This window comes from Azotobacter chroococcum, from assembly GCF_002220155.1.
In the GTDB taxonomy this organism is placed as follows: Bacteria; Pseudomonadota; Gammaproteobacteria; order Pseudomonadales; family Pseudomonadaceae; genus Azotobacter; species Azotobacter chroococcum.
Map to the genome: position 1 here is coordinate 3,825,267 of NZ_CP011835.1, position 226,439 is coordinate 4,051,705.

The 226,439-nt window shown below is 66.8% G+C and carries 217 protein-coding genes, 6 tRNA genes, 7 pseudogenes and 1 riboswitch (2 of these 231 cut by a window edge); of the genes and pseudogenes, 90 read left to right on the forward strand and 140 right to left on the reverse strand.

Annotated features, from left to right (window positions below; genetic code table 11):
- The 8 genes from ACG10_RS17830 to rnr form a co-directional block, all read right to left on the reverse strand.
- On the reverse strand, positions 1-461 hold the 5' portion of the coding sequence (locus ACG10_RS17830; RefSeq protein ID WP_089169248.1) for an MFS transporter. Its footprint begins 757 nt before the window's first position; 461 of the gene's 1,218 nt are visible here — the first part of the coding sequence; its start codon is at positions 459-461; its stop codon lies beyond the left edge, outside the window.
- Positions 462-533: 72 nt separating this feature from the next.
- Positions 534-1,925, reverse strand: coding sequence for a replicative DNA helicase (gene dnaB / locus ACG10_RS17835; protein WP_089169249.1), 1,392 nt, complete (start codon positions 1,923-1,925; stop codon positions 534-536).
- 112 nt (positions 1,926-2,037) lie between these two features.
- Entirely contained in the window at positions 2,038-2,484 is a 447-nt protein-coding gene (rplI, locus tag ACG10_RS17840; RefSeq protein ID WP_039805961.1) for a 50S ribosomal protein L9, read from the reverse strand.
- Positions 2,485-2,505: 21 nt separating this feature from the next.
- On the reverse strand, positions 2,506-3,396 hold the full coding sequence (locus tag ACG10_RS17845; protein WP_089169250.1) for a YybS family protein: 891 nt from the start codon (positions 3,394-3,396) through the stop codon (positions 2,506-2,508).
- Between the two features lie 35 nt (positions 3,397-3,431).
- Positions 3,432-3,662, reverse strand: a complete 231-nt coding sequence (rpsR, locus tag ACG10_RS17850; protein ID WP_012699436.1) for a 30S ribosomal protein S18 — start codon at positions 3,660-3,662, stop codon at positions 3,432-3,434.
- A 28-nt stretch (positions 3,663-3,690) separates the two neighbouring features.
- The gene (rpsF, locus tag ACG10_RS17855; RefSeq protein ID WP_039805963.1) at positions 3,691-4,107 is read right to left on the reverse strand and encodes a 30S ribosomal protein S6; all 417 of its coding nucleotides are present in this window, start codon (positions 4,105-4,107) and stop codon (positions 3,691-3,693) included.
- 165 nt (positions 4,108-4,272) lie between these two features.
- A complete protein-coding gene (rlmB, locus tag ACG10_RS17860; RefSeq protein WP_039805964.1) occupies positions 4,273-5,016 on the reverse strand; it encodes a 23S rRNA (guanosine(2251)-2'-O)-methyltransferase RlmB in 744 nt (247 codons plus the stop codon).
- Positions 5,013-7,592 carry a ribonuclease R gene (gene rnr / locus ACG10_RS17865; protein WP_089169251.1) on the reverse strand — a complete coding sequence of 860 codons (2,580 nt, stop codon included), beginning with the start codon at positions 7,590-7,592 and terminating at the stop codon, positions 5,013-5,015. The genes rlmB and rnr overlap by 4 nt, the downstream gene beginning before the upstream one ends.
- Positions 7,593-7,801: 209 nt before the next feature.
- Here rnr and ACG10_RS17870 point away from each other — a divergent pair.
- Positions 7,802-7,888, forward strand: a tRNA-Leu gene (locus ACG10_RS17870).
- A gap of 106 nt (positions 7,889-7,994) precedes the next feature.
- A tRNA-Leu gene (locus ACG10_RS17875) sits at positions 7,995-8,081 on the forward strand.
- 140 nt (positions 8,082-8,221) lie between these two features.
- On the opposite strand, the gene ACG10_RS17880 is transcribed toward ACG10_RS17875, so the two are convergent.
- The 12 genes from ACG10_RS17880 to ACG10_RS17935 form a co-directional block, all read right to left on the reverse strand.
- Positions 8,222-9,514 (reverse strand): adenylosuccinate synthase, encoded by a 1,293-nt coding sequence (locus ACG10_RS17880; RefSeq protein WP_089169252.1) that lies wholly within the window; start codon positions 9,512-9,514, stop codon positions 8,222-8,224.
- A 56-nt stretch (positions 9,515-9,570) separates the two neighbouring features.
- On the reverse strand, positions 9,571-10,758 hold the full coding sequence (locus tag ACG10_RS17885) for an ATP phosphoribosyltransferase regulatory subunit (protein WP_089169253.1): 1,188 nt from the start codon (positions 10,756-10,758) through the stop codon (positions 9,571-9,573).
- Positions 10,759-10,793: 35 nt separating this feature from the next.
- Positions 10,794-10,979, reverse strand: coding sequence for a DUF2065 domain-containing protein (locus ACG10_RS17890; protein WP_039805968.1), 186 nt, complete (start codon positions 10,977-10,979; stop codon positions 10,794-10,796).
- A 105-nt stretch (positions 10,980-11,084) separates the two neighbouring features.
- On the reverse strand, positions 11,085-11,954 hold the full coding sequence (gene hflC / locus ACG10_RS17895; protein WP_089169254.1) for a protease modulator HflC: 870 nt from the start codon (positions 11,952-11,954) through the stop codon (positions 11,085-11,087).
- Entirely contained in the window at positions 11,954-13,114 is a 1,161-nt protein-coding gene (gene hflK / locus ACG10_RS17900; protein ID WP_089169255.1) for an FtsH protease activity modulator HflK, read from the reverse strand. The genes hflC and hflK overlap by 1 nt, the downstream gene beginning before the upstream one ends.
- Before the next feature lie 96 nt (positions 13,115-13,210).
- Positions 13,211-14,512: a ribosome rescue GTPase HflX gene (gene hflX / locus ACG10_RS17905; protein WP_089169256.1), complete on the reverse strand. Its 1,302-nt coding sequence runs from the start codon at positions 14,510-14,512 to the stop codon at positions 13,211-13,213.
- A gap of 12 nt (positions 14,513-14,524) precedes the next feature.
- Entirely contained in the window at positions 14,525-14,779 is a 255-nt protein-coding gene (gene hfq / locus ACG10_RS17910; protein WP_012699425.1) for an RNA chaperone Hfq, read from the reverse strand.
- A gap of 92 nt (positions 14,780-14,871) precedes the next feature.
- On the reverse strand, positions 14,872-15,843 hold the full coding sequence (miaA, locus tag ACG10_RS17915; protein ID WP_089169257.1) for a tRNA (adenosine(37)-N6)-dimethylallyltransferase MiaA: 972 nt from the start codon (positions 15,841-15,843) through the stop codon (positions 14,872-14,874).
- A gap of 90 nt (positions 15,844-15,933) precedes the next feature.
- Positions 15,934-17,817, reverse strand: coding sequence for a DNA mismatch repair endonuclease MutL (mutL, locus tag ACG10_RS17920; protein ID WP_089169258.1), 1,884 nt, complete (start codon positions 17,815-17,817; stop codon positions 15,934-15,936).
- A complete protein-coding gene (locus ACG10_RS17925) occupies positions 17,814-19,268 on the reverse strand; it encodes an N-acetylmuramoyl-L-alanine amidase (RefSeq protein WP_408608418.1) in 1,455 nt (484 codons plus the stop codon). Before ACG10_RS17925 ends, mutL begins: the two co-directional genes overlap by 4 nt.
- A gap of 4 nt (positions 19,269-19,272) precedes the next feature.
- The gene (gene tsaE / locus ACG10_RS17930; RefSeq protein ID WP_089169260.1) at positions 19,273-19,740 is read right to left on the reverse strand and encodes a tRNA (adenosine(37)-N6)-threonylcarbamoyltransferase complex ATPase subunit type 1 TsaE; all 468 of its coding nucleotides are present in this window, start codon (positions 19,738-19,740) and stop codon (positions 19,273-19,275) included.
- A complete protein-coding gene (locus tag ACG10_RS17935) occupies positions 19,728-21,227 on the reverse strand; it encodes an NAD(P)H-hydrate dehydratase (protein WP_089169261.1) in 1,500 nt (499 codons plus the stop codon). The genes tsaE and ACG10_RS17935 overlap by 13 nt, the downstream gene beginning before the upstream one ends.
- Positions 21,228-21,286: 59 nt before the next feature.
- Here ACG10_RS17935 and queG point away from each other — a divergent pair, with 59 nt between their 5' ends.
- Complete coding sequence (queG, locus tag ACG10_RS17940) at positions 21,287-22,351, forward strand: tRNA epoxyqueuosine(34) reductase QueG (RefSeq protein ID WP_089169262.1); 1,065 nt, start codon at positions 21,287-21,289, stop codon at positions 22,349-22,351.
- A gap of 5 nt (positions 22,352-22,356) precedes the next feature.
- Here the strand turns inward: queG and orn are convergent, their stop codons facing one another.
- Complete coding sequence (gene orn / locus ACG10_RS17945; protein ID WP_089169263.1) at positions 22,357-22,899, reverse strand: oligoribonuclease; 543 nt, start codon at positions 22,897-22,899, stop codon at positions 22,357-22,359.
- An 88-nt stretch (positions 22,900-22,987) separates the two neighbouring features.
- On the opposite strand from orn, the gene rsgA reads away from it, so the two are divergent.
- The 5 genes from rsgA to ACG10_RS17970 all read left to right on the forward strand — a co-directional run bounded on the left by rsgA (position 22,988) and on the right by ACG10_RS17970 (position 29,194).
- Positions 22,988-24,019: a small ribosomal subunit biogenesis GTPase RsgA gene (gene rsgA, locus ACG10_RS17950; protein ID WP_089169264.1), complete on the forward strand. Its 1,032-nt coding sequence runs from the start codon at positions 22,988-22,990 to the stop codon at positions 24,017-24,019.
- A 71-nt stretch (positions 24,020-24,090) separates the two neighbouring features.
- On the forward strand, positions 24,091-24,906 hold the full coding sequence (gene rhdA, locus ACG10_RS17955; RefSeq protein WP_089169265.1) for a thiosulfate sulfurtransferase: 816 nt from the start codon (positions 24,091-24,093) through the stop codon (positions 24,904-24,906).
- 9 nt (positions 24,907-24,915) lie between these two features.
- Positions 24,916-25,788: an archaetidylserine decarboxylase gene (gene asd / locus ACG10_RS17960; protein WP_089169266.1), complete on the forward strand. Its 873-nt coding sequence runs from the start codon at positions 24,916-24,918 to the stop codon at positions 25,786-25,788.
- A gap of 172 nt (positions 25,789-25,960) precedes the next feature.
- A complete protein-coding gene (locus tag ACG10_RS17965) occupies positions 25,961-28,027 on the forward strand; it encodes an EAL domain-containing response regulator (protein WP_089169267.1) in 2,067 nt (688 codons plus the stop codon).
- 93 nt (positions 28,028-28,120) lie between these two features.
- Positions 28,121-29,194 (forward strand): NAD(P)-dependent alcohol dehydrogenase, encoded by a 1,074-nt coding sequence (locus ACG10_RS17970; RefSeq protein ID WP_089169268.1) that lies wholly within the window; start codon positions 28,121-28,123, stop codon positions 29,192-29,194.
- 13 nt (positions 29,195-29,207) lie between these two features.
- Here ACG10_RS17970 and serB read toward each other — a convergent pair whose 3' ends face one another.
- Positions 29,208-30,422: a phosphoserine phosphatase SerB gene (serB, locus tag ACG10_RS17975; RefSeq protein ID WP_089169936.1), complete on the reverse strand. Its 1,215-nt coding sequence runs from the start codon at positions 30,420-30,422 to the stop codon at positions 29,208-29,210.
- Positions 30,423-30,590: 168 nt separating this feature from the next.
- Between serB and ACG10_RS17980 the strand changes: the two genes are divergently transcribed.
- The 6 genes from ACG10_RS17980 to ACG10_RS18000 all read left to right on the forward strand — a co-directional run bounded on the left by ACG10_RS17980 (position 30,591) and on the right by ACG10_RS18000 (position 35,265).
- Entirely contained in the window at positions 30,591-32,246 is a 1,656-nt protein-coding gene (locus ACG10_RS17980; RefSeq protein WP_089169269.1) for an AhpA/YtjB family protein, read from the forward strand.
- A gap of 155 nt (positions 32,247-32,401) precedes the next feature.
- A complete protein-coding gene (locus ACG10_RS17985) occupies positions 32,402-32,815 on the forward strand; it encodes a DUF350 domain-containing protein (protein WP_039805987.1) in 414 nt (137 codons plus the stop codon).
- 6 nt (positions 32,816-32,821) lie between these two features.
- Complete coding sequence (locus ACG10_RS17990) at positions 32,822-33,388, forward strand: DUF1190 domain-containing protein (protein WP_089169270.1); 567 nt, start codon at positions 32,822-32,824, stop codon at positions 33,386-33,388.
- Positions 33,388-34,542 (forward strand): glutathionylspermidine synthase family protein, encoded by a 1,155-nt coding sequence (locus ACG10_RS17995; RefSeq protein WP_089169271.1) that lies wholly within the window; start codon positions 33,388-33,390, stop codon positions 34,540-34,542. Before ACG10_RS17990 ends, ACG10_RS17995 begins: the two co-directional genes overlap by 1 nt.
- 166 nt (positions 34,543-34,708) lie before the next feature.
- Positions 34,709-34,870 (forward strand): hypothetical protein, encoded by a 162-nt coding sequence (locus ACG10_RS24170; RefSeq protein ID WP_165493855.1) that lies wholly within the window; start codon positions 34,709-34,711, stop codon positions 34,868-34,870.
- 224 nt (positions 34,871-35,094) lie between these two features.
- Positions 35,095-35,265 carry a con-10 family general stress protein gene (locus ACG10_RS18000; protein WP_039805990.1) on the forward strand — a complete coding sequence of 57 codons (171 nt, stop codon included), beginning with the start codon at positions 35,095-35,097 and terminating at the stop codon, positions 35,263-35,265.
- Between the two features lie 40 nt (positions 35,266-35,305).
- Here ACG10_RS18000 and ACG10_RS18005 read toward each other — a convergent pair whose 3' ends face one another.
- The gene (locus tag ACG10_RS18005) at positions 35,306-36,493 is read right to left on the reverse strand and encodes an acetyl-CoA C-acyltransferase (RefSeq protein WP_089169272.1); all 1,188 of its coding nucleotides are present in this window, start codon (positions 36,491-36,493) and stop codon (positions 35,306-35,308) included.
- 46 nt (positions 36,494-36,539) lie between these two features.
- A complete protein-coding gene (locus tag ACG10_RS18010) occupies positions 36,540-37,304 on the reverse strand; it encodes an SDR family NAD(P)-dependent oxidoreductase (protein ID WP_089169273.1) in 765 nt (254 codons plus the stop codon).
- 91 nt (positions 37,305-37,395) lie between these two features.
- Between ACG10_RS18010 and msrP the strand changes: the two genes are divergently transcribed.
- From msrP to ACG10_RS18065, 11 genes are all read left to right on the forward strand, one after another.
- Positions 37,396-38,406 carry a protein-methionine-sulfoxide reductase catalytic subunit MsrP gene (msrP, locus tag ACG10_RS18015; protein ID WP_089169274.1) on the forward strand — a complete coding sequence of 337 codons (1,011 nt, stop codon included), beginning with the start codon at positions 37,396-37,398 and terminating at the stop codon, positions 38,404-38,406.
- Positions 38,406-39,008: a protein-methionine-sulfoxide reductase heme-binding subunit MsrQ gene (msrQ, locus tag ACG10_RS18020; RefSeq protein WP_089169275.1), complete on the forward strand. Its 603-nt coding sequence runs from the start codon at positions 38,406-38,408 to the stop codon at positions 39,006-39,008. Before msrP ends, msrQ begins: the two co-directional genes overlap by 1 nt.
- Positions 39,009-39,225: 217 nt before the next feature.
- A complete protein-coding gene (locus ACG10_RS18025) occupies positions 39,226-40,137 on the forward strand; it encodes a glutamate/aspartate ABC transporter substrate-binding protein (RefSeq protein ID WP_089169276.1) in 912 nt (303 codons plus the stop codon).
- 63 nt (positions 40,138-40,200) lie between these two features.
- The gene (locus tag ACG10_RS18030) at positions 40,201-40,944 is read left to right on the forward strand and encodes an amino acid ABC transporter permease (RefSeq protein ID WP_089169277.1); all 744 of its coding nucleotides are present in this window, start codon (positions 40,201-40,203) and stop codon (positions 40,942-40,944) included.
- Positions 40,941-41,609, forward strand: a complete 669-nt coding sequence (locus tag ACG10_RS18035; protein ID WP_169531370.1) for an amino acid ABC transporter permease — start codon at positions 40,941-40,943, stop codon at positions 41,607-41,609. The genes ACG10_RS18030 and ACG10_RS18035 overlap by 4 nt, the downstream gene beginning before the upstream one ends.
- The gene (locus tag ACG10_RS18040; RefSeq protein ID WP_089169279.1) at positions 41,606-42,340 is read left to right on the forward strand and encodes an amino acid ABC transporter ATP-binding protein; all 735 of its coding nucleotides are present in this window, start codon (positions 41,606-41,608) and stop codon (positions 42,338-42,340) included. Before ACG10_RS18035 ends, ACG10_RS18040 begins: the two co-directional genes overlap by 4 nt.
- Before the next feature lie 11 nt (positions 42,341-42,351).
- Positions 42,352-43,449 (forward strand): type II asparaginase, encoded by a 1,098-nt coding sequence (locus ACG10_RS18045; protein ID WP_089169280.1) that lies wholly within the window; start codon positions 42,352-42,354, stop codon positions 43,447-43,449.
- A gap of 76 nt (positions 43,450-43,525) precedes the next feature.
- Entirely contained in the window at positions 43,526-43,831 is a 306-nt protein-coding gene (locus tag ACG10_RS18050; RefSeq protein WP_089169281.1) for a MazG-like family protein, read from the forward strand.
- Positions 43,828-44,586 carry a methyltransferase domain-containing protein gene (locus ACG10_RS18055; RefSeq protein ID WP_089169282.1) on the forward strand — a complete coding sequence of 253 codons (759 nt, stop codon included), beginning with the start codon at positions 43,828-43,830 and terminating at the stop codon, positions 44,584-44,586. Before ACG10_RS18050 ends, ACG10_RS18055 begins: the two co-directional genes overlap by 4 nt.
- A 63-nt stretch (positions 44,587-44,649) precedes the next feature.
- Positions 44,650-45,252, forward strand: a complete 603-nt coding sequence (locus ACG10_RS18060; protein WP_089169283.1) for a DUF4136 domain-containing protein — start codon at positions 44,650-44,652, stop codon at positions 45,250-45,252.
- A gap of 238 nt (positions 45,253-45,490) precedes the next feature.
- Complete coding sequence (locus tag ACG10_RS18065) at positions 45,491-46,048, forward strand: DUF4136 domain-containing protein (protein WP_198318967.1); 558 nt, start codon at positions 45,491-45,493, stop codon at positions 46,046-46,048.
- Positions 46,049-46,095: 47 nt separating this feature from the next.
- Here ACG10_RS18065 and ACG10_RS18070 read toward each other — a convergent pair whose 3' ends face one another.
- Positions 46,096-47,094: a patatin-like phospholipase family protein gene (locus ACG10_RS18070; protein WP_332460672.1), complete on the reverse strand. Its 999-nt coding sequence runs from the start codon at positions 47,092-47,094 to the stop codon at positions 46,096-46,098.
- A 1,117-nt stretch (positions 47,095-48,211) separates the two neighbouring features.
- On the opposite strand from ACG10_RS18070, the gene ACG10_RS23860 reads away from it, so the two are divergent.
- Positions 48,212-48,349, forward strand: a complete 138-nt coding sequence (locus tag ACG10_RS23860; RefSeq protein ID WP_157731480.1) for a hypothetical protein — start codon at positions 48,212-48,214, stop codon at positions 48,347-48,349.
- Positions 48,350-48,794: 445 nt separating this feature from the next.
- Here ACG10_RS23860 and ACG10_RS18075 read toward each other — a convergent pair.
- The 7 genes and pseudogenes from ACG10_RS18075 to ACG10_RS18105 form a co-directional block, all read right to left on the reverse strand.
- Positions 48,795-49,423 (reverse strand): annotated as a pseudogene (locus ACG10_RS18075) (IS30 family transposase).
- Positions 49,424-50,277: 854 nt separating this feature from the next.
- Positions 50,278-50,430 carry a hypothetical protein gene (locus ACG10_RS23865; protein WP_157731481.1) on the reverse strand — a complete coding sequence of 51 codons (153 nt, stop codon included), beginning with the start codon at positions 50,428-50,430 and terminating at the stop codon, positions 50,278-50,280.
- Positions 50,431-50,609: 179 nt separating this feature from the next.
- Entirely contained in the window at positions 50,610-51,749 is a 1,140-nt protein-coding gene (locus tag ACG10_RS18085) for an eCIS core domain-containing protein (protein ID WP_089169285.1), read from the reverse strand.
- A 54-nt stretch (positions 51,750-51,803) separates the two neighbouring features.
- Positions 51,804-52,169 (reverse strand): YidH family protein, encoded by a 366-nt coding sequence (locus tag ACG10_RS18090; RefSeq protein WP_089169286.1) that lies wholly within the window; start codon positions 52,167-52,169, stop codon positions 51,804-51,806.
- A gap of 20 nt (positions 52,170-52,189) precedes the next feature.
- Positions 52,190-52,969 (reverse strand): arylamine N-acetyltransferase family protein, encoded by a 780-nt coding sequence (locus ACG10_RS18095; protein WP_089169287.1) that lies wholly within the window; start codon positions 52,967-52,969, stop codon positions 52,190-52,192.
- Positions 52,970-53,015: 46 nt separating this feature from the next.
- Entirely contained in the window at positions 53,016-53,303 is a 288-nt protein-coding gene (locus tag ACG10_RS18100) for a hypothetical protein (protein WP_089169288.1), read from the reverse strand.
- Positions 53,304-53,323: 20 nt separating this feature from the next.
- Positions 53,324-53,815: a hypothetical protein gene (locus ACG10_RS18105; protein ID WP_039806009.1), complete on the reverse strand. Its 492-nt coding sequence runs from the start codon at positions 53,813-53,815 to the stop codon at positions 53,324-53,326.
- Between the two features lie 446 nt (positions 53,816-54,261).
- Between ACG10_RS18105 and ACG10_RS18110 the strand changes: the two genes are divergently transcribed.
- A complete protein-coding gene (locus tag ACG10_RS18110; protein ID WP_089169289.1) occupies positions 54,262-56,022 on the forward strand; it encodes an ABC transporter ATP-binding protein/permease in 1,761 nt (586 codons plus the stop codon).
- On the opposite strand, the gene ACG10_RS18115 is transcribed toward ACG10_RS18110, so the two are convergent.
- Both ACG10_RS18115 and aqpZ read right to left on the reverse strand, forming a co-directional pair.
- Positions 56,008-57,114, reverse strand: a complete 1,107-nt coding sequence (locus tag ACG10_RS18115; RefSeq protein ID WP_089169290.1) for a glycoside hydrolase family 5 protein — start codon at positions 57,112-57,114, stop codon at positions 56,008-56,010. The genes ACG10_RS18110 and ACG10_RS18115 overlap by 15 nt on opposite strands.
- Positions 57,115-57,316: 202 nt before the next feature.
- Positions 57,317-58,033: an aquaporin Z gene (gene aqpZ, locus ACG10_RS18120; RefSeq protein WP_039806012.1), complete on the reverse strand. Its 717-nt coding sequence runs from the start codon at positions 58,031-58,033 to the stop codon at positions 57,317-57,319.
- A 296-nt stretch (positions 58,034-58,329) separates the two neighbouring features.
- On the opposite strand from aqpZ, the gene ACG10_RS18125 reads away from it, so the two are divergent.
- Positions 58,330-59,145 carry a sugar phosphate isomerase/epimerase family protein gene (locus ACG10_RS18125; protein WP_089169291.1) on the forward strand — a complete coding sequence of 272 codons (816 nt, stop codon included), beginning with the start codon at positions 58,330-58,332 and terminating at the stop codon, positions 59,143-59,145.
- Between the two features lie 72 nt (positions 59,146-59,217).
- Here ACG10_RS18125 and ACG10_RS18130 read toward each other — a convergent pair whose 3' ends face one another.
- Both ACG10_RS18130 and ACG10_RS18135 read right to left on the reverse strand, forming a co-directional pair.
- Positions 59,218-60,960: an FAD-dependent oxidoreductase gene (locus ACG10_RS18130; protein ID WP_089169292.1), complete on the reverse strand. Its 1,743-nt coding sequence runs from the start codon at positions 60,958-60,960 to the stop codon at positions 59,218-59,220.
- A gap of 263 nt (positions 60,961-61,223) precedes the next feature.
- Positions 61,224-62,168, reverse strand: a complete 945-nt coding sequence (locus tag ACG10_RS18135) for an SdiA-regulated domain-containing protein (protein ID WP_089169293.1) — start codon at positions 62,166-62,168, stop codon at positions 61,224-61,226.
- Between the two features lie 404 nt (positions 62,169-62,572).
- Here ACG10_RS18135 and ACG10_RS18145 point away from each other — a divergent pair.
- The 4 genes and pseudogenes from ACG10_RS18145 to ACG10_RS18160 form a co-directional block, all read left to right on the forward strand.
- Positions 62,573-63,034 (forward strand): annotated as a pseudogene (locus ACG10_RS18145) (STAS domain-containing protein); the annotation flags it as partial.
- A gap of 15 nt (positions 63,035-63,049) precedes the next feature.
- The gene (locus ACG10_RS18150) at positions 63,050-63,904 is read left to right on the forward strand and encodes a universal stress protein (RefSeq protein WP_089169296.1); all 855 of its coding nucleotides are present in this window, start codon (positions 63,050-63,052) and stop codon (positions 63,902-63,904) included.
- A 113-nt stretch (positions 63,905-64,017) separates the two neighbouring features.
- Positions 64,018-64,311: a hypothetical protein gene (locus tag ACG10_RS18155; protein ID WP_089169297.1), complete on the forward strand. Its 294-nt coding sequence runs from the start codon at positions 64,018-64,020 to the stop codon at positions 64,309-64,311.
- Positions 64,308-65,639 (forward strand): MATE family efflux transporter, encoded by a 1,332-nt coding sequence (locus tag ACG10_RS18160; protein WP_198318968.1) that lies wholly within the window; start codon positions 64,308-64,310, stop codon positions 65,637-65,639. Before ACG10_RS18155 ends, ACG10_RS18160 begins: the two co-directional genes overlap by 4 nt.
- A gap of 126 nt (positions 65,640-65,765) precedes the next feature.
- Here ACG10_RS18160 and speA read toward each other — a convergent pair whose 3' ends face one another.
- From speA to ACG10_RS18195, 8 genes and pseudogenes are all read right to left on the reverse strand, one after another.
- The gene (speA, locus tag ACG10_RS18165) at positions 65,766-67,676 is read right to left on the reverse strand and encodes an arginine decarboxylase (protein ID WP_089169298.1); all 1,911 of its coding nucleotides are present in this window, start codon (positions 67,674-67,676) and stop codon (positions 65,766-65,768) included.
- Between the two features lie 31 nt (positions 67,677-67,707).
- Positions 67,708-68,079, reverse strand: a complete 372-nt coding sequence (locus tag ACG10_RS18170; RefSeq protein ID WP_089169299.1) for a translation initiation factor Sui1 — start codon at positions 68,077-68,079, stop codon at positions 67,708-67,710.
- Positions 68,080-68,226: 147 nt separating this feature from the next.
- Positions 68,227-68,326, reverse strand: a pseudogene (locus ACG10_RS24920) (type I restriction enzyme endonuclease domain-containing protein); the annotation flags it as partial.
- Positions 68,319-68,660 carry a nucleotidyltransferase family protein gene (locus ACG10_RS18175; RefSeq protein ID WP_039806027.1) on the reverse strand — a complete coding sequence of 114 codons (342 nt, stop codon included), beginning with the start codon at positions 68,658-68,660 and terminating at the stop codon, positions 68,319-68,321. The gene ACG10_RS18175 and the pseudogene ACG10_RS24920, both read right to left, overlap by 8 nt.
- Positions 68,647-69,078 (reverse strand): nucleotidyltransferase substrate binding protein, encoded by a 432-nt coding sequence (locus tag ACG10_RS18180; protein WP_039806028.1) that lies wholly within the window; start codon positions 69,076-69,078, stop codon positions 68,647-68,649. Before ACG10_RS18180 ends, ACG10_RS18175 begins: the two co-directional genes overlap by 14 nt.
- A 226-nt stretch (positions 69,079-69,304) precedes the next feature.
- A complete protein-coding gene (locus tag ACG10_RS18185) occupies positions 69,305-70,312 on the reverse strand; it encodes a 2-hydroxyacid dehydrogenase (protein ID WP_089169300.1) in 1,008 nt (335 codons plus the stop codon).
- Between the two features lie 230 nt (positions 70,313-70,542).
- Positions 70,543-71,076 carry an NUDIX hydrolase gene (locus ACG10_RS18190; protein WP_089169301.1) on the reverse strand — a complete coding sequence of 178 codons (534 nt, stop codon included), beginning with the start codon at positions 71,074-71,076 and terminating at the stop codon, positions 70,543-70,545.
- Positions 71,076-72,125 carry a DUF2333 family protein gene (locus tag ACG10_RS18195; RefSeq protein ID WP_089169302.1) on the reverse strand — a complete coding sequence of 350 codons (1,050 nt, stop codon included), beginning with the start codon at positions 72,123-72,125 and terminating at the stop codon, positions 71,076-71,078. The genes ACG10_RS18190 and ACG10_RS18195 overlap by 1 nt, the downstream gene beginning before the upstream one ends.
- Before the next feature lie 211 nt (positions 72,126-72,336).
- Here ACG10_RS18195 and ACG10_RS18200 point away from each other — a divergent pair, with 211 nt between their 5' ends.
- The 13 genes from ACG10_RS18200 to ACG10_RS18265 all read left to right on the forward strand — a co-directional run bounded on the left by ACG10_RS18200 (position 72,337) and on the right by ACG10_RS18265 (position 88,292).
- The gene (locus ACG10_RS18200) at positions 72,337-74,118 is read left to right on the forward strand and encodes a protein-disulfide reductase DsbD (protein ID WP_089169303.1); all 1,782 of its coding nucleotides are present in this window, start codon (positions 72,337-72,339) and stop codon (positions 74,116-74,118) included.
- 166 nt (positions 74,119-74,284) lie between these two features.
- On the forward strand, positions 74,285-74,728 hold the full coding sequence (gene aroQ / locus ACG10_RS18205) for a type II 3-dehydroquinate dehydratase (RefSeq protein WP_089169304.1): 444 nt from the start codon (positions 74,285-74,287) through the stop codon (positions 74,726-74,728).
- 22 nt (positions 74,729-74,750) lie between these two features.
- Entirely contained in the window at positions 74,751-75,218 is a 468-nt protein-coding gene (gene accB, locus ACG10_RS18210) for an acetyl-CoA carboxylase biotin carboxyl carrier protein (protein ID WP_089169305.1), read from the forward strand.
- Positions 75,219-75,235: 17 nt separating this feature from the next.
- A complete protein-coding gene (accC, locus tag ACG10_RS18215; protein WP_089169306.1) occupies positions 75,236-76,585 on the forward strand; it encodes an acetyl-CoA carboxylase biotin carboxylase subunit in 1,350 nt (449 codons plus the stop codon).
- Between the two features lie 225 nt (positions 76,586-76,810).
- A complete protein-coding gene (gene prmA, locus ACG10_RS18220; protein WP_089169307.1) occupies positions 76,811-77,689 on the forward strand; it encodes a 50S ribosomal protein L11 methyltransferase in 879 nt (292 codons plus the stop codon).
- Between the two features lie 142 nt (positions 77,690-77,831).
- Positions 77,832-79,016: a DUF3426 domain-containing protein gene (locus ACG10_RS18225; protein ID WP_089169308.1), complete on the forward strand. Its 1,185-nt coding sequence runs from the start codon at positions 77,832-77,834 to the stop codon at positions 79,014-79,016.
- 175 nt (positions 79,017-79,191) lie between these two features.
- The gene (dusB, locus tag ACG10_RS18235) at positions 79,192-80,190 is read left to right on the forward strand and encodes a tRNA dihydrouridine synthase DusB (protein WP_089169309.1); all 999 of its coding nucleotides are present in this window, start codon (positions 79,192-79,194) and stop codon (positions 80,188-80,190) included.
- A complete protein-coding gene (fis, locus tag ACG10_RS18240; RefSeq protein WP_039806039.1) occupies positions 80,187-80,507 on the forward strand; it encodes a DNA-binding transcriptional regulator Fis in 321 nt (106 codons plus the stop codon). Before dusB ends, fis begins: the two co-directional genes overlap by 4 nt.
- A 72-nt stretch (positions 80,508-80,579) precedes the next feature.
- Positions 80,580-82,187, forward strand: a complete 1,608-nt coding sequence (gene purH, locus ACG10_RS18245) for a bifunctional phosphoribosylaminoimidazolecarboxamide formyltransferase/IMP cyclohydrolase (protein ID WP_089169310.1) — start codon at positions 80,580-80,582, stop codon at positions 82,185-82,187.
- Positions 82,188-82,318: 131 nt separating this feature from the next.
- A complete protein-coding gene (gene purD / locus ACG10_RS18250; RefSeq protein ID WP_089169311.1) occupies positions 82,319-83,599 on the forward strand; it encodes a phosphoribosylamine--glycine ligase in 1,281 nt (426 codons plus the stop codon).
- Between the two features lie 128 nt (positions 83,600-83,727).
- Positions 83,728-86,508 (forward strand): hybrid sensor histidine kinase/response regulator, encoded by a 2,781-nt coding sequence (locus ACG10_RS18255; RefSeq protein ID WP_089169312.1) that lies wholly within the window; start codon positions 83,728-83,730, stop codon positions 86,506-86,508.
- A 73-nt stretch (positions 86,509-86,581) separates the two neighbouring features.
- Complete coding sequence (locus ACG10_RS18260) at positions 86,582-87,847, forward strand: Hsp70 family protein (protein ID WP_089169313.1); 1,266 nt, start codon at positions 86,582-86,584, stop codon at positions 87,845-87,847.
- A 70-nt stretch (positions 87,848-87,917) separates the two neighbouring features.
- Complete coding sequence (locus ACG10_RS18265; RefSeq protein ID WP_089169314.1) at positions 87,918-88,292, forward strand: DUF6152 family protein; 375 nt, start codon at positions 87,918-87,920, stop codon at positions 88,290-88,292.
- A gap of 4 nt (positions 88,293-88,296) precedes the next feature.
- Here the strand turns inward: ACG10_RS18265 and ACG10_RS18270 are convergent, their stop codons facing one another.
- Entirely contained in the window at positions 88,297-89,181 is an 885-nt protein-coding gene (locus ACG10_RS18270; RefSeq protein ID WP_039806045.1) for an esterase/lipase family protein, read from the reverse strand.
- Between the two features lie 135 nt (positions 89,182-89,316).
- Between ACG10_RS18270 and ACG10_RS18275 the strand changes: the two genes are divergently transcribed.
- A complete protein-coding gene (locus ACG10_RS18275) occupies positions 89,317-89,715 on the forward strand; it encodes a Rho termination factor N-terminal domain-containing protein (protein ID WP_039806046.1) in 399 nt (132 codons plus the stop codon).
- Between the two features lie 4 nt (positions 89,716-89,719).
- On the opposite strand, the gene ACG10_RS18280 is transcribed toward ACG10_RS18275, so the two are convergent.
- The 13 genes from ACG10_RS18280 to nrdR all read right to left on the reverse strand — a co-directional run bounded on the left by ACG10_RS18280 (position 89,720) and on the right by nrdR (position 99,333).
- Positions 89,720-90,517, reverse strand: a complete 798-nt coding sequence (locus tag ACG10_RS18280) for a cobalamin-binding protein (RefSeq protein WP_089169315.1) — start codon at positions 90,515-90,517, stop codon at positions 89,720-89,722.
- Positions 90,517-90,915 (reverse strand): hypothetical protein, encoded by a 399-nt coding sequence (locus ACG10_RS18285; protein ID WP_089169939.1) that lies wholly within the window; start codon positions 90,913-90,915, stop codon positions 90,517-90,519. The genes ACG10_RS18280 and ACG10_RS18285 overlap by 1 nt, the downstream gene beginning before the upstream one ends.
- Before the next feature lie 43 nt (positions 90,916-90,958).
- Positions 90,959-91,585 carry a GTP cyclohydrolase II gene (gene ribA / locus ACG10_RS18290; RefSeq protein ID WP_089169316.1) on the reverse strand — a complete coding sequence of 209 codons (627 nt, stop codon included), beginning with the start codon at positions 91,583-91,585 and terminating at the stop codon, positions 90,959-90,961.
- Positions 91,586-91,697: 112 nt separating this feature from the next.
- The gene (locus tag ACG10_RS18295; protein WP_089169317.1) at positions 91,698-92,351 is read right to left on the reverse strand and encodes a retropepsin-like aspartic protease family protein; all 654 of its coding nucleotides are present in this window, start codon (positions 92,349-92,351) and stop codon (positions 91,698-91,700) included.
- 18 nt (positions 92,352-92,369) lie between these two features.
- Positions 92,370-93,119, reverse strand: a complete 750-nt coding sequence (locus ACG10_RS18300) for a substrate-binding periplasmic protein (RefSeq protein WP_089169318.1) — start codon at positions 93,117-93,119, stop codon at positions 92,370-92,372.
- Positions 93,116-93,595 carry a phosphatidylglycerophosphatase A family protein gene (locus ACG10_RS18305; protein WP_089169940.1) on the reverse strand — a complete coding sequence of 160 codons (480 nt, stop codon included), beginning with the start codon at positions 93,593-93,595 and terminating at the stop codon, positions 93,116-93,118. The genes ACG10_RS18300 and ACG10_RS18305 overlap by 4 nt, the downstream gene beginning before the upstream one ends.
- 4 nt (positions 93,596-93,599) lie before the next feature.
- On the reverse strand, positions 93,600-94,565 hold the full coding sequence (gene thiL, locus ACG10_RS18310) for a thiamine-phosphate kinase (RefSeq protein ID WP_039806051.1): 966 nt from the start codon (positions 94,563-94,565) through the stop codon (positions 93,600-93,602).
- 8 nt (positions 94,566-94,573) lie between these two features.
- Positions 94,574-95,062: a transcription antitermination factor NusB gene (gene nusB, locus ACG10_RS18315; RefSeq protein ID WP_039806053.1), complete on the reverse strand. Its 489-nt coding sequence runs from the start codon at positions 95,060-95,062 to the stop codon at positions 94,574-94,576.
- Entirely contained in the window at positions 95,059-95,535 is a 477-nt protein-coding gene (gene ribH, locus ACG10_RS18320; protein ID WP_039806054.1) for a 6,7-dimethyl-8-ribityllumazine synthase, read from the reverse strand. Before ribH ends, nusB begins: the two co-directional genes overlap by 4 nt.
- 132 nt (positions 95,536-95,667) lie before the next feature.
- Complete coding sequence (ribBA, locus tag ACG10_RS18325; protein WP_089169319.1) at positions 95,668-96,747, reverse strand: bifunctional 3,4-dihydroxy-2-butanone-4-phosphate synthase/GTP cyclohydrolase II; 1,080 nt, start codon at positions 96,745-96,747, stop codon at positions 95,668-95,670.
- Positions 96,748-96,762: 15 nt separating this feature from the next.
- Positions 96,763-97,422 (reverse strand): riboflavin synthase, encoded by a 660-nt coding sequence (locus ACG10_RS18330; protein WP_089169320.1) that lies wholly within the window; start codon positions 97,420-97,422, stop codon positions 96,763-96,765.
- A 116-nt stretch (positions 97,423-97,538) separates the two neighbouring features.
- A riboswitch (FMN riboswitch) is annotated at positions 97,539-97,693 on the reverse strand.
- Between the two features lie 75 nt (positions 97,694-97,768).
- Positions 97,769-98,872, reverse strand: a complete 1,104-nt coding sequence (ribD, locus tag ACG10_RS18335; protein ID WP_089169321.1) for a bifunctional diaminohydroxyphosphoribosylaminopyrimidine deaminase/5-amino-6-(5-phosphoribosylamino)uracil reductase RibD — start codon at positions 98,870-98,872, stop codon at positions 97,769-97,771.
- The gene (gene nrdR / locus ACG10_RS18340) at positions 98,869-99,333 is read right to left on the reverse strand and encodes a transcriptional regulator NrdR (protein WP_039806057.1); all 465 of its coding nucleotides are present in this window, start codon (positions 99,331-99,333) and stop codon (positions 98,869-98,871) included. Before nrdR ends, ribD begins: the two co-directional genes overlap by 4 nt.
- Before the next feature lie 113 nt (positions 99,334-99,446).
- On the opposite strand from nrdR, the gene ACG10_RS18345 reads away from it, so the two are divergent.
- The 3 genes from ACG10_RS18345 to trxA all read left to right on the forward strand — a co-directional run bounded on the left by ACG10_RS18345 (position 99,447) and on the right by trxA (position 101,513).
- On the forward strand, positions 99,447-99,896 hold the full coding sequence (locus tag ACG10_RS18345; RefSeq protein WP_089169322.1) for a hypothetical protein: 450 nt from the start codon (positions 99,447-99,449) through the stop codon (positions 99,894-99,896).
- Positions 99,893-100,552 carry a class I SAM-dependent methyltransferase gene (locus ACG10_RS18350; protein ID WP_089169323.1) on the forward strand — a complete coding sequence of 220 codons (660 nt, stop codon included), beginning with the start codon at positions 99,893-99,895 and terminating at the stop codon, positions 100,550-100,552. Before ACG10_RS18345 ends, ACG10_RS18350 begins: the two co-directional genes overlap by 4 nt.
- A gap of 91 nt (positions 100,553-100,643) precedes the next feature.
- Complete coding sequence (gene trxA / locus ACG10_RS18355) at positions 100,644-101,513, forward strand: thioredoxin (RefSeq protein WP_089169324.1); 870 nt, start codon at positions 100,644-100,646, stop codon at positions 101,511-101,513.
- A gap of 10 nt (positions 101,514-101,523) precedes the next feature.
- Here the strand turns inward: trxA and ACG10_RS18360 are convergent, their stop codons facing one another.
- A complete protein-coding gene (locus ACG10_RS18360; RefSeq protein WP_089169325.1) occupies positions 101,524-101,859 on the reverse strand; it encodes a hypothetical protein in 336 nt (111 codons plus the stop codon).
- A gap of 150 nt (positions 101,860-102,009) precedes the next feature.
- On the opposite strand from ACG10_RS18360, the gene ACG10_RS18365 reads away from it, so the two are divergent.
- The 4 genes from ACG10_RS18365 to ACG10_RS18380 are packed head-to-tail and all read left to right on the forward strand — an operon-like array spanning position 102,010 to position 105,102.
- Positions 102,010-102,561: a DUF2796 domain-containing protein gene (locus ACG10_RS18365; RefSeq protein WP_089169326.1), complete on the forward strand. Its 552-nt coding sequence runs from the start codon at positions 102,010-102,012 to the stop codon at positions 102,559-102,561.
- A 41-nt stretch (positions 102,562-102,602) separates the two neighbouring features.
- A complete protein-coding gene (locus ACG10_RS18370) occupies positions 102,603-103,310 on the forward strand; it encodes an ABC transporter ATP-binding protein (protein WP_198318969.1) in 708 nt (235 codons plus the stop codon).
- A 1-nt stretch (position 103,311) separates the two neighbouring features.
- Positions 103,312-104,577, forward strand: coding sequence for an ABC transporter permease (locus ACG10_RS18375; RefSeq protein WP_089169327.1), 1,266 nt, complete (start codon positions 103,312-103,314; stop codon positions 104,575-104,577).
- Positions 104,578-104,586: 9 nt separating this feature from the next.
- Positions 104,587-105,102 carry a DUF3299 domain-containing protein gene (locus tag ACG10_RS18380; protein WP_089169328.1) on the forward strand — a complete coding sequence of 172 codons (516 nt, stop codon included), beginning with the start codon at positions 104,587-104,589 and terminating at the stop codon, positions 105,100-105,102.
- 73 nt (positions 105,103-105,175) lie between these two features.
- Here the strand turns inward: ACG10_RS18380 and ACG10_RS18385 are convergent, their stop codons facing one another.
- Genes ACG10_RS18385 through ACG10_RS18410 form a run of 6 tightly spaced genes read right to left on the reverse strand, consistent with a single transcriptional unit; the run spans position 105,176 to position 110,110 of the window.
- Positions 105,176-106,267: a tetratricopeptide repeat protein gene (locus tag ACG10_RS18385; protein WP_089169329.1), complete on the reverse strand. Its 1,092-nt coding sequence runs from the start codon at positions 106,265-106,267 to the stop codon at positions 105,176-105,178.
- A 1-nt stretch (position 106,268) separates the two neighbouring features.
- Positions 106,269-107,018 carry an energy transducer TonB gene (locus tag ACG10_RS18390; protein ID WP_089169330.1) on the reverse strand — a complete coding sequence of 250 codons (750 nt, stop codon included), beginning with the start codon at positions 107,016-107,018 and terminating at the stop codon, positions 106,269-106,271.
- Positions 107,018-107,431: an ExbD/TolR family protein gene (locus ACG10_RS18395; RefSeq protein ID WP_089169331.1), complete on the reverse strand. Its 414-nt coding sequence runs from the start codon at positions 107,429-107,431 to the stop codon at positions 107,018-107,020. The genes ACG10_RS18390 and ACG10_RS18395 overlap by 1 nt, the downstream gene beginning before the upstream one ends.
- A gap of 27 nt (positions 107,432-107,458) precedes the next feature.
- Positions 107,459-108,004, reverse strand: coding sequence for a MotA/TolQ/ExbB proton channel family protein (locus ACG10_RS18400; protein ID WP_089169332.1), 546 nt, complete (start codon positions 108,002-108,004; stop codon positions 107,459-107,461).
- Complete coding sequence (locus ACG10_RS18405; RefSeq protein WP_089169333.1) at positions 107,997-109,343, reverse strand: MotA/TolQ/ExbB proton channel family protein; 1,347 nt, start codon at positions 109,341-109,343, stop codon at positions 107,997-107,999. The genes ACG10_RS18400 and ACG10_RS18405 overlap by 8 nt, the downstream gene beginning before the upstream one ends.
- Complete coding sequence (locus ACG10_RS18410; protein WP_089169334.1) at positions 109,340-110,110, reverse strand: DUF3450 domain-containing protein; 771 nt, start codon at positions 110,108-110,110, stop codon at positions 109,340-109,342. The genes ACG10_RS18405 and ACG10_RS18410 overlap by 4 nt, the downstream gene beginning before the upstream one ends.
- A gap of 591 nt (positions 110,111-110,701) precedes the next feature.
- On the opposite strand from ACG10_RS18410, the gene ACG10_RS18415 reads away from it, so the two are divergent.
- From ACG10_RS18415 to ACG10_RS18425, 3 genes and pseudogenes are all read left to right on the forward strand, one after another.
- Positions 110,702-111,382 carry an OmpW/AlkL family protein gene (locus tag ACG10_RS18415; RefSeq protein WP_089169335.1) on the forward strand — a complete coding sequence of 227 codons (681 nt, stop codon included), beginning with the start codon at positions 110,702-110,704 and terminating at the stop codon, positions 111,380-111,382.
- 390 nt (positions 111,383-111,772) lie between these two features.
- A complete protein-coding gene (locus tag ACG10_RS18420) occupies positions 111,773-112,447 on the forward strand; it encodes an OmpW/AlkL family protein (RefSeq protein WP_089169336.1) in 675 nt (224 codons plus the stop codon).
- A gap of 119 nt (positions 112,448-112,566) precedes the next feature.
- Positions 112,567-113,897, forward strand: a pseudogene (locus ACG10_RS18425) (IS4 family transposase).
- A gap of 77 nt (positions 113,898-113,974) precedes the next feature.
- Here ACG10_RS18425 and ACG10_RS18430 read toward each other — a convergent pair.
- The 3 genes from ACG10_RS18430 to ACG10_RS18440 all read right to left on the reverse strand — a co-directional run bounded on the left by ACG10_RS18430 (position 113,975) and on the right by ACG10_RS18440 (position 116,894).
- A complete protein-coding gene (locus ACG10_RS18430; RefSeq protein WP_089169337.1) occupies positions 113,975-114,913 on the reverse strand; it encodes an NAD-dependent epimerase/dehydratase family protein in 939 nt (312 codons plus the stop codon).
- Positions 114,906-115,790, reverse strand: coding sequence for a sugar nucleotide-binding protein (locus ACG10_RS18435; RefSeq protein ID WP_089169338.1), 885 nt, complete (start codon positions 115,788-115,790; stop codon positions 114,906-114,908). Before ACG10_RS18435 ends, ACG10_RS18430 begins: the two co-directional genes overlap by 8 nt.
- 420 nt (positions 115,791-116,210) lie before the next feature.
- Positions 116,211-116,894 (reverse strand): SDR family oxidoreductase, encoded by a 684-nt coding sequence (locus tag ACG10_RS18440; RefSeq protein ID WP_089169943.1) that lies wholly within the window; start codon positions 116,892-116,894, stop codon positions 116,211-116,213.
- Positions 116,895-116,909: 15 nt separating this feature from the next.
- On the opposite strand from ACG10_RS18440, the gene ACG10_RS18445 reads away from it, so the two are divergent.
- Positions 116,910-117,512, forward strand: a complete 603-nt coding sequence (locus ACG10_RS18445; protein ID WP_232487285.1) for a LysR substrate-binding domain-containing protein — start codon at positions 116,910-116,912, stop codon at positions 117,510-117,512.
- On the opposite strand, the gene ssb is transcribed toward ACG10_RS18445, so the two are convergent.
- Positions 117,436-118,062, reverse strand: a complete 627-nt coding sequence (ssb, locus tag ACG10_RS18450; RefSeq protein ID WP_232487140.1) for a single-stranded DNA-binding protein — start codon at positions 118,060-118,062, stop codon at positions 117,436-117,438. The genes ACG10_RS18445 and ssb overlap by 77 nt on opposite strands.
- Before the next feature lie 9 nt (positions 118,063-118,071).
- Entirely contained in the window at positions 118,072-119,460 is a 1,389-nt protein-coding gene (locus ACG10_RS18455; RefSeq protein ID WP_089169339.1) for an MFS transporter, read from the reverse strand.
- Positions 119,461-119,574: 114 nt separating this feature from the next.
- On the opposite strand from ACG10_RS18455, the gene uvrA reads away from it, so the two are divergent.
- Positions 119,575-122,409, forward strand: a complete 2,835-nt coding sequence (gene uvrA / locus ACG10_RS18460; protein ID WP_089169340.1) for an excinuclease ABC subunit UvrA — start codon at positions 119,575-119,577, stop codon at positions 122,407-122,409.
- A gap of 100 nt (positions 122,410-122,509) precedes the next feature.
- Here uvrA and rplQ read toward each other — a convergent pair whose 3' ends face one another.
- From rplQ to ACG10_RS24545, 49 genes and pseudogenes are all read right to left on the reverse strand, one after another.
- Positions 122,510-122,899: a 50S ribosomal protein L17 gene (rplQ, locus tag ACG10_RS18465; protein WP_089169341.1), complete on the reverse strand. Its 390-nt coding sequence runs from the start codon at positions 122,897-122,899 to the stop codon at positions 122,510-122,512.
- Between the two features lie 44 nt (positions 122,900-122,943).
- Positions 122,944-123,945, reverse strand: coding sequence for a DNA-directed RNA polymerase subunit alpha (locus ACG10_RS18470; RefSeq protein WP_089169342.1), 1,002 nt, complete (start codon positions 123,943-123,945; stop codon positions 122,944-122,946).
- Positions 123,946-123,967: 22 nt separating this feature from the next.
- On the reverse strand, positions 123,968-124,588 hold the full coding sequence (rpsD, locus tag ACG10_RS18475; protein WP_089169343.1) for a 30S ribosomal protein S4: 621 nt from the start codon (positions 124,586-124,588) through the stop codon (positions 123,968-123,970).
- A 16-nt stretch (positions 124,589-124,604) separates the two neighbouring features.
- Positions 124,605-124,994 (reverse strand): 30S ribosomal protein S11, encoded by a 390-nt coding sequence (rpsK, locus tag ACG10_RS18480; protein WP_039806105.1) that lies wholly within the window; start codon positions 124,992-124,994, stop codon positions 124,605-124,607.
- Positions 124,995-125,024: 30 nt separating this feature from the next.
- The gene (rpsM, locus tag ACG10_RS18485; RefSeq protein WP_012699324.1) at positions 125,025-125,381 is read right to left on the reverse strand and encodes a 30S ribosomal protein S13; all 357 of its coding nucleotides are present in this window, start codon (positions 125,379-125,381) and stop codon (positions 125,025-125,027) included.
- A 133-nt stretch (positions 125,382-125,514) separates the two neighbouring features.
- Positions 125,515-125,631, reverse strand: a complete 117-nt coding sequence (rpmJ, locus tag ACG10_RS18490; RefSeq protein ID WP_003281814.1) for a 50S ribosomal protein L36 — start codon at positions 125,629-125,631, stop codon at positions 125,515-125,517.
- 28 nt (positions 125,632-125,659) lie between these two features.
- Positions 125,660-126,988 (reverse strand): preprotein translocase subunit SecY, encoded by a 1,329-nt coding sequence (secY, locus tag ACG10_RS18495; RefSeq protein WP_039806114.1) that lies wholly within the window; start codon positions 126,986-126,988, stop codon positions 125,660-125,662.
- The gene (gene rplO, locus ACG10_RS18500) at positions 126,989-127,423 is read right to left on the reverse strand and encodes a 50S ribosomal protein L15 (protein ID WP_039806116.1); all 435 of its coding nucleotides are present in this window, start codon (positions 127,421-127,423) and stop codon (positions 126,989-126,991) included.
- 3 nt (positions 127,424-127,426) lie between these two features.
- Entirely contained in the window at positions 127,427-127,603 is a 177-nt protein-coding gene (rpmD, locus tag ACG10_RS18505; RefSeq protein ID WP_039806119.1) for a 50S ribosomal protein L30, read from the reverse strand.
- Positions 127,604-127,605: 2 nt separating this feature from the next.
- Positions 127,606-128,106, reverse strand: coding sequence for a 30S ribosomal protein S5 (gene rpsE / locus ACG10_RS18510; RefSeq protein WP_089169344.1), 501 nt, complete (start codon positions 128,104-128,106; stop codon positions 127,606-127,608).
- 3 nt (positions 128,107-128,109) lie between these two features.
- Positions 128,110-128,460 carry a 50S ribosomal protein L18 gene (gene rplR, locus ACG10_RS18515; RefSeq protein ID WP_039806123.1) on the reverse strand — a complete coding sequence of 117 codons (351 nt, stop codon included), beginning with the start codon at positions 128,458-128,460 and terminating at the stop codon, positions 128,110-128,112.
- A gap of 10 nt (positions 128,461-128,470) precedes the next feature.
- Positions 128,471-129,004, reverse strand: coding sequence for a 50S ribosomal protein L6 (rplF, locus tag ACG10_RS18520; protein ID WP_039806125.1), 534 nt, complete (start codon positions 129,002-129,004; stop codon positions 128,471-128,473).
- Positions 129,005-129,016: 12 nt separating this feature from the next.
- Complete coding sequence (gene rpsH / locus ACG10_RS18525; RefSeq protein ID WP_039806127.1) at positions 129,017-129,409, reverse strand: 30S ribosomal protein S8; 393 nt, start codon at positions 129,407-129,409, stop codon at positions 129,017-129,019.
- A 186-nt stretch (positions 129,410-129,595) separates the two neighbouring features.
- Complete coding sequence (rpsN, locus tag ACG10_RS18530) at positions 129,596-129,901, reverse strand: 30S ribosomal protein S14 (protein WP_039806130.1); 306 nt, start codon at positions 129,899-129,901, stop codon at positions 129,596-129,598.
- 12 nt (positions 129,902-129,913) lie between these two features.
- Positions 129,914-130,453 carry a 50S ribosomal protein L5 gene (rplE, locus tag ACG10_RS18535; RefSeq protein ID WP_039806132.1) on the reverse strand — a complete coding sequence of 180 codons (540 nt, stop codon included), beginning with the start codon at positions 130,451-130,453 and terminating at the stop codon, positions 129,914-129,916.
- A 20-nt stretch (positions 130,454-130,473) separates the two neighbouring features.
- The gene (rplX, locus tag ACG10_RS18540) at positions 130,474-130,788 is read right to left on the reverse strand and encodes a 50S ribosomal protein L24 (RefSeq protein WP_039806134.1); all 315 of its coding nucleotides are present in this window, start codon (positions 130,786-130,788) and stop codon (positions 130,474-130,476) included.
- Positions 130,789-130,800: 12 nt separating this feature from the next.
- A complete protein-coding gene (gene rplN, locus ACG10_RS18545) occupies positions 130,801-131,169 on the reverse strand; it encodes a 50S ribosomal protein L14 (RefSeq protein ID WP_003289207.1) in 369 nt (122 codons plus the stop codon).
- Between the two features lie 23 nt (positions 131,170-131,192).
- Entirely contained in the window at positions 131,193-131,459 is a 267-nt protein-coding gene (gene rpsQ, locus ACG10_RS18550) for a 30S ribosomal protein S17 (protein WP_012699311.1), read from the reverse strand.
- A 2-nt stretch (positions 131,460-131,461) separates the two neighbouring features.
- Complete coding sequence (gene rpmC / locus ACG10_RS18555; protein WP_039806140.1) at positions 131,462-131,653, reverse strand: 50S ribosomal protein L29; 192 nt, start codon at positions 131,651-131,653, stop codon at positions 131,462-131,464.
- Positions 131,653-132,066: a 50S ribosomal protein L16 gene (gene rplP, locus ACG10_RS18560; protein WP_012699309.1), complete on the reverse strand. Its 414-nt coding sequence runs from the start codon at positions 132,064-132,066 to the stop codon at positions 131,653-131,655. The genes rpmC and rplP overlap by 1 nt, the downstream gene beginning before the upstream one ends.
- A 14-nt stretch (positions 132,067-132,080) precedes the next feature.
- Positions 132,081-132,767 (reverse strand): 30S ribosomal protein S3, encoded by a 687-nt coding sequence (gene rpsC, locus ACG10_RS18565; RefSeq protein ID WP_039806143.1) that lies wholly within the window; start codon positions 132,765-132,767, stop codon positions 132,081-132,083.
- A gap of 13 nt (positions 132,768-132,780) precedes the next feature.
- On the reverse strand, positions 132,781-133,113 hold the full coding sequence (gene rplV, locus ACG10_RS18570; RefSeq protein ID WP_089169345.1) for a 50S ribosomal protein L22: 333 nt from the start codon (positions 133,111-133,113) through the stop codon (positions 132,781-132,783).
- A gap of 13 nt (positions 133,114-133,126) precedes the next feature.
- A complete protein-coding gene (gene rpsS / locus ACG10_RS18575) occupies positions 133,127-133,402 on the reverse strand; it encodes a 30S ribosomal protein S19 (protein WP_012699306.1) in 276 nt (91 codons plus the stop codon).
- A gap of 16 nt (positions 133,403-133,418) precedes the next feature.
- Entirely contained in the window at positions 133,419-134,240 is an 822-nt protein-coding gene (gene rplB / locus ACG10_RS18580) for a 50S ribosomal protein L2 (protein WP_089169346.1), read from the reverse strand.
- An 11-nt stretch (positions 134,241-134,251) separates the two neighbouring features.
- Positions 134,252-134,551, reverse strand: a complete 300-nt coding sequence (gene rplW, locus ACG10_RS18585; protein WP_039806150.1) for a 50S ribosomal protein L23 — start codon at positions 134,549-134,551, stop codon at positions 134,252-134,254.
- On the reverse strand, positions 134,548-135,150 hold the full coding sequence (gene rplD, locus ACG10_RS18590) for a 50S ribosomal protein L4 (protein WP_089169347.1): 603 nt from the start codon (positions 135,148-135,150) through the stop codon (positions 134,548-134,550). Before rplD ends, rplW begins: the two co-directional genes overlap by 4 nt.
- A 13-nt stretch (positions 135,151-135,163) precedes the next feature.
- Positions 135,164-135,799, reverse strand: a complete 636-nt coding sequence (gene rplC / locus ACG10_RS18595) for a 50S ribosomal protein L3 (RefSeq protein ID WP_039806154.1) — start codon at positions 135,797-135,799, stop codon at positions 135,164-135,166.
- An 84-nt stretch (positions 135,800-135,883) separates the two neighbouring features.
- Positions 135,884-136,195, reverse strand: a complete 312-nt coding sequence (gene rpsJ / locus ACG10_RS18600; RefSeq protein ID WP_003463313.1) for a 30S ribosomal protein S10 — start codon at positions 136,193-136,195, stop codon at positions 135,884-135,886.
- Between the two features lie 149 nt (positions 136,196-136,344).
- The gene (gene tuf / locus ACG10_RS18605) at positions 136,345-137,538 is read right to left on the reverse strand and encodes an elongation factor Tu (RefSeq protein WP_089169348.1); all 1,194 of its coding nucleotides are present in this window, start codon (positions 137,536-137,538) and stop codon (positions 136,345-136,347) included.
- A 30-nt stretch (positions 137,539-137,568) separates the two neighbouring features.
- Positions 137,569-139,671: an elongation factor G gene (gene fusA / locus ACG10_RS18610; RefSeq protein WP_039806162.1), complete on the reverse strand. Its 2,103-nt coding sequence runs from the start codon at positions 139,669-139,671 to the stop codon at positions 137,569-137,571.
- A gap of 29 nt (positions 139,672-139,700) precedes the next feature.
- Positions 139,701-140,171 carry a 30S ribosomal protein S7 gene (rpsG, locus tag ACG10_RS18615; RefSeq protein ID WP_012699299.1) on the reverse strand — a complete coding sequence of 157 codons (471 nt, stop codon included), beginning with the start codon at positions 140,169-140,171 and terminating at the stop codon, positions 139,701-139,703.
- Between the two features lie 106 nt (positions 140,172-140,277).
- Positions 140,278-140,649, reverse strand: coding sequence for a 30S ribosomal protein S12 (rpsL, locus tag ACG10_RS18620; protein WP_039806165.1), 372 nt, complete (start codon positions 140,647-140,649; stop codon positions 140,278-140,280).
- 146 nt (positions 140,650-140,795) lie between these two features.
- Complete coding sequence (rpoC, locus tag ACG10_RS18625; RefSeq protein ID WP_089169349.1) at positions 140,796-144,995, reverse strand: DNA-directed RNA polymerase subunit beta'; 4,200 nt, start codon at positions 144,993-144,995, stop codon at positions 140,796-140,798.
- A gap of 65 nt (positions 144,996-145,060) precedes the next feature.
- Positions 145,061-149,137: a DNA-directed RNA polymerase subunit beta gene (gene rpoB / locus ACG10_RS18630; protein ID WP_089169350.1), complete on the reverse strand. Its 4,077-nt coding sequence runs from the start codon at positions 149,135-149,137 to the stop codon at positions 145,061-145,063.
- 215 nt (positions 149,138-149,352) lie between these two features.
- Entirely contained in the window at positions 149,353-149,721 is a 369-nt protein-coding gene (gene rplL / locus ACG10_RS18635) for a 50S ribosomal protein L7/L12 (RefSeq protein ID WP_089169351.1), read from the reverse strand.
- A gap of 81 nt (positions 149,722-149,802) precedes the next feature.
- On the reverse strand, positions 149,803-150,303 hold the full coding sequence (rplJ, locus tag ACG10_RS18640) for a 50S ribosomal protein L10 (RefSeq protein ID WP_012699294.1): 501 nt from the start codon (positions 150,301-150,303) through the stop codon (positions 149,803-149,805).
- 193 nt (positions 150,304-150,496) lie between these two features.
- A complete protein-coding gene (gene rplA / locus ACG10_RS18645; protein WP_089169352.1) occupies positions 150,497-151,192 on the reverse strand; it encodes a 50S ribosomal protein L1 in 696 nt (231 codons plus the stop codon).
- A complete protein-coding gene (rplK, locus tag ACG10_RS18650) occupies positions 151,193-151,624 on the reverse strand; it encodes a 50S ribosomal protein L11 (RefSeq protein ID WP_089169353.1) in 432 nt (143 codons plus the stop codon).
- A gap of 117 nt (positions 151,625-151,741) precedes the next feature.
- Positions 151,742-152,275, reverse strand: a complete 534-nt coding sequence (gene nusG / locus ACG10_RS18655) for a transcription termination/antitermination protein NusG (RefSeq protein ID WP_039806181.1) — start codon at positions 152,273-152,275, stop codon at positions 151,742-151,744.
- Positions 152,276-152,285: 10 nt separating this feature from the next.
- Positions 152,286-152,654 carry a preprotein translocase subunit SecE gene (gene secE, locus ACG10_RS18660; RefSeq protein WP_039806182.1) on the reverse strand — a complete coding sequence of 123 codons (369 nt, stop codon included), beginning with the start codon at positions 152,652-152,654 and terminating at the stop codon, positions 152,286-152,288.
- A gap of 41 nt (positions 152,655-152,695) precedes the next feature.
- Positions 152,696-152,771, reverse strand: a tRNA-Trp gene (locus ACG10_RS18665).
- Positions 152,772-152,825: 54 nt separating this feature from the next.
- A complete protein-coding gene (gene tuf / locus ACG10_RS18670; RefSeq protein ID WP_089169348.1) occupies positions 152,826-154,019 on the reverse strand; it encodes an elongation factor Tu in 1,194 nt (397 codons plus the stop codon).
- Positions 154,020-154,089: 70 nt separating this feature from the next.
- Positions 154,090-154,165: transfer RNA gene (locus tag ACG10_RS18675), tRNA-Thr, on the reverse strand.
- Positions 154,166-154,188: 23 nt separating this feature from the next.
- Positions 154,189-154,262: transfer RNA gene (locus tag ACG10_RS18680), tRNA-Gly, on the reverse strand.
- Between the two features lie 27 nt (positions 154,263-154,289).
- Positions 154,290-154,374 (reverse strand) — tRNA-Tyr (locus tag ACG10_RS18685).
- Positions 154,375-154,510: 136 nt separating this feature from the next.
- Entirely contained in the window at positions 154,511-155,182 is a 672-nt protein-coding gene (locus tag ACG10_RS24175; RefSeq protein ID WP_193388162.1) for an SPOR domain-containing protein, read from the reverse strand.
- An 8-nt stretch (positions 155,183-155,190) separates the two neighbouring features.
- Positions 155,191-155,946 carry a pantothenate kinase gene (locus ACG10_RS18695; RefSeq protein WP_089169354.1) on the reverse strand — a complete coding sequence of 252 codons (756 nt, stop codon included), beginning with the start codon at positions 155,944-155,946 and terminating at the stop codon, positions 155,191-155,193.
- Complete coding sequence (gene birA / locus ACG10_RS18700; RefSeq protein ID WP_089169355.1) at positions 155,930-156,895, reverse strand: bifunctional biotin--[acetyl-CoA-carboxylase] ligase/biotin operon repressor BirA; 966 nt, start codon at positions 156,893-156,895, stop codon at positions 155,930-155,932. The genes ACG10_RS18695 and birA overlap by 17 nt, the downstream gene beginning before the upstream one ends.
- A 162-nt stretch (positions 156,896-157,057) precedes the next feature.
- Positions 157,058-157,204 (reverse strand): annotated as a pseudogene (locus ACG10_RS24545) (IS30 family transposase); the annotation flags it as partial.
- Between the two features lie 133 nt (positions 157,205-157,337).
- Between ACG10_RS24545 and yccS the strand changes: the two are divergent.
- The 3 genes from yccS (at position 157,338) to ACG10_RS18715 (ending at position 161,626) form a co-directional block, all read left to right on the forward strand.
- Entirely contained in the window at positions 157,338-159,512 is a 2,175-nt protein-coding gene (gene yccS, locus ACG10_RS18705; RefSeq protein ID WP_039806186.1) for a YccS family putative transporter, read from the forward strand.
- Positions 159,513-159,612: 100 nt separating this feature from the next.
- Positions 159,613-161,010 carry a cytochrome b6 gene (locus tag ACG10_RS18710; protein WP_039806187.1) on the forward strand — a complete coding sequence of 466 codons (1,398 nt, stop codon included), beginning with the start codon at positions 159,613-159,615 and terminating at the stop codon, positions 161,008-161,010.
- Positions 161,011-161,143: 133 nt separating this feature from the next.
- Positions 161,144-161,626, forward strand: a complete 483-nt coding sequence (locus ACG10_RS18715; RefSeq protein ID WP_089169356.1) for a GreA/GreB family elongation factor — start codon at positions 161,144-161,146, stop codon at positions 161,624-161,626.
- A gap of 14 nt (positions 161,627-161,640) precedes the next feature.
- On the opposite strand, the gene ACG10_RS18720 is transcribed toward ACG10_RS18715, so the two are convergent.
- The 7 genes from ACG10_RS18720 to tkt all read right to left on the reverse strand — a co-directional run bounded on the left by ACG10_RS18720 (position 161,641) and on the right by tkt (position 169,514).
- A complete protein-coding gene (locus tag ACG10_RS18720; RefSeq protein WP_039806192.1) occupies positions 161,641-162,576 on the reverse strand; it encodes a DUF808 domain-containing protein in 936 nt (311 codons plus the stop codon).
- A gap of 198 nt (positions 162,577-162,774) precedes the next feature.
- The gene (locus ACG10_RS18725; protein WP_089169357.1) at positions 162,775-163,053 is read right to left on the reverse strand and encodes a DUF3509 domain-containing protein; all 279 of its coding nucleotides are present in this window, start codon (positions 163,051-163,053) and stop codon (positions 162,775-162,777) included.
- 169 nt (positions 163,054-163,222) lie between these two features.
- Entirely contained in the window at positions 163,223-163,738 is a 516-nt protein-coding gene (locus ACG10_RS18730) for a YgjP-like metallopeptidase domain-containing protein (protein ID WP_089169358.1), read from the reverse strand.
- Positions 163,739-163,860: 122 nt separating this feature from the next.
- Positions 163,861-164,925, reverse strand: a complete 1,065-nt coding sequence (gene fba / locus ACG10_RS18735; protein WP_039806207.1) for a class II fructose-bisphosphate aldolase — start codon at positions 164,923-164,925, stop codon at positions 163,861-163,863.
- Positions 164,926-165,149: 224 nt separating this feature from the next.
- A complete protein-coding gene (locus ACG10_RS18740; protein WP_089169359.1) occupies positions 165,150-166,310 on the reverse strand; it encodes a phosphoglycerate kinase in 1,161 nt (386 codons plus the stop codon).
- Between the two features lie 32 nt (positions 166,311-166,342).
- Positions 166,343-167,389 (reverse strand): erythrose-4-phosphate dehydrogenase, encoded by a 1,047-nt coding sequence (gene epd / locus ACG10_RS18745; protein ID WP_089169360.1) that lies wholly within the window; start codon positions 167,387-167,389, stop codon positions 166,343-166,345.
- A gap of 127 nt (positions 167,390-167,516) precedes the next feature.
- On the reverse strand, positions 167,517-169,514 hold the full coding sequence (gene tkt, locus ACG10_RS18750; protein ID WP_089169361.1) for a transketolase: 1,998 nt from the start codon (positions 169,512-169,514) through the stop codon (positions 167,517-167,519).
- A 269-nt stretch (positions 169,515-169,783) separates the two neighbouring features.
- On the opposite strand from tkt, the gene ACG10_RS18755 reads away from it, so the two are divergent.
- The 3 genes from ACG10_RS18755 to ACG10_RS18765 all read left to right on the forward strand — a co-directional run bounded on the left by ACG10_RS18755 (position 169,784) and on the right by ACG10_RS18765 (position 174,255).
- A complete protein-coding gene (locus tag ACG10_RS18755) occupies positions 169,784-170,785 on the forward strand; it encodes an ArsR/SmtB family transcription factor (RefSeq protein WP_089169362.1) in 1,002 nt (333 codons plus the stop codon).
- Between the two features lie 69 nt (positions 170,786-170,854).
- The gene (gene metK, locus ACG10_RS18760; RefSeq protein WP_039806217.1) at positions 170,855-172,045 is read left to right on the forward strand and encodes a methionine adenosyltransferase; all 1,191 of its coding nucleotides are present in this window, start codon (positions 170,855-170,857) and stop codon (positions 172,043-172,045) included.
- Positions 172,046-172,356: 311 nt separating this feature from the next.
- Complete coding sequence (locus ACG10_RS18765; RefSeq protein WP_039806220.1) at positions 172,357-174,255, forward strand: beta-ketoacyl synthase; 1,899 nt, start codon at positions 172,357-172,359, stop codon at positions 174,253-174,255.
- Between the two features lie 42 nt (positions 174,256-174,297).
- On the opposite strand, the gene cysQ is transcribed toward ACG10_RS18765, so the two are convergent.
- Both cysQ and nudE read right to left on the reverse strand, forming a co-directional pair.
- Complete coding sequence (gene cysQ, locus ACG10_RS18770; protein WP_089169363.1) at positions 174,298-175,119, reverse strand: 3'(2'),5'-bisphosphate nucleotidase CysQ; 822 nt, start codon at positions 175,117-175,119, stop codon at positions 174,298-174,300.
- The gene (nudE, locus tag ACG10_RS18775; RefSeq protein WP_089169364.1) at positions 175,116-175,682 is read right to left on the reverse strand and encodes an ADP compounds hydrolase NudE; all 567 of its coding nucleotides are present in this window, start codon (positions 175,680-175,682) and stop codon (positions 175,116-175,118) included. Before nudE ends, cysQ begins: the two co-directional genes overlap by 4 nt.
- A gap of 160 nt (positions 175,683-175,842) precedes the next feature.
- Between nudE and yrfG the strand changes: the two genes are divergently transcribed.
- The gene (gene yrfG / locus ACG10_RS18780; RefSeq protein ID WP_089169365.1) at positions 175,843-176,508 is read left to right on the forward strand and encodes a GMP/IMP nucleotidase; all 666 of its coding nucleotides are present in this window, start codon (positions 175,843-175,845) and stop codon (positions 176,506-176,508) included.
- 230 nt (positions 176,509-176,738) lie between these two features.
- A complete protein-coding gene (locus ACG10_RS18785; protein WP_089169366.1) occupies positions 176,739-177,215 on the forward strand; it encodes a glycine zipper domain-containing protein in 477 nt (158 codons plus the stop codon).
- A gap of 54 nt (positions 177,216-177,269) precedes the next feature.
- On the opposite strand, the gene cls is transcribed toward ACG10_RS18785, so the two are convergent.
- Together cls and ACG10_RS24550 are read right to left on the reverse strand one after the other, a co-directional pair.
- Positions 177,270-178,715, reverse strand: a complete 1,446-nt coding sequence (cls, locus tag ACG10_RS18790) for a cardiolipin synthase (RefSeq protein ID WP_089169944.1) — start codon at positions 178,713-178,715, stop codon at positions 177,270-177,272.
- 286 nt (positions 178,716-179,001) lie between these two features.
- A pseudogene (locus ACG10_RS24550) lies at positions 179,002-179,160 on the reverse strand (TolC family protein); the annotation flags it as partial.
- 197 nt (positions 179,161-179,357) lie between these two features.
- On the opposite strand from ACG10_RS24550, the gene ACG10_RS18800 reads away from it, so the two are divergent.
- The 4 genes from ACG10_RS18800 to fabF all read left to right on the forward strand — a co-directional run bounded on the left by ACG10_RS18800 (position 179,358) and on the right by fabF (position 185,670).
- Positions 179,358-179,975 carry a TetR/AcrR family transcriptional regulator gene (locus ACG10_RS18800; protein ID WP_089169368.1) on the forward strand — a complete coding sequence of 206 codons (618 nt, stop codon included), beginning with the start codon at positions 179,358-179,360 and terminating at the stop codon, positions 179,973-179,975.
- A gap of 82 nt (positions 179,976-180,057) precedes the next feature.
- Positions 180,058-181,173 (forward strand): efflux RND transporter periplasmic adaptor subunit, encoded by a 1,116-nt coding sequence (locus ACG10_RS18805; protein WP_089169369.1) that lies wholly within the window; start codon positions 180,058-180,060, stop codon positions 181,171-181,173.
- Positions 181,170-184,259 carry an efflux RND transporter permease subunit gene (locus ACG10_RS18810; protein ID WP_089169370.1) on the forward strand — a complete coding sequence of 1,030 codons (3,090 nt, stop codon included), beginning with the start codon at positions 181,170-181,172 and terminating at the stop codon, positions 184,257-184,259. Before ACG10_RS18805 ends, ACG10_RS18810 begins: the two co-directional genes overlap by 4 nt.
- Before the next feature lie 121 nt (positions 184,260-184,380).
- Positions 184,381-185,670: a beta-ketoacyl-ACP synthase II gene (gene fabF / locus ACG10_RS18815; protein WP_089169371.1), complete on the forward strand. Its 1,290-nt coding sequence runs from the start codon at positions 184,381-184,383 to the stop codon at positions 185,668-185,670.
- Positions 185,671-185,914: 244 nt separating this feature from the next.
- Here fabF and ACG10_RS24555 read toward each other — a convergent pair.
- The 3 genes and pseudogenes from ACG10_RS24555 to hslO all read right to left on the reverse strand — a co-directional run.
- Positions 185,915-186,082 (reverse strand): annotated as a pseudogene (locus ACG10_RS24555) (TSUP family transporter); the annotation flags it as partial.
- A 246-nt stretch (positions 186,083-186,328) separates the two neighbouring features.
- Positions 186,329-187,873 carry a phosphoenolpyruvate carboxykinase gene (locus tag ACG10_RS18825; protein WP_089169372.1) on the reverse strand — a complete coding sequence of 515 codons (1,545 nt, stop codon included), beginning with the start codon at positions 187,871-187,873 and terminating at the stop codon, positions 186,329-186,331.
- 290 nt (positions 187,874-188,163) lie between these two features.
- On the reverse strand, positions 188,164-189,057 hold the full coding sequence (gene hslO / locus ACG10_RS18830) for an Hsp33 family molecular chaperone HslO (RefSeq protein WP_039806244.1): 894 nt from the start codon (positions 189,055-189,057) through the stop codon (positions 188,164-188,166).
- A 369-nt stretch (positions 189,058-189,426) separates the two neighbouring features.
- Here hslO and ACG10_RS18835 point away from each other — a divergent pair, with 369 nt between their 5' ends.
- From ACG10_RS18835 to ACG10_RS18900, 14 genes are read left to right on the forward strand one after another with little or no spacing between them, the layout of a single operon-like run.
- The gene (locus ACG10_RS18835) at positions 189,427-190,779 is read left to right on the forward strand and encodes a UDP-glucose dehydrogenase family protein (RefSeq protein ID WP_089169373.1); all 1,353 of its coding nucleotides are present in this window, start codon (positions 189,427-189,429) and stop codon (positions 190,777-190,779) included.
- On the forward strand, positions 190,776-191,903 hold the full coding sequence (locus tag ACG10_RS18840) for an NAD-dependent epimerase (RefSeq protein ID WP_089169374.1): 1,128 nt from the start codon (positions 190,776-190,778) through the stop codon (positions 191,901-191,903). Before ACG10_RS18835 ends, ACG10_RS18840 begins: the two co-directional genes overlap by 4 nt.
- Positions 191,854-192,621, forward strand: a complete 768-nt coding sequence (locus ACG10_RS18845) for a sugar transferase (protein WP_232487141.1) — start codon at positions 191,854-191,856, stop codon at positions 192,619-192,621. The genes ACG10_RS18840 and ACG10_RS18845 overlap by 50 nt, the downstream gene beginning before the upstream one ends.
- 43 nt (positions 192,622-192,664) lie before the next feature.
- Positions 192,665-193,336: a CpsD/CapB family tyrosine-protein kinase gene (locus ACG10_RS18850; RefSeq protein WP_089169375.1), complete on the forward strand. Its 672-nt coding sequence runs from the start codon at positions 192,665-192,667 to the stop codon at positions 193,334-193,336.
- Between the two features lie 32 nt (positions 193,337-193,368).
- Positions 193,369-194,376 (forward strand): polysaccharide biosynthesis/export family protein, encoded by a 1,008-nt coding sequence (locus ACG10_RS18855; protein ID WP_089169376.1) that lies wholly within the window; start codon positions 193,369-193,371, stop codon positions 194,374-194,376.
- Positions 194,377-194,378: 2 nt separating this feature from the next.
- A complete protein-coding gene (locus ACG10_RS18860) occupies positions 194,379-195,983 on the forward strand; it encodes a GumC family protein (protein WP_089169377.1) in 1,605 nt (534 codons plus the stop codon).
- Positions 195,956-197,068, forward strand: a complete 1,113-nt coding sequence (locus ACG10_RS18865) for a glycosyltransferase family 4 protein (RefSeq protein ID WP_089169378.1) — start codon at positions 195,956-195,958, stop codon at positions 197,066-197,068. Before ACG10_RS18860 ends, ACG10_RS18865 begins: the two co-directional genes overlap by 28 nt.
- 4 nt (positions 197,069-197,072) lie before the next feature.
- Entirely contained in the window at positions 197,073-198,467 is a 1,395-nt protein-coding gene (locus tag ACG10_RS18870) for an O-antigen ligase family protein (RefSeq protein ID WP_089169379.1), read from the forward strand.
- Positions 198,464-199,429, forward strand: a complete 966-nt coding sequence (locus tag ACG10_RS18875; RefSeq protein WP_089169380.1) for a glycosyltransferase — start codon at positions 198,464-198,466, stop codon at positions 199,427-199,429. The genes ACG10_RS18870 and ACG10_RS18875 overlap by 4 nt, the downstream gene beginning before the upstream one ends.
- Positions 199,422-200,573, forward strand: a complete 1,152-nt coding sequence (locus tag ACG10_RS18880) for a glycosyltransferase (protein ID WP_089169381.1) — start codon at positions 199,422-199,424, stop codon at positions 200,571-200,573. Before ACG10_RS18875 ends, ACG10_RS18880 begins: the two co-directional genes overlap by 8 nt.
- Before the next feature lie 9 nt (positions 200,574-200,582).
- Positions 200,583-201,650 carry a polysaccharide deacetylase family protein gene (locus ACG10_RS18885; protein WP_089169382.1) on the forward strand — a complete coding sequence of 356 codons (1,068 nt, stop codon included), beginning with the start codon at positions 200,583-200,585 and terminating at the stop codon, positions 201,648-201,650.
- Positions 201,637-202,938, forward strand: coding sequence for a lipopolysaccharide biosynthesis protein (locus ACG10_RS18890; protein ID WP_089169383.1), 1,302 nt, complete (start codon positions 201,637-201,639; stop codon positions 202,936-202,938). Before ACG10_RS18885 ends, ACG10_RS18890 begins: the two co-directional genes overlap by 14 nt.
- Positions 202,935-204,863 (forward strand): hypothetical protein, encoded by a 1,929-nt coding sequence (locus ACG10_RS18895; protein ID WP_089169384.1) that lies wholly within the window; start codon positions 202,935-202,937, stop codon positions 204,861-204,863. The genes ACG10_RS18890 and ACG10_RS18895 overlap by 4 nt, the downstream gene beginning before the upstream one ends.
- Positions 204,860-205,555 carry a GNAT family N-acetyltransferase gene (locus tag ACG10_RS18900; protein WP_089169385.1) on the forward strand — a complete coding sequence of 232 codons (696 nt, stop codon included), beginning with the start codon at positions 204,860-204,862 and terminating at the stop codon, positions 205,553-205,555. The genes ACG10_RS18895 and ACG10_RS18900 overlap by 4 nt, the downstream gene beginning before the upstream one ends.
- Here ACG10_RS18900 and ACG10_RS18905 read toward each other — a convergent pair.
- On the reverse strand, positions 205,465-206,700 hold the full coding sequence (locus ACG10_RS18905; protein WP_157731483.1) for a GNAT family N-acetyltransferase: 1,236 nt from the start codon (positions 206,698-206,700) through the stop codon (positions 205,465-205,467). The two genes, ACG10_RS18900 and ACG10_RS18905, sit on opposite strands and share 91 nt — an antisense overlap.
- A 214-nt stretch (positions 206,701-206,914) precedes the next feature.
- Between ACG10_RS18905 and ACG10_RS18910 the strand changes: the two genes are divergently transcribed.
- Together ACG10_RS18910 and ACG10_RS18915 are read left to right on the forward strand one after the other, a co-directional pair.
- The gene (locus ACG10_RS18910; protein WP_089169387.1) at positions 206,915-208,054 is read left to right on the forward strand and encodes a GNAT family N-acetyltransferase; all 1,140 of its coding nucleotides are present in this window, start codon (positions 206,915-206,917) and stop codon (positions 208,052-208,054) included.
- Positions 208,039-208,827 (forward strand): ChbG/HpnK family deacetylase, encoded by a 789-nt coding sequence (locus ACG10_RS18915; protein ID WP_089169388.1) that lies wholly within the window; start codon positions 208,039-208,041, stop codon positions 208,825-208,827. Before ACG10_RS18910 ends, ACG10_RS18915 begins: the two co-directional genes overlap by 16 nt.
- Before the next feature lie 19 nt (positions 208,828-208,846).
- Here the strand turns inward: ACG10_RS18915 and hslR are convergent, their stop codons facing one another.
- Positions 208,847-209,239: a ribosome-associated heat shock protein Hsp15 gene (hslR, locus tag ACG10_RS18920; RefSeq protein WP_089169389.1), complete on the reverse strand. Its 393-nt coding sequence runs from the start codon at positions 209,237-209,239 to the stop codon at positions 208,847-208,849.
- Positions 209,240-209,357: 118 nt separating this feature from the next.
- Here hslR and rimB point away from each other — a divergent pair, with 118 nt between their 5' ends.
- The 3 genes from rimB (at position 209,358) to ACG10_RS18935 (ending at position 212,403) form a co-directional block, all read left to right on the forward strand.
- Positions 209,358-209,828, forward strand: a complete 471-nt coding sequence (gene rimB / locus ACG10_RS18925) for a retropepsin-like aspartic endopeptidase RimB (RefSeq protein ID WP_089169390.1) — start codon at positions 209,358-209,360, stop codon at positions 209,826-209,828.
- Positions 209,825-210,730 (forward strand): 30S ribosomal protein S6--L-glutamate ligase, encoded by a 906-nt coding sequence (gene rimK / locus ACG10_RS18930; RefSeq protein WP_089169391.1) that lies wholly within the window; start codon positions 209,825-209,827, stop codon positions 210,728-210,730. Before rimB ends, rimK begins: the two co-directional genes overlap by 4 nt.
- Before the next feature lie 359 nt (positions 210,731-211,089).
- Complete coding sequence (locus ACG10_RS18935; RefSeq protein WP_089169946.1) at positions 211,090-212,403, forward strand: IS4 family transposase; 1,314 nt, start codon at positions 211,090-211,092, stop codon at positions 212,401-212,403.
- Positions 212,404-212,415: 12 nt separating this feature from the next.
- Here the strand turns inward: ACG10_RS18935 and ACG10_RS18940 are convergent, their stop codons facing one another.
- From ACG10_RS18940 to ACG10_RS18960, 5 genes are all read right to left on the reverse strand, one after another.
- Positions 212,416-213,729: an ATP-binding protein gene (locus ACG10_RS18940; RefSeq protein ID WP_089169392.1), complete on the reverse strand. Its 1,314-nt coding sequence runs from the start codon at positions 213,727-213,729 to the stop codon at positions 212,416-212,418.
- A gap of 100 nt (positions 213,730-213,829) precedes the next feature.
- Complete coding sequence (gene ompR / locus ACG10_RS18945; RefSeq protein WP_089169393.1) at positions 213,830-214,570, reverse strand: osmolarity response regulator transcription factor OmpR; 741 nt, start codon at positions 214,568-214,570, stop codon at positions 213,830-213,832.
- Between the two features lie 103 nt (positions 214,571-214,673).
- A complete protein-coding gene (locus ACG10_RS18950) occupies positions 214,674-216,023 on the reverse strand; it encodes an HlyD family type I secretion periplasmic adaptor subunit (protein ID WP_089169394.1) in 1,350 nt (449 codons plus the stop codon).
- Positions 216,024-216,036: 13 nt separating this feature from the next.
- Positions 216,037-218,208, reverse strand: a complete 2,172-nt coding sequence (locus ACG10_RS18955) for a type I secretion system permease/ATPase (protein ID WP_089169395.1) — start codon at positions 218,206-218,208, stop codon at positions 216,037-216,039.
- Positions 218,209-218,230: 22 nt separating this feature from the next.
- Positions 218,231-219,577: a TolC family outer membrane protein gene (locus ACG10_RS18960; protein WP_089169396.1), complete on the reverse strand. Its 1,347-nt coding sequence runs from the start codon at positions 219,575-219,577 to the stop codon at positions 218,231-218,233.
- Positions 219,578-219,872: 295 nt separating this feature from the next.
- Here ACG10_RS18960 and ACG10_RS18965 point away from each other — a divergent pair, with 295 nt between their 5' ends.
- A protein-coding gene (locus ACG10_RS18965) for a retention module-containing protein (RefSeq protein ID WP_089169397.1) crosses the window boundary here: on the forward strand, positions 219,873-226,439 show its 5' portion. 924 nt of this gene lie beyond the right edge of the window; the window shows 6,567 of its 7,491 coding nt (coding positions 1-6,567); the start codon lies at positions 219,873-219,875; the stop codon falls past the right edge of the window.

Genomic DNA, 226,439 nt, shown 5'->3' on the forward strand with positions numbered 1-226,439 from the left:
TCCAGCGACTGACGCAGGCCATAGGCCGCACCGCGCAGACGCGGCAGCACGATGTCGGCGACCAGCGCATCGCGCGGCGCGCCGCGAATGCCCTTGCCGACACGGTCGGCGAAGCGCGCGGCGAACACCCAGTCGACGCTCGTGGCCAAGGGAAACAGCGGCTTGCTGAAAGCCGCCAGGGCATAACCGAACACCATCAGCCGCTTGCGCCGCCCCAGGTAGTCGCTGAGTGCGCCGGAGAACACCTTGGCGAAGGCCGCGGTGGCCTCGGCCACGCCCTCGACGATGCCCACCGTCACCAGCGAAGTACCGAGCACGCCGACCATGAATAGCGGCAGCAGGCTGTGGATCAGCTCGGAGGAGATGTCCATGAGCATCGAGCCGAAGCCCAGCGCCCAGATGCCCGCCGGCAGGGCACGCAGGCCGGCGGTAAAGGAGAAAGGACGCCCCGGAGCAGCCATGTCTGGCCTCCCTGTGCGGAATCTGACGCCTTGCTTGACGCTAATCCGCACGGGCAGGCCTGTCCAGTGCGCTCACTCGTCGAACTGGTAGCTGCCCGGCGCCAGGTTCTCGAAGCGCGAGTACTTGCCGAGGAAGGCCAGCCGGGTGGTGCCGATCGGGCCGTTACGCTGCTTGCCGATGATGATCTCGGCGACGCCCTTGAACTCGGTTTCCGGGTGATAGACCTCGTCGCGGTAGACGAACATGATGACGTCGGCGTCCTGCTCAATGGCCCCGGATTCGCGCAGGTCGGAGTTCACCGGACGCTTGTTGGGACGCTGCTCCAGCGAGCGGTTGAGCTGCGAGAGGGCGATCACCGGGCAGTTGAATTCCTTGGCCAGCGCCTTCAGCGAGCGGGAGATCTCGGAAATCTCGTTGACCCGATTGTCGCCGCTGGAACCGGGAATCTGCATCAGCTGCAGGTAGTCGACCATGATCATGGCGATCTCGCCGTGCTCGCGGGCCAGGCGCCGGGTGCGCGCGCGCATTTCCGCCGGGCTGATGCCGGCGGTGTCGTCGATGAACAGCTTGCGCTCGTTGAGCAGGTTGACCGCCGAGGTCAGCCGCGGCCAGTCGTCGTCGTCCAGCCGGCCGGCGCGCACCTTGGTCTGGTCGATCCGCCCGAGCGAGGCGAGCATCCGGATCACGATGGATTCGGCAGGCATCTCCAGGGAATACACCACTACCGCCTTGTCGCTGCGCAGCACGGCGTTCTCCACCAGGTTCATCGCGAAGGTGGTCTTGCCCATCGACGGACGCCCGGCGACGATGACCAGGTCGGCCGGCTGCAGGCCGCTGGTCTGCTCGTCCAGATCGGTGAAGCCGGTGGAAAGACCGGTGATGGCGTCGCCGGAGTTGAACAGCGAGTCGATACGATCGATGGCCTTGACCAGGATGTCGTTGATCGCCAGCGGGCCGCCGGCTTTTGGCCGTGCCTCGGCGATCTGGAAGATCATCCGCTCGGCCTCGTCGAGAATCTCGTCGCCGCTACGACCCTGGGGTGCGTAGGCGCTGTCGGCGATCCGGTTGCTGATGCCGATCAGCTGGCGCAGGGTGGCGCGCTCGCGGACGATCTGCGCATAGGCCTTGATGTTGGCCACCGAGGGGATGTTCTTGGCCAGCTCGCCGAGGTAGGCCAGGCCGCCGACCTGTTCCAGGTGGCCTTCCTTGTCCAGCTGCTCGGACAGGGTGACCACGTCGAACGGCATGTTGCGCTCGGCCAGCACCGTGATGGCGCGGAAGATCATGCGGTGGTCGTGGCGGTAGAAATCGCCGTCGGACACCTGGTCGAGCACCCGCTCCCAGGTGTTGTTGTCCAGCATCAAGCCGCCCAGCACGGCCTGCTCGGCCTCGATGGAATGCGGCGGCACCTTGAGGGCAGCGGTTTCCAGGTCGTACTGCTCGGGAGGACTGATGTCGTTCATGGCTGGCGAGGATTCCGGGACGGCAAAAAGACAACGGGCACGCTCCGCAGCTGCGGAGAGTGCCCGATGTTAGGCGTCTGGCAGCCAGGCTGCCAGACGATATGGCGACCGCTTAGCCGGCGACCACGACCAGGCGGATGCTGGCCTCGACGTCGGTGTGCAGGTGCAGGGCCACCTCGTATTCGCCAGTTTGGCGAATGGTGCCGTTGGGCAGACGCACTTCGCTCTTCGCCACTTCCAGACCGGCGCCGGTCAGGGCGTCGGCGATGTCGGCGGTGCCGATGGAGCCGAACAGCTTGCCTTCATCGCCAGCAGTGGCGGTGATGGTGATTTCCAGCTCGTTCAGCTGGGCCGCGCGCTCTTCGGCGGAAGCCCGCTTCTCGGCAGCCAGACGCTCCAGTTCGGCACGACGGGCTTCGAACGCCGCAACGTTCTCGGCGGTGGCCGCGGTGGCCTTGCCCTGCGGCAGCAGGAAGTTGCGCGCGTAGCCGCCCTTTACACTCACCTTGTCGCCCAGGTTGCCCAGGTTGGCGATCTTTTCCAGCAGGATGACATCCATTTGAGTCTTACCTCTTAACTTTTAACCTTCACCGTTCGCAGCTCCGGAGCCACCCTTGGGCGTCTGCCGACCGCGAAAATCAATCAGACTGTCGACGATGGCCAAGACCATCAGTAACGGATAGGTCAGCTGCATGAAGAGCAGCAGCGTCACATACAGCCCCACCAGCCAGAACCGCCCCAGCCGCCCCTGCGCCACCAGCCCGTGTATCAGGGCTATGCCAGCGAAGAACAGCGGTACGCTGCACAGCGGCGTCAGCATGGCCATCTGCGCCCCCAGGTTGGGAGCGAGCAGCATTCCGGCCAGCAGCGCGAGCGCCCACAGACCTGGCAGGCGCAGCGCGCGGAACTCGCTGGCAAAACCACCCGGGTTGTACAGCAGGCTCTGCCAGTAACGACCGAGCACCAGGGCAAGCAAGCTGACGATCTGCAGCAGCGCCGCCAACAGGCCGGTCAGCACCGGCACCAGCAGGGCACCCAGACGCGCCTGCTCGTCCGCCGAGAGCGGCCGGGCCGACTCGAGCACCTGCGGCATTAGCTTCTGCAGCTCGCCGGCCATCGCCTCGATGGGGGCGCGAAACACCTCCCCCAGCACCAGCGCATAGACCAGGCCGACCAGCACGCTGCCCATCAGCACCAGCCGCCAGGACACGCTGGTGCGCAGCAGCTGAGCCAGCCCCAGGGTGCCGAGCAACAGCAGCAGGGTGCGCGGCTCGCCGAAATACCACCAGGCAGCCGCCGGCAGCAGGGCCAGAGCGACGATACCGAAGGCATCGCTCAAGCCGCGGCGCAGCAGCACCAGGCAGCCTGCCGCCGCGCTCAGCCAGAACAGCAGCGGCAGGGCGGCGGAGCCGACGACCACGAAGCCGGCCTGCATGCGACCGCGCATGATGAACTCAGCCAGGGCGCGCATGCGATCTACCCCTTACCTTTGTCGACCGCCCGCCATCAACGGCCGTGGCTGTCGGTGTAGGGCAGCAGGGCCAGGTAGCGGGCACGCTTGATGGCGGTGGCCAGCTGACGCTGATAACGGGCCTTGGTACCGGTGATGCGGCTGGGAACGATCTTGCCGGTTTCGGAGATGTAGGCCTTCAGGGTGTTGAGATCCTTGAAGTCGATCTCTTTGACGCCTTCGGCGGTGAAACGGCAGAACTTGCGACGACGGAAGAAACGTGCCATGGGAGTTGCTCCTCAATAGATCCGTGGATTACTCGTCAGCTTTATCGCTGTCGCTATCGCTGTCGTGACCTTCGTGGCCGCCGTGTTCGGGGCGCTCACGACGCTCGCGACGCTCGCTGCGGTTTTCCTCGGCCTTGAGCATCTCGGACTGGCCGGTGATGGCTTCGTCGCGGCGGATGACCAGGTTGCGGATGACGGCGTCGTTGTAGCGGAAGTTGTCTTCCAGCTCGGCCAGGGCCTTGCCACTGCACTCGACGTTCAGCATCACGTAGTGAGCCTTGTGCACGTTGTTGATGGCATAGGCCAGCTGGCGACGGCCCCAGTCTTCCAGACGATGGACCTTGCCACCATCTTCTTCGATCAGCTTGGTGTAACGCTCCACCATGCCACCGACCTGCTCGCTCTGATCCGGGTGGACCAGGAAAATGATTTCGTAATGACGCATGGATGCTCCTTACGGGTTGTAGCCTGCCGACGCGATGCGGTCAGGCAAGGAGTGAATGACTCGTTGGACTTGCCGGGAATCCGGGGCAGTGCGCCCCAGCTCGAGACAAGGGGCGCAATTCTAGAGAAGGGCCGGGAGGGAAGCAAGGCGCACAGCGCCCTGCCGTCACTGCAGGCGGCGCTGGCGCACGGCCTCGAACAGACAGACGCCGGTGGCGACGGACACGTTCAGGCTGCTGACGCTGCCGGCCATCGGCAGGCGCACCAGGTAATCGCAGTGCTCGCGGGTCAGCCGGCGCATGCCCTTGCCCTCAGCGCCCATGATCAGCACGGTCGGGCCGCGCAGATCCAGCCCATAGAGCTCCTGCTCGACCTCGCCGGCGGTGCCGACCGTCCACAGGCCGCGCTGACGGAGCTTCTCCAGGGTCCGCGCCAGATTGGTCACCGCCACCAGCGGAACCACCTCGGCGGCGCCGCAGGCGACCTTGCGCACCGTGGCATTCAGGGTGGCCGACTTGTCCTTGGGCACGATCACCGCCTGCACGCCGGCGGCGTCGGCGGTACGCAGGCAAGCACCGAGGTTGTGCGGATCGGTGACGCCGTCCAAGACCAGCAGCAGCGGCGGTCCTTCGCAGCGGTCGAGCAGTTCGTCGAGCATCGCCTCGCCCCAGACCTGGCTGGGACTGACCTCGGCGACCACCCCCTGGTGCACGCCCTCGGCCCACTCATCCAGCTCACGACGCTCACGCTGGCCGACCGGCACCCGCGCCTGCCGGGCCAGCTCGAGCAGCGCCTGGATCCGCGGATCCTGACGCCCCTCGGCCAGCCAGAGCTGCTTGACCCGCCGGGGATGATGACGCAGCAGGGCCTCCACGGCATGCACGCCGTAGATCCGTTCCAGATCGCTCATGTTCTGGCCTTGCTCCGGGCCTTGCGGGGGGCCCCCTTGTCAGCCGGCTTGTGCTGCCTGCCGCCCCCGCCCTTCTCGGCAGACCCCTTGGCCGCCTTCCGGCGCTCCGGCTTGGCAGTCTTGGCCTCGGCCAGCAGCGCCTGCTTGGTCGCCCGACTCTTCTTCACATCGGTATTGCCGAGCATGGCCTCGGCCTGGGCCAGCAGTTCGGAAGCCAGCGGCGCCAGCTCCTTGCCCTTGCCGCCCTTGCCACGCCCCTTGGCGGCACGCTCCTCGACCACCTCCTCCTGCTCGGCGGCACGCCGACGACGCCCGGTCGGCTGTCCACGCTCGCCCTCGACCAGCTCGAAATCGATCCGCCGCTCGTCCAGGTCGACCCGCATCACCCGCACGGCAACGCTGTCGCCGAGCCGGAAGCCACGCCCGCTGCGCTCCCCGGACAGGCGATGATGCACCGGATCGAAGTGGTAGTAGTCGCCCGGCAGGGCGGTGACATGCACCAGTCCCTCGACGTAGATGTCCTTCAGCTCTACGAAGATGCCGAAGCCGGTCACCGCGGTGATCACCCCGTCGAAACGCTCGCCGACGCGATCCTGCATGAACTCGCACTTCAACCAGTTGACCACGTCACGGGTCGCCTCGTCGGCACGCCGCTCGGTCAGCGAGCAGGCTTCGCCGAGCTGCTCCAGGGTCGCCTCGTCGTAGGGATAGATGCGCGCCTTGGGCATGCTCGCCGCACCCGCGCGGCGGACATGGGGCGTCTCGCGCTTGGAGCGGATCACGCTGCGGATCGCACGGTGCACCAGCAGATCCGGATAGCGGCGGATCGGCGAGGTGAAATGGGTGTAGGCCTCGTAGTTCAGGCCGAAGTGGCCGTGGTTGTCGGCGCTGTACACCGCCTGGCTGAGCGAGCGCAGCATGACCGTCTGGATCAGGTGGAAGTCCGCTCGCCCCTGGATCGACTCCAGCAGCATCTGGTAGTCCTTCGGTGTCGGGCCATCCTTGCTGCGGTGCAGACTCAGGCCGAGCTCGCCAAGAAAGGCCTTGAGCTTCTCCAGGCGCTCCGCCGGCGGGCCGTCGTGCACCCGGTAGAGTCCCGGCAGCTCGTGCTTCTGCAGGAACGCGGCGGTCGCCACGTTGGCGCAGAGCATGCACTCCTCGATCAGCTTGTGCGCATCGTTGCGCTCGGTCGGCAGGATTTCCGCGATCTTGCGCCCGGAACCGAAGACGATGCGTGTTTCCTGGGTCTCGAAATCGATGGCACCACGCACCTGGCGCGCCTTCACCAGCACCTTGTAGAGCGAATACAGCTGCTTGAGATGCGGCAGCACCCCGGCATAGATGCTGCACAGCCGCTTGCCTTCGGGGCTCTTCGGCTGCTCCAGCATGGTGCTGACCCGGTTGTAGGTCAGTCGCGCATGGGAATGGATGACCGCCTCGTAGAACTGGTAATCGGTCATCTTGCCGGAGCGCGACAGGGTCATCTCGCAGACCATGGCCAGCCGGTCAACCTGCGGGTTGAGCGAGCAGAGGCCGTTGGACAGCTCCTCGGGCAGCATCGGTACCACCCGCTCGGGGAAATACACCGAGTTGCCGCGCTGGCTGGCTTCCTCGTCCAGCGCCGAGCCGACCCTGACGTAGTGGGACACGTCAGCGATCGCCACATAAAGGCGGTAGCCACCGGCGATCGGCGCCAGAAGGCTCTTCTCGCAGTAGACCGCATCGTCGAAGTCGCGGGCATCCTCACCATCGATGGTGACGAACGGCAGGTGGCGCAGGTCGATGCGCTTGAGCTTGTCCTTCTCCTCCACCTCGGGCTTGAGCTTGCACGCCTCCTTACGCACGGCCTCCGGCCAGACGTGAGGGATATCGTAGCTGCGCAGGGCAACGTCGATTTCCATGCCCGGCGCCATATAGTTGCCGATCACCTCGACGATGTCGCCCTGCGGCTGGAAGCGCAGGGTCGGCCAGTGGGTGATGCGGATCTCGACGAACTGGCCGACCGCGGCGTTCCCCGTGCGACCGGGGGTGACCAGCACCTCCTGCTGGATCTTCGGGTTGTCGGGGATGACAAAACCGATGCCGCCTTCTTCGTAGTAGCGGCCGACGACGGTTTCATGGGCTCGCGAGACCACCTCGACGATGGCCCCCTCGCGGCGGCCCCGCCGGTCGAAGCCGGATACCCGTGCCAGCGCACGGTCGCCGTCGAACAGCAGGCGCATCTGCATCGGACTGAGAAAGAGGTCGTCGCTGCCGTCGTCGGGAATCAGGAAGCCGAAGCCGTCCCGATGTCCGCTGACCCGGCCGAGCACCAGGTCGAGCTTGTCCACCGGTGCATAGGTACCGCGGCGGGTATGGAGCAGCTGACCGTCGCGCTCCATGGCGCGCAGACGCCGGCGCAGGGCTTCGATCTGCTCCTCTTCGCGCAGGCCAAACTCCTCCGCCAACTCCTCGCGGCTGGCGGGAGCCCCGCGCTCGTCGAGGCGCTTCAGGATCAGCTCGCGGCTGGGAATGGGGTTATCGTACTTTTCCGCCTCGCGGGCGGCCTCGGGATCGAGACTTTGCCAATCGGCCATCAGTGCGTTGTCACCTTATTCATGATTTCCATTTGAGGTATCTGCCATCTGCTTATTGAAGCGCGAAATCCATCTGTCGGTCAGCTTTGCGGTGACAATAATTTTTTCACCTCAAGGGTTTACAAGCCAAGACCTGCTCCGTATAGTTCGCGCCCACAACGTTGCAGACGTTGTAGCATGAAATCGACGCAATAGCATCGAGATGCAGTGCCCAGGTGGCGGAATTGGTAGACGCACTAGGTTCAGGTCCTAGCGGTGGCAACACCGTGGAAGTTCGAGTCTTCTCCTGGGCACCATATTGAAAAGCACACTTCGCTGAAGTGGTCTTTTATCGCGGACAGCAGGTTCCGTGTCGGCCAGTCCGATGAATACTGCGAAAGTCAGCGTTTGATCGTCGCATGTGCCCAGGTGGCGGAATTGGTAGACGCACTAGGTTCAGGTCCTAGCGGTGGCAACACCGTGGAAGTTCGAGTCTTCTCCTGGGCACCATCTCATTCACGAAAAAACCGAGCCACTGGCTCGGTTTTTTCGTTTCCGCACACCTGAAACCTCACCGCCCCTTCCAGTGCTTCCAGTGGCAAGCCCCATGCGAAAGACCGCCCGCAGGCGGCCTTTCGGGCGATCCAACTTCAGGCGAACGGATGACGCAGCACGATGGTTTCGTTGCGATCCGGACCGGTGGAAATGATGTCGATGGGCGCCCCAACCAGCGCCTCGATGCGCTTGATGTAGGCAAGCGCATTGGCCGGCAGCCCGTCCAGGCTCTTGATGCCGACGGTCGACTCCTTCCAGCCCGGCATCTCCTCGTACACCGGCTCCAGTCCCACATAGCTGTCGGCATCGGTCGGGGCCTCGATGATGACACCCTCGGCATTCCGGTAAGCCACGCACAGCTTGACGGTTTCCAGGCCGTCCAGCACATCCAGCTTGGTCAGGCACAGACCGGAGATGCTGTTGATCTCGATGGCACGGCGCAGGATCACCGCATCGAACCAGCCACAGCGGCGGGCACGGCCGGTGGTGGAACCGAACTCATGCCCCTTGCTGGCCAGATGCGCCCCGATATCGTCGAACAGCTCGGTGGGGAAAGGTCCGGACCCCACACGGGTGGTGTAGGCCTTGGTGATGCCGAGGATGTAGTCGAGGTACAGAGGACCGAAGCCGGAGCCGGTGGCGGTACCGCCAGCGGTAGTGCTGGAACTGGTCACATAGGGATAGGTGCCGTGATCGATGTCCAGCAGCGAACCTTGAGCACCCTCGAACATGATGTCGGCTCCCTGCTTGCGCAGCTCGTGCAGACGCACGGCAACATCGGCGATCATCGGCTTGAGCAGCTCGGCGTAGCCGAGCGCCTCGTCGAGGGTCTTCTGGAAGTCCACCGGCTCGACCTTGTAGAAGTTCTGCAGGACGAAGTTGTGGTACTCCAGCAGCTCCCGCAGCTTCTTGGCAAAACGCTCCGGATTGAACAGGTCGCCGATGCGCAGGCCGCGACGCGCCACCTTGTCCTCGTAGGCCGGGCCGATGCCGCGACCGGTGGTGCCGATCTTGCCTTCGGAGCGGGCGGCCTCGCGCGCCTGGTCCAGAGCCACGTGGTAGGGCAGGATCAGGGTGCAGGACGGACTGATGCGCAGGCGCTGGCGCACCGGCACACCCTTCTCCTCCAGCTTGACGATCTCGCGCAGCAACGCATCCGGCGCCACGACCACCCCGTTGCCGATCAGGCACTCCACGTTGTCGCGCAAAATCCCGGACGGGATCAGGTGCAGCACGGTCTTCTCGCCATCGATGACCAGCGTGTGACCGGCGTTGTGGCCACCCTGATAACGTACGACGGCCGCCGCCTGATCGGTCAGCAGGTCGACGATCTTGCCCTTGCCCTCATCGCCCCACTGGGTGCCCAGGACCACGACATTCTTACCCATAACGCTTGTCCTCTTCGGGAAAAACTGAAGCCGGCCCATGGGCCGACTGAAGAAACTCAGGGAGCCAGCGGCACCACCCGCCACTGCCCATCGCTCAGCAGCAACTGCCGGTCGCAGCCACCAGCCCGCGCAGCGGCAATTGGCTGGCCCGGCAAGGCCTGGACCACCCGCTCGCCCTGGCGCCGCAGGCGCTGCACCATCTGCCAAAGATAGACATCGTGACTATCCGGGGCCCAGATGCCGACCACCGGCTCGGCCGAGTCCACCTGCCCCAGAGCCACCAGGGTCTTCAGGTCGGTGGAAAAACCGGTTGCCGGCCGGGCACGGCCAAAATCGGCGCCGATGTCGTCGTAACGCCCCCCTTGGGCGATCGACTGGCCGACACCCGGCACGAAGGCGGCGAACACCACGCCGGTGTGATAGTAATAGCCGCGCAGTTCGCTCAGATCGAAATACAGCGGCAGCTCCGGATAGCGCACGCCCAGGATGTCGGCAATGGCGATCAGTTCATCTAGGGCCGCCTGCACTTCGGCGGGAGCGTCGACCAGACAGGCCTGCGCCAGATCGAGCACTTCGCGACCACCGCAGAGTTCGGCCAGAGCGCGCAGCATCGAGGCCTGGGCCGCGGGCAGCGCCGCGGTCAGGGCCTCCACCTCGTCGACGGCCTTGCGCTGCAGGGCATCGAAAAGCTGCTGCTCGACTTCGCCGGAGAGCCCCGCCGCCCGAGCCAGGCCCCGGTAGATGCCAACATGCCCGAGGTCCATGTGCACGTCCGGCACCGCGACCTGCTCGAGCACCTCCAGCATCAGGCCGATGACTTCCACGTCGCTGGCCGGGCTGGCATCGCCGTAAAGCTCCGCCCCCAGCTGAATGGGGCTGCGCGAAGTGGACAGGGCCCGCGGCTTCGCATGCAGCACGCTGCCGGCATAGCAGAGCCGGCTGGGCCCCTCGCGGCGCAGGGTGTGCGCATCGATGCGCGCGACCTGCGGCGTGATGTCGGCGCGAAAGCCGATCAGGCGGCCGGACAGCGGGTCCGTCACCTTGAAGGTACGCAGGTCCAGGTCCTGACCGGCGCCGGTCAGCAGAGACTCCAGAAATTCGATATGCGGGGTGACGACGAACTCGTAGCCCCAGCGCTGGAACAGATCCAGCATCTGACGACGCACCACTTCGATGCGGGCCGCCTCCGGCGGCAGAACTTCCTCGATGCCATCCGGCAGCAGCCAGCGGTCTACCGTTGCCATTACGCCTTTCCTCTCTCGATCCGGGCGGCAAGCCTTTAGTGAAGCAAATAAAGGAGGGCTGTTCCCAGCAGCATGCTGGCCAGCCCGGTGAGGCGCAGTTGGCGATCCGACAATTGCAACACCTGCATGATCGCACTACGCCAGCGTCGCGGATTGAGGAATGGCAGGATGCCTTCGAACACCAGCATCAGACACAAGGCAACCGCGAATTCCTGCCACATGATTCCCACAGACGCAAAAAAGCCGGGATTTTCCCGGCTGGCCCATCATAACACGTTTTCCACTCGGGACATCCCGGCGGGGCCTGCAGCCCCGCCGGATCTCCATCACGGCTTGGCCTGCTCCAGATAGCGGAAGAAGTCGCTCTTCGGATCCAGGACCAGCATATCCTTCTTGTCCGCGAAACTGCCGCGATAGGCTTGCAGGCTGCGGTGAAAGGCATAGAACTCCTGATCCTGCTGGTAAGCCTGGGCATAGATGGCAGCGGCCAGCGCATCGCCCTCGCCACGCAGTTCTTCCGACTCGCGATAGGCCTCGGCCAGCAGCACACGGCGCTGGCGGTCGGCATCGGCACGAATCCCCTCGGCCAACTCCTTGCCCTTGGCCCGGTGCTCGCGGGCCTCGCGTTCGCGCTCGGTGCTCATGCGCTCGAACACGCTGCGATTGACCTCCTTCGGCAGGTCGATGGCCTTGACCCGCACATCGAGCACCTCGATCCCCAACTCCTTGCGCGCCAGGCGATCGAGCATCTGGGTGATGTCCGCCATCAGCGCGTCACGCTCGCCGGACACCACTTCATGCAGGGTACGCTTGCCGAACTGGTCGCGCAGCCCCGACTCGAGGCGGCGCAGCAGACGCTCGTCGGCGACCTGCTTGAGGCCGGAAGTCGCGGTGTAGAAGCGCTCGGCATCCGCCACCCGCCACTTGGCGTAGGCATCGACCATCACTGCCTTCTTTTCCAGGGTAAGGAAACGCTGGGTCGGCGAATCCAGCGTCAACAGACGGGCATCGAACTTGCGCACCTTGTTGACATAGGGAATCTTCACGTGCAACCCGGGCTGGACATCGGCCTCGACGATGCGACCGAACTGCAGCAGGACAGCCTTTTCGGTTTGCGCCACGATGTAGAAGCTGTTCCAGACGGCGACCGCCAGAACCACTCCGACGACCAGGGCGATCACGGACTTGTTGCTCATCAACGCCTCTCCCTTGAACGCAGGTCTCGCTGCTGCTGATCATTGCCGACCTGCGAGCCCATCTCGGCAGCGCCCGCCGCGGCAGGCGCCGGCAAGCCAGCCGGGGCACCACCGGCACGCCCCTCGAGCATCTTGTCGAGCGGCAGGTAGAGCAGGTTGCTCTGCCCACCCTCGGTGGCAACCAGGACCTTGCTGCTGTTGCTCAGGACCTCCTGCAGGGTTTCCAGGTAGAGGCGCTGACGGGTCACCTCCGGCGCCTTGCGATACTCCGCCACCAGCCTGCTGAAACGTTGCGCCTCACCCCGGGCACGAGCCACGACCTCCTCGCGATAGCCATTGGCATCCTCGAGAATCCGCTGGGCCTGGCCGCGGGCCTCGGGAATCACGCCATTGGCATAGGCTTCCGCCTGGTTGCGCTCGCGCTGCTCGTCCTCGCGGGCCCGGATCACGTCGTCGAACGCCTCCTGGACCTCGCGCGGCGCCTGGGCGTTCTGCACGTTCACCTGGGTCACGAGGATGCCGGTCCGGTAGGTATCCAGGAAACGCTGCAGGCGCTCCCGAACCTCGCTCGCCAGCAGCTCGCGTCCCTCGGTGAGCACCTGGTCCATCTCGGTGGAGCCCGCCACATGGCGCAGGGCGCTGTCGGTGGCATGCTGCAGGCTGACCTCGGGCTGGTCCACGTTCAGCACGAAGTCCTTCAGGTTGCTGATCTTGTACTGCACGGTGAGCGGCACCTCGACGATGTTCTCGTCCTCGGTGAGCATCTGCCCCTGCTTGCTGTAGGCCCGCTCGCGGGTAACGTTCTCCACGAACCTGCGATCGATCGGCGGAAAGTGGATATTCAGGCCCGGCCCGACGGTTTCGTGATACTTGCCGAAGCGCAGCACCACCGCCTGCTCCTGCTCGTCCAGCACATAGATCGCGCTGTACAGCCAGAAAGCCGCCAGCACCGCCAGGGCGATGCCGAACAGACCGAAACCGCCGCCCTTGCCACCTGCCCCGTCACTGCCGCGCTTCTTGCCGCCCAGCATGCCGTTCAGGCTTTCCTGTAACTTGCGGAACGCCTCGTCGAGGTCCGGCGGTCCCTTACGGTCACCCCCACGACGCCCCCCCCAGGGATCCTGATTGTTAGAATTGCCACCCGGCTCATTCCAAGCCATAGCGCTCTCCATCTGAAAAACACAGACGCGCCCACGGCACGCCGCCCCATGCTACCCAATTGCCCGCTTCCAGCGGCAAAATCGCCGGCTGCGCTTTCATTGCAAAGTATGTTGCGCGATGAACTCGTCCGGCCGCAGCCCCTCCCGGCTGACCAGACGATTCAGGTCGATCCGTGGCAAACGCACCGCCAGCAGGCTTCCCCCATCCTCATCATGCGTCTCGCTGCGCACTGCCCCGAGCGCGAAGAACTGCGCGCGCAGCCGACCCAGCCCCTGCGGCAGACGCAGGGTTCCGACGAACAGATCATCCCCCAGCAGCTCGGCGATGGCCTGGCGCAACAGATCCAAGCCCCGTCCGTCGCGGGCCGAAACCCAGACCCGCTGCGGCTTGCCGTCGGCATCGCGCTGGATCTGCGGCTCCATGCCCTCGAGCAGGTCAAGCTTGTTGTATACCTCGAGAATCGGCAGGCTGTCGGCGCCGATCTCCCCCAGCACAGCCATGACCTGCTCGATCTGTGCCATGCGCTCGGGCTCATGGGCATCGATCACGTGCAGCAGCAGGTCGGAGTTGCTCGACTCTTCCAGCGTAGCGCGAAATGCCTCGACCAGCTTGTGCGGAAGATGGCGGATGAAGCCCACGGTATCGGCCAGCACCAGCGCCCCCAGGTCATCCAGCTCGAGGCGGCGCAGGGTCGGATCGAGGGTGGCGAACAGCTGGTTGGCCGCGTAGACCTCGGAAGCCGTCAGAGCATTGAACAGGGTGGACTTGCCGGCGTTGGTGTAGCCGACCAGGGAAACCAGGGGAATTTCCGCGCGCCGGCGACCGCGCCGCGCCTGCTCGCGCTGGCTGCGCACCTTTTCCAGACGCTGGCGGATCTGCCTGATGCGTACCCGCAGCAGGCGCCGGTCGTTTTCCAGCTGGGTTTCGCCGGGGCCACGCAGACCGATACCGCCCTTCTGCCGCTCCAGGTGGGTCCAGCCGCGAACCAGCCGCGTGCTCATGTGCTCCAGCTGAGCCAGCTCGACCTGCAGCTTGCCCTCGTGAGTTCGCGCGCGCTGGGCGAAGATGTCCAGAATCAGGCCGGTACGATCGAGCACCCGGCACTCGAAGGCACGCTCCAGGTTGCGCTCCTGGCTGGGTGTCAAGATGTGATTGAAGATCACCAGCTCGGCCTGCTCGGTCCTGACCAGATCGTGCAGTTCATCGACCTTGCCGGTGCCGATCAGATACTTGGCGCTCGGCTGGTGGCGCGCCACACCGACGAACGCCACCACGTCGGCACCTGCCGAGCGGGCAAGTTCCTGGAACTCCTGCGGGTCCTCACGCGCCTCGGGATCCTGCCCCTCCAGATGAACCAGAATGGCCCGCTCTCCACCACCAGGGCGCTCAAAGAACAAGGTGGACTCCTATCAGGCGTTGCCGGGTTCGGGCTGCTCGCCCTCGCTCGCAGTGGGCAGGCGCACCGGACGGCTCGGCACCACGGTGGAAATCGCGTGCTTGTAGACCATCTGGCTGACAGTGTTCTTCAGCAGAATCACGAACTGGTCGAAGGACTCGATCTGGCCCTGCAGCTTGATGCCGTTGACCAGATAGATGGAAACCGGAACGCGCTCTTTGCGCAGCGTATTAAGGTAAGGGTCTTGTAGCGAATGCCCTTTTGACATAAGGAGCTCTCCTTTCAGGGATGGTTTGGAAATCGAAGAAAAATGGCAGGCCGCCCCCATGGAAAACCCAAAACGGCAGCAAGGACTGAAGTTCAGGCCAATATGGCGGCCGCCTCGAGGTATTTCAAGGTGCGTTGAAGATTGTCGTCCCCCAGGCTGTCCAACCAGTGGAGGTCGGTCCAGCTGCGCAACCAAGTGAATTGCCGCTTGGCCAGTTGGCGTGTCGCAATGATGCCGCGCTCGACCATCTGCTCGCGCGTCAGTCGGCCATCCAGATGCTCCCACACCTGCCGATAGCCGACGGCCCGCATGGAGGGCAGGCTCTCGTGCAGATCGCCGCGCCGCCGCAAGGTCTCGACCTCGTCGACGAAGCCCTGCTCCAGCATCAAGTGGAATCGCCGGGCGATCCGCTCGTGCAGAATCTGTCGCTGCGTCGGCGCCATTGCCAGATGGGCGACAGTATAAGGCAAATGCCCGGCAATCGAGTTGCCGGATGCAGGATTTTGCGCGACCTGACGCAGCCGATGGGCGGTCATCGACAGGCCGCTGATCCGATAGACCTCCAGGGCCCGCACCAGACGCTGGGGATCGTTGGGGTGGATGCGCGCCGCCGACTCCGGATCGACCGCCGCCAGCTCCCGGTGCAGGACCGGCCAGCCTTCCGCCGCTCCCCGCGCCTCCAGCTCCGCACGTAGCGCCGGATCGGCGCCCGGCATGTCCGCCAGCCCCTCCAGCAGGGCCTTGTAATACAGCATGGTGCCGCCCACCAGCAGGGGGATGCGCCCCCGGGCGGTGATCTCCGCCATGGCCGCCAGGGCGTCGTCGCGGAACTCGGCGGCGGAGTAGCTTTCCGCCGGATCGCGGATGTCGATGAGGCGATGGGGGAACTCCGCCAGCAGCGCCTTCGCGGGCTTGGCCGTGCCGATGTCCATGCCCCGGTAGACCAGCGCCGAGTCGACGCTGATCAGCTCGCACGGCAGGACCCGCGCCAGCTCCAGCGCCAGATCGGTCTTGCCGGAGGCGGTCGGCCCCATGAGGAAGATGGCGGGAGGCAGGCGGGACATCGGCGGACTCGGTGCTGGTGCGAAAAGGGCGCATAGTTTCGGGCGCCGGACGCCCGGCCGCAAGCGGACCTGCCCGGCGGGCGGGAACGGCTAACGGCCGCGCAGGAACAGCTTGTCCAGCTCGTTCATACCCAACTGGGTCCAGGTCGGCCGCCCGTGGTTGCACTGGCCGCTGCGCTCGGTGTGCTCCATGTCGCGCAGCAGGGCGTTCATCTCCGGCAGGGTCAGGCGCCGGCTGGCGCGCACCGCGCCATGACAGGCCATGGTCGCCAGCAGCTCGTTGAGATGAGCCTGGATGCGGTCGCTGGTCCCGTACTCGAGAAGATCGGCCAGCACATCGCGCACCAGCTGGCCCGCCTCGGCCTGGCGGAGCAATGCCGGCGTCTGGCGGATCGCCAGGGTTTCCGGACCGAGGCGCTGCAGCTCGAAGCCCAGCCGCTGGAACCACTCGGCATGCTCCTCGGCGCAGTCCGCCTCGCGCTGGCTGAGGACCAGGCTTTCCGGCACCAGCAGCGGCTGGCCGCGCAAGCCCTCGCTGGCCATGGCAACCTTCAGCCGCTCGTAGGTGATCCGCTCGTGGGCCGCGTGCATATCCACCAGCACCAGCCCCTGGGCATTCTCGGCGAGGATGTAGATGCCCTTGAGCTGGGCCAGGGCATAGCCGAGCGGTGGAATGCCGCCCAGCCCCTCCGGCTGGGCCGCGGGCTCGGCCCCGGACTCGGCCAGGGGTGCGAAAAACTCGCGATAGAGGCCCGCGGACTCGGCAGAGCGCCCGGCCGGCCGCGGCGAAGGCGTCTGATAGCCGGCGCCCGTCCCCTTCCAGGCGGCCGGCCTTTCGGGCTCCCGCTCGGACAGACCGGCGGACAGCGGCATCTCGCCCTGCCCGCGGAACTCGCCGGCGGCCGGCCCGACGGGCGGCGCCAATGGCACTACGGCAGCGGGCGCCGCCAGACGGTCCTCGGGACGCACCTCGCCCAGCGCATGGTGCAGGGTGCCATAGAGGAAGTCGTGGATCATGCGGCTGTCGCGGAAACGCACCTCGTGCTTGGTCGGGTGCACGTTGACATCCACCACCGCCGGATCGACCTCGAGGAACAGCACGAAGGCCGGGTGCCGGCCGTTGAACAGCACGTCACGATAGGCCTGGCGCACCGCATGGGCAACCAGCTTGTCGCGCACCATGCGGCCGTTGACATAGAAGTACTGCAGGTCGGCCTGGCTGCGCGAGAAGGTCGGCAAGCCGACCCAGCCCCACAGGCGCAAGCCGCCCCGCTCGACCTCGACGGGCAGCGCCTGTTCCAGGAAGGCCGGCCCGCAGACCGCCGCCACCCGCCGCGCACGGGCCGTCTCGTCGCCGGCCTCGTGCAGGGCCAGCGCACTGCGGCCATTGTGGCGCAGATGGAAAGCCACGTCGAAGCGCGCCAGAGCCAGGCGCCTGATGACCTCCTGCAGATGCTCGAACTCGGTCTTCTCCGCGCGCAGGAACTTGCGCCGCGCCGGCGTGTTGAAAAACAGGTCGCGCACCTCCACCGAGGTGCCGACCGGATGCGCCGCCGGCTGCACCCGCGCCTCCATGTCGCGCCCCTCCGTTTCGACCTGCCAGGCCTGCCCGGCATCGGCGGTACGCGAGGTCAGGGTCAGGCGCGCCACCGAGCCGATCGAGGCCAGCGCCTCGCCGCGAAACCCCAGGCTCGTCACCCGCTCGAGATCCTCCAGATCGCGGATCTTGCTGGTGGCATGGCGGGCCAGGGCCAGCGGCAGGTCGTCGGCGGCAATGCCGCAGCCGTCGTCGCGTATCCGCAGCAGCTTGACACCGCCCTGCTCCACCTCGATGTCGATGCGCCGGGCGCCGGCGTCCAGGCTGTTCTCCAGCAGCTCCTTGGCCACCGAGGCGGGTCGCTCGACCACCTCGCCAGCGGCGATCTGGTTGGCCAGCCGCGGACTCAGCAGCTGGATGCGTGCCGGACCGTTCATGGCTGGGCCGCCAGGGTGGCGGCCGGGATGTCGAGGACCTGACCAATCTTCAGCTCGTCGCTCTTCAGTCTGTTGGCGCTGCGCAGCGCCGCCATGCCGACCTGATAGCGCTCGGCGATCAGCGCCAGGGTTTCGCCAGAGCTGACCACATGTTCCTGTCGCCCCTGGGCGATCTTCCCGGAGTCGCGCAGCCAGGCGATGTAGGTGCCCGGCGGCGGATTCTGGTGGAAGAACTGCCGTACCCCGCCGTGGATGGAGCGCGCCAGCGCCTGCTGGTGACTGCGGGTCTGCAGCTTGCCGGCTTCGCCAGGATTGGAGATGAACCCGGTTTCCACCAGGATCGACGGTATGTCCGGCGACTTCAGCACCATGAAGCCGGCCTGCTCGACCCGCTCCTTGTGCAGCGGGGTGATCCGCCCCATGTTGCTCAGCACCTTCTGGCCGACGTTCAGGCTGGAAGACAGCGAGGCGGTCATCGACAGGTCGAGCAGCACGCCGGCGAGCATGCGGTCCTTGTCTTCCAGGCTGACGTTACCGGCGCCGCCGATCAGGTCCGAACGGTTCTCGCTGTCGGCCAGCCAGCGCGCCGTTTCCGAAGTCGCGCCGCGATCGGACAGGGCATAGACGGAGGCGCCGAAGGCCGACGAGCGCGGCGCTGCGTCGGCATGGATGGAGACGAACAGGTCGGCCCCCTTCTTGCGGGCGATCTCGGTGCGCCGGCGCAGCGGAATGAAGTAGTCGCCGGTGCGCACCAGCTCGGCGCGAAAGCCCTTCTCGGCGTTGATCTGGCGCTGCAGTTCGCGGGCGATGGCCAGCACGACGTGCTTTTCCTGGGCGCCCTGCGGGCCGATCGCGCCGGGATCCTCGCCGCCATGACCGGCATCGATGGCGACCACGATGTCGCGCTTGCCCCTGGGCAACGGCGTGGTCGCCTTCGCCGCCGGCTTGGTCGGCGTCACCACCGGAACCGGCACAGGTACCGGCACCGGCTTGGTGGTTGCGACGCGCGTCGGCGGCAGCTCGGGCGCCACGCTCGGCTCCGGCTCCTGATCGTAGAGGTCGAGCACCAGGCGATGGCCGTACTGCTGGTTGGGGGCGAGGGCGAAACTCTTGGGCACCACCGACTTGGACAGATCGAGAACCAGACGCAGATCGTTCGGGGTCCGCTGCGCCGCGCGCAGACCGCTGATCGGGGTGTTGCCCAGGGCGAGCCTGTCCAGCGGAGTGCGCAGCTGGGCGCCGTTGACATCGATGACGATCCGGTGCGGCGCGGTCAGGGTGAACACGCTGTGCTGCACCTGGCCGCTCAGATCGAACACCAGGCGGGTATTGTCCGGCGCCCGCCACAGGCGCACGCCCCGCACTTCCACGGCGGCCCAGGCATCGACGGCCAGGGCGGCGAGCAGCAGACCGACGCCGGCAGCCCAGGCACGCATGGGATTCCCCCTCATTTGTCTAGTTCTCCTGAGCCAGGGCCGCACACCAGGCTTCGCCCCGTGCGCCATGGGGCGACAGGCACAGGACGCGGCCTCCCGCTTGCTGGGTAATGGTAATGTCGAGATCCGGCCTCGGCAAAAAGCCCGAGCCGCGCTGCGGCCACTCGACCAGGCACAGCGCGTCTCCCTCGAAATAGTCACGAATGCCAAGAAACTCAAGCTCTTCCGGATCACTCAGGCGATACAGGTCGAAGTGGTAGGCCTGCCGCTCGCCGATCCGGTAGGGCTCGACCAGGGTGAAGGTCGGGCTCTTCACCGCGCCGGCATGGCCCAGGCCGCGCAGGATGCCGCGCGCCAGGGTGGTCTTGCCGGCGCCGAGATCGCCGTGCAGGAAGATGGTCCCGCAACCGCCGGTGAGCGCACCAAGGCGCTCGCCCAGGATTAGCTGGGCCGCCTCGTCGGCGGCGAAGAGGCTCAGATCAGGCACGGCGAATGCTCCTCCAGCAGTTGGCGGATCGCCGGAAACAGATCGCCTGCCAGCAGCCCGCGCCCCTGCGCGCCCAACCGCTCGCCCGCCCGGGCATGCAGCCAGACCGCCAGGCAGGCCGCCTCGAAAGGCTCCAGACCCTGGGCCAGCAGGGCGCCGATCAGCCCGGCGAGGACGTCGCCGAGCCCCGCTCCGGCCATCGCCGGATGGCCGTGGTCGCACAGCGCCAGGCGCCCCTCGGGGTCGGCGACCAAACTGCCAGCACCCTTGAGGACGACCACCGCGCCATGGCGCCGCGCCAGGGCGAGGGCCGCCGCCGGCCGGTCGGCCTGCACCGTTCCGATATCGCTGCCCAGGAGACGCGCGGCCTCGCCGGGATGGGGCGTCAGCACGGCATGCGCCGGCGCGCCCAGCGCACCGGCAGCAAGCAGGTTCAGGGCATCGGCATCCCACACCTGGGGCTGCGCGAGGCCGGCGGCCGCCGACAGCAGGCTGCGCCCCCAGGCCTCCTGGCCGAGCCCCGGGCCGACCACCAGCACATCGGCGCGAGTCATCAACGCCAGCGCCTGATTGGCCGACTCGACGCCGCGGCTCATCAGCTCCGGGCGCCGCGCCAGCGCCGCCGGCACGTGTGCGCCGCGGGTCGCCAGGCTGACCAGCCCCGCGCCGGCACGCAGGGCACTTTCCGCGCCGAGCAGCGCCGCGCCGCCGAAGCCGAGGTCGCCGCCGACCACCAGCACATGGCCGAAATGCCCCTTGTGCGCGGTGCGCGGCCGCGGCGCCAGACGCGCCACGCTGCCGGCGGCCAGCCGCCGGGCGGTGACCGGCTGCGCGGCGACGATCGGCGGGTCGGCCGCCAGATCGGCGAACACCAGCGTGCCGACGTGATCCGGCGCCTCGCCGGTGAACAGCCCGATCTTGAGGCCGATGAAGGTCACCGTCAGCTCGGCGCGTACCGCCACGCCCAGCGCGCAGCCAGTGTCGGCGCTGAGCCCGGAAGGAATGTCCACCGCCAGCACCGGCAGACCGCTGGCGTTGACCTGGCGGATCGCCTGGGCATAGGGTTCGCGCACCATACCGCCGAGGCCGGTGCCGAGCAGGGCATCGACCAGCACGCCCTCCAGCGGCGCGCACTCGCTCCACGGCTCGATCGCCACGCCGGCCTGACGCGCCTCGCCCAGGGCCTGCGCCGCGTCGCCCTGCAACTGCTGCGGGTCGCCCACCGCCAGCACCCGCACGCGCCAGCCGGCGCGCTGTGCCAACGCGGCGACCAGATAGCCGTCGCCGGCATTGTTGCCGCGCCCGGCGAGCACGGTCAGCGCACCGGCCTGTGGCCAGCGCCGGCGCAGGGCGCGCCAGGCGGCATGGGCGGCACGGCTCATCAGCTCGAAGCCGGGCGTGCCGGCGGCGATCAGCCGCGCGTCGAGTTCGCGCACCTGGGCGGCGCTGTAAAGGGAAAGCGGCAGGTCTTCCTGGATGTCTGGCATGCGTCGATCGGCTCCGAGGTCTGGCAGAATTATCGCATCGAATACAGGTTTCCTTCAGCATGTCCGCCACTCCTCCCGATCCCGCCCGCCTCGCCCAGTCGATCAAGGACTGGGGCCGCGAACTGGGCTTCCAGCAGGTCGGCATCGCCGGCATCGAGCTGGGCGAGCACGAAGCCCACCTGCAGCGCTGGCTGGCCGCCGGCTACCAGGGCGAGATGGACTACATGGCCGCCCACGGCGACAAGCGCTCGCGTCCCGCCGAACTGCTGCCCGGCACCCTGCGGGTGGTCTCGCTGCGCATGGACTACCTGCCGGGCGACACGCGGATGGCCGAGCGCCTCGCCGCGCCGGAAACGGCCTACCTGTCGCGCTACGCCCTCGGCCGCGACTACCACAAGCTGATCCGCAAGCGCCTGCAGCAGCTGGCCGAACGCATCCAGGGAGAGATCGGCCCGTTCGGCTACCGCGCCTTCGTCGACAGCGCCCCGGTGCTGGAGAAGGCCCTCGCCGAGCAGGCCGGGCTCGGCTGGATCGGCAAGAACACCCTGCTGCTCAACCGCAAGGCCGGCAGCTGGTTCTTCCTCGGCGAGCTGTACGTCGACCTGCCGTTGCCGGTGGACGCGCCCCATGCCGGCGAGCATTGCGGACGCTGCTCGGCCTGCCTGGAGGCCTGCCCGACCGGTGCCTTCGTCGGGCCCAGGCTGCTCGACGCACGGCGCTGCATCTCCTACCTGACCATCGAACTGAAGGGGCCGATTCCTGTGGAGTTGCGTCCGCTGGTCGGCAACCGCGTGTTCGGCTGCGACGACTGCCAGCTGGTCTGCCCCTGGAACCGCTTCGCCCGGCCCACGGCGGAGGGCGACTTCCAGCCGCGCCACGGCCTGGACAACGCCGAACTGGCCGCACTCTTTCGCTGGAGCGAAGCCGAATTTCTTGCCCGCAGCGAAGGCTCGCCGCTGCGGCGGGCCGGCTACGAGCGCTGGCTGCGCAATCTGGCGGTCGGTCTGGGCAACGCGCCCTCGACCATCCCGGTGCTCGAGGCGCTCGAGGCGCGCCGAGAGCATCCCTCGGAACTGGTCCGCGAGCATGTGCTCTGGGCGCTGCGCCAGCACGGCCGCGCCTGATCGCATCAATATTTGATGAAATGCTCGCGGTAGTGGCGCAGCTCGGCGATGGACTCGCGGATGTCGTCCAGCGCCAGATGGGTGGCGGACTTCTTGAAGCTGTCGCGCACCTGCGGCGCCCAGCGCCCGGCCAGCTCCTTGAGGGTCGAGACATCGATGTGGCGATAGTGGAACCAGGCCTCCAGGGCCGGCATGTAGCGGGCGAGGAAGCGCCGATCCTGGCAGATGCTGTTGCCGCACATCGGCGACTTGCCCCTGGGCACCCACTGCTCGAGGAAGGCCAGGGTCTGCGCCTCGGCCGTCGCGGCATCGATGCGGCTGTCGCGGACCCGCTGGGTCAGGCCGGAACGGCCATGCTGGCGGGTGTTCCACTCGTCCATGCCGGCGAGGGCCTCGTCGCTCTGGTGCACGGCGATCACCGGCCCCTCGGCCAGCACGTTCAGCTCGCTGTCGGTGACGATGGTCGCCATCTCGATGATGACGTCTCTCTCCGGATTCAGACCGGTCATTTCCAGGTCGATCCAGATCAGATTCTGCGGGTTCTGCATGGTGTGGCTCCTTGGCTTTGCCGCAGTTTAGCAGGGCCGGCCCATGCTAAACTCGCCGCCCCAGCCACCTGCGACCGAACCCCGAGCCATGGCCAAACGCCAACTGACCCGCCGCCAGAGCTGGCGCATCGAAAAGATCCAGGAAGAACGCGCCGCCCGCGCCGCCAAGCGCGAATCCCGCCTGCTGGATGAGCTGGAAGGCAGCGACCTCGGCCCGGAGCAGACCGGCCTGGTGATCGCCCACTTCGGCGTCCAGGTGGAGGTCGAGGCCGAGGACGGTGAACGGGCCGGGCAGGCCTGCCGCTGCCACCTGCGCGCCAACCTGCCGGCGCTGGTCACCGGCGACCGGGTGGTCTGGCGCGCCGGCAACCAGGGGGTCGGGGTGATCGTCGCGCAGCTGCCGCGGCGCAGCGAACTGTGCCGCCCGGACATGCGCGGCCAGCTCAAGCCGGTGGCGGCCAACGTCGACCAGATCGTCATCGTCTTCGCCCCGCTGCCCGAGCCCCACGCCAACCTCATCGACCGCTACCTGGTGGCCGCCGAGCACGCCGGCATCCGCCCGCTGCTGCTGCTGAACAAGGCCGACCTGATGAACGAGGAGAACGCCGCCAACCTCGATGCCCTGCTCGCCACCTACCAGCGCCTCGGCTATCCGCTGCTGGAGGTCTCGGCCCGCCAGGGCGCCGGCATGCCGGCGCTGCAGGCGGCGCTGGACGGCCACGTCAGCGTCTTCGTCGGCCAGTCCGGGGTGGGCAAGTCGTCGCTGGTCAACAGCCTGCTGCCCGGTGTGGACACCCGCGTCGGCGCCCTTTCCGAGTTGACCGGCAAGGGCATGCACACCACCACCACCGCCCGGCTGTTCCACTTCCCCGGCGGCGGCCAGCTGATCGACTCACCCGGCATCCGCGAATTCGGCCTGGGCCACGTCAGCCGCGACGATGTCGAGGCCGGCTTCATCGAGTTCCGCGAGCTGCTCGGCCACTGCCGCTTCCGGGACTGCAAGCACGACCGCGAACCCGGCTGCGCGCTGCTCAAGGCCCTCGACGAAGGCCGCATCCAGCCGCAGCGCATGGCCAGCTACCGGCATATCCTCGCCAGCCTGCCCGAACCGGAATACTGATCCCTGCGCTGCCGGAGCCCGCCGGGCTGCGGCTACAATCATCCTCCCCATCCGACTGCCTGGAGCCTCCCATGGCCGACTTCGCCTCGCTGCCGCTGGTCATCGAACCGGCTGATCTGGACGCCCGCCTGACGGCACCCGAGCTGATCCTGGTCGACCTGACCAGCGCCGCCCGCTACGCCGAGGGCCACATTCCCGGCGCGCGCTTCGTCGATCCCAAGCGCACCCAGCTCGGCCAGCCGCCGGCGCCCGGCCTGCTGCCCACCGAGGAGCAGCTGGAAGGCCTGTTCGGCGAACTCGGCCACCGCCCGGAGGCGGTCTACGTGGTCTATGACGACGAGGGCGGCGGCTGGGCCGGGCGCTTCATCTGGCTGCTCGACGTCATCGGCCACCCGCACTACCACTATCTGAACGGCGGCCTTACCGCCTGGCTGGCCGAAGGCCGGCCGCTGTCCCGGGAGGTCCCGGCGGCGGCCGGCGGCCCCGTGCCCCTCGTGCTGCACGACGAACCGACCGCCACCCGCGACTACCTGCAAAGCCGCCTCGGCGCCGCCGATCTGGCCGTCTGGGACGCCCGCTCGCCCCAGGAGTACCGCGGCGAGAAAGTGCTCGCGGCGAAGGGCGGGCATGTGCCCGGCGCAGTCAACTTCGAGTGGACCGCCGCCATGGACCCGGCCCGCGCCCTGCGCATCCGCACCGACATCGCCGACTGCCTGACGGCGCTGGGCATCACCCCGGACAAGGAAATCGTCACCCACTGCCAGACCCATCACCGCTCCGGCCTGACCTACCTGATCGCCAAGGCCCTCGGCTACCCGCGGGTCAAGGGCTATGCCGGCTCCTGGGGCGAATGGGGCAACCATCCGGACACACCGGTGGAGATCTAAGGAAAAACGATGAAAGACCGCCTGTTCCTCCTCGGCCAGCACCTGCTGCCCCACCACCTGCTGTCGCGCGCGGCCGGCTGCCTGGCCGAATGCCGCACGCCCTGGGTCAAGAACACCCTGATCAAGGTCTTCGTCCGGCACTTCCGGGTCGACATGGGCGAGGCGCTGGTCGAGGAGCCAACCGCCTACGAGCACTTCAACGCCTTCTTCACCCGCACCCTGAAGGCGGATGCCCGTCCGCTCGATGCCACGCCCGGCGCCGTCCTCAGTCCGGCCGACGGGGCCGTCAGCCAGCTCGGCGTCATCGAGCGGGGGCGCCTCTTCCAGGCCAAGGGCCACAGCTTCAGCGTGCAGGAGCTGCTCGGCGGCGACCCGGCCACCGCAGCCCCCTTCCAGGGCGGCAACTTCGCCACCGTCTACCTGTCGCCCAGGGACTACCACCGCGTGCACATGCCGCTGGCCGGCACCCTGCGCGAGATGATCCACGTGCCGGGACAGCTGTTCTCGGTGAACCGCCTCACCGCGGAGAACGTGCCGGAGCTGTTCGCCCGCAACGAGCGGCTGGTCTGCCTGTTCGACACCGAGTGCGGCCCCATGGCCGTGGTGCTGGTCGGCGCGATGATCGTCGCCAGCATCGAGACGGTCTGGGCCGGGCTGGTCACCCCGCAGACGCGGCAGGTCAGGCGCTGGCATTACGGCGAGGCGGCGCGCCCGCCTATCCACCTGGACAAGGGCGCGGAACTCGGACGCTTCAAGCTCGGCTCGACGGCGATCCTCCTGTTCGGCCCGGACCAGGTGCGCTGGCGCGACGAGCTCGCGCCGCTGGGCGAGCTGCGCATGGGCCAGGCCATCGGCCAGGCACAGCCGCCAGGCGCTGCCTGACCGCCGGTCGCCACACGCGGGATGCCGGTCACAGCCGGCCTTCCCGCGCTTTGACTCCCCCCGACGGGCCCTGTAGATTCCGCCAACCCCTGTTCCGCGGTGAGCGGGTCGGAAAAAGCCTCGAACGGCTTTCGGCGGCCTGTGACCGCCCTGCGCCGATTCTGTTCCCGCCATGGCCATCGAGAAGAAAACCGTCCGCCTGCTGATTCTGGAAGACTCGCAGAACGAAGCCGAGCGCCTGGTCAGCCTGTTCCGCAACGCCGGCCGCGCCACCCGGGTGCACCGCCTGACCTCCAGCGAGGACCTCACCGAGTCCCTGCAGCAGACCTGGGACTTGCTGATCGCCGCCCCGCACAGCGAAAACCTCAGCCCCGCCGAGGCGATCGCCATCATCCGCCGCCAGGCCAGGGACCTCCCCATTCTCCAGTTGCTGCCGGACAACGACTCCGACGCGATCACCGAGGCCCTCGCCCTCGGCGCCCGGGACGCCCTGCCCCAGGGCGAGGACGAGCGCCTGATCCTGGTCGCCAACCGCGAGCTGGCCAACCTGGAGGAGCGGCGCGCCCGGCGCAGCGCGGAAATCGCCCTGCGCGAGGCGGAAAAACGCTGTCAGCTGCTGCTCGACAGCTCGGTGGACGCCATCGCCTACGTGCACGACGGCATGCACATCTACGCCAACCGCGCCTATCTGGAGCTGTTCGGCTACGAGGAGGCCGACGAGCTGGAAGGCCTGCCGATGATCGACCTGGTCGACGGCCGCGACCAGGCCGCGTTCCGCGACTTCCTGAAGAACTATGGCAGCGGCCGCGGCGAAAGCGTACTGCAGTGCCATGGCGTCACTGCCGCAGGCCGCCCGTTCCGCATGCGCATCGACCTGTCGCCGGCCAGCTACGACGGCGAGCCCTGCATTCAGGCGGTGCTGCGCGCCGAAAGCATGCAGAGCGAGCTGGAAGAGAAGCTGCGCGAGGTCAGCAGCCAGGACCTGGTTACCGGCCTGTTCAACCGCAACCATTTCCTCGAGTTGCTGGATGCCGCCTGCGCCGGCGCGGCCAACGCCGGCCAGCCGTCCTGCCTGGCCTACCTGCGCCTGGACCGCTACGCCCAGCTGCATGCCGACCTTGGCCTCGCCGGCATCGACCAGCTGCTCGCCGACCTGGCCACCCTGCTGCGCGGTGCGTTCCCCGCCGACGCCCTGCTGGCCCGTTTCGCCGACGATGCCTTCGCCGTGCTGCAGCCCGGCCTGACGCCGGAACAGGCGCAGGGCGGACTCGCCGCCCTGCTGAAGAAGGTCGAGACCCACCTGTTCGAGGTCGCCGACCGAACCGTGCAGCTGACCCTGTCGATCGGCGCTGCCGGCCTCAACGAGACGACGCCCAAGGCCCAGGAGGCGATCGAGCGCGCCCACCGTTGCGCCGATGCGCTGGCCGACGGCAACGCCCTGAAGCTCTACGATCCACTCGAGGCATTGGCCGCCGAGGCCAGCCGCGGCAGCGTCGTCGCCATGCTCCGCCATGCGCTGGAGACGGACAGCTTCCGCCTGCTGTTCCAGCCGATCATCAGCCTGCAGGGGGACAGCACCGAACACTACGAGGTCCTGCTGCGCCTGATCGATCCCCAGGGGAAGGAGCTGCTGCCCGCCGATTTCCTCGCCGCCGCCAGCGAAGCCGGCCTCGCCGAAACCCTGGACCGCTGGGTGATCCTCAACGCCATCCGCCAGCTTGCCGCGCACCGCGCGCACGGCCGCGACACCCGCCTGTTCGTCCACCTGTCCGCCGCCAGCCTGCAGGACCCGACGCTGCTGCCCTGGCTCGCCACGGCGCTGCACGCGGCACCGCTGCCCGCCGCGGCACTGATCCTGCAGTTCAACGAGGCCGATGCGACCGTCTACCTCAAGCAGGCCAGAGCCCTGGCCGAAGGGCTCGCCGAACTGCACGGCAAGAGCGCGCTGATCCACTTCGGCTGCACCCTCAATCCGTTCAACACGCTCAAGCACCTGCCGGTGGACTACGTCAAGGTCGACGACTCCTTTACCCGGAGCCTCGCCGAGGAAGAGGGCCGGGAAAACCTCAAGTCCCTGCTCGCCAACCTGCATGCCCAGGGCAAGCCGAGCATAGTGCCGGGCATCGAGAACTCCAGCGTGCTGGCGACGCTCTGGCAGGCGGGGGTCAGCTATATTCAGGGCTACTACCTGCAAGCGCCGGGCCCGGCCATGGACTACGAGTTCTCCAGCGAAGCGTAGTGGCCCGGGCCCGCGGTTGACCTGGGTCCGGACTTCGGACAAGGACATGCGGCTAAACTGCCGAAGCCACTTCGTTCCGGAAAGGAGACCGCCATGCCCCTGATGAAAGCCGCCGTGTTCGTCGAACCCGGCCGGATCGAGTTGCAGGACAAGCCCATCCCCGATGTCGGGCCGAACGATGCCCTGGTGCGCATCACCACCACCACCATCTGCGGCACCGACGTGCATATCCTCAAGGGCGAGTACCCGGTGGCCCCGGGCCTGACCATCGGCCACGAGCCGGTGGGCATCATCGAGAAGCTCGGGAGCAACGTGCAGGGGTACCGGGAAGGCCAGCGGGTCATCGCCGGGGCCATCTGCCCGAGCTTCACCTCCTACGCCTGCCAGGACGGCTATCCGTCCCAGGATGGCGGCTGCGCCTGCCACGGCTACAAGCCGATGGGCGGCTGGCGCTTCGGCAACAGCATCGACGGCACCCAGGCCGAATACGTGCTGGTGCCCGACGCCCAGGCCAACCTGGCGCCGGTGCCGGACGGCCTGAGCGACGAGGAGGTGCTGATGTGCCCGGACATCATGTCCACCGGCTTCGCCGGCGCCGAGGCGGCCAATCTGCGCATCGGCGACATCGTCGCGGTGTTCGCCCAGGGCCCCATCGGCCTGTGCGCCACCGCCGGAGCCAGGCTGCGCGGCGCCGGCACCATCATCGCCATCGACGGGGTCAACGAACGCCTGGAAATCGCCCGGCGGCTGGGCGCCGACGTCACCCTCAACTTCCGCGAAGTGGACGTGGTCGAGGAGATTCTCAAGCTGACCGGCGGGCGCGGGGTGGACGCCTCGATCGAGGCGCTGGGCACGCAGACCACCTTCGAGAGCGCCCTGCGCGTGCTCAAGCCGGGCGGCACCCTGTCCAGCCTGGGGGTCTACTCCAGCGACCTGACCATTCCCCTCGGTGCCTTCCACGCCGGCCTCGGCGACAACAGGATCGTCACCTCGCTGTGCCCCGGCGGCAAGGAGCGCATGCGCCGCCTGCTCAACGTGGTCGCCTCGGGGCGCGTCGACCTCAAGCCGCTGGTCACCCATCAGTACCGGCTGGACGACATCGTGGCCGCCTACGACCTGTTCGCCCACCAGCGCGACGGCGTGCTCAAGGTGGCGATCAAGCCGTAGGACGCCGCGGGCCTCAGACGCCCGGCTCGCGGTCCCGGTAGCCGAGCAGATAGAGGATGCCGTCCAGCCCGAGGTTGGAAATCGCCTGCCTGGCCGACTGGCGGACCAGCGGCTTGGCGCGGAAGGCCACGCCGAGGCCGGCCAGGCCGAGCATCGGCAGGTCGTTGGCGCCGTCGCCGACGGCGATGGTCTGCTCCAGGGACAGCCCCTCCTGCTCGGCCAGCTGGCGCAGCAGGTCGGCCTTGCGCTGGCCGTCGACGATCGGCTCGACGGCCACCCCGGTGACCTTGCCGTCGACGATTTCCAGCTCGTTGGCGAACACGTAGTCGATGCCCAGCCTGGCCTGCACCTGGCGGGCGAAGTAGGAGAAGCCGCCGGAGAGGATCGCCGTCTTGTAGCCCAGACGCTTGAGTTCGGCGAACAGCACCTCGGCGCCCTCGGTCAGGCGCAGCGAGGCGCCGATCTCCGCCAGCACGTCCTCCGGCAGGCCCTTAAGCAGCGCCAGGCGCTCCTTGAAGCTGGCGCGAAAGTCCAGCTCGCCGCGCATCGCCCGCTCGGTGATGGCCGCGACCTGCTCGCCGATACCGGCGGCCTTGGCCAGCTCGTCGATCACCTCCGCCTCGATCAGCGTTGAGTCCATGTCGAACACCGCCAGGCGCCGGATGCGGCGGAACACCGTGTCGAGCTGGAAGCCGATGTCGACGTTCAGCTCCTGGGCCGCCACCAGGAACTCCGCACGCAGTGCCGCCGGATCGGCCGGCTCGCCGCGCACCGAGAACTCGATGCAGCCCTTGCTGCGCGCTTCCGGCGTGTCCAGGGCCAGGCGCCCGGACAGGCGGTCGATCTGGTCGATCTCCAGAGCGTGGCGGGCGGTGATCGCGCTGACCCGCTCCAGCTGCGCGGCGGTCACCCGGCGCGTCATCAGGGTGACGATGTAGCGCGGCTTGCCCTGGCCGGCGACCCAGGCCTGGTAGTCGGTCTCGGAAACTGCAGTGAAGCGCACCTGCTGCTCCAGGGCGTGGGCGACGAACAGCACCTCCTTCTGCAACGCCGCCAGCTCGCCGTCGGCCGGGATCTCGACCAGGATGCCGAACGACAGGGTGTTGTGGACGACCGCCTGGCCGATATCGAGGATACCCACCCCGCACCGGGCCAGCGCGCCGGTGATGGCCGCGGTCAGGCCGGGACGATCCGCCCCGGTGATGTTGATCAGGACAATTTCGCGCAAGGCGCCGTCTCCCATGGCAAAGAAGGCGGCATTCTAGCAGGCCCCGCCGTGCCGGGCGCTTCCCGGCCGGGCGCCAGCCCCGTCGGGCAGTTTCCCCCCGTCAAGCCTTACGGCACCCCCCCGGCATTCCGTATACTGCCCGCCCGTCCGTCTCAAGAGCCGCGATCAGTGAACCGGCCCGCATCCGTCAAGCCCGACAACTTCTTCGTCCTGCTGTTTCGCGCCCTGACCCAGCGGCGCGTCCCAGTCTCCCTGCGCATCGTCAGCCACAGCCTGGTGCTGGTGATCCTGGCGCTGGCCCTCTATTCCTGGCTGGTCGGCCTGCAGGTGCGCCAGACCATGCACGAGCAGGCCGATGCCCTCGGTCAGACGCTGACCACCCAGACCGCGGCCTCGGCCAGCCAGTTGCTGGTGGCCAACGACATCCTCAGCCTCAATGTGCTGCTGGGCAACCTGACGAAGAACCCGCTGGTCGCCCATGCGGCCGTCTACAACGCGGACAACCACCTCCTCGCCGAGACCGGCAGCCGTCCGCCGCGCATGCCGCCGGAAGGCGATCCCAGCCTCCACGCCCGGCCCATCACCTTCCAGGACAGCGTCACCGGACACCTGCGCATCGTCCTCAACATGCCGCAGTTCCGCGAGCCGTTCATCGTCGGCCTGCGCAACATGGGTCTGATCGGCCTGGGGTTGCTGTTCCTGACGCTGATCCTCGGCCTGCGCCTGGGCTATGGCATCTCCACGCCGCTGCTGCAGTTGCGCGTCTGGCTGCGCGATCTGGACGACCATGCCCCCGGCGCCGAGCGCCAGGACGAGATCGGCGACCTGGCCCGCCAACTGGAGACCCGCCTGGCGCCGGAGCGAGCGGCCCACCCCGCCCTCGACGAGCTGGAGGACGACGAGCTGTCGCTCGACCCCGAGGTGGCGCCGCCTGCCAGCGCGGCGCCCCGCCCGGCGATGGCCGGGAAAGCGGTGCCCCGCTCCCAGCCGTTCGACAGGCCGCAGTCGCCCACCGTCGAGGTGGCGAAACGCGGCGTGGCGACGCCCGGCGTAGTGACGCCCGGTCGGCCGGCTGCAGGGCCGCTGCCGCGGCCCCTGTCCGGGCTGCATGCCGACAGCCGGCTGGATGATGAAGACGAAGACCCGCCGCTGCGCCGACTGGCCCCGGAGGTCGACGACGAGCCCTGCTTCAGTGCGGCGCTCGACGAGGATTTCGCTCCCGCGCCTGCGCCCGCAGCGCATCGCCAGGCCCGTGAAAGCGCCGTACTGGCCATCCAGCTCGGCCCCCTGGACCAGCTGCGCAGCCTGTCCCGCGGGCAACTGGCCGAGCTGCGCCGGCGCTATCGCGACAGCCTGGAACAGGCCGCGGCCTTCTACGGCGGCGAACTGCACCCGCTCGACGAGGATGGCGGACTGCTGCTGTTCCACCGCCGCGAGTGCGGCGACGACTACCTGGCCAACGCCATCTGCTGCGCCGAACTGCTGCGCTCGCTGAAATCCGAACTGGAACGCGAGGCTGCCGGCGGCGCCAGCCTGCAGCTGCAGCTCGGCCTGGCGCGCGGCGAGAACCTCGCCGGCCTCGGCCAGGCGGCCCTGCTGCTCAGCCCGGGCGGCCAGTCCGCGCTGACCCTGGCGCAATACAGCCACAACGTCCTACTGCTCGAACAGCAGATCGGCGAGGATTCCGCGGTCCGTCTGTGCGTGCGCCTGCGCCCGCTCGCCACGCCGGAGGGCGGCGCCAGCATCGAGCGCCTGCTCGAGCCCTACCCCGCCGAGCTGGCCGGCCAGCTGGCCCGCCTGCGCGAAGAGCTGCAGAGCTACTGACCCTGCTCCGCCGCAGCCGGGCCTCCCCGGCTGCGGTGGCGACAGAATTCGATTCGCATCACATTTCCCGCAAGCACCCCAGCCTGCCGATTGCCGGAACGGCGGCGGCTGGCTAGGGTTCGGCCCACCGAAACCGCCCCCGAGGAAGCGCCCCGATGCCCGATGCCATTGCCTTCTACCTCGCCGGGCTGCCGGCCTTCGTACTCTATTTCGGCCTGGGCGCGCTCCTGCTGGTCCTGTTCGGCCTGATCTACACCACCCTCACCCCGCATCGCGAGTGGCGACTGATCCGCGCCAACGTGCCGGCCGCCGCGCTGGCCTTCGGCGGCAGCCTGCTCGGCTTCGTCCTGCCGCTGGCCAGCGCCATGCGCGAGTCGGTCAGCCTGTTCGACTTCCTGCTCTGGGCCCTGGTGGCGCTGCTCGTCCAGTTGGTCACCTTCTGCCTGCTGCGCCTTCTGGTCCCCGATCTGGGCCGGCGCATCAGCGACAACGAAATGGCCAGCGCCATCCTGGTGGCCCTGGTCTCCGTCGCCGTCGGCGTGCTGAATGCCGCGGCCATGAAGGGCTGAGCGGGCATGAAGCGCAGCAGAACCCTGCGCCTGGTGCTGATCGGCAGCACCCCGCTGATGCTCGCCGGCTGCGAACCGTCGCGCCCCGGCTACCTGTACCGCGACCCGGCCTCGTGCATCGCCGCCGCGGTCTTCGACCGCTCGATCTGCCAGCACGAGTTCGAGCTGGCCCGCGCCGCCCATCTGCAGAGCGCGCCGCGCTACCGCTGGCGCGGCGACTGCGAGACCGACTTCGGCGCCGGCCGCTGCGAGCCCGCCCCCTACAACACCGGCCTGTACATGCCGCTGATGGCCGGCTACCTGGTGGGCCGCGAACCGCCACGCGAGGAGCAGAGCGGCAGTGGCGGCGGCACGGCCGGCGGGGGCAGTGCCCGGCGCACCTTCGCCAGCCAGCCGCTGTACCGCAGCCTCGACGATGCGCAGCACTTTCGCAGCGCCGACAACCTGTGGGTCGGCTCGCGCGAGGGCCTGACCCACGTCGACGCCGACGTCACCCGCAGCCCGGCGCCGAGCGTGGTCAGCCGCGGCGGCTTCGGCAAGAGCGCCGCCCGCCTGTCGAGCTTCGGCAGCTGATGCAGCGGATCGCCCTGCGCGAGCGCCCGGACTGGCGCGCCCAGGCCGAACGGCTGGGCTTCGCCTTCCACACCTTCGACGGCGAACCCTACTGGGACGAAAGCGCCGCCTACCGCTTCTCCCTGCGGCAGATCGAGGAGGATCTCGAGGCGCCGACCGAGGAACTGCACGCCATGAGCCTGGCGCTGGTCGAGGAGGTCGTCGCCAGCGAGGCGCTGCTCGAGCGTCTCGGCGTGCCCGCCTTCTTCCGCGAGCACCTGGCCGCCAGCTGGCGGCGCCGCGAGCCGCACCTCTACGGGCGGCTGGACCTGGCCTACGACGGCCAGGGCCCGGCCAAGCTGCTCGAACTCAACTACGACACGCCCACCGCCCTCTACGAGGCGGCCTTCTTCCAGTGGCTGTGGCTGGAGCAGCTGCGCCTCAGCGGCGAGCTGCCTGCCGCCGCCGACCAGTTCAATTCGATCCAGGAATGCCTGTTCGAGCGCTTCGCCGGCCTCGCCGTGCAGCAGCCGCTGTACTTCGCCAGCGTGCGCGACTCCCTGGAGGATCGCGGCACGATCGACTACCTGCGCGACATCGCCACCCAGGCCGGCCACGACGCCCGCCACATCGCCCTCGAGGACATCGGCCTGGACCGCGCCGGCGGCTTCGTCGACCTGGACGAGCGGCACATCCCCACGCTGTTCAAGCTCTACCCCTGGGAGTTCCTGCTGGAAGAGGACTTCGGCCCGCGCATCGCCGGCGCCTTCACGCGCTTCATCGAACCGCCGTGGAAGGCCGTGCTGAGCAACAAGGGCATCCTCGCTCTGCTCTGGGAGCGCCATCCCGGCCATCCCAACCTGCTGCCGGCGTTCTTCGACGCCGAGCCCGAAGCTATTCTGCCTGCCGGCTGGGTGCGCAAGCCGCTGTTCTCCCGCGAGGGCGCCAACATCCAGCTGCACGCCGCGGACGGCCTGCATCTCTGCGTGCCCGGCCCCTACGGCGGCGCCGCGGTGCGCCAGGCCTGCCACCTGCTGCCCTGCTTCGCCGGCCAGCACCCGGTGATCGGCAGCTGGGTGGTGGGCGACCGCGCCTGCGGCATCGGCATCCGCGAGGACGCCAGCCCGATCACCCAGGACAGCTCGCGCTTCCTGCCGCACTTCATCCTCGACTGAGCGCCGCCCTCGCCCGGCCGAGACGAGCCGGCCGGTTCAGCCACGGCCTCCGCCGGTCAGCCGCGTTTTGACAGCCGACGCCCCGCCAGCTAGACAGGAAAACAACAGGCAGCTAACAAATGCGCTACCGGCGCCGTCATTTACTGGGCACTTACAGGTGAACAACATGAAGAAGAACACCACACTCGACCCGAAGAAACACCTCGAACCCGGGCTGGAAATCCACAGCTGCGAAGACCTGCTGGAGACCTCCCAGCCCCGCGTCCCGGGCGACTGGCGCCTGTCACGCTCGGACAAGCCGCGGCGCACCTGGCGCCTGAGCAAATAGCCCGTCCCCTCGTGGCTCCCGCGCCCGCGCGGGAGCCAACTCCACCGCCGGCTCTCCCGATCCCGCCGACCGCTCGTCGTACCCGCCGCTACCGTCCATCCGTTGCCCGACCCTTCGCCGGAAAAACCGGAACTCTGCCAGTGGGCCTCTCTCAGTAACTGTGCAGCCAGGCGCTCGTCGCTCGCCCAGACTGCGCACCCCATCAGCACGCAAGGAGAGAGGCCATGCCCAAACACGCCAATCCCGGAAACTTCGCCAACGACCCCGAACGGGCCGCCGCGGCCGGCCGCAAGGGTGGGCACAACAGTGGCGGCAACTTTGCCAACGATCCGAAGAAAGCCTCCGAGGCCGGCCGCAAGGGGGGCCGCAACAGTCACGGCGGCGGTCGACACTGACTGTCCTGGCCCACAGGCGGGAGCGCCAGGCTCCTGCCTGTCAGGCCATTTCCACGGCCATCGCCGTCGCCTCGCCACCGCCGATGCACAGGCTGGCGATACCGCGCCGCCCGCCGCTGCGCCGCAGGGCGCCCAGCAGACTGACCAGGATCCGCGCACCGCTCGCGCCGATCGGATGTCCCAGGGCGCAAGCACCGCCATGGACGTTGACCCGCTGCGGATCGAGCGCCAGGTCGCGGATCGCCGCCAAGGTCACCACCGCGAAGGCCTCGTTGATCTCCCACAGATCGACCTCGCCGACCGTCCAGCCGGTCCGCTCCAGCAGACTCTGCATGGCGCCGACCGGCGCGGTCGGGAACAATCGCGGCTCATGGGCATGGCTGGCATGGCCGACCACGGTCGCCAGCGGCGCCAGCCCGAGCCGCCCGGCCGTGGAGCGGCGCATCAGCAGCAGCGCGGCGGCGCCGTCGGAGATCGAGCTGGAGTTGGCCGGGGTCACCGTGCCGCCCTCGCGAAAGGCCGGCTTGAGTTCGGGAATCCGCTCCAGACGGACCTTCGACGGCTGTTCGTCGTGCTCGACCCGCACCTCGCCGCGGCGCCCGGTTAGCGTCACCGGCGTGATCTCCCAGGCGAAGGCGCCGGATTCGATGGCCGCCCGGGCACGGCATGTCGAGGCGATCGCCCAGGCGTCCTGCGCCTCGCGGCTGAAGCCGTAGCTGGCCGCGCAGTCCTCGGCGAAGGTGCCCATCAGCCGGCCGCGGTCGAAGTAGGCATCCTCCAGGCCGTCGAAGAACATGTGGTCGAGCGCCTGCCGGTGTCCGAGCCGGTAGCCGCCGCGCGCGCCGGGCAGCAGGTAGGGTGCGTTGCTCATCGACTCCATGCCGCCGGCCAGCATGACCTCAGCGCTGCCGGCGAGCAGCAGGTCGTGGGCCAGCATGGCGGCCTTCATCCCGGAGCCGCAGACCTTGTTGACCGTGGTGCAGCCGACCGACAGCGGCAGGCCGGCGGCGATCGCCGCCTGGCGGGCCGGCGCCTGGCCGAGGCCGGCGGGCAGCACGCAGCCGAGAAACAGCTCCTGCACCCGCTCGCCGGCGACGCCGGCCCGCTCCAGCGCCGCACGCACGGCGACGCCGCCCAGCTCTGGAGCGCTCAGCCCGGAGAGTTCGCCCTGGAAGGCGCCGAGCGGCGTGCGGGCGGCGGAAACGATGACAACCGGATCTTGGGACATGGGAGGCCCTCGCTATCAGTGATTGGCAAAAGAAGGAGTGGAGCCCCTAACGGGCAGCCATGCGGATCGCGCCGTCCAGGCGGATGACCTCGCCGTTCAGGTAGGGGTTGGCGAAGATGTGCTCCACCAGCGCGGCGAACTCCGCGGGCCGGCCCAGCCGCGCCGGAAACGGCACCATCTGGCCCAGCGAGGCCTGCACCTCGGCCGGCATGCCCAGCAGCATCGGGGTTTCCATGATCCCGGGGGCGATGCACATGACCCGGATGGCGTGGCGGCCGAGTTCGCGGGCCAGCGGCAGGGTCATCGCCACCACGCCGCCCTTGGAGGCGGCATAGGCGGCCTGGCCGATCTGCCCGTCGAAGGCCGCCACCGAGGCGGTGTTGACGATCACCCCGCGCTCGCCGTCGGCGTCCGGCTCGACATCGCGGATGATCGCCGCGGCCAGGCGGATCATGTTGAAGCTGCCCAGCAGGTTGATCTCCAGGGTACGCGCGAACGTCTCCAGGGAGTGCGGCCCCTCGCGCCCGACCAGCCTCTCCGCCGGGGCGATGCCGGCACAGTTCACCAGGCCGCGCAGGCTGCCCATGCCGACGGCGGCGGCGAAGCAGGCGCGGGCGCTGTCGGCGCTGGTCACGTCGGTGGCCACGAAGCGCGCCTGCTCGCCCAGCTCGGCGGCCAGCGCGGCGCCGGCCTCGCGGTTGACGTCCGCCAGCAGCACCCTGCCGCCCCGCTCGACGATCAGCCGCGCCGTCGCCGCCCCCAGTCCGGAGCTTCCCCCGCTCACCACGCACACGCTGTCCCTGATCTGCATGGGCTTTCCTCCCTGTCCTGCCGTAAAGTCTAGCCTTGCTCCAGCCCGGCGTGCCGAGCCCCGCGCGCCGGCTCCGTCCGAGAGGCCGACCATGCTGATCCAGATCCCGCCCCGCTCGCACTGCCCGCCCTCCGAGATCACCCCGGAGCCCGTCTACCTGTCGCGCCGGCGCTTGCTCGGCGCCGGGGCCGTGGCGCTGGGCGCCGCCGCCCTGCCCGCCTGGGCCAGCGCCGAGACCGCGCGCTACGCCGGCGTCGAACCGGGCCGGCCGCCCGCCTGGTTCACCGAGAAGCTGCCGGATACCCGCTGGCAGGCGATCGAGGCGCCGGGCGAGGCGCTCACGCCGTATCAAGACGCCAGCCACTACAACAACTTCTACGAGTTCGGCCCGGACAAGGGCGATCCGGCGGCGAACGCCGGCCAGCTGCCCACCGAGCCCTGGACGGTGCGGATCGACGGCGAAGTCGGCAAGCCGGGCCAGTATGGCCTGGAGGAGCTGGTTCGCCCGCACGCGCTGGAGGAGCGCATCTACCGCCTGCGCTGCGTGGAGGCCTGGTCGATGGTGATTCCCTGGCTGGGCTTTCCCCTCGGCGATCTGCTCAAGCGCGCCGAGCCCACCGGCAATGCGAAATACGTGGCCTTCGAGACCCTGGTCGACCCCGAGCACATGCCCGGCCAGCGCTCGCGCTTCGCCCTGCTCGACTGGCCGTACCGCGAGGGCCTGCGCCTCGACGAGGCGATGCACCCGCTGACCCTCCTCGCGGTGGGCATGTACGGCCGCGTGCTGCCCAACCAGAACGGTGCGCCGCTGCGTTTGGTGGTGCCCTGGAAGTACGGTTTCAAGAGCATCAAGTCGATCGTGCGCATCAGCCTGACCGAACGCCAGCCCTTCACCAGCTGGCAGAACCGGGCGCCCGGGGAATACGGCTTCTACGCCAACGTCAACCCCAGCGTCGATCACCCGCGCTGGACGCAGAAGCGCGAACGGCGCCTGCCGAACAGCCTGTTCAGCCCCAACCTGCGCGATACGGTAATGTTCAACGGCTACGCCGAGGAAGTCGCCGGCCTCTATGCCGGCATGGACCTGAGCAAGGACTACTGATGAAGCATCCGCTCTGGCGCGTCTGCGTGTTCGTCGCGGCCCTGCTGCCGCCGCCCTTCTGGCTGTACCAGGCGTGGACCTTCGCCCTCGGCCCGGACCCGGGCAAGGTGCTGCTCGAACGCCTCGGCCAGGGTGCCCTGATCCTCCTGCTGCTGACCCTCTGCCTGACCCCGCTGCAGCGCGCCACGCACTGGAGCGGCTGGGCGCTGGTGCGCCGCCAGCTCGGCCTGTGGTGCTTCGCCTACGCCTGCCTGCACCTGAGCGCCTACTTGGTCTTCGTCCTCGGCCTGGATTTCGCCCAGCTCGGCGACGAGCTGCGCAAGCGTCCCTACATCCTGGTCGGCGCGCTGACTTGGTGCGCCCTGCTGCCGCTCGCCCTCACCTCGAACCGCTTCAGCATGCGCCGCCTGGGGCGCCGCTGGAAACACCTGCACCGCCTGGCCTACGCTGCCCTCGGCCTGGCGCTGCTGCACATGCTCTGGGTGGTCCGCTCGGACATCGGCCAGTGGCTGCTGTATTGCGCCTGGGCACTGCTCCTGCTGGCCCTGCGCCTGCCCGGCGTGGGGCGGCGGCTCGGCCGTAGGGCCGGCGGCGCCCCGTAGGGCGGGGGAAACCCGCCGATCCCGGTGCATGTCCGGCGGGTTTCACCCGCCCTACCTGCCTCGGAAAAAGCCCTTTGGAATCATGCAGATAAAATAAAATCCGGCATTCTGTCCGACTGGCACGCATTCTGCCCTTAGACTTGAAGCCAGGCGGCAGAGCCTCCCCGAGGGATCGGGCTGTCGCCCTCAGCCAAAACAACGAGTAGAGGAACCTCTCATGCGCATCGCCTCCTGCCTGCTGGGCAGCGCCCTGGCCGTCGCCCTGTCGTCCGGCCCGGCCGTCGCCGCGGAAGAACTCAGCGGCACGCTGAAGAAGATCAAGGACACCGGCACCATCACCCTGGGCCACCGCGACGCCTCCATCCCCTTTTCCTACCTGGGCGGCACTTCCCGCGAGCCGATCGGCTATTCCCACGACCTGCAGCTCAAGGTGGTCGAGGCGATCAAGCAGCAGCTCGGCCTGCCCGAGCTGAAGGTTCGCTACACCCTGGTCACCTCGCAGAGCCGCATTCCGCTGGTGCAGAACGGCACCGTCGACCTCGAATGCGGCTCCACCACCAACAACCCGGAACGCCAGCAGCAGGTCGCCTTCTCGGTGGGCATCTTCGAGGTCGGCACCCGCCTGCTGACCAAGAAGACCTCCGGCATCCAGGACTTCCCCGACCTCAAGGGCAAGAACGTGGTGACCACCGCCGGCACCACCTCCGAGCGCCTACTGCGCTCGATGAACGTCGAGAAGCAGATGGGCATGAGCATCATCGCCGCCAAGGACCACGGCGAATCCTTCCTGATGCTCGAATCCGGCCGCGCGGCGGCCTTCATGATGGACGACGCCCTGCTCTACGGCGAAATGGCCAAGGCCAGGAAGCCCGACGACTGGGCGGTGGTCGGCACGCCGCAGTCCTTCGAGATCTACGCCTGCATGCTGCGCAAGGGCGATCCGGCCTTCAAGAAAGCGGTCGACGATGCGCTCATCGCCACCTACCGCTCGGGCGAGATCAACGCCATCTACGACAAGTGGTTCCTCCAGCCGATTCCGCCCAAGGGCCTGAACCTCAACTTCCCGATGAGCGACGAGCTGAAGAAGCTGATCGAAGTCCCGACCGACAAGTCGGCCGAAGAGATGTAACCCGCGTCCTGCGCGGAAACACGCCGCGCAGGGCCTCCCCCCGCTCGACAGAGAGAAAACTCCATGGATTACAACTGGGACTGGGGCGTGTTTCTCAGATCCACCGGCATCGGCGACGAGATCTACCTCGACTGGTTCGTCGCCGGCCTCGGCTGGACCGTCGCCGTCGCCCTGGCCGGCTGGATCTTCGCCCTGCTGCTCGGCTCGCTGCTCGGCGTGCTGCGCACCCTGCCGAACCGCTGGCTGTCCGGCCTGGCCACCGCCTACGTGGAGCTGTTCCGCAACGTGCCGCTGCTGGTGCAGCTGTTCATCTGGTACTTCCTGGTGCCGGACCTGCTGCCCGAGCCGCTTGAACTGTGGTTCAAGCAGGACCTCAGCCCGGCCACCTCGGCCTACCTCAGCGTGGTGGTGTGCCTCGGCCTGTTCACCGCCGCGCGGGTCTGCGAGCAGGTGCGCACCGGCATCCAGGCGCTGCCCAGGGGACAGACCGCCGCCGCCCTGGCGCTGGGCCTGCGGACCGGCCAGATCTATCACCAGGTGCTGCTGCCGCAGGCCTTCCGGATCATCATCCCGCCGCTGACCTCGGAATTCCTCAACATCTTCAAGAACTCCTCGGTGGCCTCGCTGATCGGCCTGATGGAGCTGCTGGCGCAGACCAAGCAGACCGCGGAGTTCTCCGCCAACCTGTTCGAGGCCTTCACCCTGGCCACGCTGATCTACTTCACCCTGAACATGAGCCTGATGCTCATCATGCGCCGGATCGAGAAGAAGGTCGCGGTGCCGGGCCTGATCGCAGGAGGCAAGTGATGGATTTCAGCTCGATCCCCGCCGCGCTGCCGGCGCTCTGGGAGGGCATGCAGACCACCCTGCTGCTGCTCGTGCTCGGCGTGCTCGGCGGCGTGCTGCTGGGCACCCTGCTGGCGATGCTGCGCCTTTCGCACAACCCGCTGCTGGCCGGCATCGCCGCTACCTACGTCAACTACTTCCGCTCCATCCCGCTGCTCCTGGTGATCACCTGGTTCTACTTCGCGGTGCCCTTCGTGCTGCGCGAGATCACCGGCGAGGACACCCCGGTGGGCGCCTTCGCCTCCTGCCTGGTGGCCTTCGTGATGTTCGAGGCGGCCTACTTCTGCGAGATCGTCCGCGCCGGCATCCAGTCCATCCCGCGCGGTCAGATGAGCGCCGCCCAGGCGCTGGGGATGACCTACGGGCAGAGCATGCGCCTGATCATCCTGCCCCAGGCGTTCCGCAAGATGACCCCGCTGCTGCTGCAGCAGAGCATCATCCTCTTCCAGGACACCTCGCTGGTCTACAGCGTGGGCCTGATGGACTTCCTCAACGCCGCCCGCTCGCGCGGCGACATCGTCGGCCAGCCCCACGAATTCCTGCTCGTCGCCGGCCTGGTGTATTTCATCGTCAGCTTCGCCGCCTCGCAGCTGGTCAAGCGTCTGCAGAAAAGGTTAACCCCATGATTTCGATCCGCAACGTCAGCAAGTGGTATGGGGACTTCCAGGTCCTCAGCGACTGCACCACCGAGGTGCAGAAGGGCGAGGTGGTGGTGGTCTGCGGGCCGTCCGGCTCCGGCAAGTCCACCCTGATCAAGTGCGTCAACGCCCTGGAGCCCTTCCAGCAGGGCGACATCGTCGTCGACGGCACCTCCCTCGCCGCTCCGAAGACCGACCTGCCGAAGCTGCGCGCCCGGGTCGGCATGGTCTTTCAGCACTTCGAGCTGTTCCCCCACCTGACGGTCACCGAGAACCTGACCCTCGCGCAGATCAAGGTGCTCGGCCGCGACAAGGCGGAAGCCACCGAGAAGGGCCTGGCGCTGCTCGACCGCGTCGGCCTCAAGGCCCACGCCCACAAGCATCCCGGCCAGCTCTCCGGCGGCCAGCAGCAGCGCGTGGCGATCGCCCGCGCGCTGGCCATGGACCCGGTGGTGATGCTGTTCGACGAGCCGACCTCGGCGCTCGACCCGGAAATGGTCAACGAGGTGCTCGACGTGATGGTCCAGCTCGCCCAGGAAGGCATGACCATGATGTGCGTGACCCACGAGATGGGCTTCGCCCGCAAGGTCGCCAACCGGGTGATCTTCATGGACAGCGGCAGCATCGTCGAGGATTGCGCCACCGAGGCATTCTTCGGCGACATCTCGGCGCGCAGCGAGCGTGCCCGGCAGTTCCTCGCCAAGATCCTCCCGCACTGAGGCAGCCAGCCATGAAGCACCTTCTGAACGCCCTCGGCCCGGCCCTCTTCGCCCTGACCCTGCTGCTCCCGCCCGGCCTGCACGCCGAAGAGCCCGCGCCGGCCGAAACGCCGCGCCAGCTGCCGCGGGTGGTGATCCTCGCCACCGGCGGCACCATCGCCGGCGCCGGCGCCAGTGCCGCCAACAGCGCCACCTACCAGGCGGCCAGGGTCCCGGTCGAGCAGTTGCTCGCCGGCGTGCCGCAACTCGCCGAGCTGGCCGCGGTGCGCGGCGAGCAGGTCCTCCAGCTCGCCTCGGAAAGCTTCGGCAACGAGCAGTTGCTGGCGCTCGGCCGGCGCGTCGCCGAGCTGGCCGAGAATCCCGAGGTCGAGGGCATCGTCATCACCCACGGCACCGACACCCTGGAGGAAACCGCCTACTTCCTCACCTTGGTCGAGCGCACCGACAAGCCCATCGTGCTGGTTGGCTCCATGCGCCCGGGCACCGCCCTGTCCGCCGACGGCGCGCTCAACCTCTACAACGCGGTCGCCGTGGCCGGCAATCCGCAGGCGCACGGCAAGGGCGTGCTGGTGACCCTGAACGACGAGATCCACTCCGGGCGCGATGTCAGCAAGGCGCTGAACATCAAGACCGAAGCCTTCAAGAGCCCCTGGGGGCCGCTGGGCATGGTGGTCGAAGGCAAAAGCTACTGGTTCCGCCTGCCGGCCAAGCGCCACACCCTGAATTCCGAGTTCGACATCCGGCAGATCGCCAGCCTGCCGCGGGTGGACATCGCCTACGCCTACGGCAACCTCGACGACACCGCCTACCGGGCCTTCGCCGGCGCCGGGGCCAGGGCGATCGTGCATGCCGGCACCGGCAACGGCTCGGTCGCCGCCCCCGTGGTGCCGGCCCTGCGGGCGCTGCGCAAGGAGGGGCTGCAGATCATCCGCGCCTCGCGCGCCGACCAGGGCGGCTTCGTCCTGCGCAACGCCGAGCAACCGGACGACCAGTACGACTGGCTGGTCGCCCACGACCTCAACCCGCAGAAGGCGCGCATCCTCGCCATGGTCGCCCTGAGCAAAACCCAGGACAGCCAGGAGCTGCAGCGGATCTTCTGGGAATACTGAGCGACGCGGGCGGTGCCGCACTTGCGGCCCGCCCGCTGCGGGTCGAAGCTATGCGCCTTTGAGCCGGAGCCCCGCCATGAACACCGCCGAACTCACCCGCCGCCTGCATGCCATCCGCGACGCCAACGACTGGCGACGCTTCCACAGCCCGAAGAACCTGGCGATGGCCGCCAGCGTGGAAATGGCCGAGCTGGTGGAAATCTTCCAGTGGCAGAGCGAGGACGAATCCCGCGCCCTGCCCGCCGACCAGCTGGCCCATGCCGGCCAGGAGATCGGCGACGTGGTCCTCTACCTCCTGCTGCTCTGCGCCGAACTCGGCCTGGATATGGATGAGGTGGTGCGCGCCAAGCTGGCCGACAGCGAACGGCGCTTCGCCCGATGAGCGACCGCCACTTCGACGACCTGGCCCTGCGTTTCGCCGAGAAGATCTACGGCGGCGCCAAGGGTGCGATCCGTCTCGCCGTGCTCCAGGCCGATCTGAGCGAGGCGCTGCCGGAACGTCCGCTGCGGGTGCTCGACGTCGGTGCCGGGCTCGGCCACATGGCGCTCTGGCTGGCCGAACGCGGCCACCAGGTGACCCTCGCCGAGCCGGCCGCGCCGATGCTCGACGCCGCCCGCGAACGCTTCGCCGCCGCCGGCCAGCCCGCCACCTTCCTCCAGGCGCCCTGGCAGGAACTGCTCGGCCGGCTCGACGAACCCTTCGATCTGGTGCTCTGCCACGCCGTACTGGAATGGCTGGCCGAGCCGCACCATATCCTCCCCGTGCTGCACCAGCTCACCGCGCCCGGTGGCTGGCTGTCGCTGGCCTTCTACAACAAGGACGCGCTGATCTACCGCAACCTGCTCAAGGGCCACTTCCGCAAGCTGCGCAAGGAACGCTTCGCCGGCGAAGGGCGCAGCCTGACCCCGCAGCGCCCGCTCGACCCGCGCGAATTGAAGGCCGCGATGGAAAGCGCCTGGCAGATCGACAGCGAAAGCGGTGTGCGGGTGTTCCACGACTACATGCCGGCGGAGTTCCAGGCCAAGGCGGAACTGCTCGACCTGCTGGAAATGGAACTGGCCTACCGCCGCCACCCGGCCTTCGCCGGCCTCGGCCGCTACCTGCACTGGCTCTGCCGGCCGCAGCCGGCTTGCTAAGCTGAAGGGAGAACGTTCGCCACGCCGCCTACGCACCTGGCCGCGAGGCGAAAGGAAGTCCCCATGCACCGCCTAGCCGCACTGACGCTCTGCCTCGCGCTCGGCGCCTGCCGGAGCCCCAATCCCTACCGCGCCGAGTCCGCGCCCCTGCCCCCGGCGCCCGAGGCTGCCGGGGCCGTCGAGCCCGGCGTCTATCCGGCCGCCCCGCGGGACTACGCCGGCTACCGCGACTGGGCCTGGCTGGACGACCGCCCGCCGGGCGGCGGCGCCGGCCTGGAGGCCGGCCAGGTGCAGGAAGCGCTGTCCGCCGAACTGGACCGCCGCGGCCTGCGCCCGGTCCGTCCGGGCGCGACGGCAGACCTGCGGATCGCCGCGCGGCTGGAACTGGAATGGCGCATCCGCGCCTACGAGGATTACTACGGCAGCCTCGCCGGCTACTACGGCTACGGCCACTACTGGGACCGCTACGGCGCCTGGGGCGCGGTGCCCATCGTCCGCCACTACCAGGAACAGGTGCTGGTGGTGCATGTCGAGCTGATCGACGGCGCCGACGGCCAGCGGGTGTGGAGCGGCAGCGGCGAGGCCAGCGTCGATGACGGACAGACCGGCCGCGCCAAAGCTCTTCACCAGGCGGCCCGCCGTGCCCTGGACGGCTTTCCGCCGTAGCCATGGCCAGTGCCTGCCATATTTAAAAATATTTGAATATCAACCAGTTATGGTTAATTTTCCGAACAGCACCGCCTCGGAAAAATCCTTGCTCATCGATTGGTTATAGATTGGTTGATGACAAACTTTAGATTGGACAGCGACACCGCCCTTCCCCCTCTGCGAAATCGGCCGGAGCGAGGGGAACCACGCCAGCGACGGTCGATCCGCCGCGCGCGCCGCCACCGGAGAAACCACCATGCGAACCCGTCTGCTGCTGCCCCTCCTGCTGCTGCTCGCCGCCTGCCAGAGCGTCCATCTCGAACGCGACTTCGACCCCGAGCGCGACTTCGGCGCCTACCGCACCTGGAGCTGGCAGGAGCCGGCGCTGCAGTACCGCCCCGCCGACCCGCGCCTGAGAAGCGACCTCACCGAACAGCGCATGCGCGCCGCCGTGGCCGACCAGCTCGACCAGCGCGGCCTGCGCCAGGCGCCGTCCGGCAAAACGGGCGACTTCCGGGTGCAGGTCTGGCTGATCGTCGACCAGCGCCAGAGCCAGGTCACCACCTACTCCGGCGGCTACTGGGGCAACCCCTGGTACGGCTACTGGGGCGGCCCCGGCTATGGCGAGACCCGCACCTACGACTACCAGGTCGGCACCCTGCAGATCGACTTCTACGACAGCCGCGACGACAAGCTGGTCTGGCGCGGCAGCGCCCAGCAGACCCTGCGCAGCGGCCCCTACTCCCCCGCCGAGCGCACCCGGATGATCCGCGAAACCGTGACCAAGGTACTCTCGCAGTACCCGCCGCATTGAGCCTGTAGAGGCTGCGGGCGCCGGCCGGACGGCCGGCGCCCTATCCGTCACACCCCTTCCAGCAGGGTATCCAGATCCAGGGTCGAACGCCGGCCCAGATCGGCGCGATGAGCCTCGAGGAAGCCCTCGGCCGCATGTCGTCCCTGGTCGCGCAGCATGGTCAGAAACGCCCATTCCCCGTTCAGCTTCGAGGAATAGCCCAGTTCCAGCAGCACGTCGCTGGAGATGCGGTGAATCCGCATCGACGCCCAGCGCGCGCTTTCGTCATCGCCCAGGCAGACCATCTGACGCAGCAGCGCGATCATCTTCAGCTCCTTGAGCAGCACGGAGTTGAAGGAGACCTCGTTGAGGCGGCTGAGGATGTTGCGCGCCGAGCGCGGCGTGCCGGGACGCTCGATGGGATTGATCTGCACCAGGATGGTGTCGCTCGACTCGCACTCGCGCACCAGCGGGGTGATGGTCGGATTGCCAGCATAGCCGCCGTCCCAGTAGGCATCGCCGTCGATCTCGATGGCCTGGAACAGGTTGGGCAGACAGGCCGACGCCAGCAGCGCATCGATCGTCAGGTCAGTGTTGCGGAACACCCGTCCGCGGCCGGTACGCACGTTGGTCGCGGTCACGAACAGCTTGATCGGCCCGTCGGCCAGATGCGCGAAATCGATGGATTCGGCGAGGATGGTGCGCAGGGGGTTGGTCCCGCCCGGGTTCAGGTCGTAGGGCGAGAACAGCCGCGCGACCATGTCCATGGTCAGGAACGTGGGCGAGTAGTCCAGGGTCCAGCGCCCGAACAGCACATCGAGCGGGCCGCGCCGGAAGGGGCTGAACTGCGAGGCCCTCGACACCCGGCGCCAGAACGCCTCCAGCGCACGACGGGCCCCCTCCGCCCCGCCCTTGGCATAGCCGTCCACCAGAACGGCCGCATTCATGGCTCCGGCCGACGTGCCGGAAATGCCATCCAGTTGAAGTTTCGGCTCTTCAAGCAGCCGGTCGAGCACGCCCCAGGTAAAAGCTCCGTGGGCACCGCCTCCCTGCAGCGCAAGGTCCACACGCAAGGGACCCTGTGATGTCCTGCCTGGTACTGGTGAAGGCATGGCTTCCCCCCAAAACAGCGACAAAAGGAATGGGTCCGGGCAATGCCGCACGCAGACAACCCGACCCGCTTTTTATTGGCGATAAATGACACAAAACGTGAAACATATTACTTAAAATCCATTCCGATATTACTAAATCCTGGAAATACCGACAGACGGTTATAAGGAGAAGCCGAAAGCTTCTATTCGCCACTATTGCCGCCCAGGTACTTTGCTGACAGGCATGCCGCCTGCACTCAATCAGGGCATGACTGACGTGCGCCGAAAGGCCCAATAACAGCCAAGTGCCATTGGAACAGTGGGCAACTCGAAAAAGTGACCGGGTGTAAATACTCCAAGTCCTCTCCTTGTCGGCAAGAGCCAACCTGGCCTGCTGATGGCGATAAGCGCGAAGGCATGCCATCAGCATCGCAGACCCTATGCGGCCTGTTTCCCTGAGCGCCCCAGGCAAGCGAAAGCCCAAACAAGGCTGTTCGATCACCTCAAACATTGACAGCATAATGCCATGAGTGCCTGTTTGCCCGATTGAGGGATATCGTTCGTCGGCGCTCACCAGGTATCGCCCGCCCGCACACTGCACCGCTCATGGCTGTGCTTTACGCAAACCACCTACTCGGGCACATACATCTACTCCATCAGCTACGCAGAAGCACCTGAATGACATCGAGCGCCAAAATAATATCAAATAGGCATCATCAGCTTAAAAAAACAACAGACACTATGGCACTTTTATGTCATTGCGATACTATGGCAATAGTGTTTAGCCATAGCTGATTATGGCCATCAATGCGACATCAGCGAGGAGGGGTAAATCATGTCTTTCCGCCATAACCCGTTGCAGCCAAGCATCTGGAGATGCCGCAATACCGGGCATCAACTCAGCCTCGCGTAGAAATTCTGGTAAATGATTGCCGTGACAGTACGTCTGCGTACTGAGGCAGATGGCATGCCAACGCTCAGGCTTGCCGGTAAAAGGCGAACAGGGAAAACCTCGAGCCTTGTCAACTCAACGAGTTCTGAAAGACCGATAACAACATCAAACAAAAATTAGCCTTAGAAGGGGAGGAACAGCATGATCGATGATTATATGAAAATCATTGCATCAATTGTGCAAATCTCAACTGCGTGCAAGGTGACTGATGATTCAGGGCTGGATTACTTGTGCTTTGGTCTTGATAGCAACACTCTGTATCAACTGCTTGATACTTGAAGCAAAAAGCAACCTGCAGGAACAAATTAACATCCTGAGGGAGGAGTTGCGCGCAACAAGGACATCACTCGACATTACACAAACCAGGAACCACAATTCTACATTCCACAAGCATCAGCAATATTTTGAAATCTCCGAGTTTCCGAGAGTCGAAAAAAGAATCCATTTTTAACCCTCGCCCCCTTCACAGGAGAAGAAAATCCCGTAACTGGCCGCGGACCACTACGATTGAACCGGCGATCAGCTTCAAGATGCATATCGATCCGGCATATATCACTCCGCGGCTGCCGGGCGCCTTAAAGATCACGGGGTTCCGCCCCACACTTGCAACATATTGCCCCCAGGGATAATCGAGGCGCCATTATAGGTGGCCGCAGGCTCCAGCCAGTGGCATATCTGATTAGTTCAATAATCCCAGCGGTTGCAGAAGCTGAGTGCAACACGGTTACTGGGTTGAAGCAGGCGCATCATGCTGCTTCGCCATTACTTCCGTCATGACTTCGATCGGACATTTGAAGTCGAAGCGTTTGCGCGGCCGGATGTTCAGCTCATAGGCGATCGCATCCAGCTGTTCCTGGCTGTAGACCGACAGGTCCGTACCTTTGGGCAGATACTGGCGGATCAGGCCGTTGATGTTCTCGTTGCTGCCGCGCTGCCAGGGGCTGTGCGGATCGCAGAAGTAGATCGCCCCCCAATCTTCTGGGTGATTTGTGCATACCGCACCATCTCCCGTCCGTAGGTCATGCTCTTGCGTACCGCCAGTGGCATGCGGCTCAGCGCGGCGCTGAAACCTTCCACTGCCGAGGTCGCCGTCGCATCGTTCATCCTCACCAGCATCAGGTAGCCTCTGGTGCGCTCGACCAGGGTGCCGACCGCCGAAGCGTTGGCCTTGCCCTTGATAATGGCGTTGTAAATCGTCTCGCGACAGACGTAGGCGTCTTCGAACTGGGGAAACTCCATGGAGCGCAGCTTGCCGGCAAGCTGTTCGGGCGCAAAGCATTCGGTGGAAGGGCTGCGATTGAGCAGGCGGGCGAGCTTGCGCTGGCTGAAATTGTTCAACAGGCCAATCTGGATCGTGGCGCGTTCGGCGACGCTGAGTTCGTGATAGGACGTGGCAACACCTTACCGAAACGGTCGGATGTTGCACTCAGTTTTCCCGAGCGCCACAGGAAAGCGGAAGTCCGAGCCTGGCTGTTCGATCCCCCAGGCAGTGATAGCGCAACGCCATTAACGCCTGTCTGGCAGCTCGAAGGACATCGCGCGTCGGGTCTCGCCAGGCATCGCTCGCCTGCTCATGGCAGCGCCTGGGGCAAAAAACCCTGGCTCAGGCCCATGAATGCATCCCAGCGGCCCTGTTCAGCCCCGACAAGCGTCAAAATAATGTCAAATCGACAACGCCAAACAAAAAAACACAGAAAATATGGCACTTTTATAGCGTCGCGATATTATGCCGATAGTGATTGGCCATAAGCACCCATGGCCATCCTTACGATATCAGGGAAGGAGTCAACCATGATTTGATGCCATGGCCAGTCGCAGCCAAGCGACTACGGATGCCGCAGCAAGGCATCAATCCGGCCTCGCGTAGGAATCATGGCAAACGATTGCCGTGATAGTACGTCCGTGCCTGAAGTGTATGGCATGCCATATCCCAGGCACGCCGAACAAAAGGCAACCGGGAAGAACTCCAACATTGCCAACGCAATGGCTTCCCGAAGGATCGACAACAATACCAAACAAAAATAAAAAAACCGGCCTGCGAAAGGGAAGAAACAACATGGTCAACGATTTCACGAAAATCATTATATCAATCGTGCAAATCTCAACTGCGTGCAGGATGACTAATGACTCTGAGATGGATTACTTGCGTTCTGGTCTCGATGACGACTCTTTATATCGGCCACTTGATACTTGAAGTGGAAAACGACCTACAGGAACAAATCGACCTTCTGCGGGAGGAGTTGCGCACAATAAGGATCTCGCTCGACCATGTGGAAACCAACAGCCACGGGCACGAACTCGGCAAGTACCGGCAGCACTTTGAAATCACCGTATTTCCGAGAGCCGAAGAAAGAATCCATTTTTAGTCCCCCGGACAATCCACTGGAAAGTGAAAGCCCGCAATCGGTCGCGGACCACTACCGGTTGGAGCGGCGACCCGGCTCAAGATACCCGCCGATCCGGCCATATCGCGCCGCGGCTACCGGCGCCTCGAAGAGCACGGACTCCAGCACGGCATTTGCGGATGGCCAAGCGCTTCTCACTGCACATGCCCCTCCACCGCGCCCATCGGCCCCGGACAGTGGCAAGGCTCCCCGGAAAGCAGGGGCCTGGCCAGTGGGCAGGTGCCGCTGTAGGTCATGCAGCGCTCGCCTAGGCCTTTGCGTTCGGCGCTGCCGGGGAAGCTGCCCTCGGGCATGACGCAGGTGCAGGGCGAGCCCTCCTCGATTTCGACGGCCAGCGGGCAGGTGCCGCGCGCGCTGGTGCAGGCGTTGGCCGGCAGCGCGGGCGGGGCGGTGTTGTCGTTCGTCGGGTCGGGCACCAGCGCGCCGGCAGCCGCCCCCGTCGGCAGGTTGCACCAGCAGGGCGTGCCGACGGAGCCGGACCCCGTGACCCGGCAGGTGGCGGCGGCCGTGCCGCAGGTACTGGAGGCGACTTTTGCGGGCAAGGGTTCGAGCGCCCGGTCGGCAGCCGCGTCGCCGACCGGGCGCTCCGCGGTCGGGTCGCCGGCGGCGGCCAGCTTCTGCCGGTTGTGCAGCCTCGTCCAGGCGACGTAGCGCGTCTCGGCCTCGTAGGCCTCGCGCTCCACGGCTTCGTAGTTCCGCAAGTAGCGGATGGCGAACTCCTGGATGCCCCAGCGCTGGTACTGGTCGACGTGGGTCAGTTCGTGCACCCAGAGCGTCGGGTTGTAGAGCGCGTCGCTGGTTTCCTTGAAGATCACCACGTGATCGAGGGCGATGGCCTGGGCCTCGCCGTAGCGAATCAGGTTCCACTGCAGGGTAAAGTCGTCGCCGCCCTGCACCCGGTAGCGCGCCGCATTCAGCACCCGCTCCGGCAGGAAGCCCGTGAGCTGGTGGCGGATGTCCGGCGGCATCGGCTGCACGCCATTGCGCAGCGCTTCGTCGCGGGAATGGACGATCATCTCCTGGAGCACCGGCGCACCGGTCTGCGCCAGGGCCTCGTTGATCTCGGCGACGCCGCCGAAGGTCTGCGACGGCGGAATCAGCGCCTTGATCTGGCGATGCAGCTCGTCGAGCCCGATGCCTTCCAGCGGGGCGGCCTCGTCGAGGATTTCGCCGCCCGGCTCGCCGCCGCCGGCGGCCGCGCCCATGCTCATGGCGAGCGCGAGAAGGATGCCGGCCACGCGCAACCCGCGGATGATCGCCGAATGCCTTGCCATGCCCTCCTCCCTTGCCTTCAGAGTGAGTGCCATCACGCGCGCGCCGGACGGAGTTCAATGCACATACAGCGCCAGCGCCAGACTGGCGCCGAGCAGCGCGACGATCAGGTTCACGACAATCCCCCAGCGCGCGCCGTAGCCCGGCGGATATTCGGCGGGCGTCAGGGATCTCAGCACTACCAGGTATTCCCGGCACGAATAGAGGGCGGCGAAGGCGCCCAGCGCGATGAAGGCCAGGCCCAGCCAGAAGGTGATGGCCAAATCCTTTGCGGCCAGACTGTCGGGGGCGAGCGCCCGCACCAGCAGGCCGGAGCGCTCGACCACGAAGCCGAAGGCGATCAGCGCCAGGCTGGTCCGGTTCCAGGCCAGCAGGGTCCGCTCGGCGGCGAACAGCACCCGGGGGTCTTGCAGGTTGGACATGATTTCCCCTCGCTGGACGTTCAGAGCACGCCGCCCATGCCGGGCAGCCCGAAGATATCGACCAGCACCGCGTCGAGATCCTCCGCCGCCAGCGACTCCACCCGGACCTCGCCCGCTTTCACCGTCTTCAGGGTGTCGCCGAGGAGGATCGCCCTGCCGTCCGGCGCATGGCGCACGACGAGCAGCTTCTGCACGAAGATGGCCTCGGGGTGCGTGGAGTTCAGGTAGTTGGCCGGCATGAAGTCGATCCACTCCTGGGGCGACAGGTCGAAGGCGAACTGCCTGAGCCACTCGCCGTTCACCCGTGCCTGCAGCAGGTATTCCCGCCCGTCCGGCCGGCTCAGCATGAACACATCGTCGTCCTGGCGGACCTCGACATCGAGCCGGTCGAGGCGCATGGGCGCGCGGATGCCGTAGCTGCCGAAGCCCAGGTCGCACAGCCATTGCCCGCCGTCCAGCGTCACGATCACCGCCATGTGGGTCTTCGGCCGTCTGACCGGGTAGAACATGGGCCGCGCCGCGACGAACTGATAGGGAATCCCCAGCGCTTCGAGCGCCATGCAGAAGAGCCCGTTGACCTCGTAGCAATAGCCGCCACGCCGGCGCCCGACGATCTTCTCGACGATTTCTTCCGGCACCAGCGAAACGATCCTGCCCGCCTGCACGTCGAGGTTCTCGAAGGGCACCGTGAACAGCTGGCAGCGCATCAGCCCGGTCAGCGTGGCGAGGTCCGCCCGCGCCGCGCCGCGGTAACCGATGCGCTCGAAGTAGTCCTTCAGCGCGAAGTTTTCAGCTTTCATGCATGTTTCCTTGATTCGAAAAGGGATCTGACTCCGGATGCCGCCGTCAGCTGGCGCCGCTGGCGGCCGCCCATGCCAGGGCCGCGCCCAGCACCAGCAGCGCCAGCATGCCGGTCACACACACGGCCAGGGCCACCGGACGCGAGGCCCTGTCGTATTCGCCGATGCACTCCCGCGGAAAGGCGTTGAGGCTGGCGACCCGGCAAATGCACCAGCCAATCCACCAGGCGATCACTTCGACGAGCAGCTCGAATACCAGCCACAGGGCCAGGCGCACCAGCAGGTAAAGCCCCTTCACCAGCGGCCTCAGCAGATAGTCCCCGAGGTCATCCATATATCGACTCCCCGGTCTCCTCACTGCGCCTGCGCATCGGCGCCATGCTCGGACAGTTGGGCGCCGAACCAGCGGTGGATGGCGGTGATCATCTCGAGGTCTTCGGCCTCGAAGCGGATTTCGCCGCCGTCGGGCAGGGGCGCGTAGGTGACCTTCATGCGCGCGGCACCGGCCTCCAGCTCCCTGAGGCCCGGCATGCTCTCGCCGTGCAGGCTGGCCGGGACGGAAAAGTCGCCGCCGGAGAAGCGCGCCGCCATGTGCAGGAGATGGCGCTGGATACCCGACAGCTGGTCCGCCGCGCCCGGCTTGCGGATGACCACCTGCATGCTGCCGCCGCTTTCGGTCATGCGAAAGACGTGCAGGGTGCGCTTGAGGGAGAAGGGCATCACGCTGTGGCCCTGATGATGGATATGCGCCTGCCGGCTCTGCGGCGGGCTGGCGTTGTCGGCCAGGGCCGGGACGGCGAGGCAGACACAGACGCCGATGATGAATGAATGCGGGTTTCCGAGCATAGGCAGGACTCTTTCGGCGATGGCGCAGCAGGTTACAGCTGCCGGCGCAGCGCAGCCAGCGGCAGCGCTGTCCGACCCCGGACAGGCCGTTGCCGAAGGCGCAGACCTGCCCGGCATCCGGCGTACTCTCCTCAGTATGGCTCCCCGCCACGACAGCCGGCAGTCTCGCAGCCCAACAGGCGAGCCGGGGGCGGGCTAAGCTGTCCCTATCGACCAGCCAGACGGGTGTCGCAGCGATGGCTCGCCGGTGCCCCGGCAGACTTTCCCCGGGGTCGATATCGGGACGCTCCTGCGGGCGGGCCGATGGATGTCGTGCGTCGCCAGCGGGCGGCTAAGGTGAAAGGGATGTCGTTCTGCGAGTTGAGGGTGGTCTTGCAGGCGGACAGCCGGCGCCTGGCACAGGCGCCGGCCGCGTCCATGGCGGGCGGGCCGGGGGAGGAACGCCGATGAGCCAGAGCAGCCTGAACCCGCCGCCCTTGCGGTGGCAGTTCGCCCACATGGTCAAGCCCTACTGGAACAGCGAGCGCAAATGGCTGGTGCGCGGCGCCGTGGGCATGCTGCTGCTGCTGACCCTCGGCCAGGTCGGCCTGGCGATCTGGACCAGCTACTGGCACCGCGAGCTGTTCGACGCCCTGGAGGCGCGCTCGCTCAACACCCTGCTGCTGCAGATCGCCACCTTCGCGCTGATCTTCGCCCTGACCATGCTGGTCACCGCGCTGCACCTGCACGTCAAGCGCTGGCTGCAGCTGGACTGGCGGCAGTGGCTGACCCTGCACCTGCTCGACCACTGGCTGGCCCGCGCCCACCACTACAAGCTGCAGTTCACCAGCGGCGAGCACGACAACCCCGACGGGCGCATCGCCGAGGACATCCGCATCGCCACCGAGAACGCGATCAACCTCGCCCATTCGCTGGTCTTCTCCCTGCTGATCCTCGGCACCTTCGTCGACATCCTGTTCAAGCTCTCCGGCAGCCTGGCGCTGCCCGGCACCGACATCGTCATCCCCGGCTTCCTGGTGCTGCTGGCCTTCCTCTACGCCGGCGGCGGCAGCGTGCTGGGCCTGCTGCTCGGCCGGCCGCTGACCAAGTCCACCAACCGGCTGCAGACGGTCGAGGCGAACCTGCGCTTCGGCCTGGCGCGGGCCCGCGAGAACTCCGAGTCGATCGCCCTGATGCACGGCGAGGGCATCGAGCGCGACTACGCCGGCCGGCTGTTCGCCGACGTCGGCCACGGCTGGAACCGGCAGACCATCGGCTACCTCGGCATCGTGTCCTTCTCCGCCGGCTACGGCGCGCTGCTGCCGGTGTTCCCGATCCTGGTCGCGGCGCCGCAGTACATCTCCGGGGCAATGACCCTCGGCGTGCTGATGCAGGCGGCGCAGGCCTTCCAGCGCCTGACCTCGGCGCTCTCCTGGCCGATCGACAACCTCGGCGAACTGGCCAAGTGCAAGGCTTCGGCGGACCGGGTGGCCAGCCTCCACAACGACATGCTGCAGCTGGAGGAGCGCGAGCGCCAGCCGGTGGAGCACCGCATCGAGCTGGGCCACGGGCGGGCCAACGAGCTGGTGTTCCGCGACCTGTGCCTGGCCAGTCCGGACGGCGAGATCCTCGTCGAGCGCCTCGACGCCACCATCCACCGCGGCGAGCGGGTGCTGATCGCCGGCGACCCGGCGGTGACCATCGGCCTGTTCAAGGCGGTGGCCGGGCTGTGGCCCTGGGGCAACGGCCAGATCCTGCTGCCCGACGACGCCGGCGTGGTGTTCCTCTCGCAGCACCCCTTCCTGCCCGACGGCAGCCTGGAGTCGGTGCTCAGCTACCCGCGCGAACCCAACCATTTCAGCCGCGCGGAACTGCACCATGCGCTCGAATGCGCCGGGGTGGCCTGGCTGGCCCCGCGCCTTGCGGAAACCGACAGCTGGAGCCGGGTGCTGCCGCTACGCGCCCAGCAGTGCCTGGCCATCGCCCGGCTGATCCTGCACCAGCCGCCCTGGGTATTCCTCGAGGAGGCCACCGACGCCTTCGATCCCAAGGGCGAGGACTACATGCTGGAAATGCTCTGCCGCGAGCTGCCCGACTCGACCCTGCTGACCATCAGCTTCCACGCCGGGCTGGAACACCACCACACGCGCAAGCTGATTCTCAACCGCCAGGCCGAGCCGCGCTTTCTCGCCTGCGCCAGCGAACTGTGCGCGCTACGCAAAGGATGACGGCAGCCAGCCGCGCTCGACGCAGTCGCGGAAGCACCAGGCCGGCGTGGTCTCGGTCTTGTAGTTCCAGAAGAACCAGCCCTGGTACTTCTCGAAGCAGGCCAGCTGGGCGGCGGCGTAGCCGCGGTAGGCGACGCTCTCCTGGAAGGCGTCCATGTGCTCGAGGGCATGGTTGAACGGTCCCTCGGCCCACAGCGACACCACCCTGAGGTCCAGCCCCAGGCTCCACTCGCCGCAGATGGTCGGCAGGCCCAGCTCGGTGATGACCGCATCGGCCTCGGCCTTCCAGTCCCCGGCGGCCTTGCGCATGTGGCCGTAGATGTCCATGTCGATGTCGCCGCGCTCGAAGCACTGGTAGCGGTGGATGTCGAAGATCACGTTGCGGTACTGCGGCCCCTGCATGAAGCCCAGGTACTCGCGGAAGTCGCGGAAGCCGTCGTGGAAGATCACCGCCACCCGCTCCGGCGGGCAGTGCCGGCGGATGCGCGCGTAGGCGTCCAGGTTGTAGGCCTTGAGGTAGTCGGTGGGCACGTCCCAGCGCGGCTCGTTGAGCACCTCTATGGCATGCAGCGCCGGGTGCTCGCGGTAGCGCTCGGCCAGCCGCTCGAGCACCGACAGCGAGTGCTCGCGGTATTCCGCGCGGGTGTGCCACTCGCAGACGTCCTTGATCCCGCCGTTGTCGAAGCCGTTCTGGCAACCCGGCGCGGCATGCAGGTCGAGCACCACGTGCAGGCCGCATTCCCAGGCCCAGGTCATGGCCCGGTCGAGCACCTCGATGCCGCCCTCGACGAAGGGATAGCGGGCCTCGCCGTAGCTCGGGTGATAGGGGTAGTCGGGGCCGAAGATCCAGTGGCCGACCGGAATGCGCACGGCGTTCAGGCCGCGCTCGGCCAGCCAGGCGAAGTCGTCGCGGGTGATCCAGCGGTTCCAGTGGGCACGCAGGCGCTCGCCGGCCCGCTCGCCCAGCTCGGCGCACCAGGTGGTCTCGTCGGTGGCCGCCAGGCCCTCGAACAGGCTCGGCACCATCCACTTCTCCAGCACCAGCCAGCTGCCCAGATTGACCCCGCGCAATTTCAGATCGCTCTTGTTCATCCTTGCACTCCCCTGCAGAAAAAGCCTCTCGAATAGCATAGATGGACCGCCTCGCTGGAGCCGGGGCGGCACACGGGAGTTAATGGCTGGGAGCGGCCCCGGCCGCGAGGGCTTGGCGAGAGGTCGGCTTTTGCAGGGTGGGCAACTGCGCAGCACGGCCCACCGGATGACGAGCGAGAAGCCGGGCTGCGTCCGGCGCGGCTCAGCTGCGAGCCGGCTGGCGGGCGAAACCGGTTTCCTCGACGCCGATCAGCCGATAGACGACGGCGCCGATCAGCGCCCCGACGATCGGCGCGACCCAGAACAGCCAGAGCTGGGCGAGGGCCCAGTCGCCGACGAACACGGCGACGCCGGTGCTGCGCGCCGGGTTCACCGAGGTGTTGGTCACCGGGATGCTGATCAGGTGGATCAGCGTCAGGGCCAGGCCGATGGCGATCGGGGCGAAGCCGGCGGGGGCGCGCTTGTCGGTGGCGCCGAGGATGATCAGCAGGAAGAACAGGGTCATCACCACCTCGGTCACCAGCGCCGCCAGCAGCGAATAGCCGCCCGGCGAATGGGCGCCGTAGCCGTTGGAGGCGAAGCCCTTGGCGACGTCGAAGCCGGCGGTGCCGCTGGCGATGACGTAGAGGACCGCGCCCGCGGCGATCCCGCCGAGCACCTGGGCCGCGATATAGGGCGCCAGGTCCCTGGCCGGGAAGCGCCCGCCGGCCCACAGGCCGATGGACACCGCCGGATTCAGGTGGCAGCCGGAGATGTGGCCGATGGCATAGGCCATGGTCAGTACCGTCAGGCCGAACGCCAGCGAGACACCATGCAGGCCGATGCCGACCTCCGGGAAGGCCGCCGCGAGGACCGCGCTGCCGCAGCCGCCGAGCACCAGCCAGAAGGTTCCGAGAAACTCCGCGCCATACCTGTTCATTTTCCAATCTCCGTGGATCTGGGGGCAGCGCCTCTCCACCTTCGAGACGCACGGCAAGTCTAGTCAGGGGTCTGCGGCGTTCCCCTGATGGGAAACTGATTCCCACGGAATGGGATTGCGCGCATGCCCAGCAGGCAGGCCAGCGGAGCAATGTTATTTATTGGAATTAAGTTCCATAAATGCCAATATCCGAAGGTCCTTCGGGCAGAACCGTCCCGGGACCATGATCGGCGGCCCGCTCCCGGGTCCGCGGGATCGAGCCGGTCGCCAAACGACAACAGAAACCGGAGACGCCCATGCAACCGACCTACTCCCTCGCCCAGCTCACCGCCCTGCAGCTGAGTCCGCCGCAGATGATCGAGCTGGCGGCGCGCACCGGCTACGACCAGGCCGGCGTGCGCCTGCTGCCGGTGACGCCCGGCGCCGTGGCCTACCCGCTGATGACCGACAAGCCGATGCTGCGCGAAACCCTGACACGGATGAACGACACCGGCGTGCGCATCTTCGACCTGGAACTGATCCGCATCGGCGCGGATTTCAAGCTGGAGCGCTACCTGCCCTTCCTGGAAACCGGCGCCGAACTGGGCGCCAGGGCCGTGCTGGCGGCCGGCGACGATCCCGAGGAGGAGCGCCTGATCGAGCGCTACGCGCAGCTGTGCGACGCCATGCTGCCGTTCGGCCTGTCGGCGGATCTGGAATTCATGCCCTGGACCCCGGTGCGCGACCTGGACAGCGCCCTGCGCATCGTCAGTCGCGCCGACCGCCGCAACGGCGGCATCCTGGTCGACGCCCTGCACTTCGACCGCTCGGCCAGCCGCTTCGAGCAACTGGCGGAAATCCCTGCCCAGTGGCTGCACTACGCGCAGATCTGCGACGGCCCGGCCGAGCGCCCGACCACCGACGAGGCCCTGATCCAGGCCGCCCGCGGCGAGCGCCTGCTGCCCGGCGAGGGCGGCCTCGACCTGCGCCGGCTGTGGCGCGAGCTGCCGGCCGGGCTGCCGGTGAGCATCGAGATCCCCAACGACCGGCGCGTCGCCGAAATGGGTCCCGAAGCCTGGGCCCGCGCCGCCCTGCAGGCGGCCAGGGCGCTGGTGGAGGACGTGCGCGGCTGAGGCGAACCCTGCAGCGAAAAGCCCCCGCCGGGCGGACCCGGCGGGGGCTTCCTTGTCTCCGCTTCGCCCTGTTCAGACGGCGGCGGATTTCGCCTCCTCCCGAGCCAGCGGCGCCTTGGCCCGCGCCACGGCGTGCTGCGCGGCGAGGTAGGCGAAGGTCAGGCCCGGCCCGAGGGTGATGCCCGGTCCCGGATAGGTACCGCCCATGATCGAGTGCATGTCGTTGCCAACCGCGTAGAGGCCGTCGATCGGCGCATCGTCCTTGTCCAGCACGCGGGCGTCGGTATCGGTGGCGAAGCCGGTGGCGGCGCCGATGTCGCCGGGATAAAGGCGCACCGCGTAGAAGGGCGCGGTGCCGATCGACCCGAGGTTGGGGTTGGGCTGCTGCGCCGCATCGCCGTTGACCCGCTGGTAGTCGGTGGTGCCGCGCCGGTAGTCGAGGTCGACGCCGCTGCGTGCGTAGTCGTTGATCCGCCGCACGCTGTCCTGCAGCCCGGCGGCGTCGATGCCCAGGCGCCCGGCCAGCTCGGCGAGGGTCGCGCCCGCGGTCAGGTAGCCGTCGGCGAGGAACGGCTTCAGCCCCTTGCCGCCCGGGCGCACCATGCCCAGGCCGTACTTGCGCAGGCCCTCGGCGTCGGTGACCAGGTAGGCCGGCGCCACCCCGGCCTCGCGCATGCCGAGGCCGAACAGGTGGTAGGAGGTGGACTCGTTGAGAAAGCGCTTGCCGTCGCGGTCGACGGTGATCATTCCCGGCTTGCCGCGGTCGAGGATGAAGTGCGGGAACGCCGCGGTGCTGCCGTCGGCGCGCCTGCGGATCGACACCGGCGCCCAGAAGGCATGGCTCAGTCCCGGCGCGCCGTAGCGCGCCCCCACCGCCTCGGCGAGGTCGTGGGCCTGCCCGGTGTGCCCCGGCGCCCCCGGGCACCACTGCGGATCGCTGCCCGGCAGCAGCGCCCGGCGCCGCTCGGGATGGCGGTTGAAGCCGCCGGAGGCGAGGATCACCCCGCCCTTGACGACGATCCGCCGCTTCACGCCTTTCTGCGACACCTCGAGCGCCTCGATGCCGGCGGTACCGCGCTGCAGGCGCTCGAGCCGGCATTCGGTGAGCACCGGCACGTCCCGCGCATCCAGCGAATGCAGGAGACTGGCGATCAGCGCGTTGCCCATCACCAGACGGGTGCCGCGCGGATGGCGCAGGCGGTCCAGGGCATGCCGGGCGAGCAGCCTGACGCCGTGGCGGAAGGAGGCGAAGGAGCGGGTCAGCCTGAGCAGGTGGTTGACGTCGTCGCGGTCGATCATCATGCCGCCGAGCACGGTGAACTCGGGGATCGGCGGGCGTATCAGGCGGAAACGCTCGCCGAGCAGGCGGCCGTCGAAGGGCAGCGGCTCCAGGGCGCGGCCGCGCAGGGTCGAGCCTTCGAGGTCGGAGATGTAGTCCGGGTGCAGCGGACGGGCGCGGTAGCGCACCGAGGTGCCGGTTTCGATGGCCCTGACCGCTTTCGGACCGTTCTCCAGGAACACCCGGCGCAGCTCGGCGCGGGAGCGCTCGCCGACCGCGAGATCGAGGTAGCCGCCGGCCTTGGCCGGGCTGTCGTCGTGCACGCCGATCCCGGCCGCGTGGTGGCTGCCCGGAATCCAGGTGGTGCCGGCGGAAAACGCCGTGGTGCCGCCGACGTACTCGGTCTTCTCCAGCAGCAGCACCTTGGCGCCCTGCAGCGCGCCGAACAGCGCGGCCGACATGCCGGCGCCGCCGGCGCCGACGACGACGATGTCGAAGCTTTCGCCGTCCTGAATCTCTTGAAGGGTCGTTCTCATTGTTATGGGTCTCCTGGCGGATCGGCAGCCGGGCGTCCGTCGCCAGTCGGGCGGGCGGGGCGACTCGGGCATTTATGGAATTTCATTCCAGAAACTAATCCAACCCACAAAGGCATTCAAGAACAGAGTTCCATTTTTTGCAGGAAGCGGCAGACAGCCGTCGGAAACCCGGAGCGGGCCACGGCGAAGGGAGAGCAGGGAAAAGAGGAAGGAAACGGCCGCCGGGAATGCCGACGGCGGCTGAGCGGTCCTGCGGCGCGCGATCAGTCCTCGCGGTCGAAGACGTAGAAGAGGTTCGGTTCGCTGACCATGTAGAGCCGGCCGTACTCGTCCAGGGCCACGCCCTCGCCCTGCGGGACGTTCTTCTCGAGTCCCGCGGAGCCGTGCCACAGGGAGCGCAGGCTGACCGTATCGCCCCGGCCGTCCAGCTCCACCAGCATCCGCGACTCGTCGCTGAGCAGGATCAGGTGGTCGCTGCTCTGGTCGTACTCCACCGAGGCCAGACCGGTGCCGACGAACTTCTCGTTCAGCCAGGCGGAGCGGTCGAGCACCTTGAGGTTGAAGTTGCCGGACAGACTGGCCTTGAAGCCGCGGATCTCGTAGAGCTTGAGCGGCGCGCGCTCGGTGACCACAAACAGACGGTCGCCGCGGCGGTCATAGGCGACGCCCTCGAAACCGCGGTTGTCGCCGTCGGGATTGTCGAAGCCAAGGGTCAGCGCCCGGTAGTCCTTGCGCACCAGGGCGCCGGGGCCGGTCGGCACCGGCACGGCGACCAGCGCCTGGTCGCGCTCCTCGGTGAACACCAGCAGGCCGCCGCCGAGGTAGGCCACACCCTCGACGTCCTTGAAGCCCTCCAGCGGATAGCGCGCCAGCACCTCGCCCTCGGTGCTCAGGGCGAGCAGTTCTTCGGGATTGTTGATCACCGCCCACAGGTGGTGGCGCTCGTCGTCGTAGCTCAGCCCGGAGAGGTTGTTGCGCACGTCGGCGACCGGCAGCGCCTCGAGGCGCACCTCGTAGTCCGACAGGCAGAAATCGGGACCCAGGGCGCAGGCCTCGAGCCAGGCGTTCTTCGCCCAGAAATACAGGCGCTCGTCGAATTGGCGGTCTTGCACCTGCTGCACCAGCAGCAGGCTCAGCAACAGGGCGATCCAGATCCGTGGGTGTATTACCGGCAGCCGTCCCAGCAACCCCTTGGCAATCGCGATCATGGCGGTACGCTCGTAGCGAAACGAAATTGTGATGCAGTGTGCATCGTCAGTACTGCAGATTTGCTAAGGCCATACTAACCAAAGGTTTATCGGGCGTCGCCTAACTTCAGGTCGCCTTAGCCTGTTAGTCCGCCCCGTCGAAAGAATCCGCCCCCGTACCGAGCATGACCGGCCGCTCCAGCGCCCGCTGGCTGCCCACGCCGCCATAGCGCTTCGCTCCCTCCCCCGACCTGCGCCCGCCGCAGGTGCCCGGGCGCCCGTTCGCCCTGCCGCCGCGCCGCTCGTTTTGCTTGCCTGACGAAAAATCCTGCCGTTCGAAGCGTCCATTCCCGCCCGATTCCCGCCCGGGAAGGCTGCGTTTCCATCGGATCTCCGCCACCACCGGTGCCATGGCCCTGCTGATGATCACCCGGTATCCGCTGTCCACCAACCTGGTCATGCTCGCCACCGTCGCCGTGGTGGTGTACACCCACAACCTGGCCTACGGCGTGCTGGTCGGCGTACTGCTGGCGGCGCTGTTCCTCGCCAACAAGGTCGGCCACTTCCTGCGCATCGACAGCACCAGCCGGGATAATGGCCAGGCCCGCACCTACCGGGTGGTCGGCCAGGTATTCTTCCGCTCGTCGAGCAAGTTCGTCGCCGCCTTCGACTTCAAGGAAGTGCTGAACCGGGTCACCATCGACCTGTCCCATGCCCACCTCCGGGACATCACCGCAGTGGCCGCCCTGGACAAGGTGGTGCTCAAGCTCCGCCGCGAGGGGAGCGAGGTGACGGTGCTCGGCCTCAACAAGGCCAGCGCCACCATCGTCGACCGCTTTGCCGTGCACGACAAACCCGACGCCATCGACACCCTCATGGAACACTGAGAAAGGAGCCAACCCATGACTCGGATACTCGCCTGCATCGACGGCTCCGCCGCCACCGCCGCGGTCTGCGACTGGGCCATCTGGGCCAGCCGGCGCCTCGGCCGGCCGCTGACCTTCCTGCACGTGCTGGACCGCGAGCGCTACCCGGGTCCGGGCGACCTCAGCGGCGCCATCGGCCTGGGCAGCCGCGAACACCTGCTCGACGAGCTGGCCCGCCTCGACGAGCGGCGCGCCAAGGTGGCCCTGGAGCAGGGCCAGGCGGTACTGGAGGCGGCCCGCGACCGCGCCCTCGCCGCCGGCCTGGAAGCGCCGGAGCTGTGCCAGCGCCACGGCAACCTGGTCGAGACCCTCGGCGAACTGGCCGACAGCATCCAGCTGCTGGTGATCGGCCGCCAGGGCGAGGACAGCCGGCAGCACGCCGGCCAGCCGATCGGCAGCCAGTTGGAAGGCGTGACCCGCGCCCTGGCCAAACCGACCCTGGTCGCGCCGGACGAGTTCAGGGCGCCGGGCAGCCTGCTACTCGCCTACGACGCCAGTCCGAGCGCCCGCCAGGCGGTCGGCACGCTGGCCGCCAGTCCGCTGCTCAAGGGCCTGCCGCTGCATCTGCTGATGGTCGGCGAGGACAACGCGCTGACCCGCACCGCGCTGCACGAGGCCCAGGCCCAGCTGGAGCTCGCCGGCTTCCTGGTGATCCCGGCGATCCGCGAGGGCAAGCTCGAGCCGGTGCTGCACGCCTATCAGCAGGAGCGCGCCATCGACCTGCTGGCGATGGGCGCCTACGGCCATTCGCGGATTCGCCGCCTGCTGCTCGGCAGCACCACCCGCCACATGCTGCACAGGTCACGGACGCCACTCCTGCTGCTGCGCTGAAAGCGTCCGCCCGACGCGCTATCCTTGCCCGGCTTTTGCGGCCGCCCGCTCTACTCCGCCAGGGCGAGAGAGCCGGCGGCCCGGCACTTTTCTCGGTTCGGCAGGGGGATGCAATGCAAACGGAAAGCTTCTTCGAATGGCTCGGCGAGGCGGCGGGCGCGGCGCTCCGCCACCTCGTCGAGGGGCTGGGCGGACTGTTCGGCTCGATCGCCCGGGCCGGCGCGTCCTTTCTCGAAGGCCTGTCGCGCACCCTCGGCATGAACCCCACGCTGCTCGGCTTCGTCGCCCTGGTCGTCGGCCTGGCGCTGCTGGCCGGCGGGGTGCGCGCGCTGCTCAAGCGCGCCTTCGTCAGCGGGGCGATCTACCTGCTGCTGGGACTCTGGGTGCTCAGCTGGCTGATCCAGTGAGCGCGAGCGCGCTGGCCGCGGCCTGGCGCCACGCGCCGACCCGGCGCCGGGTCCGGGCGCTGGCCGCGCCCATGGTCCTCTCCAACCTCTGCACGCCGCTGGTGACCCTGGTCGACAGCGCGGTGATCGGCCACCTGCCACACGCCCACCAGCTCGGCGCGGTGGCGGTCGGCGGCAGCCTGTTCACCCTGCTGGCCTGGGCCTTCGGCTTCCTGCGCATGGGCACCACCGGCTTCGCCGCCCAGGCGTGCGGCCGCGCCGACGGCGCCGCGCTGCGCCAGGTGCTGCTGCAGAGCCTGCTGCTCGCCGCGGTCTTCGCCCTGCTGCTGGGCCTGCTGGCGTTGCCCTTCGGCGAACTCGCCCTCGGCCTGATGCAGCCCTCGGCGGCGCTCGATGCGCTGAGCCGCGAGTATTTCCACATCCGCCTGCTCGGCCTGCCGGCGGTACTGGCCAGCTACGCGCTGATCGGCTGGCTGCTCGGCGCGCAGAACGCCCGCGCGCCGCTGGCCATGCTGCTGCTCACCAGCCTGGGCAACGTGGCGCTCGACCTGTGGTTCGTCCTCGGCCTCGACTGGGGCGTGGCCGGCGCCGCCCGCGCCTCGGTGCTCGCCGAGTGGAGCGGCGCCCTGCTCGGCCTGGCGCTGGCCCGCCGGGCGCTGCGCCGGCATCCCGGCCGGCTGCCCTGGGACGCCCTGCGCCGCTGGGCGAGCTGGCGCCCGCTGCTGGCGGTGAACCGCGACATCTTCCTGCGCAGCCTGCTCCTGCAGCTGGTGTTCTTCCTGATCACCGTGCAGGGCGCCCGGCTCGGCGACGCCACGGTGGCGGCCAACGCCCTGCTGCTCAACGGCCTGCTGCTCACCGCCCACGCCCTGGACGGCCTGGCCCACGCCGTCGAGGCACTGTGCGGGCACGCCATCGGCCGCCGCGACCGCACCGCCCTGCAGCGGGCGCTGGCGGTCGCCGGCCTCTGGTCGCTGCTGGCCAGCCTGGGCTTTTCGCTGTTCTTCCTGAGCGGCGGCGCGCTGTTCGTCCGCCTGCAGACCGACATCCCGGCGGTGCGCGAACTGGCCGAGGCCTACCTGCCCTACCTGGCCGCGCTGCCGCCGGTCGCGGTGTGGAGCTACCTGCTCGACGGCCTGTTCATCGGCGCCACCCGCGCCCGCGAGATGCGCGACGCCATGCTGCTCGCCGTGGCCCTGGCGCTGCCGCTGGCCTGGCTGCTGCAGGGACTCGGCAACCACGGCCTGTGGCTGGCCCTCCTCGCCTTCATGGCGCTGCGCGCTCTGGCCATGGGCCTGTTCGCCCGGCGCCTGCTGGACGAGATCTGAGCGCTACCCCGCAGGAGCCAGCTTGCTGGCGATCAGCCGTAGGGCGGGCAACGCCTGCCAGACAGGGCCTGGACCGGCACCGTGATCGGCGGGCCTCACCCGCCCTGCGGGAAAGGCCGTGCCCGCTCAGCCCGACAGGTAGGACGAGCGCGTCAGCCCCAGGCGCAGGGCGTCCAGGTACTGGGCGCGCTCGCGGGCGCCGATGGGCGCGCCGGCCACCTTGTCGCGGTAGTAGGTCATCAGCTCCTCGGGCGACAGGTGCACGTAGCGCAGCATGTCCTCGATGGTGTCGTGGGTCTCGATGCCGGCGTGGTAGATGCGCCCGTCGGCGCGCTGGTAGACGTTCACCGAATCGGTGTCGCCGAACAGGTTGTGCATGTCGCCGAGGATCTCCTGGTAGGCACCGACCAGGAAGATGCCGAGGAAGTACTCCTCGCCCACGCGCAGCTCGTGCACCGGCAGGCTGGTCTCGATGCTCTGCTCGTCGACGTACTGCTTGATCTTGCCGTCGGAGTCGCAGGTCAGATCCTGCAGCACGGCGCGGCGCAGCGGCTCCTCGTCGAGCCGGTCGAGCGGCAGGATCGGCAGCACCTGGCCGATCGCCCAGGTGTCCGGCAGGCTCTGGAATACCGAGAAGTTGCAGATGTACTTGTCGGCCAGCTTGTCGTTGAGTTCGTCGAGCACCTGGCGGTGCGAGCGCTGGCGGGCCTTCAGCGCATCGTGCAGGCGCCGGCAGAGCGCGTAGTAGCACTGCTCGGCGAGCGCCTTGTCGGCCAGGCTCAGCTTGCCGTCGGCGTACAGGCGCGACAGCTCGCCGAGGTACTGGGTGGCGCGCCAGTAGGTTTCGGTGACCATCTCGTCGTCGGTCGGGCCGAGCAGCTCGACCAGCCAGCGCAGCGTTTCCGGCAGGCCGTCGGGATCGGCGATCTCCGGCAGCTGGTCGTTGTGGCGCTCCACGTCGGTGACCTGCACGACCAAGAGCGCGTGATGCGCGCTCAGCGCCCGGCCGCTCTCCGAGAAGATGTGCGGATGCGGCAGGCCCTGGGCGTTGCAGAACTCCTGGAGCATGCCGACCACGGTGGCGGCGTAGTCGTCCATGTCGTAGTTGATCGAGCTGGGGTTGCGCGAGTGGGTGCCGTCGTAGTCGACGCCCAGGCCGCCGCCGACGTCGACGTGGTCGACCGGCAGGCCGAGGGCGCGCAGCTCGCCGTAGTAGCGGATGGCCTCCCTGAAGCCGGCCTGGTAGTCGGCCAGGTTGGCGATCTGCGAGCCCATGTGGAAGTGCAGCAGGCGCACCCCCTGCTCCAGCCCGGCGCCGCGCAGGCGCTCGGTCACCCGCAGCAGCTGCGCCGCCGAAAGGCCGAACTTGGCCTTCTCGCCGCCGGTGTCGGCCCACTTCGAGGAAGCCAGCGAGGACAGCCGCACGCGCAGGCCGAGCTGCGGCACGATCTTGAGCTCGGCGGCCTCCTCGATGACCAGTTGCACCTCCGACTCCTTCTCGATGACGATGAACACCGAATGGCCGAGCTTCTGCCCGATCAGCGCCAGGCGGATGAATTCGCGGTCCTTGTAGCCGTTGCAGACGATGGTGCCGCCCTTCGGCGCCAGCGCCAGCACGGCGAGCAGTTCCGGCTTGGAGCCGGCCTCCAGGCCGATGGAGACGTTCGGCGTGGCGATGATGTTCTCCACCACCGCCTCCTGCTGGTTGACCTTGATCGGGTACAGCGCGGTGTAGCCGCTCTGGTAGTCGAGGCGCGCGATGTGCGCGTCGAAGGCGCCGGTCAGCTGGCGCACGCGGTCCTGCAGGATGTCCGGAAAGCGCACCAGCAGCGGCAGCGACAGGCCGGCCTCGCGCAGCTGGCCGAGCAGCTCGACGAGGTCGATGGGCTGGTCGGCGGCGCGGTTCAGCCACGCCTCCACATGGCCACGCTCGTTGATCGCGAAATAGCCGGCACCCCAGTGACGGATGCCGTAGACGGCGCGGCTGTCGGCCACGGTCCACTGGCTGCCGTCGTCCTTGCGTGTACGTCGTGCCATGGATTGCTCCTGTGCAGATGTCTGATACAGCCTAGCCGCCGGATTTCTTCGCCTTGAAGCCACGTTTGGCGAGCTCTTCGAGAAGCAGTTCGACGTGCTCGCCCTGGATCTCGATGACTCCGTCCTTGAGCGCGCCGCCGGTGCCGCAGCGGCGCTTCAGGGCGCTCGCCAGCTCCTTCAGCGCGTCGCCGGCCAGCGGCACGCCGCTGACGGTGGTCACCGTCTTGCCGCCACGGCCCTTGGTCTCGCGGCGCACCCGGGCGATGCCGTCGCCGGCCGGCACCTGGCTCTGGCTACAAACGCAGGCAGCGACCGGCTGGCCGCAGTCGGGACAGTGGCGACCGCTGTCGGTGGAATAGACCAGACCGCCCAGGGCGGCGAGTGAAGAGGCTTTCTTGGCCAAGGCTGGCTCCTCGGAAATGCGCGGAAAACGAGGGGCCAGTGTAGCGGCAAGCGTGTGAAATGCCGAAGACGGTGGCGGGCAGGCTTCGGAGCGGCCCTGCAGCCGGGTCGCGCGCAGCGCCCCCTGTCAACACCAACCGCACGGACTGGCGCGCATGTTCTCGCGACTGGGCCAGTCCACGTTGACGTCAGCGCGCAGGCTGGCAGTGAGTTCGCGAGCGATATTTCGCCAGCCTCTCGTCACCCAACGGTCCCGCCTCCTTCCTGAATCACCACATACGCCCGCTCGATCTCCCGCTGGAAGGTCTCCGGCAGAGCCGACCAGGGGTGAACCTCCACCAGGATCGGCAGGCTGCTGGCCTGCAGGGCTTCCTTGAGCGCCGTCCAGCCCTCGACCGCGCGGCCGGGGTCGGCCGGATCAAGCAGCACCAGGTCGAGGTCGCTGGTTTCGTGAGCGCCGCCGCTGACGCGGCTGCCGTAGGCCCAGGCCTCGGCACCGGGCACATGCCGGCGCAGCAGGCCTTGCAGCAGGGCCAGGTGGCGCGGTTCGAGACACAGGCGGTCCGCTTCAAGACGCGGCATCGAACACCTCCTGCAGCTTGCCGGCCAGGGCGCGGACGTCGGCCAGGTAGCCCGGCAGGAGTTTGAGGGTGTCGTTGGCGAAGCCCTCGCCGTAGTCGTGGGCGGTATTGTTGCGGTTGGCGCGGTAGGCCAGCCAGCGCTCGACGCCGTCCGCATCCAGCAGGCCATGCTTGCCGGCATGGCGCAGCAGGTCGTTGAACACCAGCGCATCGACGCTGCGCGGGCTGCCGGCATACAGCTTGAGCGCCTTGCGCAGCAGTTTGCCGGCGGTTTCCAGCGACAGCTCGAAGCTCTTGATCGCGGCATTGCGGTAGAGGTCGAAGAGGATGTCCTCGCGGGACGGCGTTTTCTCCAGCGCCAGCAGAGCCTGTTCCAGGGTGGCTGCCGTGCGCAGCAGGTGGTCGACGTTCAATGCCATGGCTGGCTCTCCTCAAGACTCATGCACATAGAAAACCACGCTTTTCCGTGCACGTCCGTCCGCATGCGGCCGAGTGCGCGGACGTCGATGAACGACAACCGCACAGGCGACGCGGAAAAGCCGGGAAGGTAGCAAATCCGGAAAGGCGACGGTGAGGCCCGGCGGGCACAGGCCTCGGAGCGGACGGCGGACAAGCATGCCGCGCCATCCGCCCGCCCGTCGTCGCTCAGGCATTGCCCGCCAGCACATTTCCACAGCTGCGGCCGCCGGCGTAGCAGTCGAGGTTGTGCAGGGTGGTTTCGGCGATCTCGCGCAGCGCCTCGACGGTGAAGAAGCCCTGGTGGCCGGTGACGATCACGTTGGGGAAGGTCATCAGCCGCGTGAAGACGTCGTCGTCGATGATGTCCGAGGAGCGGTCGTGAAAGAACAGCTGGCTCTCCTGCTCGTAGACGTCGATGGCCAGCGCGGAGAGGCGCCGCGACTTCAGCGCGGCGATCACCGCACGGGTGTCGATCAGGCCGCCGCGGGAAGTGTTGACCAGCATGGCGCCATGCTTGATCCGCGCCAGGCTGGCAGCACTGATCAGGTGCCGGGTGGCATCGCTCAGCGGACAGTGCAGGCTGACCACGTCGGATTCGGCGAGCAGGATGTCGAGCGCCACGTACTCGCCGAGCGCGGCGAACTCGTCCATCGGGTACGGATCGTAACCGAGCACCCGGCAGCCGAAACCCTTGAGGATGCGCGCCGTGGCCAGGCCGATCTTGCCGGTGCCGACCACCCCCACGGTCTTGCCGTGCAGGTTGAAGCCGAGCAGGCCATCGAGCATGAAATTGCCCTCGCGCACCCGGTTGTAGGCGCGGTGGGTATGCCGGTTGAGGGTCAGGATCAGGGCGATGGCATGCTCGGCCACCGCCTCCGGCGAATAGGCCGGCACCCGGGCGACGAACAGCCCCAGCCGGCGCGCGGCCTCCAGGTCGATGTGGTTGAACCCCGCGCAACGCAGCAGGATCGCCCGCACGCCGTAGCCGTGCAGGGTTTCCAGCACCGGCGCATCGAGCTGGTCGTTGACGAAGGCGCACACCGCCTCGCCGCCCTGGGCCAGCGCCACGGTCTGCAAGGACAGCGCGGCCTTCTGGTAGACCAGTTCGAAGCCACGGGACACATAGTCGCGTTGCAGCACCTCGTCGAACGAGCGCTCGTCGTAGGGCTGCGCACTGAACATCACGATCTTCATGGGTGAAAGCTCCTGCCGTTGGGCCGGCGCGACTGCCTTCCTGGCAGGCCGGCTGCTGTGGAAATCGTCGACAGTGTAGGGAATTCGGGCGGGCAGCCGGGTGCGCCGGGTCAAGGGGCGGGGGCAAACGCGGACGGGAGGGTCGGTGCGCGCTCGGATAGTCGAACGGCCAGGGGTGGTTCGACGAAGAGGAATGCACAGATCGGGTAGCGGGAAACATCGCCGCCGCCTCAGCCCATCCCGAGGTAACGGCGCAGCGCCTGCAGCGAATCCGGGCAGTAGGGACGCTCCAGGGCCTCGCCCAGGGCCGCGTGGGGCGAGATGAAGCGGGCCTCCAGGACTTCCTCGGGCTGCAGCACCAGGGGGGCGTCGGAGATCGCCGAGAACACCGCGCACCACAGGCGGTTGTCCGGCTGGTCGAAGAAGAAGCGGCCGTGCTCGCGCAGTTCCACGCCGGCGATGCCGAGTTCCTCCTCCAGTTCGCGGGCGGCGGACTCGCCGTATTCCTCCCCGGCCTGCACCATGCCGCCGGCGGCCACATCCCAGTAGCCGGGATAGATCGCCTTGCTCAGGGTGCGCCGGTGCACGCAGAGCTGCCCGGCGCCGTTGAACAGCAGGATGAAGGTGCCGCGGCCGATCAGTCCGCGTTCGCGCAGCTCGGCGCGGGGCAGCGCGCCGAGCGGGCGATCGTCGGTGTCGACCCAGGCGACCCGTTCGGCGTCGGAGGCGGTCCGGTGGGCCGCCTCCCGCGCGGAGATGGCCATCAGCCCTGGGAGAGCAGCGCGCGCAGGTCGATCAGCGCAGCGTTGGCCCGGGAGATGAAGTTGGCCATCACCAGCGAGTGGTTGGCCAGCACGCCGTAGCCGCCGCCGTTGAGCACCATCGGACTCCACAGCGGCTCCTGGGCCGCCTCCAGCTCGCGGATGATCTGCTGGAGGCTGACGGTGGCGTTCTTGCGCGCCAGCACGTCGCCGAAGTCCACCTCGATGGCGCGCAGGAAGTGCGACAGCGCCCAGGCCTGGCCGCGGGCCTCGTAGAACACGTTGTCGATCTGCAGCCAGGGCGTCTCGACGACCTCTCCCTGCTGCACCTGACCGGTCGCCTCGTCGGGCACCAGATCGGAATCCAGGCGCTCCTGGCCGATGCTCGCCGAGAGCCGCTGGGACAGCGAGCCGAGCCGGGTGGAGACGTCGCCCAGCCAGCCGCTCAGGTTGTCGGCGCGGGCGAAGAACTGCGCGCCGGGCTTGGCCGGGTCGCCCAGGCGGGCCAGGTAGCTGTCGAGCAGCTTGAGGCCGGCGCGGTATTCGGTTTCGGAAGCCGGCAGCGCCCAGCTGCGGTTGTCGAAGTTGAAGCGCGGCTCGGCCTTGGCCAGGTCGGTATCCTCGGTGGACTGCGACTGCGAGCGGGCCATTTCCTTGCGCAGCGAGCGCGCCAGATCGCGCACCTGGACCAGCACGCCGAATTCCCAGTTGGGCATGTTGTCCAGCCAGATGCCGGGCGGAGACAGGTCGTTGGTCAGATAGCCGCCGGGCTTGTCGAGCAGGGTGCCGGCCACGGTCCTCAGGGTCTCGACGGTGGTGTAGCCCTTGACGAACTTGCGCTGCGCCTGCTCGGCCGCGGTCTGGGCGTTCTCCTGTACCGGGAAGGCATCCGGCTCCAGGCTCCAGTACCAGCCCAGCAGCCCGGTCACCAGCAGATAGAGGGCGAGCAGCAGCGCCAGGGCGCGGCCCAGCCAGTGGTTGCCGACGACACGCCGCAGGGCGCTGTCGGCCCCACCGTACGCACGGCTTGCGCTTTCTTTCCAGTCCAGCATGGCAAAATCCTTCGTGATTCGAAAAGTCGGCGGGCCCTCGGGCTCGCCGCGCAAGCCTAGCACTAATGGGCAGAGCACCGGGACAGGGCGGCGCCGCACCGGCCTGCGACCAAGGTGGCGCTTGCCGTGCGCCGCGCCATGGCCTGCAGCGCTTCGCCGCCTCCGGTATCATCCGGCCCTTTGTATTTCTGCACGTTTCTGCGAGAACGCCATGCGCCGCCTGCTGCTGCCCCTGCTCCTGCTGCTGCTCGCCCTGCCCGCCGCCGCCGGCCTGTTCGACAGCCGGCCGGGCTCCACGCTGGGCGGACTGGACAACCGCGGCGACTTCCTGCCGGTCCGCGAGGCCTTCCGCCTGAGCCTGGTGGAGAGCACGCCGCAGGCCGTGCGGCTGCGCTTCGTCGCCGCCGAGGGCTACTACCTGTACCGCCAGCGCCTGCAGTTCCGCACCGACGCGCCAGGGGTCGCGCTCGGCGCGCCCCGCCTGCCGGCCGGGCAGCTCAAGAACGACGAGTACTTCGGCGAGACGGAGGTCTACTACGGCGTGCTCGACGTCGAGCTGCCCGTGGACAACCCGGACGGCCGGCCCTTCGGCCTGCAGGTCGGCTACCAGGGCTGCGCCGACCAGGGGCTCTGCTACCCGCCGGAGACCGAGCGGCTGCAGATCGGCGCCGCCGGCGCTTCCGCAGCAGTCACTCCGAACGGAGCCGCCCCGCCCGCCGGCGCGCTCGCCTGGAGCTGGCGAGAGCTGGCGCTGTTCTTCCTCGCCGGCCTCGGCCTGACCTTCACCCCCTGCGTGCTGCCGATGCTGCCGATCCTCTCCGGGGTGGTGCTGCGCGGCGAGATCGGCGGGGCGCGCGGCCTGGCCCTGTCGCTGGCCTACGTGCTGCCGATGGCCGCCTGCTTCGCCGTGCTCGGCGCGCTGATGGGGCTGTTCGGCGCCGAGCTGAACCTGCAGGCGCGCCTGCAGTCGCCCTGGGTGCTGGCGCCCTTCGCCGCCTTCTTCGGTCTGTTCGCCCTGGCCATGTTCGGAGTCTTCGAGCTGCGCCTGCCGCAGGCCCTCGCCGCCCCGCTGGAGCGCCTGGCCGGCAATACCCGCGGCGGCTCGCTGTGGGGCGCCGCCGCCCTCGGCGTGCTGTCCAGCCTGCTGGTCTCGCCCTGCGTCTCCGCCCCGCTGGCCGGCGCGCTGCTCTATATCAGCTCGAGCGGCGATGCCCTCGGCGGCGGCCTGAAGCTCCTTGCCCTGGGGCTCGGCATGGGCGCGCCGCTGGTGCTGTTCGCCACCGGCGGCGGCGCCCTGCTGCCGAAGAGCGGTCCGTGGATGCTCGCGGTGCGCAATGCCTTCGGCGTGCTGCTGCTGGCGGTCGCCGTGTGGCTGCTCGAGCGGGTGCTGCCCGGCCCACTGGCGCTGGCCCTGTGGGGTCTGCTGGCGGCGGGGGTGGCGCTGTTTCTCGGCACGCTGGAGTTCACCGAGAAGAACCACCGGCAGAAGCTCGGCCAGCTGGCCGGGCTGGTCCTGCTGGTGTATGCCCTGGCCAGCTGGACCGGCGCGCTGCGCGGCGAGTCCGATCCGCTGCGCCCGCTGGGCAGCGCGCCGCTGTCCGTCACACCCGCCGCGCAGGCCGCCGGCGCCTGGCGGACCGTCAGCGCACCGGAAGATCTGGACGCCGCCCTGGCCGAGGCGAAGCACGCCGGCCAGCCCTTGCTGCTCGACTGGTATGCGGACTGGTGCATCAGCTGCAAGGTGATCGAGCGCGAGGTGTTCGCCGCCCCGCAGGTCGCCGCGCAGCTCGGCAACTACCGGCTGATCCGCTTCGACATCACCGCCGGCACCCCGGCGCAGCGCGCGCTGCTGGACCGCTACCGGCTGTTCGGCCCGCCGGCGATCCAGTTCTTCGCCGCCGACGGCACGGAGCGCGAGGCGCTGCGGGTGGTCGGCGAGATCGACGCCGCGGCGTTTGCGCAACGCCTGCGGGAAAGTCAATCCCAGCACTGATCCTGCAGGACATCTACGATTAGTCGCAGGTAATATGCGGCAAATTCCGGTTAAAATGCCCGGCTGAAGGTCCCGACGGAACGGCGCCCCAGCCAACCCGCCGTCTGCGGGACGGGCCGGCCCGTTGCCGAGCCCCATCACTCAGTACGCAAGGACAACAACCGACATGGCCACCCTACTGGTGCTGCACGGCCCCAACCTCAATCTGCTGGGTACCCGCGAACCCGGCGTGTATGGCGCCACCACTCTCGAGCAGATCAACCAGGACCTGGAGCGGCGCGCCAGCGAGGCCGGCCATCGCCTGCTGCACCTGCAGAGCAACGCCGAGCACGTGCTGATCGAGCGCATCCATGCCGCCCGGCTGGAGAATGTGGACTACATCATCTTCAATCCGGCGGCTTTCACCCATACAAGTGTCGCCCTGCGTGACGCATTGCTGGCAGTGAGCATCCCATTCACCGAGGTGCACCTGTCCAACGTGCACAAGCGCGAGCCCTTCCGCCATCACTCCTACTTTTCCGACATCGCCGTAGGGGTGATCTGCGGCCTGGGCGCCAGTGGCTACCGTCTGGCCCTGGAGGCCGCCCTCGAACAACTTGAACGTTCCTGATTCGCACCCGGAGTTATTTCGAATGGATATCCGCAAAGTCAAGAAACTGATCGAACTGCTGGAAGAGTCCGGTATCGACGAGCTGGAGATTCGCGAAGGCGAAGAATCGGTTCGCATCAGCCGCCACTCCAAGAACGCTCCGCAGCCGATGTATGCCGCACCGCCGATGGCGGCCATGCCTGCCCCCATGCCCGCCCCGGCCATCGCCGCCGCTGCGCCGGCCGAAGCCGCCGCGCCGGCGGCTCCCAAGCTGAACGGCCATGTGGTCCGCTCGCCGATGGTCGGCACCTTCTACCGCTCGCCGTCGCCGAGCGCTCCCTCCTTCGTCCAGATCGGCCAGAGCGTGAAGAAGGGCGACATTCTGTGCATCGTCGAAGCCATGAAGATGATGAACCACATCGAGGCTGAAGTCGGCGGCGTCATCGAAGCCATCCTGGCGGAAAACGGTCAGCCGGTAGAGTACGACCAGCCGCTGTTCACCATCGTTTGAACCGCGGAGACCCTGCGATGTTGGAAAAAGTCCTGATCGCCAACCGTGGCGAGATCGCCCTGCGCATCCTGCGCGCCTGCAAGGAGCTGGGGATCAAGACGGTGGCTGTGTATTCCACGGCCGACCGCGAGCTGATGCACCTGGGCCTCGCCGACGAGACCGTGTGCATCGGTCCGGCCCCGGCGACCAAATCCTACCTGCACATCCCGGCCATCATCGCCGCTGCCGAGGTTACCGGCGCGAACGGAATCCACCCGGGCTACGGCTTCCTCGCCGAGAACGCCGACTTCGCCGAGCAGGTGGAGAAATCCGGCTTCGCCTTCATCGGCCCGACCGCCGAGGTGATCCGCCTGATGGGCGACAAGGTCTCGGCCAAGAACGCCATGAAGCAGGCCGGCGTGCCCACCGTGCCCGGCTCCGACGGCCCGCTGCCGGAAGACGAGGAGACCGCCCTGGCCATCGCCCGGCAGGTCGGTTATCCGGTGATCATCAAGGCCGCCGGCGGCGGCGGCGGGCGCGGCATGCGCGTGGTGCGCAAGGAAGAGGACCTGATCAAGTCGGCGCGACTGACCCGCACCGAGGCCGAGGCCGCCTTCGGCAACGGCATGGTCTACCTGGAGAAGTTCCTGGAGAACCCGCGCCACGTGGAAGTGCAGGTGCTGTCCGACGGACAGGGCCATGCCATTCACCTGGGCGACCGCGACTGCTCGCTGCAGCGCCGCCACCAGAAGGTCCTGGAAGAAGCACCGGCACCGGGCATCGACCCGCAGGCCCGTGCCGAGGTACTGGACCGCTGCGTGCGCGCCTGCATCGAGATCGGCTACCGTGGCGCCGGCACCTTCGAGTTCCTCTACGAGGACGGCCGCTTCTACTTCATCGAGATGAACACCCGCGTGCAGGTGGAGCACCCGGTCACCGAGATGGTCACCGGCATCGACATCGTCAAGGAGATGCTGCGCATTGCCGGCGGCGAGCCGCTGTCGATCCGCCAGGAGGACGTGGTGATCCGCGGCCATGCGCTGGAGTGCCGGATCAACGCCGAAGACCCGGCGACCTTCATGCCCAGCCCGGGCAAGGTCAAGCACTTCCACGCCCCGGGCGGCAACGGCATCCGCGTCGACTCGCACCTCTACAGCGGTTATGCGGTACCGCCGAACTACGACTCGCTGATCGGCAAGCTGATCGCCTACGGCAAGGATCGCGACGAGGCCATGGCGCGCATGCGCAATGCCCTGGACGAGATCGTCGTCGACGGCATCAAGACCAATGTGCCGCTGCACCGCGAGCTCACCCGCGATCCTGGCTTCTGCCAGGGCGGTGTGAACATCCACTACCTGGAAAAGAAACTGGGTCTGGACAAGCACTGAGCCACGCGCCGGCGCTGCATGATGGGGGCCGCCTTCGGGCGGCCCCTGTCGTTTTCGCTGCAACGATGATCGCAGGCTGGAAAACTCGCGCAGGGATTTTCCACCTCTCCCGCCGGGAAAGGCCTGCGGCCGTTTCCCACCCTGCCGGAGGCGCACGCTGGCAGAGCCTCCGCCCCTCCAGTAAGCTTGCGCGCCTTTCCGCCCATTCCCGAAGAGGCCTCCCCCATGCCCTGGCTGCAAATCCGTCTCGCCATCACCCCCGACCAGGCCGGTGCGCTGGAAGATCAGCTGCTCGAGCTGGGCGCGGTCTCGGTGACCTTCACGGACGCCGAGGACCAGCCGATCTTCGAGCCGGACCTCGGCACCACCCCGCTCTGGTCGCACACCCACCTGCTGGCGCTGTTCGAGGCCGACACCGACGAAGACGCCCTGCTCGCCCACCTGCGCCTGCTGCGCGGCGGCGAGCTGCCCGAGCACCAGGTCGAACGCATCGAGGACCAGGACTGGGAGCGCAGCTGGATGGACAACTTCCAGCCGATGCGCTTCGGCCGCCGCCTGTGGATAGTGCCGAGCTGGCACCAGGCGCCGGAGCCCGAGGCGGTCAACCTGCTGCTCGACCCCGGCCTCGCCTTCGGCACCGGCACCCACCCGACCACCGCACTGTGCCTGGAATGGCTGGACGGCCAGGAGCTGGCCGGCTGCAACGTGCTGGACTTCGGCTGCGGCTCGGGCATCCTCGCCATCGCCGCGCTGCTGCTCGGCGCCGAACGGGCGGTCGGCACCGACATCGACCCGCAGGCGCTGGAGGCCTCGCGCGACAACGCCACCCGCAACGGCATCGACCCGGCACGCTTTCCGCTCTACCTGCCGGCCGAGCTGCCGCAGCAGCCGGCCGAGGTGGTGGTGGCCAACATCCTCGCCGGCCCGCTGGTGCAGCTGGCGCCGCAGATCACCTCGCTGGTCAAACCGGGCGGCCGCCTGGCGCTGTCCGGCATCCTCGCCGAACAGGCCGGGGAAGTGCGCGCCGCCTATGCCGATGCCTTCGCCCTCGATCCCACCGCGGAGAAGGATGGCTGGGTGCGTATCAGCGGCGTACGGCGCTGATTTCCTGCTTCCCGGGTCCACTGGCTGCGCCAGGGGCTGGCGTCGCTGGCTTCCACGGTTGCGTTGCCGCGTGGAAACAATCGACGCCAGGCCCTAGACTACCGTCCCGTTCAGTCCAGATCGCCGACTGCCGGCTCGCCGCATGACAGATACCTTCGCCACGCAGTGCCCGCACTGTCAGACCCGCTTCCGCATCAACCGCGCGCAGCTCGACGCCGCCCGCGGCGCGGTGCGCTGCGGCTCCTGCCTGCAGGTGTTCAACGCCGCCAAGCACCTCGTCGAGCGCCCGACCCCACCTCCGCCCGCAGCCAGCGAAGCGCCGACCGCCGGCACTGCCCCGGCCAGTCCGCCGGCTGCCGAACGCCCGCCGGCGCCCCACTGGGACTACGACGAGCTCGACCTGGGCGATCTGGACCTGGATACCCTCGACCTGGACGAGGAGCTGGCCAAGCTGGAAAGCCAGGAGCGCCAGCTGATGGCGCGCCTGCAGAGCGCCGACGCCACGCCCGCGGCGCCGCGGCCCACCGCACCTGCACCTGCACCCGCCCGAGCGCGCCCGGAACCCGTCGAACCGCTGCTGCCGCCGACCGGCAGCCTGCTGGTCACGCCAAGCGGCCCGGGCGAGCGCGCCGAACCGACCCTGACCCTGAAACCGCCCGCCGCGGACGACAAGCCGGCCCGGCCCGCGCCGCCCGCTTCCCGGGAAGAGCCCGCCGCCCCGCCCGGGCCGCGCCAGCCGTCGCCCGCCAGCCCGCTGCAGCGCAGCGAGCCGGAGCGTCCCGAGGAAGGCCTGCTCGAGCTGGCCGACGAGCCCCTCCGCCTGGAATGGCGGAAGCCGCGCCAGTCCTGGGGCCGCCGCCTCGGCTGGATCGCCCTGAACCTGCTCGCGATCGGCGCGCTGGCCGGCCAGTACGTCTGGTTCCACTACGACGAGCTGGTCCGCCAAGACCGCTACCGGCCCTGGTTCGAGCGACTGTGCCCCACCCTCGGCTGCAGCCTGCCGCCGCTGGTCGACATCGGCCAGATCAAGAGCAGCAACCTGGTGGTGCGCCACCACCCCGACTTCGCCGGCGCCCTGGCGGTGGATGCGATCCTCTATAACCGCGCCGCCTTCGCCCAGCCCTTTCCGCTGCTCGAGCTGCGTTTCGCCGACATCAACGGCCAACCCGTCGCCACCCGGCGCTTCAAGCCCAGCGAGTATCTGAGCGGCGAACTGGCCGGGCAGCAGGAAATGCCGCCGCAGACGCCGATCCATATCTCCCTGGAGATTCTCGACCCCGGCACACAGGCGGTGAATTACAGCCTAAGCTTTCACTCTCCGGAGTGACACTGCTGCCTGGAGGGTAGCCATCAGGCTGCCCGCCGGTCGTGGGTGCCTGCCTGTCTGCTGTTCATATTTTGTGCAGAACAGCCTTTATCCATTCATGGAGAGCAGGTATCATGCCCACCCTTTTTTTGCGGTCCCCGTTCGACCTGAAACCCGTCTCCAGCAGGGAAGACCTATGTCGGCGGTACGTATCGGCCCCTACACTTTGCCCAACCGACTGATCCTGGCGCCCATGGCCGGTGTCACCGATCGGCCGTTTCGTGCCCTGTGCCGCCGGCTCGGCGCCGGCATGACGGTCTCGGAAATGCTCACCAGCGACGTTCGCCTGTGGAACAGCCGCAAGTCCCGCCTGCGCCTGCCGCACGAGGACGAGCCGGAGCCGCGCTCGGTGCAGATCGCCGGCGGCGACCCGCAGATGCTCGCCGAGGCGGCCCGCCGCAACGTCGAGCTGGGCGCGCAGATCATCGACATCAACATGGGCTGTCCGGCGAAGAAGGTCTGCAACAAGGCCGCCGGCTCGGCGCTGATGAAGAACGAGGCGCTGGTCGCCGAGATCCTCCAGGCGGTGATGGCCGCCGTCGAGGTGCCGGTGACCCTGAAGATCCGCACCGGCTGGGACCATGCCAACCGCAATGGGGTCAGCGTGGCCCGGCTCGCCGAACAGGCCGGCATCGCCGCCCTCGCCGTGCACGGGCGGACTCGCGCCGACCTGTACAGTGGCGCGGCCGAATACGACACCATCGCCGCGATCAAGCAGGCGGTAACGATTCCGGTGTTCGCCAACGGCGACATCGACTCGCCGGAGAAGGCCCGCCGGGTGCTCGACGCCACCGGCGCCGATGGCCTGCTGATCGGCCGCGCCGCCCAGGGGCGGCCATGGATCTTCCGCGAGATCGAGCACTACCTGCAAACCGGCGAGCGCCTGCCGGCGGTGACGGCTGCAGAGGTGGAACCCGTTCTGCTCGAGCACCTGGCCGCGCTGCACTGTTTCTACGGGGAGGAGCTGGGCGTGCGCATTGCCCGCAAGCACGTCGGCTGGTACCTGGCGACCCTGCCCGGCGCACGGGAATTTCGCACCCAGTTCAACCGCTTGGATACCACGGACGCGCAGAGCGCCCAGGTTCGACGATTCTTCGCCGAACCTCACGAAGACGGAGATGGGGTGGCCGCATGACGACGACGACCGAGACTTTAGAGAGTGGAACGACACCCGTGAGCGACAACGCCAATCTGAAACAGCACCTGAACACGCCGAGCGAGGCGGGCCAGACGCTGCGCGACAGCGTGGAGAAGGCACTGCGCAATTACTTCGCCCATCTTGAGGGCGCTGCCGTCACGGATGTCTACAACCTGGTGCTCTCCGAAGTGGAGGCTCCCCTGCTGGAAACCGTGATGCACTACGTCAAGGGCAACCAGACCAAGGCCTCCGAACTGCTCGGCCTGAACCGCGGCACCCTGCGCAAGAAGCTCAAGCAGTACGACCTGCTGTAACCCTATCCGTCCGGAACGGGAGTGGCAGGGCCGCTCCCGTTTCCATTCAATCCTGTCCTGATGGAACCCGAGATGACCGACCAGACCACCCGCCTTCCCGTCCGCCGCGCGCTGATCAGCGTGTCCGACAAGACCGGCGTCGTCGACTTCGCCCGTGAGCTCGCCGCCCTCGGCGTCGAGATCCTCTCCACCGGCGGCACCTTCAAGCTGCTGCGCGACAACGGCGTCAATGCCGTGGAAGTGGCCGACTACACCGGTTTCCCGGAGATGATGGACGGCCGGGTGAAGACCCTGCATCCGAAGATCCACGGCGGCATCCTCGGCCGCCGCGACCTCGACGGTGCGGTCATGGCCGAGCACGGCATCGCGCCGATCGACCTGGTCGCCGTCAACCTCTACCCGTTCGCCGCCACCGTGGCCAAGCCCGGCTGCACCCTGCCCGAGGCCATCGAGAACATCGACATCGGCGGCCCGACCATGGTCCGCAGCGCGGCCAAGAACCACAAGGACGTCGCCATCGTGGTCAACGCCGGCGACTACAGCGCCATCGTCGAATCGCTGAAGAACGGCGGCCTGACCTATGCCCAGCGCTTCGACCTGGCGCTCAAGGCCTTCGAGCACACCGCCGCCTACGACGGCATGATCGCCAACTACCTGGGCACCATCGACCAGCAGGCCAAGACCCTGTCCACCGAAGGCCGCGTCGAATTCCCGCGCACCTTCAACAGCCAGTTCCTCAAGGCGCAGGACATGCGCTACGGCGAGAACCCGCACCAGAGCGCGGCCTTCTACGTCGAGGCCAACCCGGCCGAGGCCAGCGTGGCCACCGCCAAGCAGCTGCAGGGCAAGGAACTGTCCTACAACAACGTGGCCGACACCGACGCCGCGCTGGAGTGCGTGAAGAGCTTCGTCAAGCCGGCCTGCGTGATCGTCAAGCACGCCAACCCGTGCGGCGTGGCCGTGGTCCCGGAGAACGAGGGCGGCATCCGCAAGGCCTACGACCTGGCCTATGCCACCGACAGCGAATCGGCCTTCGGCGGCATCATCGCCTTCAACCGCGAGCTGGACGGTGAAACCGCCAAGGCCATCGTCGAGCGCCAGTTCGTCGAGGTGATCATCGCCCCCAGCGTGTCCGCCGAAGCCCGCGAAGTGCTGGCGGCCAAGGCCAACGTGCGCCTGCTCGAGTGCGGCCAGTGGCCAGCCGAGCGCATCAATGGCCTGGACTACAAGCGCGTCAACGGCGGCCTGCTGGTGCAGAGCCGCGACATCGGCATGATCAGCGAAGCCGATCTCAAGGTGGTGACTAAGCGCGCGCCGACCGAGCAGGAGATCCACGACCTGATCTTCGCCTGGAAGGTGGCCAAGTTCGTCAAGTCCAACGCCATCGTCTACGCCAGGAACCGCCAGACCGTCGGCGTCGGCGCCGGCCAGATGAGCCGCGTCAACTCCGCGCGCATCGCCGCGATCAAGGCCGAGCACGCCGGCCTGCCGGTCGCGGGCGCGGTGATGGCCTCGGACGCCTTCTTCCCGTTCCGCGACGGCATCGACAACGCAGCCAAGGCCGGCATCAGCGCGGTGATCCAGCCGGGCGGTTCGATGCGCGACGCCGAGGTGATCGCCGCGGCCGACGAAGCGAACATCGCCATGGTGTTCACCGGCATGCGCCACTTCCGTCACTAAGAACTGATCGTACCCACGCTCTGCGTGGGCACGCAGCCCGGGACGCTCCGCGTCCCCAGGCATCGGACGCAGAGCGTCCACAGCGACATTCCCACGCAGAGCGTGGGAACGATCAACATGAGGCTTGAAACATGAACGTACTGATCATCGGCAGCGGCGGCCGCGAGCACGCCCTGGCCTGGAAAGTGGCGCAGGATCCGCGCGTCGGGAAGGTCTTCGTCGCCCCGGGCAACGCCGGCACCGCCCTTGAGGCCAAGTGCGAGAACGTCGCCATCGACGTGCTGGCCCTCGAGCAACTGGCCGACTTCGCCGCCGCCAACGTGCAACTGACCATCGTCGGCCCGGAAGCGCCGCTGGTGAAGGGCGTGGTCGACCTGTTCCGCGCCCGCGGCCTGGACATCTTCGGCCCGACCGCCGGTGCCGCCCAGCTGGAAGGCTCCAAGGCCTTCACCAAGGACTTCCTGGCCCGCCACGCCATCCCCACCGCCGCCTACCGGAACTTCACCGAGGTCGAACCGGCGCTGGCCTACCTGCGCGAGCAGGGCGCGCCGATCGTGGTCAAGGCCGACGGCCTGGCCGCCGGCAAGGGCGTGATCGTCGCCATGAGCCTGGCCGAAGCCGAGGAAGCGGTGCGCGACATGCTCTCCGGCAACGCCTTCGGCGACGCCGGCGCGCGCGTGGTGATCGAGGAGTTCCTCGACGGCGAGGAAGCCAGCTTCATCGTCATGGTCGACGGCGAGCACGTGCTGCCAATGGCCACCAGCCAGGACCACAAGCGCGTCGGCGACGGCGACAGCGGCCCGAACACCGGCGGCATGGGCGCCTATTCGCCGGCCCCGGTGGTCACCACCGAAGTACACCAGCGGGTGATGGACGAGATCATCTACCCGACCGTGCGCGGCATGGCCGCCGAGGGCAACGTCTACACCGGCTTCCTGTACGCCGGCCTGATGATCGACAAGAGCGGCGCGCCCAAGGTCATCGAGTTCAACTGCCGCTTCGGCGACCCGGAAACCCAGCCGATCATGGTCCGCCTGGAGTCCTCCCTGGTGCTGCTGGTCGAGGCCGCGCTGGCCAGGGCGCTGAACAAGGTCGAGGCGACCTGGGACCCGCGGCCGACCGTCGGCGTGGTGCTGGCCGCCGGCGGCTACCCGGGCGACTATGCCAAGGGTGAGGTGATCGAGGGCCTCGACGAGGCCGCCAAGCTCGACGGCAAGGTGTTCCACGCCGGCACCGCGCTGAAGGACGGCCAGATCGTCACCAGTGGCGGGCGTGTACTGTGCGCCACCGCCATCGGCGCGAGCGTGTCCGACGCCCAGCGGCAGGCCTACCGCCTGGCCGAAAAGATCCGCTGGAACGGCTGCTTCTACCGCAAGGACATCGGCTACCGCGCGATTGCCCGCGAGGGCTGAGGCCTGCGCCCGCTCCCGGCAAACGACCCGATGCAGCGAACAAGCCATCGGACGATGGCTTTTTGCTTGTTACCTTGCTTCAGGCCATTGGTTATAATTTGGCCACTCACTCTGGAAGGGACTTCGTCGTGCGCCGGCCTTGGAATGCCACAACGCTCATAATCGGTCTGCTGCTGGTCGTGCTTGCGGCCTTGCCGACCCTGGCGGGCAGCCTGCTGCGTTCGGGCGAGACCGCCATGCCGAATGGCGACTGGCGGATCCTCCTCGACGAGTCGGCCAGCCTGACGCTGAAGGATGTCATCGAGCGGCGCGATCACTTCGCCCCGCTCGACCACCACTCCCTCACCCTGCCGGCCGACCAGGCCGCCTGGCTGCATCTGCCCGTCGCCGGCCACGACGATCCCCGCTGGATTTGGGTACTCGCCCCGCGGGTGGACCGGGTCGACTTCTTCCTGACCAACCGGGGCGCCCCCGAACGCCGGGTCGAAACCGGGGCAATGCCCCTGAACGGCCTGTCCACCGCCGAACAGGCCCACCTCTTCGCCCTGCCGGCAGACCAGACAACACGCGAGGTCTGGCTGCGCCTGGCCCCCCGGCAGGCCGCACCGGCCTGGTTCGACCACATCGATACGGCCGGCCTGCTGGACAAGAGCAAGCTGGCCTACGCGCTGGGCGCCCTGCTCAGCGCCCTGGCCCTGGGGATGCTCTACAACCTGATCCGCTTCGGCTACAACAAGGCGATCTGCAATCTCTGGCTGGCGGCCATGCAGGGCTCACTCCTGATCAGCGCCATCGCGCATTTCGGCCTGCTCCGTGCCTGGCTGCCGTCGCTCGGGGCGTACCAGATACCGGTGGCGGACATCGCCGCCCTGCTCAGCTTCCTCTTCCTGCTGCAGTTCACCTGCAGCTTCTTCGACCAGGTGGAACGTCCGCGCCTGCTCGACTGGCTGCTGCGCGGCGAGGTCGCCGTGCTGGCACTGGCCGCCGTGCTCGACGGCCCGGCGCCCCAGGACGGACTGCGCAGCGGCCTGATCCTGCTCGCCAGCCTGACCGCGACGGTCTGCGCGTTCTACCACTGGCTGCGCGGCTATCGCCCGGCACGCCTGGTACTGGTCGGGATGCTGCTCTTCCACCTGGGCTTCAGCGCCTATCTGTCGATGCTGCTGGACTACAGCCAGTTCGGCCCCTGCTGGCAGGTCCTCGCGCTGTTCGCCTTCAGCGCCGCCAGCGGCCTGGTGCTCGGCTTCGCCCTGGCCGAGCGGCAGCGCAAGATCGAGCAGGACCGCGCCGCCTGGCGTACCAGCGAGGCGGCGAGCAGCGCGGAACTGCGCGCCAAGAGCGAATTCCTGGCCAAGCTCAGCCACGAGATCCGCACGCCGATGAACGGCGTTCTGGGCATGACCGAGCTGCTGCTCGGCACGCCGCTGACCGCCAAGCAGTACGACTACGTGCAGACCATCAACAGCTCGGGCAACGAGTTGCTCAGCCTGATCAACGACATCCTCGACATCTCCCGCCTGGAGTCCGGGCAGATCGAGCTGGACGAGGTGTCGTTCGACCTCAACGGCCTGATCGAGGACTGCCTGGGCATCTTCCGCGCCAAGGCGGAAAGGCGCCGCGTCGAGCTGATCAGCTTCGTCCAGCCGCAGGTGCCACGGCTGGTCAAGGGCGATCCGACGCGTCTGCGCCAGATCCTGCTGACCCTGATCGACAATGCCTTCCGGCAGACCGACGAAGGGGAAATCCTCCTCAAGGTATCCCTGGAAACCGAGGGTTCGCAGCCGCGCCTGCACATCGCCGTGCAGGACAGCGGCCAACCCATGCCGGAGAGCCGCCGCGAAGCCCTGCTGCACAGCGAACTGCAGAGCCAAGACCTGCTCTCCGCGGCGCAGATCGACGGCAGCCTTGGCCTGGTCATCGCCCGCCAGCTCGTCCTGTTGATGCAGGGGCATTACGGTATCGACATCGGCCCCGACACGGGCAGCACGATCTGGCTGTCGCTGCCGCTCGATCCCGCCAGCCTGGAGCGCCCGGCCGCCGACCTGAACGGTCCGCTGCAGGACGCCCGCCTGCTGGTGGTGGACGACAACGACACCTGCCGCAAGGTCCTCCTGCAGCAGTGCAGCGCCTGGGGCATGAAGGTCAGCGTGGTATCCTCCGGCAAGGAAGCCCTGGCCCTGCTGCGCACCAAGGCCCACCTGGGCGAATACTTCGACGCGGCGCTGCTCGACCAGAACATGCCCGGCATGAGCGGCCTGCAGCTGGCACAGCGGATCAAGGAAGACCCCGGCCTGAACCACGACATCCTGCTGGTCATGCTGACCGGCCTCAGCGATGCGCCGGGACGGGTCTTCGCCCGCAACGCCGGCATCACCTGCAGCCTGGCCAAGCCGGTGGCCGGTTACACGCTGAAGACCACCCTCGCCGACGAGCTCGGCAAGCGCCGCGACGCCCGTCCGCCGGCCACCGGCCTGACGGAGAACGCGCCCCTGGAAGTGCCGGGCGACTTCCGCATCCTGGTCGCCGAGGACAACAGCATCTCCACCAAGGTCATCCGCGGCATGCTGCGCAAGCTCAACCTGCAGCCGGACACCGCCAGCAACGGCGAGGAAGCCCTGCAGGCGATGAAGGCCCGGCAGTACGACCTGGTGCTGATGGACTGCGAGATGCCGGTGCTCGACGGCTTCGCCGCCACCGAGCAGCTGCGCGCCTGGGAAGCCCGCGAATGTCGCCCGCACACGCCGGTCGTCGCGCTCACCGCGCACATCCTCAGCGAGCACCGCGACCATGCCCAGCGGGTCGGCATGGACGGTCACTTGGCCAAGCCGGTGGAGCTGTCCCAGCTGCGCGCCCTGATCGAGCAGTGGGTCGAGCGCAAGGAAAGCTACCGCCACGCCCTCCATCCCTGATCGACCGGCCGGTGCAGACGCCGGGCGGCGGCCTGCTAGAATGCGCGCCCCTTTTTTCGCCCGAGCCCGCGCCATGACCACCGCCCTGCCCGCCCGCGCCTGCGGCATCGACTTCGGCACCTCCAACTCCACCGTCGGCTGGCTGCGCCCCGGCCGGGAGGCGTTGATCCCCCTGGAGGACGGCCGGATTACCCTGCCCTCGGTGCTGTTCTTCAATTTCGAGGAGCGCCGCCCGGTGTTCGGCCGGCAGGCCCTGCACGAATACCTGGAAGGCTACGAAGGCCGCCTGATGCGCTCGCTGAAGAGTCTGCTGGGTTCCAAGCTGCTGAAAAGCGAGACCACGGTGCTCGGCAGCGCGCTGCCGTTCAAGGAAATCCTCAAGCTGTTCCTCGGCGAGCTGAAGCGGCGCGCCGAGGCGGAGGCCGGAAGGCCCTTCGAGGAAGCGGTGCTGGGCCGCCCGGTGTTCTTCGTCGACGAGGATCCGCAGGCCGACCGCGAGGCCGCCGACACCCTGAGCGAGGTGGCGCGCAGCCTCGGCCTGAAGGAGGTGTCCTTCCAGTACGAGCCGATCGCCGCGGCCTTCGACTACGAGTCGGTCATCGCGCGCGAGGAGCTGGTGCTGATCGTCGACATCGGCGGCGGCACCTCGGACTTCTCCCTGGTGCGCCTGGCCCCCGAGCGCCGCGTCCTGGCCGAGCGGCAGGACGACATCCTCGCCACCGGCGGCGTGCACATCGGCGGCACCGACTTCGACAGGCAGCTCAGCCTGCAAGGCGTGATGCCGCTGTTCGGCTATGGCAGCCGGATGAAAAGCGACGCGCCGATGCCGACCAGCGTGCACCTCAACCTGGCCACCTGGCACACCATCAACGCCGTCTACGCCCAGGCCTCGCAGCGGGCGCTGGCGAGCATGCGCTACGACATCCTCGATCCCACGGGCATCGACCGGCTGTTCCGGCTGATCGAACAACGCGCCGGGCACTGGCTGGCGATGCAGGTGGAAGACTGCAAGATCGCCCTCGGCGACAGCGAACGACACCGCATCGACCTGGGGCGCATCGAGGCGGAGCTGGCCGCCGAACTCGACCGAGCCCTCCTCGAGCAGGCCATCGAGCCGCTGCTGGAGCGGGTCCGCGCCAGCCTGGAAAACCTGCTGGCCGGCGCCGGGGTGGGCCGGGAACGGATCGACACGCTGTTCTTCACCGGCGGCTCCAGCGGCGTGCCGGCGCTGCGCGCAAGCGTCGCCGCGCTGCTGCCGAACGCCCGGCTGGTCGAGGGTGACCGCTTCGGCAGCATCGGCAGCGGCCTGGCCATCGAGGCGCGACGGCGCTACGGCTGAAAGGCGCCGGGTCGGCGGATTCTGGCCTATGGTTTTGGGGTCGCCGCTGCTTCGAACCAAGGTGCCCATCATGCACAACAATCGCCTCCTGCTGGTCCTCCTCCTTGCGCTGCTGCTCGGCGCCGCCTTGATTCTCGGCGCCTCCATGGGATTGGCGAGTCCGGGTTGGGACTCCTACGACACAGGGCAGAGACTGACCATCGAAGCCCCCCTGAAACAGGTGCTGTATCGCAGTCCCCAGACCGAGGTACGGGTCGACTACCGGGGCGAGGAGTGGAAAGTGGTGCTGGGCCCCTCCTCGCGCCTGCTGTCGCGCGGCGTGATCAAGAACGATCTGCGACCGGGCAGGCCGGTGATCCTGGTCGGTCATCCGCACAAGGATGGCAGCGCGGAGATGCGCGCCGAGCGCCTCATCCTCGACGGACGCACGCTGGAGCTGCGCTAAGGCCCTAAAGCCCGGCCTCAGCCAGCCGCGCCAGGTGCTCGAGGTACACGCCGAGCGGCTTGCCCTCCCCCTCCCGGCGTCCCCCGCAGCGGTTGATGACATCCAGGTGGTCGAAGGGATAGTCGGAGCGGATCACCTTGCCCAGGTGCGAGCTGAAGCGCCCCACCAGGCCGTCGTTCTGCCCGGCCTCGCGGACGAAGCAGCGGGCCAGTTGCCGGCACAGGACATGCCCGGGGTCGAAGCCCAGCACGGCATCGTCGCGGGTCTGCAGGGTGCCGCTCCAGGAGTAGTAGCGCACCCCGTCGACTTCCGCGGCGCCCTCGCCGCCCCAGCGCGCGGGCAGCCCCTGCGGGTAGCGGGCGTTGAAGCCGGCCATGCCCTCGCTGGTCAGCGCCAGCAGCGAGGCCGGCCCGTCGAGGGGCAGGCAGAGTCCCGGCTCGGCGCACTCCAGTCGCTCCATCAGTCGTGCCAGGCCTTCGAAGCCGCGCGCCAGCAGGCGCTCGCTCCGACCGCTGGGCGGCACGCGATGGCGCAGCCGATCGGCCACCTCGGAGCCCTGGTTGGGCGTGGCCACGGTGGTCACCGAGGCCACCCAGTCCGGGCGTCGCGCCGCCGCATAGCGGGCGCTCAAGCCGCCTTGGCTGTGGCCGAGCAGATTGACCCGGCGCGCGCCGCTGGCAGCGCGGATCGCGGCAATGCGCTCGAGCAGCTGCTCGCCCAGCGCCTCGTTGTCGTGCACGCCGGACAGCCGTACCGGATAGACCGCCGCCCCCTGCCGACGCAGCGCCACGTCGATGCCGTTCCAGTAGGAATGCCCGGGCAGGCGCACGAAGCCGAGCAGGCCATGCACCAGCAGGATCGGATAACGGGTTTCGAGCGCCTTGCCCATGCAACTTCCACTCATGCAGCCTCGATACGGCAAGAATAAGGCCGGCCGCCTTGCAAGTCGCCGCTTGCAGACCGCGAAACTTTGCGTCCCGCGCTAGTCAAACTCTCTGTGAGCACCGAATCGAGGAGTGCCATCATGCCCCAAGGTGACAAGTCCAAGTACAGCGACAAGCAAAAACGCAAGGCCGCGCATATCGAGGAGAGCTACGAGTCGCGTGGCGTCCCGGAGCAGGAGGCCGAAGCCCGCGCCTGGGCGACCGTGAACAAGCAGTCCGGCGGCGGCGAGAAAGGCGGCTCCGCCAGCCGCAAGAGCGAGACCGCCAAGCGCGCCGACCGCAAGGACTCGGCGCGACGTGCCGCTGCGACCCGCCGCGGACAGTCGCCCAACCGCGGTTCGGCACGCGACCGCCAGCAATCCGGCAGCACCTCGCTGAGCGCCATGACCCGGGCCGCCCTGCTCGAACGTGCCGCCGAACAGGGCGTCCGGGGCCGCTCGCGGATGCGCAAGGCGGAGCTGATCGCGGCGCTCAGCTAGCTGCTCAGGGGCGGGCCTGGCGCAGCAACTCGCACAGCTTGCGGGTAGCCGCCAGCATCTGCAGGCTGGGCCGTTCGAGGCTGCGCTCGGGCACTGCCCAGACCTGCCCGCGGCGCACCGCCTCCAGCTGCGGCCAGGCCTGCCAGGCGTCGCGCTGCTCCGGCTGGCTGACCAGGATCACCTCGGGATCGCGCGCCAGCACCGCCTCCAGGGAAAGCTGCGGGGCCGGCAGGTCGAGGTCGGCGAAGACGTTCAGCGCGCCGCAGACTTGCAGCGCGTCGCTGATGATCTGCGTACCACCGATGCTGTACAACGGCCGGTCCCAGACCTGGTAGAAGACCCGCAGCGGCACCTCGCGGCGATACTGGCGGCGCAGCTCGGCGAGCTGCAGACGCAGCTGCGCGGCCAGCTGGCGGCCCCGCTCGGCACGGCCGACCTGCGCACCGAGCGCTTCGAGCTGTCCGGCGATGTCCTCCAGGCGCCGGGGCTGCGCCTCGAAAACCGGGATGCCGAAGCCGCGCAGCTGTTCGCGCTGCGCCGCGCCGATGCTGTCCGGCCAGAGCAGGATCAGGTCCGGGCGTAGGGCGAGCAGGGTCTCCATCTCCAGCCGCCCCCAGCGTCCCAGCGAAGGCAGGCCGGCCACTGCCGCCGGCCGCTCGCCGCCGTCGAGCACGCCGACCAGGCGGTCGCCGGCCTCCAGCTCCAGCATCATGTCGGTAAGCGACGGCGCCAGGCTGACCACCCGTTCGGCCGCCGCCAGCGGCAGGGAGAGACAGAGCAGCAGGACCAGCCGGAAGCGCATCAGGCCAGTTGCCGGGGCAGGCGGTAGAGCAGCAGCAGAACCAGACTGGCGCCGCACAGCAGCAACGCTGCGACGCTCTCCAGGCCGAACCACAGCCCCGCGGCGCCGCTCCAGGCCGGCAGCCCGGCGCCAAACAGCGCGCGTCGCCGGCAAGCGGCGAGGCGCGCCCAGGCGTCCGGCTCGGCGGCGCTGTCGAGGGCGCGTCCGGTCGCGATCAGGGCATGCTTGTAGGCGCGCAACAGCGGCAGGCTGAAGAACAGGGAGAGCAGGCCGAGGCCGAACAGCGGCAGCCCCGATTGCGCCGGCGCAGCGGCAGCCGGTTCGCGCAAGGCGACCAGCACCAGCATCGGCAACAGGCACAGCCCCAGTTGGCCCCACCAGCGCAGGGCCAGGCGCATCCGCCAGCGGCGGCGGGCGTCAGGCAGCGCGGCGAGCTCCACCTCAGCTGCCGGCCTGAGTTTCCACTTCGCCCTGATGCAGGCTGCCGAGCAGATGGCCGAGCTTGCCGGCCTTGGTCTGCAGGTATTTCTGATTGTGCGGGTTGAGTCCGGTCTGCAGCGGCACCCGCTCGGCCACCCGGATGCCGGAGCCTTCCAGCGCCTTGACCTTGCGCGGGTTGTTGGTCATCAGCTTGATCGCGGCGATGCCCAGGTGCTCGAGCATCGGCTTGCAGATCCCGTAGTCGCGCTGGTCGGCGCGAAAGCCCAGGCGCTCGTTGGCCTCGACGGTGTCGGCCCCGGCATCCTGCAGCTTGTAGGCGCGGATCTTGTTCAGCAGGCCGATGCCGCGCCCTTCCTGGCGCAGGTAGAGCAGCACGCCGCGGCCTTCGGCGGCGATGGCGCGCAGCGCCGCCTCCAGCTGGAAGCCGCAGTCGCAGCGCAGGCTGAACAGCGCGTCGCCGGTCAGGCACTCGGAATGCAGGCGGCCGAGCACCGGCGCGCCGTCGTCCACCTTGCCCAGGGTGAGCGCCACATGCTCCTTGCCGGTGGCTTCGTCGAGAAAGCCATGCATGGTGAAGACGCCGAACGGCGTGGGCAGCTTGGATGCGGCGACGAAGACGACGGACACCGGAAGGACTCCTGAAAAATGCGTCAAGCGGTCATTGTAACAGCCACGCCGCCCGGCGGCGCAGCCGGAATGCCGTCGACTGACCGGAAGCGGTGCGCCGGGGGAGTCGCCGCTACAGCTTCGACTCCAACATCAGCATCCCCTGCTCCTCCCGCCAGCGCACGCGGTTGAGAAAGCTCATGCCGAGCAGGGCGGTGCCCGGCGAGTCGCCCTGCAGGACCACCGCCTCGACGCCGAGCACCTCCAGGCTGCCGACCTTGACCCGGTTCAGCTTGACCTGCCAGCCCTGGGCCGTGCCGTTGGCGGTGCTCACCCGCACCGGCCGCCCGCCGCCGCGATAGTCGACGCCCAGACGCCTGGCCTGAGTTTCGCTGAGCGCCACCGTGGTGGCCCCGGTGTCCACCAGGAACTGCACCGGCTGCCCATCGACGGCGCCGGCGACCCAGTAGTGGCCGCCCTCGCCGCGGGCGACGCCGAGGCGCGCCTTGCCCGGCGGCGCGAAACCCTCGCCCGTGCCGTAGTCGCGGGTCAGCTCGTAGCGGCGCTCGACACCCTCCACACGCAGCAGTGCGCCGCGGCCGTCGGCCTCCAGCAGCTGCACGCCGCCAGGGCCCTCCTGACCGACCTTGAGCAGCTGGCGCCGGCCGTCGACGTTGACCACCGCGGCGCCGGGGAACAGCCCCACCACCCGGACCTCGGCCGCGACCGCCAGGCCGGCGGCCAGGAGCAGTGGCAGAATGGCGGTGAACCAGCGAACGTGCAGCATCCCTGCCTCCGGGAGTCGTCAATCGAACGGATACGGTTGTTGCCAGCGGGCGAAGATCGGTCGCAGTTCGCCGGAACGCACCAGCTCGGCCATGCGCCGGTCGTACAGCGCGGCCAGTTCGCGGCCGCGAGGCGTGTCGGCGAAACCAGGATACAGGGGCAGCAGGGTCAGGTCGGTGATGCGGTAGGCTTCGGGGGTCTCCGCCCAGGCGAGCACGCCCTCGAGCTCGGCCCGGGCGGCGATCAGGTAGTCGGCGTGGCCGAGCCGGAGCATCGCCAGCGAACCGTTGTAGCGCTGGATCTCCTGGTAGCGCTGCAGCCGCGGCAGGTATTTGTCGAAGGCATAGCCGCGCATCCAAGCCAGGCGGAAATTGCCCAGATCCTCTAGGCGCGGCTCTGGCGCCCGGGACAGGCCCAGCGCAGCGATCACCTCGGCGGCATAGTGCCATTTGGGAAACAGGGCCCCGGCGGTTTCCTCCGGATAGGCGCCGACCCAGGCATCGGCATCACCGCGGGTGACCAGGCCGACCGCGCGGATATAGGGCACGGTATCGGTGCGCACCCGCAGTCCGGCCGGCTCGAAGACCAGACGCAGGACTTCCCAGACCAGGCCGCTGGCATCGGCACCGGTATGACCCTTGCGCTCGACGCCGACCAGCAGGATCTCCTCCGGTGAACTCAGCCCGGCCAGCGGCGTTCCCCACGCCTCGGCAGCCGCGACACCCAGCAGACAGCCACACAGCAGCAGGGTCGACCACAGCCGCCTCATAACCAGGCCAGCCCCCAGATCAGCAGTTGCATCGCCAGCCAGGCGAACAGCCCGGCCAGCACGTCGTCCAGCATGATGCCGACGCCGCCGTGCACGTGGCGGTCGATCCAGTGGATCGGCCAGGGCTTGAGGATGTCCATCACCCGGAACATTGCGAAGCCCAGCAGCAGCCACTGCCAGCCTTCCGGGACCAGCCAGAGGGTGATCCACATGCCGACCATCTCGTCCCAGACGATGCCTTCGTGGTCGTGCACCCTGAGATCGGCGGCGACCCTACCGCACAGCCAGAAGCCGAACAGCATGGTCAGCCCGAGCAGCAGCCAGTAGCCCCAGTCCGGCAGCATCTGCCAGAGCGGCACGAAGGGCAGCGCGACCAGCGAGCCCCAGGTGCCGGGGGCCTTCGGCAGGGTCCCGGAGCCGAAGCCGAAGGCCAGGAAATGCCAGGGATTGCGCCACACCGACGGCGGCACGCGCACGGATTCAGTCACGCGGACTCCCGAAATGTTGATAGCCCCCGGCCGGCGGTTCGACTTCCCGGCCGGCGTCGTCCAGCAGGTGCACGCCCGAACCGGCCTCGACCCGGCCGATCACCCGCAGCGGCCACTCGGCCTGCAGGGCGGCCAGGAAGCGCGGCGGCAGGGTGAAGGCCAGCACATAGTCGTCGCCGCCGCCAAGGGCGCAGGCCAGCGCCGCCGGCGCATCGAGCAGGCGGCGCAGCGGCGCCGACAGCGGCACCCGGTCGCGCTCGATGCACAGGGCCACGCCAGACGCCGCGGCAATGTGCCCGCAGTCGGCGAGCAGGCCGTCGGATACATCCAGCGCCGCACTCGCCCGGCCGCGCAGCGCCACTCCCAAGGATAGCTGCGGCCGCGGCGACCAGTAGCGCGCGAGCAGGGGGCTGGCGATCTCGGCGGGTGCCTGGCGCTGGCCGAGCACCAGCGCCAGGGCGCCGGCGGCATCGCCGAGCGGACCGCCGACGCAGACGAGATCGCCGGGACGCGCGCCGTCCCGGCGCAGCGCCAGGCCAGCCGGCACCCGGCCGAACACGCTCAGGGTGATGCACAGGGGACCGCGGGTGGTGTCGCCGCCGATCAGCGCCAGGCCGCACTCGCGCGCCTTGCAGTCGAGGCCGCGGGCGAAGGAGGCCAGCCAGGCTGGCTCGGCCGCCGGCAGGGTCAGGGCAAGGGTGAAGCCGAGCGGCGTGGCGCCCATCGCCGCCAGATCGCTGGCGGCCGCCGCCAGGGCGCGCTGGGCGAGCAGGAAGGGATCGCTGGGATCGGGGAAATGCACCCCGGCGACCATGGTGTCGGTGGAGATCGCCAGCTGCTCGCCGGCGGGCACCTCCAGCAGGGCGCAGTCGTCGCCGATGCCGAGGGCCACGCCGGGCGCCGCCTGCGCACAGGCGGCGGCGGCGAAGTAGCGGCGGATCAGCTCGAACTCGCCCATCGGCGCACTCAGCGCCTGCCGCCGCGGACTTCGTCCGCGCGCAGGCGCGGCGCCAGCTTGTCCAGCACGCCGTTGACGAACTTGTGTCCGTCGGTGGCGCCGAACACCTTGGCCAGCTCGATGCCCTCGTTGATCACCACCCGGTAGGGCACGTCCGGACGGTTGCTCAGCTCGTAGGTGGACAGCCGCAGGATAGCCAACTCCACCGGATCGACTTCCGCCAGCGGACGGTCGAGCAGCGGCGCGAAGGCCCCGTCGATCTCGGTCTTCTGGCGCGGCACGCCGTGCAGGATCTCGTGGAAGTAGGCGCCGTCGACCGCGCTGAAATCGTTGTCGACGCGAAACTGCGCCTCGATCTCGTTGAGCGGCTGACCCGCCACGTGCCACTGGTAGAGCGCCTGCATGGCCAGGACGCGCGCCTGCCGGCGCGCTGCCACCTTGCCCTTGGCCGGCTTGGCGCCCTGCCCGCTCTGGCCATCGTCGCGATTCACGCTCACTTGGCCTCCAGGGCCGCCATCAGGCTGACCATTTCCAGGGCGGACAGGGCCGCTTCGGCGCCCTTGTTGCCGGCCTTGGTGCCGGAGCGCTCGATGGCCTGCTCGATGGAGTCGACGGTAAGCACGCCGAAGGCGACCGGCACGCCGAACTGCAGGGACACCTGGGCCAGGCCCTTGGTGCACTCGCCGGCGACGTAGTCGAAGTGCGGGGTGCCGCCGCGGATCACCGCACCGAGGGCGATGATGGCGTCGAATTCGCCGCGCTGGGCGACCTTCTGCGCCACCAGCGGGATCTCGAAGGCGCCGGGGACGCGGATGATGGTCAGCTCGCTCTGCTCGACGCCATGGCGCACCAGGGTATCGATGGCGCCCTGCACCAGGCTTTCCACGACGAAGCTGTTGAAGCGGCCGACCACCAGGGCGTAGCGGCCCTTGGCGGCGGTAAAGGTACCTTCGATGGTCTTCAGGGTCATGGCGAATCTCGTCTCGTTAAAGAACCGGAGCGCCCTCGGCGGCTCCGCAAACAATCGGTCCCGGCCTTCCAGACGGAACCGCCCGCCCCCTGCCGACGGGGGCAGGGAAAAGGCGGGCGGTTCCGGTGGGGATCATTCGGCGGGCAGGTATTCTACAACCTCCAGGTCGAACCCGGATATCGCGTTGAACTTCATCGGCGCACTCATCAGGCGCATCTTGCGCACGCCGAGGTCGCGCAGGATCTGCGAGCCGGCACCGACGGTGCTGTAGGTGTTCGGCGACTTGGGCGTGCCCTCGCGCAGCAGGGTCAGCACCTCGTTGGCCTCCAGCGGATGGCCGAGCAGCAGCACCACGCCACGGCCGGCCCGGGCCACCTCGGCCATCGCCGCGCGCAGGCTCCAGCGGCCCGGCTGGCGGACCATCAGCAGGTCGCGCAGCGGGTCCATGTTGTGCACCCGCACCAGGGTCGGCTCGTCGGCATGGATCTCGCCCATGATCAGCGCCATGTGCACGTCGCCCTCCACCGCGTCGCGGTAGCTCACCAGGTGGAAGCGGCCCAGTTCGCTGTCCAGCTCCTGCTCGGCGATGCGCTGGATGGTGCGCTCGTGGATCAGCCGGTAGTGGATCAGGTCGGCGATGGTGCCGATCTTGATGCCGTGCTGCTCGGCGAAGACCTCCAGCTCGGGACGGCGGGCCATGCTGCCGTCGTCGTTCATGATTTCGCAGATCACCCCGGAAGGCTCGAAGCCGGCCATCCGCGCCAGGTCGCAGGCCGCCTCGGTATGCCCGGCGCGGGCCAGCACGCCGCCCGGCTGGGCCATCAGCGGAAAGATGTGCCCGGGGCTGACGATGTCGTCGGCCTGGGCATTCTTCGCCGCGGCGACCTGCACGGTACGCGCCCGGTCGGCGGCGGAAATGCCGGTGGTGACGCCCTCGGCCGCCTCGATGGAAACGGTGAACTTGGTGCCGAAACCGGAGCCGTTGCGCGGCGCCATCAGCGGCAGCTTGAGGGTCTCGCAGCGCTCGCGGGTCATCGGCATGCAGATCAGCCCGCGGGCGTATTTCGCCATGAAGTTGATGTGCTCGGCCTGCACGCACTCGGCGGCCATGATCAGATCACCCTCGTTCTCGCGATCCTCGTCATCCATGAGGATGACCATCTTGCCCTGGCGGATGTCTTCGATCAGTTCGTCAATGCTGTTGAGAGCCATCAGGCCACTCCTCGATTACTTCAGGTAGCCGTGCTCGGCCAGAAAGCTGGTGGTGAGGCCGGAGGCGCTGGGCTCGGAGGCCTTGTCGCCGAGCATCAGGCGCTCCAGGTAGCGCGCCAGGAGGTCGACCTCCAGGTTCACCTGCCGGCCCGGCCGGTAGTCGGCCATGATGGTTTCGCCCAGGGTATGCGGCACGATGGTCAGCTCGAACTCGGCGCCGTTCACGCCGTTGACCGTCAGGCTGGTGCCGTCGACGGTGATCGAGCCCTTGAGGGCGATATAGCGGGCCAGCTCGCGCGGCGCACGGATGCGGAACTGCACGGCGCGGGCGTTCTCCTCGCGGGACAGCACCTCGCCGACGCCGTCGACGTGCCCGCTGACCAGGTGGCCGCCGAGGCGGCTGGTCGGGGTCAGGGCCCTCTCCAGGTTGACCCGGCTGCCGGCCTTGAAGTCGATGAAGGCGGTGCGCGCCAGGGTCTCGCGGCTGACGTCGGCCCAGAAGCCGTCGCCGGGCAGCTCCACCGCGGTCAGGCAGATGCCGTTCACCGCGATGCTGTCGCCGAGCTTGACGTCGCCGAGGTCGAGCTTGCCGGTCTGGACGTAGACGCGCACGTCGCCGCCCTTGGGGGTGAGGGCACGGACGGTGCCGATGGCTTCGATTATGCCGGTGAACATGCAGTCCCTCCGGCGCGCTGCAGCAGAACATGGTGCATGGAACGATCTCCTGTTTCGGAAAAACAGGGCATGCAGATCGAAAGGGATCGCGCGCGCGGATTGCGCGTGGCGGAACATCCCGCTCTCTCTCATCCGGACTCTGACCGTCGGCTCCGGAATCGCACCGGATCTGCTGACCTTGCGCGGGGTCGCCCCGTGGCAAGCGCTCGCGGGCTGGACGCTGTGCGTCATCACCGCCGGTGGGGAATTCCACCCCGCCCTGAGAACGTCGGGCCGTGCGGCCCGGAGGCGCTTTTTACCACAAGGCGCGCGCCGCCGGCCACCGGCGTCTGGTCGGGCGGGCGCGCTAGAGCGCGGGCACGGCGATGATCTGCCAGTCGTCGCCCACCGCGCGGATGTCGCGGATCTTCAGCTCGCGCGCCTCGGCCATGCGCTCCAGGGGCAGCTCCAGGAGCGGCCGGGCGCTCGAGCCGAGGAACTTGGGCGCGACGAAGATCCGGTACTCGTCGACCAGCCCCAGCCGGGCGAAGGCCCCGGCCAGGCGCGGCCCGGCCTCCACCAGCACCTCGTTGGCGCCGCGCGCGGCCAGTTCGGCCAGCAGCGCCGGCAGGTCGACCCTGCCCTCCTCGCCCGGCACGGCCAGCAGTTCATGGCCGGCCGCGCGGTAGGCGGCCTCGCGCTCGGCTGCAAGGGTCGCCACCAGCGCCGGTCCGGCCTGGAAGAAGGGCGCGTCCAGCGGCACCCGCAGGCGCCCGTCGACCAGCACGCGCAGCGGCGGGCGCTGCAGCGCCAGCGCGGCCTGCTCGGGCGCCAGCCCCAGTTCCGCGCCGCGCACGGTGAGCCGGGCATGGTCAGCGAGCACCGTGTCGGCACCGGTCAGCACCACGCTGGAACGGGCGCGCAGGCGCTGCACCGCGGCACGCGCCGGCGCCCCGGTGATCCACTGGCTCTCGCCGCTGGCCATCGCCGTGCGGCCGTCCAGACTCATCGCCAACTTGACCCGCAGCAGCGGCAGACCACGCTCCATGCGCTTGACGAAACCGGCGTTGAGCGCGCGCGCCTCGGCCTCCAGCACGCCGACCTCGACCTCGATGCCGGCCTGGCGCAGACGCGCAAGGCCGCGCCCGGACACCTGCGGATTGGGGTCCTGCATGGCCGCCACCACCCGGCCGATCCCGGCGGCGACCAGCGCCTCGGCGCAGGGCGGCGTGCGCCCGTGGTGGCTGCAGGGCTCCAGGGTGACGTAGGCGGTGGCGCCGCGCGCCCGCGCGCCGGCCTGGCGCAGGGCGTGGACCTCGGCGTGCGGCTCGCCGGCGCGCACGTGCCAGCCCTCGCCGACCACCGCGCCGCCGGCGACGATCACGCAGCCGACCCGCGGATTGGGATGGGTGGAATACAGCCCCCGGCGCGCCAGTTCCAGGGCGCGGGCCATGTACAGATGGTGGTTCATGGCTTGGACGGCTCGCGGGAGAGACGCTCGATTTCCTCGCGGAACTCGTTGAGGTCCTGGAAGCGCCGGTAGACGGAGGCGAAGCGGATGTAGGCGACCTCGTCGAGCTTGCGCAGCTCGGCCATCACCAGCTCGCCGAGCACCCGCGACTTGATCTCCCGCTCGCCGGTGGCACGCAGCTCGTGCTTGATCCGGCCGATCGCCGCCTCCAGGCGCTCGACGCTCACCGGGCGCTTCTCCAGCGCCCGCTGCATGCCGGCGCGCAGCTTGTCCTCGTCGAACGGCTGGCGGCTGCCGTCCTGCTTGATCAGCCGGGGCATGACCAGCTCGGCGGTCTCGAAGGTGGTGAAGCGCTCGCCGCAGGCCTGGCACTCGCGCCGGCGGCGCACCTGATCGCCCTCGGCGACCAGCCGCGAGTCGATGACCTTGGTGTCGTGGGCGCTGCAGAAGGGACAATGCATGGGCGGGGGCTATCGCAAAAAGGAGGTTCATGGTAGCGCATCCCGTCCCCAAGACAAGCCACGGGCTTTGCGCTATACAGACGCCCAGCCGCAACCCCCGCCAAGGAGCCCCCATGTCGTCGCGCCCTTTCGCCCTCCTCGGCCTGAGCCTCCTGCTCGCCGCCTGCTCCAGCCAGCCCGAAGAGGAAACCCCGCAAGCCCCCTCGGCCCCGTCGGAACGCAAGGCCAGCGCCGCCCCCCAGCCGCTGCAGGCCGGCCAGCGCGAGCTGCGCGGCAGCCTGCTCGGCGCGCCGGCGAACAGCGAGGTGGAACTGGCGCTGCTGGTGGTCGACGAGCGCGGCCGTCCGCGCGGGGAGCTCGGCAACCTCCATCTCTCGGGCAACGGCCAGGCGCTGCCGTTCAGCCTGCGCTTCGAGCCGCAGCCCTTTACCCCCGGCCTGCGGGTCGAGCTGCGTGGCCGGGCCAGCCAGTCCGGCCGGCTGATCCTGCGCCTGCCGCCGCGCACCGTTTCCGGCACGGACAGCCAGACGCTCGGCACCCTGCAGCTGGTCCCCGCGCCGTGAGCGCGCCGGCCGAGCTGCAGGCGGCGCTGGCCGGGCTGCTCGGCGACGCCCGGCTGGTCGCCCAGGCCTTGCCGGGCAGCGCGCTGCGCCTCTGGCTGATCGACCCGGCGAACATGGCGCGCGCCTTCAGCCCCGAGGAAACCCGGCGCATCCTCGCGGAGCCGCCCTACTGGAGCTTCTGCTGGGCCAGCGGCCTGGCGCTCGCCCGCTGGCTGGCCGAGCATCCGGAATGGGTGCGCGGCCGGCGCGTGCTGGACTTCGGCGCCGGCAGCGGCGTCGCCGCGATCGCCGCGGCCCGGCTGGGCGCCGCCGAGGTGGTGGCCTGCGACCTGGACCCCCTGGCGCTCGCCGCCTGCCGGGCGAACGCCGCGCTGAACGGCGTGGAGCTGGGCTATTCGGCGGACTTCTTCGCCGAGGCCGACCGCTTCGACCTGATCCTGGTCGCCGACGTGCTCTACGACCGCGCCAACCTGCCGCTGCTCGATGCGTTCCTCGCCCGCGGCCGCGATGCTCTGGTGGCGGACTCGCGGGTGCGCGACTTCGCCCATCCGCGCTATCGGCGCCTGGCCAGCCTCGAGGCCTGCACCTGGCCGGATCTGGCCGAACCGGCGGAGTTCCGCCAGGTCAGCCTGTACCACGCCCGGCGCGCTGCCTGAGGGCAATCCAGCCGCGCCTGCCTTGCTTCCCCCGCTGCGCGCCCCCACTTACCATGCTGGATTCCATTCCAGCCCACTGCCGAGAGTTCCGATGAGCGAAACCCCCTATATCTTCGACGTCACCGACGCCAGCTTCGACCAGCTGGTCCTCGAAAACTCCTTCCACAAGCCGGTGCTGGTGGATTTCTGGGCCGAATGGTGCGCGCCCTGCAAGGCACTGATGCCGCTCTTGGCGAAGATCGCCGAGAGCTACCAGGGCGAACTGCTGCTGGCCAAGGTCAACAGCGACGTCGAGCAGCAGACCGTGATGCGCATGGGCATCCGCAGCCTGCCGACCGTGGTGCTGTTCAGGAACGGCCAGCCGGTGGACGGCTTCGCCGGTGCCCAGCCGGAATCGGCCATCCGCGCCATGCTCGAACCTCACGTGCAGATGCCGGCCGCTCCCGAGGCCGATCCGATGGAGGTCGCCCTGGCGCTGTTCGCCGCCGGGCAGATCGGCGAAACCGAGAACCTGCTCGTGGCGCTGCTGGGCGAGGACAACGAGAACGGCGCCGCGCTGATCCTCTATGCCCGCTGCCTGGCCGAACGCGGCGAGCTGAGCGAGGCCGAGGAGGTGCTGGACGCCGTGAAGGGCGACGAACACAAGCAGGCCCTGGCCGGCGCCCGCGCCCAGCTGACCTTCCTGCGCCAAGCCGCCGACCTGCCGGAAGTCGCCACCCTGAAAAGCCGCCTGGCCCAGGATGCCAATGACGACGAGGCCGCCTACCAGCTGGCGGTCCAGCAGCTGGCGCGGCAGCAATACGAGGCGGCGCTGGACGGCCTGCTGCGGCTGTTCGTGCGCAACCGCAGCTATGCCGACGGCCTGCCGCACAAGACCCTGCTGCAGGTGTTCGACCTGCTCGGCAGCGACCACCCGCTGGTCGCCACCTACCGCCGCAAGCTGTACCAGGCCCTCTACTGAAGCGCGGGCGTCATTCCGCCCAGTGGTAGATCGGCGCGTCCGGACCGTTCTCGATGCGGACCTGCGCACAGTGGCGCAGCCGCACCAGCAGGCGCTTGCCGGCCTCGGCGCTGCCGGCCAGCGCCTGCAGCTGGTTGAGCAGTGCGGGCCCCTCCATCTGCCCGGCGCTGCGCAACACTTGCTGGGCGGTCTGCCAGAGGCGGTCGGCCGGCTCCGCCGCCGGAGCGGCAGGTGCGCCGGGATTGCCGGCGCTCAGCCGGGCGCCCAGGCGCGCCCAGTCCTCGTCGTCCAGTTCCAGACTCAGGTCCACCGGCCATTCGCCGATGTGTCCGCGTATTCTCAGCATGGGCACAGCTCCTCGCGATGAAGAGTGTCATGCTCCCACGCCATCCCTGCCCCGCCAAGCACGGCGATCCAGGCATGGCCGGCGAGACACGGCTGGCGAGGCCCGGGCAAACTCGTTATAAAGTAACGAAAGTCCGGCCCGGAGACCGTCATGCCCCGCCTGCTGCTCGCCCTGCCCCTCGCCCTGCTGACTACCCTCGTTCAGGCCGGGGACGCCCATCACCACGACGAGCCGCGACACAGGGAAGCCCTCGCCGCCCACGAGCACGGCAGTGCCCGGCTCAACCTGGCGCTGGACGGCGATGCCCTGGAAATCGAGTTCGCCAGTCCGGCCATGAACCTGCTCGGCTTCGAGCATGCCCCCCGCAGCGACGCCGACCGGGCCATGCTGGCCGCGGCCCGCGCCCGCCTGGAGCAGCCGCTCGGTCTGTTCGGCGTCCCCGCCGCGGCCGGCTGCCAGGTCCGCGAGCACAGCCTGCACAGTGCCCTGTTCGAGCCGGCCGGGGCCGGCGGGCAGGAACACAGCGAAATCGAGGCCCGCTATCGCCTGCAATGCAGCGCAGCAGACGCGCTGCAGGGCTTGAATCTCGCCGCGCTGTTCGGCACATTTCCGGCTACGCAGAAGATCCAGGTCCAGCTGATCGGCCCCCGCGGCCAGCAGGGCCTGGAGCTCAGCCCCGAGCGCAGCGGCCTGACGTTCTGACGTCGCGGCCGGGCGCCCCATCGATCGCCCCGGCTGACACCATGAGCACACCCCTGATCGAACTGTCCGACCTTGGCTTCGCCTGGCCGGGTCAGCCCGAGCTGCTGGACATCCCCGAATTCCACCTGCGGCGCGGCGAAACCCTGTTCCTCAAGGGCCCCTCCGGCAGCGGCAAGACCACCCTGCTCGGCCTGCTCGGCGGCGTGCAGAAACCGGGCCGCGGCCACATCCGCCTGCTTGGCACCGAGCTGGGCGCGCTCTCCGCGGCGGCCCGCGATCACTTCCGGGTCGACCACACCGGCTACATCTTCCAGCAGTTCAACCTGCTGCCGTTCCTCTCGGTGCGCGCCAACGTCGAGCTGCCCTGCCGCTTCTCCAGGCTGCGCGCCGAGCGGGCCCGCCAGCGCCACGGCAGCGTCGATCGGGCGGCCGCCCGCCTGCTGGAACACCTCGGCCTCGACGCCGCCCTGCTGGAGCGCCGCGCCGCGGAGCTGTCGATCGGCCAGCAGCAGCGGGTCGCCGCCGCCCGCGCGCTGATCGGCCAGCCGGAGCTGGTGATCGCCGACGAGCCCACCTCGGCGCTGGACGCCGACGCCCGCCAGGCGTTCCTCGACCTGCTCTTCGCCGAGTGCCGCGAGGCCGCGGCCAGCCTGCTGTTCGTCAGCCACGACCAGAGCCTGGCCGGGCTGTTCGGGCGCAGCCTGTCGCTGCTCGAACTGAACCGCGCCGCGCGGCCCCGGGAGATCTGACATGCATCTGCTGCGCCTGGCCCTGGCCAGCCTGGCCAACCGCCGCTTCACCGCCCTGCTCACGGTGTTCGCCATCGCCCTGTCGGTGTGCCTGCTGCTCGCCGTCGAGCGGGTGCGCACCGAGGCCCGCGCCAGCTTCGCCAGCACCCTGAGCGGCACCGACCTGATCGTCGGTGCCCGCTCCGGTCCGGTGAACCTGCTGCTCTATTCGGTGTTCCGCATCGGCAACGCCACCAACAACATCCGCTGGGAAAGCTTCCAGCACTTCGCCGACCACCCGCGGGTGAAGTGGGCGATCCCGCTGTCGCTCGGCGACTCGCACCGCGGCTACCGGGTGCTGGGCACCACGCCGGCCTACTTCGAGCACTACCGCTACGGCCGCCAGCAGCCACTGGCATTGAGCGAGGGCCGCGCCTTCGCCGCCGATCCGTTCGAGGCGGTGCTCGGCGCCGAGGTGGCCGAGGCACTGCACTACAAGCCGGGCGACGAGCTCGTGCTGGCCCACGGCGTGGCCAGGATCAGCCTGACCCGCCACGAGGACAAGCCGTTCCGCGTGGTCGGCATCCTCGGCCGCACCGGCACGCCGGTCGACCGCACCCTGCACATCAGCCTGGCCGGCATGGAGGCGCTGCACGTCGACTGGCGAGGCGGCGTACCGGCCCGGGGCGGCGCGCGCATCGACGCCGAGCAGGTGCGCCGCATGGCTCTGCAGCCGAAGGCGATCACCGCCTTCCTGCTCGGTCTCGACAGCAAGATCGCCACCTTCGCCGTGCAGCGGGAAATCAACGACTACCTGGGCGAGCCGCTGCTGGCGATCCTCCCCGGGGTCGCCCTGCAGGAGCTGTGGAGCCTGATGGGTACCGCGGAGCAGGCGCTGTTCGTGGTCTCGCTGTGCGTCGTGCTGACCGGGCTGATCGGCATGCTCACGGCGATCCTCGCCAGTCTCAACGAGCGCCGCCGGGAGATGGCGATCCTCCGCTCGCTGGGCGCGCGGCCCTGGCACATCGCCGGACTGCTGATGCTGGAGGCCTTCGCGCTGGCCCTGGCCGGCGTGCTGCTCGGCCTGGCCCTGCTCTATCTCGGTATTCTGGCAGCCCAGGGTCCGCTGCAGGCGGCCTACGGCCTCTATCTGCCGTTCGCTGCGCCGAGCGCCTACGAATGGCTGCTGCTCGGCGCCATTCTGCTCGCCGCCCTGCCGCTGGGCGGCGTGCCGGCCTGGCGCGCCTACCGCCAGTCGCTGGCCGACGGCCTGTCCATTCGTCTGTGAGGAATCCCGATGCGACGCCTTCTGCTTGCCCTGCTGCTCGCCCTCGCCACGCCGCTGTGGGCGGCCGAGCCCCGCGACCTGGCCTGGACCGAGATGATCCCGGAAGGCACGCCGCCGGTGCCGGAACCCCAGGCGCCGATGCACGAGAGCCAGGGAAACGACGGGCTGGCCGACGAATCCGCGCCGCCGGCGGCCCAGGCTTCGCCGTCGGCGCCGGTGGTCAAGGCGCTCGACGGTCAGCTGGTCCGCCTGCCCGGCTATCTGGTGCCGCTGGAAACCGCCAGCGACGGCCGCGTCCGCGAGTTCCTGCTGGTGCCCTTCTTCGGCGCCTGCATCCATGTGCCGCCGCCGCCGTCGAATCAGATCGTGCATGTGCGCAACGAGCCGGGCGTGCAGCTCGAGGTCCTGTACCAGCCGTACTGGGTGGAAGGCAGGCTGCAGGTCGAGCAGACCAGCAGCGAGATGGCCGAGGCGGGTTACCGGATGACCACCAGCAAGGTCTATCCGTACGAGATGGAGCAATGAATACGGGCGGGACACTCGGCCAGCCTGGATCGCCGACGGTCCCGCACGCCGCCTGAAGGGGAAACGGCAGCGCTCAGTCCGTGTTGGCCAAGTGCCGTTCGCGCTCGAACGCCAGCTCGCGTTCCGCCCACTCGCGCCAGGGGCCTACCTGGCTGCGTCCCGCGCCGGCCTGCTCGGCGCGCGTCAGTGCCTCCAGGCCGGGATTCCAGTGCGCCTGCTCCAGCTCCAGCTGGGCGAGGCTCAACCAGTGCCCGGGATTGTTCGAGCTGGCGGCGAGACGGCCGAACACCTCGCTCGCCCGCTTGCGGTCGCGGGCCTGCCACCAGAGCTGGCCGAGGCGCTCCTCGCGGGCCGGGGTGCGCGGCAGGATGCCGTCCTGCAGCAGGGCAGCGAGCAGCCTGGCGCCCTGCCAGGGCTGTCCGGCACTGCTGGCCAGCAGCACCAGATTGTCCAGTTCGCTCTCGCTGAAGCGCAGGCCCTTGGTGTAGGCCGCGCGCAGGGTCGCCAGCGCCTTGTGCTCGGCACCGCTCAGCTGTTGCAGGGCCGCCAGCTGACGCCACTGGCCGGCATCATCGGGATGGCGGACCAGCAGCTGGCGCTGCCAGCGCTCGGCGGCGGCCCAGCGCTTGAGATCGGCGTTGGCGGCGACCAGGAAGCGCAGCCAGTTGCCCGCCGCCGCCGGGTTGGCCTGCACGTAGCGCTCGGCCAGCGGCAGGGCCTTGTCGTGCTGTCCCAGGCCCTGATAGGCCTGCGCCAGCATCAGCAGGACGTCTTCACCGGCCTTGGCGGAAACCGGCGCAAGCAGCTCGGCCACCTTGGCATCGCGCCCCTCGACGGCATTCAGCCTGGCCAGGTTGAGGCGCTCGCCGGCCGCCACCTCCTTGTCCAGCCTGCCGCTGGCCAGAGCCTTGGCGAGCAGCTCGATGGCCCGTCCGTTGTCGCCTTCGGCCCAGGCCAGGTAGCCGCCGCTACGCCAGAGCAGCGCCTCCTCGAGACTGCCCGCAGCCGCCTTGACGCCCTTCAGGGCGCTCCGGGCTGTCGCATGATCGCCCTTCTGCTGCGCCGCCTGCGCCGCCTGCAGCGCCTGGAATACAGCGGGGTCGATGTTCTGCGCGGCCTGCACCGAAGCGCTCAGCAGAAGCAGCAGGAGAAGCAGGCGACGCATCTCAATCACCTCGCTGAATCTTGAAGTACAGGGTCTTGACCGCCTCGCGGTCGACCGCCAGACCGTTCTCGGTACGCGGCGCGAAGCGCCAGCGGGCGGCAGCACTGCGGGCTTCGCGCTCGAAGACGTTGCGCGGCGAGGCTTCCAGCACGCGGATGTTCTCCACCGCGCCGGCACGGGTGATGGTGAAGGCCAGCTTGACGTGCCCCTCGATATTGCGCTGCAGGGCTATCCGCGGGTAGCGCGGACGGACGTCGTTGAGCGGCCTCACCTCGCTTTCCGGACCGCCGAGCGGACCGGCACTGTCAGCGCCCGCCTCGGCACCGCTGGCCGCCCCGCTGGCCCCGGCGGGCGCCGCGGAGGCCGCTGCGGGCGCGGCCGGCGCCGCGCTGGGTGCGGCCGCGGCGGCAAGTCCCTCCAGGCTCGGCGCCGGTGCGCTGGCGACGCTGATCTTGCTGGACAGGGTCGGCATTTCCAGGTCGAGGCTGGGCAGCTTGGGCGTAGGCGCGGCGGCAGTCGGCGTCACCGGGGTCGGCGGCTGTGGCGGCGTCTTGGGTTGCGGCATGTCCGGTGCCGGCTGCCGGCTGGCGCTCGCGCTGCTCTGCTCGGTCGCCCCGATCCGTACGAAATGGCCGACGGTGAGCGGATCCTCGGGCACCTTGCGGCTGGGCGGGGCGATCAAGCTGAGCATCAGCGAGAACAGCGCCAGGGCCACCAGGCAGGCCGCGGCGAAGGACAGCGGCAGGCGCATCAGGGCGCTCCCGTGCCGGCAGCCAGTGCCACGTCGGTCACCCCGGCCTGGCGCGCCTGGTCCATCACCTGCACGACCAGTCCGGTGCGTGCGTCGCGGTCGGCCTGGACCACCACCACACCCTCCGGCTGGTCGACGCGCAGGCGCTCGACATGGGCGCGCACGCTGCGCACGTCCACGGCCTTCTTGTCGATCCAGACCTGGCCGTCGGCGGTCACCGCGATCAGGATGTTGCCCTTGTCCTGCGGGCTGGCGGTATCCGCCTGCGGACGCTGGACCTCGACGCCGGACTCCTTGATGAAGGAGCTGGTGACGATGAAGAAGATCAGCATGATGAAGACCACATCGAGCATCGGGGTCAGATCGATGCCGGTGTCCTCATCCTGCTGGTAGTGGTGGCGACGCATTCTCATCGTCAATCTCTCTATGAACGATCGGGCTCAATCGTGTCGCAGCTGGTCGGCCAGCCGTTCGAGGGCCAGACGGGCGGAGCGCTCGAGGCGCACCAGGCTGAACAGCCCAGTGATGGCCAGCACCATCCCGGCCATGGTCGGCAGGGTCGCCTGCCAGACGCCGGCGGCCATGCCGCGCGGATTGCCGGTGCCGCTCAGGGCCAGCACATCGAACACCGCGATCATGCCGCTGACGGTACCGAGCAGGCCGAGCAGCGGATACAGCGCCACCAGGGTCTTGCCCAGGCGCAGGGGGCCGCCCAGCCGCTGCTGCGCCTGGGCCAGCCAGGCCGTGCGCACCGAGCGCTGCCAGCTGCCGGACAGATGGTCCATCTGCTCCCAGGCCAGGCGGTGCTCCTCCACCCAGAGCGGAAAGATCCGGTGCATGAACCACAGGCGCTCGAACACCAGCGTCCAGTAGATCACGCAGAGCCCGGCCAGGGCCCACATCACCATCCCGCCCGCGGCCATGAAGTCGAGCAGCGCATGACCGCCGTCGACCAGGCGCAGCCAGTGGGCGTGCAGATCATTCACGGCGCGGCGCTCCCGACAGGTGCAGGGCGACCAGACCGGCGCTCTGCTGCTCCAGCAGTTGGACCAGCGCCTTGCTGCGGCCGGCCAGCAGGGCATGCAGGAACAGCAGCGGAATGGCCACCACCAGCCCCTGCACCGTGGTCACCAGGGCCTGGGAGATGCCGTCGGCCATCAGCCGCGAGTCGCCGCCACCGCTCTGGGTGATGGCCTGGAAGGTCACGATCATGCCGGTCACGGTACCGAGCAGGCCGAGCAGCGGGGCCACGGCGCTGAACAGCTTGAGCAGGCCCTGGCCGCGCTCCAGTGGCGGGGTTTCCTGGAGGATCGCCTCGTCCAGCTTGAGTTCCAGGGTTTCCAGGTCGGCCAGCTGCGGCTTGGGCCCGAGCACACCGATCACCCGACCGAGGGGATTGTCGTCGCGGGGGGTGCCGAGATCCCGCAGCTGCGCCCTGATGCTGCGCGCCACACCAGCGAGATAGATCATCCGCCAGGCGGCCAGACACAGGCCGAGCACACCGAGGCCGAGGATCACCCAGCCGACCAGACCGCCCTGCTGGACGCGATCCCAGAGGCCAGGCTCGCGTTGCAGCTGGGCCAGCAGGGTGCCGCGGGAGGGGTCGACGGGCAGCTCGGCGAGGGCCTCGCCGCTCTGCAGATAGCTTTTCAGCAGACCATCGCCGGCCGGCTGGCGCGGCACGACCAGCAGCTCGCCGGCATCGGCGTCGTAGCGCAGGAAGCCGGTATCGGCGAAGGTGGAAAAGGTGCCGACCCGCAGCACCGGCTGTGTCGCACGCCGGCCGTCGGCCCCCACCACCGGCAGCTCTACCCGCTCGACCCGGCCGCTGGCGGCGAGGTCCTCGAGCAGAGTCATCCAGAAGCCGTCGAGATCCTCGCTGGACGGCAGGACATTGCTTTCCGCCAGCGCCTTGAGGCGCGCCAGACGCTCGGGGTACTGCACGTTGAGCAGGCTGTCCTGCCATTGCCCGGCGATATCCCCGGCGCTCTGGCGAACCACGGCGAACAGCTCGCCGAAACTGCCGGCGCGCAGGGCCAGCTGTTTTTCCTGCTCGGCCAGCTGGGCCGCCTGCCGGTCGAACTCGGCCTTCAGGCGCTCGGCCTCGGCCTTCTGCGCATCCAGCTCGGCACGAGCGGCGGCGAGCAACCTGGCCTGCTCGCCGCGCTCGGCGAGGAAGGCTTTTTCCCGCTCGGCCATGGCGCTGACTTCGGCGGCGCGCTCGCTGCGGATGCGCTCGAGCAACTGATCGGGACTCAAGGAGTCCGCCGCCAGGGCCAGGGTCGGCAGGCTCAGGGCAAGGGCGAAGGCGAGACGGCAAATCATGGCTTGGCCTCCAGGGCCAGGGTCTTGACGGGCAGGTGCAGGTAGGCGGGAGCCTGTTGCTGGCGGGCGATGGCGATGGCCTGGGCCAGGGGCCGCCGGGTACTGCCGTCGAGGATCTCCCAGCGGCGGGCCTGCGGATTCCACCAGCCGCTCTCGTGACCATCGAGGGTCTGGTAATAAAGCATCACCCGGCCTAGGCGGAAGAACTCGACGCTGCGCAGGCCGCCCTCTGCCTGCAGCTCGCCCCGCCAAGCCTCGAGGGTGCGGCCATAGTCGCTCTCGATCTGGTAGGCCTCGAGGATCCGCCGGTACTTCTCGGCCAGGGAGACATTCGGCTGCGGCAACAGCTCCTGCAACTGCGCCAGACGGTCGCCGCGCTCCTCGGGGAGGAACGGCAGGTCGGCCGCGATGAATTCGCCGAGCACCTCGACCATGCGCTGCATCTGCGGCGCCACCGTCTGCTGGGTGCGCTCGATGCCGTCCAGCTGCTGCTGATAACCGGCCAGCTCCTTGCTCTGGGCGGCGGTCATTTCGCGCATCTGCGCGTTGTAACCCTTCAAGGCCTCGGCCTGCTGGATCGCGGCGCGGTACTCGTTGAGCATGTCCCGACTGGCATCGTCCAGCGCGTCGATACGGCCTTGCGAGGCCTTCGCCTCCTCGGCCAGACGCTGGCTTTCATCCAGCGCAGCATCCAGCGACGCCGCCGACAGCGGCAAGCTGGCCAGCAGCAAGACGGCTGGCAGCAGGCGGTGGCGATAAGGGTTCATACGGGGCGTCCTCAACAAGGCACAGATCACAAAAGAGAAAAATTATCACCTGCAAAAGGAACCGCTCAAGGCAACCTGTAAAAGCCTGGCAGCGCTCTGGAAAGAGCCTCCAGGCCGGCCTGCAACAGGCCGCCCCCTTGGTCTCTCGGGGGAGGACGCCGCCTCACGCGAACTACGTCACAATTTTTCAGAAAACCAACAATGTCACGGAACTTTTCTTGCGCCAGGTCAACATGGGTGCGGCCGGACAACCTATCCTCTGTCGATATCGGAAGATCATTTCCACCTCATGCACCAGCAGCAGGGAAATCCTGCTCCCGCTCTTCCCTCCTGTCATCCGTCGATATTTTTGATAATGACAACTCCCCCGGCAAAGTTCACAAGAATTATTTGCCAGGCAAACTTTGCCGCTCGCAAAAGTTATCTTTCCAACAACTTCAAAGCCTCATTTCCTTTCCGCAGACAATCACTTTTCATCCACTCATCCAAAGCAAAGTGGAACCAAGAACTTTATTGAGGCAAATCAAAACCGGCCTGACGGGAGTTACTAATATCAACTCCAACACGCAAATACTTCTTCGGGAGTTCGCCATGGCCAAGTTCAAATCCCTCTTCGCCCTTTCCCTGGTCGGCATGGCCCTGGCAGCCCCGTATGCCACTGCACACGAGCGCGGCGACATCATCCTGCGGGCCGGTGCGGTCACCGTCGACCCGCGCGAAGATAGCGAGGACATCCGCCTCGCCGGCGCCGGCAAGCTCTCCGGTACCAAGGCCACCCTCGACAGTGATACCCAGCTCGGTCTGAACTACCTCTACATGCTGACCGACCACGTCGGCATCGAATACCTGGCTGCCACCCCCTTCACCCACGAAGTGAAGGGCAAGGGCCTCCCCGGCAACCTGGACGGCCGCCTCGGCGACTTCAAGCAGCTGCCGCCGACCGTCAGCCTGGTCTACTACCCGCTGTCGCCCAACGCCACCATCCAGCCCTACGTCGGGGTAGGCGTCAACTACACCTACATCTTCGAGACCAAGCTGGGCAAGGCAGCCGAAGGCAAGGGCTTCAGCGGCCTGGACATGCAGAACTCCGTCGGCCTGGCCGCGCAGATCGGCGTGGACTACATGCTGACCGACACCCTCATGCTCAACGCCCAGGTGCGCTACATCGACATCGAAACCAAGGCCACCACCTACCTGAACGACAGCAAAGTCACCGTCGACGTGGACGTCAACCCCTGGGTCTACATGGTCGCCCTGGGCTACAAGTTCTGAACCAGCCCCAGCAACCAGCCCCCACACTTCTTATCCGCGCATTGATACAGATCAAAGAACCCCTCACCTCGAAGAACCTTTTCCGACAAACATCAGTGCAAGTTCTCCTCAATTCAATCCGGGGAGCAGGGAACCATGCCCAGAACATGGCCTTGATCCAAATCAAACAACAGCCAGCAGCAAAGACCGTCCGGCAGGCCGGCCCTGCCCATTTTGACATGAGTCAAGCGCACTCAAACAATCGCTCAGCCCCCAATAATTGGCATGAACATAGTGGCCATTATTTATTGAGTTGAATCAAAACAGCCCGGCACGAGCGGCCTAATATGAGCCCCAAGAACCAAACATATTAAAGGCCAACAAACCTGTGGGGCCTTTAGGAGCAAGACCATGCGTAACTCACTGTTCGCCCTTTCCCTGGTTACCATGGCTCTGGCAGCCCCCTATGCCACTGCGCACGAGCGCGGCGACATCATCCTGCGGGCCGGTGCGGTCACCGTCGACCCGCGCGAAGACAGCGAGGACATCCGCCTCGCCGGCGCCGGCAAGCTCTCCGGTACCAAGGCCACCCTCGACAGTGATACCCAGCTCGGTCTGAACTACCTCTACATGCTGACCGACCACGTCGGCATCGAATATCTGGCTGCCACCCCCTTCACCCACGAAGTGAAGGGCAAGGGCCTCCCCGGCAACCTGGACGGCCGCCTCGGCGACTTCAAGCAGCTGCCGCCGACCGTCAGCCTGGTCTACTACCCGCTGTCGCCCAACGCCACCATCCAGCCCTACGTCGGGGTAGGCGTCAACTACACCTACATCTTCGAGACCAAGCTGGGCAAGGCAGCCGAAGGCAAGGGCTTCAGCGGCCTGGACATGCAGAACTCCGTCGGCCTGGCCGCGCAGATCGGCGTGGACTACATGTTGACCGACACCCTCATGCTCAACGCCCAGGTGCGCTACATCGACATCGAAACCAAGGCCACCACCTACCTGAACGACAGCAAAGTCACCGTCGACGTGGACGTCAACCCTTGGGTCTACATGGTCGCCCTGGGCTACAAGTTCTGAACCAGCCCCAACAACGAAAAAGCCCCCGCGAGGGTAATGCCAGTCAGTTAAGGCCGCCGCCTTGACCTTTGGTGGGCTGAAAGCAAAATCCGATGCCTGTTTTAGGCATCGGATTTTTTATGCGTCTCTCGCGTGCACTGGCCATCACTCACGATATTGCTGCTACGTCCCATGCACTCGATGGGCTGGGCGAGTTGCTTGACCCCGACCTGGTCAAATCTGCCTTCGAGACCGCTGGTGTAGCTACCCTGCGCAAGCGCCGCTTGCCTCTGGAGTCCATGATCTGGTGCGTGATCGGCATGGCGCTGTTTCGCCGAATGTCGGCCTGGGATGTCGTCAACCAGATGGACATCATGCTGCCCGGGCAGCGCCCCTTGGTGGCCCCCAGCGCTGTGGTTCAAGGGCGTCAGCGCTTGGGTAGCCAGGCTGTACGTGAAGTCTTCGCGCTGACGCAGCAGCGCTGGCATGCCTCGGCCAACCATCCGACCTGGATGGGGCTACGCCTGCTCAGTGTCGATGGGGTGGTCTGGCGCACGCCCGATACGCAGGAGAACCGTGAGCACTACGGCAGCTCCACCAACCAGCATGGCGATACCGGTTTTCCACAGGTACGCATGGTGTGCCAGATGGAGCTGACCAGTCACCTATTGGTCAGCAGCAGCTTCGCCGGTTACCACAGCAATGAGATGAAACTGGCCGAGCAACTGGTTGTCACTACGCCCGATCACTCGCTGACCCTGTTCGACCGTGGCTTCTACTCACTGGGCTTGTTGCACCATTGGCAGCAGGCCGGCACCCAGCGTCACTGGCTGATTCCGCTGCGCAAGGGGGCCCGCCATGAAGTCATTCACCGACTGGGGCGCCAGGATGCCATCGTCAGTCTGCCGACCTCGCCGCAAGCGCGAAAGCAATGGCCGGGCCTGCCGGAAACCCTGCAGGCGCGCCTCCTGAGCAAGACGGTCAAGGGCAAGGTGCGCCAGATCCTGACCTCGATGACCGATCCCCTGCGCTTCCCTCCAGATGAGATCGTCGATTTGTACAGTCAGCGCTGGGAAATCGAGCTGGGCTACCGGGAGATGAAGCAGAGCATGCTGGACAGCCGCTACACGCTGCGTAGCAAGACGCCGGAGATGATCGAGCAGGAGCTATGGGAGTACTGCTGGGCTACAACCTGCTGCGCTACCAGATGCTGGAGATGAGTCGCCACTGCCCGGGGATCTACCCCTGCGAGATGAGCTTCACCGCCTGTACCTGGGCGATCTTGGGGTTACTGAATGGCCTTTCCCTGCGGCATCCGGGCAATATCCCCAAATACTTGGCAGAGCTACATGCGTCAGCCATGCACTACGTACTGCCGCATCGGCGGGAAGATCGTTGCTACCCTCGCGCGGTCAGACCAAAGCCATCCAAGTATCAATCCAGAAATAAAAATGCCAGTCAGCTTAACTGACTGGCATTACCCGCGAGGGGGCTTTTTCGTTTGTCGCTTCCCCGCAGCACCGTAAAAGCCACCTCCAGCACCGGCCATCAGGGCCGTGCACGCCCCAGCAGACAGGCCAGGCCGGCAGCCATCGACATCGGCTCGGCCAACCGGTAGCGCTCCATCAGGCGCCGGTTGTCCGCCCGCGAGTGACGGATATCGCCGGGACGCGCAGCCTCCCGGTGCACCTCCGGCAAACCGCCGAACAGCGCCGAGATTTCCTCGAGCAGCCGGTTCAGGCTGAGGCTGCGGTTCAAGCCGACATTCACCGCTCCGGGCAGGACCTGCGGCGCCTCCAGGGCCTGTAGCAGCACCCCGATGAGATCGGCGATATAAACGAAATCGCGGGTCTGCTCGCCATCGCCGAACAGGATGATCGGAAGGCCCTTGGCGGCCCGCTCGGTGAAGATGCTGATCACCCCCGAATAGGGTGACGAAGGGTCCTGCCGCGGCCCGTAGATATTGAAGAAGCGGAAGATCGCCGGCTCCAGCCCGTGCTGGCGGCGATAGAAGTCAAGGTAATGCTCGCTGGCCAGCTTGTCCGCCGCATAGGGGGTGAGTGGCGCCTTCGGCGTGTCCTCGTCGATGGCCTCCCCTTCCCCGTTGTTGCCGTAGACCGCGGCGCTGGAGGCGAACAGTACACGCCTAATGCCATGCTCGCGCATCGCCTCGCAGACATTCAGGGTGCCGATGAAATTGCTCCGGTGGGTCCCCACCGGATCGATCACCGAGGCCTGCACCGAGGCCACGGCGGCCAGATGGACCACCGCGCCGCAGCCGACCATGATGTCCCGCACCAGGCCGGCATCGGCGACATCCCCCTCGACCAGTTCGAGGCGAGGATCGCCGAGCGGCAGATTGCCCGGCTTGCCGCTCGACAGGTTGTCCAGCACGCGCACGGAATATCCCCTGGCGAGCAGCGCATCGACCAGATGCGAGCCGATGAAGCCGGCCCCACCGGTGACCAGAACGGGCAGATCAGACATGGCGATAATAGCGATCCAGCAGGCTCGGCAAACCGGCGCGCCAGGCGCGTGGCTTGATGCCGAAGGTGTTGAGAATCTTCTTGCAGGATAGCACCGCATGCTGCGGCTCTTCGGCCGCATCCGGACTCGCCGCGTGCGGCTGGGCCTGGATATCCTTGACGGCCAGCCGACGGTGAACGCGCGCTTCGCCAAGGACCGCCTGGCCGAATGCCAGAGCAGTGGTCGCCTCGTGCCCGCCATAGTGGTAGGTGCCCCACAGCGGCGCCCGGCAGTCCAGCTGCTTCAGCACGGCGAGCATCACCCGCGCGGCATCGTCCACCGGCGTCGGGTTGCCGCGTCGGTCGTCGGCAAGCGCCAGCACGCTTTCCCGTTCGGCACGCAGGAGAAAACGCCCGAGCAGCCCGTCGGGGCTGTCGTCGTAGAGCCAGCCGAAACGCAGCAGCACATGGCGGGGACAGATCGAGCGCACGCCCTGCTCGATGCGCAGCAAGGACTGCCTGCGCAGCCCGAGCGGCATGGGCTCGTCCTTTTCGCCGTAGGCCGTGGCTCGGGTACCGTCGAAGACCCGATAGCTGGAAGGCTGCAGCAGGATGATCTGATGATGCTGGCAAAGCTCGGCGAGACGCTCGGTGGCGCGCTCCTGGGTCGCCAGACGCGCGGCCTCGAGGGTCTCGGCCTGAAACCAGTCGTGGTAGTAGGCGAGATTGACCAGCGCATCGGGCCGGGTCTCGTCGAGCAGAAGGGTCAGGCTGGCCGAATCCCAGCCCTGCTCCGGCGGACGGGGAGCCAGGAAGCTGATGTCGGCCTCGGCCCCCAGGTGGATCAAGGCCCGCCCCAGGGCACTGCCGCCCCCCAGCAGCATCAGGCGCATATGCATGGGAGGAGATTATCCTGGGCTGGCAGAAGGAATGGATACATGGAAAGACTGAAAACGGTTCGTCATCTGCACTGATCGGCGCCAAGGCGGCCAAGCCAACCCTAGCAATTGGACGGTATTGTGCGGCTTTCAACCCTGTACGTCACTACCGCCTGCGCCACGGGCCGCCACTCGCTGTACCGGCCCCCTTGCCCAGCCCCCGTACCGACAAGGTAACCAGAGCAGGGAGTGGCCGTGGCGGGCCGTGACGCCGCGGGTGAAGAAGGCGATCCAGCCGATGAACATCGCCCACACGGCACCTCGACGAGCAACCCACTGACCGAGGCAGCCAGGATCGCCAGCGCCGACTCGCCGACGGTGACCTTGAGATGATCGGGAACCCGGATACGAGACATCGCATGCCTACTTGACTGTCCGGGCTCAGGCGAAGCCGCCGTTGGCGCGCAGCACCTGGGAATTGATCCAGCCGCCGTCCGGGCCGGCGAGAAAGGACACCAGCGCGGCGATGTCCTCAGACGCGCCGAGGCGCTCCAGCGGCGGCAGCTTGCTCAGTTGATCGATCTGTTCCGTGCTCTTGCCGGCGAAGAACAGCTCGGTGGCGACCGGCCCCGGCGCCACGGCGTTGACGCTGACCTCGCGCCCGCGCAACTCGTTGGCCAAGACCTGCACCAGTCCCTCGACGCCCGCCTTGCTGGCGATGTAGGGACCATAACCAGGAAAGGACTTGGCGATCGCACTGCTCGACAGAGCGATGATTCGCCCGCCACGCCCCACCTGCCGGGCCGCCTGGGAGAGCACGACGAAGGCGCCGCGCAGATTGGTGCGGATCACCCGGTCGAACTGCTCGAGATCGCCATCGGCAATCGTCAGGCAGGACATGATTCCGGCGCTGTTGACCACCACGTCGATGCGCCCGAAGGTTACCTGTGTCTTGGCGAACAGGTGCTCCATATCGGCCGGCTCGGCCACATCACCGCGCCCAGCGATGGCCCGGCCGCCGCCGGCGACGATTTCCGCCACGACCGACTCGGCCATGACCTGGTTGCCGGCGTAGTTGACGGCCACCGCGAAGCCGTCCTGCGCCTGGACCTCCACGGCGCCCATGCCAACCTGATCATTCTGCCGCGCATTCAGGAATTCCGCCGCCGCTACGCGCAGACCGAGCTGATCATCAGCAGTGGCGACCGCCTGGTTGACCTGGTCGGCGAAGGCATCGACTGCGTGGTGCGCGCCGGCAACCCGCGCGACTCCTCGCTGGTGGCGCGGCGCCTGGCGCTGATGCCGGAGGTGGTCTGCGCCAGCCCGGACTACCTGGAGCGCCACGGCTGCCCCGCCCACCCCGCCGAGCTGGCGGGCCATCAGGCGGTGGGCTTCCTCTCCAGCAATCCCGACATCCGCTACCCCTTCAGCTTCCTGATCGACGCTGAGGTGGCGGAGTTCGAGGTGGGCGGCTGGATTTCGGTCAACGATGCGGAGTGCTACAGCACCTGTGCACTGAGCGGCCGCGGACTGATCCAGGTGCCGCGTTTCCGGGTGGAGGAGCATCTGCGCAGCGGAAGGCTGGAGGAGGTGCTGACGGACTGGCCCAGCCCCGGCCTGCCGGTCTCGGTGCTCTATCCCTATCACCGCCAGCTGTCGCCGCGGGTCAAGGTCTTCGTCGAGTGGGTTTCGGCGCTCTATGCCGAGCGTTTTGCGCCGCCTGAGGGGACGAGGCGCGCGTGAAGGGCCGAGAGATCTGAATCCCCGCCTGCCGCATGGCAGGCGGGAAAGCGGGCTCAGAACGGAATGTCGTCGTCGAAGCTGTCGTAGTCCGGCGCCGGCGGCTGCCGGTCCTGCTGCGGGGCGGGACGCGACTGCGGAGCCTGGGCCTGCTGCTGCGGCTCGCGCGGGGGACGCGGCGCGCGGGGGCATCGTCGGCGTTGCCGCCGCGGCCGCCGAGCAGCTGCAGGGTGCCGTTCATGTCGACGACGATTTCGGTGGTGTAGCGGTCCTGACCATCCTGGCCCTGCCACTTGCGGGTCTGCAGACGCCCCTCGACGTAGCACTGCGAGCCCTTGCGCAGGTATTCGCCGGCGATCTCGGCGAGCTTGCCGAAGAACACCACGCGGTGCCATTCGGTGCGCTCCTGCTGCTGGCCGGTCTGCTTGTCCTTCCAGGCGTCGGTGGTGGCCAGGGTGATATTGGTGACCGCATTGCCATTGGGCAGATACCGGGTTTCCGGGTCGCCGCCGACATTGCCGATCAGAATGACTTTGTTAACCCCACGGGCCATAACGTTCTCCTAGGCTTCAGCACGCGCCGGCGCCGGGTCGATCAGGCGCTCGAGGGACGTGCGGTCCAGTTTTTGGGTATCCACTTTGATATAGAGGGCGGCCTCCTCGGCCACCACCATGACATCCGCCACTCCGGGCACGGCCAACAGGCGCTCGCGCAGGGCCGCATCGCGCAGGGCCGCGGGCGACAGCGGCAAGCGCAGGCTGGTGACGTAGGGAGGTTCGCGCATGGTAACAGCTATCGCCAGCCATAGGGCGCAGAGCAGCGCACAGCCGACGAACACCGCACCCAGTCCGCCCTGCTGGTACAGCCAGCCGCCGAAGATGCCGCCCAGCGCCGCGCCGAGGAACTGGCTGGTGGCATACACGCCCATCGCCGTGCCCTTGCCTCCGGCCGGGGCGACCTTGCTGACCAGCGACGGCAGGGAGGCCTCCAGCAGGTTGAAGGCGGTGAAGAACGCCACCGCTCCCACCACCAGCGCCACCAGGCCGCCACCGAGCAGCCAGAAATACAGCTCGCAGAACAGCAGAACCGCCACCGCCGAGCAGAACACCCATTTCATCCGACGCTTCTTTTCAGCGTAGAAGATGAACGGGACCATGCCGAAGAAGCCCACCAGCAGGGCGACCAGGTACACCCACCAGTGCTCCTCCCGGGGCAAGCCGCCCTGCTCCACCAGGGCCAGCGGCAGGGCGATGAAGGTGGCCATGAGAATCGCATGCAGCGCGCCGATGCCGAAATCCAGGCGCAGCAGGTCGGGATGGCGCAGCGTGGCGCCCAGCGCCTGGCGCGCCACGACTGATTCGCGGTGCTGCAGGACCTGCGGCGCCTTAGGCACCAGTGCAGCGACGAGCAGGATGCCGAGCAGGGCCAGGCCGGCGGTCGCCCAGAACAGCCCGGACAGCCCGAAGGCACGGGTCAGCAGCGGGCCGATCACCATGGCCGCGGCGAACGACAGGCCGATGCTCATGCCGATCATGGCCATGGCCTTGGTGCGATGCTGTTCGCGGGTCAGGTCGGAGAGCAGCGCCATCACCGCCGCCGAGATGGCCCCGGCGCCCTGCAGCACACGTCCGGCGACGACCCCCCAGATGGAGTCGGCAGTGGCCGCCAGCACCGCACCGGCGGCGAAGATCACCAGGCCGGCATAGATCACCGGACGGCGGCCGATGCGGTCGGAGAGCATGCCGAAGGGAATCTGCAACAGCGCCTGGGTCAGCCCGTAGGCGCCGATCGCCAGGCCGATCAGCGCCGGCGTGGCATCCGTTAGGTCCATGCCATAGGTGGCGAGCACCGGCAGCACCATGAACATGCCTAGCATGCGAAAGGCGAACACCAGCGCCAGTCCGCCTCCCGCCCGGATTTCGCTGCCACTCATGCGCTCGCGGTCGTGCATGCTCCAGTCCTCGTGAAAAGGCACGATTCTACCAGCCGCTGCCTGGCCAGCCCATGCCAGCCGCCTGCGGCGCGCCGTATACTCGCGGATTTCCGCCCGCCATGCGAGGCCGCTTTGGACAAGATCCTGATCCGTGGGGCGCGCACCCACAACCTGAAGAACATCGACCTCACCCTGCCCCGCGACAAGCTGATCGTCATCACCGGCCTGTCCGGCTCCGGCAAGTCCTCGCTGGCCTTCGACACCCTCTATGCCGAGGGCCAGCGCCGCTACGTGGAATCTCTCTCGGCGTACGCCCGGCAATTCCTGTCGATGATGGAAAAACCCGATGTCGATGCCATCGAGGGTCTTTCGCCGGCGATTTCCATCGAGCAGAAGTCCACCTCGCACAACCCGCGCTCCACCGTCGGCACCATCACCGAGATCTACGACTACCTGCGCCTGCTCTACGCCCGGGTCGGTATCCCGCGCTGCCCGGAACACGACGTGCCGCTGGAGGCACAGACCGTCAGTCAGATGGTCGACCAGGTGCTGGCACTGCCCGAGGGCAGCAAGCTGATGCTGCTGGCCCCGGTGGTCCGCGAGCGCAAGGGCGAGCATCTTTCGGTGTTCGAGGAGCTGCGCGCCCAGGGCTTCATCCGCGCCCGGGTCGACGGCAAGCTCTTTGAACTGGACGAGCTGCCGAAACTCGACAAGCAGAAGAAGCACAGCATCGAGGTGGTGGTGGACCGCTTCAAGGTCCGCGGCGACCTGCAGCAGCGCCTGGCCGAGTCCTTTGAGACCGCACTGAAACTGGCCGACGGCATCGCCCTGGTCACCCCCATGGAGGGCGAAGAAGGCGAGGAAATCATCTTCTCCGCGCGCTTCGCCTGCCCGCACTGCGGGCACTCGATCGGCGAGCTGGAGCCCAAGCTGTTCTCCTTCAACAACCCGGCTGGCGCCTGCCCTTCCTGCGACGGCCTGGGGGTCAGGCAGTTCTTCGATCCGCGCCGACTGGTCAACGGCAAGCTGTCCCTCGCCGAAGGCGCGATCCGCGGTTGGGACCGGCGCAACGTCTACTATTTCCAGATGCTCGGCTCGCTGGCCGCGCACTACGGCTTCAGCCTCGAAGAACCGTTCGAGGAGCTGCCGGCCGCCCAGCAAAAGGTCCTGCTGCAGGGCAGCGGCCGCGAGAGCATCGAGTTCCGCTATCTCAACGACCGCGGCGACATCGTCATCCGGGCGCATCCGTTCGAAGGGATCATTCCCAACCTCGAACGCCGCTACCGCGAGACCGAGTCCGCCAGCGTGCGCGAGGAGCTGGCCAAACTGCTCAGCACTCAGCCCTGCCCGGAGTGCCGCGGCACCCGTTTGCGCCGCGAGGCACGGCATGTCTGGGTCGGCGAAAAGACCTTGCCGGCGGTCACCGCGCTGCCGGTAGGCGAAGCCTGCAGCTATTTCGCCGGCCTGTCGCTGAGCGGTCGGCGTGGCGAGATCGCCGAGAAGATCCTCAAGGAAATCCGCGAGCGCCTGCAATTCCTGGTCAACGTCGGCCTCGACTACCTGACCCTGGACCGCAGCGCCGACACCCTGTCGGGCGGTGAGGCGCAGCGCATCCGCCTGGCCAGTCAGATCGGCGCCGGCCTGGTGGGAGTGATGTACATCCTCGACGAACCCTCCATCGGCCTGCACCAGCGCGACAACGAGCGCCTGCTGGCCACCCTCACCCACCTGCGCGACCTCGGCAATACGGTGATCGTGGTGGAGCACGACGAGGACGCCATCCGTCTGGCCGACTACCTAGTCGACATCGGTCCCGGCGCCGGCGTGCACGGCGGACGGATCGTCGCCGAGGGTACGCCCGCCGAGGTGATGGCCCACCCCGACTCGCTGACCGGCAAGTACCTTTCCGGTCGGATGAAGATCGCCGTGCCGGCCCACCGCACGCCGCGCGATCCGCAGAAGCTGCTGACGCTCAGGGGCGCACGCGGCAACAACCTGCAGAACGTCGACCTGGAAATCCCGGTCGGCCTGTTCACCTGCGTCACCGGGGTATCCGGCTCGGGCAAATCGACGCTGATCAACAACACCCTGTTCCCGCTCGCCGCCACCGCGCTGAACGGCGCCACCTCCCTGGAGACTGCGCCATACACCTCCTTCGACGGACTGCAGCATCTCGACAAGGTGGTCGACATCGACCAGAGTCCGATCGGCCGCACACCACGCTCCAACCCGGCGACCTATACCGGCCTCTTCACCCCTATTCGCGAACTGTTCGCCGGCGTGCCGGAGGCCCGCTCGCGCGGCTACGGTCCGGGACGCTTCTCCTTCAACGTCAAGGGTGGGCGCTGCGAGGCCTGCCAGGGCGATGGTGTGATCAAGGTGGAGATGCACTTCCTGCCGGACATCTACGTGCCCTGCGACGTCTGCAAGGGCAAGCGCTACAACCGCGAGACCCTGGAGGTGAAGTACAAGGGACGCAGCATCCACGAGGTGCTGGAGATGACCATCGAGGAGGCCCGCGAGTTCTTCGATCCGATTCCCGCGGTGGCCCGTCGGCTACAGACGCTGATCGACGTAGGGCTGTCCTATATCAGGCTGGGACAGAACGCTACCACCCTCTCCGGCGGCGAGGCACAGCGGGTCAAGCTGTCGCGCGAGCTGTCCAAGCGCGATACCGGCAAGACCCTGTATATCCTCGACGAGCCAACCACCGGCCTGCACTTCGCCGACATCCAGCAGCTGCTCGACGTGCTGCACCGCCTGCGCGACCACGGCAACACCGTGGTGGTGATCGAGCACAACCTGGACGTGATCAAGACCGCCGACTGGCTGGTGGACCTCGGCCCGGAGGGCGGTTCACGCGGCGGGCAGATCATTGCCCACGGCACGCCGGAATCCGTGGCGGCGATGCCGCAGTCGTTCACCGGGCGCTTCCTCGCTCCGCTGCTGGAACGGGACCGGGTGTAATGCGTGGCGGCGCCCCGGAGAACGGACCGTGCCGCTCAAGCACTTTCGAGAACAACAAAAAACCGGGCACTGGGCCCGGTTTCTTGTCGCTCGTCCACGTTTACTCGGCAGCTGCTTCCACAGCCTCGGCAACCGGACGATCCACCAGCTCGACATAGGCCATGGGGGCGTTGTCGCCGGCGCGGAAACCGCACTTCAGGATACGCAGATAGCCGCCCTGACGGTTGGCATAGCGCTTGCCCAAGTCGTTGAACAGCTTGCCGACGGCGGACTTCGAACGGGTACGATCGAAGGCCAGGCGACGGTTGGAGACGCTGTCTTCCTTGGCCAGGGTGATCAGCGGCTCGGCGACGCGACGCAGTTCCTTGGCCTTGGGCAGGGTGGTTTTGATCAGTTCGTGCTCGAACAGCGACACCGCCATGTTCTGGAACATGGCCTTGCGGTGTGCGCTGGTGCGGCTCAGATGACGGCCACTTTTACGATGACGCATGGTTAAATTCCTTACCAAACTTGTTCGTTCGGTGGTTATGACGCTCAGGCCGTAGCCTTGTCGTCCTTCTTCAGACTTGCCGGCGGCCAGTTGTCGAGGCGCATACCGAGGGACAGACCACGGGAAGCCAGAACGTCCTTGATTTCGGTCAGGGACTTCTTGCCCAGGTTCGGAGTCTTCAACAGCTCCACTTCGGTGCGCTGAATCAGGTCACCGATGTAGTAGATGTTCTCCGCCTTCAGACAGTTGGCCGAACGTACGGTCAGCTCCAGATCGTCGACCGGACGCAGAAGGATCGGATCGATCTCGTCCTCCTGCTCGACCACCACCGGTGCGGTGTCACCCTTGAGGTCGACGAACGCGGCCAGCTGCTGCTGCAGAATGGTCGCGGCACGGCGGATGGCCTCTTCGGGATCCAGGGTACCGTTGGTCTCCAGATCGATGACCAGCTTGTCCAGGTTGGTGCGCTGCTCGACACGGGCGTTTTCCACCACGTAGGCAACACGACGGACCGGGCTGAAGGAAGCGTCGAGCTGCAGACGACCGATACTGCGGCTTTCGTCTTCGTCGCTCAAGCGGGCATCGGCGGGCTCATAGCCACGCCCACGAGCCACCTTGAGCTTCATGTTCAGTACGCCGTTGTCCGCCAGGTTGGCGATTACATGGCCGCCGTTGACGATTTCGACATCATGATCCAGCTGAATATCGGCAGCGGTGACCGCGCCTGGGCCCTTCTTGCTCAGGCTCAGCGTGACTTCGTCGCGACCGTGCAGCTTGATGGCCAGGCCCTTCAGGTTGAGCAGGATTTCGATGACATCTTCCTGCACGCCTTCGATGGCACTGTACTCATGAAGCACGCCGTCGATCTCAACCTCGACCACTGCGCAGCCGGGCATGGAGGACAGCAGGATGCGACGCAGGGCATTGCCCAGGGTATGACCAAAACCGCGCTCGAGAGGCTCGAGCGTGATCTTGGCGCGGGTCGGACTGACCGCCTGCACATCGATGTGGCGGGGGGTCAGGAACTCATTTACCGAACTCTGCATGGATATACCTATTTTCTAGCCCTTACTTGGAGTAGAGCTCGACAATCAGGTTTTCGTTGATGTCGGCAGACAGGTCGCTGCGGGCCGGCACGCTCTTGAACACGCCAGACTTCTTCTCGGTATCCACTTCAACCCACTCGACGCGGCCGCGCTGGGCGCAGAGTTCAAGAGCCTGAGCAATGCGCAGCTGATTCTTGGCTTTCTCGCGAATGGCCACGACGTCGCCGGCCTTGATCTGGTAGGACGGGATGTTCACGGTCTGGCCATTGACGGTAATGGCCTTGTGCGAAACCAGCTGGCGGGATTCGGCACGGGTAGCGCCGAAGCCCATGCGATAGATGACGTTGTCCAGGCGGCACTCAAGCAGCTGCAGCAGGTTTTCGCCGGTGGAACCCTTGCGGCGGCTGGCTTCCTTGTAGTAACCACTGAACTGACGCTCCAGCACACCGTAGATACGGCGGACTTTCTGCTTCTCGCGCAGCTGGGAACCGTACTCGGACAGACGACCACGGCGCTGACCATGAACACCGGGAGCCGACTCGACGTTGCACTTGGACTCGAGCGCGCGGGAGCCGCTCTTCAGGAACAGGTCAGTGCCTTCGCGACGGGACAGTTTGCATTTGGGACCAATGTAACGAGCCATTCTTCACTGTCTCCTATTACACGCGACGCTTCTTCGGCGGACGGCAACCGTTGTGCGGGATCGGGGTCACGTCGGTGATGCTGGCAATCTTGTAACCGCAGGCATTGAGGGCGCGCACGGCGGATTCGCGACCCGGACCGGGACCCTTGACGTTCACGTCGAGGTTCTTCAGACCGTACTCCAGAGCAGCCTGGCCGGCACGCTCGGCAGCCACTTGGGCAGCGAACGGAGTGCTCTTACGGGAGCCGCGGAAACCGGAACCACCCGAGGTCGCCCAGGACAGCGCGTTGCCCTGACGGTCGGTGATGGTCACGATGGTGTTGTTAAAGGACGCATGGATATGGGCAATGCCATCCACCACGGTCTTTTTGATTTTCTTACGAGGACGAGCAGCAGGTTTTGCCATGATTAGATTCCTGTCGATTCGCGAACGCGATTACTTGCGGATCGGCTTGCGCGGGCCCTTGCGGGTACGGGCGTTGGTCTTGGTACGCTGACCGCGAACCGGCAGGCCACGGCGATGACGCAGGCCGCGGTAGCAGCCCAGATCCATCAGGCGCTTGATTTTCATGTTGACTTCGCGGCGCAGGTCACCTTCGGTGGTGAGCTTGGCTACTTCGCCACGCAGTTGCTCGATCTGCTCGTCCGAGAGATCCTTGATCTTTGCTGCCGGATTGACGCCGGTAGCGGCACAGATAGCCTGTGCAGTGGTACGACCGACACCATAGATATAGGTCAGCGAGATAACAGTATGCTTGTTATCTGGAATGTTGACGCCTGCGATACGGGCCATTCAGTGGAACTCCAATTGACAGCTACCCACGCCCTGGAAGCCAAGAAATAGGGCGCAGGATACTAGCGCTGTAATAAAAAAGAATCAACCCGGCAGCACACTAGCTGCCGGGTTCATCACGCGAGGTTCACACTCAGCCTTGGCGCTGCTTGTGACGCGGCTCCGCGCTGCAGATCACGCGCACGACACCGTCGCGGCGGATGATCTTGCAGTTACGGCACAGCTTTTTCACCGACGCACGAACTTTCATCACCAACTCCTCGAACCTTATGGGCGAATCAGCGGAGCATGCCGCCGCCATAGCCCTTCAGGTTGCTTTTCTTCATCAGGGATTCGTACTGGTGCGAAACGAGGTGCGATTGTACTTGCGACATGAAGTCCATCACAACCACCACCACGATCAGCAACGAAGTCCCGCCAAGATAGAACGGCACGTTGGCTGCCACCACCAGGAACTGTGGGAGCAGACAGACCGCCGTCATGTAGAGAGCGCCAAAAATGGTCAAGCGGGTCAGTACACCATCGATATAGCGCGCCGACTGCTCACCCGGCCTGATGCCCGGAATGAAAGCGCCCGATTTTTTCAGGTTTTCCGCCACATCCTTGGGATTGAACATCAGCGCAGTGTAGAAGAAGCAGAAGAAAATGATCCCCACACTGAACAGGAGGATATTCAATGGCTGACCGGGCGCGATGGCCTGGGCAATGTCCTGCAGCCAGCCCATGCCTTCCGACTGACCAAACCAGGACCCCAGCGAAGCTGGGAACAGCAGGATGCTGCTAGCGAAAATGGCCGGAATGACCCCCGCCATATTCACCTTCAGCGGCAAGTGGCTGGTCTGCGCAGCAAAAACCTTGCGACCCTGCTGACGCTTGGCATAGTGCACCGCAATACGTCGCTGGCCACGCTCGACGAAAACCACGAAGCCGATGATCGCCACAGCCAGCAGCGCGACAGACAGCAGAGCAATGATATTGATATCACCCTGACGGGCAGACTCGAACGACTGACCGATCGCTGCCGGCAGACCGGCCACGATCCCGGCAAAGATCAGCATCGAGATACCATTGCCGACGCCTCGCTCGGTAATCTGCTCACCCAGCCACATCATGAACATCGCACCAGCCACGAAGGTGGTCACAGCCACGAAGTGGAAGCTGAAATCGGCGGCGAAGGCGACACCCTGGCTGGCCAGACCGACGGACATGCCGAAGGCTTGGATAATCGCCAGAACAAGTGTCCCGTAACGGGTGTACTGGCTGATCTTGCGACGACCGGCCTCGCCCTCCTTCTTCAACTGCTCCAGCTGGGGGCTGACCACGGTCATCAGCTGCATGATGATCGATGCCGAAATATACGGCATGATCCCCAGCGCAAAGATGCTCATCCGCTCCAGCGCGCCACCAGAGAACATGTTGAACAGGCTAAGAATGGTTCCCTCGTTCTGCTGGAACAGTTCCGCCAGCCTGTCGGGATTGATTCCTGGCACCGGGATATGCGCGCCTATGCGATAGACGATGATCGCCAGGAACAGGAACCGCAGCCGAGCCCAGAGCTCGGACAGCCCGCCATTGCTGAGTGCGGAGAGAGCACCTTGCTTAGCCATTTAGTCCTCGATCTTACCGCCAGCTGCTTCGATGGCCGCACGCGCACCCTTGGTGACGGCGATCCCCTTCAGGGTAACGGCCCGACCTACCTCGCCAGACAGCATGACCTTCACGCGACGGACGTTCTGATTGACCAGATCGGCATCCTTCAGCGCCTGCAGAGTCACGACATCACCGTCCACCTTGGCCAGCTCGGAAGTGCGAATTTCCGCACGATCCATGGCTTTCAGGGAAGTGAAGCCGAACTTCGGCAGACGGCGATGCAGAGGCTGCTGACCGCCCTCGAACCCGGGAGCGATCTTGCCGCCGGAGCGGGAAGTCTGCCCTTTGTGGCCACGGCCGCCGGTCTTCCCGAGGCCGCTGCCGATGCCACGACCCGGACGCAGCTTCTCGCGCCGGGCACCCGGCGCGGAACGCAGATCGTTCAGTTGCATGGATTAACCCTCCACACGCAGCAGGTAATAGGCCTTGTTGATCATCCCGCGATTTTCAGGGGTATCCTGAACTTCGACAGTGTGACCGATGCGACGCAGGCCCAGGCCCTTGACGCAAGCCTTGTGATTGGCCAGACGACCATTCAGGCTCTTGACCAGAGTGACTTTGACGGTTGCCATGATCAGAGAATCTCCTCGACGCTCTTGCCACGCTTGGCGGCCACCGAATCGGGGGACTGCATTTCCTTCAGACCCTTGAAGGTGGCGTAAACCACGTTCACCGGATTGGTCGAACCGTAGCACTTGGCCAGGACGTTCTGCACACCCGCAACCTCGAGAACGGCACGCATGGCACCGCCGGCGATGATCCCGGTACCCTCGCTGGCAGGCTGCATATAGACCCGGGAAGCGCCATGGGCGGACTTGACCGGATACTGCAGAGTGGTACCGTTCAGATCGACTTGGATCATGTTGCGGCGGGCAGCTTCCATGGCCTTCTGAATAGCAGCCGGGACCTCGCGGGACTTGCCGCGACCAAAGCCAACACGACCCTTGCCATCGCCAACGACAGTCAGCGCGGTAAAGGTGAAGATGCGACCACCCTTGACGGTCTTGGCGACGCGATTGACCTGGACCAGCTTCTCGATGTAGCCCTCGTCGCGCTTTTGCTCGTTATTCGCCATAACTTAGAACTCCAGCCCGCCTTCACGAGCAGCATCGGCCAGTGCCTTGACACGACCGTGGTACTTGAAGCCAGAACGGTCGAATGCCACCTGGGTTACGCCAGCGGCCTTCGCACGCTCGGCTACCAGTTGGCCAACCTTCTTGGCCGCATCGACGTTGCCGGTGGCAGCGTCACGCAGTTCTTTGTCCAAGGTCGAGGCAGAAGCCAGAACCTTGCCGCCGTCGGCCGTGATGACCTGGGCGTAGATATGCTGGGAAGAGCGATACACGCAGAGGCGTACGGTTTCCAGCTCGCGCATTTTCAGGCGCGCCTTGCGGGCGCGACGCAGACGAGTTTCTTTCTTTACGCTCATTTGCTATGCCCTACTTCTTCTTGGCTTCTTTGCGATGGACCACTTCGCCGGCATACCGCACACCCTTGCCCTTGTACGGCTCGGGACGACGGAAGTCGCGAATCTCGGCCGCCACCTGACCAACCAGCTGCTTGTCGATGCCCTTGATCAGGATATCGGTCTGGCTGGGAGTCTCTGCAGTGATGCCTTGCGGCAGCTCATAGTCCACCGGATGGGAGAAGCCAAGCGCCAGGGACAGGATCTGCCCCTTGGCCTGCGCCTTGTAACCAACGCCAACCAGCTGCAGCTTGCGCTCGAAGCCCTGACTGACACCGATCACCATGTTGTTGACGAGTGCACGAGTGGTACCGGCCATGGCCCGGTTCTGCTGATCGCCATTGCGGGCAGCAAAACGCAGCTCACCGGCATCCTGGATGACCTCGACGGAAGGATGCACATTCAATTCGAGAGAGCCCTTGGCTCCCTTCACCGAAAGCTGCTGACCGGCCAGATTGATCTCTACGCCAGCGGGCAGCTTGACGGGGTTCTTAGCAACGCGAGACATGCTGTTCCCCCCTTAGAACACAGTGCAGAGCACTTCGCCGCCAACACCAGCAGCACGGGCCGCACGATCAGTCATCACACCCTTGTTGGTGGACACGATCGAAACGCCCAGACCGCCACGCACTTTCGGCAGCTGATCGACGGACTTGTACTGGCGCAGGCCAGGACGACTCACGCGCTTGAGCTCCTCGATGACCGGACGGCCCTCGAAATACTTGAGCTCGATAGACAGCAGCGGCTTGATATCGCTGCTGACTTGATAATCCGAAATGTAGCCCTCGTTCTTGAGAACACTGGCCACAGCCACCTTCAGCTTGGAAGACGGCATACTCACGACGGTCTTCTCAGCCATCTGGGCATTACGGATACGAGTTAGCATGTCCGCTAACGGGTCCTGCATACTCATGGGCTAATTGCTCCTGATACAGAAAGAAAGCCTTGCGGCCTGAGCCCCTGACCTTGACTACAGGTGAAAATCAAAAGTCAGGAGAGCCGAACATCCTAGAGGCTGTCCAGAAAAGAATCAAGCCCCAAAAGGGGCTTGATTCAGATAGCCCGGACTCGACGAAGACTTCGCGAGTCCGAGATGTACTTACCAGCTGGCCTTGACCAGACCCGGCACGTCACCGCGCATGGCGGCCTGGCGCAGCATGTTGCGAGCCAGACCGAACTTGCGGTAGACGCCATGAGGACGACCGGTCAGACGGCAGCGGTTGCGCAGGCGCGAGGCACTGGCATCACGCGGCTGCTTCTGCAGGGCGATCTGGGCTTCCCAACGCTGCTCCGGAGCGGAGTTCGGGTTGGCGATGATAGCTTTCAGCTCGGCACGCTTCTTGGCGTACTTGGCAACCGTTTGCTGACGCTTCAGCTCGCGGTTCTTCATGCTCTGTTTGGCCATTGCCTGCTCCAGTCAGTTGCGGAACGGGAAGTTGAAGGCACGCAGCAGAGCGCGACCTTCATCATCGGTACGGGCAGTGGTGGTCAGGGTGATGTCCAGACCACGCAGCGCATCGATCTTGTCGTAATCGATTTCCGGGAAGATGATCTGCTCTTTGACGCCCATGCTGTAGTTGCCGCGACCATCGAAGGACTTGGCATTCAGACCGCGGAAGTCACGCACACGCGGCAGGGAGATCGCGAGCAGACGATCCAGGAATTCGTACATACGATCGCGACGCAGCGTCACCTTGACACCGATCGGCCAGCCCTCACGAACCTTGAAACCCGCAATTGACTTGCGAGCATAGGTGACGATCGGCTTTTGACCAGTGATTTTTTCCAGGTCAGCAACTGCGTTCTCGATGATTTTCTTATCACCGATAGCTTCGCCAAGACCCATGTTCAGAGTGATTTTGGTAACGCGCGGAACTTCCATCACGTTGGCCAGCTGAAGCTCTTCCTTCAACTTGGGCGCGATTTCTTTCCGATAAATCTCTTTTAGTCGTGCCATGGTTATCTACCTAGCAGTGCTCAAGCATCAACCGGCTTTTGGGTCGACTTGAAGACACGAATTTTCTTGCCGTCTTCGACCTTGAAACCGACGCGATCAGCCTTGTTGGTTTCGGCATTGAAGATGGCCACGTTGGAGACGTGCAGAGGCGCCTCCTTCTCGACGATACCGCCCTGGACGCCCAGCATCGGATTCGGCTTGCTGTGGCGCTTGATCAGGTTGACCCCACCGACGACCAGACGGTCGTCCGCGAGAACCTTGAGCACCTTGCCACGCTTGCCCTTGTCCTTGCCGGCGATGACGATGATCTCGTCGTCACGACGAATCTTTTGCATGACGGCTTCTCCTTACAGCACTTCAGGGGCGAGCGAGACGATCTTCATGAACTTCTCGGAACGAAGCTCACGGGTAACCGGCCCGAAGATGCGAGTGCCGATCGGCTCCTGCTTGTTGTTCAGCAGGACTGCCGCATTGCCGTCGAAGCGGATGATGGAGCCATCGGGACGGCGGACACCGTGCCTGGTGCGAACCACCACAGCCGTCATGACCTGGCCCTTCTTGACCTTGCCGCGCGGAATCGCTTCCTTCACGGTCACCTTGATGATGTCGCCGATGCCGGCGTAACGGCGATGAGAGCCGCCCAGCACCTTGATGCACATGACGCGACGGGCACCGCTGTTGTCGGCCACGTCGAGCATGGATTGAGTCTGAATCATAACTTTCTCCGACCCTTAGTCTCTTAGACTTCCACCGCGCGCTCGACGACTTCCACCAGCATCCAGGACTTGGTCTTGGCCAGCGGACGGGTCTCGCGGATGGTGACCGTGTCGCCGATACGGCACTGGTTGGTTTCGTCGTGGGCGTGCAGCTTGGTCGAACGCTTCACGTATTTACCGTAGATCGGGTGCTTCACGCGGCGCTCGATCAGGACGGTGATGGTCTTGTCCATTTTGTCGCTTACGACACGGCCGGTCAGCGTACGAACGGTTTTCTGAGCTTCAGCCATGATCACTTACCTGCCTGCTGGTTGAGCACAGTCTTGACGCGAGCGATATCGCGCTTCACTTGCGAGAGCAGGTGACTCTGCCCCAGTTGGCCAGTTGCCTTCTGCATGCGCAGATTGAACTGGTCACGCAGCAGGCCGAGCAATTGCTCGCTCAGTTGCTCAGCCGATTTTTCACGAAGTTCATTCGCTTTCATCACATCACCGTCCGCTTAACAAAAGTGGTGGCGAGCGGCAGCTTGGCTGCTGCCAGGGCGAAAGCCTCGCGCGCCAGCTCTTCGGAAACACCCTCGATTTCGTAGAGCACCTTGCCCGGCTGGATCTGGGCCACCCAGTACTCGACGTTACCCTTACCTTTACCCATACGAACTTCGAGGGGTTTCTTGGTAACCGGCTTGTCGGGGAATACGCGGATCCAGATCTTGCCGCCACGCTTGACGTGACGGGTCAAGGCGCGACGTGCAGCCTCGATCTGGCGAGCGGTGAGACGACCGCGGCTCACGGACTTCAGGGCAAACTCGCCGAAGCTGACCTTGCTACCACGGTGAGCCAAGCCACGGTTGTGGCCGGTCATCTGCTTGCGGAATTTTGTACGCTTGGGTTGCAGCATGTTGCGTACTCCTCTTACTTAGCAGCTTTTTTGCGAGGCGCAGGCGCTTGCGGCTTGAGCTCTTCATGCTGGCCACCAATGACCTCGCCCTTGAAGATCCAAACCTTGACGCCGATCACACCATAGGTGGTGTGCGCTTCGTAGGTGGCGTAATCGATATCTGCGCGCAGGGTGTGCAGCGGCACACGGCCTTCGCGATACCATTCGGTACGGGCAATTTCGGCACCGCCCAGACGACCACTCACCTGGATCTTGATGCCCTTGGCACCAATGCGCATGGCGTTCTGCACGGCGCGCTTCATGGCGCGACGGAACATTACGCGACGCTCAAGCTGCTGGGCTACGCTCTGAGCAACCAGCATACCGTCAAGCTCCGGCTTGCGGATCTCTTCGATGTTGATGTGCACCGGCACACCCATTTGCTTGGTCAGGTCCTGACGCAGCTTCTCGACATCCTCACCTTTCTTGCCGATCACGATGCCGGGACGAGCGGTGTGGATGGTGATGCGTGCGGTTTGAGCCGGACGAGCGATGTCGATACGGCTCACGGACGCGCTTTTTAGTTTGTCTTGGAGGTACTCACGCACCTTCAGGTCGGCGAACAGATAATCGGCATAAGTGCGCTTATCTGCATACCAGACCGAGGTATGCTCCTTGACGATTCCCAGGCGGATGCCAACGGGATGTACTTTCTGACCCATCTGATCGACTCCGTTACTTGTCCGCAACCTTGACAGTGATATGGCAAGACCGCTTGACGATGCGATCAGCACGGCCCTTGGCGCGCGGCATGATGCGCTTAAGCGAACGCCCCTCGTTGACGAAAACGGTGGAAACCTTCAGGTCATCCACGTCTGCGCCCTCGTTGTGCTCGGCGTTGGCAACGGCCGACTCCAGCACTTTCTTCATGATCTCGGCGGCTTTCTTGCTGCTGAAAGCCAGGAGGCTGAGCGCATCGCCCACCTTCTTCCCGCGGATCTGGTCGGCGACCAAGCGGGCTTTCTGGGCGGAGATTCGAGCGCCCGACAGCTTAGCGGCTACTTCCATCTTTCCTTACCCCTCAACGCTTGGCTTTCTTGTCTGCCGCATGACCACGATAGGTACGGGTAGCAGCAAACTCGCCTAGTTTGTGACCGACCATATCCTCGCTGATAAGCACCGGGACATGCTGACGGCCGTTATGCACAGCAATGGTCAGACCGACCATCTGCGGCAGGATCATCGAACGACGCGACCAGGTCTTGACCGGTTTGCGATCGTTTTTTTCCACCGCCACTTCGACCTTCTTCAACAGGTGAAGATCGATGAAAGGACCTTTTTTCAGAGAACGCGGCACAGTCGTATCCCTCTAGTTACTTACGGCGGCGGACAATCATGTTGTCGGTGCGCTTGTTCGACCGGGTCTTCGCACCCTTGGTCGGGAAGCCCCACGGCGACACCGGATGACGGCCACCCGAGGTACGACCTTCACCACCACCATGCGGGTGGTCGACCGGGTTCATCGCCACGCCACGAACGGTCGGGCGAACACCACGCCAGCGCTTGGCACCGGCCTTGCCCAGCGAGCGCAGACTGTGCTCGGAGTTGGACACCTCGCCCAGGGTCGCACGGCAATCAGCCAGGACCTTGCGCATCTCGCCAGAGCGCAGACGCAGGGTCACGTAGGCACCCTCACGCGCAACCAGCTGCACGGAAGCACCGGCAGAACGGGCGATCTGCGCACCCTTGCCCGGCTTCAGCTCGATAGCGTGAATGGTGGAGCCGACTGGAATGTTGCGCAGCGGCAGGGTATTGCCCGCCTTGATCGGTGCGTTCACGCCGGAGATCAGCTGGTCACCAGCCGTCACACCCTTCGGCGCGATGATGTAGCGACGCTCGCCGTCGGCATACTTCAGCAGTGCGATATGCGCGGTGCGGTTCGGGTCGTACTCGATGCGCTCGACGATGGCAGGAATACCATCCTTGCTGCGACGAAAGTCGACCAGGCGATAGTGCTGCTTGTGACCACCACCGATATGACGGGTGGTGATGCGACCGTTGTTGTTACGGCCGCCGGACTTGGACTTCTTCTCCAGCAGCGGCGCATAGGGGGCACCCTTGTGCAGCTCCTGGTTGACCACCTTGACCACGAAGCGGCGGCCAGCGGAAGTCGGTTTGCATTTAACGATTGCCATGATGCACCCCTTTACTCAGCGCTGCTGGCGAAATCGAGATCTTGGCCGGCCTGAAGAGCGACGTACGCCTTCTTCCAGTCGTTGCGCTTGCCCAGACCGCGAGCGGTGCGCTTGGTCTTGCCCTGGACATTCAGGGTGGTGACACGAGCGACCTTCACTTCGAACAGAGCTTCGACAGCCTTCTTGATTTCCAGCTTGGTTGCATCGGTGGCAACCTTGAAAACGAACTGCTTCTTGCTTTCCGCCAGCACGGTGGCCTTCTCGGAGATGTGCGGACCAAGCAGCACTTTGAAAACGCGTTCCTGGTTCATCCCAGCAGCTCCTCGAATTTCTTCACGGCCGGCACGGTGATCAGCACCTTGTCATACGCGATCAGGCTGACCGGATCGGAACCCTGAACGTCGCGAACATCGACATGCGGCAGGTTGCGGGCAGCCAGATACAGGTTCTGATCCACAGCATCGGAGACGATCAGCACATCGTTCAGGCCCAGGCTACCCAGCTTGCTCACCAAGCTCTTGGTCTTCGGGGCATCCACGGCGAAATCTTCAACAATGACCAGGCGATCCTGGCGTACCAACTCGCTCAGAATCGAGCGCAGAGCGGCACGGTACATCTTCTTGTTGAGCTTCTGCTCGTGATTCTGCGGACGAGCGGCGAAGGTCATGCCGCCGCCACGCCAGATCGGACCACGAGTGGTACCGGCACGCGCACGACCGGTGCCCTTCTGGCGCCAGGGGCGCTTGCCGCCACCGCTGACGTCGGAGCGATTCTTCTGCTGCTTGCTGCCCTGGCGACCACCCGCCAGATAGGCAACGACAGCCTGATGCACGAGGGTCTCGTTGAACTCGCCGCCAAAAGTGCGCTCGGAGACTTCGATCGCCTGAGCGCCATTCACATTCAATTGCATCTCAGCTTCCCCCTTAACCGCGAGCCTTGGCTGCCGGACGCACGATCACATCGCCGCCGGTAGCGCCGGGAACAGCACCCTTGACCAGCAGCAGATTGCGCTCGGCATCGACACGAACCACTTCCAGGGACTGCACAGTCACGCGCTCGGCACCCATATGACCGGACATCTTCTTGCCCTTGAACACACGGCCAGGAGTCTGGCACTGGCCGATGGAGCCCGGAACACGGTGGGAGACTGAGTTGCCGTGGGTATTGTCCTGACCACGAAAATTCCAGCGCTTGATGGTACCGGCATAGCCTTTACCCTTGGACTGACCGGTGACATCCACCAACTGTCCTGCCTGGAAAATTTCGGTAGTGATCTGATCACCGGCCTGGTACTCGCCCTCTTCGAGGCGGAACTCCCAGACACCACGACCAGCAGCGACATTCGCCTTGGCGAAGTGACCAGCCTGCGCTTTGGTCACACGCGAAGCACGGCGCTCGCCAACAGTGATTTGCACTGCACGATAGCCGTCGCTTTCTTCGTTCTTGAACTGGGTCACGCGATTCGGCTCGATCTCGATGACCGTAACCGGAATGGAGACACCTTCTTCGGTGAAAATGCGGGTCATGCCGCACTTACGACCGACTACACCAATAGTCATTTTTTGAACCTCTCGAGTGTACGGGGCTTTCACCCGCTATGGCCGCCCATTTCAGAGCGTTACACGACCAAAACCTGAACGGTCTTAGCCGAGGCTGATCTGCACTTCCACGCCAGCCGCCAGATCGAGCTTCATCAGCGCATCGACGGTCTTGTCGGTCGGCTGAACGATGTCCAGCACACGCTTGTGGGTACGAATTTCGTACTGATCACGCGCATCCTTGTTGACGTGCGGCGAAACCAGAACGGTATACCGCTCTTTGCGAGTAGGCAGAGGAATCGGACCACGCACCTGAGCACCAGTACGTTTCGCGGTTTCCACGATTTCCTGGGTAGATTGATCAATCAGGCGATGGTCAAAAGCCTTCAACCGAATACGGATTTGTTGGTTTTGCATTTTGACCTCAGACTCGAAGTTGCCACCCTACCGAGCGGAATACGCCCGATAAAAGGAGGCGCAATTGTACGGATGCCCCCCCAAGGTGTCAATAAAATGATCAGCAATAGAAAAAGCCCCAAAAGGGGCTTTTTCTATCACCTCATCGATTACTCGATGACCTTGGCAACCACACCGGCGCCAACGGTACGACCGCCTTCGCGAATTGCGAAGCGCAGACCGTCTTCCATGGCGATCGGAGCGATCAGGGTGACGACCATCTTGATGTTGTCACCCGGCATCACCATCTCGACGCCTTCCGGCAGCTCGACGTTACCGGTCACGTCGGTGGTGCGGAAGTAGAACTGCGGACGGTAGCCCTTGAAGAACGGAGTGTGACGACCACCCTCTTCCTTGGACAGCACGTACACTTCGGCTTCGAACTTGGTGTGCGGCTTGATGGTGCCCGGCTTGGCCAGAACCTGGCCGCGCTCCACGTCTTCACGCTTGGTGCCGCGCAGCAGGGCGCCGATGTTTTCGCCGGCACGACCTTCGTCGAGCAGCTTGCGGAACATTTCCACGCCAGTGCAGGTAGTCTTGGTGGTCGGACGGATACCAACGATCTCCACCTCCTCACCCACCTTGACGATGCCACGCTCGACACGACCGGTCACCACGGTGCCACGGCCGGAGATCGAGAACACGTCTTCGATCGGCATCAGGAACGGCTGATCGATGGCACGCACCGGCTCCGGAATGTAGGAGTCGAGGGTTTCCACCAGCTTGCGCACGGCGGAAACGCCGATGCCGTTGTCATCCTTGCCTTCCAGGGCCATCAGGGCAGAGCCGGTGATGATCGGGGTGTCGTCGCCCGGGAAGTCGTAGGTGGACAGCAGATCGCGCACTTCCATCTCGACCAGCTCCAGGAGCTCGGCGTCGTCGACCATGTCGGCCTTGTTCAGGAACACGACGATGTAGGGAACGCCCACCTGACGGGACAGCAGAATGTGCTCGCGGGTTTGCGGCATGGGGCCGTCGGCAGCCGAGCAGACCAGGATAGCGCCGTCCATCTGGGCAGCACCGGTGATCATGTTCTTCACGTAGTCGGCGTGACCGGGGCAATCGACGTGCGCGTAGTGACGGGTTGCAGAATCGTATTCAACGTGGGAAGTGTTGATGGTGATACCGCGCGCCTTTTCTTCCGGAGCATTGTCGATCTGATCGAAGGCACGAGCGGAGCCACCCCAAGTCTCGGAGCAGACCTTGGTCAGGGCGGCCGTCAGAGTGGTTTTGCCATGGTCCACGTGACCGATGGTGCCGACGTTGACGTGCGGTTTGTTACGTTCGAATTTTTCCTTAGCCACGACAGTAAACCTCTTACTTAAAGGGCTGAATCAACCTTGTTTTTTGACGATAGCTTCGGCGATGTTGGCCGGAGCTTCGGAGTACTTCGAGAATTCCATGGAGTAGCTGGCGCGTCCCTGGGACATCGAACGTACATCGGTAGCGTAACCAAACATCTCGCCCAGCGGGACTTCGGCGCGGATGACCTTGCCGGAGACGGTGTCCTCCATACCCTGGATCAGACCACGGCGACGGTTCAAGTCACCCATGACATCACCCATGTAGTCTTCCGGAGTAACCACCTCGACCTTCATGATCGGCTCGAGCAGCACCGCACCGCCCTTCTGGGACAGTTGCTTGGTCGCCATGGAGGCCGCGATCTTGAACGCCATTTCGTTGGAGTCAACGTCATGGTAGGAGCCATCGAATACGGCGGCCTTCAGACCAAGCAGCGGATAACCCGCAACCACACCGTTCTTCATCTGCTCTTCGATACCCTTCTGGATCGCCGGGATGTATTCCTTCGGAATCACACCACCCACAACCTCGTTAGTGAAGAGCAACCCTTCCTGACCCTCGTCAGCCGGCTCGAAACGGATCCAACAATGACCGAACTGGCCACGACCACCGGACTGACGCACGAACTTGCCTTCGATCTCGCACTTGTTGCGAATGGTCTCGCGATAAGCCACCTGAGGCTTGCCGATGTTAGCCTCAACACCGAACTCGCGCTTCATGCGATCGACCAGAATGTCCAGATGCAACTCGCCCATACCGGAAATAATGGTCTGACCACTTTCCTCGTCGGTCTTGACGCGGAAAGACGGATCTTCCTGTGCCAGCTTGCCAAGGGCGATACCCATCTTTTCCTGGTCAGCCTTGGTCTTCGGCTCGACCGCCACGGAGATTACCGGCTCCGGGAAGTCCATACGCTCGAGAATGATCGGCTTCTCGATCGAGCACAGGGTGTCACCAGTGGTGACGTCCTTCATACCGATCAGCGCCGCGATATCACCAGCACGCACTTCCTTGATTTCTTCGCGAGTGTTGGCGTGCATTTGCACCATACGCCCCACACGCTCTTTCTTGCCCTTGACCGAGTTGATAACCGAGTCGCCAGAGCTGAGAACACCCGAGTACACTCGAGCAAACGTCAGGGTACCCACAAACGGGTCGGTAGCGATCTTGAACGCCAGCGCCGAGAACGGCTCGTTATCGTCAGCATGACGCTCGTCGACGATTTCCTCGTTATCGGGATGCACGCCCTTGATCGCAGGGATCTCGGTCGGAGCCGGAAGAAATTCGATAACGGCGTCGAGAACCAGCGGAACACCCTTGTTCTTGAAGGAGGAACCGCATACAGCCGGGACGATCTCACACGCGATGGTGCGCTGACGCAGCCCAGCCTTGATCTCTTCGATCGACAGCTCGCCACCCTCAAGGTACTTGTTCATCAGCTCTTCGTTGGCTTCGGCAGCAGCCTCCACCATGTTGGAGCGATACTCCTCGGCAAGCCCCTGCAACTCCGCCGGAATCTCTTCCTCGCGATAGGTCATGCCCTGATCGTCTTCGTTCCAGTAAATCGCCTTCATCTTGAGAAGATCGATCTGACCCTGGAAGTTCTCTTCCGCGCCGATGGCCAGCTGTACCGGGACCGGAGTGTGGCCCAGACGCTTCTTGATCTGCTCGACGACGCGCAGGAAGTTGGCACCAGCACGGTCCATCTTGTTCACGTAGACGATACGCGGCACGCCGTACTTGTTGGCCTGACGCCATACGGTTTCGGACTGCGGCTCGACACCGGAGGTACCACAGAACACCACCACAGCGCCGTCCAGCACACGCAGTGAGCGCTCCACTTCGATGGTGAAGTCCACGTGACCGGGGGTATCGATGATGTTTACGCGATAGTTGTCGTATTGCTTGGTCGAGCCCTGCCAGAAGGCGGTGGTCGCAGCGGAGGTAATGGTGATACCGCGCTCCTGCTCCTGCACCATCCAGTCCATGGTGGCGGCGCCATCATGCACCTCGCCCATCTTGTGGTTGACGCCTGTGTAGAACAGGATCCGCTCCGTAGTCGTCGTCTTGCCTGCGTCCACATGGGCGCAGATACCGATGTTACGGTAGCGATTGATAGGGGTTGTACGGGCCACAATGAGGTCCTCGTAGATGGAGGCTGAATTCAGAAACGATAGTGCGAGAACGCCTTGTTCGCCTCGGCCATGCGATGCACGTCTTCACGCTTCTTCACAGCAGCGCCCTTGCCCTCGGAGGCATCAAGCAGCTCACCAGCGAGACGCAGGGCCATGGATTTCTCGCCACGCTTGCGTGCGGAGTCCACCAGCCAGCGCATGGCCAGCGCATTGCGACGCGACGGACGAACCTCGACCGGAACCTGGTAAGTCGCACCACCCACGCGGCGGGACTTCACTTCGACCAGCGGAGCGATGGCGTCGAGTGCTTTTTCGAAGATTTCCAGGGGATCGCTGTTCTTGCGGGATTTGACAGTATCCAGCGCGCCGTAAACGATGCGCTCGGCAACCGCTTTCTTGCCGCTTTCCATCACGTGGTTCATGAACTTGGCAAGAATTTGGCTTCCGTACTTCGGATCATCCAGAATCTCGCGCTTGGCTGCTACACGACGTCTTGGCATTGATAAGCCCTCAAACGGTCTTCAGGTTAGCTCGGAACGGTAGCCACCAAGGCCACGTCCGACCTTACTCTTATCGACTCAACAAATAGAAAATTGGCGCACCGAATTACTTCGGACGCTTGGTACCGTATTTGGAACGGCCCTGCTTGCGGTCTTTCACGCCGGTGGTATCCAGCGAACCGCGCACGGTGTGGTAACGGACACCCGGAAGGTCCTTGACACGACCGCCACGGATCAGCACTACACTGTGCTCCTGCAGGTTGTGCCCCTCGCCACCGATATAGGAGGTGACCTCGTAACCGTTGGTCAGGCGCACACGGCAGACCTTACGCAGTGCCGAGTTCGGTTTTTTCGGCGTGGTGGTGTACACGCGGGTGCACACGCCACGGCGCTGGGGGCAGTTCTGCAGCGCAGGCACGTCGCTCTTGTCGACGAGACGCTTGCGCGGCTGACGCACCAGCTGGTTGATAGTTGCCATCTACTAGCTCCACTGTTGTCTTTCGACATAAACAAAATGGCAGAGCGATTCGCCCTGCCAAATTTAGGGGTCCGTAAGTCTAAAGAGACTCCCGGACCCCGTCAAGGCAAGGCCCGACAGGCAGCTCGCCGCCCAGGCCTTGGCAGTCAACTGCCGCTGGTGTTGAGCGCCTCGGTCAGCGCGGCCTCGACCTCTTCCGCGCTCACCCGCACCGGCTTCTCGGCATCGCGCTTGCGCTTGCGCTCGCTGTGGTAGGCCAAACCGGTGCCGGCCGGAATCAGCCGGCCGACAACGACGTTCTCCTTCAGACCACGCAGGTAGTCGCGCTTGCCGGTGACCGCTGCCTCGGTGAGCACGCGGGTGGTCTCCTGGAAGGAAGCGGCGGAGATGAACGACTCGGTCGACAGCGACGCCTTGGTGATGCCCAGGAGGATGCGCTCGTACCTGGCCGGGAAGCGGTCCTCGGTCGCCAGTTGCTCGTTCTCCTCGAGCACCTGGGTCAGCTCCACCTGATCGCCCTTGATGAAGCTCGAGTCGCCGGCTTCGGCAACCTCGACCTTGCGCAGCATCTGCCGGAGGATGGTCTCGATGTGCTTGTCGTTGATCTTCACACCCTGCAGGCGGTACACGTCCTGGATCTCGTTGACGATGTACTTGGCCAGCGCGCTGACACCCAGCAGGCGCAGGATGTCGTGCGGATTGCTCGGACCGTCAGAGATTACTTCGCCGCGATTCACCTGTTCGCCTTCGAAGACGTTGAGGTGACGCCACTTCGGAATCAGCTCCTCGTAAGGGTCGCTGCCATCGTTCGGGGTGATGACCAGACGGCGCTTGCCCTTGGTTTCCTTGCCGAAGCTGATGGTGCCGCTGATTTCCGCCAGGATCGACGGCTCCTTCGGACGTCGCGCCTCGAACAGGTCCGCCACGCGCGGCAGACCACCGGTAATATCGCGGGTCTTCGAGGTTTCCTGCGGGATACGGGCGATCACGTCACCCACCCCCACTTCGGCACCATCGGCTACCCCTACCAGAGCGTTGGCCGGCAGGAAATACTGGGCCGGTACGTCGGTCCCCGGCAGCAGTAGCTCCTTGCCATTGGCATCGACCAGCTTCACGGCCGGACGGATATCCTTGCCGGCGGCCGGGCGGTCTTTCGCATCCATCACCTCAATGTTGGTCAGACCGGTCAGCTCGTCGGTCTGGCGCTTGATGGTGATGCCCTCCTCCATGCCGACGAAGGTCACGGTACCCTTCATCTCCGTCACGATCGGGTGGGTGTGCGGGTCCCACTTGGCAACGATGGCGCCCGGATCGACCTTGTCGCCTTCCTTCACCGAAATCACCGCACCGTAAGGCAGCTTGTAGCGCTCGCGCTCGCGACCGAAGTCGTCGGCCACGGCCAGCTCGCCAGAGCGGGACACCGCAACCAGGTTGCCGTCGGCGCGCTCGACGTGCTTCAGGTTGTGCAAACGGATGTTGCCACCGTTCTTCACCTGAACATTGTCCACTGCCGAGGTCCGGCTGGCCGCACCGCCGATGTGGAAGGTCCGCATGGTCAGCTGGGTACCCGGCTCACCGATCGACTGGGCGGCGATGACACCGACCGCCTCGCCGATGTTGACCTGGTGCCCACGAGCCAGATCGCGGCCGTAGCACTTGGCGCAGATGCCGTAGCGGGTCTCGCAGGTGATCGGCGAACGCACGACCACCTCGTCGATGGTGTTCACCTCGATGAACTCGACCCACTTCTCGTCAATCAGGGTGCCGGCCGGAACAATGACTTCGTCGGTCCCGGGACGGAACACATCCTTGGCGATGACCCGGCCCAGCACGCGCTCGCCGAGCGGTTCGACCACGTCGCCGCCCTCGATGTGCGGAGTCATCAGCAGGCCCTGTTCGGTGCCGCAATCGACCTCAGTCACGACCAGATCCTGGGCAACATCAACCAGACGACGGGTCAGGTAGCCGGAGTTCGCAGTTTTCAGTGCGGTATCCGCCAGACCCTTTCGTGCGCCGTGGGTTGAGATGAAGTACTGCAGTACGTTCAGGCCCTCGCGGAAGTTGGCGGTGATCGGGGTCTCGATGATCGAGCCATCGGGCTTGGCCATCAGACCGCGCATCCCGGCCAACTGGCGGATCTGCGCCGCGGAACCCCGCGCACCGGAGTCCGCCATCATGTACATGGAGTTGAACGACTCCTGCTCGACCTCGTTGCCATTGCGGTCGATGACCTTCTCCTTCGAGAGGTTGGCCATCATCGCCTTGGACACTTCGTCGTTAGCCTTCGACCACAGGTCGATTACCTTGTTGTACTTCTCGCCCTGGGTCACCAGGCCGGTGGCATACTGGCTTTCGATCTCCTTCACTTCCTCGGTGGCGCCGTCGATGATCCGCGCCTTTTCCGCCGGAATGACGAAGTCGTTCACGCCGATGGAAACCCCCGACAGGGTCGAGAAGGCAAAACCGGTGTACATCAGCTGGTCAGCGAAGATGACGGTATCCTTCAGGCCCACCGTACGATAGCAGTGGTTGATCAGCTTGGAGATCGCCTTCTTCTTCATCGGCTGATTGACCACATCATACGGCAGACCGGCCGGTACGACCTGGAACAGCAATGCACGGCCAACGGTAGTGTCGACGATGCGAGTGTTGTGAACCAGGCTGCCGTCTTTCTGCTTGACAGTCTCGTTGATCCGCACCTTCACGCGAGCGTGCAGTGATGCCTCGCCGCCCCGGAACACCCGGTCGACTTCCTGCAGGTCGGCGAAAACGCGACCCTCGCCCTTGGCGTTCACCGCTTCGCGGGTCATGTAGTACAGACCCAGCACCACGTCCTGCGACGGCACGATGATCGGCTCACCGTTGGCCGGCGAGAGGATGTTGTTGGTCGACATCATCAGCGCACGCGCCTCCAGCTGGGCCTCGAGGGTCAGCGGGACGTGCACGGCCATCTGGTCGCCGTCGAAGTCGGCATTGTAGGCAGCACAGACCAACGGGTGCAGCTGGATTGCCTTGCCCTCGATGAGCACCGGCTCGAACGCCTGGATACCCAGACGGTGCAGGGTCGGCGCACGGTTGAGCAGCACCGGATGTTCGCGGATGACTTCGGCGAGCACGTCCCAAACCTCGGGCAGCTCGCGCTCGACCATCTTCTTGGCCGCCTTGATGGTGGTGGCCATGCCACGGGTTTCCAGCTTGCCGAAGATGAACGGCTTGAACAGCTCGAGCGCCATCTTCTTCGGCAGACCGCACTGGTGCAGACGCAGGGTCGGGCCCACGGTGATCACCGAACGGCCGGAGTAGTCGACACGCTTGCCCAGCAGGTTCTGGCGGAAACGGCCCTGCTTGCCCTTGATCATGTCGGCCAGGGATTTCAGCGGGCGCTTGTTGGAACCGGTAATCGCCCGACCGCGGCGACCGTTGTCCAGCAGGGCGTCCACCGCCTCCTGCAGCATGCGCTTCTCATTGCGCACGATGATGTCCGGCGCAGCCAGGTCGAGCAGGCGCTTCAGACGGTTGTTGCGGTTGATTACCCGACGGTACAGATCGTTCAGGTCGGAAGTGGCGAAGCGGCCACCGTCCAGCGGCACCAGCGGACGCAGGTCCGGCGGCAGCACCGGCAACACGGTCAGCACCATCCACTCCGGCAGGTTGCCGGAGCCCTGGAAGGCCTCCATCAGCTTCAACCGCTTGGACAGCTTCTTGATCTTGGTTTCCGAGTTGGTCTGCGGAATCTCCTCGCGCAGGCGGCCGATCTCGTGCTCCAGGTCGATCTGGTTGAGCAGTTCGCGGACCGCCTCGGCGCCCATGCGCGCATCGAAGTCGTCACCGAACTCCTCGAGGGCCTCGAAGTACTGCTCGTCGTTGAGCAACTGGCCCTTCTCCAGCGTGGTCATGCCCGGATCGATCACCACGTAGCTCTCGAAATAGAGCACGCGTTCGATATCGCGCAGGGTCATGTCCAACAGCAGGCCGATGCGCGATGGCAGCGACTTGAGGAACCAGATGTGGGCGACCGGCGAGGCCAGCTCGATGTGCGCCATGCGCTCGCGACGCACCTTGGCCAGGGCGACCTCCACCCCGCACTTCTCACAGATCACACCGCGATGCTTGAGGCGCTTGTACTTGCCGCACAGGCACTCGTAGTCCTTCACCGGGCCGAAGATCTTGGCGCAGAACAGGCCGTCGCGCTCCGGCTTGAAGGTACGGTAGTTGATGGTCTCCGGCTTCTTCACTTCACCGAAGGACCAGGAGCGGATCATCTCGGGCGAAGCCAGACCGATACGGATGGCATCGAACTCTTCGAGTTGACCCTGGTTTTTCAAAAGGTTCAGCAAGTCTTTCAAGGCCTTTCCTCCTCACGAACCGGCGGTGGCCGGCTAGCGCCGGGCACCGCATGGACGGTGCGTGGTTATTCGGTTTCCAGTTCGATGTCGATGCCGAGCGAGCGGATTTCCTTGATCAGCACGTTGAAGGACTCGGGCATGCCGGCCTCCATGCGGTGATCGCCGTCCACGATGTTCTTGTACATCTTGGTCCGGCCATTCACGTCATCCGATTTCACGGTGAGCATTTCCTGCAGGGTGTAGGCGGCGCCATAGGCTTCCAGCGCCCAGACCTCCATCTCCCCGAAACGCTGACCGCCGAACTGCGCCTTGCCGCCCAGCGGCTGCTGGGTCACCAGGCTGTAGGAACCGGTGGAGCGCGCGTGCATCTTGTCGTCGACCAGGTGGTTCAGCTTGAGCATGTACATGTAACCGACGGTGGTCGGACGCTCGAACTGGTTGCCGGTCCGACCATCGAACAGGCGCATCTGACCGCTTTCCGGCAGATCGGCCAGCTTCAGCATGGCCTTGATTTCGCTTTCCTTGGCGCCATCGAACACCGGCGTAGCCATCGGCACGCCGCCGCGCAGATTGTTTGCCAGGTCGATGATCTCGGTATCGCTCAGAGAATCCAGCTCTTCCTCCTTGCGCCCGCCGATCTCGTTGTACACCTCGGCGAGGAACTGACGCAGTTCGGCGACCTTGCGCTGCTCCTCAAGCATCCGGTTGATCTTCTCGCCCAGGCCCTTGGCTGCCAGCCCCAGGTGGGTTTCGAGGATCTGCCCGACGTTCATCCGCGACGGCACGCCCAGCGGGTTGAGGACGATGTCCACGGGAGTGCCGTTGGCGTCGTGGGGCATGTCCTCGACCGGCATGATCACCGACACCACACCCTTGTTGCCGTGACGACCGGCCATCTTGTCACCCGGCTGGATGCGGCGCTTGATGGCCAGGTAGACCTTGACGATCTTCAACACACCCGGTGCCAGATCGTCGCCCTGTTGCAGCTTGCGCTTCTTGTCCTCGAACTTGTCGTCGAGCAGCTGGCGACGATCGGACAGGTAGGCCTGGGCCTTCTCCAGCTGCTCGTTGAGCGCGTCGTCGGCCATGCGCAGCTTGAACCACTGGCCATGCTCGAGTCCGTCGAGGATCTCGTCGCTGATCTCGGTGCCCTTCTTCAGGCCGGCCCCGCCTTCGCACATGGCGCCGACCAGAGCGGCCCGCAGACGCTCGAAGGTTGCCCCCTCGACGATGCGGAACTCCTCGTTGAGATCCTTGCGGATCTCGTCCAGCTGCATTTTCTCGATGGCCAGGGCACGGGAATCGCGCTCGACGCCGTCACGAGTGAACACCTGGACGTCGATCACGGTGCCCTTGGTGCCAGTCGGCACGCGCAGGGATGTGTCCTTCACGTCGCTGGCCTTCTCGCCAAAGATCGCCCGCAGCAGCTTCTCTTCCGGAGTCAGCTGGGTCTCGCCCTTCGGGGTGACCTTGCCGACCAGGATGTCGCCAGCCATGACCTCGGCACCGACGTAGACGATACCGGCCTCGTCCAGCTTGTTCAGTGCAGCCTCACCGACGTTCGGGATATCCGCGGTGATCTCCTCCGGGCCGAGCTTGGTATCGCGCGCCACACAGGTCAGTTCCTGGATGTGGATGGTGGTGAAGCGGTCCTCCTGGACCACGCGCTCGGACAGGCAGATGGAGTCCTCGAAGTTGAAGCCGTTCCAGGGCATGAACGCGACGCGCATGTTCTGCCCCAGGGCCAGCTCGCCCATGTCGGTGGACGGACCATCGGCCATGATGTCGCCGCGCGAGACCTGGTCACCCTTGCTAACCAGCGGACGCTGGTTGATGCAGGTGTTCTGGTTGGAACGGGTGTACTTGGTCAGGTTGTAGATATCCACACCGGCTTCGCCGGTTTCGACCTCGTCGTCGTTGACGCGCACCACGATGCGACTGGCGTCGACCGAGTCGATCACCCCGCCACGGCGGGCTACCACGCAGACGCCGGAGTCGCGCGCCACGTTGCGCTCCATCCCGGTGCCCACCAGCGGCTTGTCGGCACGCAGGGTCGGCACGGCCTGACGCTGCATGTTGGAGCCCATGAGCGCACGGTTGGCGTCGTCGTGCTCGAGGAAGGGAATCAGCGAAGCGGCGACGGACACCACCTGACGCGGCGAGACATCCATCAGAGTGACGTCTTCCGGCGCCTTGACGGTGAATTCATTCAGATGGCGGACAGCTACCAGCTCGTCGATCAGCCGACCACTCTCGTCCAGCGTCGCCGACGCCTGGGCAATCACATGGTCGGCTTCCTCGATGGCGGAAAGGAACACGATCTGGTCGGTTACCTGCCCTTCCTTGACCACACGGTACGGGCTCTCCAGGAAGCCGTACTGGTTGGTACGGGCATAGGCAGCCAGGGAGTTGATCAGACCGATGTTCGGACCTTCAGGCGTTTCGATCGGGCACACGCGGCCATAATGGGTCGGGTGTACGTCGCGCACCTCGAAGCCGGCGCGCTCGCGGGTCAGACCGCCCGGGCCGAGGGCGGAAACGCGGCGCTTGTGGGTGATTTCCGACAGCGGGTTGTTCTGGTCCATGAACTGCGACAGCTGGCTGGAGCCGAAGAACTCCTTGACCGCGGCCGCCACCGGCTTGGCGTTGATCAGATCCTGCGGCATCAGGCCTTCGCTTTCGGCCATCGACAGGCGCTCCTTAACCGCGCGCTCGACGCGGACCAAGCCGACCCGGAACTGGTTCTCGGCCATTTCGCCGACACAGCGCACGCGGCGGTTGCCCAGGTGGTCGATGTCATCGACGATGCCCTTGCCGTTGCGGATGTCGACCAGGGTCTTGAGCACGTCGACGATATCCTCGCGGCTCAACACACCCGCCCCCTCGATCTCTTCGCGACCGATGCGGCGGTTGAACTTCATGCGCCCCACCGCGGACAGATCGTAACGTTCGGCGCTGAAGAACAGGTTGTTGAACAGGGTCTCGGCGGCATCCTTGGTCGGCGGCTCGCCCGGGCGCATCATGCGGTAGATCTCGACCAATGCTTCCAGCTGATTGGTGGTCGAGTCGATCTTCAGGGTGTCGGAAATGAACGGGCCGCAATCGATGTCGTTGGTGTAGAGAGTCTCGATGCGCACGACCTGGCCCTTGGCGATCTTCACCAGCAGTTCGGGGGTCAGCTCGGTGTTGCACTCGGCGATGATCTCGCCGGTGGACGGGTGCACGATGGCCTTGGCCGAGGTGCGGCCGGTGACATATTCCAGCGGAACATCCAGTTCCTTGATGCCGGCTTTTTCCAGCTGATTGATGTGACGAGCGGTGACGCGTCGCCCCTGCTCGACGATGACCTTGCCGGCAGCGTCCTTAATGTCGAACGCGGCAATTTCGCCACGCAAACGCTGCGGCACCAGCTCCAAACTGAGGCCCTGCTCCGTCACATGGAACACATTGGTGTCGTAGAAGATGTCCAGCACTTCTTCGGTGGTGTATCCCAGCGCACGCAGCAACACCGAGGCCGGCAGCTTGCGGCGACGGTCGATACGGACGAACACTGCATCCTTCGGATCGAACTCGAAGTCGAGCCAAGAGCCGCGGTAGGGAATGATCCGTGCGGAATACAGCAGCTTGCCGGAGCTGTGGGTCTTGCCGCGGTCGTGATCAAAGAACACACCCGGGGAACGGTGCAGCTGAGAAACGATCACGCGCTCGGTACCGTTGACGATAAAGGTGCCGTTCTCGGTCATCAGGGGGATTTCCCCCATGTAGACTTCCTGCTCCTTGATGTCCTTGATCGCCTTGTTCGAAGATTCCTTGTCGAAAATGATCAGGCGCACCTTCACGCGAAGCGGTACGGCGAAGGTCACGCCTCGCAGTACGCACTCCTTGACGTCGAAGGCCGGCTCGCCCAGACGGTAGCCAACGTATTCCAGTGCAGCATTGCCGGAATAGCTGATGATCGGGAAAACGGACTTGAAGGCTGCATGCAAACCAACGTCGCGGAGCCTGTCCTTGCTCGCACCGGCTTGCAGGAATTCGCGATAGGAATCCAACTGGATAGCCAGGAGATAAGGCACATCCATGACGTCCGGCAACTTGCTAAAGTCCTTGCGGATACGTTTTTTCTCAGTGTATGAGTAAGCCATCAGCGTTCCCCAGCTTGGTCACCTGCTTGTTTGGCCTCTCCGAAGGGGAGTTGCCAGAAATCGTGCAGGCTGATTGCCTGCGCCACCCTCTGAGGTGGTAGGTCACGGGTGGCGGCAGACAGGCAAGCCACCCATAACGGAAAAAGGCCGGTGGCTCCAGCCACCAGCCATCAGCCTTACGCAAAGCGCGCAGGCCGTAGACGCAAAATCGTCGCTTACTTGAGCTCGACTTTCGCGCCAGCTTCTTCCAGGGCCTTCTTGGCAGCCTCGGCCTCCTCCTTGGAGATGCCTTCCTTGACCACGCCCGGAGCGCCGTCGACAACAGCCTTGGCTTCCTTCAGACCCAGACCGGTCAGCTCGCGAACGACCTTGATCACATTCACTTTCTTTTCGCCAGCCTCGGTCAGAATGACGTTGAACTCGGTCTGCTCTTCAGCAACCGGGGCAGCGGCAGCCGGGCCGGCAGCCACGGCAGCGGCAGCAGTCACGCCGAACTTCTCTTCCATCGCCTTGATCAGCTCGACGATCTGCATGACGGACATTTCGGAAACGGCGTTGATGATATCTTCGTTGGTCAGAGCCATGACTCTAATTCCTGTTAGGGATAGACGGCCTTTTCACGGCCATCAAAGTTAAATATGAGTTCGAAAGCAGCCGGATGCCGGTCAGGCAGCCGCACCCTCTTTCTGGTCGCGAATTGCCGCCAAGGTACGGGCCAGCTTGCTGGTAGCGCCCTGAATCACGCTCATCAGCTGTGCAACGGCTTCGTTGTAGGTCGGCAGGGTAGCCAGTACGTCGATCTGGTTGGCTGCGAGGAACTGCCCCTCGAATGCAGCGGCCTTGATCTCGAACTTGTCCTGACCCTTGGCAAACTCCTTGAAGATACGGGCTGCAGCACCCGGATGTTCGTTGGAGAAAGCGATCAGGGTCGGGCCCTTGAACGCGTCGTTCAGGATCTCGAACTGAGTGCCTGCGACGGCGCGGCGGGCCAGGGTGTTACGCACGACTCGCACGTACACACCAGCCTCGCGGGCCTCTTTACGGAGTCCGGTCATGGCGCCGACGGTCACGCCACGGGCATCGGCCACGACAGCGGACAGGGCAGCCTTGGCAGCCTCGTTGACTTCAGCGACGATGGCCTTCTTGTCTTCGAGTTTGATTGCCACGGGTTTACTCCTGGATGTTACCGTTTCGCCCAGCAGAGCCGGACGCGCTTTGGTGTCTGATTCGGTACGAATCGGGAGCACCATCTGCGTAGGCTGAGGGTTTAAGGCTTGCGCCGCCTACGGTCTTGGATAGCCCCCGCCAGGCAGGGACCCCAATAGTTGGCGTGACGGAACAGTCCGCCACGCTCAATGCTTAGGCTTCCAGGGAAGCCTGATCGATGACCAGCCCCGGCCCCATGGTCGTGCTGAGGGTCACACGCTTGACGTAGACGCCCTTGGAGGTGGACGGCTTCAGGCGCTTCAGGTCGCTCAGCAGGGCTTCGACGTTCTGCTTCAGCTTGATCGGCTCGAAATCGACCTTGCCCACCGAAGCGTGGATGATGCCGTTCTTGTCGGTGCGGAAACGCACCTGACCAGCCTTGGCGTTTTTCACGGCCGTAGCTACGTCGGGGGTCACGGTACCCACCTTCGGGTTCGGCATCAGACCACGCGGGCCGAGGATCTGGCCCAACTGACCAACGACACGCATTGCATCCGGGGAGGCAATGACCACGTCATAGCTCAGATCGCCGCCCTTCATCTCGGCAGCCAACTCATCCATGCCTACCTTGTCGGCACCAGCGGCCAAGGCTGCTTCGGCAGCAGGGCCCTGGGTAAACACGGCAACACGCACGCTCTTGCCGGTGCCGTTCGGCAGCACGGTGGCGCCACGCACAACCTGGTCGGATTTACGCGGATCCACACCAAGATTGATGGCGATGTCTACAGATTCTTTGAATTTGATGGTGGAGAGATCTGCCAGCAGAGCAGCAGCTTCTTCGAAGCCGTACTGCTTGCCTGCCTCTACCTTTGCAGCGATCGCCTTCTGGCGCTTGGTCAGCTTAGCCATTTAAACACCCTCCACGTTCAGGCCCATGCTGCGCGCGGAACCAGCGATGGTACGCACAGCAGCCTCCAGGTCAGCGGCCGTCAGATCGGCCTGCTTGGCCTTGGCGATCTCTTCCAGCTGAGCACGGTTCACGGTACCGACTTTCTGGGTGTTCGGGCGAGAAGAACCACTGGAGATACCGGCCGCCTTTTTCAGCAAGACGGATGCCGGGGTGCTCTTGGTTTCAAAGGTAAAGCTGCGGTCACTATAGACGGTGATGATCACCGGAGTCGGCAGACCCAGTTCCATGCCTTGGGTCTTGGCGTTGAACGCCTTGCAGAACTCCATGATATTCACACCATGCTGACCCAGAGCCGGACCGACCGGCGGCGACGGGTTGGCCTGGCCGGCCTTCACTTGCAGCTTGATATAAGCCTGAATCTTCTTAGCCATGCAAAACTCCAGTTATGGGTTCAAACGCCCGAAGGCTCCCCTATTGCTTTCGCGATTGCCCTAGTGACGACAAAACCCCGCAGCCTGCGACTGCGGGGTATGGGGCGAGTTCTTCAGCTACGCCTTTTCGACTTGACTGAACTCCAGCTCCACTGGCGTGGAGCGACCGAAGATAAGCACCGCTACCTGGATGCGACTCTTCTCGTAATTGACCTCTTCCACGACCCCATTGAAATCTGCAAAAGGGCCGTCGATGACACGCACCACCTCACCCGGCTCGAACAAGGTCTTCGGCTTTGGCCGATCACCGCTGTCAGCCACTCGACGAAGAATAGCCTCAGCTTCCTTGTCGGTAATGGGGGCAGGCTTGTCGGCAGTACCGCCAATAAAGCCCATGACACGAGGCGTGTCCTTGATCAGGTGCCACGTCGCCTCGTTCATCTCCATCTGGACCAGCACGTAACCTGGAAAGAACTTCCGCTCGCTTTTCCGCTTCTGGCCGTTCCGCATTTCCACCACCTCTTCGGTGGGAACCAGAATCTCGCCGAACTGATCTTCCATCCCAGCAAGCTTGACCCGTTCGATCAGCGAGCGCATGACATGCTTTTCGTAGCCCGAATAGGCATGAACGACGTACCAACGCTTAGCCACGAATGCACCCTTAACCAACGATCATGGAGACCAGCCAACCAAGCAGGGAATCAAGCCCCCACAGCAGTAGCGCCATCACCAGAACTACAGCCACCACGATCAACGTGGTCTGCGTAGTCTCTTGACGGGTCGGCCAGACAACCTTGCGAATTTCGGCACGCGCTTCTTTCGCCAGAGAGAAAAAAGCCTGCCCCTTACTGGTCTTGAGCGCAACGAAGGCCGCCACAACCCCCAGAACCAGCAATGCGATAACGCGATACAGGATGGACTCTTCGGAGTATAGCTGATTACCAACTACACCCACCGCGACCAAGACCACCACCACGAGCCACTTCACCAAATCAAAGCGAGACTCTTTAGCTTCAGCCTTGGCATTCATCCGAGAGACCCCATAAGAAATGCCAGAAATCCTGTGAAATCTGGCAGGCCAGGAGGGAATCGAACCCCCAACCTGCGGTTTTGGAGACCGCCGCTCTGCCAATTGAGCTACTGGCCTAAAACTTTGACAAGGCTGATTATCTTGCCAGCCCCAGAAGAAAAGATCAACGACTTATTCAATGACCTTGGCAACCACACCGGCGCCAACGGTACGACCGCCTTCGCGAATTGCGAAGCGCAGACCGTCTTCCATGGCGATCGGAGCGATCAGGGTGACGACCATCTTGATGTTGTCACCCGGCATCACCATCTCGACGCCTTCCGGCAGCTCGACGTTACCGGTCACGTCGGTGGTGCGGAAGTAGAACTGCGGACGGTAGCCCTTGAAGAACGGAGTGTGACGACCACCCTCTTCCTTGGACAGCACGTACACTTCGGCTTCGAACTTGGTGTGCGGCTTGATGGTGCCCGGCTTGGCCAGAACCTGGCCGCGCTCCACGTCTTCACGCTTGGTGCCGCGCAGCAGGGCGCCGATGTTTTCGCCGGCACGACCTTCGTCGAGCAGCTTGCGGAACATTTCCACGCCAGTGCAGGTAGTCTTGGTGGTCGGACGGATACCAACGATCTCCACCTCCTCACCCACCTTGACGATGCCACGCTCGACACGACCGGTCACCACGGTGCCACGGCCGGAGATCGAGAACACGTCTTCGATCGGCATCAGGAACGGCTGATCGATGGCACGCACCGGCTCCGGAATGTAGGAGTCGAGGGTTTCCACCAGCTTGCGCACGGCGGAAACGCCGATGCCGTTGTCATCCTTGCCTTCCAGGGCCATCAGGGCAGAGCCGGTGATGATCGGGGTGTCGTCGCCCGGGAAGTCGTAGGTGGACAGCAGATCGCGCACTTCCATCTCGACCAGCTCCAGGAGCTCGGCGTCGTCGACCATGTCGGCCTTGTTCAGGAACACGACGATGTAGGGAACGCCCACCTGACGGGACAGCAGAATGTGCTCGCGGGTTTGCGGCATGGGGCCGTCGGCAGCCGAGCAGACCAGGATAGCGCCGTCCATCTGGGCAGCACCGGTGATCATGTTCTTCACGTAGTCGGCGTGACCGGGGCAATCGACGTGCGCGTAGTGACGGGTTGCAGAATCGTATTCAACGTGGGAAGTGTTGATGGTGATACCGCGCGCCTTTTCTTCCGGAGCATTGTCGATCTGATCGAAGGCACGAGCGGAGCCACCCCAAGTCTCGGAGCAGACCTTGGTCAGGGCGGCCGTCAGAGTGGTTTTGCCATGGTCCACGTGACCGATGGTGCCGACGTTGACGTGCGGTTTGTTACGTTCGAATTTTTCTTTAGCCACCGAGACCACCCCACGATAATCACACCACCAAAACAAAGGCAGATATTTTCATATCTGCCTTTTAATATTTTGGAGCTCATGAGCGGATTTGAACCGCTGACCTCACCCTTACCAAGGGTGTGCTCTACCAGCTGAGCTACATGAGCGAAAACCAAGCAAAAACCAAACATGGAGCGGGTAGCGGGAATCGAACCCGCATCATCAGCTTGGAAGGCTGAGGTTCTACCACTGAACTATACCCGCACAGCCATCAGGCTAATGCTAAAAATCTGGTGGAGGGGGAAGGATTCGAACCTTCGAAGTCTATGACGTCAGATTTACAGTCTGATCCCTTTGGCCACTCGGGAACCCCTCCAAAACATGGCAGCATTATTGCTTGCCGCCAAGATGCCGTCAAGAGTTTTTTCTTTAAAAACCTGAGCTTAGCTCACTTGACCGCTACTTTCCTGAGCGCCGCCTGTATCAGCCGCCGCCTGAAAGCGGGCGCAATTCTATTCAAGCCGCCCAGGACTTGCAACCCCCTCACACTCTTTTTGTTGATGCTGCAGCCCTGGAAAGGATCGAGCAAGGATCCCCATTAGCCTCTCATCAAACAGTCGGGCACCCTCGGGCGCCACCTTTACCCAATAATCATGCCGTACCCGCGACAGCTCACGCACCATAGGCTCATAGCCAGCATCCCTGAAGTGCTGCATTGCAGCCTTGGCGGGCTCAGCGCGAGAAAAAACCCCCAGCGAGATGCCATTAACCAGATCGCCCTGAGTAATGACGTAGCTGTCTATTTTTTTTGCCTGCAGCTCCCTTAACTGATGCAAGGATGCTTGCCGAGAGGCCAGCGGCGGCAAGTACACCCAGTAGTCCGTTGCCACAATACGCTCGACCTGCTCCACACTGGAGGCGACGTCGAGGCTTAGCAGCCGCTGCACAACCTGGCGCCCCCTTTCCTCAGACTGAAATCCTCCCAGAAATAAGCACACTTCCCTTCTGGGCTCCCCTGCCTTCGCTCGCGTAGCGTCCCTCGACTCACTGACAAGCTGAATTCCTGAGCTCACATCAAGAGACGGCGAAGCGGGACTCTCATGCGCCCCCCGAGTGCTGAATCGCTCACTCCAGACCCAATAAAAGAAATTCAACACCAGCAGCAAGAGGAAAAGCCAGCGCATGCATGACCTCAGGAAGAAATGGGACAAGCAATGGCAAGCCCGATGAAAATCAAATCCGGCACCACTCTTACACGAGGCAAAACATCCGCGACCACGGAGGCATCTCCGCCCGTCAGAAAGACTTTATAATCATCGCCCCAATACGCCATTGCCAACTCCACCTGGGAACGCACGAACCCCTTCAACATCAAGGCACATCCACGCTCAACCGCCTCAGCTGTAGAGCGCCCCGGAGCAAGCGGCTCAGCCATGAATTGATTAGAAGCAACGGCATCGTAATGGATGCGCCGGGTATGCGTGCGCAACTGACTACGCAACAGCGGCAACCCGGGACAAATAAACCCTCCCTTATGGTCGCCATTGGCAGCAACAAAATCAGCCGTGACTGCAGTACCCAGATCCAGCACCAGGCAGGCACCCGCCGAAAGATGATAGGCAGCAATAACAGCCATCCACCTATCAAGCCCCAAGCTTTCATAATTTACATATCCGTTACGCACTCCCGCCAAGCAAGATGCCGGCCGAGCAGTCAACACACGGAGTCCAAACTTTTGAGCAAGACACTGCTCAAGACAAGCAGTCTCCTCATCACTACGCACACTGACCATGCGGCAATGGTAAAGCTCATGGGATACTCGTGCCCCCTCCAGAGCACGGATCAGTTCCTCAGTCGATCCAACCACTCCACTCAGGAGCACTTGAGAGGCCGCATCAATGATTCGCCACTTTATAAAACTGTTGCCACAGTCAAGCTCGATGATCATCACACAACCTCAAGCTAATCTCGCCACCACTGTACCGCTGCTCCACCCCATTGACGCTCAGGCGTAGAGCACCCACATGATCAACCCCCAAGACCAAGCCCTCGATCCGCTGCGTACCCGCAATCAACACCACCTCGCGTCCCTGCCATAAGTGGCTCGACTCCCACTCCTCTTGAAACGCGGCAAAGCCCAACTCCGCGTGACGCACCAAATACCCGTGCAAGTGCCGACTCAACGCGCAGACCAAATCATTTCTGTCAATCAGATGCTGAAGTTCCAACCTCATCGAGGTCCAAGGCTGCTCAATACTGCTCTCACTTTCCATATTGACATTGACACCAACACCCACAACAACATCACATACGTCCGCAGGATCACCAGTCAACTCCAAGAGGACACCTGCGATCTTTTTCCCTTGCACCAAAATATCATTCGGCCATTTCAGTCCAGCCTCGCCAAGGCCCGACGCTCGCAGCGCCTGCATCACCGCCAGCCCAACCACGAGGCTTAACCCTTCCAACTGGCGAGCTCCCTTTTGAACTCGAATCACCAAACTCAAATAAACATTTATCCCAAATGGGCTTTGCCAAACACGACCGCGCCTCCCCCGCCCGGCCGTCTGTCTTTCGGCCAGAACCAGAAAAGGAGGCTCAACCCCCACCGTTAAAAGTCTAGCCGCTTCAGTATTGGTTGAATCCAGGGTTTCATAAATATAAAAAGGCCAAATATCAGGCAAGCCCCTTTCACGCAGCGTCAGATCGGCCAATAAAGCCAGTGGATTAGTTAGTTTATAACCACGCCCCCGCACCCGACTCAGCCGAACTCCAAACTCAGCCTCCAAGCGCCGCATCTGTTTCCAGACGGCACTTCGACTAATACATAATGCATCTCCAATTTCCTGCCCTGAATGGAAACGACCATCTTGAAGGAGCTTTAACAAAGTCAGCATTTGGGGCTCTACCTCAATATGAGACCGGCATCATAGCGGGACACCTCTAAAAACCCAACAACCTGAACCGCATCCGATTATCCGGATGCTCCAACTTTTGAGAGAAAGGAGCCACGAAGACATCGGGCAAAATTGCGGATGCAGAAACTGAGTGCAACACGGCTACTGAATTGAAGCAGGCGCATCATGCTGCATCGCCATGACTTCCGTCATCATTTCGATCGGGCATTTGAAATCGAAACCTTTACGCAGCCGGAAGCTCAGCAGGCAGGCAAGTGCATCCAGTTGCCCCTGACCGTGGATCGACATCCGCCACCGGTAATCGTCATCCAAGGCAATAGGGATGATGTAGCGCGATTGCCCTGACGAGGCCGCATACCGGCCTCCCACCCCAATCCCCCCGCTGTCTACAATGACCCGCCCCCACCACCAGGCCGCCCCCATGCCCTCGACCTCCCTCAGCCAGTCCCTCCGCCAACTCTGGGCCCACCACGTTTTCAGCTACAGCCTGCGGGTGTTCATCGCCCTCACCGGCAGCATGGCGCTGTGCTGGCTCCTGGACCGCATGGACCTGCTCATCCCCCTGTTCCTCGGCATCATCGCCAGCGCCCTGGCGGAAACCGACGACAGCTGGGAAGGCCGGCTGCAGGCGCTGCTGGTCACCCTGGCCTGTTTCGCCGCGGCGGCCTTCGCCGTGGAGCTGCTGTTCCCCTATCCCTGGTGGTTCGCCGCCGCCCTGGCGCTGTCCAGCTTCGGCCTGACCATGCTCGGGGCGCTGGGCGAGCGTTATGCCACCATTGCTTCGGGCACGCTGATCCTGGCGATCTACACCATGATCGGCATCGACCAGCGCGGCGGGCCGCCGCTCGACCTGTGGCGCGAGCCGCTGGTGCTGGTCGCCGGCGCCGCCTGGTACGGCGTGCTCTCGGTGATCTGGCAGGCGCTGTTCACCCACCAGCCGATCCAGCAGAGCCTGGCCCGGGTGTTCCGCGAGCTGGGCGAGTACCTGAAGCTCAAGGCGTCGCTGTTCGAGCCGGTGCGCCATCTCGACGTAGAGAGGCGCCGCCTGGCCCTGGCGCAGCAGAACAGCCGGGTGGTGGCGGCGCTGAACGCAACCAAGGAGATCATCCTGCACCGGGTCGACAACGGCCGGCCGACGCCGCAGGTGAACCGCTACCTGAAGCTGTACTTTCTCGCCCAGGACCTCCACGAGCGCGCCAGCTCCTCGCACTATCCCTACAACGCACTGGCCGAGGCCTTCTTCCACAGCGACGTGCTGTTCCGCTGCCGCCTGGTGATACGCCAGCAGGGCAAGTCCTGCCTGGCCCTGGCGCGGGCCATCGAGCTGCGCCAGCCGTTCGACTGTTTCGACCAGAGCCAAGCCCTCGAAGACCTGCAGACCTCGCTGGCGCACCTGCGCCTGCAGAGCAATCCAGCCTGGCGCCACCTGCTGCGCTCGCTCGGCGCGCTGGCCGACAACCTCGCCCACCTCGATCGCCTGCTGCACGACGCGCGCAACCCCGACGCCCTGGCCGAGGCCCAGGACAGCAGCCTGCTCGACCGCGAGCCGCAGTCGCTCGGCGAGGCCCTGAGTCGCCTGCGCCAACAGCTGACGCCGGCATCGCGGCCGTTCCGCCACGCCCTGCGCCTGGCCGCGGCGCTCTCCGCCGGCTACGCCCTGCTGCACCTGATCCACCCGACCCAAGGCTACTGGATCCTGCTGACCACCCTGTTCGTCTGCCAGCCCAACTTCGGCGCCACCCGCCGCCGTGTCCGTCAGCGCATCGCCGGCACCATGCTCGGCCTGCTGGCCGGCTGGGCGCTGTTCGAGCTCTTCCCCAGCCTGCTGGTGCAGTCGCTGTTCGCCGTGCTCGCCGGGGTGGTGTTCTTCGCCACCCGGGCCAGCCACTACACCCTGGCCACCGCGGCGATCACCCTGCTGGTGCTGTCCTGCTTCAACCAGGTCGGCGACAGCTACGGGCTGATCTGGCCGCGGCTGGTCGACACCCTGCTCGGCAGTCTGATCGCCGGCCTCGCGGTGTTCCTGATCCTCCCCGACTGGCAGGACCGCCAGTTGAACCGGGTGCTCGCCAACACCCTGGCCTGCAACGCCCGCTACCTGCGCCAGTTGATGCAGCAGTACCGCAGCGGCAAGCGCGACGACCTGGCCTACCGCCTGGCCCGGCGCGACGCGCACAACGCCGATGCGGCGCTGTCCTCGACCCTCGCCGGGATGCTCATGGAGCCCGGCCAGTTCCGCCACGAGGCGGATGTCGGCTTCCGCTTCCTGGTCCTCTCCCACACCCTGCTGGGCTACCTTTCGGCGCTCGGCGCGCACCGCGAGCAGTTGCCGGAGGCCGAGTGCCGCCCGCTGCTCGACGAGGCCGCCGGACGCCTGGCCGACAGCCTCGAGGAAATCGCCCGGGCACTCGCCGGCAACCGCCCGCTGGCCGTCCGCAACGAGGCCGAGCAGGCGCTGGCGCAGCGCCTGGAACAGCTGCCCGAGGAGCAGGACGACCGCCTGCGCCTGGTGCAGAGCCAGCTGGCGCTGATCGCCGGCCAGTTGGCACCGCTGCGCAGCCTCGCCGTCCCCCTGCAGCAGAGTCCGGCGCACTGATCGCCGGCGGCCGGGCACTTTCCCGGCCTTTCGCCTTCCCCGGCACGCTCGGCTATACCTGTTGCTGTTCCCTCGAAATATTCATCGCTGGGAGAACTTCATGAGCAGAACAACAGTAACAGCAGGCCTGGCGATCCCCTTCGCCCTGGTTCTGAACCTGGCCGGCAGCGCCCAGGCCGCACCGGAGGAGAAGCCGAGCAGCTATTCGCCGGTGGCGATCACAGAAGATTTCGAGTCCACCAAGAACCGTCTCGCGGGCGAGAAAGCCGGCGTGGCGCAGACCCAACGCCGCCTGCTGGATGCGCGCTACGACCTCGCCGACAAGCCCGTCCAGGGCGTCACCATGAGCAGGGGCAAGCCGGTGCAGGGCGGCGTGCGGGTCAAGCTGTCCAGCGGCACCAATTGGGACGACCTGGGACGCATGAGTCCCGAGGACATCCGCGGCAAGCGCCTGTTTCCGGCCGGCTTCATGCCGCTGCCGCATCCCAAGCACGGCGAGGGCGGCATGCTCTTCCCGCAGTTCATGATCGACGAGATCAATAAGCAGGAGCAGCGCGACCTGACCCGCTTCGACCTGGACTTCGACCTGCCCGACCACTTCCTGCCCGAGTTCCCGGCGCCGATCTTTCTCACCACCCGCCCGGATCTGGGCGACGTGTCGCAAGGCAAGCAGGTGACCCTGTTCAACTTCCACGAGCTGTTCAACGGCATCCTCAATCCCAAGCAGCTCGAAGGCCTGCGCCTGTTGCTCACGCCCTTTCCGCAGCAGCAGTTCAACGCCACCGAGGACCGCCGCAGCGAGCACCCGCACCGCGGCGTGGCCTGCCTGGACTGTCACGCCAACGGCCACACCAACGCCGCCACCCACCTGGTCGGCGACATCCGCCCGCAGGAGCTGCGCCATCGCATCGACACCCCGTCGCTGCGCGGGGTGAATATCCAGCGGCTGTTCGGCTCGCAGCGCGCGCTGAAATCGGTGGAGGATTTCACCGAGTTCGAGCAGCGCGCCGCCTACTTCGACGGCGACCCGGTGATCGCCACCAAGAAGGGGGTGAACATTCTCGAGCGCGGCAGCCAGGTGCACTTCATGGGCGAGTTCCAGAACATCCTGGACTTCCCGCCGGCGCCCAAGCTGGGCGTCGAGGGCCGGCTGATCCGCGGCCAGGCCAGCGAGCAGGAGCTGCGCGGCGAGGCGCTGTTCTACGGCAAGGCCGCCTGCGCCGGCTGCCACGCGCCGCCCTACTTCACCGACAACTCGATGCACAACCTGAAGACCGAGCGCTTCTTCGAGCCGCAGAACATCAACGGCCGCCTGGCCAAGGCCGACGGGCCGATCAAGACCTTCCCGCTGCGCGGCATCAAGGACTCGCCGCCGTACCTGCACGACGGCCGCCTGCTGACCCTGGACGACACCGTGGAGTTCTTCAACCTGGTGCTGCAGCGCGGCCTGAGTGCGGAGGAAAAGGCCGACCTGGTGGCCTTCCTGCGCACGCTCTGAGGCACTCGACCGGGGGATGACGCCCACGGCATCATCCCCCCGATGGCCCGCGCCGTCCTCCACCCTTCAGGCACAATGGCGTCCGCACGGGCGCCAACGCGCTCCGATCCCCCGTTTTTCCCGACGCCTTCCGATGACCAAAACCCACCTGTTGCAGCTGATCCTCGCCCGCCTGGAGGACGACTTCGCCCTCGCCCGGCAGGCCGCGCAGACGGCCCACGAAGCGGCGACCCACGAAGAGAGTCTCGCCGAGAACAAGTACGACACCCGCGGGCTGGAGGCCGCCTATCTGGCGGCCGGCCAGTCGCGCCGGGTAGAGGAAATCCGCCAGGCCCTGAGCCTCTACCAGAACCTGCAGCTGCGTCCCTTCGATGCCGAACGGGGTATCCAGCTGACCGCCCTGGTGCGCCTGGTCGATGGGCAGGGCGAGGAGCAGACGCTGTTTCTCGGCCCGGACGCCGCCGGCCTCAAGGTGCAGGCCGGCGACCGGCAGGTGATGGTCATCACCCCGCGCTCGCCGCTCGGCCAGTGCCTGCTCGGCCGGGGCGAAGGGGAAGAGATCGAGCTGGCGCTGGCCGGGGTGCGCCGGTGTTACGAGGTACTGGAGGTCGATTGAGGGGCCCGCACGCCTCAGCGGCCGAAGGCCTTCAGCACGCGCTTGACCAGCGTGACGCCGGCCAGCACCAGGCCGCCGGCGACGATGCCGACCACGGCGTTGGCCAGAGTCGGCAGCAGCGCCGAAAGAATGCTGCCGACGGTCGGCAAGCCGTTGGTGGTGGCTTCCAGACCATGCAGCCAGTGGGCGAGGAACGGCAGACCGTGCACCAGGATGCCGCCGCCGACCAGGAACATCGCCGCGGTGCCGACCACCGACAGGGCCTTCATCAGCCAGGGCGCAGCCGCCAGCAGGCCCTGACCGAGACGGTTCAGCAGCGCGTCGGGCTGGCGTTCGAGGTAAAGCCCGAGGTCGTCCAGCTTGACGATGCCGGCGACCAGCCCGTAGACGCCGACGGTCACGATCAGCGAGATGCCCACCAGCACCGCGACCTGGGTGGTGAAGGCGGCCTGCGCCACGGTGCCGAGGCTGATCGCGATGATCTCGGCAGAAAGGATGAAGTCGGTGCGGATCGCGCCCTTGATCTTGTCCTGCTCGAAGGCGACCAGATCGATGTTGGGATCGACCAGCGCGGCGGTCAGCTCGGCGTGCTCGGCCTCGTCCTCGGCGGCGCTGTGGGTCAGCTTGTGCGCCAGCTTCTCGAAGCCCTCGTAACAGAGGAAGGCGCCGCCGAGCATCAACAGCGGAGTGATCAGCCAGGGCGCCAGGGCGCTGATCAGCAGCGCGGCGGGCACCAGGATCACCTTGTTCAGCAGCGAGCCCTTGGCCACCGCCCAGACCACCGGCAGCTCCCGCTCGGCCTGCACGCCGGCGACCTGCTGGGCATTGAGGGCGAGGTCGTCGCCGAGCACGCCGGCGGTCTTCTTCGCCGCGAGCTTGGTCATCACCGAGACGTCGTCGAGCAGGGTGGCGATATCGTCGATCAGGGTTAGCAGACTGCTACCAGCCATGGGGGAACTCCTTGTTGGGGAAGAGCCAGGCGGGTTGGCGGACCTGGCGCGGGCCGCCAGTAAAGCAGGTCGGCAGGACACGGCAAAGATGGCCGGAGAAACTGCAGGAAATTTGTGCGCCCTGCCCAGACAAAGGCCCGGCAGGAGGCCGGGCCGGACAGGTGAATGCGCCGCGGAGACGGCGGGCGTCCCTCCGTATCAGGTCAAGGCGTAGGTGGGCAGACGCAGGCGGCTCTGACGTTGCAACATGGCGAGCATCGGCGCCTGGCCGGCCTCGATGGCCAGGTCGCGCTGGATCGAGCCGATCAGCCCGTCGAGCTGCAGGCGGTTTCGCAGCTGGGCGAGGGACAGGGCGCGACGCAGCACCAGACGCTCCCCTTGCTGCAGGGTGAGCAGCAGGCTGCCGTCCGGACGCCGCTCGAGAAGGACCTCGCAGTCGGGAAAAGCGGCGACAAACGTTTCTACTATCTGCTTCATGAAGCTACTCCCTGATCGTGTGGTTCCGCGGCAAAGCTTGGGCAACTCTCATGCCAGCAGTAATTTCCTTTTTAATCAGTAAGTTGCAAATGAAGAACAGAAGAACGTCTTGCAAAGTGCAAGACCGCAGGCCAGCGCAGCGTGCATTTTGCCGGACGGGGAGAAGGACTCAGCGGCCCGCCAGGGTGTCCTGCCCGGGCAGCTCACGCCAAGTCAGGTAGACGCGCAGGTCGAACTCCAGCTGGTGGTAGCCGGGCAGCATGTGCTCGCAGAGCTGGTAGAAGGCCTTGTTGTGGTCGAACTCGCGCAGGTGCGCCAGCTCGTGCACCACGATCATCGCGAGGAACTCCGGCGCCGCCTCGCGAAACAGCGCGGCCACGCGGATCTCCTTCTTCGCCTTGAGCCGGCCGCCCTGCACCCGCGAGATCGCGGTGTGCAGGCCGAGGGCGTTGCGCAGCACGTCCCGCTTGCTGTCGTAGAGCACCTTGTCGATGCCCGGCGCATTGCGCAGGTACTGCTGCTTGAGGTCCATGGTGTAGACGTACAGCGCCTTGTCGCTCTGCACGTCGTGGCGGCCGGGATAGCGCTTCTCCAGATACTCGCCGAGGCGCTCCTCGGCGATCAGCCGGCGGACCTGATCCTGCAGATGGACGGGATAGGCGGCGAGGTATTTGAGCGGGATCATCGACTCGACTCGGACGGGAATGGCGGACGCCATTCTACCCGCACGGCGCAGGTGCGATCGCACGGCGGAAAGCACAAGGCCCGCACACAGCGGGCCTTGTGGGTCGACGGTGGAGCCGGGGCTCAGTTGACCTTCGCCGCCAGCTCACCCTTGGCATAGCGCTGGAACATGCCTTCCAGGGAGATCGGCTTGATCTTCGAGGCGTGGCCGGCGGTGCCGAAGGCTTCGTAGCGGGCGATGCAGACGTCGCGCATGGCCTCGACGGTCTTGGCCAGGTACTTGCGCGGGTCGAACTCGCTGGGGTTCTGGCCCATGAAGCGGCGGATCGCGCCGGTGGAGGCCAGGCGCAGGTCGGTGTCGATGTTGACCTTGCGCACGCCGTACTTGATGCCCTCGACGATTTCCTCGACCGGCACGCCGTAGGTTTCCTTGATGTCGCCGCCGTATTCGTTGATCACCTTCAGCCAGTCCTGCGGCACGGAGCTGGAGCCGTGCATCACCAGGTGAGTGTCGGGGATGCGCTTGTGGATTTCCCTGATGCGCTCGATGGCGAGGATGTCGCCGGTCGGCGGCTTGGTGAACTTGTAGGCGCCGTGGCTGGTGCCGATGGCGATGGCCAGGGCGTCGACCTGGGTGGCCTTGACGAAGGCGGCCGCCTCTTCCGGATCGGTGAGCATCTGGCTGTGGTCGAGGATGCCCTCGGCGCCGACACCGTCCTCCTCGCCGGCCTGGCCGGTTTCCAGACTGCCCAGGCAGCCCAGCTCGCCTTCCACGGAGACGCCACAGGCGTGGGCAAACGCCACGGTCTGCTGGGTCACGCGGACGTTGTACTCGTAGTCGGCAGGGGTCTTGCCGTCTTCACGCAGCGAGCCGTCCATCATCACCGAGCTGAAGCCCAGCTGGATGGAGCGCTGGCAGACGTCCGGGCTGGTGCCGTGGTCCTGGTGCATGCACACCGGGATGTGCGGGAATTCCTCGATGGCGGCGAGGATCAGGTGGCGCAGGAAGGGTGCGCCGGCGTATTTGCGCGCGCCGGCGGAGGCCTGGACGATCACCGGCGAGTCGGTCTTGTCGGCCGCTTCCATGATGGCGCGCATCTGCTCGAGGTTGTTGACGTTGAAGGCCGGCACGCCGTAGCCGAATTCGGCGGCGTGGTCCAGCAGCTGACGCATGCTGATAAGTGCCATCTTTCTACTCCCAATGATGATCGTTGGATCGCTGCCCGGCTGGCCGCGGGGGCACAGCCAGGGTCACGAATTTCGGGTAGCGCGCCCGTAGGAGCGAGCTGATCGTTCCCACGTTCCCGCGTGGGAACGCCTCCCCGGACGCTCCGGCGTCCATGCACCGGGACGCCGGAGCGTCCCGGGCGTGGCTCCCACGCCGGAGCGTGGGAGCCATCAAGACACGGGTATTACTTGGCGCGCTCTTCCAGCACCGCCACGGCCGGCAGCACCTTGCCCTCGACGAACTCGAGGAAGGCGCCACCCCCAGTGGAAATGTAGGAGATCTTCTCGCCCACGCTGTATTTGTCGATGGCCGCCAGGGTGTCGCCACCGCCGGCGATGGAGAAGGCGTCGCCGTCGGCGATGGCCTGGGCCAGGACCTTGGTGCCGTTGCCGAACTGGTCGAACTCGAACACCCCGACCGGGCCGTTCCACAGGATGGTCTTGCAGGATTTCAGCAGTTCGGCGAACTGCGCGGCGGTCTGCGGGCCGATGTCGAGGATCATGTCGTCGTCGGCGACGTCCGCGATGGCCTTGACGGTGGCCTCGGCGTCTTCGGCGAAGGCCTTGGCGACCACCACGTCCACCGGCAGCGGCACGCTGACCTTGGCGGCGATGGCCTTGGCGGTGTCGACCAGGTCGGCTTCGTAGAGCGACTTGCCGACCTTGTAGCCGGCCGCGGCGAGGAAGGTGTTGGCGATGCCGCCACCGACGATCAGCTGGTCGCAGACCTGGCTCAGGGAGTTGAGCACGTCGAGCTTGGTGGACACCTTGGAGCCGGCGACGATGGCGGCCATCGGCCGCTGCGGGTTGTCCAGCGCCTTGCCCAGCGCGTCCAGCTCGGCGGCCAAGAGGGGACCGGCGCAGGCGACCTTGGCGAACTTGGCGACGCCGTGGGTCGAGCCCTCGGCGCGGTGGGCGGTGCCGAAGGCGTCCATGACGAACACGTCGCACAGCGCGGCGTACCGCTGCGCCAGCTCATCGCTGTTCTTCTTCTCGCCCTTGTTGAAGCGCACGTTCTCGAACAGCACCAGCTGGCCGGGCTCGACGTTCACACCGTCGAGGTAGTCCTTGAGCAGCGGCACCTCGCGGCCGAGGGCCTTGCTCAGATAGTCGGCGACCGGCTGAAGGCTGTTCTCCTCGGAGTACTCGCCCTCGGTGGGCCGGCCCAGGTGCGAGCAGACCATCAGCGCCGCGCCCTTCTCCAGCGCCAGCCTGATGGTCGGCAAGGCGGCGAGGATGCGGGCGTCGCTCTTCACCACGCCGTCCTTCACCGGCACGTTGAGGTCTTCGCGGATGAGTACGCGCTTACCCTTGAGGTCGAGGTCGGTCATCTTCAACACGGTCATGCGGTCGGTCCTTCCAGAGGAGGCAGAGAGTTTTATTGTCGTGCTGCGGCGACGTTCAGCCAGTGCGAGGCGACGTCGAGCATGCGGTTGGCGAAACCCCACTCGTTGTCGAACCAGGCCAGCAGGTTGACCAGCCGGGGGCCGGAAACGCGGGTCTGGCTGCCATCGACGATGGCCGAGTGGGGGTCATGGTTGAAATCGCAGCTGGCGTGGGGCAATTCGGTGTAGTCCAGCAATCCCTTGAGCGGACCCTGCTCGGCAGCCTGGCGCAGCACGCGGTTGACTTCCTCGGCCGAGGTGTCGCGGGCGGTCTGCAGGGTGATGTCGAGACAGGAGACGTTGAGCGTCGGCACGCGCACGGCTTTGGCCTGGATGCGCCCGGAAAGTTCCGGCAGCAGGCGCTCGATGCCGCGGGCCAGGCCGGTCGACACCGGGATCACCGACTGGAAGGCCGAACGCGTGCGGCGCAGGTCCTCGTGGTGGTAGGCGTCGATCACCGGCTGGTCGTTCATCGCCGAATGGATGGTGGTGATGGAGATGTACTCCAGGCCGATCGCCTCGTTCAGCAGTTTCAGCAAGGGCACGCTGCAGTTGGTGGTGCAGGAGGCATTGGAGACCAGCCGCTCGCCGCCCCGCAGGCGCTCCTGGTTGACCCCGTAGACGATGGTGGCGTCGACGTCGTGCTCGCTGGCCATCGGCTGGGAGAACAGCACCCGCGGCGCACCGGCGCGCAGGAAGCGCTCGCCGTCGGCGCGGCTGTGATAGACGCCGGAGCACTCCAGCACCAGGTCGATGCCCAGCGCCGCCCAGTCGACGGCTTCCGGGGTCGGGACGCGCAGCACCTGCAGCGCGTCGCCGTTCAGGCACAGCCGGTCGCCCTCCACCCGCACCGCGCCGGGGAAGCGTCCGTGGGTGGAGTCGAAGCGGGTCAGGTATTCGACGCTGGCCTGGTCGGCCAGGTCGTTGAGGGCGACGATGCGGAACTCCGCCGACGCGCCCCGCTCATAGTGGGCACGCAAAACGCAGCGGCCGATGCGGCCATAGCCGTTGAGGGCGACGCGGTAGGGAGGGTTGGACATGACAGATCTCGGCGGTAGGCGATTCGCTCCCGCTCCCCCGCAGGGGAGAAGGTCGAGGAGACGGGGGCGCCGGCCACGCCCTCTCCCCTGCCTCCTATCCCGCACGCGGGAGAGGAGAGCCGGCACATCAGTCCTCGAGCAGTTCCTCGGCGGTGGCCAGCAGGTTGTCGAGGGTGAAGCCGAAGTGCTCGAAGAGCGCGCCGGCCGGGGCGGACTCGCCGAAGCTGGTCATGCCGATGATGCGTCCTTCCAGACCGACGTACTTGTACCAGAAGTCGGCATGCGCGGCCTCGATGGCGATCCGCGCGCCGACCTGGAGCGGCAGCACGGCCTGCTTCCAGGCGGCGTCCTGGCGGTCGAACACGCTGGTCGAGGGCATGGAGACGACGCGCACCCGACGCCCCTCGGCGCTCAGCCTGTCGAAGGCCTGCACGGCCAGGGCGACTTCCGAGCCGGTGGCGATGAGGATCAGCTCCGGCTCGCCGGCGCAGTCCCTGAGCACGTAGCCGCCGCGGGCGATGTCGGCGATCTGCGCCTCGCTGCGCGCCTGATGCGGCAGGTTCTGGCGGCTGAACACCAGGGCGCTCGGGCCGTCCTGGCGCTCGATGGCGCCTTTCCAGGCCACCGCGGACTCCACCGCGTCGCACGGACGCCAGGTGTCGAGGTTCGGCGTGCTACGCAGGCTGGCCAGCTGCTCGACCGGCTGGTGGGTCGGGCCGTCCTCGCCAAGACCGATGGAGTCGTGGGTGTAGACGAACAGCACGCGCTGCCTCATCAGCGCGGCCATGCGCACGGCGTTGCAGGCGTATTCCATGAACACCAGGAAGGTGGCGCCGTAGGGAATGAAACCGCCGTGCAGGGCGATGCCGTTCATGATCGCGCTCATGCCGAACTCGCGCACGCCGTAGTACAGGTAGTTGCCGGAGGCGTCGTCCGCCTTCAGCGCCTGGCAGCCCTTCCACAGGGTCAGGTTGGAGCCGGCCAGGTCCGCCGAGCCGCCGAGGAATTCCGGCAGCAGCGGGCCGAAGGCGTTCAGCGCGTTCTGGCTGGCCTTGCGGCTGGCGATGGCTTCGCCCTTGGCGGCGACTTCGGCGACGTACTCGGCGGCCTTCGCGGCGAAGCCTTCCGGCAGCTCGCCGCGGCTGCGGCGCAGGAACTCCGCGGCCAGCTCCGGATACTCGGCCTGGTAGACGGCGAAACGCTGGTTCCACTCGGCCTCGCGGGCGGCGCCGGCGGCCCTGGCGTCCCAGGCGGCGTAGAGCTCGGCAGGGATCACGAACGGCGCGTGGCTCCAGCCCAGCGCGGCGCGGGTCAGGGCGACCTCCTCGGCGCCCAGCGCGGCGCCGTGGCACTCCTCCTTGCCCTGCTTGTTCGGCGAGCCGAAGCCGATCACCGTCTTGCAGCAGATCAGGGTCGGCCGCTCGCTCTTGCGCGCGGTCTCGAGGGCGGTCTTGATCTCGTCGGAGTCATGGCCGTCGACGTTGCGGATCACCAGCCAGCCGTAGGCCTCGAAGCGCGCCGGGGTGTCGTCGGTGAACCAGCCATGCACCTCGCCATCGATGGAGATGCCGTTGTCGTCGTAGAAGGCGATCAGCTTGTTGAGCCCCAGGGTGCCGGCCAGCGAGCAGACCTCGTGGGAGATGCCCTCCATCAGGCAGCCGTCGCCGAGGAACACGTAGGTGTGGTGGTCGACGATGGTATGGCCCGGGCGGTTGAACTGTGCGGCCAGCACCTTCTCCGCCACGGCCATGCCGACGGCGTTGGCGATGCCCTGGCCGAGCGGGCCGGTGGTGGTCTCGACGCCGGGGGTGTAGCCGTATTCCGGATGGCCTGGGGTGCGGCTGCCGAGCTGGCGGAAGTTCTTCAGGTCGTCGATGGAGAGGTCGTAGCCGGTCAGGTGCAGCAGCGAATAGATCAGCATCGAGCCATGGCCGTTGGACAGCACGAAACGGTCACGGTCGGCCCACTGCGGGTTGCCCGGGTTGTGGCTGAGGTAGTCGCGCCACAGCACTTCGGCGATATCCGCCATGCCCATGGGGGCGCCGGGGTGGCCGCTGTTGGCTTTCTGCACGGCATCCATGCTGAGGGCACGGATGGCATTGGCACGCTCACGACGGCTGGGCATCGCTGAATCTCCTGCGGGGGTACTGAATCGAAAAAGTCGGCTATTTTCGCCCAGCCGCACGGGCAGCGGCAATCGCGGATGGTCGAAGTGGCCGTAACCCGCCAGATTAGCAGCCTGCAGCAGACCCGCCTCCTTGCCTGCCGATCTCCTGACGGAGCGCAGCAGGTCGCCCCTCTCCGGCGACCGTCGACCTCCCTGCCGAGGACAATATCAAAACTTTTTGATACAGCCTTGCTGGGCGAAAATCGACCGACTAGACTGCCTGCCCCATGAACCTGCGTGTCCCCACCCTCCGCCGCCACGACGACTGCGACGAGCTGGCCGCCCTCTGCAAGGCCGGCGGCGATGCGCTGCGTCTCAGGGTGCTGCGCGTGCTGGCCAGCGATTCCTTCGGTGTGCTGGAGCTGGCGCAGATCTTCGCCATCGGCCAGTCGGGCATCAGCCACCACCTCAAGGTGCTGGCCCAGGCCGGGCTGGTGGCGACGCGCCGCGAGGGCAACGCGATCTTCTACCGCCGCGCCCTGCCGGCCGCCGCCGGCTTCGGCGGCATGCTGCGCGCGGCGCTGCTGGCGGAGGTCGACGCCCTGGAGCTGGAAGCCGCGATCCGCACGCGGATCGGCGAGGTGCATGCCCAGCGCGCCGCGGTCAGCCGCGACTTCTTCAGCCGCATGGCGGACAAGTTCCAGGCCCAGCAGGACCTGATCGCCGGCCTGCCGCAGTACCGCGACAGCCTGCTGGCCCTGCTCGACGCCCTGGGCTTCGCCGACTCGGCCTGCGCGCTGGAGGTCGGCCCCGGCGACGGCGCCCTGCTGCCGGAGCTGGCGCGGCGCTTCGCGAAGGTGACGGCCCTGGACAACAGCCCGGCGATGCTCGAGCTGGCGCGCCAGCGCTGCGCCCAGGAAGGCCTGGAGAACGTCGCGCTGAAGCTCGCCGATGCGCTGCAGGACGGACAGGAGCACGCCGACTGCGTGGTGCTGAACATGGTGCTGCATCACTTCGCCGCACCGGCCGAAGCGCTGAAGCGGCTGGCCGCACGGGTCAGGCCGGGCGGCAGTCTGCTGCTGACCGAGCTGTGCCGCCATGACCAGGCCTGGGCCCGCGAAGCCTGCGGCGACCTCTGGCTCGGCTTCGACCAGGACGAGCTGGCGCGCTGGGCCGCGGAGGCCGGCCTGGAGCCCGGCGAAAGCCTGTACATCGGCCTGCGCAACGGCTTCCAGATCCAGATACGGCACTTCGCCAGGTCACCGATGGGCGCCGGCGAACGACAGTGATCCCATTGAACATTGCATGACACGGCCGCGAGGCCGACTCAGCCACCGGTAAACAACAGGAACCGATCGATGAGCGAATATTCCCTTTTCACCTCCGAGTCCGTGTCCGAAGGCCATCCGGACAAGATCGCCGACCAGATCTCCGATGCGGTGCTCGACGCCATCATCGCCGAGGACAAGCACGCCCGGGTGGCCTGCGAGACCCTGGTGAAGACCGGCGTGGCCATCGTCGCCGGCGAGATCACCACCTCCGCCTGGGTCGACCTCGAGCAGTTGGTGCGCGACGTGATCGTCGACATCGGCTACGACAGCTCCGATGTCGGCTTCGACGGCGCCACCTGCGGCATCGTCAACATCATCGGCAAGCAGTCGGTGGACATCAACCAGGGGGTCGACCGCGCCCGTCCGGAAGACCAGGGCGCCGGCGACCAGGGCCTGATGTTCGGCTACGCCAGCAACGAGACCGACGTGCTGATGCCGGCGCCGATCTGCTTCTCCCACCGTCTGGTCGAGCGCCAGGCCGAAGCGCGCAAGAGCGGCCTGCTGCCGTGGCTGCGCCCGGACGCCAAGAGCCAGGTCACCTGCCGCTACGAGAACGGCAAGGTGGTCGGCATCGACGCGGTGGTGCTGTCCACCCAGCACAACCCGGAGATCAGCCAGGCCGATCTGCAGGAGGCGGTGATGGAGCTGATCATCAAGCACACCCTGCCGGCCGAGCTGCTGCACAAGGACACCCAGTTCCACATCAACCCGACCGGCAAGTTCGTCATCGGCGGCCCGGTGGGCGACTGCGGCCTGACCGGGCGCAAGATCATCGTCGACTCCTACGGCGGCATGGCCCGCCACGGCGGCGGCGCCTTCTCCGGCAAGGACCCGTCCAAGGTCGACCGCTCGGCCGCCTACGCCGGGCGCTACGTGGCCAAGAACATCGTCGCCGCCGGCCTCGCCGAGCGCTGCGAGATCCAGGTGTCCTACGCCATCGGCGTGGCCCTGCCGACCTCCATCTCGGTCAACACCTTCGGCACCGGCAAGATCAGCGACGAGCGCATCGTCCAGCTGGTCCGCGAGCACTTCGACCTGCGCCCGTACGCGATCACCAAGATGCTCGACCTGCTGCACCCGATGTACCGTCCGACCGCAGCCTACGGCCACTTCGGCCGCACGCCGGTCGAGATGACCGTCGGCGACGACACCTTCACCGCCTTCACCTGGGAGCGCACCGACAAGGCCGAGGCGCTGCGCGCCGCTGCCGGTCTGTGACCGCTCCGACGACCGCCGTCACAGTGGCGGCGGTCGTCGCCTTCCCCCTCTGCAGTCCAGGGCTACAATCGGCTAAGATCCCCCGTCGATGCCTCGCCCCGGGCCGCCGCGAAAGCCAAGCGACGAACGTCCTGCGGTGATCGTGACTCGATCGTTGACGATCTCGTCAACCTGGACATCCCAAATTCCGCTTCGGCGTGACCGATCCGGCAGGTCCGAGCCTCGGGCCGTACAGCGGATCGGCAATCTGGCAGTGACCGGCCCCCAATTCCGGAGCCTGCAGTTCTCTTGCGTGAGGAGTTTTTCGAGCTATGTCTCGCTTACCTGTCATCGTTGGTTTTGGTGGTTACAACTCAGCCGGTCGCAGCTCCTTCCACCACGGTTTCCGTCGCACCGTCATCGAGTCTCTCGACCCCCAGACCCGCCAGGAAACCCTCGCCGGACTGGCGGTGATGATGAAGCTGGTCAGCGTGGTCGACGGCGAGTACCGCGGCAGCGACGGCGCGCCCCTCACCCCGGCCGAGATCGAGCGCCGCCACGGCGAGCAGATCCTCGCCTCCACCCTGATCCGACGCATCGAGAAGCAGTACTTCGACGTCGACGCCGCCCACTGGCAGAAGAGCCTGACACTGTCCAGCGAAGGCGAGCCGCTGCACTTCACCACCAGCACCAAGCAGCTGCCGGAGCCGCTGCCGGCCAGCTGGAGCGTCGAGCCCCTCGAAGGCAACCAGGTACGGGTGACCATCCACGGCAGCTGCGAATTCAAGGTCGACAGCTACCGCGAGCTGCCGGTGAAGTCCGCCGGCCAGCTGCCCACCGGCTTCGAGCCGGGGGAACTCTACAACTCGCGCTTCCACCCGCGCGGCCTGCAGCTGTCGGTGGTAGCCGCCACCGACGCGCTGCGCTCCATCGGCATCGACTGGCAGACCATCCTCGACCACGTGCAGCCCGACGAGGTGGCGGTGTTCTCCAGCAGCATCATGAGCCAGCTCGACGATAACGGCTACGGCGGCCTGCTGCAGTCGCGCCTGAAGGGTCACCGCGTCTCCGCCAAGCAGCTGCCGCTGGGCTTCAACAGCATGCCCACCGACTTCATCAACGCCTATGTGCTGGGCAGCGTCGGCCTCACCGGCAGCATCACCGGCGCCTGCGCCACCTTCCTCTACAACCTGCAGAAGGGTATCGACGTCATCACCTCCGGCCAGGCGCGGGTGGTCATCGTCGGCAACGCCGAGGCGCCCATCACCCCGGAGATCGTCGAGGGCTATGCGGCCATGGGCGCCCTGGCCACCGAGGAAGGCCTGCGCCATATCGAAGGCCGCGACGAGGTGGATTTCCGCCGCGCCAGCCGACCCTTCGGCGCCAACTGCGGGTTCACCCTGGCCGAGGCGGCGCAGTACGTGGTGCTGATGGACGATGCCCTGGCCCTGGAGCTGGGCGCCGATATTCACGGCGCGGCGCCGGACGTGTTCGTCAACGCCGACGGCTTCAAGAAGTCCATCTCCGCCCCCGGCCCGGGCAACTACCTGACCCTGGCCAAGGCGGTGGCCAGCGCGATGCAGCTGGTCGGCGAGGAGGGCGTGCGCCAGCGCAGCTTCGTCCATGCCCACGGCTCCAGCACGCCGGCCAACCGCGTCACCGAGTCGGAGCTGCTGGACCGCGTCGCCGAAGTCTTCGGCATCGCCGACTGGCCGATCGCCGCGGTCAAGGCCTATGTCGGCCACTCCCTGGCCACCGCCAGCGGCGACCAGCTGATCTCCGCCCTCGGTACCTTCAAGTACGGCCTGCTGCCGGGTATCAAGACCGTCGATCGCTTCGCCGACGATATCCACGACAAGCACCTGCGCCTGTCCACCCGCGACGTGCCCCGCGACGACCTGGACGTCTGCTTCATCAACTCCAAGGGCTTTGGCGGCAACAACGCCACCGGCGTGCTGCTGTCGCCGCGGATCACCGAGAAGATGCTGCGCAAGCGCCACGGCGAGGCCGCCTTCGCCGACTACTGCGCACGCCGCGAAGCCACCCGCGAGGCCGCCCGCCGCTACGACGAGCAGGCCCTGCAGGGGCGCTTCGACATCCTCTACAACTTCGGCCAGGACATGATCGACGACCACGCCATCGAACTGAGCAAGGCGGGGATCAAGCTGCCCGGCTTCAGCCAGGCGATCCGCTTCAAGAAGGACGAGCGCTTCAGCGACATGCTCGACTGAGACAGCCTCGCCCGGCGGGAGCCTTGGCCCCGCCCTTCCCATTCACTCCAGCGTCCGCGCCAGCGCGAGCAGCCCGTCGCGCCAGTCCGCCGCCAGCGGCAGGGCCAGGAACGACGGGTTGAGATAGTCGGCGCGTGCCGCGTAGTCCAGCGCCCGGCCCTGCAGGTCCAGCACCTCGCCGCCAGCGCCTTCGAGCACGCCCTGGGCGGCGGCGGTGTCCCACTGCGAGGTCGGCGCCAGGCGCGGATAGCAGTCGGCGCGGCCCTCGGCGACCTGGCAGAACTTCAGCGAGCTGCCGACACTGGCCAGTTGCAGGCTGCCGAAACGCGCGCCGAGCCCCTGCAGCAGGCGTTCCTGGGCCGGGCTGCTGTGCCGCCGGCTGGCGACCACGGTGAAAGCCTCGTCCGGGCTGCTGCGCACGCCGATCGGCTGCTGCAGGCCCGGCGCGTCGCTGCGCCAGGCGCCGAGTCCGGCGCCGCCGAAGTAGCAGCAGCCGGTCGCCGGCACGCCGACCACCCCGAACAGCACCCGGCCGTCCTCGATCAGCGCCACGTTGACGGTGAACTCCGCGCTGCCGGCGATGAACTCCTTGGTGCCGTCCAGCGGGTCGACCAGCCACCAGCGACGCCAGCCGGCGCGCTCGGCCAGGGGAATCGCGCAGTCCTCCTCGGAGAGCACCGGTATTCCCGGCTCGAGCGCCTGCAGCCCGGCGCAGAGGACGCGGTGCGCGGCCAGGTCGGCGGCGGTCACCGGCGAGGCGTCGGCCTTCTCCTGCACCTCGATATCCACGCGCCAGTACGGCAGGATGGCGGCGCCGGCCTGGCGCACCAGATCGATCAGCGGGGCGAACGGGACAGGGCTCACAGGACCAGGACTCCGCGCTGGACCAGCAGATCGCGTGCCAGATAGAGCGCGGCCAGGGCCCGCCCCTCGCTGAACTGCGCATGCCGGACCAAATCGGACAGCTCGCGCAGGTTGACCCGCTCGACCCGCATCGGCTCCGGCTCGTCGCCCGGCAGACGCTTTTCGTAGAGGTCGCGGGCCAGCACCACCTGGATCTTCTGGGTCATGTAGCCGGGCGACAGGGACAGCTCGGTGAGGTACTCCAGATGGTGGGCGCCGTAGCCGGCCTCCTCCTTCAGTTCGCGGTTGGCCGCCACCAGAATGTCCTCGCCCGGCTCGATCAGCCCCTTGGGCAGGGACAGCTGGTAATCGTCGGTGCCGGCGCAGTATTCCTCCACCAGCAGGGCGTGCTGGTCGTCGATCAGCGCGACGATCATCACCGCGCCGTAGCCGCTGCCGGTGCCCACCAGACGCTCATAGGTGCGCTCGACGCCATTGCTGAAGCGCAGCTGCAATTCCTCGACGCGAAACAGGCGGCTGGTCGCGACGATCGCTCGAGCGAGTACGGTGGGTTTCTGGCGCATAGTCATTCCTCGACTGGATGGGAGGCTCGATTGGACGTTCTTCTGGAGCCCTGTGGCTGGGTATCATACCCCGGCTTGCGGCGCGGCTCGCCCTTGGCCGATGGCGCGCAGGTCCTTCGCATGCCACGCTTTCCGAAGCCTCCACCCGACAAGAGCCGCCATGCCCCCGCTACCCTGGAGCGAAATCGATACCGTCCTGCTCGACATGGACGGCACCCTGCTCGATCTGCATTTCGACAACCATTTCTGGCTGGAGCACCTGCCGCAACGCTATGCCGAACACCACGGCATCAGCCGCGCGATGGCCGAGCAGGAACTGCTGCCGCTGTTCCGCGAACATGCCGGCCGGCTGACCTGGTACTGCCTGGACTTCTGGAGCGCCGAGCTGAAGCTGTCGGTCGTCGAACTCAAGCGCGAGGTCGCCCACCTGATCGCCCTGCGCCCTAACGCCGACCGCTTCCTTGCCGCCCTGCGCGGGGCCGGCAAGCGCGTCGCGCTGATCACCAACGCGCACCGCGATTCGCTGTCGCTGAAGCTGGAGCGGGTCGAGCTGGCCCCCTGGTTCGACCGCCTGATCAGCTCCCACGACTACGGCTTTCCCAAGGAGGACCAGCAGTTCTGGCTCGCCCTGCAGCAGGACTTCGGCTTCGCGCCGGCACGCAGCCTGTTCATCGACGACAGCCTGCCGGTCCTGCGCAGCGCCCGGCGCTACGGCATCGCCCATCTGCTGGCGGTACGCCAGCCGGACAGCCGGCAGGGACCGAAGGACACTGGGGAATTCACCGCCGTGGAGAGCTATCCGGCGCTGTGCGAGGGGCTTTGCTGAGCCAGGGAAAAGACCGTGCCAGAGCGGATCACGACGGTCGCCGGAAGGCTGGGGAAAAGGCAGGAACGACCTGCAGAAAAGGGTTGACAGTCCCGATTTCGCAAAGTTCCCCTTAACAAACAACGAGTTACAAAGCAACAAAAAATCCTGCAGATCGGCAGAAAATGCTTGCACAAAGCCTTCACGGCGGAGAGGATCGCCTCGTCATCCCCACTGAGGTTCCCCACGTCATGAAGTACGCACCCATACTCCTGCTCTCCTTCGGCCTGGCCAGCGGCGCGGCATTCGCTGGCGGCAACACCGAGGCAGCTGTCGGCGGCGCACTGGGCGGCACACTGGGCTCGGTTGTCGGGGGCGCCCTGGGTGGCTCCACCGGCGCGGTGATCGGCTCGGGGGTTGGCGGTGCAGCCGGCGCCGGGATCGGCGCCGACCGCCGCAGCCGGACCGAAGCGGCCATCGGCGGCGGGCTCGGTGCGGCCGGCGGCAACGTCATCGGCAATTCGGTCGGCGGCCGTACCGGCGGCGTGATCGGCGCCGCCCTCGGCGGCGCCGGCGGCGGCGCCCTGGGCAACGCCTATGGCGACGATGACGACGACGACCATGGCGGTCGCCGCCGCGTCGAGCACCACCACCATTACCACGACAACGGCTATCACCGCGGCCACCACAAGCACAAGCACAAGCGTCGCCATCGTCACGACGACTGATAGCAGTGCAATCCGGACCCAGAAGAAGCCCGCCCCATGGCGGGCTTCTTCGCTTCAGAGGATCGGCGAAATCAGCCGTGCCACCCGCATGCCCAGGCGCTTCAGGCGGTGCGCCCGGCGGCTCTCCTCCCTGTCCAGCTCGCGGGAGCGGCTGAAGTCCGTCTGCAGCATGCACTCCACCTCCGCGGCGAAGGCGGCATCGACAGTGAACAGAGTCAGCTCGAAATTCAGCCGGAACGAGCGATTGTCCAGGTTGGCGCTGCCCACCGCCGCGGTATCGCCGTCGATCAGCAGCACCTTCTGGTGCATGAAGCCCGGCAGGTAACGGAACACCCGGATGCCCACCTCGAGCGCCTCGAAGGCATACAGGCTGGAGGCGGCATAGACCACCCGGTGATCGGGCCGCGACGGCAGCAGCAGGCGCACCTCCAGCCCGCGCAGCGCCGCCAGGCGCAGGGCGGCGAACACCGACTCGTCGGGCACGAAGTAGGGGCTGGCCAGCCAGATCCGCCGGCGCGCCGCATTGATCGCCGCGACGAACTGCAGCGAGCCGGTTTCCTGGGGATCGGCCGGGCCGCTGCCGACCAGCTGGCAGAGCACCCCGCCGGCGGGATAGCGCTCCGGCAGCAGCAGCGGCGGCAATTGCCGGGTGGTCCAGAACCAGTCCTCGGCGAAGGACTCCTGCAGGCAGGCCAGCACGGGGCCGCTCAGCTCCACCTGGGTATCGCGCCAGGGCGAAAGGGCCGGATTGCCCCCGAGGTAGTCGTCGCCGACGTTCAGCCCGCCGAGAAAGCCGCGCCGGCCGTCGACCAGCACCAGCTTGCGGTGGTTGCGGAAATTCAGCTGGAAGCGGTTGAGCAGGCCGCTGTGCGCGGAGACCGAGAAGGCATGCATCGCCACCCCGCCCTCGCGCAGGCGCTGCACATAGCGGCGCGGCAGGGCATGACAGCCGATGCGGTCGTAGAGGAAGAACACCTGCACGCCGCTGGCGGCCCGCTCCAGCAGCAGGCGTTGCAGACGCCGGCCGAGGCGGTCGTCACGGACGATGAAGAACTGCAGCAGGATCACCTCGCGCGCCTGGGCGATGGCCTCGAAGATCGCCGCGAAAGCATTCTCGCCGTCGATCAGCAGGCGCACCCGGTTGTTCGCCAGAGGCGGCTGGCGGCCGAGGCGCGCCAGCACCTTGAGGTTCTGCGCCGCCTCGCTGTCATGGGCCGTCAGGGCCTCCTCGACCCAGGGTCGCCAGTCCAGCTCGGCCATCGCCCGGTGCATCTGCAGGTCGGCCTGGCGGCGCGCCTCGATGTAGGCATCGAAACGGCTGCGGCCGAACACCAGGTAGGGCAGCAGGGTGAGATAGGGCATGAACAGCAGGGAGATGGCCCAGGCGATGGCCCCCTGGGCGGTGCGCACGGTGAACACCGCATGGACGGCCGCAGCCACCCCGAGCGCCTGGATCAGCACCAACAGATAGCCCAAGAGCTGGAAAGCGCCCTGCTCCATGCCCATGCCCCACTCCATCGAGATGCCGCTTCTGAGCATAACAGGCGGGCATGGCGATGGAGCGTCGGGAAGCGGCTGTGAAAAAGCCTCCCGGACAGACCGTGGAAAACACGCTACAGCGGCTTAAACAAACGTCCCGACTTGCTCAGGGCGTTTGCTTCTGGACTGTTGCCCGATCCCGAGAGCGGACAAAAGTCCGCTCAGGCCAGTAGCGCCATCAGGCGCCGGGCCCCCAGCAATGGGCGCTATCCGCCCCAGAGCGGACATCGTTTTCGCTGACCGTCTGTTACCTGGTTGCTACCGTTTCGGACTTGCGGGATTGCCAACCCCCATCAAGTGCCTTGAAGGCAGCGACGCCTACTCGCGCTGATTCCGTCTGCGCCTGGGCTCGCGCATCGGAAGCATGTAGCAAGTCTTCGTCGGCCTTCAGGACTTCAATTAGGCTGTCGGGGCGAACGTAGTCGGGACCATGGCGCAGCCTGCCGAGAGGCTGGCACTGATGAGCAGGGCAAGGGTGCGCTTGGGTAGCATGGGCTTCTTCCGGAGCTGAGGATATGGCGAGCAGAATACCAGTGACCATAATACATAATACATAATAGTCACTTGTTGTCCGCTTTAACGACTGGCAGTAAGCTGTAAATCATGAACAAAACAGTCACCCATTCAGTTCCAGCTCGCGGCCCAGCCGATCACGAAGTGCGCGATCAGATCGTTGCCGCAGCCACCGAGCACTTCAGCCGGTATGGCTACGAGAAGACGACCGTCTCCGATCTCGCCAAAGCCATCGGCTTTTCCAAGGCCTACATCTACAAGTTTTTCGAATCCAAGCAGGCCATTGGCGAGATGATCTGTGCGAATTGCCTGTGTCAGATCGAGGCCGAGGTCAGAGCGGCCGTCGATGAGGCCGATCGCCCGCCGGAGAAGCTGCGGCGGATGTTCAAGGCGATCGTCGAGGCTAGCCTTCGCCTGTTTTTCCAGGACCGTAAGCTCTACGAGATTGCCGCTTCGGCGGCGACCGAGCGCTGGCAGCCGGCGCTCGCTTATGAAGGGCGCATCCGGGAGTTGCTTCAGGACATCTTGCAGGAAGGTCGGCAAACCGGAGACTTCGAGCGCAAGACGCCCCTCGATGAAACCGTGATGGCGATCTATCTGGTCATGCGTCCTTACCTCAACCCGCTGCTCTTGCAGCACAGCTTCGACTACACCGACGAAGCGCCCGCCCAGCTGTCTGGCCTGGTGCTGCGCAGCCTGTCGCCCTGAGACGGGGAGGCTTTGTGACTATTGACTATTTTAGTCACTAGATTCAGAGTGGAGCCCTGACCGATTCGTCGATGGGACTCTCATGCTCCGGCGCCGCCTCTTTTTACCAACCGTCATCTGCGTATTGCCGTTTGCGTTGGTCGCCTGCGGCGAAAAAACACAATCCGATCCACGCGCCGAAGCGCCGCTGGTGCGTGCCGCCATCGTTCAGGGGGCAACCCCTGCGCCACGCGCCTTCACCGGGACCGTAGCTGCTCGAGTCCAGAGCGACCTGGGCTTTCGCGTCTCCGGCAAGGTGCTGGAGCGGCTTGTGGATACGGGGCAAACCGTCAAACGCGGCCAGCCACTCATGCGTATCGATCCCGTCGATCTGAAGCTCGCCGCGCATGCGCAGCGCGAAGCGGTCGCCGCTGCGCGAGCGCGGGCGCAGCAAACGGCTGAGGATGAAGCCCGCTACCGCAACCTGCGCGGAACCGGCGCGATATCGGCGTCGGCCTACGATCAGGTCAAGGCTGCGGCGGATGCCGCCAAAGCCCAGCTCAGTGCGGCCGAGGCCCAGGCTGAAGTTGCCCTCAACGCCACCCGTTATGCCGAGTTGCTGGCCGATGCCGATGGCATTGTCATGGAAACGTTGGTCGAACCCGGCCAAGTCGTCAATGCCGGCCAAGTCGTGGTGCGCTTGGCTCATGCCGGGCCCCGTGAAGCGGTTATCCAGTTGCCGGAAACCCTGCGTCCGGCGGTCGGTTCCGCCGCACAGGCCACGCTCTTCGGCAAAGAGGACGTTAGCGTTCCGACCAAGCTCCGGCAGCTATCGGATGCCGCAGACCGACTGACCCGCACCTTCGAGGCGCGCTATGTGCTGGAAGGGGAACTGGCCAACGCGCCGTTGGGCACCACGGTCACCCTGCAGATCCCGGCTGGGCATTCCTCCATGCAAGGCATCTTGCGGGTACCGATCGGCGCCCTGTACGACGCAGGCAAGGGCCCCGGAGTGTGGGTCATCCAGGACGAACCAACGCAGGTTCACTGGCAGCCGGTCGCGGTCCAGCACCTGGACGATGAAGGGGCGCGCATCACCGGTCAGCTCAAGCAAGGCGAGCGGATAGTCGCGCTCGGCGCGCACCTGCTGCACGACGGCCAGCAGGTGCGGGTGGCTGGTCAAGCCGCCGTCGCGGCGGCCGAGGGAGTCCGTCCGTGAGCGAAGGCCGTTTCAACCTGTCAGCGCTCGCCGTACGTGAGCGCTCCATCACCTTGTTCCTGATCTGTCTGATTTCGTTGGCCGGGCTCATTGCGTTCTTCAAGTTGGGTCGGGCGGAAGACCCAGCTTTCACGGTCAAGGTGATGACCATCATTACCGCCTGGCCCGGGGCCACCGCACAGGAAATGCAGGACCAGGTCGCCGAGAAGATCGAAAAGCGCCTGCAGGAGCTGCGCTGGTACGACCGCACCGAGACCTACACAAGACCCGGCTTGGCCTTCACGGCCTTGACGTTGCTCGACAGCACACCGCCTTCGCAAGTGCCGGAGGAGTTCTACCAGGCCCGCAAGAAGGTCGGCGACGAGGCGAAGGAGCTTCCGTCTGGCGTGATCGGGCCGATGGTCAACGACGAATACTCGGATGTCACCTTTGCCTTGTTCGCCCTCAAGGCCAAGGGCGAGCCGCAGCGCTTGCTGGTACGCGACGCGGAGGCGCTGCGCCAGCGGCTGCTGCACGTGCCGGGGGTGAAGAAGGTCAACATCGTCGGCGAGCAGTCCGAGCGCGTCTATGTCGAGTTCTCGCATGAGCGCCTGGCAACCCTGGGCGTCGGCCCGCAGGAGGTGTTCGCCGCGCTCAACAGCCAGAATGCCCTGACGCCGGCGGGCTCGGTGGAAACCAAGGGGCCGGAGGTGTTCATTCGCCTGGACGGCGCCTTCGACGAATTGCAGAAGATCCGCGACACGCCGGTTGTGGCGCAGGGCCGCACGCTGAAGCTGTCGGACATCGCCACCGTCAAGCGTGGCTATGAAGACCCGGCGACTTTCATGATTCGCAACGGCGGCGAACCTGCCTTGCTGCTGGGCATCGTCATGCGCGAAGGCTGGAACGGTCTCGACCTGGGCAAGGCGCTGGACAGCGAGGTGCGTGCGATCAACGCCGAGCTGCCGCTGGGCATGAGCCTGAGCAAGGTCACGGATCAGGCCGTCAACATCAGCTCGGCGGTCGATGAGTTCATGGTCAAGTTCTTCGTCGCGCTGCTGGTGGTCATGCTGGTGAGCTTTATCAGCATGGGCTGGCGTGTGGGCGTGGTGGTCGCCGCGGCCGTGCCGCTGACGCTGGCGGTGGTCTTCGTGGTGATGGCCGCGACCGGCAAGAACTTCGACCGCATCACCCTGGGCTCCCTGATCCTGGCCCTGGGCCTGCTGGTGGACGACGCCATCATCGCCATCGAAATGATGGTGGTGAAGATGGAGGAAGGCTGCAGCCGCATCGCCGCTTCCGCCTATGCCTGGAGCCATACCGCCGCGCCGATGCTGTCGGGCACGCTGGTGACGGCCGTGGGCTTCATGCCCAATGGCTTCGCCCGCTCCACGGCGGGCGAATACACCAGCAACATGTTCTGGATCGTCGGCATCGCACTGGTTGCGTCGTGGCTGGTGGCGGTGGTTTTCACGCCCTACTTCGGCGTCAAGCTGCTGCCTCACTTCAACAAGGTCGAAGGCGGCCACGAGGCGCTCTACGATACGCCGCGCTACAACCGCTTTCGCCGGGTGCTGGGGCGCGTCATCGCACACAAGTGGCTGGTCGCCGGTGCGGTGGTCGGCCTTTTCGTCCTGGCCATACTCGGCATGGGGCTGGTCAAGAAGCAGTTCTTTCCGATCTCCGATCGGCCCGAGGTGCTGGTCGAGGTGCAGATGCCCTACGGCACCTCGATCGCCCAGACCAGCGCCGCCACGGCGAAGGTGGAGGCCTGGCTGGCCGAGCAGGACGAAGCCAGGATCGTCACGGCTTACGTCGGCCAGGGCGCGCCGCGCTTCTTCATGGCAATGGGGCCGGAACTGCCTGATCCGTCATTTGCCAAGATCGTGGTCCGCACGGACAACCAGGAAGAGCGCGAGGCGTTGAAACATCGGCTGCGCCAGGCGATTTCCGAGGGCCTCGCCGCCGAGGCGCGCGTGCGTGTCACCCAACTCGTGTTCGGCCCGTATTCGCCGTTCCCGGTCGCCTACCGCGTCACCGGCCCGGACGCGGAAAAGCTGCGCGACATCGCCGCCGACGTGCAGCAGGTCATGAATGCCAGCCCGATGATGCGCACGGTCAACACCGACTGGGGCACGCGCACGCCCACGCTGCATTTCACCTTGCAGCAGGACCGCTTGCAGGCCGTGGGGCTGACCTCCAGCGCCGTCGCGCAACAACTGCAGTTCCTGCTGAGCGGTGTGCCCGTTACCGCCGTGCGCGAGGACATCCGCACGGTGCAGGTAGTGGCCCGTTCGGCCGGGGACACCCGCTTCGATCCGGCCAGGATCGCGGACTTCACCCTGGCGGGCGTCAACGGGCAACGCATCCCGCTGTCGCAGGTCGGGAAGGTCGATGTGCGCACGGAGGAACCGATCATGCGCCGGCGCGACCGCATGCCGACGATCACCGTGCGGGGCGACATTGCCGATGGTTTGCAGCCGCCGGATGTGTCAACGGCCATCACCCGGCAGCTCCAGCCCATCATGGAGAAACTGCCGAGCGGCTATCGCATCGAGCAGGCGGGCTCCATCGAAGAGTCAGGCAAGGCGACGGTGGCGATGTTGCCGCTGTTTCCCATCATGCTGGCAGTCACTCTGATCATCCTCATTTTGCAGGTGCGCTCGATTTCCGCGATGGCCATGGTCTTCCTGACCAGTCCGCTGGGGCTGATCGGCGTGGTGCCTACGCTGATTCTTTTTCAGCAGCCGTTCGGCATCAATGCGTTGGTCGGTCTGATTGCGCTATCAGGCATCCTGATGCGCAACACGCTGATTCTGATCGGGCAGATCCACCACAACGAACAGGCGGGATTGGACCCGTTTCGTGCGGTCGTCGAGGCAACCGTGCAGCGTGCCCGCCCGGTGATCCTGACCGCATTGGCGGCAATCCTGGCCTTTATCCCGCTGACCCATTCGGTGTTCTGGGGAACGCTCGCCTACACGCTGATCGGCGGCACGTTCGCAGGAACCGTACTGACCCTGGTGTTCCTGCCGGCCATGTATTCCATCTGGTTCAAGATCGGGTCCGGCACGGTCACCCGCCCCATGGAGGCGCAGCACGCATGACCGGGGCTTGAGGTGATCGGATGTAGATGTGTTCGCTTACCAGAGATAACCGATATGCGGCCAGAAAGAAGCAAACGGTGCTCGCTGCGAGGCGCCGACCGTGTGACAAGCGAGGTAGACGATGAGTGTCCGTAATGCAGTTCGTATCGTGGTGACGGGGACAGGTACCGTCGGACCACTGGGGTGCGGCACAGAGATGGTCTGGTCCCGTCTGTTGGCGGGACAGTCGGGCATCCGTGCCCTGCCTGCCGATCTGGCCGATGGTACCGGCTGCGCTGTAGGCGGGCGGGTGCCAACGCTGGAAGAGGACAGGCAGGCGGGCTACGACCCGGAGCAAATCGTCGCCGCCAAGGAGCGCAAGAAGATGGATCGCTTCATCGAGTTTGCGCTCGTTGCCGCTCAGGAAGCCTTGGCGCAGGCGGCCTGGCAGCCGGCAGACGAGGAACAGCGGCAGCGAACCGCAACCATCATTGCATCCGGTGTCGGTGGGTTCGGTGCCATCGCCGAGGCCGTGCACACCACGGACGAGCGCGGGCCGCGCCGGCTCTCGCCATTCACCGCGCCTTCGTTTCTCGCCAATATGGCGGCCGGGCACGTCTCCATCCGGCACGGCTTCAAGGGGCCGCTCGGGGCACCGGTGACCGCCTGCGCGGCCGGGGCGCAAGCCATCGGTGATGCGGCCCGACTGATCCGTAGCGGCGAAGCGGATATTGCGGTGTGCGGCGGGACCGAGGCCGCGATCCATCGCGTCACGCTCGGAAGCTTTGCTGCGGCGCGTGCGTTGTCCACTGGATTCAACGACCGCCCCCAGCAAGCGTCGCGTCCGTTCGACCGCGACCGGGATGGCTTCGTCATGGCCGAAGGCGCCGGCCTGCTGGTGATCGAATCGCTGGAACATGCGCTGGCACGCGGCGCACGGCCACTGGCGGAGCTGGTCGGCTACGGCACCAGCGCCGATGCCTATCACCTGACCGCCGGCCCGGAGAACGGCAGCGGCGCTCGACGCGCAATGGAACAGGCGTTGCGGCAGGCCGGTATTGCCTCGGGCGATGTGCAGCACATCAATGCACATGCGACCTCCACTCAAGTTGGAGACCGGGGCGAGCTGGCCGCCATTCGGTCCGTCTTCGGGACCGGATCGGGTGTGGCGATCACATCGACCAAATCCAGTACCGGCCATCTACTGGGAGCCGCAGGCGGGATCGAGGCCATCTTCACCATCCTGGCGCTACGCGATCAGATCGTCCCGCCTACGCTGAACCTCATCCATCCCGACGAGGCGGCCGGCGGCCTAGATCTGGTTGGCCTGACCGCGCGGAAAATGCCGATCCAGTACGCCCTGTCAAACGGGTTCGGGTTTGGTGGTGTCAATGCCAGCGTGCTGTTTCGTCGCTGGGAACCATCCCGATGAAACCTCTAACCCGGGAAGCCTCCGCTCATAGCGGATTGCAAGAGGCCCGGTTGGCCAGGCGACGAGAGGCTGGTACAGGCGGCTAGCGAGGCCTTCGCACCGCTCGGCTACGACCTTTCGCCAATGACGTTGGTGATGGCTGGATCGAATTCCACCTGATCGGCGTCCTGCTCGCGGTGGAGCCATGGAACCTCCCGATCCATGAGCTCACCCGCGTGATTGCACCGGCGATCGCGGGCAGAACCAATGCCCGCTCCGGCAACGCATGAGCCATCCGCACGCCCCAGCCAACGCCGAACAGACCGCCGATCGCCAGGGAAATGCCCAGCATCCAGTCGACCCGCCCGTGCAGGGCGTAGGTGACCAGGCTGACCACCGTGCTGGGCGCGGCCAGCGCCAGCGAAAGGCCCTCTGGGCGACGAACTGGCTACTGATGCGCCTCCATCATGGCCTGACAGGGCCGCCTGCTGACGCTTGAGCTGCTTGATGCTCAGTTGCCGGCGCGCCGAGGCTGCCCTGGTCGGGGGATTGGCCGCGGATGCAAGCCATAAATGACAATGCCCGCATCTTACGATACGGGCATTGTCCTCATCCGCCCCACCGACTGCCAGGTTTTCACACAGTCTGCGGAGGCGGCTTCTTCACCACGCGCTGCGGCTTACAGCAGCGGGCCGGCGTCGCGGATGGCGTCGGAAACGTCGAACTTCCTGAAGTTCTCGATGAACTGCCTGGCCAGGGCACGCGCCGCCTCGTCGTAGGCGCTCTTGTCGGCCCAGGTGTTGCGCGGGTTGAGCAGCTCGGTGTCGACCCCCGGCACGACCTTCGGCACGTCCAGGTTGATGATCGGCAGACGCTCGGTCTCGACGCCGATCAGCGCGCCGCTCTGGATCGCCGCGATCACGCCGCGGGTGGTCGGGATGTTGAAACGCTTGCCGACGCCGTAGCCGCCGCCGGTCCAGCCGGTGTTGACCAGGTACACCTTGGAGTCGTAGCCCTGGATGCGCTTGATCAGCAGCTCGGCGTACTCGCCGGCCGGACGCGGGAAGAAGGGCGCACCGAAGCAGGTGGAGAAGGTCGACTTGATGCCGCCGCCGGAACCCATCTCGGTGGAGCCGACCAGCGCAGTGTAGCCGGACAGGAAATGGTAGGCCGCCTGCTCGTTGTCGAGGATCGACACCGGGGGCAGCACGCCGGTCAGGTCGCAGGTGAGGAAGATCACCGCATTCGGTTCGCCGGCGCGGTTGTCCGCCACGCGTTTCTCGATCAGCTCGCGCGGGTAGGCAGCGCGGGTGTTCTGGGTCAGGCTGCTGTCGGCGTAGTCGGGCTGGCGCGAACGCTCGTCGAGCACCACGTTCTCCAGCACGGCGCCGAACTGGATGGCCTTCCAGATGACGGGTTCGTTCTTCTCGGACAGGTCGATGCACTTGGCATAGCAGCCGCCCTCGATGTTGAACACGGTGCCCTCGCCCCAGCCGTGCTCGTCGTCGCCGATCAGGTAGCGACTCGGGTCGGCGGACAGGGTGGTCTTGCCGGTGCCGGACAGGCCGAAGAACAGGGTCACGTCGCCCTCCTCGCCCGTGTTGGCGGCGCAGTGCATCGGCAGCACGTCGACTTCCGGCAGCAGGAAGTTCTGCACGGAGAACATCGCCTTCTTCATCTCGCCGGCGTACTGCATGCCGGCCAGCAGGACCCGCTTGGCGGCGAAGTTGATGATCACGCAGCCGTCGGAATTGGTGCCGTCGCGCTCCGGCACGCACTCGAAGTGGGGGGCGTTGAGGATCTGCCATTCGCTCTTGCCGGCGGGGTTGAACTTTTCCGGGTTGATGAACAGGCAGCGGCCGAACAGGTTGTGCCAGGCCGTTTCGGTGGTCATCTTGACCGCCAGGTAGTACTCAGGATTGGCGCCTACATGGACGTGCGAAACGAAGCGGTCACGTTCGGCAAGGTAAGCTTCGACGCGCGACCAGAGGGCGTCGAACTTGTCGCTGGGGAAGGGACGGTTGATGCTGCCCCAGGCAATCTTGTGCTGAGTGCCCGGTTCCTCGACGATGAAGCGGTCGCCCGGGGATCGCCCGGTGCGATGGCCGGTCCGAACCACCAGCGAACCGTTGGCGGCCAGTTCGCCTTCTCCGCGACGGAGGGCTTCTTCTACCAATTGTGCGGCGCTGATGTCGGTAAACACGGCTTGAGTGGCTTGCGTCATGTGCGTCCGATCGGCTTGTGGCCGATTCCTCCATACGTTTTGTAGCGCGACATCCGGTCACGCTACAGGGAAAAGATAAAAAAAGTGCGGCGATCATACCAGAAAAGCCGACGACACAGTAGGAGCCGCTAGTCTGGCAAAGGTTCCCTGCCGTCACACCATCGGCCGGAACGCGACCGGCGCTGCCGAGGTTTTTCGAAGACAGGCAGGCCCCTGCCCCCCTTGCCGGAGCAAGCCTTTGTCGAAAAATCCGTGCATCCGGGCCGGCCGATCACGGGCGGCCCGGCCGCTCAATGGCGGGTCGCCGAGGGCGCCTCGCTGCCGCCGCCGGCGAACAGCTGGGCGATGTCGCTGGCATCGAACTCGTAGCGCTGGTTGCAGAACTGGCAGTCGACCACCACCAGGCCGCTGCGCTCGCGCAGCAGCTGCTCGGCATCCGCGTGTCCCAGGCTGGACAGGGCGTTGGCCGAGCGCTCGCGCGAACAGCTGCAGCGAAAGCGCAGCGGCAGCGGCTCGAACAGGCGCACGGCCTCCTGGTGGTAGAGCCGGCGCAGCAGGGTCTCGTTGTCCAGCGCGAGCAGCTCCTCGGCGGTCAGGGTATCGGCCAGGGTGACCAGGTGCTCCCAGCTGGCCGCGCGCGCCTCGGCATCCTTCTGGCGGTCGCCGGGCAACTGCTGCAGCAGGAAGCCGCGGGCGCGACGGCCGTCGGCATTGAGCCAGAAGCGCGTCGGCAGCTGCTCCGAACTGGCGAAATAGCCGGACAGGCAGTCGGCCAGGCTGTCGCCCTGCAGTTCGACGATGCCCTGGTAGCGCTGCCCCTGGGCGGGATCGACGGTCAGGGTCAGCAGGCCCTCGGGCATCAGCTCGCGCAGCCCGGCGCCGGCCGGGATCTGCTCGGCGTGATAGCGGGCGATACCGCGCACCTCGCAGTCGCTGGAGCACTCGACCATGAGCAGGGGCACCGCCCCCGGGGAGCGCGCCTGCAGCACCAGCAGGCCGTCGAACTTGAGGGTGCCGACCAGCAACGCGGCGGCGGCGAGCATCTCGCCGAGCAGCTGGGCGACCGGCTCGGGATAGGGGTGCTTGGCCAGCACCTCGGCGTAGCTGCCGCGCAGGTCGGCCAGTTCGCCGCGCACGTCGGTGTCGTCAAAGAGAAAGCGTTGGGTGAAATCGAAATCGGGCATATCGGCTGGCCATGTCGGGGAACAGAGCTGGCCTGCAGCCAGTCCTCGGAGTCGGAAAAAGCAAAATCGCCACAAGCGGCCGACTCGCAGGGAAATTCTAGAAAGAAAGCGGGAAGCCTCCAAGTTTTCCGTCATTTCCCGTTTCGACACGATAGTACCGCTCGTCGGGTGAAATGATAATTTCCCGCTCCTAACCAATACTCCAAAAGCTCAGAAAAATATAAGGAATTGAATAGGTTACAGGAGGATGATGGCCATTGTTATGCCATCTATGGAGTGTCAAACAGACATCAAGCCGCCTGCTTGACAGTCTCCTTGTACGACCGCCTATACCTGTAACACCGCACTCCCCCAATGAGGCACGCCAACATGGACGTGAGTGTTTTCGGTACCGGATACGTCGGCCTGGTTCAGGCTGCTGCCCTGGCCGACGTCGGCCACCGGGTTCTCTGCGTCGACATCGACGAGCTGAAGATCCAGCAGTTGCAGCGGGCGGTTCCGCCCATCCAGGAGCCCGGCCTGTCCGCCATGATCGACGACAACCTGCGCGAGGGCCGGCTGTCCTTCAGCACCCAGGCCAGCGATGCGGTGATTCACGGCCAGCTGATCTTCATCGCCGTCGGCACCCCGCCGGACGAGGACGGCTCCGCCGACCTGCGCCACGTGCTGGGGGTGACCCGCGAAATCGCCAGCCACATGCAGGCCGACCGCACCCTGGTGATCAAGTCCACCGTGCCGGTGGGCACCGCCAGCCAGGTGGAGGCGGTCGCCCGCGACGAACTCGACCGCCTGGGCAAGGGCCAGCTGGCGGTGCGGGTGGTGTCCAATCCGGAATTTCTCAAGGAGGGCAGCGCGGTCAACGACTGCATCCGCCCCGACCGGATCATCGTCGGCAGCGACGACGAGCTGGCCCGCGCCCAGCTCGCCGAGCTCTACGCGCCCTTCTGCCGCAGCCGCGACAAGCTGATCTTCATGGACAACCGCAGCGCCGAGCTGACCAAGTACGCGGCCAACGCCATGCTGGCCACGCGCATCAGCCTGATGAACGAGCTGGCCAACCTGGCCGAGCAGCTGGGTGCCGACATCGAGGCGGTGCGCCGCGGCATCGGCTCCGACCCGCGCATCGGCTACCACTTCATCTACCCCGGCTGCGGCTTCGGCGGCTCCTGCTTTCCCAAGGACCTGCGCGCCCTGCTGCACACCGCCAGGGCCAGCGGCCAGCCGCTGCGCCTGCTGCAGAGCGTCCAGGAGGTCAACGAGACGCAGCGCCTGGTGCCGTTCCAAAAGCTGCAGAAGCTCTATCCCGAGGGACTGGCCGGCAAGTCCATCGCCCTCTGGGGACTGGCCTTCAAGCCGAACACCGACGACATGCGCGAGGCGCCCAGCCGCTGCCTGATGGAGGCCCTGTGGCGCGAGGGCGCGACGGTGCGCGCCTTCGACCCCGAAGCCATGTCCGAATGCCGGCGCCTGTACGGCTACCGCGACGACCTGGTGCTCTGCGCCACCCGCGACGACACCCTGCAGGACGCCGACGCGCTGGTCATCTGCACCGAGTGGAAGGCCTTCCGGGTGGTCGACTTCGCGCTGCTCGCGCACAAGCTGCGCGACCGCCTGGTCATCGACGGGCGCAACCTCTACAACCCCCAGCAGCTGGCTGCCGCAGGCCTGCGCTACCTGGGCATCGGCCTGCCGCAGGTCGCCCCCCAGGCAGGCCCGCAATGAAGGTCCTGGTCACCGGCGCGGCCGGCTTCATCGGCGCCCACTGCGTGCGCCGGCTGCTGCTCGACGGCCATGAGGTCATCGGCCTGGACAACTTCAACGACTACTACGCCCCGGCCCTGAAGGAGGACCGGGTGCGCTGGGTATGCCAGGAGGCCGGCGACTTTCCGCTGCGGCGGCTGGATCTCGGCGATGCCGCCGGCATCGCCGAGCTGTTCGCCAGCCAGCGCCCGGAAGTGGTGGTCCACCTGGCCGCCCAGGCCGGCGTGCGCCACTCGCTGAGCCATCCGCAGGACTACGTGCAGAGCAACCTGGCAGGCTTCCTGAACATCCTCGAAGGCTGCCGCCAGCAGCCGGTGCAGCACCTGGTCTACGCTTCGTCCAGCTCGGTGTACGGCGCCAACCAGCACACCCCCTATTCGGTGCAGGACAACGTCGATCACCCCCTGTCGCTGTACGCCGCGAGCAAGAAGGCCAACGAGCTGATGGCCCACAGCTACAGCCACCTGTTCGGCATTCCCGCCACCGGCCTGCGCTTCTTCACCGTCTACGGCCCCTGGGGCCGGCCGGACATGTCGCCGATCCAGTTCGCCCAGGCCATCGTCGAGGGGCGGCCGCTGCGCCTGTTCAACCATGGCCGGCACCGGCGCGACTTCACCTACATCGACGACATCATCGAAGGTCTGGTGCGGCTGCTGGCGCAGCCGCCCCGACCCGACCCGCACTGGGACCGCGAACGGCCCCGCGCGGAAAGCAGCATGGCGCCGTGGCGCCTGTACAACATCGGCGGGCATCGACCGATCGCCCTCACCGACTACATCGACACCTTGGAAAGGCATCTGGGCCGCAAGGCCCAACGAGAATTGCTGCCTTTGCAGCCCGGGGACGTGCTCGACACTTATGCCGACGTCTCGGAATTGCAACGGGACACCGGCTTTCAGCCCCAGGTCAGTCTCGAAGAAGGCCTCGCCCGCTTCGTATCCTGGTTTTGCCACTACTACAGGATCGGCAGTCCCGATGCCGCGGCGCGCTCATCCGCCGCCATGGCCGGGGATCTGCCGCATGAGGTAATGCGCAATGAATGCCCCGGGAAACTCGTTCCAACAACCCAGCTTCGCCAAGGATAGCCAGTACCGCCTCAAGGAAAAACGCACCGATCCCTCGCAGCGCGAAAAGATCGAGAACGCCCTCTGGGTCCACAACCGCGGCTGGCTCAGCGGACGCCAGGGCGGCCGCCCCTGGACCCTGTCCCACACCAAGCGCGTCAGCGAGGCGCTCGCCGCCCTCCTCCTGCTGCTCCTGCTCTCCCCCCTGCTGCTCGGCATCGCCCTGCTGATCAGGCTGGGCAGCCCGGGCCCCGTGCTGTTCGTCCAGCAGCGCACCGGCTTTCGCGGGCGCCGCTTCGGCATGTTCAAGTTCCGCAGCATGGTAGCCGACGCCGAGGCCCTGAAGGAGTCGCTGCGCCACCTGAACAAGCACGGCCCCGACGCCATCGACTTCAAGATCGACGCCGACCCGCGGGTGACGCCGATCGGCCACTGGCTGCGCCGCACCAGTCTCGACGAGCTGCCCAACCTGATCAACGTGGTGCGTGGCGAGATGCGCCTGGTCGGCCCGCGCCCCACCTCGTTCAACGCCAGCCGCTACCACCCGCACCACCTCGGCCGGCTGAGCATCTACCCCGGCATGACCGGCCTCTGGCAGATCTCCGGGCGCAGCGACGTCGACTTCGACGACCGGGTCGAGCTCGACATGACCTACATCCGCCGACAGGGTCCCCTGCTGGACCTGTGGATTCTCCTGAAAACCCCCATCGAAGTGTTCCACGGCCATGGCGCCAGCTGAACCTTCCCTTTCTTCAGGCCGTGCACGCCTCAGGAGTCAGCCCATGACCATGCTCCGTTCCGAGCAAACCACGCTCCTGCTGGAGCAGGACCAGCGTGTCCTCAGTCCCAGCGAAGTCAACCTGGCAGCCACGCTACTCGACCAGAGCTGCCGGACCCTGCTGATGATCGCCCCGACCAGCGGCTGCGGCACCACCACCAGTGCCCTGAGCATGGCCCGGCAACTGGCCCACTCGGCCAAGGGCAAGCTGCTGCTGGTCGACGCCAGCCCCTCGGCCACCGGCCTCAGCTCGCGCCTGGGCATGGCGGCCGACCCGGGCCTGTTCGAGCTGCTGCAGAGCCCGCATCCGGAGGGCGAACTCAGGCACTGCATCCAGCGCCATCCCGAGCTGCCCTTCGACCTGCTGCCGCTCGGCCAGCCCTCGCCGGCGGCCGGCCGCTTCACCGCCGAGGATCTGCAGCACCTGCTCGACTGCCTGGCCTCCCGCTACCGCTTCGTGGTGGTCGACGCCGAGGCCGTCTACAGCGGCACCAGCGGCCTGACCCTGGCGGCCATGGCCGACGCCGTGGTGCTGGTGGTCCGCGCCGAGGAAACCCGCCTGGAAGTCGCCCAGGCCGCCATGCAGCGCCTGCGCCAGGCCAACGCCAAGCTGCTCGGCAGCGTATTCAACGCCCGCCGGTTCTACATGCCGAAGTGGCTCTACAGGCTGCTCTGATCACGGATCGCACCCACAGGACGGACGCCACCATGCACAAGCCAATCCTCCCCCTGCTCGCCTTCCTGGCCCTGGCCGGCTGCAGCAGCCAGCGCTCGATCCCCGCCTACATCCTCACCGCCCCCGAGGAGCAGGCCACGCAGAGCGAACTGATCCCGGTGACCCAGGTGCTGCGCCCGCAGGATGTCCTCGACGTGATCTTCCACATCGAGATGGACTCGCCCAACGCCTATCGCATCCAGCCCGGCGACCAGCTGGAGATCCAGTTCGCCACCGCCAAGGGCCTGACCGGCATCAAGACGGTGATGCCCGACGGCACCGTCAACCTGGAATACGTCGGCAGCCTGAAGGTCGCCGGGCTGACCGTCGAGGAAGCCCAGGCGCAGATGGTCGAGCGCTACCGGGAGACCCTGCGCACGCCGCTGATCACCGTCTCCGTGGCCAAGGCGCAGACCCGTGCACAGCACCTGCGCGACACCCTGTTCAGCCCCAACAGCGGGATGAGCCGGGACATCACCATCGGCGCCGACGGCCGCGCCACCTTCCCGATGCTCGGCAGCATCCGCCTCAGCGGCATGAGCCGCGACGAGCTCGAGAAGCTCTTGAACGAGCGCTACCGCGAGGAGGTCGGGCCGATCCAGGTCGACGTGCTGCTCAAGGCCACCGCCGCCAACGAGATCTACGTGCTCGGCGAGGTCGGCCAGCCCGGCGCCTATCCGGTGCGCCGGCCGATCTCGGTGCTCGAGGCGCTGACCATGGCGCGCGGCCACAACCCGGTCACCGCCGACCTCGACTCGGTGCTGGTCCTGCACCGCCGGGGCGACCAGGTGGTATCGCGCACCTACGACCTCGAGGAACTGCTCGACAACGACGCCGACAGCGTCGCCTACCTACAGCCGGACGACCTGCTCTTCGTGCCGCGCAGCGGCCTGACCAGCGCCGGCGACACCATGCGCCAGCTGGCCGACGTGATGCTCTTCAGCGGCTTCAACTTCGGCTTCTCCTATCAGGTCGACAACAAGGATGATGGAGACAACTAGCGATGGACACCCTCCGACACGAAAACCCGCTCTATCCGCTCCTCTACACGCTGTACGCCAACCGCCGGCTGATCAAGCGGGTGTTCCTGGCCTTCGCCGCCCTCGTCCTGCTGTTGCCGCTCCTGCTCAGATCGACCTACGACATCAGTGCGGAAGTCCTGGTGCAATCCAAGAAGGTGGCGCAGACCGAGCCCAACAGCGCCAGCCTGCAGCAGGAAACCGACAAGTTCCTGCCGCCGACCCTGGCCGACATGGAAACCGAAAGCAGCATCCTGCGCTCGCCCGAGCTGGTCCGGGCGACCCTCGACTCGCTGCGCCAGGAAGGCCACTTCGCCGAGGAGGACGGTCTGCTCGAGCAGGTGCTGCTCAACCCGCTGCGCGACTACCTGATCAACCCCCTGCGCGAGCGGCTGCTCGACCCGCTGCTCGCCGCTCTCGGCTTCGCCGCCGAGCCGGTGCGCGACAGCCGCCTGGACGAGCTGACCCTGGCCACCCTGGAGGACCTCGAGGTCGTCCCGCTGCCCGGCTCCAACGTCATCGCCGTGCACTACCGGGCCGGCGAGCCGGCCCTCGGCACCCTGTTCGTCAACCGCCTGCTCGACACCTACCTGATGCGCCGTCACGCGCTGCATTCCAACGACCTGCCGGAAGCCTTCTACGAGCAGAAGAAGGCCCAGTACCAGAACCAGCTGGGCGATCTCGAGGGCCAGCGCCTGGCCCTGCTCGGACGGATCAGCGCGGCCAATCCCGAGGAGGAGATCACCTTCCGCCTCAACGCCATCAACCAGGAAGAGCAGACCCTCAACCAGTACCGCGACCGCCTGCTGGAAAACCAGCGCTGGGTCGACTACCTGCAGAACAGCCTGGCCGTGGCACGCAAGGCCAGGCTGACCGATTACGGCTTTCCCTACACCTTCGCCAGCACCCTCAACAACGCCGCCTTCGAAGACCGCGAAATCCGTCAGCTGGGCGACCGGCTGATCGAGCAGATCGGCCAGTACGGCGCCGAAACCGACGTCTACAACCCGAACAGCGCGCCGATGAAGAACCTCTACGCGCAGATCAGCCGGACCCGCCAGCAGTTCCTCCAGGTGATCGGCAACCGCATCAGCGAACGCCAGAAGGAACTGGAAGTCCTCTCCGGCGTGATCGCCCAGAAGACCACACGGATCGCGGAATACCAGGCCCGCATCCGCGAACTGCAGGACGCGCAGGGCGGCCTGCGCCAGCTCAACACCGAGATCGAGGCCCTGCACCAGGCCTTCTTCACCTACACCCAGCGCTACGAGGAAAGCCGCAGCCGCGCCCTGCTCGACGGCGGCCAGTCCAACGCCAAGGTCCTCAGCCGGCCCTTCGAGCCCACCGCGGCGAGCTTTCCCCAGCCCCTGCAGATCATCCCCCTCGGCCTGCTCAGCGCCCTGCTGCTGGCGATTGCCGCCGGCTATATCCGCGAGTTCTTCGACCATCGCTTCAAGCATCCCGAGCAACTGCTGAACCAGCTCGGCCTGCCCGTGCTGATGACCATCAACGACACGCAGCCCACCGCGCTGCCCAATCCGCACAAACCCGGGAGCCTGCCATGGATTCGACACTGGGCCAGCGACTGAGCACCCGTCAGAAGGAGGCGCCGCTGCGGATCGCCCACCTGCTCAGCAGCGGCGGCTTCTACGGTCTCGAACGGATGCTCCTCGAGCACTGCCAGTACGCGCCCGGCCAGCACCGGGTGCTCCTGCTCGACGGCCCTGAGCCGCTGGCCCAGCGCTTTCGCGAGGCCGGCGTGGAGCTGAGCCGCTGCACCGGCCTGGGCAGCCTGCTGCGCCAGCTGGGGCAGTCGGACGCACGACCGACGCTGCTCAACGGCCACGGCTTCAAGGGCCTGGTCTACGGCTGGCTGAGCGCGCTCTGTCTCGGCCTGCCGCTGATCGTCACCCAGCACGGCTTCACCCCGCGCAGCCGCAAGCAGCGCTTCTACGCCTGGCTCAGCCTGCGCCTGTGCCGCACCGCGCAGGTACGCGCGGTGGTCTGCGTGGCCGACAGCATCGCCCGCCTGCACCGCCAGGCCGGGGTGCGCGCCGGCAAGCTGCACGTGCTGCCCAACGGCCTGCCGCCGGCCCCCGCGGTCACCTACCTGCGGCCGCCGGCAGCCCCCCCTGCCCCGCTGATCGGCTTCGTCGGCCGCCTCAGCGCGGAAAAGGGCCCGGACCTGTTCGTCGAGCTGGCCATCGCCCTGTGCCGGCGCAATCCGCGCCTGCACGCCGTACTGCTCGGCGAGGGTCCGCAGCAGCAGGCCCTGCAGCAGAGCGTCGACGACGCCGACCTGCACGGGCGCATCCTCCTGCCCGGCTACCGGAAAGACCTGCCGGCCTGGCTGCGCGCCCTCGACGTCCTGGTGATCAGCTCGCGCACCGAGGGTACGCCGATGGTCCTGCTGGAAGCCATGCAGGCCGGCGTGCCGGTGGCCGCCTTCGCCGTGGGCGGCATTCCCGACGTGCTCGACCACGAGGCGTCCGGCCTGCTCGTCGCGCCCGGCGAGGTCGACGAGCTGGCCCGGCAGGTGGCGCGCCTGCTGCTCGACAAGGCGCTGTGCCGGGCGCTGACCGAACAGGCCAGACTCGCCCAGCTGCGCCACTACCACCTGCCGGCCCAGACCGAGCGCTGGCGGCAGCTGTACCGCAACGCGGTCGGAGAGTAAGGCAATGGTCCTGACGCTACCCCTGGCTCTGCTGCTCGGACTGGCCTGCCTGCTGCTGCTGGCCAGCCCCTGGCCCTATCTGGCGCCGCTGGCGTTTCCCGCCCTCGCCGCCCTCGCCGTGCTCTACCGCAAGCCGGTCTGGGGCCTGCTGGTGATGCTCGCCCTGGTGCCCTTCGAAGGCCTGTTCTCCGCCGCCGATGCCGCCGGCGGGAGCAGCAGTGCCGGCTTCACCCTGAACAAGCTGCTCGGCCTCGCGCTGATCGCCATCGCCGCCCTGCAGCTGCTGCTGCGCCAGCTGCCGGTACGGCGCCTGCGCAGCAATCTGTGGCCGCTGCTGCTGGCCTTCCTCGCTTTTTATATGACCAGCCTGGCGTTCAGCAGCCACCTCGGCCTGTCGCTGCAGCAGCTGCGTCAGCTCGCCGTCGGCCTGGTGCTGTTCAGCCTCACCGTGCTGTTCGGCCGCGACCTCGACCTGCCGGCCCTGGCCCGCGTGCTGGTGCTGTCGGTGGCCAGCACCTGCGTGGTCGCCCTGCTCTCCACCAGCACCCAGCCGGCCAGCCGCGCCATTGGCCTGCTCGCCGACCCCAACTACTTCGCCCTGCTGATCAGCGTCGCCCTTCCGCTGGCGCTGCTCCTGGTGGTGCGCGCACCGCGCTGGCCGCAGCGGCTGTTCTGGCTGGCGCCGCTGCTGTTGCTGCTCGCCGGCCTCGGCCGCACCGGCTCGCGATCCGGCCTGCTGGTGGTGCTGCTGACCGTCGCCATCGCCGCCTGGCACTACCGCGAGCACCTGAAATACCTGGTGATCCGCCGCCTCGGCTGGGTGATCCTGGCCGGGGCGATCGCCGTGCCGCTCGCCCCCGCGCTGCTGCCGGACAGCTTCATCCAGCGCCTGGAGGTCCTCGCCAGCCTGAAATCGGGGGTCAAGGCCTACGCCGACACCTCGCTGGCCCGGCGCAGCGCCTACGTGGTGGTGGGCAGCCAGATCATCGCCGAACACCCGCTGCTCGGCAGTGGCCCCGGCACCTTTCCCCTGGAGTTCGCCAAGACCGGCTACGCCATCGCCTTCTCCATCCGGGGGCTGCCGGTCGAGCTGTACCGCGAAGCGCACAACACCTACCTGGGCATGTTCAGCGAGGTCGGCGTGCCCGGCGGCCTGCTGTTCGTCGGCCTGATCCTGCTCAGCCTGCGCAACTGCCAGGTCGCCCGCCGCCACTGGCTGAGCCGCGGCGACCCCGAGCGGGCGGCGCTGGCCGCCCACTTCGGCCTGTCCTGCCTGGCGCTGGCCTGCTTCCTGTTCTTCCTCAGCGTGCCGAGCCACAAGTACCTCTGGGTGATGCTCGGGATCACCAGTTTCCTGCGCCTGCAGGCCGACGACGACGCGGCCGGAGAGCGGCCATGAAGCGCATCTCGATCATCGTGCCGACCCTCGACGAGGCCGAACGCCTCGGCCGCACCCTGGAAGCCGCCCGGCGCGCCGCCGAACAGGCCGGCCTCGAGTACGAGCTGATCGTCCCCGACAACGGCTCCCGCGACGGCAGCCAGGCGCTGGCCCGCGGCCTCGGCGCACGAGTGCTGGACTGTCCCGGAGTGAACATCGGCGCCCTGCGCAACCGCGGCGCCGCGGCGGCCAGCGGCGACTGCCTGGCCTTCCTCGATGCCGACATGGAGATGCCCGCGGACTGGCTGACCACCTGGCGCGCGGTGCGCGAGGCGGACCGCGCCGACGTGCTCGGCCTGGTCCACCAGGCGCCGCCCCAGGCGCCCTGGTATGCCCGCGCCTGGCTGCAGCGGCTGGTCGCCGAGCGAGACCGCCCGGCGCTGCTGGACTGGCTGCCGACCGCCAACCTGTGCCTGGAGCGCGCCTGGTTCGAGCGCGTCGGCGGCTTCGACGAGCGCCTGCGCAGCGGCGAGGACAAGGACCTCGGCCTGCGCCTCGGCGAAGCCGGCGCGCGCCTGCTCAGCCTGCCCACGCCCACGGTGCTCAACTGGGGCTTCGAAGGCAGCTGGGGCGAGTGGCTGGGCAAGGAGCTCTGGCGGCAGAGCAGCCAGGCCCAGCTGCTGCGCAAGGGCCACGCCAGCCTGCGTCTGCTGCGCTTCCCGCTGCTGGCGGCCGGGCACTGGGCGCTCGACGCGCTGGCCCTGCTCTGCCTGCTGCTCGGCCAGCCGGGGGCCGCCCTTGGCGCCTTCGCCCTGGGCTGGCTGCCGGCCGGCCTGCTCAGCCTGCGCCACCGCTACACCCGGCAGCGCCCGCTGCTGGCCGCGCGCCTGGCGCTGCTGCACTGGCTGCGACTGCACGTCGCCGGCATCGCCCTGCTGATGGGCCTGACCAACCTGAGCGCACGGAGGCCTTCCCGTGGCTGAAGCGATCTTCTGGCTGTGCCTCTGCCTGCCGCTCTTCGCCTACCTGGGCTACCCCGCCCTGCTCGCCCTGTACGCGCCGTTCCGCCATTCCGCGCCGAACGGCGCGCCACAGGAGCTGCCGCGGGTCAGCGTGATCGTCGCCGCCTACAACGAAGAGCGGAACATCGTGGCCAAGCTGCGCTCGCTGCTCGACGACGGCTACCCGCGCGAGCGGCGGCAGACCATCGTCGCCAGCGACGGCTCCAGCGACGCCACCGTGACGCTGGCCCGGCGCGTCGCCCAGCTCCGTCCCTGGGACGACATCCGCGTACTGGACCTGCCGCGCAGCGGCAAGGCCGGGGCGCTGAACAACGCGGTGGCCGTGGCCGACGGCGAGATCCTGGTGTTCAGCGACGCCGACACCCTGTGGACCGGCGACACCCTGCGCCAGCTGGTCGCGCCCTTCGCCGACCCGCAGGTCGGCGCCACCATCGGCAACGTGGCCATTCCCACCGCGGGCAAGGCGCTGGCCGTCGGCGACCGCCTGTACCGCGCCTACGAGTCCTGGCTGCGCCGCCTGGAAAGCCACACCGGCTGCCTGGCCTCGGCCGACGGCGGCCTGCAGGCCCTGCGCCGCAGCCTGTTCCAGACGGTACCGGCGGATGTCACCGACGACTTCTTCCTGAGCACCTGCGCGCCGGTGGCCGGACAGCGCATCGTCTTCGCCGAAGCCGCCCGGGTCCTCGATGTCGGCGTGGAGAGCGCCGACAACCAGTTCCGCCGCCGCCGCCGGATCACCACCCGCGGCCTGCGCAGCCTGGCCCGCCGCCGCGAGCTGCTCGACCCGCGCCGGCACGGCCTGCTCGCCCTCGGCCTGTTCACCCACAAGCTGGTTCGCCGGCTCGCGCCGGTCCTGCTGATTCCCCTGCTGCTGAGCAGTTTCTGGCTGTGGAGCGAAGGCGAGCTCTACCGCCTCGCCTTGCTCGCCCAGCTCGCCGGCTACGGGGTGGCGGTGATCGGCCTGCTCGGCCAGCGCCGGCACCTGCCGAAACCCTTCCACCTGGCGGCCTACCTGCTGGTGACCCTGGCCGCGATGAGCGCCGGTGTCTGGCAGTTCCTCAGCGGGCAGCGCTACCAGCACTGGAATCCGCAACAGAACCGCTAAGGAGGTCTCGTGCCCTTCACGCAGCTGATCAAGGCCGCTACCGGCTGGCTCTGCCTCGACACCCCAGCAGGACGCCGCCTGCTGCGCGGAACCGGCACCATCCTGATGCTGCACCGGGTGCTGGCCGAGGATGCGCAGGCGGCCCTGCCGCACCGCAACGCCCTGTGCATCGGCAAACCGGCCTTCGGCAACCTGCTGCACTGGCTCGAACGCCACTTCGACTGCGTGCCGCTCACCGAGCTGCTCGACCCGGCTGCCCCGGCGAACGGGCCGCCGCGCCTGGCCCTGACCTTCGACGACGGCTGGCGCGACAACGCCGAGCACGCCTTCCCGCTGCTGCAGCAGCGCGGGCTGCCGGCGAGCATCTTCCTGTCCACCGACTTCATCGGCAGCCCACGGCGCTTCTGGTGGGAGGCCATCGGCGAAACCCTCTGGGGCAGCTTCGGCGAGGAGGCCCGCGAGCAGCTCGGCGCCCGCCTGCGCCAGCACCTGAACCTGCCGGACGAGCTGCGTACCGCGCGCTCCGAGCAACGCCGCAGCCAGGCCCTCGCGCAGTTCCTGCAGCGCCTGAAAGGCCTGCCGGCGACCACCCTGCAGGAACTCGCCGACAGCTGCCCGCCCCCACCCGGGCCGCATGCCATGGACTGGCGGCAGGTGCAGGCGCTGGAGGACTCCGGGCTGGTGCGCTTCGGCCCGCACGGCGCCAGCCATGCGATCCTCACCAACCTCGACGACGACAGCCTGGAGGCCGAGCTGCGGCGCTCGCACGAAGCCATCGCCGCGCATTGCCGCCGACCGCTACCGGTCTACTGCTACCCCAACGGCGACCACGACGCGCAGGTCTGCGCCGCGCTCAGGCGGCTGGGCTATAACCAGGCGCTGGGCACCCGGCCCGGCCTGCAGCGCAGCCGCCAGGCGGTCTCGCTGTCGCTGCCGCGCATCGGCGTCAGCCACCAGGTCGCCTGTCGGCCCGCCCTGCTCGGCTGGCGCATCCTGCAAGGCGTCCGCCGCCAGGGCGCCGAGCAATCGGCAGTACAGGCCAGCGGCCTGCAGGAAGTCCGGAATGAAGTCCAGTGACTATATTCGCCAACTGCTGTTCAGCATCGGCACCAAACTGGCGATGCTCGCCCTGCGTCTGCTGCGCAACGTGCTGCTGGCGCGCATCCTCGGCCCCGCCGACCGCGGCCTGTTCGCCCTGCTCAGCGCCCTGCCGGAGCTGATCGGCGCGGCCACCAGCGGCGGGTTGAACACCGCCCTCGGCTACCAGGCGGCGCGCCAGCATCCGATGGGGCTGCTGTTGACCCTGATGCTGCTCTACGGCTGCCTGGCCTCGGCACTGGCCACCCTGGTCGGCGTGGAGGCGCTGCAGTCGTTCGGCCAGGACCTGGAGATCATGCGCCAGCTCGGCCCCTTCGCCTGGCTGCTGCTGCTGGCCGTGCCGCTGTTCGTGCTGAAGAGCGCCCTGCTCACCCTGCACAACGCCGACGGTCGGGTCGGCACCTTCAACGGTCTGCGCCTTCTGGAGTCGCTGGCGCCTTTGCTGCTGTTCCTCGCCCTGATCTGGACGTGGCCGGACGCCGCGCTGAGCGCCGCGCTGATCAGCTGGCTCGGCGGCCTGGCGCTGGTGGTGGCGGCCGGCCTCTGCCTGCTCGCCCGCTATCACAGCATCCGCCTGCGCTGGGATCCGGCCAGCCAGGGCGAGCTGCTGCGCTTCGGCAGCAAGAGCCACCCCGACGTGCTGTTCCAGCAGATGCTGATGCGCGCCGACTACCTGCTCATCGGCCTGCTGCTCGACAGCGAGCAGCTCGGCTACTACGCCATGGCCACCGCCGCCGCCGAGCTGCTGTTCATCGTCCCCGAAGCGGTCACCACGCCACTGATGAAGCGCCTGCTGCAGCAGGACGCGGGCATCGAGCGGCTCACCCCGCTGGCGCTGCGCCTGACCGGCACCGCGATGCTCGCCGCCTGCCTGTGCCTGGCCGTGACCGGCGAGTGGCTGATCGTGCTGCTGTTCGGCGACGCCTTCCGGCCGGCCTATCCGGCCCTGCTGGCCCTGCTGCCCGGCATGTTCAGCCTGTGCTACTCGAGCATCCTGCACCTGGATCTGCTCGGCAAGGAACGGCCCGGCACCCTGTCGATCTTCGCCGGCGGCGCCGCGGCGCTGAACCTGCTGCTGGCGCTGCTGCTGATTCCGCGCTGGGGCATCGTCGGCGCGGCGGTCGCCTCGTCGGTCGCCTACAGCGCCCTGGCCCTGGCCATGCTGCTGCTCTACTGGCGGGTCAGCGGCATCGCCATCGGCCAGACCCTGCTGATCCTGCCCAGCGACCTGCGCCTGCTGCGCGCCCAATTGGGGACGGCGACATGAACGGACGATGCGCATTGCTCGGCGGCCTGCTGCTCGCCGCCCTGCTGCCGGGGGCGCAGGCCCAGGAGTGGCCCGGCATCCGCGACGGCGCGCTGTACCTGCGCGCTCAACAGGGCGACAGCCTGCAGGTCGACTGGCAGCCGGCCTGGCAGGCCGAGGCCAACGCCGAGCGCCTCTACCTGCAGGCCGGCGACGGTCGCCTGCTGGCCCGCCGCGACATCGCCGCCGAAGAAGTCCGCGGCCGCCAGCAGTGGGCGCTGCGCCCCGAGGACGGCGACCAGCGCCTGGAAATCCCCGGCTACAGCTTCCGCCGCTACCGGGTCCGGCATGCCGACGACACCGCCGCGCTGTTCGAGCCGGTCAAGCTGCACTTCTGCGCCGAACTGCCGGCCGGCACGCGCCTGTACTTCCGCGTGCGCGGCGGCGAGCGCGCGCTGCTCGCCGGCAAGTACCACGGCGGCGTCGACGGCCTGTACGCCGAGCGCCTGAGCGACGGGCACAGCCTCTACCTGCCGCTGTCGCGCGACCTCCACTACAGACAAAGCGACCGCATCGAGTTGCCGGCGTCCACCGAGGACCAGGTCTGGAGCCTGCGCCTGCGCGGACGCGGCAAAGCCGCCTTCTGGCTGGACGGCAGCGCCAACCTGTTCGCCCAGCGCCCCGAGCACCTGTTCAGCCCGGAGCTCGTCCCCGGCAAGGTCGGTCTTGAACTGCACGGCGAAGTCCTCGGCCCGACGCCCAAACTCGGCGTGGCCCTGCCCTACACACCACCCGAGGCGCCCGAACTGCTCGCCCGGCTGGCGCCGCGCGCTGCCAGCTACTACAGCTTCGTCGACGCGATGACCCGCAATCCAAAGCGCGAGGAGCAGTTCCGTCCCCTGTACCTGAACCGCTATGGCATCCGTACCGACATCACCCTGCTCTCGCAGAGCGGCCGGCGCCCGCTGCTCGCCGCCAACGAGATGAGCCGCGACGGGCTGAAGGCCTGGCTCGACGGCATCGTCGCCCTCGGCGGGAAAGGCATCCATTACCTGGCCCTGGCCGACGAGCCCAACCTCAACTACCCCGACTACGCCAGTTTCGCCGCCTATTTCGCCCGGATGGCCCCGCTGCTCCGCGAGCACCCCGGCGCCCGCGAAGCCGGGGTGCGCCTCGCCGTGCCGTCTTCCTCACGCCTGATCAACGGCCCAAGCCTCAATGGCGCCAGCGCACGGCGCGGCCTGGACTGGGCGCAACAGCTGCTGGCCGAGCACGGCGAGTGGATCGACGCCCTGTCCTGGCACGAATGGATGGTCCGCGACCTGCGCGCCACTGGCGTCTACCGCGACGCCGTGCGCCAGGCCGCGCAACTGGTCGGCGTCAACGCCCACGGCCGGCCACGCAAGGCGCTGCTGCTGGAGCAGACCAACCTATCCAGCGGCAACAGCGTCAGCCCCTACGAGCAGGAAACCGGGATCGCCGCGCTCTGGTGGGCCTCGGTGGCCGTCAACGCGGCCCAGGACGGCCTGCTGGAGCTGCTCGACTGGTTTCCCGCCACCGACAACGAGAACCATGCCAAGGGCATGATCGGCCTGTCGGACGATGGCCGCTACGTCCTCAAGCCGGTCGGCGAGGCCATGGTCTTCATGCAGCGGCACTGGCAGGAGCAGGTCCTGCGCCTGGACAACGACGCCTTCGAAGTGGATGTCCTGGCCATGCGCTCCGGCGCCCGGATCGTGCTGTTCGGCGTGAACAAGACGCCACGTCATCAGGAAGTACGGCTGCGCGGCGAGCCGCTGACCTGCCGCGATCAGGAGCCGCCCCGCCTGCACCTGCTGAGCGCGACGGCGGAGCCCGGCGAGGCCCGCCTCGACTGCACCGAGCAGCCATGGCGCTTCAGCCTGCCGGGCGAAACCCTCTTCGTCCTCGAATGGGAGGCACCATGAACCCGAGGGATCTGGCCGGCAAGGTGAAACGCAAGGGGCTGTCCGGCAGCCTGCACCATCTCTGCGCACGCTACCTGTACGGCCAGCGGCACCTGCTCTGGATGGAGCGCGACCTGACCCTGGAGGCGCCAAGGCTGCAACGCCAGCACCACTGGCGCTACCCGCCGATCGGCCGGGAACTGCTGCCGGCCTTCGAACGCCACTTTCCCCAGCACCGGGCAGTGATCGGCGACCTGCTCGAAGAGGCCGGGGTGCAGGGCCTGGCCGCCCTGGACGACGAAGGCAACATCTGCGCCTTCGTCTGGTACAGCGACCGCGACTACTACGACCGCCACTACTATCGCTGCTGGTTTCCGGTCACGGCGCCGGGCGTCTACCTGTTCGCCGTCGAGGTCGCCCCCGGTCATCGCGGCAGTGCGCTGATCCTCGGCGGCCAGGAGCACCTCTGGGAACGGCTGCGGACGGCCGGCCATCAGCACGCCAGGGCGGTGGTCGATGCGCGCAATGCGCGCGCCCGCAAGCTGCTCGAACACCTGGGCTTCCAGCCGCTCGGCTGGCAGACCCGGGTGTTCACGCTGTTCGGCTGCCTGCGCCTCTGCCATCAGCCGCCGGCGGTGCGCGACCAGCTCGGCAGCCAGTCCGGCAGCCTCGCCTGGTATCGCCTCCAGCACCCCTTCAGGCGCTTCCCGTAGGGATACAGCTCGACCCAGCAATCAGCCAGGAGCGAGCCGCTGCTGAGCAGGAAGGTGCACAGCGGCTTGCGCTCCAGCCACAGGCTGTTGCTCAGGCCATGCTCCGGCGCCGCGCAGGAGTCCATCCAGCGGATGCCCTGCGCCTTCTGCTCGTGCAACAGGCGGATGCACTCGAGTTCGAGGAGCGCGCCGGGGGAATAGCGGGCGTAGTCCTCGTCGAAGGCGACTTTGAAGGCAAAGGCCCCCGGCGGGGCGAGGAAGTCGCAGAGCATCGCCAGCGGCCGGCCATCCAGGGACAGCTCGAGCATCCGCAGCTGGCCGCGCGCATAGGCGGCCGTGGCGACCTCCTCGAAGTAGCGGCGACAGGCGGCGCGGCAGCCCAGGGCCGAGCGCGACTGCCCCTTCCAGCCCTTCGCCTCCAGCGCGACGAAGGCCGACAGCCAGGCCCCGAGGTCCTCGCCGTGCGGCTGCAGCACGCGCAGGCGCAGCTCGCCCAGTTCGGCCAGGCGCCGGCCCAGCCGCCGGTATTCCTTGCGCCGCTTCGCGGACAGGGCCCGCCCCAGATAGTCCTCGGCATCGTCGCCCGGCTCGATCAGCGCGCGCGAGCGCCGGGCGCCCTCGTGGGAATGCCGGCCCTCGTCGGCCAGGGCGCTGCGCAGGGCCGTGGCCAGCGGCCCGTCGGCGGGCGCATCGCGCAGCAGCAACAGCGGATACTGGCGGCGGTGCGCCTGCAGCCAGCGCAGGAAGGCGCGCATGACCGCCGGCTCGCGCCCCTCGCGCACCAGCGGCGCCACCGAAAAGCAGTAGCGGTGGCGGAACATCCTCGCCACCTTCAGCGGCAGCAGGGCGCAACCGACCGGCTCGAGCAGCGGGAAGAAGCCGTCCAGCACCGGCCTGTCCGCGGTATCGGGCCTGCCCGGACGGATCACGAACAGCAGGGCGAAGCGCTTGTCGCCGGCCAGGTGCTCGAGGGCCGGCAGCAGGGCCCAGGGCGAATAGAACACGTTGGGCTCGCCGGCCGAGCGGGCCAGCGCCTCCCAGTCCGCCAGGCAAGGCCCGACATCTTCCAGGGAGCGGACCACCGCGATGCGGTAGCCGCCATAGAGGGACAGGCCGGAATCCTGCTCGAAGGCTTTCTGCTTCATCTTGTGCATCCTGCACCGCGCCACACGAACGTGCCGGGAGGAACCGGCCGGGACCGCCTGGCGCCGCTCCCGCGCAGGTCCGTTCAGGACTATAGACGCCGGGGGCGCGGCGCGACGAGGGAAACGTATCCATGTGATTCAAACCGTCGGTATGTCCAGCTGCTACGCTGCTGTACAGCATGCCAAGCGGCTCCCAGCGAGAACGGACCTCATCATGGACTACCGCCTGCAATGGATGACCGGCCTCTGCGCCGCCGACTTTCCCCGTGACGCCTACGCCAGGCTCCAGGCCCAGGTGCCGCAGGCCACTCCGTTCAACCAGCTCGGCTGGCTGCAGGCCGCCGAACGCGCCCTCGAGCCGGGACAGGAGCTGCAGGTGCTGCTGGCCTGGGCGGGCGACGAGCTGCGCCTGTGCCTGCCGCTGGTCTGCGCCCGCGAACGCCGCTTCGGCCTGCGCTGGACGGTGCTGCGCCACCTCGGCCATCCGCTCAGCGACCGCATAGCCCTGCTCTGCCGGCTCGACGCGGACGGCCGCCGCCAGGTGCGGACGGCCATCCGCCGGCACCTGCCGCATGCCCTCCTGCAACTGCACGAACTGGTCGAGGGCGGCGAACAGGAAGCCCTGCTCGAGGACTGGGCCGCCGCCAGCTCGACCCACGAGCGGCGCCCGAGCTGCCGGGTGCCGGTGCACGCGATCGACGAAGGCGACCGCCGCGAGCCGTCCGGCGACCTGCGCTACAAGCTGCGCCGGGCACGCAAGCGCGCCGCCGCCTGCAATGCCCGGGTACAGCGCCTGACCCCGGACGGCGCGAGCATCGGCGCCGCGCTGGAGGCCATCGCCGCCATCGAGCAGGCCAGCTGGAAGGGCGAGCAGGGCGTCGGCATCTTCTCCGGTGAACGGCGCCGGCAATGGATGCACGAAGCCTTCGGCGCGCTGGCCACGGCCGGTCTGGTGCGCATCGTGCTGCTCGAACACCAGGGGCGCTGCATCAGCTACCGCCTCGGGCTGCTGGAGCGCGGCCGGCTGTACGACTACAACCTGGCCTTCCTGCCGGAGTACGCCGAACTCGGCAGCGGCCGCCTGCTGCTGGACGAGTGGATTCGCTGGGGGCTGGAGGACGGCTGGCAGTGGATCGACGCCTCGCGGGTCAGCCTGCAGGGCTCCAGCCACCAGTTGCACGAACGCATGACCGGCGAGCTCCTGCAGCTGCGCTGGAGCTTCTACTCCTGGCGCCCCGACGGCATCGCCCTGGGCCTGGCCCATCGCCTGTGGAGCGCCGTCAAGGCCCGCCGCCTGCAGTCCGCGGACCAGCCCCCGCGCAGCAGCGGAGAACGCCCATGCCCAGCCGAGTGATCATCAATGCCGACGACTTCGGCCTGAACGGGGAAGAGAACGCCGTCATCGTCCGCGCCTTCCGCCGCGGCCTGATCAGCTCCGCCACCCTGATGGCGAACATGCCGGCGTTCGCCCAGGCCTGCGCGCTGATCCACAGCGAGGGCCTGCACGGCCGGGTCGGCCTGCACGTCAACCTCACCTACGGCCGCCCGCTGGGCAGCGCCATCGCCAGCCAGAGCTGCTTCTGCAACGCATCCGGCGAGTTCGAGCTGCATCTGCCGCGCCATCGCCTGTGGCTGAACCGGGCGGTGCGCGCGGCGATCGACGACGAGCTGCAGGCGCAATGGCAGCGCTGCCTGGACCACGGGGTGCGGCCCAGCCATCTGGACTCCCACCAGCACGTGCACAACATCTGGCCGGTCGGCGAGCGGCTGGCGCGCTTCGCCGCCGCCCAGGGCGTGCCGCTGCGCCTGGCGCGCAACCTGGGCGGCAACCTCGGCCCGGCCAAGCGGCTGTTCAAGGCGCTGCTCAACCGGCGCCTGCGCCAACTGGCCGGACGCTGCGTCGAGCACGTCTGCACCCCGGCCGACCTGCGCGACCAGCCCCTGCCGGCGCAGGGCACCCTGGAGGTGATCAGCCACCCCTGCAACCTGGGCGAGGATTTCGGCGATGCCTGCCTGGATCCCGACGAATCCCTCGCCGCCCTGCTCGAGCGCCGTCTCGGCGGCATTCCGCGGGTCGCCTACGGCGCCGTGCCAGAGCGTCCGGCAGCCATTCCATGCGCCCCATGAGCACGGCCGGACGAGCCGCCTAATGATCCTGGCGGAACTGGAACAGCTGCCGACGCTGCTTCTTGCTCGGCCGCCCGGCGGTCTCCAGGCCGAGGGCGCCGGCCTTGCGCAGGGCCGCGGCTTCCTCGCGGCGGGCCTGGCTCTCGGCGGTTTCCTCATAGAGCAGCTGGGCCTCGGGGGCGCCACGGCGCACTGCGCTGAGCGCACGGATCACCACGGTGCGCTCGTCGAAGCCGGTGCGGATGGTCAGCTCCTCGCCGATCTTCGGCTCCTTCGAGGGCTTGCAGCGCTCGCCGCGGCAATGCACCTTGCCGCCCTCGATGGCCTCCTTGGCCAGCGCCCGGGTCTTGTAGAAACGCGCCGCCCAGAGCCACTTGTCCAGGCGAACCTTTTCGTCATCTTTCTCGTTCATGCTTGCAGATCACCTCTCCCATGCCGATTCGGCCGACCGTCGGGGCCGGCGCAGACAGGTGCGATTGTCGGTCGTGCCGATTAGAATGCCTCACACCGACTGTTGGAGCGCCGCCTTCTTGAAGACATTCGACCATCTTTCGGTGATTGGTCTGCGCGAATGGATCGATCTGCCCGAGCTCGGCGTCGCCGGACTGCGGGCGAAGATCGACACCGGTGCCAGCACCTCGACTCTGCATGCCACCGAGGTGGTGCAGTTCGAGCGCGACGGCAAGCCCTGGGTGCGCTTCACCGCCCACCTCGGCACCCTGGTGCAACTGCGCCATCGCCATTGCCAGGCGCCCCTGGTGGCCGTGAAGACCATCAAGAGCTCCAATGGCCAGACCCAGACCCGCTACGTCATCCTCACCACCCTGGCGCTCGGCGATCGTGCCTGGCCGGTGGAGTTCACCCTGACCTGCCGCAAGGCCATGCGCTACCGCGTGCTGCTCGGTTCGAAAGCGCTGATCGACGGCCAGCTGGTGGTCAATCCGGCGCTGACCTACGTGCAGGACAAACCCCTTTTCCCCAAGCTGCTTGGTGCCCAATGAAAATCGCCGTGCTGTCGCGCAACCCACGCCTGTACTCGACCCGCCGCCTGGTGGAAGCCGGCGAGCAGCGCGGCCATCAGGTGGTCGTGATCGACACCTTGCGCGCCTACATGAACATCGCCAGCCACAAGCCGCAGATCCACTACCGCGGCCGCCCGCTGGAGGGCTTCGACGCGGTGATCCCGCGCATCGGCGCCTCGGTGACCTTCTACGGCTGCGCGGTGCTGCGCCAGTTCGAGATGATGGGCGTGTTCCCGCTCAACGAATCGGTGGCGATCAGCCGCTCGCGGGACAAGCTGCGCTCGCTGCAGCTGCTCTCGCGCAAGGGCATCGGCCTGCCGGTGACCGGCTTCGCCCACTCGCCGGACGACATTCCCGACCTGATCGAGATGGTCGGCGGCGCGCCGCTGGTGATCAAGCTGCTGGAAGGCACCCAGGGCATAGGTGTAGTGCTCTGCGAGACGCAGAAGGCCGCCGAGTCGGTGATCGAGGCCTTCATGGGCATGGAGCAGAACATCATGGTCCAGGAGTACATTCAAGAGGCCGGCGGCGCCGACATCCGCTGCTTCGTGGTCGGCGAGCGGGTCATCGCCTCGATGAAGCGCCAGGCCAAGCCCGGCGAGTTCCGCTCCAACCTGCACCGCGGCGGCACCGCCAGCCTGGTCAAGATCACCCCGGAGGAGCGCTCCACCGCCATCCGCGCGGCCAAGATCATGGGCCTCAGCGTCGCCGGCGTGGACATCCTGCGCTCCAACCACGGCCCGCTGGTGATGGAGGTGAACTCCTCGCCCGGCCTGGAAGGCATCGAGACCACCACCGGCAAGGACGTCGCGGGAATGATCATCGAGTACCTGGAAAAGAACGCCGAACACGGCCTGACCCGGACCCGCGGCAAGGGCTGAGCCGGAAACAGGCAACGCATGCGTTGCCCTGGCGAACGCTCCTCACAGTCCGTGTGAAAACGTAGCGAGCGAAGGCCAGGCAAGGCGAAATCAGGTGAAGAAGCGCAGTTTACGCGTTGTAAATGAGCATGACTCGCTCCGCTCGCCCCTTCGGGGCCGCACTGAAGTGCGTTAGCCGCAAGCGGCTTCTGAGCCTGATTTCAACGCAGCATGGCCGAGCGCAGTAGTTTTCACGCGGACTGCTCACACCCAGCCCTTTCAAGGTGTTTGCGTAAACTCTCCCGAGGATCAAGCGGGAGGGTAAGACGATGTGGGATGCAGTTCTGGCGCGCTTCGAGAGGCAGGCACCGGCCAGCGTCATGGCACGTCTGGCGCTGGAACGGGCGATGCCGGCCGCCTGGATCGACGAAGTGTTCGAGACTCACCGGCAACGCCAGTATCCCCGCGAGCTGCTGTTTTCCACGGTGGTCGAGCTGATGTCGCTGGTTTCCCTGGGATTGCGCCCTTCGCTGCATGCCGCCGCGCGCCAGATGGACCACCTGCCCGTATCGCTGGCGGCGCTGTACGACAAGGTCAGGCGTACCGAGCCGCCCTTGCTGCGGGCCTTGGTCCAGGGCAGCGCCCAGCGCCTGGAGCCGGTCGTCTCGGCCTTGGGCACAGCGCCCTGCCTGCCCGGCTGGCAGGTGCGCATCATCGACGGCAATCATCTGCCGGCCTCGGAGAAACGCCTGGCGCCGCTGCGCAACCAGCGCGCCGCCGCTCTGCCGGGGCATTCGCTGGTGGTCTACGACCCCGACCTCGACCTGGTGACCGATCTGGCGGTCTGCGAGGACGCCTATGAAAGCGAACGCACCGGCGTCCTGCCGCTACTGGACAGTGCCCGGCCGGGACAGCTGTGGATGGCCGACCGGCATTTCTGCACCCGCACGATTCTCCAGTCGCTCCAGCAGGGCCGGGCCGATTTCATCGTGCGCCAGGATGCCAGGCATCCGCGCATCGTTCACGAGGGACCCTGGCACGACCGAGGCAGGGTGGAAACCGGGCAGGTGCTTGAGCAGGACATCCGGCTGGACGAGGGCCAGGGGCCCTGGCGGCGCATCGAGTTGCGCCTGGATCGGCCGACGGAGTCGGGCGAGTCCGTCCTTTGGCTGTGGAGCAACCTGCCCGCGACGATCGACGCCCGGCAGATTGCCGACCTGTACCGTCGGCGCTGGCGTATCGAGGGGATGTTCCAGCGCCTGGAGTCGGTCTTGCAGAGCGAGATCCGCCGCCTGGGCCATCCCCGGGCAGCGTTGCTGGGGTTTGCCGTGGCGGTGCTGGCCTGCAACCTCCTGGCGGTGCTCAAGCGCAGTGTCGAACAGGCCCATCGCGAACAGCTTCCCGAGGGCTGGGAGGCGTCCCCCTACCACCTGGCAGTCCAGGTCAGAAGCCGTTACGAGGGGATGCTCGTCGCACTGCCGGTGGAGCACTGGCCCACGTGGGCCGACGGTTCGGCCAGCACACTGGCGCAGCGCCTGCTGGAGTTGGCACGGCACATCAAGCCCGGCCAGGTGGCCACCAGCAAGCGTGGCCCCAAGGTGAAGAAGACCCGGGAGTGGGTCGATAGCGCCGCAGCCCGCGCTCATGTCTCTACGGCCCGTGTAATCGAGGCCTCGAAAGGTAAGAGACCTTGAAAGGGCTGCTGCTCACACCGCGTCGCGCGGCAGCATCAACCCCAGCGGCAGGCAGACCCGCGCCTCCAGGCCGCCGCCCGGGCGGTTGCGCAGCTCGACGCTGCCGCCGTGCTGGGCGGCGATGCGCTTGACGATGGCCAGCCCCAGGCCGGTACCGGGGCCACTGCGGGCGCGGTCGCCGCGGGTGAAGGGATTGAAGATCTCGCCCATCTCGGCCGGGTCGATGCCGGCGCCGCGGTCGAGCACGCTGAGAACCACGTAGGGCGCGCCTTGGTCGCCGGCCACATAGGCGGCGACCTCGACCTGCTCGCCGCCGTGGCGCAGGGCGTTCTGCACCAGATTGCCGAGCAGCCGCTTGATCGACACCCGGCGCAGCGGGAACGGCGGGATCGGCTGCAAGCACAGGCACACCTTCTCGCCCTTCTGGTTGAACGGCGCCACCACCTCCTGCACCAGTTCGCCCAGGTCGAGCTGCTCCACCGGTTCGTCGCGGCCGTCGCGGATGAAGGCGAGGAACTGGTCGAGGATGGCGTTCATGTCCTCGATGTCACGCACCATGTCCTCGGTCAGTTCGGAGTCGTTGCCGAGCAGCTCCAGGGACAGGCGCAGGCGGGTCAGCGGGGTGCGCAGGTCGTGGGACACCCCGGCCAGCATCAGCTCGCGCTCGCGGCTGGCCTGCTCGACGTCGGCGGCCATCTGGTTGAAGGCGCGGTACAGCTCGGTCATCTCGCTCGGCGTGTCGCTGACCGGCAGGCGCACGCTGCGCCCCTGGCCGATCTGCCGGGCGGCGAACACCAGCAGCTTGAGCGGCGCGCTCAGCTGGCGGACGAAGATCCAGGCGGCGGCGGTGGAAAGCAGGCCGATGCCGAGGAACCAGCCGAGCACGCTCCAGATCCGCTGGCCGCGCAGCGGGTGCGGGTACATGGGGATGCGTACCCAGTCCTGCCCCAGGTTGGGCGCATGGACCCAGAGCGCCAGGTTCGGCTGGGCGCGCATCCGCACCTGGGTCTCCGGCCCCAGCTCGTCCTGCATCTGGCGCTGGAAGATCTCGCTGTACGGCCAGTGGTGCTCGCCGAGCGGCACGTTTTCCGGCGCACCGCGCACCAGGCCGGCCGCCTCGGCGATCCGCGGCTGGTCGCGCTCGTCCGCGGCCCAGTAGGCGCGCAGAGTCAGCGCGGCGCCGTGGCTGTACTGGCGATCCACCAGCACGTCCTCGTTGAGCATCAGGTAGACGAGGGTCAGCGCCTTGGAGAACAGCACTGCGATCAGCACCAGCCAGAGGGTGCGGGCGAAGAAGCTTTGCGGGAACCAGAGCGGGGTTTTCATCGGTAGGCAATCACGGAATCAGCGTCAGGGTGGAAAACCCGCCAAGCGGTTTTCCACCTCTCGGCCTGGCGACGGAAAAGGCCTGCGGCCGTTTTCCGCCCTACGACTTGTTGCCGTCCGGGACGAACACATAGCCGACGCCCCAGACGGTCTGGATGTAGCGCGGCTTGGACGGGTCCGGCTCGATCAGCCGGCGCAGGCGCGAGATCTGCACGTCGATGGAGCGCTCCAGGGCGTCCCATTCGCGGCCGCGGGCGAGGTTCATCAGCTTGTCGCGGGTCAGCGGCTCGCGGGCATGCTGGACCAGCGCCTTGAGCACGGCGAACTCGCCGGTGGTGAGCATCTGCACCTGGTCGCCCTTCATCAGCTCGCGGGTGGCCAGCGACAGCCGGTAGTCGCCAAAGCTGACGATCTCGTCCTCGCTGGTCGGTGCGCCCGGCACCACCGGCGCCTGGCGGCGCAGCACGGCCTTGATCCGCGCCAGCAGCTCGCGGGGGTTGAACGGCTTGGCCAGATAGTCGTCGGCGCCCTGCTCCAGCCCCTGGATGCGGCTGCTCTCGTCGCCCTTGGCGGTGAGCATGATGATCGGCACCGGGTTGTCGCGCTCGCGCAGGCGGCGGCAGGCGGACAGGCCGTCCTCGCCGGGCAGCATCAGGTCGAGCACCACCAGGTTGAAGATTTCACGGCCGAGCAGGCGGTCCATCTGCTCGACGTTCTCCACCGCCCGCACGCGGTAGCCCTGCTCGCTGAGGAAACGATCCAGCAGATGGCGCAGACGGGGGTCGTCGTCGACGACGAGGATCTTTTCGCCTTCCGGCGTGGCGCTGGCTGTGCTGTTCATCAAAACTCCTGGCGACGATCGTGCGCAATTATGACGCAGCCCGGGGAGGCCGGGCGGCCCACCATTGTTAGCAGATTTTACCCGTCACCAGCGGCCCGGCGAATCAGCGTTCGCGCAACGCCTCGGCGCGGGCGCGCAGGATCGGCTTGAGCAGGTAGCTGAGGACGCTCTTCTGGCCGGTGATGATGTCCACCGAGGCGACCATGCCGGGAATGATCAGCAGCGGCTTGTCGTCGCTGCCCAGGTGGCTCTTCTCGGTGCGCAGGTGGATGAGGAAGAAGCTGTTGCCCTCCTCGTCGATGATGCTGTCGGCGCTGATGTGCTCCAGCCGGGCCTTGAGGCCGCCGTAGATGGTGTAGTCATAGGCGGTGAACTTGACCATGGCCTCCTGGCCGGGATGCAGGAAGGCAATGTCCTGCGGGCGCACCCGCGCCTCGACCAGCAGGGTGTCGTCCAGCGGCACCACTTCGAGGATGTCGCTGCCCGGCTGGATCACCCCGCCGATGGTGTTGACCAGCAGCTGCTTGACCACCCCGCGCACCGGCGAGGTGACCAGGGTGCGGCGCACCCGGTCCTCCAGCGCCTTGCCGCTGGAGGCCAGCTTGGCCAGCTCGGTGCGCGCCTCGTTGAGCTGGGTCAGCGCCTCGCTGCGAAAGCGCCCGCGGGTCTCGCCGATCTTGCTCTCGATCTCCTTGATCGCCGCCTCCGCCCGCGGTATCGCCAGGGTGGTGGCATCCAGCTGGCCGCGGCTCTCGACCTCGGCGCGCTTGAGGCGCAGGACCTCGACCTGGGAGATCGCCCCGGAGGCCACCAGGGGCTCGGACATGTTGATCTCCTGGCGCAGCAGGCCCAGGCTGTTGCGGAACTGCGCCTGCTTGGAGCTCAGCTCGCGGCGCTCCTGACGGCGCTGGGTGAGCTGCTCCTCGAGGCCGGCGATCTCGTCGCCGAGCTGCTGCTGGCGGCTGCGGAACAGCGCCAGTTCGCTGTCGGCCAGCCCCGGGGCCTTCTCCCGGACCTCCGCCGGCACCTCCAGGGCGCGCCCATCGACCTCGGCGGAAAGACGTTCGACGCGCATGGCCAGCGCCAGGCGCTCGGCCTCGCTCTCGCCGACGTTGGAAGTGAAGCGGGTGTCGTCCAGGCGCAGCAGCGGGTCGCCGGCATTCACCACCTGTCCTTCGCGGACGAACAGCTCGGCGACGATGCCGCCCTCGAGGTTCTGGATCTTCTGCAGGCGCGTGGAGGGAATCGCCTTGCCCTCGCCGCGGGTCACCTCGTCGAGGATCGCGAAGTGCGCCCAGACCAGGCAGAACAGCACGAAGCCGAGGATGCCCCAGATGGTCAGGCGCACCAGTCGCGGCGCGTCCTCGACCAGCGCCCGGCCGACTTCCGGCAGCGGCGCCTCGGATTGCCCGAAAAGGCCGCCGGAGAAGCCGGTGCGCTCCGCGGCGGGCACGCTCGTCGATTGCTCAGCTGACACGGATCTGCCCCTTCTTCAGCGCTTCCATGATGACCGCCTTCGGCCCGTCGGCGACGATCTGCCCGCGATCGACGATCAGCAGGCGGTCGACCAGGGCGAGCATGGAGGTACGGTGGGTGACCAGCAGCAGCGTCTTGTCGCCGAGCATCCCGGCCAGCCGCTGGCGCAGGCGCTCCTCGCTGGTGTTGTCCATCGCGCTGGTCGGCTCGTCGAGCAGCAGGATCGGCGGGTCGAGCAACAGGGCCCGGGCCAGGGCCACGCACTGGCGCTGGCCGCCGGACAGGTTCTGCCCGCGCTCGCCCACCTGCAGCGCATAGCCCTGCGGATGCAGGCGGGCGAACTCGTGCACGCCGGCCAGCTCGGCGGCCTGCAGGACCAGCCCGTCCTCGACGTAGCGCGCGCCCATGGTCAGGTTGTCGCGCAGGGTGCCGGAGAACAGCTGGATGTCCTGGGCCACGTAGCCGATGTTGTGGCGTAGGTCGGCGATGTCCAGCTGGCGCATGTCGACGCCGTCGACCAGCAGGCTGCCGGCATCGGGCTGATGCAGGCCGACCACCAGCCGGGCCAGTGAACTCTTGCCCGAGCCGCTGCGGCCGATGATGCCGACCTTCTCGCCGGGCCTGATCAGCAGGTTGACGCCGCTCAGCGCGGCCTGCTGCTGGCCCGGATAGTGGAAGTCCAGCGCACGGAACTCGAGGGCGCCCTGCAGCGTCTGGCGCTTGAGCGGCTGCTCCTCTTCGCTGCGCTCCTGCGGCAGGGCCAGCATGTCGTTCACCGTGCGCAGCGTGACCCTGGCCTGCTGGTAGCGGACCAGGAGGCCGGAGAGCATGGCCAGCGGCATCAGGGCCCGGCTGCCGAGCATGTAGCAGGCGATCAGCCCGCCCATGCTGAGCTGGCCGTCGATGATCAGGTAGACCCCCGCGACGATCAGCGCCGTGCCGCTGAGCTGCTGCAGCAGGACGGTGCCGTTCAGCGCCAGGCCGGAGAGCATGCGCGCGCGCAGCTCCAGGCGGCTCAGGGCGCCGATGGTCTGCTCCCACAGGTATTGGCGCTCGCTCTCGGCATTGTTGACCTTCACCGCGTCGAGCCCGGCGAGCGTCTCGATCAGGCCCGACTGGCGCTCGGCGGACAGCGCCATGCTGCGCTCCAGGGTCTCGCCCAGCGGCCGCTGCAGCAGCCAGCCGAGCAGCGCGGCGAGCGGGAAGGCGAGCAGCGGAATCCACACCAGATGCCCGCCGATCAGCGCGATGACGGCGAGGATCAGCAGGGTGAACGGCAGGTCGATCAGGCTGGCCAGGGTCAGCGAGGCGAGAAACTCGCGCAGGTTCTGGAATTCGTGGATGTTCTGGGCGAAGGTGCCGACCCGCGCCGGGCGGCACTTCATGAGCATGCCGGCGATCCGCTCGAACAGCGTGGCGGAGATGATCAGGTCGGTCTTCTTGCCCGCCAGGTCCAGGCAGAAGCCGCGCAGGGTCTTCAGCAGCAGGTCGAAGCAGTAGGCGCCGGCCACCCCGATCGCCAGCACCCAGAGGGTGGCCTCGGCCTGGTTGGGCACCACCCGGTCGTACACGTTCATCACGAACAGCGGGGTGACCAGGCCGATCAGGCTGATCAGCAGGCTGGCGGCCAGGGCATCGGCATAGAGCCAGCGCGAGCGCGCGAGGGTGTCGCGGAACCAGTGGCGGGTGCGCGGGATCAGCTCCCCACGCTGGGGGTCGAGGCGGTGCCGCGGCTGGGCGAAGAACACCTGGCCGGCGTAGTCCTCCTCGAGCAGCGCGGCGTCGACCGCGACCTCGCCGCCCTCGCTCTCGCTCAGCAGCAGGCGCGCCCGGCCCTGCGCGTCCCAGCCGAGCAGCAGGGCGCTGCGCCCCTCGTGCAGCAGCAGCAGGGCCGGCATGGCCAGTTTCGGGATCTGCCGCAGGCTGCGGCGCAGCCAGCGCCCGCGCAGACCGGCGCGGGCCGCGGCGCGCGGCAGCAGCTCGACGGTCAGGCGCTGCCCGGCGAGCGGCAGGCCGGCGCTCAGCATGGCCCGGCTGGCCGGCTTCTGGTGCAGGCTGCAGAGCGACAGCAGGCTGTCGAGCAGGGGATCGTCCCAGCGATCGCGGGGATCGCCATGGGTCTGCGGCTGACCGGCGTCGAGCGCCTCCTCGGACTGGCTCATGGCGTGCCCCTGCGCGTGTTCCTCAATCAATGTTCGGCAAGGCCACCCGAGCCCGCACGTCGTCCATCGGCGCGGCGGCCATGGGCGCGACCACGCTCTGGCTCTGGATCAGCGAGCCCATCACCGCCTTGACCCGGTACTGGCTGTACATCGAGGTGAAGCGGATGTCCTCGCGCCGGCGCGAGGAGGTGAAGAGTTCGTTCTCGCTGTCCAGCAGGTCGAGCAGGGTCCGCTCGCCGATGGTGAACTGCTGCTGGTAGGCGTCGCGCACGCGGCGGGCACGCTCGGCATACTGCTCGGAGATCGGGTACTGCTGCTGGGCGTTGCGCATGGAGTTCCAGGCCAGGCCGATTTCCTCGTTCAGCACCCGCAGGGTGTTGTTGCGGATGTCCCTGGCCTCGTCGATCTGGTGGGCCTTGGACTGGATGTCGGCCTTGTCGCTGCCGCCGTGGAACAGGTTGTAGCGCATGCGCACCATCGCCTGCCAGGAGTTGTCGTGGCCCTTGGTGCCGTCCAGGTCGTCGTTGTAGCCGTTCGCCAGCTCCACGTCGAAGCGCGGGTAGTAGGTGGACCTGGCCGCCTGATACTGGGCATCGGCGGCATCCACGTCGGCTTCGGAGGAACGCAGGAAGGGGTTGTTCTGCAGCATCTCCTGGCGCGCGGCCAGCAGGTCTTCCGGCACCAGCCCGGCCAGCCCGTCCGGCGGGCTGAGATTCTCCGCCGGCCGGCCGACCACGCTGAAATAGTTGACCTTGGCGTCCGCCAGGTTGGTCTGCTCGGTGATGAGGTTGTTGCGCGCCTGCGCCAGGCGCGCCTCGGCCTGCTCCTGGTCGGCCATGCGCCCGACGCCGCGGGCGCTGCGCTGGGTGATCTGCTCGTAGACCCGTTCGTGGCTGCGCAGGTTGTATTCGGCCAGGCGCACGAATTCCTGGCGCCGCAGCACATCCAGGTAGACCTCGGCGGTCTTCAGCGCGGTGCGCTGGGAGATGCCCATCAGTTCCAGGGCCCGCGAGTTCACCGTGGCCCGCTGACGCGCCACCTCGCTGTCGGTGGCGAAGCCGTCGAACAGCATCTGCTGCAGGCTCAGCGACGACTCGCCACGGGTCAGGGTCTTGCGATGGTCTCCGTCGCCACGCGTGGTCGGATTGTCGGAACCCTCCCAGCCGTAACCCATCAGCAGGTCAACCTTGGGCAGGTAACCCCCCTTCGCCGCCTTCAGACTCTCGTCCACCGACAGCCGGGCGTTGAGCGCCGACTGGACTTCCGGATGATACTCCAGCGCACTGCGCATGGCTTCCTGCAAGGTCTGCCCGCTGGCCGGGAGGGAAATGGCCAGTGCCAGGGGGAGAAGGGCTGTGAAACGCTTCATGCTTGGGATTCCTTTCAAGCGACCGGCTGATTTCGCCTGGCAGGACGGGTGAAGCGAAACGTCAGCCAAACCGGCTCGCTTTAGGGTCCTGCGGCAGCACTGATATCACCAAGATGCCAGACTGATATTGAAGTGACATATTAGCCCCTATTGTTTAGGATCACTGCTGCCAGGGTCAATACTTTGGCAATATCAATTCGCCAGGAACCGATGTCGTCACTTTATTGACTGCAGTCATTGAAATACGTCAGTCCCGAGCGTAAAGGCCATTCCAGCAAGCGCATGGAGCATCGGTATGAGCAGTGCAGTCGCCGTCGTCAAAAGCGTCACAGGGCAGGTTTTCGTCCTCACCACGGAGGGCATCAAGCGGCCGCTCTTCGAAGGGGAACGGCTGCTGCCGGGCGAGCAGATCCTCACCGGAGCGGATGGCTCGGTGGTGCTGGAACTGGCCAACGGCGAAACCCTCCGGCTGGGCAGCTCCAGCACCTGGCAGGCCGTGGCGCAGAACGACGAAGACACTGAGCAGGCGACCGACGAGCCCGCCTCCGATCTGGAGCGGGCGATCGCCGAGGGCTTCGACCCGACCACCGGACTCGAACCCACCGCCGCCGGTCCGGGCGCCACGGGCGGCACCAACGCTTCGGGGGGCGGCCATACCTTCATCGTCCTGAGCGAGACGGGCCAGCAGCTGGACCCGATCATCGGCTACCCGACCCTGGGAATCGGCAATGCCTTCGAGGGTCCCGTGGAACGGGACCTGCTCGACCGGCCGGACGAGGACGAGACACAGCCTGTACCCGGCAACAATGCCCCCTCCGCCGCTCCCGATAGCTTCACCGTTGCCGAGGACGGCAGCGTCGCCATCGATGTGCGTGCCAACGACAGCGACCCGGACGGCGATCCTCTGACCGTCACCGCGGTCAACGGCCAGGCCATCGCCGAAGGCCAGACCGTCGAGGTCGACAACGGCCGCGTCACCCTGAGCAACGGCCAGCTGCTGTTCACCCCGACCCCCGACTACAACGGCCCGGCGTCTTTCGACTACACCGTCAGCGACAGCAGCGCCACGGCCACCGCCACGGTCAACGGCAGCGTCACGCCGGTGAACGATGCTCCGCTCGCCGCCCCGGACAGCTTCACCGTCGCCGAGGATGGCAGCGTCGCCATCGACGTGCGTGCCAACGACTCCGATCCGGACGGCGACGAACTGACCGTCACCGCGGTCAACGGCCAGGCCATCGCCGAAGGCCAGACCGTCGAGGTCGACAACGGCCGCGTCACCCTGAGCAACGGCCAGCTGCTGTTCACCCCGGCCCCCGACTACAACGGCCCGGCGTCTTTCGACTACACCGTCAGCGACGGCAGCGCCACGGCCACCGCCACGGTCAACGGTAGCGTCACCCCGCTGAACGATGCCCCCGAAACCTTCGACAGCGTCGCCAGCGGAAACGAGGACAGCGAGGTCCCGGTCACCCTCTCCGGCACCGACGCCGACGCCGACGGCGGCGTCGCCTCCTTCGTCATCCAGTCGCTGCCGGAAAACGGCACGCTGATGCTCGGCACTACCGTGCTGGCCATCGGCAGCGTGGTGCCGGCCTCCGGCAATTCCGCCACTCTCACCTTCGTGCCGAATGCCGACTGGAACGGTGAAACCAGCTTCACCTATGCCGCCGTCGACAACGACGGCCTGACAGACACCAGTCCGGCAACGGCCATCATCAGCGTCCAGCCGCTCGGCGAGCCACTTATCGAAGTGCCCGACGGCAACGGCGCACTCGCCGGCGACGCCAGCATTGCCGAGGACGCCGGCGCGCCGATCAGCGGCAGCTTCAGCGTCTCCAGCGCGGCCGGCATCGCCAGCCTGCAGATCGCCGGCACCACCCTGACCCTCGCCCAGCTCCAGGCCCTGGGCAGCACCCCGGTGACCCTCGACACCGCCAAGGGCCTGCTGACCCTGACCGGCTTCGACGGCAGCAGCGTCAGCTACCGCTATACGGTGGACGGCGCCCAGGACCACAGTGCCGGCGACGCCAGCGTGCTCGACTCCTTCGCCCTGCTGCTCACCGACGCCAACGGCCAGACCGCCAGCGACAGCCTGGACATCCTGATCACCGACACCCAGCCGCGGGCCGAAGGCGAAAGCCATGCCCTGGTCGAGGACAGCGGCAGCTACGCAGTCGAAGGCGAGGCCCTGGCCAACGACAGCGCCTTCGACGGCCCGGTGACCTTCGCCGGCTGGAGCGCCGGCAACGCCGCCCTCTACGGCAGCGTCACCCTCAATGCCGACGGCAGCTACAACTACCTGCTGAACAACGACCATCCGCTGGTCAACCTGCTCCAGGACGGGCAGGTCCTGACCGAGAACTTCAGCTACACGGTGCAGGACGCCGACGGCGACCAGGCGATCGCCACCGTCACCATCCGCATCGAGGGCCATACCGACGCACCGCCGAGCATCTCGGTGCCGGACAGCAACGGCCCGCTCCTGGGCGATCACTCCATCGCCGAGGACGCCGGCGCGCCGATCACCGGCAGCTTCAGCCTCGCCAGCGAGGCCGGCATCGCCAGCCTGCAGATCGCCGGCACCACCCTGACCCTCGCCCAGCTCCAGGCCCTGGGCAGCACCCCGGTGACCCTCGACAGCGCCAAGGGCCTGCTGACCCTGACCGGCTTCGACGGCAGCAGCGTCAGCTACCGCTATACGGTGGACGGCGCCCAGGACCACAGTGCCGGCGACGCCAGCGTGATCGACTCCTTCGCCCTGCTGCTCACCGACGCCAACGGCCAGACCGCCAGCGACAGCGTGGACATCCTGATCACCGACACCCAGCCGCTGGCCGAAGGCGAAAGCCATGCCCTGGTCGAGGACAGCGGCAGCTACGCAGTCGAAGGCGAGGCCCTGGCCAACGACAGCGCCTTCGACGGCCCGGTGACCTTCGCCGGCTGGAGCGCCGGCAACGCCGCCCTCTACGGCAGCGTCACCCTCAATGCCGACGGCAGCTACGGCTACGTGCTGAACAACGACCATCCGCTGGTCAACCTGCTCCAGGACGGGCAGGTCCTGACCGAGACCTTCAGCTACACGGTGCAGGACGCCGACGGCGACCAGGCGATCGCCACCGTCACCATCCGCATCGAGGGCCATACCGACGCACCGCCGAGCATCACGGTGCCGGACAGCAACGGCCCGCTCCTGGGCGATCACTCCATCGCCGAGGACGCCGGCGCGCCGATCACCGGCAGCTTCAGCCTCGCCGGCGCGGCCGGCATCGTTTCCCTGCAGATCGCCGGCACCACCCTGACCCTCGCCCAGCTCCAGGCCCTGGGCAGCACCCCGGTGACCCTCGACAGCGCCAAGGGCCTGCTGACCCTCACCGGCTTCGACGGCGCCACCGGCGAGATCAGCTACAGCTACGCCGTGGACGGCGCCCAGGACCACAGTGCCGGCGACGCCAGCGTGATCGACTCCTTCGCCCTGCTGCTCACCGACGCCAACGGCCAGACCGCCAGCGACAGCCTGGACATCCTGATCACCGACACCCAGCCGCGGGCCGAAGGCGAAAGCCATGCCCTGGTCGAGGACAGCGGCAGCTACGCAGTCGAAGGCGACGCCCTGGCCAACGACACGGCCTTCGACGGCCCGGTGACCTTCGCCGGCTGGAGCGCCGGCAACGCCGCCCTCTACGGCAGCGTCACCCTCAATGCCGACGGTACCTACGGCTACGTGCTGGACAACGATCACCCGCTGGTCAACCTGCTCCAGGACGGGCAGGTCCTGACCGAGAACTTCAGCTACACGGTGCAGGACGCCGACGGCGACCAGGCGATCGCCACCGTCACCATCCGCATCGAGGGCCATACCGACGCACCGCCGAGCATCTCGGTGCCGGACAGCAACGGCCCGCTCCTGGGCGATCACTCCATCGCCGAGGACGCCGGCGCGCCGATCACCGGCAGCTTCAGCCTCGCCGGCGCGGCCGGCATCGTTTCCCTGCAGATCGCCGGCACCACCCTGACCCTCGCCCAGCTCCAGGCGCTGAGCCCCGCCACCCCGGTGACCCTCGACACCGCCAAGGGCCTCTTGACCCTCACCGGCTTCGACGGCAGCAGCGTCAGCTACCGCTATACGGTGGACGGCGCCCAGGACCACAGTGCCGGCGACGCCAGCGTGATCGACTCCTTCGCCCTGCTGCTCACCGACGCCAACGGCCAGACCGCCAGCGACAGCCTGGACATCCTGATCACCGACACCCAGCCGCGGGCCGAAGGCGAAAGCCATGCCCTGGTCGAGGACAGCGGCAGCTACGCAGTCGAAGGCGACGCCCTGGCCAACGACACGGCCTTCGACGGCCCGGTGACCTTCGCCGGCTGGAGCGCCGGCAACGCCGCCCTCTACGGCAGCGTCACCCTCAATGCCGACGGTACCTACGGCTACGTGCTGGACAACGATCACCCGCTGGTCAACCTGCTCCAGGACGGGCAGGTCCTGACCGAGAACTTCAGCTACACGGTGCAGGACGCCGACGGCGACCAGGCGATCGCCACCGTCACCATCCGCATCGAGGGCCATACCGACGCACCGCCGAGCATCTCGGTGCCGGACAGCAACGGCCCGCTCCTGGGCGATCACTCCATCGCCGAGGACGCCGGCGCGCCGATCACCGGCAGCTTCAGCCTCGCCGGCGCGGCCGGCATCGTTTCCCTGCAGATCGCCGGCACCACCCTGACCCTCGCCCAGCTCCAGGCGCTGAGCCCCGCCACCCCGGTGACCCTCGACACCGCCAAGGGCCTCTTGACCCTCACCGGCTTCGACGGCAGCAGCGTCAGCTACCGCTATACGGTGGACGGCGCCCAGGACCACAGTGCCGGCGACGCCAGCGTGATCGACTCCTTCGCCCTGCTGCTCACCGACGCCAACGGCCAGACCGCCAGCGACAGCCTGGACATCCTGATCACCGACACCCAGCCGCGGGCCGAAGGCGAAAGCCATGCCCTGGTCGAGGACAGCGGCAGCTACGCAGTCGAAGGCGACGCCCTGGCCAACGACACGGCCTTCGACGGCCCGGTGACCTTCGCCGGCTGGAGCGCCGGCAACGCCGCCCTCTACGGCAGCGTCACCCTCAATGCCGACGGCAGCTACAACTACCTGCTGAACAACGACCATCCGCTGGTCAACCTGCTCCAGGACGGGCAGGTCCTGACCGAGACCTTCAGCTACACGGTGCAGGACGCCGACGGCGACCAGGCGATCGCCACCGTCACCATCCGCATCGAGGGCCATACCGACGCACCGCCGAGCATCACGGTGCCGGACAGCAACGGCCCGCTCCTGGGCGATCACTCCATCGCCGAGGACGCCGGCGCGCCGATCAGCGGCAGCTTCAGCCTCGCCGGCGCGGCCGGCATCGTTTCCCTGCAGATCGCCGGCACCACCCTGACCCTCGCCCAGCTCCAGGCCCTGGGCAGCACCCCGGTGACCCTCGACAGCGCCAAGGGCCTGCTGACCCTGACCGGCTTCGACGGCAGCAGCGTCAGCTACCGCTATACGGTGGACGGCGCCCAGGACCACAGTGCCGGCGACGCCAGCGTGATCGACTCCTTCGCCCTGCTGCTCACCGACGCCAACGGCCAGACCGCCAGCGACAGCGTGGACATCCTGATCACCGACACCCAGCCGCTGGCCGAAGGCGAAAGCCATGCCCTGGTCGAGGACAGCGGCAGCTACGCAGTCGAAGGCGAGGCCCTGGCCAACGACAGCGCCTTCGACGGCCCGGTGACCTTCGCCGGCTGGAGCGCCGGCAACGCCGCCCTCTACGGCAGCGTCACCCTCAATGCCGACGGCAGCTACGACTACGTGCTGAACAACGACCATCCGCTGGTCAACCTGCTCCAGGACGGGCAGGTCCTGACCGAGACCTTCAGCTACACGGTGCAGGACGCCGACGGCGACCAGGCGATCGCCACCGTCACCATCCGCATCGAGGGCCATACCGACGCACCGCCGAGCATCACGGTGCCGGACAGCAACGGCCCGCTCCTGGGCGATCACTCCATCGCCGAGGACGCCGGCGCGCCGATCACCGGCAGCTTCAGCCTCGCCGGCGCGGCCGGCATCGTTTCCCTGCAGATCGCCGGCACCACCCTGACCCTCGCCCAGCTCCAGGCGCTGAGCCCCGCCACCCCGGTGACCCTCGACACCGCCAAGGGCCTCTTGACCCTCACCGGCTTCGACGGCAGCAGCGTCAGCTACCGCTATACGGTGGACGGCGCCCAGGACCACAGTGCCGGCGACGCCAGCGTGATCGACTCCTTCGCCCTGCTGCTCACCGACGCCAACGGCCAGACCGCCAGCGACAGCCTGGACATCCTGATCACCGACACCCAGCCGGCCCTCGGCACCCCGGCGCCGGCCGTGCTGAACCTGGAGGCGGGCACGACGGCCATCGGCGACCTCAACCTCGAGCCGATCGTCGATCTGGATGGCGCGAGCATCAGCTTCAGGGGCGCGGTCGACGCCAGCGGCTACATTCTGTCCACCACGCTCAACGAAGACGGCACCACGACCGCGGCCTACCTGACCTACCAGGGCAGCAAGCTCACCTATGTCAGCAACCCGGACGGCTCGCTGACTGCCGTGGTCGCGGGGACCAGCACCGCGATCTTCACGGTCTCGGCCAATCCGCTGACCGGCCTGTACAGCATCGAGCTGCTCCAGGATCTGGACCCCGCCATCACCACGGCCACCCAGGAGAACTTCACCATCTCCGGCGGCAACCAGGACTCCTACACGGTCTCGGCCGCCCTTGGCGAGCAGTTCAATCTGGTGGCCACCGCCCTGGAGTCCAATGGCACGGCGGCGACC

Coding starts and splice junctions, on each gene's coding strand:
- dnaB (WP_089169249.1), bottom strand. CDS start 1,925: ATGAACGACATCAGTCCTCCCGAGCAGTACGACCTGGAAACCGCTGCC.
- rplI (WP_039805961.1), bottom strand. CDS start 2,484: ATGGATGTCATCCTGCTGGAAAAGATCGCCAACCTGGGCAACCTGGGC.
- ACG10_RS17845 (WP_089169250.1), bottom strand. CDS start 3,396: ATGCGCGCCCTGGCTGAGTTCATCATGCGCGGTCGCATGCAGGCCGGC.
- rpsR (WP_012699436.1), bottom strand. CDS start 3,662: ATGGCACGTTTCTTCCGTCGTCGCAAGTTCTGCCGTTTCACCGCCGAA.
- rpsF (WP_039805963.1), bottom strand. CDS start 4,107: ATGCGTCATTACGAAATCATTTTCCTGGTCCACCCGGATCAGAGCGAG.
- rlmB (WP_039805964.1), bottom strand. CDS start 5,016: ATGAGCGATCTGGAACGGATCTACGGCGTGCATGCCGTGGAGGCCCTG.
- rnr (WP_089169251.1), bottom strand. CDS start 7,592: ATGGCCGATTGGCAAAGTCTCGATCCCGAGGCCGCCCGCGAGGCGGAA.
- ACG10_RS17880 (WP_089169252.1), bottom strand. CDS start 9,514: ATGGGTAAGAATGTCGTGGTCCTGGGCACCCAGTGGGGCGATGAGGGC.
- ACG10_RS17885 (WP_089169253.1), bottom strand. CDS start 10,758: ATGGCAACGGTAGACCGCTGGCTGCTGCCGGATGGCATCGAGGAAGTT.
- ACG10_RS17890 (WP_039805968.1), bottom strand. CDS start 10,979: ATGTGGCAGGAATTCGCGGTTGCCTTGTGTCTGATGCTGGTGTTCGAA.
- hflC (WP_089169254.1), bottom strand. CDS start 11,954: ATGAGCAACAAGTCCGTGATCGCCCTGGTCGTCGGAGTGGTTCTGGCG.
- hflK (WP_089169255.1), bottom strand. CDS start 13,114: ATGGCTTGGAATGAGCCGGGTGGCAATTCTAACAATCAGGATCCCTGG.
- hfq (WP_012699425.1), bottom strand. CDS start 14,779: ATGTCAAAAGGGCATTCGCTACAAGACCCTTACCTTAATACGCTGCGC.
- miaA (WP_089169257.1), bottom strand. CDS start 15,843: ATGTCCCGCCTGCCTCCCGCCATCTTCCTCATGGGGCCGACCGCCTCC.
- mutL (WP_089169258.1), bottom strand. CDS start 17,817: ATGAACGGTCCGGCACGCATCCAGCTGCTGAGTCCGCGGCTGGCCAAC.
- ACG10_RS17925 (WP_408608418.1), bottom strand. CDS start 19,268: ATGAGGGGGAATCCCATGCGTGCCTGGGCTGCCGGCGTCGGTCTGCTG.
- ACG10_RS17935 (WP_089169261.1), bottom strand. CDS start 21,227: ATGCCAGACATCCAGGAAGACCTGCCGCTTTCCCTTTACAGCGCCGCC.
- queG (WP_089169262.1), top strand. CDS start 21,287: ATGTCCGCCACTCCTCCCGATCCCGCCCGCCTCGCCCAGTCGATCAAG.
- orn (WP_089169263.1), bottom strand. CDS start 22,899: ATGCAGAACCCGCAGAATCTGATCTGGATCGACCTGGAAATGACCGGT.
- rsgA (WP_089169264.1), top strand. CDS start 22,988: ATGGCCAAACGCCAACTGACCCGCCGCCAGAGCTGGCGCATCGAAAAG.
- rhdA (WP_089169265.1), top strand. CDS start 24,091: ATGGCCGACTTCGCCTCGCTGCCGCTGGTCATCGAACCGGCTGATCTG.
- asd (WP_089169266.1), top strand. CDS start 24,916: ATGAAAGACCGCCTGTTCCTCCTCGGCCAGCACCTGCTGCCCCACCAC.
- ACG10_RS17965 (WP_089169267.1), top strand. CDS start 25,961: ATGGCCATCGAGAAGAAAACCGTCCGCCTGCTGATTCTGGAAGACTCG.
- ACG10_RS17970 (WP_089169268.1), top strand. CDS start 28,121: ATGCCCCTGATGAAAGCCGCCGTGTTCGTCGAACCCGGCCGGATCGAG.
- ACG10_RS17985 (WP_039805987.1), top strand. CDS start 32,402: ATGCCCGATGCCATTGCCTTCTACCTCGCCGGGCTGCCGGCCTTCGTA.
- ACG10_RS17990 (WP_089169270.1), top strand. CDS start 32,822: ATGAAGCGCAGCAGAACCCTGCGCCTGGTGCTGATCGGCAGCACCCCG.
- ACG10_RS17995 (WP_089169271.1), top strand. CDS start 33,388: ATGCAGCGGATCGCCCTGCGCGAGCGCCCGGACTGGCGCGCCCAGGCC.
- ACG10_RS24170 (WP_165493855.1), top strand. CDS start 34,709: ATGAAGAAGAACACCACACTCGACCCGAAGAAACACCTCGAACCCGGG.
- ACG10_RS18000 (WP_039805990.1), top strand. CDS start 35,095: ATGCCCAAACACGCCAATCCCGGAAACTTCGCCAACGACCCCGAACGG.
- ACG10_RS18005 (WP_089169272.1), bottom strand. CDS start 36,493: ATGTCCCAAGATCCGGTTGTCATCGTTTCCGCCGCCCGCACGCCGCTC.
- ACG10_RS18010 (WP_089169273.1), bottom strand. CDS start 37,304: ATGCAGATCAGGGACAGCGTGTGCGTGGTGAGCGGGGGAAGCTCCGGA.
- msrP (WP_089169274.1), top strand. CDS start 37,396: ATGCTGATCCAGATCCCGCCCCGCTCGCACTGCCCGCCCTCCGAGATC.
- msrQ (WP_089169275.1), top strand. CDS start 38,406: ATGAAGCATCCGCTCTGGCGCGTCTGCGTGTTCGTCGCGGCCCTGCTG.
- ACG10_RS18025 (WP_089169276.1), top strand. CDS start 39,226: ATGCGCATCGCCTCCTGCCTGCTGGGCAGCGCCCTGGCCGTCGCCCTG.
- ACG10_RS18030 (WP_089169277.1), top strand. CDS start 40,201: ATGGATTACAACTGGGACTGGGGCGTGTTTCTCAGATCCACCGGCATC.
- ACG10_RS18040 (WP_089169279.1), top strand. CDS start 41,606: ATGATTTCGATCCGCAACGTCAGCAAGTGGTATGGGGACTTCCAGGTC.
- ACG10_RS18045 (WP_089169280.1), top strand. CDS start 42,352: ATGAAGCACCTTCTGAACGCCCTCGGCCCGGCCCTCTTCGCCCTGACC.
- ACG10_RS18050 (WP_089169281.1), top strand. CDS start 43,526: ATGAACACCGCCGAACTCACCCGCCGCCTGCATGCCATCCGCGACGCC.
- ACG10_RS18055 (WP_089169282.1), top strand. CDS start 43,828: ATGAGCGACCGCCACTTCGACGACCTGGCCCTGCGTTTCGCCGAGAAG.
- ACG10_RS18060 (WP_089169283.1), top strand. CDS start 44,650: ATGCACCGCCTAGCCGCACTGACGCTCTGCCTCGCGCTCGGCGCCTGC.
- ACG10_RS18065 (WP_198318967.1), top strand. CDS start 45,491: ATGCGAACCCGTCTGCTGCTGCCCCTCCTGCTGCTGCTCGCCGCCTGC.
- ACG10_RS23860 (WP_157731480.1), top strand. CDS start 48,212: ATGATCGATGATTATATGAAAATCATTGCATCAATTGTGCAAATCTCA.
- ACG10_RS23865 (WP_157731481.1), bottom strand. CDS start 50,430: ATGGATTCTTTCTTCGGCTCTCGGAAATACGGTGATTTCAAAGTGCTG.
- ACG10_RS18085 (WP_089169285.1), bottom strand. CDS start 51,749: ATGGCAAGGCATTCGGCGATCATCCGCGGGTTGCGCGTGGCCGGCATC.
- ACG10_RS18090 (WP_089169286.1), bottom strand. CDS start 52,169: ATGTCCAACCTGCAAGACCCCCGGGTGCTGTTCGCCGCCGAGCGGACC.
- ACG10_RS18095 (WP_089169287.1), bottom strand. CDS start 52,969: ATGAAAGCTGAAAACTTCGCGCTGAAGGACTACTTCGAGCGCATCGGT.
- ACG10_RS18100 (WP_089169288.1), bottom strand. CDS start 53,303: ATGGATGACCTCGGGGACTATCTGCTGAGGCCGCTGGTGAAGGGGCTT.
- ACG10_RS18105 (WP_039806009.1), bottom strand. CDS start 53,815: ATGCTCGGAAACCCGCATTCATTCATCATCGGCGTCTGTGTCTGCCTC.
- ACG10_RS18110 (WP_089169289.1), top strand. CDS start 54,262: ATGAGCCAGAGCAGCCTGAACCCGCCGCCCTTGCGGTGGCAGTTCGCC.
- ACG10_RS18115 (WP_089169290.1), bottom strand. CDS start 57,114: ATGAACAAGAGCGATCTGAAATTGCGCGGGGTCAATCTGGGCAGCTGG.
- aqpZ (WP_039806012.1), bottom strand. CDS start 58,033: ATGAACAGGTATGGCGCGGAGTTTCTCGGAACCTTCTGGCTGGTGCTC.
- ACG10_RS18125 (WP_089169291.1), top strand. CDS start 58,330: ATGCAACCGACCTACTCCCTCGCCCAGCTCACCGCCCTGCAGCTGAGT.
- ACG10_RS18130 (WP_089169292.1), bottom strand. CDS start 60,960: ATGAGAACGACCCTTCAAGAGATTCAGGACGGCGAAAGCTTCGACATC.
- ACG10_RS18135 (WP_089169293.1), bottom strand. CDS start 62,168: ATGATCGCGATTGCCAAGGGGTTGCTGGGACGGCTGCCGGTAATACAC.
- ACG10_RS18150 (WP_089169296.1), top strand. CDS start 63,050: ATGACTCGGATACTCGCCTGCATCGACGGCTCCGCCGCCACCGCCGCG.
- ACG10_RS18155 (WP_089169297.1), top strand. CDS start 64,018: ATGCAAACGGAAAGCTTCTTCGAATGGCTCGGCGAGGCGGCGGGCGCG.
- speA (WP_089169298.1), bottom strand. CDS start 67,676: ATGGCACGACGTACACGCAAGGACGACGGCAGCCAGTGGACCGTGGCC.
- ACG10_RS18175 (WP_039806027.1), bottom strand. CDS start 68,660: ATGCCGCGTCTTGAAGCGGACCGCCTGTGTCTCGAACCGCGCCACCTG.
- ACG10_RS18180 (WP_039806028.1), bottom strand. CDS start 69,078: ATGGCATTGAACGTCGACCACCTGCTGCGCACGGCAGCCACCCTGGAA.
- ACG10_RS18185 (WP_089169300.1), bottom strand. CDS start 70,312: ATGAAGATCGTGATGTTCAGTGCGCAGCCCTACGACGAGCGCTCGTTC.
- ACG10_RS18190 (WP_089169301.1), bottom strand. CDS start 71,076: ATGGCCATCTCCGCGCGGGAGGCGGCCCACCGGACCGCCTCCGACGCC.
- ACG10_RS18195 (WP_089169302.1), bottom strand. CDS start 72,125: ATGCTGGACTGGAAAGAAAGCGCAAGCCGTGCGTACGGTGGGGCCGAC.
- ACG10_RS18200 (WP_089169303.1), top strand. CDS start 72,337: ATGCGCCGCCTGCTGCTGCCCCTGCTCCTGCTGCTGCTCGCCCTGCCC.
- aroQ (WP_089169304.1), top strand. CDS start 74,285: ATGGCCACCCTACTGGTGCTGCACGGCCCCAACCTCAATCTGCTGGGT.
- accB (WP_089169305.1), top strand. CDS start 74,751: ATGGATATCCGCAAAGTCAAGAAACTGATCGAACTGCTGGAAGAGTCC.
- accC (WP_089169306.1), top strand. CDS start 75,236: ATGTTGGAAAAAGTCCTGATCGCCAACCGTGGCGAGATCGCCCTGCGC.
- prmA (WP_089169307.1), top strand. CDS start 76,811: ATGCCCTGGCTGCAAATCCGTCTCGCCATCACCCCCGACCAGGCCGGT.
- ACG10_RS18225 (WP_089169308.1), top strand. CDS start 77,832: ATGACAGATACCTTCGCCACGCAGTGCCCGCACTGTCAGACCCGCTTC.
- dusB (WP_089169309.1), top strand. CDS start 79,192: ATGTCGGCGGTACGTATCGGCCCCTACACTTTGCCCAACCGACTGATC.
- fis (WP_039806039.1), top strand. CDS start 80,187: ATGACGACGACGACCGAGACTTTAGAGAGTGGAACGACACCCGTGAGC.
- purH (WP_089169310.1), top strand. CDS start 80,580: ATGACCGACCAGACCACCCGCCTTCCCGTCCGCCGCGCGCTGATCAGC.
- purD (WP_089169311.1), top strand. CDS start 82,319: ATGAACGTACTGATCATCGGCAGCGGCGGCCGCGAGCACGCCCTGGCC.
- ACG10_RS18260 (WP_089169313.1), top strand. CDS start 86,582: ATGACCACCGCCCTGCCCGCCCGCGCCTGCGGCATCGACTTCGGCACC.
- ACG10_RS18265 (WP_089169314.1), top strand. CDS start 87,918: ATGCACAACAATCGCCTCCTGCTGGTCCTCCTCCTTGCGCTGCTGCTC.
- ACG10_RS18270 (WP_039806045.1), bottom strand. CDS start 89,181: ATGGGCAAGGCGCTCGAAACCCGTTATCCGATCCTGCTGGTGCATGGC.
- ACG10_RS18275 (WP_039806046.1), top strand. CDS start 89,317: ATGCCCCAAGGTGACAAGTCCAAGTACAGCGACAAGCAAAAACGCAAG.
- ACG10_RS18280 (WP_089169315.1), bottom strand. CDS start 90,517: ATGCGCTTCCGGCTGGTCCTGCTGCTCTGTCTCTCCCTGCCGCTGGCG.
- ACG10_RS18285 (WP_089169939.1), bottom strand. CDS start 90,915: ATGCGCCTGGCCCTGCGCTGGTGGGGCCAACTGGGGCTGTGCCTGTTG.
- ACG10_RS18295 (WP_089169317.1), bottom strand. CDS start 92,351: ATGCTGCACGTTCGCTGGTTCACCGCCATTCTGCCACTGCTCCTGGCC.
- ACG10_RS18300 (WP_089169318.1), bottom strand. CDS start 93,119: ATGAGGCGGCTGTGGTCGACCCTGCTGCTGTGTGGCTGTCTGCTGGGT.
- thiL (WP_039806051.1), bottom strand. CDS start 94,565: ATGGGCGAGTTCGAGCTGATCCGCCGCTACTTCGCCGCCGCCGCCTGT.
- ribH (WP_039806054.1), bottom strand. CDS start 95,535: ATGACCCTGAAGACCATCGAAGGTACCTTTACCGCCGCCAAGGGCCGC.
- ribBA (WP_089169319.1), bottom strand. CDS start 96,747: ATGGCTCTCAACAGCATTGACGAACTGATCGAAGACATCCGCCAGGGC.
- ACG10_RS18330 (WP_089169320.1), bottom strand. CDS start 97,422: ATGTTCACCGGCATAATCGAAGCCATCGGCACCGTCCGTGCCCTCACC.
- ribD (WP_089169321.1), bottom strand. CDS start 98,872: ATGAACCACCATCTGTACATGGCCCGCGCCCTGGAACTGGCGCGCCGG.
- nrdR (WP_039806057.1), bottom strand. CDS start 99,333: ATGCATTGTCCCTTCTGCAGCGCCCACGACACCAAGGTCATCGACTCG.
- ACG10_RS18345 (WP_089169322.1), top strand. CDS start 99,447: ATGTCGTCGCGCCCTTTCGCCCTCCTCGGCCTGAGCCTCCTGCTCGCC.
- trxA (WP_089169324.1), top strand. CDS start 100,644: ATGAGCGAAACCCCCTATATCTTCGACGTCACCGACGCCAGCTTCGAC.
- ACG10_RS18360 (WP_089169325.1), bottom strand. CDS start 101,859: ATGCTGAGAATACGCGGACACATCGGCGAATGGCCGGTGGACCTGAGT.
- ACG10_RS18365 (WP_089169326.1), top strand. CDS start 102,010: ATGCCCCGCCTGCTGCTCGCCCTGCCCCTCGCCCTGCTGACTACCCTC.
- ACG10_RS18370 (WP_198318969.1), top strand. CDS start 102,603: ATGAGCACACCCCTGATCGAACTGTCCGACCTTGGCTTCGCCTGGCCG.
- ACG10_RS18375 (WP_089169327.1), top strand. CDS start 103,312: ATGCATCTGCTGCGCCTGGCCCTGGCCAGCCTGGCCAACCGCCGCTTC.
- ACG10_RS18380 (WP_089169328.1), top strand. CDS start 104,587: ATGCGACGCCTTCTGCTTGCCCTGCTGCTCGCCCTCGCCACGCCGCTG.
- ACG10_RS18385 (WP_089169329.1), bottom strand. CDS start 106,267: ATGCGTCGCCTGCTTCTCCTGCTGCTTCTGCTGAGCGCTTCGGTGCAG.
- ACG10_RS18390 (WP_089169330.1), bottom strand. CDS start 107,018: ATGCGCCTGCCGCTGTCCTTCGCCGCGGCCTGCCTGGTGGCCCTGGCG.
- ACG10_RS18395 (WP_089169331.1), bottom strand. CDS start 107,431: ATGAGAATGCGTCGCCACCACTACCAGCAGGATGAGGACACCGGCATC.
- ACG10_RS18405 (WP_089169333.1), bottom strand. CDS start 109,343: ATGATTTGCCGTCTCGCCTTCGCCCTTGCCCTGAGCCTGCCGACCCTG.
- ACG10_RS18410 (WP_089169334.1), bottom strand. CDS start 110,110: ATGAACCCTTATCGCCACCGCCTGCTGCCAGCCGTCTTGCTGCTGGCC.
- ACG10_RS18415 (WP_089169335.1), top strand. CDS start 110,702: ATGGCCAAGTTCAAATCCCTCTTCGCCCTTTCCCTGGTCGGCATGGCC.
- ACG10_RS18420 (WP_089169336.1), top strand. CDS start 111,773: ATGCGTAACTCACTGTTCGCCCTTTCCCTGGTTACCATGGCTCTGGCA.
- ACG10_RS18430 (WP_089169337.1), bottom strand. CDS start 114,913: ATGTCTGATCTGCCCGTTCTGGTCACCGGTGGGGCCGGCTTCATCGGC.
- ACG10_RS18435 (WP_089169338.1), bottom strand. CDS start 115,790: ATGCATATGCGCCTGATGCTGCTGGGGGGCGGCAGTGCCCTGGGGCGG.
- ACG10_RS18440 (WP_089169943.1), bottom strand. CDS start 116,894: ATGGGCGCCGTGGAGGTCCAGGCGCAGGACGGCTTCGCGGTGGCCGTC.
- ssb (WP_232487140.1), bottom strand. CDS start 118,062: ATGGCCCGTGGGGTTAACAAAGTCATTCTGATCGGCAATGTCGGCGGC.
- ACG10_RS18455 (WP_089169339.1), bottom strand. CDS start 119,460: ATGCACGACCGCGAGCGCATGAGTGGCAGCGAAATCCGGGCGGGAGGC.
- rplQ (WP_089169341.1), bottom strand. CDS start 122,899: ATGCGTCATCGTAAAAGTGGCCGTCATCTGAGCCGCACCAGCGCACAC.
- ACG10_RS18470 (WP_089169342.1), bottom strand. CDS start 123,945: ATGCAGAGTTCGGTAAATGAGTTCCTGACCCCCCGCCACATCGATGTG.
- rpsD (WP_089169343.1), bottom strand. CDS start 124,588: ATGGCTCGTTACATTGGTCCCAAATGCAAACTGTCCCGTCGCGAAGGC.
- rpsK (WP_039806105.1), bottom strand. CDS start 124,994: ATGGCAAAACCTGCTGCTCGTCCTCGTAAGAAAATCAAAAAGACCGTG.
- rpsM (WP_012699324.1), bottom strand. CDS start 125,381: ATGGCCCGTATCGCAGGCGTCAACATTCCAGATAACAAGCATACTGTT.
- rpmJ (WP_003281814.1), bottom strand. CDS start 125,631: ATGAAAGTTCGTGCGTCGGTGAAAAAGCTGTGCCGTAACTGCAAGATC.
- secY (WP_039806114.1), bottom strand. CDS start 126,988: ATGGCTAAGCAAGGTGCTCTCTCCGCACTCAGCAATGGCGGGCTGTCC.
- rplO (WP_039806116.1), bottom strand. CDS start 127,423: ATGCAACTGAACGATCTGCGTTCCGCGCCGGGTGCCCGGCGCGAGAAG.
- rpmD (WP_039806119.1), bottom strand. CDS start 127,603: ATGGCAACCGTCAAAGTCACTCTGGTCAAGAGCCTGAATGGTCGTCTG.
- rpsE (WP_089169344.1), bottom strand. CDS start 128,106: ATGGCGAATAACGAGCAAAAGCGCGACGAGGGCTACATCGAGAAGCTG.
- rplR (WP_039806123.1), bottom strand. CDS start 128,460: ATGAGCGTAAAGAAAGAAACTCGTCTGCGTCGCGCCCGCAAGGCGCGC.
- rplF (WP_039806125.1), bottom strand. CDS start 129,004: ATGTCTCGCGTTGCTAAGAACCCCGTCAAGCTGCCCGCTGGCGTAGAG.
- rpsH (WP_039806127.1), bottom strand. CDS start 129,409: ATGAGTATGCAGGACCCGTTAGCGGACATGCTAACTCGTATCCGTAAT.
- rpsN (WP_039806130.1), bottom strand. CDS start 129,901: ATGGCCAAACAGAGCATGAAGAACCGCGAGCTGAAGCGTCAGCAAACG.
- rplE (WP_039806132.1), bottom strand. CDS start 130,453: ATGGCACGACTAAAAGAGATTTATCGGAAAGAAATCGCGCCCAAGTTG.
- rplX (WP_039806134.1), bottom strand. CDS start 130,788: ATGCAAAAGATTCGTCGTGACGACGAGATCATCGTCATCGCCGGCAAG.
- rplN (WP_003289207.1), bottom strand. CDS start 131,169: ATGATTCAGACTCAATCCATGCTCGACGTGGCCGACAACAGCGGTGCC.
- rpsQ (WP_012699311.1), bottom strand. CDS start 131,459: ATGGCTGAAGCTCAGAAAACCGTTCGTACGCTGACCGGCCGTGTCGTA.
- rpmC (WP_039806140.1), bottom strand. CDS start 131,653: ATGAAAGCGAATGAACTTCGTGAAAAATCGGCTGAGCAACTGAGCGAG.
- rplP (WP_012699309.1), bottom strand. CDS start 132,066: ATGCTGCAACCCAAGCGTACAAAATTCCGCAAGCAGATGACCGGCCAC.
- rpsC (WP_039806143.1), bottom strand. CDS start 132,767: ATGGGTCAGAAAGTACATCCCGTTGGCATCCGCCTGGGAATCGTCAAG.
- rplV (WP_089169345.1), bottom strand. CDS start 133,113: ATGGAAGTAGCCGCTAAGCTGTCGGGCGCTCGAATCTCCGCCCAGAAA.
- rplB (WP_089169346.1), bottom strand. CDS start 134,240: ATGGCAATCGTTAAATGCAAACCGACTTCCGCTGGCCGCCGCTTCGTG.
- rplW (WP_039806150.1), bottom strand. CDS start 134,551: ATGAACCAGGAACGCGTTTTCAAAGTGCTGCTTGGTCCGCACATCTCC.
- rplD (WP_089169347.1), bottom strand. CDS start 135,150: ATGCAATTGAATGTGAATGGCGCTCAGGCGATCGAAGTCTCCGAGCGC.
- rplC (WP_039806154.1), bottom strand. CDS start 135,799: ATGACTATTGGTGTAGTCGGTCGTAAGTGCGGCATGACCCGCATTTTC.
- rpsJ (WP_003463313.1), bottom strand. CDS start 136,195: ATGCAAAACCAACAAATCCGTATTCGGTTGAAGGCTTTTGACCATCGC.
- rpsG (WP_012699299.1), bottom strand. CDS start 140,171: ATGCCAAGACGTCGTGTAGCAGCCAAGCGCGAGATTCTGGATGATCCG.
- rpsL (WP_039806165.1), bottom strand. CDS start 140,649: ATGGCAACTATCAACCAGCTGGTGCGTCAGCCGCGCAAGCGTCTCGTC.
- rpoB (WP_089169350.1), bottom strand. CDS start 149,137: ATGGCTTACTCATACACTGAGAAAAAACGTATCCGCAAGGACTTTAGC.
- rplL (WP_089169351.1), bottom strand. CDS start 149,721: ATGGCTCTGACCAACGAAGATATCATCAACGCCGTTTCCGAAATGTCC.
- rplA (WP_089169352.1), bottom strand. CDS start 151,192: ATGGCTAAGCTGACCAAGCGCCAGAAGGCGATCGCTGCAAAGGTAGAG.
- rplK (WP_089169353.1), bottom strand. CDS start 151,624: ATGGCTAAGAAGATTCAGGCTTATATCAAGCTGCAAGTGAAGGCCGGC.
- secE (WP_039806182.1), bottom strand. CDS start 152,654: ATGAATGCCAAGGCTGAAGCTAAAGAGTCTCGCTTTGATTTGGTGAAG.
- ACG10_RS24175 (WP_193388162.1), bottom strand. CDS start 155,182: ATGCGCTGGCTTTTCCTCTTGCTGCTGGTGTTGAATTTCTTTTATTGG.
- ACG10_RS18695 (WP_089169354.1), bottom strand. CDS start 155,946: ATGATCATCGAGCTTGACTGTGGCAACAGTTTTATAAAGTGGCGAATC.
- birA (WP_089169355.1), bottom strand. CDS start 156,895: ATGCTGACTTTGTTAAAGCTCCTTCAAGATGGTCGTTTCCATTCAGGG.
- yccS (WP_039806186.1), top strand. CDS start 157,338: ATGCCCTCGACCTCCCTCAGCCAGTCCCTCCGCCAACTCTGGGCCCAC.
- ACG10_RS18710 (WP_039806187.1), top strand. CDS start 159,613: ATGAGCAGAACAACAGTAACAGCAGGCCTGGCGATCCCCTTCGCCCTG.
- ACG10_RS18715 (WP_089169356.1), top strand. CDS start 161,144: ATGACCAAAACCCACCTGTTGCAGCTGATCCTCGCCCGCCTGGAGGAC.
- ACG10_RS18720 (WP_039806192.1), bottom strand. CDS start 162,576: ATGGCTGGTAGCAGTCTGCTAACCCTGATCGACGATATCGCCACCCTG.
- ACG10_RS18725 (WP_089169357.1), bottom strand. CDS start 163,053: ATGAAGCAGATAGTAGAAACGTTTGTCGCCGCTTTTCCCGACTGCGAG.
- ACG10_RS18730 (WP_089169358.1), bottom strand. CDS start 163,738: ATGATCCCGCTCAAATACCTCGCCGCCTATCCCGTCCATCTGCAGGAT.
- fba (WP_039806207.1), bottom strand. CDS start 164,925: ATGGCACTTATCAGCATGCGTCAGCTGCTGGACCACGCCGCCGAATTC.
- ACG10_RS18740 (WP_089169359.1), bottom strand. CDS start 166,310: ATGACCGTGTTGAAGATGACCGACCTCGACCTCAAGGGTAAGCGCGTA.
- epd (WP_089169360.1), bottom strand. CDS start 167,389: ATGTCCAACCCTCCCTACCGCGTCGCCCTCAACGGCTATGGCCGCATC.
- tkt (WP_089169361.1), bottom strand. CDS start 169,514: ATGCCCAGCCGTCGTGAGCGTGCCAATGCCATCCGTGCCCTCAGCATG.
- ACG10_RS18755 (WP_089169362.1), top strand. CDS start 169,784: ATGAACCTGCGTGTCCCCACCCTCCGCCGCCACGACGACTGCGACGAG.
- metK (WP_039806217.1), top strand. CDS start 170,855: ATGAGCGAATATTCCCTTTTCACCTCCGAGTCCGTGTCCGAAGGCCAT.
- ACG10_RS18765 (WP_039806220.1), top strand. CDS start 172,357: ATGTCTCGCTTACCTGTCATCGTTGGTTTTGGTGGTTACAACTCAGCC.
- nudE (WP_089169364.1), bottom strand. CDS start 175,682: ATGCGCCAGAAACCCACCGTACTCGCTCGAGCGATCGTCGCGACCAGC.
- yrfG (WP_089169365.1), top strand. CDS start 175,843: ATGCCCCCGCTACCCTGGAGCGAAATCGATACCGTCCTGCTCGACATG.
- ACG10_RS18785 (WP_089169366.1), top strand. CDS start 176,739: ATGAAGTACGCACCCATACTCCTGCTCTCCTTCGGCCTGGCCAGCGGC.
- cls (WP_089169944.1), bottom strand. CDS start 178,715: ATGGAGCAGGGCGCTTTCCAGCTCTTGGGCTATCTGTTGGTGCTGATC.
- ACG10_RS18800 (WP_089169368.1), top strand. CDS start 179,358: ATGAACAAAACAGTCACCCATTCAGTTCCAGCTCGCGGCCCAGCCGAT.
- ACG10_RS18805 (WP_089169369.1), top strand. CDS start 180,058: ATGCTCCGGCGCCGCCTCTTTTTACCAACCGTCATCTGCGTATTGCCG.
- fabF (WP_089169371.1), top strand. CDS start 184,381: ATGAGTGTCCGTAATGCAGTTCGTATCGTGGTGACGGGGACAGGTACC.
- ACG10_RS18825 (WP_089169372.1), bottom strand. CDS start 187,873: ATGACGCAAGCCACTCAAGCCGTGTTTACCGACATCAGCGCCGCACAA.
- hslO (WP_039806244.1), bottom strand. CDS start 189,057: ATGCCCGATTTCGATTTCACCCAACGCTTTCTCTTTGACGACACCGAC.
- ACG10_RS18835 (WP_089169373.1), top strand. CDS start 189,427: ATGGACGTGAGTGTTTTCGGTACCGGATACGTCGGCCTGGTTCAGGCT.
- ACG10_RS18840 (WP_089169374.1), top strand. CDS start 190,776: ATGAAGGTCCTGGTCACCGGCGCGGCCGGCTTCATCGGCGCCCACTGC.
- ACG10_RS18845 (WP_232487141.1), top strand. CDS start 191,854: ATGAATGCCCCGGGAAACTCGTTCCAACAACCCAGCTTCGCCAAGGAT.
- ACG10_RS18850 (WP_089169375.1), top strand. CDS start 192,665: ATGACCATGCTCCGTTCCGAGCAAACCACGCTCCTGCTGGAGCAGGAC.
- ACG10_RS18855 (WP_089169376.1), top strand. CDS start 193,369: ATGCACAAGCCAATCCTCCCCCTGCTCGCCTTCCTGGCCCTGGCCGGC.
- ACG10_RS18860 (WP_089169377.1), top strand. CDS start 194,379: ATGGACACCCTCCGACACGAAAACCCGCTCTATCCGCTCCTCTACACG.
- ACG10_RS18865 (WP_089169378.1), top strand. CDS start 195,956: ATGGATTCGACACTGGGCCAGCGACTGAGCACCCGTCAGAAGGAGGCG.
- ACG10_RS18870 (WP_089169379.1), top strand. CDS start 197,073: ATGGTCCTGACGCTACCCCTGGCTCTGCTGCTCGGACTGGCCTGCCTG.
- ACG10_RS18875 (WP_089169380.1), top strand. CDS start 198,464: ATGAAGCGCATCTCGATCATCGTGCCGACCCTCGACGAGGCCGAACGC.
- ACG10_RS18890 (WP_089169383.1), top strand. CDS start 201,637: ATGAAGTCCAGTGACTATATTCGCCAACTGCTGTTCAGCATCGGCACC.
- ACG10_RS18895 (WP_089169384.1), top strand. CDS start 202,935: ATGAACGGACGATGCGCATTGCTCGGCGGCCTGCTGCTCGCCGCCCTG.
- ACG10_RS18900 (WP_089169385.1), top strand. CDS start 204,860: ATGAACCCGAGGGATCTGGCCGGCAAGGTGAAACGCAAGGGGCTGTCC.
- ACG10_RS18905 (WP_157731483.1), bottom strand. CDS start 206,700: ATGAAGCAGAAAGCCTTCGAGCAGGATTCCGGCCTGTCCCTCTATGGC.
- ACG10_RS18910 (WP_089169387.1), top strand. CDS start 206,915: ATGGACTACCGCCTGCAATGGATGACCGGCCTCTGCGCCGCCGACTTT.
- ACG10_RS18915 (WP_089169388.1), top strand. CDS start 208,039: ATGCCCAGCCGAGTGATCATCAATGCCGACGACTTCGGCCTGAACGGG.
- hslR (WP_089169389.1), bottom strand. CDS start 209,239: ATGAACGAGAAAGATGACGAAAAGGTTCGCCTGGACAAGTGGCTCTGG.
- rimK (WP_089169391.1), top strand. CDS start 209,825: ATGAAAATCGCCGTGCTGTCGCGCAACCCACGCCTGTACTCGACCCGC.
- ACG10_RS18935 (WP_089169946.1), top strand. CDS start 211,090: ATGGCACGTCTGGCGCTGGAACGGGCGATGCCGGCCGCCTGGATCGAC.
- ACG10_RS18940 (WP_089169392.1), bottom strand. CDS start 213,729: ATGAAAACCCCGCTCTGGTTCCCGCAAAGCTTCTTCGCCCGCACCCTC.
- ompR (WP_089169393.1), bottom strand. CDS start 214,570: ATGAACAGCACAGCCAGCGCCACGCCGGAAGGCGAAAAGATCCTCGTC.
- ACG10_RS18955 (WP_089169395.1), bottom strand. CDS start 218,208: ATGAGCCAGTCCGAGGAGGCGCTCGACGCCGGTCAGCCGCAGACCCAT.
- ACG10_RS18960 (WP_089169396.1), bottom strand. CDS start 219,577: ATGAAGCGTTTCACAGCCCTTCTCCCCCTGGCACTGGCCATTTCCCTC.